The sequence below is a fragment of the Capnocytophaga sp. H4358 genome, assembly GCF_002302515.1.
GTDB classification, from domain to species: Bacteria; Bacteroidota; Bacteroidia; order Flavobacteriales; family Flavobacteriaceae; genus Capnocytophaga; species Capnocytophaga canis.
This window is the reverse complement of record NZ_CP022380.1, coordinates 941813-1172498: the sequence shown is the minus strand read 5'-3', so window position 1 is coordinate 1172498 and position 230686 is coordinate 941813. Positions and strand designations below refer to the sequence as shown.

Sequence of the window (230686 nt, the reverse complement as noted above, 5' to 3'; positions counted from 1 at the left end):
ATAATGAACTCACTTTTGAAGTTTTTCGCATAGAAGGAGCCGATGTGTATGGTTCTTTTTTAATTGAAATGCAAATTTTGAATGACAAGGGAGAAGTTTCTAAAAGCTGGAGTATGAATTATTTGTCAAAATTCCCGAAGGATAAGATTAATAATCATTATGTAGCAAAAGTGAAGCCTGGTAAGCATAGTCTGATATTGCCTTTGGGAGCAAAAGCAGATTTGTCAGTTTCGTTAGATGGATTACCTAAATCAGAAGTTAAAACGCTGAAACTTATTGATATTAGTGGAGCTGAGTGGACTGCCGAAATACATTGATAGCAATGAAATTAACTGTAAGTGATTGACTTTACTTCTGATAATAGAGACAAGCATGTTAAGTGATTCGTGTTTGTCTCTTGTTTTTTTCAAAAGAAATGGTATATTTGCCCTAATCAAAAATATTGACTAACAATGGAAAAAGCGAGATCCAATTTTTTTGACACGCAAGTGCTAGGGCATCCGGCAGGGTTGTTTGTGTTATTTTTCACCGAGATGTGGGAACGTTTTTCGTTCTACGGAATGCGAGTGTTGCTCATTAACTTCCTAACAATGGCAATGATAGGCTATAATCCTGGGTGGCAATGGACAACCGAAAACGCAGGAGCTTTGTTCGGCACGTATGTGATGTTGCTGTATTTGACTCCTATTGTGGGAGGGATCATCGCTGACCGATTTACTGGCTATCGATGGGCTATTGTCATTGGAGCAGTCATTATGACATTAGGACATGCTGCGATGGCGGTGGAAACCGAATTTTGGCTATATGTCGGACTGGGGTTATTGGTCGTTGGAACAGGTTTTTTTAAACCGAATATGACGTCCATTATCTCACACATGTATAAGGATTTACCAGAAAAAAAAGATGGAGCGTATACCATTTTCTATATGGGTGTGAACGCAGGGGCTTTTTTCGGGATGATGCTTTGTGGCTATATTGCTGAAAAAGTGGGCTGGAGTTGGGGATTTGGTTTAGCAGGTGTTTTTATGCTGTTGGGAACCTTGCAGTTTTGGTTGGCTCGTCCGCTATTTGGAACCGTAGGTGATGTGCCTTCGAAAGCTCGAAAGGAAGTTTCTGAAAAACAGCATGTTAATAAAGAAATCAATGACCTCGAAAAGCGTAATCCATTTACGATGCTTGATAAAGTTTTGATAGCCATTGCAGCAATTATTGGGTTAGGGTATGCTATTAACGATCCGCTTTCAAGAATTGGTGGGATCGACTTATTTAAGTTTTTAGAAACTCAAAACATCAAAGGGCAATACATTGCTGTAGTCTTCGGGCTTTTTGTGTTTCTTTTTGTAGTCATCTCTCGTATTTCTCGTTACACGAAAATCGTTCGAAACAGAATGATTACTGTAATTATCTTTGCGTTTTTTACTGTATTTTTTTGGTTGTCGTTTGAGCAAGGAGCTTCATCTTTGATTATTTTTGCTCGTGATAACGTACAGCGTGAGCTGTTGGGTAGTCAGGCAGTTATTTTCAACGTGGTTAATGCGTTACTTACGGTTATTCCGTTGTTGTTAATCACGTATGTGTTGTATCTGTTAGGTAAGAAAACGTTTTCAAAGATATTTGCATCGAATATTGTACTTTTGGTATGCTTCGGTTTGGTGTGGGTAGTTGTTGGTTGGATGCTTAAACGCGATTTTAATACTGTTGCTTATAGCGTGAGTTACGATGCATTTCAGGTGTACGATAGCGATGGTAAGGATTTGAAAATCAATGCAGAAGGTGATTTTATCCTGAAGCATGTTCCTTTAGCGATCGATGATACTAAATTAGCATCGGAGGTGCATATTACCACCAAAACCCAGAAAATTTTCAAAATCACGGAAGTTGATGTATCTGGAAAAACTATCAAAAAGTATAACCACCCAAAAGGGAATATGAAATTGTAGAAAAAGCAATTCCAACCATTGCAGTTCCACGAGTAAACCCTGAAACGGGAGCCATAGTTACGGATAAAAAAGGGGAAAAACTATATGATTTTTACGCTACTGAAAATAATACATATTCATTGGTAAGTAAAGAAACCATTATTGGTGAGACCGATGCTCGTTTTGAAATGGGGCAGGATATTTTTATGCTACCGCGAAATAATGATTTCTCATCGTTTGGGTATGTAGATGCTGAAAAAATGGCATGGGCAAAAGAACGTGCTGCAAGTCTTCATGCTAACAGTGGAGTGGTCAAGGCTGTTGTTCGCGAGGAAAAATCCAACTGGGTGGAAATCACTACCTCATGGTTTTCTATTCTTAATTCCTTTTTTATAATTGCGTTGGCAAACCTTTTCTCTCGTTGGTGGGATAGCCGTTACAATCCACCTGCGGCTGTGAAATACGGACTTGGACTAATCATCATGGCAATTGGTTTTGGATTGTTAGCCCTTGGAGCTCATGGCGTTACAGAGGGAGTTAAAGTAAGTATGATTTGGTTGGTATTGGCGTACTTGTTCCATACTATGGGAGAGTTATGTATGTCACCTGTAGGTCTATCCTATGTGTCGAAATTGGTTCCAGCTCGGATGATTGCCTTTATGTTTGGAGTATGGTACTTGGCAATTGCCATAGGCAATAAGGTTGCAGCCATCCTTGGGGGGCAAATTGAGAATATAACGAACCAGTATAGCTTGTCGACTTTCTTTCTTATATTTACCATAGTTCCTGTAGTTGCAGGATTGTTAATAATATCTCTTAACCCATTGATCAAGAAATTGATGCACGGAGTTAAGTAGGTAATAGGCTTACAGCTTACAGCTTATAGCTTACAGCTTATACAGCTTACAGCTTATAATATTACAGCCAATATAACTTTAAATAATTTTTCATAAAAAAAAGCATGAGAGTAGCAGTTGTAGGCGTTACGGGCATGGTCGGTAACGTGATGTTAGAGATTTTGGAAGAGCGTAATTTTCCAGTAACAGAATTGATTCCTGTGGCATCAGAGAAATCTGTAGGTAAAAAAATTACCTTTCGAGGTAAAGAATATGCAGTAGTTGGTATGCAACAAGCCGTTTCGTTGAAACCAGACATTGCGTTGTTTTCGGCAGGAGGAGGCACTTCTTTGGAGTGGGCTCCGAAGTTTGCACAGGTTGGTACTACAGTTATCGACAATTCCTCAGCTTGGCGTATGGACCCTACCAAAAAATTAGTTATCCCCGAAATAAATGCGGACGTGCTTACTAAAGAAGATAAAATCATAGCAAATCCCAATTGTTCTACCATTCAGATGTTAGTAGCTTTAGCACCTTTACAGCAAAAGTACGGCATCAAGCGTGTGGTGGTTTCCACCTATCAGTCTATCACAGGAACAGGAGTCAAGGCTGTAAAGCAACTTGAAAATGAATACAATGGAGTAGAAGGGGAGAAAGCATACCATTATCAGATTCACCGCAATGCTATTCCTCAATGTGATGTTTTTGAGGACAATGGCTACACCAAAGAAGAAATGAAATTAGTACGCGAAACGAAAAAGATTATGCGCGATGATTCCATTGCCGTAACGGCCACAGCCGTACGCATCCCAGTGGTTGGAGGGCATAGTGAGTCCTTAAATATTGAATTGCGTGACGATTTCAACCTCGAAGAAGTCAAACAATTACTATCAACATCGGAAGGGATTCAAGTCTTAGATGATACCACTACGAACAGTTACCCTATGCCTCTTTACGCACAAGGTAAGGATGCCGTATTTGTGGGACGTATTCGTCGTGACGAATCACAGAAAAACACTTTGAATATGTGGGTTGTTGCCGATAACCTTCGCAAAGGAGCCGCTACCAATACCATTCAGATTGCTGAAGCCCTCATTCAAAAAGGACTTGTGTAGTATTAATTACAAATTACGAATTACAAAGAAAATTACGAATTACAAAGAAAATTACGAATTTCAAATTACGAATTACAAAGAAAATTACGAGTTTCAAATTACGAATTACAAAGAAAATTACGAATTTCAAATTTCAAATTACGGAATTATCCACTCCCGTAATTCGTAATTATTTCCGTAATTCGTAATTTGTAATTTATAATTTATAATTTATAATTTTTCATTACCATCGTAATTCGTAATTAATAATTAATCATTCGTAATTTATTTTTCTTACCTTTGCAGAAAACAGAAGTTATGAATACGATCACATTAAAGAGAAATCTTAGTTTTCAAGAGTATCAGCTTTTAACGCAAATATTAGATGAAATGGGAATTGAAATAGAGCGTAAGATAGACTCTTTTGCATTGGATAAACAAGATTTAGAAAATATAGCAAAATCTAATGAAGAGGCTAAACAAGGTCTATTAATTTCAAGTGAAGAAGTTAGAAACAGAGCCTTGAAATTATGTACAAAATAGTTTGGACACCTACCGCAGAAACAGCTTATTTCTCAAATTTAGAATATTGGATAGATAGAAACAAGTCCAATACCTATTCTTTGAAAATAGTTGAGCAAGTGAATTCTATTGAACAATCCATTTCTGAAACCCCTTATTTTTTAGCACATTACATAGGCGACCTCAATTTATACAGACGTATTTTTTTCAAAGGAAAATTCTCTTTGTACTATGAGATTTCAGAAGAACAAAAGATAGTTACAATTAAGTATTTTAAAAGCAACAAACAAAAGCCTATATATTGAAGATACAATTACGAATTACAAAGAAAATTACGAATTTCAAATTTCAAATTACAAAGAAAATTTCAAATTTCAAATTTCAAATTACAAAGAAAATTTCAAATTACCAATTACCAATTACGAAATTATCCAGTCCCGTAATTCGTAATTTGTAATTTTTCATTACCTATCGTAATTCGTAATTTATAATTTTTCATTACCTATCGTAATTCGTAATTTATAATTAATCATTCGTAATTTATTTTTCTTACCTTTGCAGAAAACAGAAGTGATGAATACACATACCATACAATTCAAAAAAGCACTCTCTTTTGAACAGTATCAAATGGCAGTGAGAGTTTTAGAAGCCATTGGCTTAGAGGTTTATGATGAAACAAGACTTACTGAAAAACAAAGAGAAAATATTTTGCGAGGAATAAAACAAGCAGAAAAAGGAGAAACCAAATCTTATTTAGAAGTAAGAGAAAAAGCAAGAAAAATATGCGGAGTATAAAGTGGTCTTATGTCGCAGAGCAGGAATATGTAGATGTTTTACAGTTTTGGATAAGCCATAATTCATCAAATACATATTCTCAAAAGATCATGAAAGCTGTAGAGGAAGCCGAAGATATGCTTATGAAAAATCCTTTTATAGCAGAAGAAAAAGAAGATCATAAAGATGGGAATGTGTTAAGGTATAGAAAATTAATTATTCTTCAAAACTTCTCTTTAATCTATATTGTCCGAGATATGATTGAAATTGTATCCTTTTGGGATAATCGACAAAATCCAAAACAATTAAAAAGCATTCTTTAACGCACACGTGGTGAAACAATTACGAATTACAAAAAAATTACGAATTTCAAATTTCGAAGGTGATGTAAAAAGTATGATGCCCTTAAAAAAAGAAGTGTTTTTGTCAGGCTGAGCGTAGTCGAAGCCTTATCATTACAGGGCTTCGACTACGCTCAGCCTGACAATCAAAACCAGCATCATACTTTTTATAACACAACCCAAATTTCAAATTACGAAATTATCCAGTCCCGTAATTCGTAGTTCGTAGTTCGTAATTCGTAATTCGTAATTCGTAATTTATAATTAACTTTCAATCTTTGAATCTTTGAATCTTTGAATCTTTAAATCTTTGAATCTTTGAATCTTTGAATCTTTGAATCTTTGAATTTTTGAATCTTTGAATCTTTGAATTTTTGAATCTTTGAATTTTTGAATCTTTAAACCTTGAACTCTTGAACCTTTTAACAATTCCAAATCTCTCGCACTGCATTTGTTAATTTTATCCTAAAAAAATGACCGTTCGGGATATGTTTTTGACCGTTCGTGCGAATATTGTTATAATTAAGTTAAAAATATCCGAAAAGAGTTTTTTTTGCATATCTTTGCCCAAAATAATAGTTACGTATTAAGAGTTCATAGTTACGAATTGTTATTGTATAGGTAATTAAATACGAGTAGTGGGTGGTTAGCGATTAAGAAATTTTTTTTAAAACTTTTTTGCGTATAAAGAAAATTTATTTACCTTTGTCCCGTGCAATGAAAGTAGTGGCGTAGCTATTGCGAGTAGTTCAGAACAGTTAAGTAAAATCAAATGGCAGTAGTGCCATAAATTTATTATAGTAAACAAATTAATTATTAACTTTAATTTTTTTGGCATTACTAATTTTTTTGTGAGCTAAACTTGAGATTACCGAAGTAAAAGAGGGTGTTTATTCTGAAACGCTCAAAGTTTAAGAATCCTCTTGCTTTTGAAATAACGGATTGTATTTTTCCATTCATATTTTCGTGCTTCCCGCTGGATGTTTGAGTAACTATCGCATTGATAATCCCTTGTAAATGATTATCAAAGGTCTTTATCACTTCATTTACAGCGGTTATGGATTGACTTATTGCATTATTTTTCCATAGCTCGTAATTGATTGCTATACCATCTTTTAAACTAAACAAATACTTGAAATTCTCTCGTATTTGCCACGCCTTTGCCGTAAGTAAATTCTCACTAAGCATTTGCTCAAAGGCTCTTTGTTGCTCTTCTGTACGATTTTCTTCGCTCTTTAATACGGTGTATTTCTGTCCTTTAAGCAATTCGGTTTCTTTTACCTCTTTTCTTCTGGTCTTATCAATGGCTTCGGATAACTTCTTGAATAGATGAAACTTATCGTGTACAATCATCGCTTGGGGAGCTATATCCTTAATAGCGTTTATATAAGGTTTCCACATATCCATATTTACCCTTTTTAGGGAGGGCTGTTTCTCTTGTGAATTAACACTGAAAAACAAGGCTTTTACATTTTTTTCCTTTCTACCTTCGGTCATTTCTACTACACAATTTTTATCGCTATCGATAAGAATTGTAGCGTATTTATGTCCGTGAGAATATGCTTTTTCGTCTAAGCTAACATTCTCTAAATCATTTACTTCTCCTCGTTCCAAAAGTGCTTTTTCTACGGCTGATTCCATAATGCTTCTTATCATATATGGGGTGGTATGCATCAGTTCTGCAACGGTGTTTTGTACCTTTACTTTATGTAAAGTCTCTATGACTTTGGCGGCGAATAAATGCGTGTATCCCTTGTATTTAGGTGCAAAATGAATATCGATAACCTTAGGCTTACCATCCTTAGAAAGGTAACGAGGTAGACTGCAAACCAAGTAACACCGATAGTCAAACCAATTTAAATGTTGCCACTCTCGCTCGGGGGTGGTATCATACAGTTTGTAACGCTTTCCTTCTTTAACAAAATGGGTGTTAAGGTATTTCAAGTGAATTTTAATGATCTTATTTTCTTCGTCTTTTACTATCGAAGTGATCGCAAAATCATCTGTAATACCCAACATCTCTCTCAAAAAATCTACAAAGTCCATTCTTTTTTCGCAAACTTAATCATAAAAATTTTACTAATGCCATTTTTTTTTAAGACGATGAAAAAAAGAATTATTATTCCAGCGATTCTTTCAGCGGTGTTAGCCACAGGTTTAACATCCTGCGTGAAAGACAACGAATCAGACTCAGTGAGAGATCTGCGTAACGCAAAGGCGAATGAACTAAACGCTAATGCGGAAAATACAAAAGCGAAAACAGCTCAACAAGTAGCGGAAACGGCTGCTTACGGAGTGGAGGTTAAAATTAGAGAGGCAGTATTAGCCAAGGAGCTTGTTTCTGTTAAGGATGCAGAGCTTAAACTTGCTAAGGAACAGTTGCAACATGCTGTTAACGAGGCTAAGAGTGACAATGACATAGCTAAATTGAAGCTTGATGCTGAAAAAGCAAGACTTGAGTCAGAGCGTGCTTTAGCGAAAGCAAAAGCTGCTGATGATGAGTTGAAAGCTGAACAAGCTAACGCATTGAAAGCATTAGCTGAAGCAGAAGCTAACTTGTTAGACGCTCAAAACGAGTTGTTTAGAAAGAAATTGGAAAAATACACTTCTATTGAGAGTGAGATGAACAAAGCTGCGAAAGAGGTTGTGAAACTTACAGGTAAGATCATCAAAAAAGAAACCGAGATTGCAGGTTTGACACAAAGTGCTACAACACTTGAGGCTGTGAAAGCAAGAGATATCAAAGAGCAACAAGATATTATCGCTAAAAACAAAGCACTTCTTGCAGCATTGGATGGGCTTAAAAATGGTTCAACTGAGGAGTATGCTGCTAAAGTAAAAGAGTATGAAGCAAAAGAGCATGGAGCTGAGTTGGCTTACAATACAGCCTCTTCAACCAACGAATTAGAAGATCTTGAGAAAGCAGCTGAAAAAGTATTGAAACAAGCAGCGGAACAACTTGAGATAACCAGATTGCTTGAACATTTTCAAGAAAAAGTAAATGATGGAGAGATTTTGTACACTCAGTTTCCTCTTGCTGTGGATGTTATAGATGTTATAAAAGTTCAAAATTTACAAGCTTTGACAGCGTCAGATGTCACTTCTAAATATGAAGGAGAAACAACTTCTTTGTTTAAAATAGAGGTGAAAGCAGATAAAGTTAATACTACCTCTATTTTGGCAGATTTGCAAAAAAATATTGAATATCTACCGCAGTTGGCTCTTCAGTATGACAACGCTATCGCTTTGTATAACGAGCAAGATGAGAATAAACCAGGTACCATAGCTAACTTTGCTAAAAAATTAGCTGATGCAAAAGAGAGCCTTAACCAAGCAATAGAAAACAACTTGGGTGAAGCTGTGATAAATACACGAAGACAAGCAGTTGCTAATGCAGCTCACGCTTATGAAGAAGCGATAAGAGATAATAAACTAAAAGCTAAGTTAAGAGCAGAGGTTACAGGAGTTGTTAAGGAATTTGCTCGAGTTAAGTCTTTCTTTGTAGGTTCATCTACAAATGAAGATAGAAAAGCATTTGATGAGGTTGTTGCGAAATACAATGAGGCAGTTCAAAAGGCAGCGGATCGTTATTTTGTTGAGCAAAGATTGAAAGACCAAAAAGACAATTTCTCTAAGATTAAAATGGTGTTTAGATCTATACTTACAGGGTACGAGACATTTGATAAGCAATACAAAACAGCTTACGAGGAAATTGAAAAAGCAGAGGTTGCTATAGCTAAATACGAAAAAATTGATACTATTCAAGATAAATTGAATCTAGCAAAAGAAGAGTTAGCTGAGTTAAAAAGAGACAAAGCTCACCAAGAGGTATTGTTAGCGGCTTACAAAAAGCAATTGGAAGCTATCAAATTATCTGAGTAATCTCTCAGGCTTTTAAAGCACAAAACAAATTAATAACAAGGAAAGGTTGCCTAAGCCCTTTGGGCAACCTTTTTCTAAAATAATTGTTATATGAAAATAAAAAAATTATTATTAATCGCCTTCACCGTTCCTACGCTTTGGATAACAGCGAACGCTCAGGAGGAACAAGCTTCAAAAAGCAATAAGTTCACCTTTGCCGCTACCTTGGGCTACAACAACTATGAAAGCGCTGATGCACCCAATGGATTGGGAAAATCGTTTTCTCCAGTGCAACACGCTACAAGTTGGACAAACAAGGGGTCAATGGTAGGTTTCGAAGCAGGTTGGTTTTTAAATGATGATTGGCGTTTTGTGGGTTCTTTTGGTTTGAGCTATTCGGCATATCCTGGCTACTATGAAGTTCCTGGAGTTGAAGCTGAAAAAGATAACAAAAGTGAAGTATTTGTTCCTGCGTATGAAACCATCCCTGTACAACATAACTTGTCGTATGCGATGAGCATTGGAGGTGATCGTTACTTCAATATTGAAGGTACAAAACTTTCATGGTTTGCAGGAGGTCGTATGGGATTGGCATACACTCAAAACTCTAAGCGTTACAACTATGCTGAAAAAATAGAGTTTGGTTCGTCTGTAGCAAGAACATGGAACTACCGCATTGCAGCCGTTGCAGGTGCTGACTATTACTTTAGTGATCGCTTCTTTGTTGGAGCACAAATCGAAGGAATTTCTTACACCTACGCAGTGTCATCAATCAAACCACAACCTGGGTTAGCCAACCGCTCAGCGGATCATTACAACCTGAGTTTCTTTGGTGCACCAACCATTAAAATTGGTTTCGTGTTATTCTAATAAATAACAAAATCTATAAAAATAAAAAGCTGTCTGAAAAGGCGGCTTTTTTTGGTTGTGTTATAAAAAGTATGATGGTAGTTTTGATTGTCAGGCTGAGCGTAGTCGAAGCCTCGTAATTACAGGGCTTCGACTACGCTCAGCCTGACAGAAATATCCACTTTATTAAAGGTATCATACTTTTTACAACACTTTCCTTTTTTTTATAATTACGAATTTCAAAGAAAATTACGAATTACGAATTTCCAATTACGAAATTATCCAACTCCGTAATTCGTAATTTATAATTAATCATTAATTCCCGTAATTCGTAATTAAATATAGTAATTCGTAATTTATAATTAATCATTAATTCTCGTAATTTGTAATTTATAATTTATAATTAATTCTCGTAATTCGTAATTTTCTTTGTAATTTGTAATTTTCTTTGTAATTGGTAATTTGAAATTCGTAATTTAAAATTATTCTCGTAATTTGTAATTTAAAATTATTCCCGAAATGTTATAACTTTGCGAAATAAAGTTTTTTTAGGGTTTGTGTGTTTAAAAGGTGTTGAATTGTAAAAATAAATATGTTTAAATATGTTTATTTTTACAAAAGTAAAATAAATAAGTGTAAAAATGAAAAAGTCAGGGCTTATTCCTACGCCGAGAATTATAGAGCGGTTGCAGTACGAAAACCCTTGGTGGTCGAGCCAAAGGATTCCCGATTTGTACAAAAATATGTCGAAAAGGTTGTATTTCGATTTGTTTTATCCCTTTATAACAGAGCAGGATATTCGCCGTGCGGTAGTGCTTATGGGCCCCCGTAGGGTAGGAAAAACCGTGATGATGTACCACGCCATAGACCAACTGATTGAAGAGGGGATAAATCCGCAAAAGATATTTTTTGTTGGAATAGACAATCCTATTTACTTACATTTGGGATTACAAGACATTTTGGAGTTATGCAAAGAGGCTTTAAAAATAGAGTATCTGAGAGGTTGCTATGTGTTTTTCGATGAAATTCAATACCTAAAAGATTGGGAACGCCATCTTAAAGTGTTGGTTGACACTTATCCCGAAACTAAATTTGTCGTTTCTGGTTCGGCGGCAGCAGCACTCCGTTGGCACAGCACAGAGAGTGGAGCAGGAAGATTTACCGATTTTATGTTGCCTCCGCTCACATTTCAAGAGTTTATTCACTTAAAAAATAAGGAAGTGTTGTAAAAAGTATGATATCTTTAATAAAGTGGATATTTCTGTCAGGCTGAGCGTAGTCGAAGCCCTGTAATTACGAGGCTTCGACTACGCTCAGCCTGACAATCAGAACTACCATCATACTTTTTATAACACTACCAAAAATAAAAATCATCTTATCCGAGAAGATGTTATTCAATACGGCGGACAATCAATACCGTATCATCTGCCTTTGGATATAAATGAACTGAATGAAGAATTCCAACAGTATCTCAATTTTGGTGGTTATCCTGAAGTGGTTCTCTCTGAAAAGATTCAGAAAGATATGGGACGGTATGTGAAAAACGATATTGTGGATAAGGTGTTGTTGAGAGACTTGCCGAGTTTGTACGGCATCAAGGATGTTCAGGAGCTGAACCGATTTTTTACCTACATTGCGTACAACACGGGCAACGAATTTTCTTTCGAAAAAATGTCCAAAGAAAGTGGCATACAGAAAGAAACACTCAAAAGATATTTGGAATACCTCGAAGCGGCTTTTCTTATCAAGGTACTTAATAAGGTGGATATCAATGCCAAGAGATTGAAACGGATAACGAGTTTTAAGATTTATCTGACCAATCCGTCGCTTCGTACGGCTCTATTTTCCCCCATAAAAGCCGTGGATGACGAAATGGGAAATATGGTAGAGACTGCTGTTTTGTCACAGTGGATGCACAGAGAAAATTTAGCCCTGACTTATGCTCGTTGGAAAGACGGCAGAAAAGAAGGCGAGGTAGATTTGGTATTGGTAGATGATGTGCGATTCAAACCCATTTGGGGAGTGGAAATCAAATGGAGCAACCGCTATTTCGAGAAACCACAAGAGTTACAAAGTCTAATTCAATTTTGTAAGTCCAACGGGTTTAAAAGTGCTTTGGTTACTTCAATCGACAAAACTGGAACCAAGGAAATAGAAGATTTGTACTTTACTTTTGTACCCGCTTCGGTTTATGTGTACAACATTGGAAACGTTACCCTGAAAATGAAAACAGATTAATTTCAAATTACGATATTTAATTACGAATTTCAAAGAAAATTACGAATTACGAATTTCAAAGAAAATTACGAATTACGAATTTCCAATTACGAAATTATCCAACTCCGTAATTCGTAATTTATAATTTATAATTAATAATTAATCATTAACTCTCGTAATTTATAATTAATCATTAATTCTCGTAATTCGTAATTTATAATTAATTCCCGTAATTCGTAATTTATAATTTATAATTTATAATTAATCATTAATTCTCGTAATTCGTAATTTATAATTTGTAATTTATAATTAATTCCCGTAATTCGTAATTATTTTTGTAATTTATTTTTAATCGTAATTTTATGCGAATAGAGAAGTCTTTTCATATCACTGGAAATATAAAACAGCAGATTGTCCATTGGGCAAATAACCAAGGAGAAACGATGATTTGGTTGGATTCCAATGCGTATGCTGATGTTTATCATAAATTCGATGCTGTTTTGGCATTTGCTCCTAATGCAATTCTGAGGCTTGATACTCCTTTGGGAGCTTTTGATGCTCTACGATCATTCGTGGATAAGACCCGTGATTGGATTTTTGGTTATCTGTCCTATGATCTGAAGAATGATGTAGCATCTTTGAAATCTAATAATTTCGATGGATTACAATTTCCTGAGCTTTACTTTTTTCAACCTCAAAAGTTACTTTTCTTTAGAGAAAATATGGTTATGTTTAGCTATTTGAGGTCGGTTTCATCTGAAATAGAAGCTGATTGGAAAGCCATGCTTACGGCGGAGATGTTTCCTTTTTCAGAGATCTCAGAACCAAATGCGATTACTGCCCGATTGTCCAAAGCGGATTATATGGACAGGGTAAGGAAAATGCAGGAGCATATTGCCCGAGGTGATATCTATGAAGCGAATTTCTGCCAGGAATTTTATGTAGAAGATGTTCAAATAGATCCTATTTCCACCTATTTTCGATTAAATTCTATATCAACGCCTCCCTTTGCGTGTTATTTAAGGTTTGATGATTGTTTTGTAATGTCGGCATCACCAGAACGATATTTACAGCGAACGGGAGAAACGGTCATTTCACAGCCTATCAAGGGTACAGCAAGGCGATCGTCAGATGCTGAAACGGATCGGAAATTGCGTGATGAGTTGGAACAAAATCCAAAAGAACGCTCTGAAAATGTGATGATTGTAGACTTGGTTCGCAATGATTTATCTATGTACGCACAAAAAGGAAGTGTGGAGGTTAGAGAGCTTTGTAAGCCCTACACCTTTAAGCAAGTACATCAACTCATATCCACCATAGCAACGAAGATAAAAGATGGTACACATGCCGTTGATGTGCTGAAGAGTACTTTCCCGATGGGAAGTATGACAGGAGCTCCTAAACTATCGGCAATGCAAATTATTGAAAAATTAGAGGCTTCAAAACGAGGTATTTACAGTGGAGCAATTGGTTATTTCACCCCTACTGCCGATTTTGATTTTAATGTGGTCATTCGCAGTATTTTTTATAATCAGAAAAAAAAGTATGTATCTTTTTCTGTGGGGAGTGCCATCACAGCTGTTTCTGACCCTGAAAAAGAATATGAAGAATGCCTTGTTAAGGCTAATGCCATGAAAAAGGTGTTGGAAGAAAGGTGATTTTTTGCATATAAATGCGTATCTTTGCAACAGGAAATCAAACATGCAGTTATTTTATCATACACATAAAGAAGCGGGAACGGATGAAGCAGGTCGAGGGTGTTTGGCGGGGCCTGTGACGGCTGCTGCGGTAATCTTGCCCGAAAATTTTAAGAATGAACTGCTCACGGATTCCAAGCAACTCACGGAAAAACAACGCTTGATTTTGCGAACTGTCATTGAACAACAGGCTGTAGCTTTTGCTGTGGCACATGTTTTTCCCGTTGAAATTGACGAATTGAATATTTTGAGGGCTTCCATTTTGGCAATGCATAGGGCTTTAGAACAGTTATCACAAACTCCTGATTTTATTGCTGTTGATGGGAATAAATTTGTGAAATACGGTACTATTCCTCATGCTTGTATTGTCAAAGGTGATGCCAAAATACAGACCATTGCGGCGGCCTCTGTGTTAGCGAAAACCTATCGAGATGCATATATGGAGCGGATTGCAGATGAATATCCCATGTATCAATGGAAAAAAAATAAAGGTTATCCCACAGTAGAACATCGCAGAGCAATACAAGAGTACGGGATTACTCCCTACCACCGAAAATCGTTTCAGCTATTGCCGGTTCAAATGAAATTAGAGTTTTGACAACGAATAATTAATAATTACGAATTGTAAATTACGAATTACGAATTGTGAATTACGAATTACGAACTGTGAATTGCGAATTACGAATTTCTAATTACGAAATTATCCAATCCCGTAATTCGTAATTTATAATTTATAATTAATCATTAAATAAAATATCCTTTAAATCTCACTTCCATGAAACATAAATATTTTATACTATGGATACTTGTCTTTTGGCAATTATCGTTTTACGCACAAGAAAAGAAATACATGGTCAGAACAATTGCTTTTTACAATGTAGAAAATTTATTTGATACTATCAATGATCCAAGGACTTTTGATGACGATCGGACTCCACAGGGTGCTGACCGCTGGACATCAAAAGTTTACAACGACCATGTGCAGAAGATAGCTAAGGTAATTGCAGACATAGGTAGCGACGTGTCCAAACAAGCACCAGATATTGTTGGGCTTTGTGAAATTGAAAATGAGGATGTTATCGTTGATTTAATCAATACCGATTACCTGAAAAAGTACAATTATGGTATTGTGCATTACGACTCCCCAGATAGTAGAGGCGTTGATGTAGCGTTGATTTATAAAAAAGGGGTGTTTCGTCCCATTTCAACATCCAAACATGTTTTGAAAATTTTCGAACCCAATGGAAAGCGTCGTTACACGCGCGACCAATTATTGGTCAGCGGTATGTTTGATGGTGAAATGATGCATTTTATTGTCAATCACTGGCCTTCGCGTAGTGGAGGTGAGGCTGCAAGCCGTCCAAAGCGAGAGGCTGCCGCTGCATTGAATAAAAAAATCATAGATTCGTTACTCGCAAAAGATCCGAAAGCTAAAATTTTTAGTATGGGGGATTTTAATGACGATCCTACTAATGCGAGTTTTAAAAAGATTTTAAAAACCGAAGGTAAAAAGAATAAAGTTAAGGCAGGAGGTTTATACAATCCTATGGAAGAGATGCTCAAAAAAGGTATCGGATCACTTGCTTACCAAGATGCATGGAATTTATTTGACCAGATATATTTTACACAAGAATTATTAGAAGAAGATAAATCAACTTATCGCTACTGGAAAGCGGGAGTTTTTAATAAACCTTATTTGGCCAATCCTAAAGGTAAGTTTAAAGGCTATCCGTTCCGAAGTATGTCCAATGGGAATTATACTTGGGGATATTCAGACCACTTTCCCGTCTATCTTTACTTGATAAAAGAAATGAAATTATGATTGTCCGTAACCGCTAATTCATGTGAAGTGAAGAAAAAAATACAATAATCACGTAAGAGTATCGCTTTTTATATGTTTCCGCATGGGTTGTTTTTAATGCTTTATGTAGCTTTTTCTTATTTTTAGAGAAACGTACAGATTGTAATTGCTTTTATTGTGCAAAACGGATAATCATAAATGAAGTAGAAAGAAACAATAAAAATAAAACGTATGAAAAAATGTCTTTTTTATCTTGCTATTGGAATCGGGTTGGCGTCCTGTTCTGAAAAGAAACAAAAGCCAGTTACAACGAATGTTAAATCGAGCGTTGAAAATATTACACAACAAAACCAAGAAGCCTTGGATGAGGCCTTGCTTACTTCCTTTATAAATGACGTAGGTTTTGATTTTCTTAATAAATGTTACTACGAAAGAAATCTGAATACCTATATTCGAGATGAACATGAGAATCTAAAGGAATTTATGGATCCTGCTATCGGTTTGCGCCGTTATCATTTGCCGGGGGCGATGGTTTATTTGTCAGGGAAAGATGAAAATTATGGATTTATGGATTTCGATGATTTTGAGTTTGAACCGACCAGTCAAGGAGAATCTACACTTTCCGTAATGGATGTTAATCAAGACCCTTGTGAACTTGATTTCAACCAAGGAAGAACAGCTTATCTCCATTTGGTGAAAGAGCTGCCCGAATACTTCAGTCAACAAACAAATGAGGTTGAAAAAGTGGTGCTTCCCTATAAAGATGCTAAGATTATCGTTATGTATGTGATGGACAAATACGAACGACCTAAGGCGTTGTTTTTTATCGACACTCCTAAAGGCATGAAATTAGGTTTTGTTGACGATGCCGTTTGTGGAAATAGGTAGATTCTCAGAGTAAAAATAAGTGTGAAACTTGGCCAAAGTCACCTGTGTATGGGTGGTTTTGGTCAAGTTTTTTTATTAGAGAAAAAAAATAAATCTGTGAAATGTAACAATTCGTTTGTTTTTGCATCTTTGTAAAAAAGGAATTATGAATTAACCATTAAATAATTAATAATTAACAACTAACATATATGAAAATGAACCGATTAACATTTTTGATTTTCTTTCTTTTTACGACAGTTGTTTTTGCTCAGACTGGTACAGTTTCAGGACGAATTGTAGATGCTGAAAGTAAAGAAGTATTGCCATACACAGAAGTTTCGCTTTTCTCCTCCGATAATAAAAACCGAAATTTTGGAGTTATTTCTGATGAAAACGGAAAATTTTTATTAAAAAACATTCCTTTCGGAGAATATACATTGAAAATCAGTTTTGTTGGATATGAAGATGTTACTAAACCTTTGTCAATCAATGCTTCAAAAACAAATTTGGGTGATGTTTTATTGCATCTTTCCGTTCAACAAATTGAAGAAGTGGTGGTAGAAGGTCGAAAAGCAGCTTTCTCGTATCAAGTAGATCGTAAAACTATCAATGCCTCGGCTTTTCCAGAGGCGAATACAGCAATAGATTTGCTTACCAATGTGCCTTCATTGAACGTAAGTGTAGATGGTAGGATTACGTATCGTGAGGGAGGAACTTTTACTGTATATATTAATGGAATCATCGCCAAAGACGGGCAGGAACGCCTACGAACGCTCGACGCCTCACAGATTGAGAAAATAGATATTATTACCAATCCATCTGCTAAATACAGTGCTTCGGGAACGGCAGGAATCATACGTGTTGTGCTGAAAAAGAATAAATTGGAAGGGTATGCTATCAATCTTTCAGCTGAATTTAATACATTGGAAAGAAAAAGCTTTTCTTATTCCATTGATAAAAAGGGCAAAAAAGGAGGTTGGCATGTTTCGGGAAATATTGCCGATCACCATTGGGGAGATTCTCGTTCACAAGGAATAAGCAATGTGTATGCTCCCGATGGGAAGCGTTTTGAAACTTTATTCAATAGTGAATACAAAGCCAATATGAATAATTCTTTCATTGATTTTGGATTTAATTATGACATCACCGATCGCGATTTTATCGATGTTTCAATAGACTATGTTCCTTTTAGAAAGAAAGAAAAAAAGATAGATAAAACACAAATTTCTGAAAATACATTTGATAAAGAGGGTAATTTACTTTCGTCAAAGGATTTTCTTATGGATGTTGATAATCAATTTTTATATCAAAATTGGGGTGCTAATTTAGAATATTCGCATTTTTTTAATAAGGATAAATCCCATTTTTTGAAGTTAAATTCAGGATATAGCTTTTTTATTGGAAGTAGTGATGATTTTACTAAAGGTCATGTCATTAGCCCAAAGGAAAATACGGTTTTTGGAAATAAAAGTTCAGAAAAAAATGAAATTTTCACTAAAAGTATTTTGGAATACGAGCTACCACTAACCGACGCTACAAGTATTGAAGCTGGGGTTGATATCGAAACCGATCATATTCCAGAAATTACTACTGAAAGCGGGTTTTTTAAAGGAGATCGTATAGTAGAAACTTCGAAAGATGTTTCTGAAAACCAAGTTATTAACTACAAGGAGAATATCTATGCAGGGTATTTTAGCTTTAAGAGTTCGTTCGGCAAATTTGAATATAAATTAGGTCTACGTTCGGAACATACAGCTCGAGATATAATATATTCTTTTGATAATCAGCAAGGGGTAAGGAAAAATGATCGTTTTAAAAAGAATTTTACGGATTGGTTTCCATCAGTGCATTTGCTGTATAGTTTTTCTCAGAACAGTCAAATTAGTGGAAATTACAGTCGTAGAATCAGTCGTCCAGAGTATTGGGTATTGGTACCAGCTTTTGTTTGGAATGATAGATATTCGTTCTTAACAGGGAATAGTCGTCTGTTGCCCAGTTACACGGATTCCTATGAATTAGCGTATAAAAATTCATGGGGGAAGGATTTCGTTTCCATAGAAATGTTTGCTCGTAATCAACACGATATAATGAGCCCTTACAGTCGAGTGTATCGAGATAATATGCTGCTCATCACACGAGAGAACGTAGGCTCTTCGTGGGCTACAGGAATAGAGCTTATGGCAGGAGTTGATGTTTTTAAATGGTGGAATGTCAACGCTTCGTTTACCGCCTATCATTACCGCCAAGATCTTGAAGTAGACGCAAACTCGTACCCTATTGAGCAATGGCGATTCAATGCTAAACTCAACCATACGCTGCGGTTACCGCGTAATTTTTTACTCCGTGTGAATATGGGATATCAGTCGCCAACAAAAGACTTGCAAAACAATGTAGAAGCAATATTCCTGACCAATGCCTCCTTTACAAAAACGTGGAAGGACAACCGATGGAGTTTGAGTTTGTTTGGAAGTAATGTCTTTGATTCGTATCGATATACCAAAACTAATGTTGGTGAGAATTTTTCAAAACAAACTAAAATGACATATCGCCCATATGTAGGTTTTTCTCTGAAATATCAGTTTAATAATCAAAAATAGATAATTCCTGTATGCTATTTGTATTCTTCTGTGAAGTATAGAAGATTCCGATAAACAACGAACAGTGAGTAGTCATTCTTGTCCTTTGGAATGATTGCTCACTGTTCTTTTTGATAGTTTTTTATAATTGAAATCGATTGTTAATCTGCGACTTCAACTAAGATAGGGCAGTGGTCACTATGTTTTGCTTCGGGTAGTATGGTAGCCCGCAGCAAACGATTTTCAAGAGGTTGAGCAACTAAATTATAATCAATACGCCACCCTTTGTTATTGTTACGAGCGTTGGCTCGGTACGACCACCACGAATAATTGTGTGGCTCGTTATTAAAATATCGGAAACTATCAATGAACCCACTTTTCATAAATCCATCCAACCATTCCCGCTCTACAGGTAAAAATCCAGATACATTGGCATTTCGGATAGGGTCGTGAATATCAATCGCTTGATGGCAGATATTATAATCTCCGCAGATAATCAAATTAGGGAAAGACACTTTTAGATTGTCTATATATTTCTGAAAATCGGCCATAAAAGTGAGTTTGAAGTCCAAACGATCAATGTTCGTCCCCGAAGGTAAATATAAGCTCATCACCGAAAGACTGCCATAATCAGCACGGAGGATACGCCCTTCTTTATCCATGTAATCCAAACCACTTCCAATCTCTACATGAGTAGGTTTCGTCTTAGAAAGAATAGCTACGCCACTATATCCCTTTTTTTCGGCACTATGCCAATATTGGTATTTATAACCCAAAGCCTCAAAGGCTTCTTTTTCAATTTGAGACTCTAAAGCTTTGATTTCTTGTAAGCAAAGTACGTCGGGATTTGCACTCTGTAGCCATTCGATAAGACCTTTAGTCATTGCGGCACGTACGCCGTTTACATTGTAAGATATGATTTTCATTTTTTGTTAATTGTCAATTGTTAGTTGTTAATCATTACTCTTTTGCTAAAGCATAAAAAACAAGGACTTGTTAATATCAGTATTAGCAAGTCCTCGTTTTTCTGTAAATCTCCAAAAATATTAATAGAAACTACTTAGATTTTCTTTGATTTCAGCTGCGTTTTTAAGTGCGTTGTACACCTCTTGTGATGCACGACTCACTTTTAGAGTCTCTAAACTTTTGCGTTGTGAGTTTAAATCACTTGGAGCTTGAGCAGGAGAAATTGCAGTAACTTCTACTACGTACACAGCATTCTCACCCTCAATAGGTTTAGAAGTTTGTCCTTGTTTCAAAGCAAACACTGTCCCTACTACTTTTGGTTCACGGCCTTCACCGATGATAGTTGGATTATTCATTGACAGACCTGTAGCGGTTCTTACTTCAGCATTATTTGCAGAAGCAATTGCATCTAAGGAAGCTCCTTTTGCTTTTTCAGCTAATATTTGAGCTTTTTTCTCACGTATAAGAATTGGTTTTACAAATGGAGCCGCATCTTGGACAGAAGAAACGCCTTTCTCTCCTTTTTTTGTCAATTGAGCTACGATGTAGCTTCCTCCTGCAGTGAATTTGCGGATGTCACCCACTTTAGTGTCTTCTTGGAAAAGCCACTGTACAATTTGTCGGTTGTTGCCTAATCCAATGATGTATTCGTCATTTTGTTTTAGGTTGTCAGCACGAAGCACTGTTAAGTCTGATTTTTTAGCTACTTCACCAAAGTTTTTAACATCTGCTAAAGCGTCCATTTCAAACTTAGAAACCTTTGTAAACAAATCGTTTAGTGTTGTTTCTGACGGTTCAATATTTCTTGTGATGGTTGCTATTTGTACGGCATTTGCTTTTTCAGTAACTCGTACAACGTGGAATCCGAAATCTGTTTCAACTACTCCAATGTGTCCAACCTTATTTGTAAATACGAAATCTTCAAAAGGCTTAACCATGCGTCCGCGGGTAAAGAAACCTAAATCACCACCACTGTAATTTGCTCCTGGTTCTTCTGAGTTTTCTCTTGCCAACTCAGCAAAATCAGCTCCTTCCTTCCGAGCCTTTGCTAAAATTTCGTTAGCTTTTGCAAGAGCCTCTTCTTTGGTGCGTGTTGTATTCTCATTTGCTGCGCGACTTCCTGCGTAAGCTATCAATATATGACTTGCCTTTACAGCACCGTTGGTTTCTTTGGCAACCATGCGTGATAGTTTCAGCACTCCGTTGTCATCGTAAGGTCCAAAAGTTTTTCCTACTGGTAGAGCAAATAAGGTGTCAGCATATACAGTTGGTAATTCTGACTTAGTTACGTATAGCGAGTCATAAGGAGAATCAGAATTTTTCTCAATAAACTCACGGATGTTTTTTACGTTGGCAAATCCTCCAATGGTGTCATTTGAGTTTGTGGTGTTGTTGTATACCACTTGTGGCTCCAATAAGCGTAATAAGGATGCTTTGTCAGCTTCAATATCCTCAGCAGAAGCTTTTTCGTTCACTACAATGTACTGGATGTTTCTGAAAGCCTCTTGCTCGAATTGTTTTTTGTTTTTGCTGATGTATGCTTTTATGTCGCTGTCACTCACCGATACAGTGCTGTCAGGGATTGAACTGTACTGCAAGGCTACGAATTTTATGTCGGCTTTGTCTTGTTCTTGGTGATAAGCGATTTCAGCTTCAGCGTTTGTAACTCCTAATCCAGCACGGATTAAGTTGAAGTACATTTGTTGCTTCGCAGTTTCAACAAGTGCATTTTCTTGCATTTTCCATTCTTGGTAAGCTTGCGGGTTACTTGCTTTCAGTGTGGCTAAATAGCTGATAAATTTTGAAGGATCAAATACACCAAGATCATTCGTAAATTCAGGGCTTTGAGCCAAAGGACTCTTAGCTAACACTGACAAAATTTGATCTTTTTCAATGCTTAATCCCAATTTTTCAAATTGTTGTTTTAAAAGGATGCTACGAACGTTTTGTTCCCATACGTATTTTGCAGCTTCAAGGCTACTTGCTTGTCCACCTGCTCCTTGAACGGCGTTTTCCACCTGAAAGCGGAAAGCATCAATGGAAACATCTTCTCCGTTTACAGTTCCAATTTCAGTAGTTTGCCAATTACCGAATCGTCCTGAACCAATGAAGTCAGAGATTACGAAAGCGAAAAGAGCTAACCCTATAATCGCAATAAGAAATACGGTACGGTTTCTAATTTTTTCAAGAATTGCCATTTTTGTTATGTCTAATTTAGTATTAATAATCAATCGGCGAAGTTAATACTTTCTGTGGAATTATAAAAATATCTTACTAAGTTTTTTTTCAAAGCGGATTTAATTCTCAAATACATCTTTTGTTAAACAAAATTATTACATTATTTTTTGTGTTCTTTAAAGCTCCGTGTAGATACTCTATCGTTTTGAAATGAGGTGTTAGAACTATTTCGTTAGACCTTTGAGTATATGTTCTGTGTTCGTGTGTTTGCTATTAATTTTGAGTGTATTTTTTATTTTTTTAATTATTTTATAACAGGTCTGTTTTTAGAGATGTGCTACAGGTTAATCCATTGATTTTTTTATTCTTATAACAAAAAGGGCAGTCCTAAAAACTTGGACTACCCTTTATTTGTACTAAGAGAACCGAATTATTAACCTTTAATAAAGGTAAAAGTAAAATATCCGTCTTTATCTTTAGTTGTTAAATGACTTGCTTCAGATTCTAAGTCTGCTTTGTTTTGGTAATAACTGTCTATACGAAGTTTTACAAATTTTTCATCATGAGTTCTTATCACAAGAATCTTTCCAGGCGTAGCTTTAATTAAATGTGTAGGATGGCCTGTGTATGTTGCCATATGAAAGTTCCTCCTGTGTTCTGTTTTTTAGAGAAATTTATCGAGGATAGTTAGATTTATTATACGAAACAGAAGGTAGTGTTTTTTATATCTGTTTATGTGCGAATGTTAAATAGAAACAAAATATATTTTAGAGATATTGATCTTTGTTTTTCTAATTTACTGAGTTAATAATCAAGGTTAATGTTCTTTTGATTTTTACTTAATAATACTGTTATATTCATTTTTTTTCTTCCTTTTTTTGCGTATTTTTGCCCCTAAATTCATTCAATATACAATATGTTAAAGCAAAATTTACAACTGAAACTTTCGCAAAAATTATCACCTCAACAAATTCAATTGATGAAGTTGGTGCAATTGCCTACGTTGGCTTTTGAACAACGCATCAAACAAGAATTGGAAGAAAACCCTGCTTTGGAGTCGGGGCGTGAAGAAAGTGAATATGACGAATTTGCAGATGAATTTGATAACTCTTCAGACGAATATAACGATAGTGAAGTGATTGATATGGAGGATATTAATATTGATGAATACCTCAGTGATGATGAAATTCCCGAATATCGATTACATACCAATAACTACAGCGATGATGATGAGGAAAAAGAAATTCCTTTTAGTGCCGAAGTGTCTTTTCATCAATCACTTTTAAATCAATTGAATACGTTTACTCTTTCCGACGAAGACTATTTCATTGCTGAATTTTTGGTAGGGAGTATTGACGATAGTGGGTATATCCGTCGCTCTATCCAGGATTTAACTGATGACTTGGCTTTTACACAAAATATTTATACAGAAGAAGATAAGGTAAAACAAATCCGTGAACAGATTATCTTTCAGTTAGATCCTGCGGGTGTGGGTGCATTTGACTTACAAGAGTGTCTTTTGATACAACTTCGCCGTAAAAAAACGACTCCATCTGTCGATTTGGCTATAGAAATTATCGAAAAGGCATTTGAGCTATTCATTAAAAAGCATTATGCTAAACTGCAACAAAAGTTTTCTATCTCAGAAGATGAACTCAAAGAAGCTATACAAGAAATTGAACGTTTAAACCCTAAACCAGGAAGTTCGTATTCGGGGAGTAATGTTCAAGTAGAGCAGATTATTCCTGATTTTACCATCCGAGTGAATGATAATGATTTGGAACTCAGTCTTAATGGGCGAAATGCTCCTGAATTGCATGTTTCGCGAGAGTATTCCGAAATGCTTGATACCTACAAAAAAGCCAAAGAAAAGACCTCTTCGCAGAAGGAAGCAGTTTTCTTTATTAAACAGAAGTTAGATTCTGCTAAATGGTTTATTGATGCCATCAAACAGCGTCAGCAAACACTTCTAGTTACCATGGACGCTATTATGCAACACCAACGCGAGTATTTTCTTACAGGAGATGAGCTAAAAATAAAACCGTTGATTTTAAAGGATATAGCTGATAAAATAGGAATGGACATCTCTACCGTTTCAAGAGTAGCGAGTAGTAAGTATGTAACCACACCTTATGGTACCAGATTGATTAAAGACTTTTTTTCTGAATCAATGAAAAATGATCAAGGAGAAGACGTTTCTACACATGAAATTAAGCAAATACTACAGCGCATCATCGCTAAAGAGGATAAAAGCAAACCTTATCCTGATGACGATTTGGCACAATTGCTTAAAGAAGAGGGATATCCAATCGCAAGGCGAACAATTGCTAAATACCGTGAACAGCTCGATATCCCGGTTGCAAGACTTCGAAGGGAGTTGTAAAAGCTATTGTTGTAGGATCTTTTTCACGTTACCAGTTGTTATAAACGATTTCAGGTTCAAAAGGTACAGCAATTTTAGACAGTATTCTTATAGCTGTTTACTTCTCTCGTACTCCATTTGCAAATCATTACTTTAGCCATAAAATAAATAAAAAAGACCGACTGGGTTTCCCAATCGGTCTCTTTTATTAGGACTACTAATAAAAAATTAGATTATTTTGTAGCTTTTACTTTAACAACCAATTCGATATCGTCGTTAATGAATTTGTCTTTAAGGTTGTCGAAAATTGATTTTGAAGCGTAATTTACACCGAAATCAGTACGGTTAATTGTAAAAGATTGAGAGTCAATAACTACTTCTGAGTCTGTTACAGAAACTGTTGCAGGGAAAGTTACTTCTTTTGTAATTTCTTTCACTGTAAGATCTCCTGTTACGTTTGTTCCGTCAAATGATTTGAAAACAAATTTAGCAGTAGGGAATTTTTTTACGTTAAAGAAGTGATCTTCAGCATCTTCTTTACCGGTTCCTTTTAAGTGGCCTTCTAAGTCTTCTTTTCCATCTCCAGCAGCTAAGTCTAAAACAACGATAGAGTTCATGTCTAAAACAAACTCTCCTGATACGATTGATTTATTTTCAACGTTTACTGTACCTTCTGAAACGTTCACAGTTCCATTGTGTTTTCCTGCAGGTTTTGATCCAACCCATTCAATTACAGAGCTTGGAGCTACTGTATAAGCCACAGAGCCAACTGGTTTTTCTGTTGAAACAACTTCTGTTTGTTCTGTTTGAGTTTCGCTTTTCTTTGCGTCACTTTTACAGCTTACGGCGATCAATGAAGCAATTACTCCTAATCCTAATACGATTTTTTTCATGTTAAATGTTTGTGTTTAAATTTTAAATTTGTAAATTGGGGCAAAGCTATCAATTATCTCTTTACATGTTGTCTAAAAAAAATGTTAATTAACATATTTTAATATTTTAAAAGTAAATGTAGTGATTTTGTTGTTGTATTTCCCACTGAATTTTAACGTTTTGATATACTTATAATTTTGTCTTTTTCTTTTGTGTTATAAAAAAAATCCTTACTTTTGCCTATGAATTAAGTAAAAAATAAAAGTTATGAGTACAGAATTAAACAACAGTACTATCTCTAAGCAAGAAAATAAGAAAGTACTTGCAGGGGTTTTGGCCTTGGTATTAGGCTCAATAGGAGTTCATAAATTCTTTTTAGGATATACGAAAGAAGGAATTATACAGATTGTATTGACAGTCGTTACTTGTGGGATAGCTTCTTTAGTGCCTCTTATAGAAGGCATCATTTACTTAACTAAGTCTGATGAGGAGTTCTATAAGATTTATCAACAAGGGCGTAAACCTTGGTTTTAAAAAATTAAAAGTTAGCAAACGAAAAAGGCTGTCTCACGACGGCCTTTTTCAATAATTAATTAAAATCTAATATAGCATGAAAAAACTTTTTATGACACGATTTTAGACAAAAAACCACCTTTTTCAGCAGATTTATCGTCTTCAGCTTCCTTACTTACCTCTTTTGAAATAACGCTTTCAATTTCTTCCTTATAGGTTTTTAGTAAGTTTGCTACAAATTCGTAATATGAAACTCCCATATCTTCCAAATACCCCATAAAATATTTCTCGCTAACCTCCAAACCATTAACTTGCTCAATTTTTAGCAAACGTCTGTATAGCGGTTCAATGGACTCTTCAATGATGCTCTTTGGCAATGCTTTGCGATAGGATACAAATCCAATAATTTTATCTTCAGCGTCTTTTTTGATTTCAAAGTTCGTAATCACCCAATAGTATTTCCCACTTTTTGACATGTTTTTGATGATGGCGTGGAAATTTTCACGAGTTTTTAAGTTGTCCCAAAGGATTTTAAATACAACTTTCGGCATGTCTGGGTGACGAATGATGCTATGTGGTTGCGACATCAATTCGTAGGCTTCATAGCCAGAAACATCAATGAAATCATCATTGGCGTACTCAATATTTCCAAATTTATCGGTTCGGCTCATCAAAGTTTTTGATTTATCCCACTGTACCTCTTCATTAATAGGCGTAGGGCGGACAACGCAATTTTTCTTAGCTCCGCCTTCAGTTTCTTTAAGAGAGTTTGTGTTTGTTTTTGTTTCGTCGCTGTTGTTTTTCATCTTTCCGACCTTAATTTTTTAAAGCACATCTGTTGTGAGATTTTCTATTTCTTTTTTTTGACTAAGTTGCCACATTATCCTGTCATAGAAAAACATTGTCATTCTATGTCTATTACATTGCAAATCAGTAATCAAGCCTAAATGAGTTTGATAGAAAAAAACTTTGATGTGGGCAAGTTATAATAAAATGTAAATATTTACAAATTCATTAAATGTTAATTAACTTTTTTTAACTTTTGTATTTTTGTAATGTTCTGATTTTTAGTTTTTTACTTTTTCAACCAATTCTAATTCTGAAATAGCTACAGTGGTGGTAAACATGCCGTAATTCACAATAGCTTTTCCCTTCTCAATTTTATCGATGACACCAACGCTACGACTATCTTTGATGCGTACTCGGTCATTGATTTTTAACATGCGTTGCATTCGTTCTTTGGCGGCTTCCTCCTGAGTGATTTTTGCCTTTTTTTCAGCTTTTTTCTGAATTCTGATAGCTTCAATTTCTTTATTAACTTCAGTCTCTATGGTCTTTTTTTGTTCTTTTTTTTGTGTTTTTTCAACTTTGGAGAGTTGCTTTCGTTTAGCGTTTTCACTTTCAATAATTCGCAATATGTCAGATACTAATGAACGTCGCTTACCGTCATAAAAATAACGCTCTGCTACTTCGTCAATTTTATTTCCTAAGTAAATCATACGTTGATTATGATCGTAAAGCTCTTGATAATTTACCAGTTTAGACTTTATGCGTTCGTTTAACTCCTCCAAGCGTTTGGCTTCTTCACGTGCTTTAGCTTCTTCATCTTTCAGATTTTCAGTGGTTTTTTCCATTTTGCTTCTTTCTTTTTGAAGCTTCGCAATGGTAGCGTCAAAACGAACTTTTCCTTTTTCAATTTTCTTTTTAGCACGGTTTATCAGTCCAAAAGGAATTCCATTTTTTTGAGCGACTTCAAAGGTGAATGAACTTCCCGCTTCTCCTACGATAAGTTTGTAAATAGGTTCTAAGGTTTTATCATTGAACAACATGTTAGCGTTGGTAGCATGAGGCAATTCATTGGCTAATATTTTTAAATTAGCATAGTGGGTGGTAATTACTCCAAATGCTTTCCGGTGGTAGAACTCTTCCAAAAAGGTTTCGGCTAACGCGCCTCCAAGCTCGGGATCGCTACCAGTTCCAAATTCATCAATTAGGAATAGCGTACGTTCATTGCATTTTCGTAAAAAATAGTTCATATTCTTCAAGCGGTAGCTGTATGTACTCAAATGATTTTCAATAGATTGGTTGTCGCCTATGTCTGTTAAAATCCGTTCGAATAAACACATTCGACTGCGATGATGTACAGGAACGAGCATACCACTTTGTAGCATCAGTTGTAGTAATCCAATGGTTTTTAATGTGATACTTTTTCCTCCTGCATTAGGGCCTGAAATCACGATGATGCGTGAATCATCTGTGAGTTCAATATTTTGTGGATAGGTTGGTTTACCTTTTTTTTGATTGTTCAAAAACAAGAGTGGGTGATAGGCTTCCTGCAAAAATAGCACCCTTTCTTCTGTGATTTCAGGAAATAGCCCATTCATGCTTAACGCATATTTTGCTTTCGCATAAATGATGTCAATGGCTGTGATGTAGCGTTGGTAATCTTTGAAAAGAACTACATATTGACTCAAATAGGTTGTGAGTTGCTTCAAAATACGTTGAATTTCTTCTTTTTCATCGTATATTAAATTGGTCAATTCTCGTGAGTACATTTCTGTTTGTCTCGGCTCGATATATACGATGCTTCCCGTTTTGGAACTACCCAGTACTGTTCCGAGAACTTTTCTGCGATACATTGCTTTGACAGCAAGTACCCGACGATTATCCACCACGGTCTCTCGGATGTCATCCAAATAGTCCGAAGCATTGTACTCAGCTAAGGTTCGGTTAAAACTTTCATTGATTTTTCCTTTTAAAATGCTGATTTCCTTACGTATATTCCCCAAGGTTTGGGAAGCGTCGTTTTTGATTTCGCCAAATTTGTCAACGATTTTATCAATAGCTTCGGTAATATCGGTAGTGTAATGGATGCTTTCTGCTGTTTCGTGTAAAACGGAATATAGTTCCTTAAATTTACGAAAAAACTGAATATGCGTATTCACGGTTTGCGATATCAAATAGAGTTTTCGTATAGCAGAGAGTTCGAGCGTTGTGTTTTCTACTTGTAATAGCCGTATTTCTGAACTAATTTTCTCACAACTATGTCCTGGGATAGTATTGTTATTTTGAAATGAAGCTAAATATTCATTAGTTTGTTGCAATGCAAAGAGTAAAGTTTCCTTATCCTCAAAGGGTTGCAAACGCAAGGCATATTTTTTCCCTAATTCGGTGTGACATATTTCAGAAATATGTGTGAGAACAGTTCCGAATTCTAAATCTTCAAGTGTTTTATTGTGAATCATTTAAGGTACAAATATATATGTTTTTGTGAGGCGTATCGTGTACGTCTTTTCTATATGTTGAGGTTGTTCGAAAGTTTTGTTTTTAACTGCATCTGTTTGAAATTCAGCTTACTTTTAGGTTTCTTATCTGCTATAAATTAGGTATTCACACATATTAAAAGCTATTTTTTTGGATACTTCTCTTGCAAGTGGTACTTCTGAATTCTTATTCGGAAAAATTCAAGTTTCAAAATTAATTGTTATTTTTGTTCTTCATTTTGACGTGCAAAAATATTAAAAAAATGGAAGTAAACATTCATTCTTCATGGAAACCTTATTTAATTAGCGAATTTCAACAAGATTATTTTCAGAAATTAGTGAGCTTCATTAAACATGAATATACACAAGGGGTATGTTATCCGAGAGGGCAACAGATATTCGCAGCTTTTGATTATTGCCCGTTTGAAAATGTGAAAGTGGTTATTATAGGTCAGGATCCTTATCATGGTGTAAATCAAGCTAATGGGCTGTGTTTTTCAGTACAAGACGGTGTCGATCATCCTCCATCGTTGATAAATATTTTTAAGGAATTGCAACGAGATTTGGGAGTACCTTATCCTTCAAGTGGTAATTTGGAACGTTGGGCAAAGCAAGGAGTATTGTTGCTCAATGCTACGTTGACAGTTCGAGCTAACCAAGCAGGAAGCCACCAAAACCAAGGATGGGAAACTTTTACAGATGCTGTAATACGTTTGGTCTCTGAACAAAAACAACAGGTGGTGTTTATGCTTTGGGGTGGTTACGCTAAAAAGAAAGCTAGTTTAATAGATGCTTCCAAACATTATATTTTGACTTCTGGGCATCCGTCGCCATTGAGTGCGAATCGAGGGTATTGGTTTGGTAATAAGCACTTTAGTAGGGCAAATCAGTACTTAGTATCTGTTGGAAAAGGAGAGATACAATGGTAAAAAGAGAGGCTGCCTTTCGGGACAGCCTCAGATGTAAGTTATGCTATATTAGATAAATGCTTATTTTGAATATTTATTAACTTGCTCTTTTGCTTTTATTGCTTTGAGATTCAATTTGTTAATTTCTTGTTCTTTTTTCAGAATTCGATTTTTGTATTTCAATTCGTCTGATGAAGAAAGATTTCCTTTTGCTTTTTTACTTTCAAATTTATTCTGCTCTTGAGCCAATTCGTTTTGCTTCATTTTAACTTGAGCTTCAATTTTTAGAACTTGCTGTTGAGCTTTAGCTAAATTTTTTTGTTTTTTCTCAGCTTCTTTTTTGGCACGTTCCTCTGCTTTTTTAGCTTTTTCCTGAGCTTTTTTGGCCTTTTCTTCAGCCCGTTTTGCTTTTTCTTCAGCTTTTTTAGCTTGGATTTGAGCTTTTTCCTCTGCTCTTCTTGCTTTTTCTTCTGCTATGAGCACCTCCTTTTGGGCTTTTTGAGCTCTTTGTTCTGCTTTTAAGGCTTCTTTTTCAGTCTTTAGTTCAATGTTTGAGGGGACGGTTTGTGTCGATGTCCCTGTAGTTACTGTAGTTTGAGCGAATGATATTTGTATCAAAAAAAGCCCAACTACTAAAGCGTAAAGTTTTTTCATATTCTAATGTAATTTGTTTTTTTCGATACAAAAGTATGTATTTATATCTGTTAAATAAAATTAATTACAAAATTTTAAGAGTTTCATTAAGAATTAATTAATCGTAGGTTTCAAGTTTTACTTGTTTTAAGGAGCTAACATATAGTTGTTTACCATATAAAATAGCTCTTGTTGGAATTTGTAGATTTAACAATTTAAAGTGCGTTGTTTTTTCAATTTTTCAATTTTTTTTGTGAATGGACAAGTGAAAAATTCGAAGCATAAACAAATCAAGTGGATGTATTGTAATTATTTGTTTTTTTTCGATAGATTAGACCTCTCGGGTGAATTATGTTAAGCCCGAATCTGCAGAAAAATTTGTACAAAGTTACTTAGGGTTTGCTCTGAATAAGAAAGTTAGTTTTTTAACTCATAAATGATTAGCAGTGCGGAAAAATAAGTTTCTTTGGGAGATTATTTTGTATTTATTTCATTTTTTTTGTATTTTTGTGCTATTATTAACCTAATTTTGTAGTTATGAGATACATAAAAAGCATTCTATTTCTTTTGGGGTTGTCCTTTTTTATAGGTTGTTCCTCAAAAACAGAGAAAAAACTACCTCGTATTGCTATTGCAGGTATTGCCATTGAGTCAAGTACGTTTTCACCCGCTGTTTCCGATGAAGACGCTTTTCCGTTGCGTATAGGTGATAGCATTTTCTCGTATTACAATTTTTTTGTTCCCGATTCGTCCGTTGTGCAACGGGCTGAGTGGGTGCCTACTTTGCGTTCACATGCTATGCCTGGAGGTATTGTAAAACGTGAGGTTTATGAAAAAATGGTAAACAAGACACTTGAAATGCTCAAAGAATCCTTGCCTATTGATGGTCTTTTCTTCGATATTCATGGAGCGATGAGCGTTCAAGGATTGGAAGATCCTGAGGGAGATTTAATAGTTCGAATTCGTGAGGTAATCGGTGATAAAGTTCTGGTGTCTTCTTGTATGGATTTACATGGAAGTGTTTCACCTCGTTTGGCACAGCATGTAGATATGATGACTTGTTATCGACTTGCGCCGCATGAAGATGCGATGATTTCTAAAAAACGGGCTTTGGTGAATTTGATTGACCGATTGGAGAGTGGCAAAGGCAAACCAGCCTACAAAGCATGGATTCCTGTGCCAATTTTGCTTCCAGGTGAAAAAACAAGCACACGCATTGAACCTGCCAAAAGTCTTTACGGACAAATTCCGAGTCTCATTGACGGAGATAAGGTCATTGATGCTTCTATTTGGATGTCATATCCATGGGCAGACGAGCCTCGCAATCACGGGGTTGTTTTGACTTATGGTGATGATAAAGAAGCTGTAGGCAAAGCGGCAGAAACCTTGGCGAAACATTTTTGGGATGTACGCGATAAATTTGAGTTTGTAGCACCAACAGCCTATTTGCCCGAGTGTCTTTCACAAGCCTTAGCGAGTACAGAAAAACCGTTCATTATCAGTGATATGGGAGATAACCCGACGGCAGGAGGAGCAGGTGATGTTACATGGACACTTACCGAGCTTTTCAAACGTCCTGAATTTAAATCTGAAAAAGGGAAAAGTGTTATTTACGCCTCTATTCCTGATGCTGAATTTGTAAGACAAGCACAAGCTATTGGAGTAGGAGGTAAAATTGATGCTTTGGCAGGAGCCCGTGTTGACGATCGTTACGCTCCGCCAGTGCGTGTGTCAGGAACCATTACAGCTATTGAAAAAGACGATAAAAACAATACGATTGTAGTAGTTAAAAGTGGAGCTATTTCTGTGATTATCACCGAAAAACGAAAAGCGTATCACTATGAGCGTTACTTTACTGAAATTGGGTTAAACCCTCGAGAAACGGATATTTTAGTGGTAAAAATCGGATATTTGGTACCTGAACTTTACAATATGCGTAAAGGCTGGGTAATGGCTTTAACGCCAGGTGGTGTTGATCAGGATTTATTGCGTTTGCCTTACAAAGGTATCCAACGTCCGATGTATCCATTAGATGCAGATATGCCTACGCCTAATTTAAAGGCTCGTTTTGTGCCGTTGGCAGATGAGCCACCAGTTACGAAACTATGATTTTTTATCACATATAGGAGGCTATTTGGGGAATTTTCCATAGCCTCTTTTTTGTGTGATTGATTGCTATTACTTAAATCAGACTTCCCAGAAGTATAAAGAAACCTCATCAAAGTTTTCCACCCAGAGCGGTTGAATTTGATGAGGTTTATAGCATAATTTTGAAAGAGAAAGTCGCTAAAACGATATATTTTCAGATCTTTTGTTTATTTTATAAGTTCCGAAATAGGAATTTTTTGAAAGATTAAATCACCAACTCCTTCGTAAAGTATTCCGATGTATTTGTTATCGATGAGAGACATGCAAGAATATCCGAAATTACCATTGGCATAGAGTTTTATTTGAGGGAGTTTATTCCACGTATTGCCGTCGTCATCACTCGCTTTGATGGTGATGTTAATTCTATTTTTTGCATCGGCAGGGTTCGAGAAAAACAAATATTGTTTACCGTTATTAGCCGAGTAGGAAATGATACTTGCCATACAATTGGGCTCGGTTAGTGCTTTACGTGATGTGCTGTGTTCTGTCCACGTTTTTCCAAAATCGCGAGTAACAGCCACTGAACGTCCGTGAAAGGCATCGGAAAGCGTGTAATTCTGCCGATTTCGGTCGTCACGCATATTAAGCATTATACTTCCATCAGAAAGCTGAACCACCTGAGCCTCTGTAGTATGCGATTTAGCTCCCGTTCCACAATGCCACGTTTTTCCGTGGTCGTCGCTATATATTAAGGTAGAATGTGGTACTTGATTTTCATCTTTATATTGTGCAGCGAACATTATTTTTCCATCAGCAAGGGTAATTCCGTTACCAGGGCCATTGAAGAAAAGATACCATTTGGGGTCTTTGGTCTGCGGAGTGATGCTGATAGGTTCGCTCCACGTGATGCCGTCATCGTCGCTTTTAACGAGCATTAGCTGACCTGTTTCGTGTGGCGTCATTCCAGGTTTGGAAGCCCACCACGCCATTTTGTCTTTGTCGTGTCCGTGAAGCCAAAGAGCTGCTACCCAAATAGTTCCTGTGTTTTTATCCACCAATACGGCAGGGTCGCCAATTCCGTTGAGTTGGTTGGAGAGTCCGCCCCATTCGCCCAAATCCATAATTTCTTTCATCGGTTCCCACGTTTGTCCGCCATCGGTACTTCGGCTCATTCCCACGTTTACGTCCTCTTGCAGGTCTTTGCAATTGTTGTAACGGTTGTCATACACGGCGATAAGCGTGCCTTTGTTGGTGGTTGCCAACCCTGGAATGCGATAACACTCAACGCCGTCTTGTTTCTTATCGCGAAGCGTTATCCCAAAGCGTTGTGAAGCACTTTTCGGATTTACATATACGTATCGTGACCCGTTTGATAAAAATTCAATTTGAAAAACTTTAATTTTGTTCAGAAGATTCGGCTTTTCGGTGGTTCTTGTTGTTACCCAAACATAAGTGTTTTCAGTTTTTGGTGAGTAATTACCTTTCAGAAGTATTGTCGATTGAATGTTTTTAGTAGAAGCAAATTGTTGTGCTTCTTTAAAGTTTTCATTATCACTTAAATAGATGGCCATTTCACTTAAATCCAAAGATTTTAATTCGGATTTGAGTAAAACTTTTACCTCTGTGATAGCATTCAAATTTTTAGTAGCTAACTTGAAAGAAGCTAATAAATTCTCCTTGCCTGTGACCAAAGGCATTTCGGGTTGTGTAAATTCGCCTCCGCCGATTACGTTTTTTTGGCTTCCACAAGCCGACAAAAGAACAAAAGCGAATAAAAGATAAAAAATTCGATTCATTATGATGCGTTTTATTTATTGATTTTCAATTTTTTCAAAAGTTTTCCAACATTGGAACATAGCTCTCGGCACGTGAAAGCAACCTTTCCATTTTCCGCCTTTAAGAGGGAGCAAAGGTTTTCCTTCACGATTCAGGTAACCGAACCATTCACCGTGCTCAGGGTCAGAGAAATGCGACCAAGCATAGTTGTGTACTTTTTCGTACCACGTCCAAATCTCCGAATTTTTCGTGTGTAAATACGCCTTTGAAAGTGCTACCAAAGTTTCCAAATGTACCCACCAAAGTTTTTGGTCCCATTCCAATTGTTGTGGCGGATTTCCTTTGGAATCCATAAAATACAGAATGCCTCCGTGTTTTTCGTCCCAACTGTAATTGAGGATGTTAAGAATGGTTTGTGTCGCTTTTTCGATAAGCGATTGGTCACCACGACGTACGGCAATATCAATCATAAACCACATTGCTTCGATGCCGTGACCGGGGTTTAGCAATCGACCGTTAAAGCTATCTTCTTTGCTCCCGTCAGGGCGAACATTCTCAAAAATAATACCTGTTTCAGCATCTAAAAACACGTTCATTACTTCATTGATGCTGAAATCTATCGTTTTGTTGATTTCTTCTTCCGAAAGAACGCTTTCCAATTCCAAAACCAAGTTAGAAAGAATCATCGGGAGTGAAAATCCTTTGAGCGGACGCACGTCGGTTGTTTTTTCGTATTTGCCCTTGGGATTGTTTTGTTTTTTTAATATGTTGTGATATGTGCTGATAGCCAGTTTTTTATAAGTTTCATCACCCGAGGCTTTTGCATACTGACTGAAAGCCATCGCTGCAAAACAATCCGAAAAAATGTTGTAAGGTTGAACCAGTGGTTTGCCATCGCGAGTGAGTGCAAAATAGAAATTCCCGTCGCTGTCCATTGCGTGATTTTTCAGAAATTCAACGCCTAATTTTGAGATTTCAAGCCATTTTGGGTTTTTCTCTACTTGATTGTAGAGCATCGCAAAAGTCCACGCTTGTCGTCCTTGCAACCAGATGAATTTATCGGTGTCAAAAACGTTTCCTTCACGGTCAAGGCAAGTGAAATATCCGCCAAATTCGTGGTCTAACGAATGTTTTTCCCAGAAAGGAATGACATCTTCTAATAATGTTTTCTTGTAAAGTTCGCTGTGTTTCATAAAGATAGTTTATGTTATTTTTTCTCTACTTGTTTGTTGTTTATGTAAAAAAGGCGTACCTTAGCGGGGTTTTGTTACTTGACCCAAGAAGCACTTTTCAATCTCCGCAAATGTAGGATTTTTTTTTGAATAAAAGAACATGTTGTGGACGTAAATAATTAAAACAAATGATAGAACTTCAGAAAATAGAACCCTCAGAAAATGTCTCTTTAGTAGATAGAATTGAACAACAAATTATTTTGTATATCAAAGAAAATGATCTTCGTCCTGGAGATTCGCTTCCAAAGGAGATGGAATTGGCTGAACAGTTGGGGGTAAGTCGTACGGCGGTGAGAGAAGCTATGTTACGACTGCGAACCTTAGGACTTATTGAGTCAAAAAGACATAAAGGGATGGTTCTCAAAGAACCCAATTTGATTGAAAATTTGGAGAAAATGCTCGATCCACACATGCTGGATAAAGCTACATTGCATAATTTGTTTGAATTTCGTTTGATGTTTGAAATCGGAATGACTGATTTTGTGTTTGCACGTAAAACTCAAGAGCAAATTCAAACATTGGAACAAATTGTCAATAAAACCAGAGATGTGCAATGTGATAGTAATAGCTTTTCATTGGAAGATGAGGTCTTGTTTCATAAATCACTTTACAAAATAGCTGATAATGAGATGCTTTTGCGATTTCAGAAAATTATCCTTCCAGTATTTGAATATGTTCATCACCTCCAAAGAGAAGAGATGAATGGAGCGTTAGCGAATGGTACTCTGGAAGACGAAATTTCCATAGTAACTCACAGAGATTTGGTGGAGGAATTAAAAAATGGGACTCCGCAATCATTTCGCGAAGCTATGCGACAACATTTGCAACCGCATTTCAGTCGAATTTTGCGAAGTAAATGTTAGTAGTGTTGGGTAGGCAGTTCCAGTGCAATCTCATTTGTTTTGGTAAGTTGTTGTTTTTCAAAAACAACGGTGAATCAGGTTGTGGATTGCTAATTATTTTCTATCTTTGTGGCTTGAAAAATATGCATTTATGGAAAAAGTGATAGATGAATCGAAGCAGGGGCAAAGTCTTGTTTTAGAGGTAAATAGAAATAACAGCAAAAAGGTATATATCGAAAGTTATGGCTGTCAGATGAATTTTTCTGACAGCGAGATTGTGGCTTCTATTCTTTCTCAAGAGGGTTACAATACTACGCAAACTTTAGAGGAGGCCGATTTGGTGTTGCTTAATACTTGTTCGATTCGTGAGAAAGCTGAACAAACCATTCGAAAACGGCTGGAGCAATTTAACTCTGTAAAACGCAGTCGTCCGGCTATGAAAGTGGGGGTGTTGGGCTGTATGGCAGAACGTTTGAAACATGCCTTTTTGGAGGAGGAAAAGATAGTAGATATGGTAGTTGGCCCTGATGCCTATAAAGATTTGCCTAACTTATTACAAGAGGTAGATGGAGGACGAGAGGCCGTAAATGTGATTCTTTCCAAGGAAGAAACGTATGCCGATGTTTCTCCTATACGTCTCAATAGCAATGGAGTAACTGCTTTCGTTTCAATTATGCGTGGATGTGATAATATGTGTACATTCTGCATCGTACCTTTTACGAGAGGGCGTGAACGAAGTCGCGATCCATTTTCTATACTTGAAGAAATCAATAGTTTGCAAGTAGCAGGTTTTAAGGAAGTTACTCTATTGGGACAGAATGTAGATAGTTACCTTTGGTATGGAGGCGGACTTAAGAAGGATTTTGATAAAGCTACTGAAATGGAAAAGGCAACGGCGGTCAATTTTGCCAAATTATTGGATATGGTTGCCACGGCACATCCAAAAATGCGCATTCGTTTTTCAACATCCAATCCTCAAGATATGACTTTGGATGTGATAGATACGATGGCAAAACATCATAATATCTGCAAGTATATTCATTTGCCTGTACAAAGCGGAAGCGATCGCATACTCCGAGCAATGAATAGACTACATACTCGAGCTGAGTATTTTACGTTGATTGACAACATTCGTGAGCGTATGCCTGAATGTGCCATTTCTCAAGATATGATTGCAGGATTTCCAACGGAAACCGAAGAGGATCACCAAGATACGCTTTCTCTCATGGAATATGTGAAATATGATTTTGGATTTATGTTTGCCTATTCAGAACGACCAGGAACATTAGCTGCTCGCAAAATCGCTGATGATGTTCCCGAAGAAACAAAGAAACGTCGTTTAGCAGAAATTATAGACCTACAACAGAAACACAGTCTGTATCGCACACAACAAAAAATCGGACAGATTTGCGAGGTGCTCATAGAGGGAAATTCCAAAAAATCAGATGCTCAGTGGATGGGGCGTAACACTCAAAATACAGTGGTGGTTTTCCCGAAAGAACATTACAAAGTAGGGGATTTTGTGAATGTTAAGATAGAAAGTTGTACTTCAACTACACTTATTGGTAAGGCAATAGGCTACAGCCAAATGATGAAATAAACGTAGTTGAGCTGTGATGTTGATAGGATTTAAAAAAAATAGGAGGTGATATAAAAAGTATCATGCCTTGGTAGTGTTATAAAAAGTATGATGGTAGTTCTGATTGTCAGGCTGAGCAAAGTCAGCGAAGACTTGGAGCTGAGTATGTGAATCGAAGCCCTGTAATTACGAGGCTTCGTCACATACTCCGTTTTCACGGACTTTGCTCAGCCTGACAGAAATATCCACTTTATTAAAGATATCATACTTTTTACAACACTTCCTGATGCCTTTTATAACACGACCAAAAAAGTAATTATTTGTCATATTTTTTACAAAATAAATAAAAAATGAAAAAAATAGCAGTTATTGGTCAAGGCTATGTGGGGTTGCCGTTGGCTATAGAGTTTTCGAATCATTTTCCTGTATTGGGTTTTGATATCAATGAAAGTAGGGTTTTGGAGTTAAGTTCTGGGCAAGATAAAACCTTTGAAGTTGAAGATGATCGAATAAAAGCACAAATTTCATTAGCTAAGGAAACCAACTTTGAAAAAGGATACAAAGTTTCTTCTGATTTGCAAGATTTGGCTCAGTTTAACGTGTATATTGTAACAGTGCCTACACCTATAGATAGGTATAATTCTCCAGATTTGAGGCCTTTGCTTAAAGCTTCAAAAATGCTAGGGGGTTTTCTTAAAAAAGGAGATATTGTGATATACGAATCTACTGTATATCCAGGCTGTACAGAAGAAGAGTGTGTACCCATTTTGGAAAAATCATCAAATTTGAAGTATAATGAGGATTTTTATGTAGGATATTCTCCGGAGAGAATAAATCCTGGAGATAAAATCAATACCCTAACGACCATAAAGAAAGTAACATCAGGGTCTACTCCAGAAATTGCTGAAAAAATTGATCAAATATACCGTACCATTATCAAGGCAGGAACACATAAGGCACCTTGTATTAAAGTTGCCGAAGCATCAAAAGCCATAGAAAATGCCCAAAGAGATGTTAACATTTCATTTGTTAATGAGTTGGCACTTATATTTGACCGAATAGGAATAGACACAAATGATGTTTTAGAAGCTGCTGGAACGAAATTTAACTTTTTAAAATACAAACCTGGTTTGGTTGGTGGACACTGCATTTCTGTGGACCCCTATTATTTAGCACATAAAGCTGTAGAATTAGGTTATCACCCCAATGTCATTCTTTCTGGGCGAAGAGTTAATGATTCCATAGCCGAGTTTGTTGCCTCCAAAGTTGTTAAGCTAATGGTAAAGAAGAATATTCCAGTTAGAGGCTCTAAGGCAGCAATTTTTGGAATTACGTTCAAAGAAAATTGCCCTGATACAAGGAACACTAAGGTAGTGGATGTTTACAAAGAATTAAAAGAGTACGGAGTAGAAGTGGATATCTATGATCCTTGGGCAAATCCTGAGGAAGTGAAAAATGAATATGGGGTAACTGTGTTACCTCAGGTTATTCAAAATAAAACGTATGATGTTGTTATTATTGCTGTTGCTCACAAAGAATTTCTTGAGTTAGACCTCAATGCTATTAAAAATGAGCGTGCTGTTATTTTTGACTTGAAAGCTTGTGTAGATAGAGAATTAGTAGATGCTCGTTTGTAATTATGAGATATGATTTGATAATCATAGGTGCAGGGCTTGTGGGCTTGTCTACCGCTTACCATTTGCGATTAAAATATCCTAATAAGAAGATTCTAATTTTAGAGAAAGAAGAAAATGTAGCCTTGCATCAATCAGGAAACAATAGTGGTGTGATTCATAGTGGAATTTACTACAAACCTGGGAGTTTGAAAGCTCAAAATTGTATAGAAGGTTACGAATCAATCATTTCTTTTGCTCAACAACACGGGGTAAAATACGAACTTTGTGGAAAAATTATTGTAGCAGTAAATAAAGAAGAATTACCTCTATTAGATACTATTTACAATAGAGGTGTAGCAAATGGTCTTAGTGGATTGGAATATCTTACAAGAGACCAATTTCGAGAAATAGAACCTTATTGTGAAGGAATTCGAGCAATAAAAGTTTCGCAGACAGGAATTATTGATTATCTCGGTGTTGCAAAGAAAATTCTGTCACTATATCAAAAATTAGGAGGAGAGGTTAAGTTTAATCAAGAAGTAAAAGCAATTTCAGAATTTCCTAATGAAATCATAATAAATACGATAACTGACCAATATAAAACAAAAAAATTGGTTACTTGTGCGGGGTTGTATTCGGATAGATTGACTAAAATGACTCACCGAACCAATGATTTGAAAATTATTCCCTTTCGCGGAGAGTACTATAAACTCAAGGAAGAAAAGAGGTATTTAGTAAACCATTTGATTTATCCGGTTCCTAATCCTAATTTTCCGTTTTTGGGTGTGCATTTTACAAGAATGATAGACGGTAATATTGAGGCTGGTCCTAATGCAGTATTGGCTTTTAAAAAAGAAGGTTATAAATTTACAGACTTTGGCTTTTCAGATACAATAGATGTATTTTCTTGGCCTGGTTTTTGGAAAATAGTAGCAAAATATGGAAAAACAGGATTGGGAGAAATTTATAGATCTTTGTCTAAAAAAGCCTTTACAAAGGCCTTACAACAATTAATTCCAGAAATTCAAGAATCGGATTTAGTTGTTGGAGGAGCAGGAGTTAGAGCACAGGCATGTAGCAGAGAAGGGCTTTTGATAGATGATTTTGATATAAGAAAATCTAATAAAATAGTGCATGTGAGAAACGCCCCATCACCAGCAGCAACTTCTTGTTTGGCTATTGGAAAAACAATCAGTTACTCAATATAAAAAATAGTTATATGAAAATACAAATGGTAGACCTAAAAAGTCAGTATCAAAAAATAAAAAACGAAATTGATAAAGGGATACAAAACTGCATCGATAATACGGAATTTATCAATGGAACTGCTGTAAGAGATTTTCAATCGGATTTAGAGAAATACCTCGGCGTAAAATATGTAATACCTTGTGCCAATGGCACGGATGCACTTCAAATCGCTATGATGGCTCTGGGCTTACAACCTGGCGATGAGGTGATTTGTCCAGCATTTACTTATGTGGCTACTGCAGAAGTTATTGGGCTTTTAGGCTTGAAACCTATAATGGTTGATGTAAATCCTGATTCGTTTTGTATCAATGTAGATACTTTGGAAAAATTTGTAACGCCAAAAACCAAGGCAATTGTTCCCGTTCATTTGTACGGACAAAGTGCCGATATGGAAAAATTATTGAAATTTGCAGAAAAACACCGCCTTTATGTGGTGGAAGATAATGCACAGGCAATAGGTTCCGATTATTATTTTTCTGATGGTTCTACTCAAAAAACAGGAACTATTGGGCATATTGGTTGTACTTCCTTTTTTCCGTCAAAAAATTTAGGATGTTATGGCGATGGAGGAGCTTTGATGACCAATAGTGATGAATTGGCAAAGAAAATCAAAATGATTGCCAATCACGGTCAAGAGAAAAAATATTACCATAAAGTATTAGGGTGTAATTCTCGATTGGATACCATTCAGGCTGAAATTTTGAAAGTAAAATTGAGATATTTAGACCAATATTCCCAAGCAAGAAATAAAATGGCTTCTTTTTATGATGAAAATTTAAAGGATATTGCGGCTATTGAAGTTCCTAAGCGAGTAGCGTATTCAAATCACGTTTTTCATCAATATACTTTAAAAATTAAAAACGGAAAAAGAGATGCTTTACAAAAACATCTTTTAGAAAAAGGAATTCCGTCAATGATTTACTATCCGTTACCGTTGTATAAGCAAGAAGCATTTAGTCAGTATGTAGATGAAGATTTTTCTTTGCCTGTAACAGAAGAGCTTTGCTCACAAGTGTTGTCATTGCCGATTCACACGGAATACAATCAAGAAGTTTTAGATTTTATAGTATCAGAGATTAAATCTTTTTTTAATAATTAATTCAAAAGATTATGGAAAAATATTTTGCACACGAAACGGCTGTAATTGACGAAGGTTGCCAGATAGGAGCAGGAACAAAAATATGGCATTTTTCGCATATAATGACAGGAGCCGTATTGGGAGAAAAATGCAATATAGGGCAAAATGTGGTGGTTTCGCCTAAGGTGGTTTTGGGTAAGAATGTAAAAGTACAAAACAATGTTTCAATCTATGAGGGGGTTACTTGTGATGACGATGTTTTTTTAGGACCGTCAATGGTTTTTACCAATGTAATCAATCCGCGAAGTGCTGTCAATAGAAAATCTGAATATATGAAAACCCACGTAGGAAAAGGGGCTACCATTGGGGCAAATGCTACTATCGTATGTGGGCATAATATTGGAAAGTATGCTTTTATCGGAGCAGGTGCGGTAGTAACCAAAGAAATTCCTGATTATGCTTTGGTAGTAGGAAATCCTGCCAAACAAATCGGTTGGATGAGCGAATATGGACACCGCCTAACATTTGATGAAAACGGACAGGCACAGTGTGTGGAAAGTGGTGATAAATATACAATAGAGAATAATAAAGTTTCAAAAATCTAAAAGTATGTCAAAAATAAAATTTGCAGTAGTAGGATGTGGTCATATCGGTAAAAGACACGCCGAGATGATCAGTAGAAATGAAGAATCGGAATTAGTAGCATTGGTAGATGTAAAAGATAAATCTCAATTGGGAATCGAAAACTACAATGTGCCTTTTTTTAGTTCTTTGGAAGAATTATTGGCATCTGATATTGAGATTGATGTAATCAATGTGGCTACTCCCAATGGGTTTCACGCCGAGCAAGGGATGAAGGTGTTGGATTCGGGTAGGCATTTGGTTATAGAAAAACCAATGGCTCTTTCTAAAAAAGATGCTGAAGCTATGATTTTTAAAGGATTACAAAAACATAAGCACGTGTTTTGTGTGATGCAAAACCGCTATTCACCCCCAAGTGAATGGTTGAAAGAAGTTTTGGAAGCTGGTATTCTTGGAAAAATTTTTATGGTACAAATCAATTGCTATTGGAATAGAGACGACAGGTATTACAAACCCGAATCTTGGCACGGCAAAGGCGATTTAGACGGCGGAACGCTATTTACACAATTCAGCCACTTTATCGATTTGATGTATTGGTATTTTGGAGACATTACCAACATTCAAGCCAAATTTGCCGATTTTAATCATAAAGAACTCACAGATTTTGAAGATTCAGGATTTATTTCCTTTGATTTTATAAACGGTGGAATGGGATGTATCAATTATTCAACATCTATTTGGGATAAAAACTTAGAGAGTAGCATCACCGTAATTGCAGAAAACGGTTCGCTCAAAGTAGGAGGGCAATATATGAATGAAGTAGAATATTGCCACATCAAAAACTATGAAATGCCACAATTAGCTCCAACCAATCCAGGGAATGACTATGGGGCTTATAAAGGCTCGGCAGCAAACCATCATTATATCATTGAAAACGTAGTTGATGTACTCAACCAAAGAGCTCCCATTACCACCAATGCCCTCGAAGGATTAAAAGTAGTAGATATTATTGAAAGAATTTATGAAATGAAAAACAGATGAAAAAAATAATTGCAATAGTGGGGGCGAGACCTCAATTTATAAAGCATTTTTCTTTTGAAAAAGCTTGTGAGGGAAATATTAATCTAATAACGATACATACAGGTCAGCATTTTGATGAAAATATGAGTCAAATTTTTTTTGATCAGTTAGGTATGCAACGTCCAAAATATATTTTGAAAAACGGAGGAGGAAATCATGGTACTCAAACGGGTAGAATGATGATAGATATAGAAGCTATTGTAGAAGATGAAAAACCAGAAGGAATAGTAGTTTATGGTGATACAAATTCAACATTAGCAGGGGCGTTGGTTGCGGCCAAATTGCATATTCCGGTATATCATATTGAAGCGGGATTGAGAAGTTTTAATAAGGATATGCCTGAAGAAATCAATAGAGTTCTCACAGATCATATTTCTGAAAAATTGTTTATTACTTCCGAGGTGGCAAGTCAAAACCTTCAAAGAGAAAGTATAAACTCTGGAGTTGTATTGGTTGGCGATATTATGAAAGATGTGGTGCAATATGTTGTAGATAACGGTCTTTTAGAAAATAAAAAAGTAGATTTTGACTATTATTATGTTACTATTCATAGACCTTATAATACAGATAATATAGGAAGATTAACTTATGTTTTTGAAAAGTTAAATAAACTATCAAAAAAGGTTATTATTGCATTACATCCTCGAACAAGAAATTTTGTAACAAAGTATGGTATAGAACTCCATAAATACTTAAATTTAATTATAATTGAACCCCAAAGTTATTTTGATAATCTCTGTTATTTGAAACATAGTAGTGGACTCATAACAGATAGTGGTGGGATGCAAAAAGAGGCGTACTGGTTGCAAAAAAAATGTGTAACGGTTCGTAAAGAAACAGAATGGATAGAAACAATAGAATTAGAAGGGAATCACCTTTTATTCGATGATTTGACTCAACTCGAAGAATTATTGAATACGCAACCGAAGTATTGGGATACAAATTTATATGGAGATGGAAATGTAGGAAAAAGAATAGTACAGCAAATAATATAGTAAAAGTGAGAAGAATAATAGAGAGATTAAATAAGGCTAGTTTTTTTAAAAATGTATTGGTATTGATGTCAGGAACTGCGATTGCTCAACTTATAGCTTTGGCATTAACTCCAATTTTAACAAGAAATTATTCTCCAAATGATTTTGCATACTTTACTACTTTTATGGCTTTTTACGGTGTTGCTTCTGTTTTTGCAACAGGAAAATATGAGCGTGCGATATTATTGCTTGAAAAAGAAGAGGAGGTAAGGAGTATTTCTACACTTTGTGTTTTAATAAGTATATTTACAACCTTATTTTCTTATATTCTTTTATTTGGTTTTACTTTTGTGTATGACTATTTTTTTATAGAAAAAGATTTTTTTAAGTGGCTTTTTTTGTTGCCTGTTTTGTTAGTGGTTAATTCTATCAACACGGTTTTTTTAACTTATCTTAATTATAAAAGAAGGTTTTCTGAGATGTCAAAAAATAGAGTCATAAAAACCTTTAGCACATTGATTGTTTCGATTTCTTGTATTTTTTGGCTAAAAAATATGGGGGGGTTAATTTTAGCAGAGATACTGGGTTGGTTTATTGCAACTTTGTTTTTGTGGAAAAAACTATTTTTTTTGATTGATTTAAAAAACATAAATTGGGGTAAAACAAAAGAGTTAGGAAAACGATTTTTAAATTTTCCAAAATATAATATTCCCTCAGATTTTTTGCATAATGCTACAGAACAAGTACCTACATTTTTTTTGATGAGTGCTTTCGGCTCAAATGTTACGGGACAATATGGTTTAATGCGTAGGGTTGTAGATGCTCCTTTGGCGTTGTTATCTTCTTCCATTATGGAAGTGTTTAGACAGCAAGCAGCTGAGGATTATTATAAAACGGGAAGTTGCCGCCCGATTTTCATTAAAACAGCAAAATATTTAGTAATGATGTCTGTTATTCCATTTTTATTTTTGCTTATATTCGCACCTGATATTTTTGTTTTTATCTTTGGTAAAGAATGGTACAAGGCAGGAACCTATGCAAGTATTTTTTCAGTGTTTTATTTTTTTAAATTTGTTTCCAGTCCATTGTCTTATGTGTTTTATATAGCTGAAAAACAAAAAGTAAATTTTTTTCTTTACTTGTATATTTGTTGCTCAACAGTTTTAATATTTTCTTTACCCATTATATTAGAAGTTTCGATAGAGCAAGTGCTATGGCTTTGTACATTGAATTTTGTTTTAAGATATATAGTTTATTTTATATTATCGTATAAATATTCGATTAAAGGATAATTCCACTTATAGTCGAAAGGTAAGAATATAATTGTATTATATGACTCAATTTTTCAGTTTATTGTGTTTGATAATCAAATGGTTATATGTAATGAAGTTATTAGATTTATAAGTGATTGATAATTGAAAATCATAAATTAATAATTTAGTTAATTAGCAATTTAAATTACGGTATTCTATAGATGGGTACTTTTAATATGCTAAAAAATGTGGAAGTGTTGTAAAAAGTATGATATCTTTAATAAAGTGGATATTTCTGTCAGGCTGAGCAAAGTCAGCGAAGACTTGGAGCTGAGTATGTGAATCGAAGCCCTGTAATTACGAGGCTTCGACACATACTCCGTTTTCACGGACTTTGCTCAGCCTGACAATCAGAACTACCATCATACTTTTTATAACACTACCAAAAATGTAATTAAGATGAATTATTTCGAAGTGAAATAAAAATATTTATAGAGGTATCATAAATTTGATTTATTAAAAAGGTATTGTTAAATATCTGTAGTTATCGATAAAAATATATTGTTTTATTGATTATCACTGAGTTGTAAATTTAGACACTTCTGATAAATATATTAAATCAACAATGCCGTTAAAAAACATTATGAAAAACAAGCAAGCTAAAATGAATATATTAATCCTTACAGGAGTCCCAACAGGTACGCGTTCATTTTTTTACGAAGCGAAAAAAGAGTCTAGGGGGATGCCTGCATTTAACAATGTTTTTTATAGACTTCTCGAGGATGAAAGAGTGGATAAAATTTTAATAATGCTTTGGCAGCCTACTGAAGAGATTAATATACCAAAAGAATATCAAAATAAGATTGTGGTATATTCTATCAAGGATGGAGTGAACGGACTTTTTGATAAAATAGCTTCTGTTGCTCGTGCTGTAAGAATAGGAAGAAAACTGGTAAAAAAATATGATGTTCAAAAAATCATAGGATTTGGAGGATTAGGTGGCATAACAGCAATTATTGGTAAAAAAGTTAAGATTCCTGATTTTAGAAGACTTTATGGTACTTTCTTGATTAATGAAATAAATCAACCTAAATGGAAGATATTTTTGCGTCATCCATTGGAATATTTATGCTATCGAATGTCAGGGAAAGGTCTGTTGATAACAAATGATGGCACAAAAGGAGATAAAGTGTTTGAAAAATTGGGTACACCCAAGTTGCCTTTTTATTTTCCGTTGAATGGAGTTGATAAAGATATTATTGAGAAGACAGAAAAACCTCTAATAGACTTGCCTAAAGATTTTTTAGTTTATGTAGCTCGACTCGACCCTTGGAAACAACAAAATCTTTTGATAGAGGCATTAAATATATTAAATAAAAAAGGAGTAGATTTTCCTAAAACCTATATAGTAGGGGCTGTTTCGGATAGTAATTATTTGGAAGATTTACAAAAAAAGGTTGAAAAATACCATTTAAGTCACAAAATTGAGTTTATTTTAGGATTGCCTATTAGACAAGCTCATTATATGCTGTATCATTCAAAAATTAGTTTTTCTTTGTATCACACCTCAAACTTAGGAAATGTTTTTTTAGAATCTATGCAATTAGGTGTGCCAACAATAGCAATAAATGATACAGGGTCTTTGAATTTGATTGATTCGGAAGCATATTATGAATTAAAAACAAATAAAATCGAAAAAATTGCCGATGCGATTTATCATTTATTAACGAATGAAAATGAACGATTAAAAATTAAACAAAAGGCAATGGCATTTGCTGATTGTAATTTAAAACCTTGGAAAGAACGAGCTGAAATGGAAATAGATATGATGCTATTATGATTGAAAAAAGTAAATATGGGCATATAGGAAATCAAGCAGAATGGCTTTTTGTACTGTTGTGTTTCTGTTATCCTATATCTGCGGTACTTTCTTTGTTTTTGAGCATAAATTCTACATTGCTTAATGCTCTGTATAGAGGGGTAGCCCTTCTTTTGTCAGTTTATATATTGTTTAAGACATTTCAGATGAAAAGAGAAAATAGTATAGCGATTGAGTTGTTGTTTCTTTTTTTTCTTTTGTATTTATTTAGAATTTTTTACGATATTGGATTTAAAGGGATAGAGATAGAATATTTCCGTACGTTTTCATTTTATATAGGAAATATTGTTTTTCCAGTTTTTGTAGTAACAAAAACATTTGGGTTTATTGACTCCCAAAGGTTATTAAGAAAGATTTTAAAAGTCTTGGTTTTGGCTAATATTGTTATCTTATTGACTTTTCTTTATCAACAAAATTTTGCACTATCTCCTGAGGTATTACTTGGAAGAGCAGAAGTGAAAATAGGAGAAGAAGGTTCTTTAGTAAATTCAATAACCTACTCGTTATATGGAGGATATTTATTTTTACTTTGTTTTTCGTTACTTGTATTTCCTGTAAAAAATATGAGTAAGAATAAAATAGAATTGTTTTTATTTCTTTTTTTAGGGGTAATTAATTTGCTGTTAGGGAGTTCTAGAGGTCCGTTGCTGTCTACAACTCTTGCAGCTGGAGTTATTTTATTCCAATATTTTTTCCATATAAAGAAAATAAATATTTTCAAGTTAGGATTGGTGTTGATTTTGATTCCTGTGACGATTAGTTATTTCTTTACTTATTTGGAAGAGAGTAATATTAAGTTGGGTATTTTTGAAAGGATGTTAAAATTTTCTGAAGATGTACAGGAGGCAGAACAAGAAGGAAGAGTTCTTCTTTATGGAAAAGCAATTGAGCTTTTTGAAAGAAACCCTATTTTAGGGAAACAATTTATGTTTGACAACGGAGCATACCCTCATAATATGATATTGGAAGTTTTGATGGCATTGGGTTTGGTTGGTTTTTTATTATATTTGGGGCTGATATTGTCTTATTTTAGACGAGTTTTTAATGTATATCACATTGAAAAATCATATATTCCCATCGTTTTTATTTCTTTATTGTCATTTGGTCTTACGATGACTTCAGGGAATATCTACGAAAATGTAGAATTTTGGAATATATTTGCGTTTATATTATTGTTGCCTATAAATAAAAATGATAAATAATGAAAATAGTACACTTATGCTTGTCTTCCTTCTACATAGACGATTATTCTTATCAAGAGAATATGTTGCCTAAGTATCATCATAATATGGGGTTTGAATGTGTACTTTTGATAAAAATGGCAAACTTTGTTTATTATCCAAGTATTTTACATATCAAGCAAAAGACGGATATAAAGTAATTCGATTGGATTATAAAGAGAAGCGTTTAAAGTCAAAAATAGTGGGAAATAAGACCGATGAGCTTTTTTACAAACAAGTTATACAGGCAATAAAACAAGATTACAAAATGCTATTAAAAAAATAAACAAGATTATTTTAAAATAATGTCAGTCAATAAACCTTTAAAAATAGCTATTATAACGAATGTAATCCCTACATACCGAAAGGGGTTTTATGATCGCTTGTTTAATCGAGAGGAGGTCGATGTTACGGTATATTGCCAAGAGACTATACCAGGCATGAATATAAAATCCATACATTCAGATTATGCTGATAAAGTCCGTATAGTGAAACATATTACTGCCAAAGGAGGAAAAATTGGTTTTCAATTTTTGCCTATACGAAAGATTATAACCAGACATGAAGTTGTTTTTTTGGATGGCAATCCACGTATTCTTTCTAATTTATTATTAGGTGCCATTGTAAAGTTTGCTAAGATTAAAAAGGTTATGTGGACGATGGGGCATTCCTTTGGTGCAAATCCTATCACAGAAACTATCCGATTATATTGGACGTATTGTTTTAAGAATATTTTCGTATATACAGACTATGAAGTTGAATATTTACGAAAGAAAGGGTTTTTAAAACACAATATACTTGGAATGAATAACGGATTAAATCAAAAGGCGATTGATGAAGCGAAATTAAACTGGTCTCAAAGTAAATTGAATGACTGGTTGAATGAAAAAGGATTGATAAACAAAACTATAGCTATTTCAATTGCTCGATTAGATGCCAAGAACTGTTTTGATCAGATTATCGAAGCGATTCCTTATGTAACCAAAGAATTTCCTGATTTTATATGGTGTATTATCGGCTCTGGAGAAGAAGAGGAATTTTTAAGAACAATGGCAAAAGAGCGTAAAGTATCTCAACACATACGTTTTGTTGGAGCACTTTATAATGAAGATGAAATAGCTCCATATTGTTTAAGTGCTAAGGTTTTTTTACATCCAGCATCTATTGGTCTTAGTCTTATGCACGCATTTGGATATGGATTACCTGTTATTATAAATGATGACAGAATGAATCATGGACCTGAATATGCCGCATTTGAAAACGGAAAAACGGGACTTAATTTTGAAAAAGGGGATATTTATTCATTATCTCATAACATCAATAAAATATTAAAGGATACAGAATTGAGAGAAAAAATCAAGAAATATACATTATATATAGCTCGTGAGAAATACAATGTTGATACTATGGTTGAGCGTTTTATTACCATGGCTAAAACACTAAAATAGAAAAATGAAAGTACTACAAATATCCATAGAAGTAAATAGTGGCTCTGTGGGTAGAATAGCCGAACAGATTGGAGAAAAAGTAATTGAAAAAGGTTGGGAAAGTTATATTACATTTGCTAGAAATAATTTACCGAGCAAATCAAATTTGATAAAAATCGGCACGATGTATGATGTTTACTTACATGGCATATTGACTAGAATTACTGATAAACACGCGTTTTATTCTACAAGAGCAACAAAGGAGTTAATCAAACGGATTGATGTGATTAGTCCTGACATTATTCACTTACATCATTTACATGGTTACTTTGTTAATGTTGAATTATTATTCAATTATTTGGAAAAAAACAATTTGCCAGTAGTTTGGACATTTCATGATTGTTGGTCTTTCACGGGGCATTGTGCACATTTTGATTATGTCGGATGTAATAAATGGATTAAAGGTTGTTATAGCTGTGAGCAAAAAAGGGAATATCCTGCAAGTTTATTTAGAGATCGATCTGAAAAGAATTATTTACAAAAAAAGAAACTTTTCAATTCCTTAAAAAACATGACTATTGTTCCTGTTTCGTTTTGGTTGGGTGATTTGGTAAAGAAATCCTTTTTAAAAAATTATCCAGTTCAAGTTATTCAAAATGGAATTGACTTAAAAATATTTCGTCCTTCTGAAAATACAGATGAGATAAAAAACAAATATAATCTTCAAAATAAGTTTGTTATAATAGGTGTTGCAAGCACTTGGGACAAACGTAAAGGATTAAGTGATTTTATAAGGTTAAACGAATTTTTGAAAGATGATGAGAAGATTATTATAGTAGGGGTTTCCAAACAACAAATGAAAAACCTTCCTCCCAATATCATGGGTATTCAAAGAACCGAAAATGTTCAAGAGTTAGCAGATTTATACTCGATGGCAGATGTGTTTGTCAATCCTACCTACGAAGATACTTTTCCTACGACAAATTTAGAGGCACTGGCTTGTGGAACACCTGTCATTACATACAGAACTGGCGGAAGCGTTGAATCTGTCGATAAAAAGACGGGCATTATAGTTGAAAAAGGTAATTTTATGGGTTTATTGGAAGCTATATCCACTGTAAAAAAAAATACCAAAAGTATCTATACCAATAGCTGTAGAAATAGGGCGTTATTGAATTACAACAAGCACGATCGTTTTGAAGACTATATGGATTTGTATAGCAATTTAATTAAAAAGGTTGATAGAAATACATAGCTTTAGATTGATTTTATTTTAATAAAACATTTCAAGAAAATGAGTAAAAAGGATACATACCAAATTTGCACCAATTGCGTTATGGACACCTCAGACCTTAACATCAAATTTGATGAAAAAGGAGTTTGTGAAAGGTGTAATGAATACTACGAAAATATATTACCTGATTGGCAACAAGGAAAAGGTAAGCAAAAAGAATTAAACGAATTGGTTGCCAAAATAAAAAAAGAAGGTCAAGGAAAGCCTTACGATTGTTTATTAGGAATGAGCGGTGGGTTTGACAGTTCTTATATGCTTCACTTTGCTATTAAAGAATTGGAGCTACGTCCGCTTGTGTTTCACGTAGATGCCGGTTGGAATACTCCATTTGCAGAAGAAAATATTACTAAAATGGTCAAAAAATTAGGTATTGACCTAAAAGTGGAAAAAATCAATTGGAACGAAGAGCGTGATTTTCAGTTGGCTTTTTTCAAATCGGGTGTGCCTCATTTAGATATTCCACAAGACCTCGCTTTTGTCTCTGTTTTAGATAATTATGCGAAGAAAAATAAAATAAAATACGTTCTCAACGGAGGTAATATTTCTACGGAAGTAATTGTTAATCCGAATTCTTGGGGGTATTGGGGTACGGATATGAAACACAATCGTGATATTATCCGTAAATTTGGCACAGTGCCTATGGATACTTATCCGTTTACCAATGTTTTTAATAGAAAAATATTGATGCCGTATTTGTATGGAGTAAAAGTAGTCAAATTACTCAACTATGTTCCTTATATTAAAAAAGAAGCAGAAGTATTATTGCAAAGAGAATACGGTTGGACTCCCTATCCTCAAAAACATTTCGAATCGTATATGACCAAGTTCATTGAAGGCTATTGGTTACCAGAGCGTTTTGGTTATGATGTTCGCAGACCTCAATTTTCAAGTTTGATTCTGACAGGGCAAATGACAAGAGAGGAAGCTATTGATAAATTGGCTACTAAACCCATTTCGGAGGAAGAAGTAAAAGAACTTTTTGAAAAAATTGCGTCGATGCTTGAAATATCCACAGAAGAATTAAAATCGTATATGGATATGCCTTTGAAAACATATAAAGATTATAAACATCAAGATTATTTGTTCGATTTAGGGGCAAGAATAATGTATTGGGTAAAATTAGATAAATTGATCCGAAAATAAACCGTTATTGAGATTATGCAGATAAAAAATAAAACACTTCTCATTACAGGAGGTACGGGTTCGTTTGGAACTGCGGTGCTCAACCGTTTTTTACAAACCGACCATTTCAAGGAAATTCGCGTTTTTTCTCGAGACGAGAAAAAGCAAGACGATATGAGAAACCTCTACAAAAACGATAAAATAAAATATTATATAGGAGATGTTCGGGATTATAATTCTGTAGAACCTACTACCAGAGGGGTGGACTATGTTTTTCATGCTGCTGCACTCAAGCAGGTGCCTTCTTGTGAGTTTTTTCCTATGGAAGCTGTGAAAACCAATGTGGTAGGTACCCAAAATGTGATTCGGGCAGCGGCCGCTAATGGAGTGAAAAAAGTAATTTGTCTTTCTACCGACAAGGCTGCTTACCCTATCAATGCTATGGGAATTTCTAAGGCAATGATGGAAAAAGTAGCTGTAGCAGAGGCTAGAAATCTAACAGAGACAGTGGTTTGCTTAACGAGATATGGGAATGTAATGGCTTCTCGAGGTTCTGTGATTCCATTGTTTCTAAATCAAATTCAAAAGGGAGAGCCTATCACTATTACAGATCCTAATATGTCCAGATTTTTTATGTCATTGGAAGATGCGGTAGACTTGGTATTATTTGCTTTTGAAAACGGAAATTCTGGAGATTTGTTCGTCAATAAAGCTCCCGCAGGAAGCATCGGTGATTTGGCTAAAGCCTTGATAGCACTCACAGGGAAAGAAGTGCCGGTAAAAATCATTGGAACCCGACACGGGGAAAAACTTTACGAAACCCTTTGTACCCGAGAAGAAATGATGAAGGCAGAAGATATGGGGGATTTTTATCGCATTCCTGCCGATAATAGAGATTTGAATTACGCTAAATATTTCTCCGAAGGTAAAGAAGATATTTCTAAAATAGAGGATTATCATTCCCATAATACAGAGCAGCAAGGCGTAGAAGGGCTCAAACAACTTATTTCTAAACTTCCACTTATTAGAAAAGAAATTTTTGGCGAAGATGTGATGCAGTATCCGTATTAGAGAGTGGGGAGAATGGAGAATAGAAAACAAGAAGTGAATTTATGATATACAAGAGGTCGAATGTATGGGAAAAAATCGATGGATTTAGTAACAAAAATCTATCAATTGACCAATGAATTCCCTTCAAATGAGATTTATGGTATTACAAATCAATTGTGTACAGCGTTTGTTTCTATCCCTTCAAATATTGCAGAGGGTGCAGCTAAGGATTCTGATAAAGAATATATTCGTTTCTTGTATATTGCGTTGGGAAGTTTGATGGAGTTAGATACACAATTGATTATTGCCAAAAAATATCGGTTATATAAATGAGAGCGAATTAGAAAGTGTTCAAAAAAGAAGTGGAAGAAAATAGCTAAATTGTTGAATGGATTAATTAAATACAGGAAAAAGTTGTTGAGCAATGAATAAATACAATAAAAATCTGAAATTACAAAGTGAAACTTCTATTTCGGATTTTCAAAAATCTAATATCTATTCTCAAATTTCTATGCTCTATGTAGGTAACAAACATACAGACGAAAGAGGAACCATCACTTTTAATAATGATTTTGATGCCTCGCAAATCAAGAGGATTTATACCATAGAAAATCATTCTACGGATTTTATTCGTGGGTGGCAAGGACATCAAATCGAACAAAGGTGGTTTGCCTGCGTGAAAGGAAGTTTTGAAATTTCGGTAATAAAAGTGGATGATTTTCAGCATCCATCCAAAAATTTAGAAAAAAAAGTCTTTCATCTTACCGATGAGCATTTGACCTATTTGCACATTCCAGCAGGATGTATTACAGCCATTCAGGCTTTGGAAGCAGGTGCTAAGTTATTAGTTTTAGCGGATTATCTGTTGGGCGAAGTGCAAGATGAATATCGTTTTCCGTTGGAATATTTTGAAGCAAGAGAAAAGAAAAATTTATAGAATAATATCTTGCATTTTTATGTTAATAAGGGTATATTTGATTTCGAAAAATTTTAAATAGTATTGTTTTGAAAAAAATAGGAATTACAGGGCAAGAGGGTTTTGTGGGAAAGCATCTATATCATACATTAGGGCTTTTTACAGAAGAGTTTGAAAGAGTGCCTTATAATAAATCTATTTTCGAGAATGAAAATGAATTAGACGCCTTTGTCTCTCAGTGTGATGTGATTGTGCATCTGGCAGCGATGAATCGTCACGAAAGCGAACAAGTTATTTACGAAACCAATGTAGGTCTGGTTGATAAGTTGATAGCAGCTTTGGAAAGAACAGGCTCGAAAGCGCATATCCTAATTTCTTCTTCTACGCAGGAGGAGCGGGATAATCTTTATGGGAAGTCTAAAAAAGAGGGTAGAGAGGCATTGGTAAATTGGGCAAATACGAACGGTGGAAAAGTTACAGGACTTATCATTCCGAATGTTTTTGGTGCGTTTGGTAAGCCGTTTTATAATTCATTTATTGCGACTTTTTGTTATCAACTTACACATAATCAAACACCTAATGTTGCAAATGATGGCGAAGTAAAATTGATTTATGTACAGGAATTGGTTGCCGTGATTTTAAAAGAAATCCGAGAAGGGGAGAGCAAGGCACAATATTTTGTGGAGCCTACTGCGGTGAAAAAAGTATCGGAGGTTTTGGCATTGTTAGAAGAATACAAGGTACAATATTTTGAAAAAGGTGAAATACCTGCTTTAAACACTCCTTTCGAGCTTAATTTATTCAATACCTATCGTTCCTATATGGATTATGCGACGCATTTTCCAGTAAAATTTACCCAACATACAGACCCTAGAGGGGCTTTTGTAGAAGTCGTCCGTTTGGGAATTGGTGGACAATGTTCGTTTTCTACCACAGTACCAGGGATTACAAGAGGTAACCATTACCACACTAGAAAAATAGAAAGGTTTGCGGTAATCAAAGGAAAAGCTCTAATTCAGCTACGAAAAATAGGCACCGATGAAGTATTGGATTTCTATTTGGATGGTAATGAACCTGCCTATGTAGATATGCCAATATGGTACACGCATAACATTAAAAATATAGGAGAAGAAGAGCTATATACTATTTTTTGGATCAACGAACCGTATAATCCAGAAGATGCAGATACTTATTTTGAGGAAGTAGAGGTTATAAAGTAAAAAGTAAAAAGTGGAAAGTAAAAAGTATGTGAATTTTTCCCTTTAAACTTTTGTCTTTTTCCTTCAGTAAAAGATTAGCAATGAAAGATAATGATTTATTACAACGATTTTTTGATTTTGCTGTGAGGGTTATTAAACTATCAAGAGATCTTTCTAATACCACAGAGATGAAGGTGGTTAAAAATCAATTGATAAGAGCAGTTACTTCAATTGGTGCAAATTATGAAGAAGCACAAGCAGGTTCTTCTAAATCTGATTTTGTTAATAAAGTGAACTTCTCACTCAAAGAGGCACGAGAAACTAATTATTGGTTAAGGCTTATAAAAGAAGTGGAAAACACTAATTTAGAAATTGAAGAAATTATTCAGGAATCAAAAGAAATTAAAAATATTTTAGGAGCGATAGTAAAAAAGGCGAGAGGATGAAAAGTAAAAAGAGAGAAGTAAAAAGTATGTGATTTTTTCCTGGTATTGTTAAGTATTTGTAGTTATCGATAAAAATAAATTATTTTATTTAATTGATTATCATTGAGTCGTAAATTTAAATACTTCTGATAAATATATTAAATCAACAATGCCTTTTTCCTTTAAACTTTTTCCTTTTTCCTTTAAAAAAAATGAATATGAAAAAATTAAAAGTAATGACGGTGGTGGGTACCCGTCCCGAGATTATTAGACTATCAAGAGTATTATCTGCTTTAGATGCCTCTGAAGCGGTGGAACATATCATCGTACATACAGGACAAAATTATGATTACGAGCTGAATCAAATATTTTTTGAAGATTTAGGGCTTCGTAAACCGGATTATTTTCTAGAAGCAGCAGGGAAAACAGCCACCGAAACCGTAGGAAATATTTTGATAAAAATAGACCCACTTTTGGAAGCATTAAAGCCCGACGCTTTTTTGGTGCTTGGGGATACTAACTCTTGCTTGTGTGCTATTCCAGCAAAGAAAAGACATATTCCTATTTTTCATATGGAAGCAGGGAATCGCTGTTTTGATCAAAGAGTACCCGAAGAAACCAATCGGAAGATTGTAGATCATACGGCAGATATCAATCTCACATATTCTGATATTGCAAGGGAATATTTATTGAGAGAAGGGCTGCCGGCAGATAGAATTATTAAAACAGGTTCGCCAATGTTTGAGGTGTTAAATTATTATTTACCTCAAATTGAGTCGTCTAATGTTTTGGAGAAGTTGAATTTAGAAAAAGGAAAATTTTTTGTCGTCTCTTCCCATAGAGAGGAAAATATCAATTCGGAGAAGAATTTCCGAGGGCTGATGGACTCCCTTAATGCTATCGCAGAGAAATATAATTACCCAGTGATTGTCTCTACGCATCCTCGTACCCAAAATATGATCGATAAAATGAAAGTGGAGATGCATTCTAATATTCGGTTTTTGAAGCCTTTAGGTTTTCACGATTACAACGCTTTGCAGATGCACGCCTTTGCTGTATTGTCGGATTCTGGAACCATTTCGGAAGAATCTTCTATATTGAATTTCAGAGCGTTGAATATTCGTCAGGCACACGAGCGTCCAGAGGCAATGGAAGAGGCAAGTGTGATGATGGTAGGGTTATCAAAGGAACGAATTTTGCAGGGATTGGTTCAGCTGCAAACTCAAAAAATAGGCGAACAACGCAATTTCCGCTCCGTTGCGGACTATTCTATGCCTAATGTGTCGGAGAAAATGGTGCGAATTATCATTTCCTACACCGATTATGTAAAACGAGTGGTTTGGAGCGAAGAAATATAAAAAGTATGAATGTATTATTTCTGACATTAATAGAAATAAACTCTATTAATGAACGAGGAATTTATCAAGATTTGTTGCGAAAATTTCGTGACGAAGGGCATCGTATTACCATCGTTACTCCAATAGAAAGAAGAAAAAACATTTCTGCCCATCTACAACAAGAAAAAAATGTATCAATTCTTCAAGTAAAAACACTCAATATACAAAAAACCAATATAATAGAAAAAGGATTAGGAACATTGCTCATTGATTACCAATATCAAAAAGCAATAAAAAAATATCTTGCAAAAGAAACCTATGATTTGGTACTATATACCACACCTCCTATTACTTTTACCAGAGCTATAGAATATATAAAGAAAAGAGATAAAGCAATTACTTATCTTCTCTTGAAAGATATTTTTCCACAAAATGCAGTGGATATAGAAATGATGAAAAAAGGAAATTTTTTCTATAAAATATTTAGAAAAAAAGAAAAAAAACTCTATCAAATTTCGGATTATATCGGATGTATGTCTCCCGCAAATCAAGCGTATATTTTAAAACATAATCCTGAAATACAAGAAGATAAAGTAGAAGTGAATCCCAATACCATTACACCTATTTCTTTTGAGTATTCTGATGCGGAAAAAGAAAGTATCCGAAATAAGTATGGAATGCCTTTGGATAAAAAGATTTTTGTATACGGAGGAAATTTAGGTAAACCGCAAGGAATAGATTTTCTTTTGGAAACTATTTCCGCAACCAAAAGAGAAGATGTTTTTTTCCTTATTGTAGGAAATGGAACGGAATATGGAAAAATAAAAACTTGGTTTCAGCAGCATCAACCAACTCACGCCAAACTTATCCAGAAGTTGCCTAAAGATGATTTTGATAAACTATTGACTTCGTGTGATGTAGGTTTAATTTTCTTGGACAAACGCTTTACGATACCAAATTTCCCATCAAGGCTACTATCCTATTTAGAGATGAAAATGCCGGTTTTGGTAGCTTCGGATTCCAATACAGACATTGGTACTATAGTAGAACAACAGGCAAAATGCGGATACAAAGTACTCGCTGGAAACCAAAAAGAAATGCAGGAAAAAATAAATCTCATCTTGAAACAAGATATGTTGCAATTGGGAGAGAATGGCTACCAATTTTTGTTAAGTGAATATACCGTAGATGTTTCTTATGATTTGATTCTAAGTAAGTTTAAGAACAAAGTATAGAAAAGATAGGGCATCGTTATATATTTATTTTTCTAAATAGTTACGATTTAAAACATTAAACTATAAAGTGTAGTTTACATTTTTTCTGTCTTTTTGTAAAGATTGTTTTGCAATTTTGTATATTTGCCTTGAAATAAGCAGTTGCAGATGGAGAAATTGATTGAGAAATTTTACAGAAAAATAGCATCTGTTGATACTTCTTTCGTTAGAAGTAAGATGAAGGAAATCAATTGGAATACAAAATTGATTGGTATAAAGGGGCAAAGAGGCGTAGGTAAGACCACATTTCTTTTGCAATACATAAAACTGCATTTTTCAGAAAATTTGAAAAATGTTTTGTATGTAAGTTTAGATGATTTGTGGTTTACAGAAAATAAATTGGTAGATTTGGCAGATACTTTTGTAAAACACGGAGGTAAGATTCTGTTTTTAGATGAGGTACATAAATACCCTCTGTGGTCTCAAAGTATTAAAAATCTGTATGATGACTACCCAGAACTAAAAATTGTTTTTACTGGCTCATCGATGCTTGAAATTTTAAATTCTCGTTCGGATTTAAGTCGTAGAGCCATAGTTTATCAATTAGACGGATTGTCGTTCAGAGAATATATTCATTATGTTTCAGGGATAGAGTTTAGAGTACATTCATTGCAGGAAATTGTTGAAAATCACACATTTTTATCTGCTGAAACTGTCCAAAAAATAAAACCTCTTGAATATTTTCAAGAATATTTGAAATATGGTTATTATCCCTACTTCAAAGAGGAGCAATCCTTGTTTTTGATTCGATTACAAGAGGTTGTTAATTTTATTTTGGAAATAGAAATTCCTCAACTCAAAGAAGTGTCCATTCATTTTTTACCGAAAATCAAACAGTTACTGTTTGCTATTTCTGAGTCGGTACCTTTTATGCCGAATATAAGTAAATTGAGCGAAAGAGTAGGTGTGTCAAGAGAAACTTTATTGAATTATATCCAATATCTTAATGATGCACAGTTGATTAACATATTATACAAAGACACCAAAGGCATTACTCGTTTGCAAAAACCAGATAAGATTTTTATGCAAAATACCAATTTGTCTTATAGCTTTGGAAATGTGGACAGGGGAAGTCTTCGCGAAACCTTTTTCGTCAATCAAATTCGGAATACGCATCAGATTTCATATTCCGATATAGGGGACTTTAAGGTAAATGATACTTGGATTTTTGAAATTGGAGGAAAAAATAAAACAAAAAAGCAAATCAGAGAGGTAGAACAATCTTTTGTTGTAGCCGATGATATTGAATTTGGTGTAGGGAATAAGATTCCGCTTTGGTTGTTTGGGTTTATGTATTAAAATGGAAAATAATAACGGATAGAAAAATGTATAAAAAACTTATAAAACCCCTATTGGATTTTTCGTTGGCATTCGTCGGATTTTTGCTGTTGAGTCCTGTGTTTATTATAGTTACCATAGGTTTGTTTTTTGCCAATGATGGAAAACCATTTTTCTTTCAGCTTAGACCAGGAAAAGACGGGAAGATTTTCAAAATCATTAAGTTCAAAACAATGAACGATAAAAAAGACGAGCAAGGAAATTTACTCTCCGATGCCGATAGATTGACAAAAATTGGTAACTTTGTACGCAAGACCTCTTTGGATGAAATTCCTCAGCTGTTTAATGTCATCAAAGGCGATATGAGTTTGATAGGACCCAGACCACTTTTGCCTCAATATTTAGAACTTTACAATGAATCTCAGCGGAGAAGGCACGAGGTAAAACCAGGGATAACAGGTTGGGCTCAAGTCAATGGACGAAATGCCATTTCTTGGGAGAAAAAATTTGAATACGATGTCTGGTATGTGGATAACATTGGATTTTGGGTAGATTTAAAAATTTTGTTTTTAACCATAAAAAAAGTATTTGTTCGCGAGGGAATTTCTCAAGACGGACAAGCTACAATGGAAGTATTTAAAGGGAATATATGATGTTGTTATTTGGAGCAAGTGGACACGCTAAGGTTATTGTCGATATTTTACAGAAATCAGGTGTAAGGGTAAATAAAATCCTTGATGATAATCCCAAATGTGAAGAAATTTTCGGAATTCCTGTAGAAAAAAACACTAATAATGGAATGTCAGACCAAGGAGCGATTATTTCTATTGGGAATAATGAGATTCGTAAAAAGATAGTGGAAAGGTATCGTTTTAAATACATTCAAGCCATTCATCCTTCGGCGGTGATTTCTTCTTATGTAAAAATGGGGGAAGGTACGGTGGTAATGGCAAATGCTGTACTGAATCCCGACGTGCAAATAGGGAAACATTGTATTGTCAACACAGGTGCTATTGTGGAACACGATTGTAAGATAGAAGATTTTGTGCATATATCCCCCAATGTAGCTCTTGCTGGGAATGTACAGGTAGGAGAGGGAACGCATATCGGAATCGGAGCAAGTGTGATACAAGGCGTGAAGATAGGAAAGTGGGCAACCGTAGGAGCAGGAGCTGTGGTCATTAGAGATATTCCAGATTATGCAGTTGTAGTAGGAAATCCCGCTAAGGTAATAAAAATGAAAAATGATTTTAATGCACTGTAACGATGCAAAAAAACAAATAAAACGCACTATGATAGTGCAAAAATACGTATCTTTGCACAAAAATTAAGAAATGGAAAGTTTGTTTCAGTATTCTAATCATTTGATAACCAATACAGATATACGATTTGTCCGGTATCTTTATTCAAGGATAAATTGGGAAAATCGCTTGATTGGTATCGTAGGAGCAAGAGGAGTGGGAAAAACTACTTTGATATTGCAATATATTAAAAATGAGTTAGATACTAATAAAACACTTTATGTAACAGCGGAAGATTTTTATTTTGGTTCCAACAAATTGGTAGATTTGGCAGATGTTTTTGTAAAATTTGGAGGAAAACATTTGTTTATTGATGAAATTCATAAATATCCCCAGTGGGCAAAGGAACTTAAATTGATTTATGATTATTACCCTGATTTGAAAATCGTTTTTACAGGGTCGTCTGTCCTTGATATAAAAAAAGGAAGTGCAGATTTAAGCCGTAGGGCAGTGCTTTATACAATGCAAGGACTTTCTTTTCGTGAATATTTAAATTTGTTTCATCAAATCGAACTTCCTCAATATACTTTGGAGCAAATTTTGGCTCACCAAGTAACATTTCCAAAAGATATAAGACCTTTGCCTTTGTTTGTTCAGTATTTAAAAAACGGCTATTATCCTTTTGCACGAGAGGAAGATTTTGGCGTTAAACTCCATCAAGTTATCAATCAAACTTTGGAAGTAGATATACCTACTTATGCGGATATGAATATCTCTACAGGAAGAAAATTAAAACATTTACTGATGATTGTGGCTCAAAGTGTACCTTTTAAACCCAATATGAGTAAAATTGCAGAAATGATAGGAGTAAGCCGCAACAATGTAGCCGATTATTTACTTTTTTTAGAAGAAGCAGGTCTTATAGCACAGTTGAGAAGCCCTACTCAAGGTATTAGAGCATTAGGAAAAGTGGATAAGATTTATTTGGAAAATACCAATTTGAATTATAATTTGGCTAAAGAAAGTCAAGAAATAGGAAATGTTAGGGAGACATTTTTCTTCAATCAGTTGAAATTAAATCATAGTTTAACAAGCTCATCTTCTGTTGATTTTATGGTAGATGAAACAATGAGTTTTGAAATAGGAGGAAAAAACAAAGGCTCAAAACAACTACAAAACTTACAAAATAGTTTTTTGGTAAAAGATGATATAGAACACGGATTTTTAAATACCATTCCTTTGTGGAATTTTGGTTTAATGTATTAAAATAGGAGTTGATTTTTTATTTTTTTGAATTAAAACACGCTACAATAGTGCAAAATTGCGAAAAACAAAATAAGATGAACACAAAAATATGGCTTTCCTCTCCGCATATGGGAGGTAATGAACTCAAATACATACACGAGGCTTTTGATGAAAATTGGGTAGCACCTCTAGGGCCGAATGTCAATAATTTTGAGCTAGATTTAGAGAAATTTATTGGAGAAAATACTAAGATTGCTGCTCTCTCGGCAGGTACGGCAGCTTTGCATTTGGCATTGATTATTCTTGGAGTAAAGGCAGGAGATGAGGTGATTTGCCAAAGTATGACTTTCTCCGCATCGGCAAATCCTATTGCCTATCAAGGGGCAACACCCGTATTCATCGATAGCGAACCCGAGACTTGGAATATGTGTCCGCAGGCTTTGGAAGAGGCTATCCAAGATCGCATCGTCAAAGGGAAAAAGCCCAAAGCAATTATCGTGGTGCATCTCTATGGAATGCCCGCAAAATTGGACGAGATTCTACAAATCGCCCAAAAATACGAAATTCCAATAGTGGAAGATGCTGCAGAGGCACTCGGAAGTACCTATAAAGGGCAAAAATGCGGTTCGTTTGGAGAAATGTCTATTTTGAGTTTCAATGGAAATAAAATCATAACCACTTCGGGCGGAGGGGCTTTGGTGTGCAAAACTCAAGAACAAAAAGACCAAGCTGTATTTCTTTCCACTCAGGCAAGGGACAATGCTCCGCACTATCAGCATTCGCATATTGGGTACAACTATAGAATGAGCAATATCTCCGCGGGAATCGGTCGCGGACAAATGGAAGTTTTGGAAGAACGAATTGCTCAAAGAAGAGCCAATCACGCGTTCTACAAGGAACTTTTCAAGGATATGGAAGGCGTAACTTTGTTTACGGAGCCGTCATCGGATTTTTATTCCAACCATTGGCTTTCGGCAATTGTCATTGATGAGGACAAAGCAGGATTCCATCGTGAAGATTTGCGTTTGAAGTTTTTAGAGGAAAATATAGAGTCGCGTCCGTTGTGGAAACCGATGCACTTACAGCCTGTCTTTGCCCACGCTCCTTACTACGGTGGAAAAGTATCTGAAACCCTTTTTGACAACGGACTTTGCTTACCATCAGGCTCCAATATGACCGATGAAGAAAGAGAAAGGATAGCCAAGGTTATTCTTAAATTCCATTGGTAAGTGCAATTTTTTGGAATCGTTTTTCTCTCTTTTTTCTTTGGGCTAGCCCAAAGAAAAAAGAGAGAAAGTAAAAAAACTTTCTCCCTTCAAAAAAGGCAATGTGGTAAAAAATGGTACTTTTATAATTGATAAAAAATGCTTATATTTCGCACATTGATTGGAAGAGGAAACAAGCTCTGCTGAGGAGCAACTTGTCAGCAATACAATCAATGTTCAAAACGATAATTTTAGGGGTGAGTTTTTCTCACCCTTTTTTATTAAAACTATCGGATGAACCCTATGGCTAAAAAAACCTTATCCCCCTTGATTTTTAAAATATAAATACCATTTTATAAAGTTCTTTTTAGCCTCAAAACGAAGTCCTCTATGCAAGGTTAATTTCTCTTTCAAATGCGTAAAATAGGCTTCTAAACGATTGGTAGTATAAGGGATTTCACTATCTTTCAGATATGCAAACATATTGGGTAAGGCATTGATAATATGATAAGTAGCTAAGTGTAGATTTTTATGTTTAAACCACTGAAATCCAGATTCTTCATTCATTGATTTTTCTTCTATAAAATATTGATTTTTAACATACCACTGGTAAAATCTATTTACCCAATCGTTAGCCTGTTCATTGGTTTTTAGATGCGTAATTTCTTTGGATAAACACAAAAGCTGTTGGCTAATAAAATGTTTTGGGCTACCACTTAAATAGTTCTTAATCTGTCGTTTAATATGCACTAAACATCTTTGGATAATCACCTCTGGAACCCCCTTTTTTACCGCTCCTAAAATAGATTTATGCCCATCGCAGGTTACACTGTAAACTGCCACATTCAGCTTCTTTAAGTTTTCCAAATCTTGCTTTATATCACGAAGTTTTTCCTTGTTGGTTTGGCGGTAAAGTTGCACATATCGAATGTCATAATCGTAGTAGAGTATCAGGCATAATCCATTGGAAAAGTAGGTGCCATCAATCAAGAGATGAACCTTTGTCTTGCTTTTGATGCTGAGGGTAGGAACTTGTGAAAGGTAATGTTTAAAGAGGTTTTGAAGGGTAGATTGGCTCATTGAGCTATCCCTCGAAAGGGTTTTATAGACTTGCCTTTCCATTATCCATTTTCTGAACCAAATGAATTGATTTTTTCTTTTTACACCAATGTTTTTAATCGTAAAATTTGCCTGACAATCTCCACATTGAAAGCGTTGTTTTCCATTTCTTTTTCCTTTTTTGATGATGTGATTAGAATCACAAACTGGACATTTTTTATTCGTTTTGGACATAAAATAAGAGTTATAATGAAACCACTTTCATTATAACTCTTATAAGTCTATAAAAGACAATGCTTTACAAGGTTTTTAAGCACCATTTTTTGTTATATTGTCTCAAAAAAATGTTATTTCTTTGTCAAATAACCACATAAGACAATGAAGTATAAACATTTAACTTTGGAGCAAAGGTACGCGAAATAAAAGTATATCTTAAATGCAATAAATCACAAAAATTGGTATAAAGGACAAAAATTAGTCTGTTTTTTAGTCTTAATTCACCACATTGCCGATATTAAAAAACTGATTTTCAGGTTCTTTTACCGAGTTTCGGGATTGCTTGTGGTAAATATAGGGTATTAACTGATGTACAATATGTTATTAGTTTCACTTAACGTGTCGATTCAGGAAACCACAAATAAAAAGGCAGTCCGATACCCTTTAGAAAGACTTAGGTAGCTTATCGTTCCCCTTCAGTTTCTTTTTGTTCAGTTACTTGCTGTTCTTCAGGAATTTCCATTTGAATATGATCATATTCTTCCAACTCTTCTTCGCTGAGAAGCGGAGCTATCAGTTGACGAAGTAAGGCTTGTTGCTCTTTGTAGAAGGTAGGGTCAACTTCCTCCATCTCAACTAGAAGAATCATATACAAACGAATTGTTCTGTCGACATTTGCATAATTTTCATACAATTCATTGGCGGACAGATTTAAATAGTAAGTCAATTCTTCTTGATATTTTTTCACTACTTTTTCTGCTAATGTACGCCCTTTTTCTGCTTCACCTACTTTGTAATAACTTGTTATATAAGGATTTAAATAAAAATAATTGTCATAATATTCCATAGGTAGGTTTTTCATAACTAAATCCAGTACATTTTTTGCTTTTTCGATTTTATCTTGTTCAATTAGTTTTTCAATCAAACGTGCTAAATGTCCACGGAAAACATTACTATTTCGGCGAGTTTCAATATCATGATATATTTCTGAACTTCCCATATTACCCCATTTCCATTTCATGACAATGTCATACATCAATTCAGTGTCAATACGACCGATATCGTACGGATTTTCTTTATCGATTGCTGTTTTTATTGGCACTAGTTTGTACACAAACCCATCTAATTGCAAATAATCCTTCAACCATATATATTCCTGATCTTCAGAACTTCCACCTGTGAAATAAATTGGACGTTTCCAATCGTTATTTGCTAAAATATCCAATTTTACCAAGCGAGCTTTATCCAAATATGGAGGTAAAGTGAGATCAATATAATCTACAATTAAATCCGCATCTTCAGGTTTTACTAAACCGCTTTTCAGAACATTTTCTTTGTTAACAGGAATACGAATTTTATTTGTTGGGTAATATTTTATTGTTCTTCCATTGGTAAGTTCTTGCTTGGTTTTAGGGTCTTCACTCGTTATCCAATTCATAAAATCCTTAATGTTCCAAATATTTTCAGTTCGTGGAATGTGGTGTACAACCTCGTTTATTCCGTGAGCATACTGACTGTGAACTAATTGAGATGGAATAGCATCACTTTCGTAAGCCTTGCGTTTCATCTGGTCGATGTACCAATCCATTTGTAAAAGACTAGTGTTGATGGTACGAACATCGGTGCGATAACCTTCTATTTCTTGTGCATACCACAACAAGAAAGTGTCATTATCTCCAATGGTAAAAATCATTGCTCCTACATCTTCTTGGATTGAATCTAAATAAGCATGAGCCATTGCTTGTGCTGAGTATTTTCCAGAGCGATCATGGTCGTCCCAATTTTGGTACGCCATCAATGTTGGTACCGATAAGAAGGTTAGAACTATTACCAAAGGTGCTGATAATTTAGGGTTTACATGTCTTCTAATCATATCAAATAAAGCATACACACCTACTCCAATCCATATTGCGAAAGCGAAAAAGGAACCTACTAACGCATAGTCACGCTCTCGTGGTTCGAAAGGTTTTTCGTTAAGATACACCTTCAGTGCTAATCCAGTAAACATAAATAACACGAATATTACCCATGTTTTTCGCTCACTACGGGTATACATAAACCATAGTCCCACAAGTCCCAGAATTAATGGTAGGAAAAAATAGGTGTTTCGTGCTTTGTTATTCAGCACATCGGAAGGCAAGTTATCCTGTGAGCCTAAACGTATTTCATCGATGAATTTAATACCACTGAGCCAACGTCCATGGTTATCTTGCTTACCTTGGATATCATCCTGACGTCCAACAAAATTCCACATAAAGTAACGCCAGTACATATATCCCATTTGATAGCTCAACATATAGTACATATTATCAGTAAAGCTAGGTTTTTCGATATCTAAATATTCTCGAAAACGAGTCAAAAAACGGTCATATTCTGCTGTACTGATTCTACCTCTCTCCACATCTTTTTTGAATTTATCCACTGCTTGATATAATTCTTTATGCGAAAAATATTCAGGTTTTATGTTGAATTTTAAATAGTTAGTGATTTGCATGTAGTTGTCGGCATGTGATGGATGCCACATACGAGGCAGAAGCCCAACGTGTTTAGAGTTAGGGGATTGCACCGTGTTTTTATAGTCGTTTACAATCACATACTCATTTTTCACGTAATCTCTTTCATATTTTGGTTGTCCGTCTTCATATGGATTTTCTTCGTCCAAATCAGCGTATTTGTCAGAATACATAGGCCCATAAAATAGGTGGGTTTTAGGATATTGTTCCAATCTGTAGTAAGCTAATAACAAACGAGCATCGGTAGGGCTATTTTCATTAATTACCACATCCGCATTGGCACGAATCGGGATCATTAACCACGATGAAAATCCAATCAACACAAACAAAATACATAACGTAATGGTTTGCAAATACACCTTTTTGTGTTTATAAGTATAGCGTAGTACTAAGAAAAATGCTAAAGCTATCGACAATCCTGCGATGATTGTTCCGGAGTTAAAAGGCAGACCAAATGAGTTGACAAAAAATACTTCTAAATATCCAAAATAAGCCAAGGTGTAAGGAAGTATTAATTTGAAAATTAACAACAAAACAGCAATTGAAACCACATTGGCAATCACGAAGTTTTTGAACGTTTTTTTAAAGTTACTATTAAAGAAATACAACATCCCGATAGCAGGAATGGTAAGTAAAGCCATGAAATGTACTCCAAAAGACAAGCCAATCACAAATGAAATCAAAATCAGCCATTTATCACCACGTTCACTATGCAGGTTATCTGTCCATTTGATCCCTAACCAAAACATAGCTGCCATAAAAAGCATCGCCATAGCATACACTTCAGCCTCAACAGCATTGTACCAAAAACTGTCAGAAAAAGTATAGGCCAATGCTCCAACAAAACCACTTCCTAAAATTGCAATTCCCTGAGCTGTGGATATAGCCTCTCCGTTCTTAGTAACAATTTTCCTAGTGAGGTTAGTGATAATAAAATATAAAAACAATATAGTAAATGCACTGGAAAAAACAGACATATAGTTCACAAACAAAGCCACACTATCTGCATTAGGAGCGAAGAAAGCGAAGAAAGCCCCCATCATCTGGAAAAAGGGTGCTCCAGGTGGATGCCCTACCTGTAATTTCGCAGCAGTGGAAATATACTCCCCACAATCCCAAAAACTAACAGTTGGCTCAACAGTTAACCCATATACTATCAACGAGATAGAAAATGTAATCCATCCTGTAATTAGGTCGTATTTTTTAAAAATTTTATCTGTAAACATATTGATTTCTATATTTTTTGTATTACCTGTTTCAAGATTGCGAAGGTACAAATATTTTTTTTAAAAAATCTAGAAATAACAGATTTCTATCAAACAATCTTTATGTATAATAAAAAAACAAGGCTACTCTTCGGGGTAGCCTTGTTTTTTATGATTAAGGATTATTTGGAGCCATCGTAGGAGTAGATTCCATTTCCCTTTGTGGTAATTGAATTAACAGTTTCGCGTCATTAGCAGGAATATTAAATTTACCAAAACTTCCATGATTAGAATCTGTATAATTTCTTTCAACCCCTTTGTTTAAGCGTTTTAAATCAAAGAAAGCATAGCCCTCTCCCCACATTTCGATACGTTTTTGTAAAACAATTTCATCTATTAAATCAACACCTGTTTTAGTAGAACGTATGTACCCTGAATCCCTGTTTGAAGTAATTTCAAATAAAACATCTTTTGCTTTTTCTTCATCGCCACTTCTCGCAAGACCCTCTGCTTCAATGTAATACATCAAGGAAGAACGAAGATAAATATAATCTCCTTCAGTTCTGTTCGGGGTTAAATCTCTAAATTTGAGACTTGTATATGCGGGATATTCAACTCCATCAAATTCACCTCCTTTTTCAGAAACAAAAACTGTCTTTCTGTAATCTGTATTAGGGATAGATTCATACAATCGTTTGTCAATTGCAATATTACCTCCTTCGGAGTATCCACTGTTTGTGTTATCAAAATGAGAGAAGAAGTTAGCAACAAAAGTTGTTAATTCAGAATTCAAATCAGCTCCCCACATCGTCTCTTTTTGATTGATGTCGTAGAAACCATTTTTCCATTCAGCTTCCGAAAGTAGTTGATACCCTTGCCTTGCCTTATTAGCCATGTCAGCCGCATCAGCATATCTTCCCATCTCAAGGTATGTTTCAGCTAAAAAAGCCTGAGCAACACTTTGATTAACAAGTTCTTTTGATGTTCTTTGAAAGCCACTTAATTCAGTAACAGCTTCCTCTAAATCTGCAACTATTTGAGCATAAACCTCTTGATTTGTATTTCTCACTTTGGAGACTTCTCCCGTATTGATCGGTATGCAATGAACTGATTCATTTCCTAAATATGTAGGAGCATAAAAACGAGCTAACATTAGATGAAAATACCCTCTTAGAGCAAGAGCCTGTGCACGATTATATTTCACTTCCGTAGAAGCTGTTGCTACATCTACACTATTAATGATAGAATTCACATTTTTAATTTGAATGTAATATGTAAACCAAGGAAGATGAGAACGAGAGTGAGTGGTTACACGCCCTGTGTAATTGTAATAAAACCCGTTCCAGGAAAGAGAGTTCATAACAACATCATTTCCTAGTAGGTCAGATATGGACAACATTGATTTATGTCCATAGTCTTCGTGTCCTCCATAACCTGCTATCCCATAAGAACGTAATCCCGCATAGACTCCTTTCAACAAACCTGCTCCTGCAACTGCAGAACTTCCAACTTGCTCATCTGAGATGTAGGATTCTGGTTCTTTATCCATAAAGTCCTTAGAACAAGAACTTAAAGCTAATAATGCAACGCTTATATATGTAAATGCTATTTTTCTCATATACTTATTTTTTTATAAAATTTATTAAAATTTAGCTGTAAGTCCGAAAGAAATGGTTCTGTACAAACTATATATATTGGTAGTATTCCCAGTTCCTAAAGATACCATTCGTGGGTCTAGACCTTGTCTTTTTGACCAAACCCATAAGTTACTTCCTGTTGCAGTCAAAGTAACACTTTCTAAACCAATAGACTGTATCTCTTTTATAGCCAATTTATAAGATAAACTTATATCTTCCCAACTCAAATAATCTGCTTTTGTTAAAAATAAATCTGAAACACCAAATTGTTGACTATCAGCTGTTGTCATCCTTGGGAATTGGGCATTTCTATTATTAAAATTCCACGTTTTGTAAGCATCTTTATGAAAGTTATGTCCGCTATTTCCAAATCCTTCATTCTGTACAAATAGTCCATTATACACAGAATCATAGATATATCCCCCTATTTGGTAGGCAAATCCTGTGGAGAAAGACCAATTTTTGTAACTAAAACTAAGACCAAAACCTCCATAAAGATCGGGGTGAGCCGTTTTGTCAGAAAGATATTGAGTTGCTTGTGAGTGAACTTTCACAGTTGTCTTCTCGCCTGTCGCAATTCCGTTAGTATCAACATCTCCTTTATTCCACAAGCCTGTACCATCAGCTTCATCTACTCCTACAAATTCTCTAACGTAGTAAGTGTAAGCACTTTTTCCTTCCACATAGCGATAATAACCATCTGTAAATGGAGCAGGTAGTCTTGTTATTTTATTTTTATAATGGGTTGCATTTGCCCAAAGATTCAAATTGCTATTTTGTGTTTTTATCACATCTATGTCTAATGACACCTCAAAACCTCGATTCTCCATATCTCCTATGTTTCTGGAAATAGTAGGATTTCCTGATGATGGTTGCTGAGGTTCGTTGTACAACATATCAGAAACTTTTCTTACAAAATACTCAGCTTCAAGATTAACTCTATTAAATAGCTTAGTTTCAAAACCTACATTAAAGTTTTTAGACACTTCCCAACGTAAATCTTTGTTACCTAAATACGCCTCACGCACAGAAGCATTTCCTTCTGCATCAGGAGTTATGTCATATTGAGTTAAATAAGGTTTATAGTTTCTTCGGAACGAAAAATGCGTTCTATGATCAAAGGATACATAGTCCGGATAAAGAATATTATCATTTCCTTGCTCTCCGTAACTTGCTTTAAGTTTCAAGTTGTTTAGTGTGTTGCTATGTGGAAAAAAACTTTCTTTAGTCACGTTCCAAGCTACTCCAAAGCCATAGAAATCTCCCCATCTGTTATCAGGATGAAATACACTTGAAGCGTCTCTTCTGTAACTTGCATTTACGAAATACTTATCTGCATAGCCATAATTCAATTTTGATAAATATCCTTCCGTTTGGTAAGTATCATTATATCCATTCAAAGAACCAAATTTAGTAGCATTTGAGATAAATACCTTGTCGGAAACTACTACATTCGTTTTATTTCCTGCTAACATTTTTGATTGAAAATCAGAACTTTCGTGTCCTACCATAAGGTCTATGCTATGTGCTCCAAATTCTTTCTTCCAAGATAGCAACTGTTGATTTGTCAAAGTTGATTGAAAACGAACTCCATTCGTGATCGAACCTCCATAAGGTGCCGAATCACCACCTACTTCCCAACCATAACGCAATCTATTATCAGCAAATAAATCATATGCTATGTTGTATGTGAAATTAAAATCTTTTAAAAAGTCAATTGATGCAAAAGCCCTTGCCCCTAATGAATGTCTTTCATTGGTTTGAGTGTTTTTCAAAGTAGTTGCATATGGGTTCATATTCTCAATATAAACTCTTTTGGTTGCACTTCCATCAAAATTTTGAGTTTGTCCTTTACCAAAATCATAAATAATATTTCCTTTGGCATCATATCTCATATTACCATATCTATCTCTTGCATATATAGGGAATATTGGTGCTGCATTCCTTGTCCAAGAAAATAAATTAGAAAAAGTTGTTGAATTTTTACCCTCTTGTGGACTTTTTTGGAATGTATAAGCATAATTCAAATTTGTCCCAACTTTAATATTGTCCGTCAGCTTGTAATCTACATTCGTTCTTACAGCCACTCTATCAAAACCAGAATTCAATACATATCCATCTTCATTTAAATAGCCCAAAGAAAGGTAGGTATTTGTTTTTTCACCTCCTCTGGTTAAGTTTACAAAATGTTCCGTTTTGAACCCCGTTCCGAACAATGCTTTATACCAATCATCTTGATAAAGGATTTGTGCATTGGGATTTACCAAGCCTGTTGCTGGGTCAATAACCTGATTATTAGGAACATTAAATATGTTATATCCTATACTTGGCACCAAAGAAGTTGCCGCATTTTGTGCTGCTTGTACTTCTGTCAAACTATTATTCTTAACCCAAGATCCTAATTTTCTTCGTTGGAATTCTAATTGATAATATTCTCTCGGATCTGTAATTACATCATAATCAGGTACAGCACGAGTGTTTACACCTACTTTTGTTTCATAGGTAACTCTTACTTTGTTTCCACTACCTTTTTTAGTTGTTACCACAATCACCCCATTAGCACCTCTACTTCCGTACAAAGCGTTAGCTGAAGCGTCCTTTAAAAACGTAATAGATTCAATATCCTGTGCTGATATCGAAGCTATATCACCGTGAAAAGGAATCCCATCAACCACGTAAAGTGGACTATTAGACGCTGATATAGAACCAATTCCTCTAAAACGAACTTCAGAACCTGCTCCTGGTTGCCCAGATGTATTTTTAATTTGAACACCTGCTGCTTTACCCGCCAAAGACTGCATCACATTTGCGGATTGAACCTTAGAAAGTTGTTCAGCCTTAATGGTTTGAACAGAACCTGCAATGGAAGATTTGTTTTGTGTACCATAAGCCGTAACCACTACCTCTTCCAATTGCTCTACTTCTTCTTCCATCACAACATCGATTTTAGTTGTTGATGCTTGAACTGATTTATCCACCGATCTTAATCCCAACCCAATGAAATGAAGAATATCTCCTACTTTCGCTTTGATTGAATAATTCCCATCAAAATCAGTTGCGACTCCTTTAGTGGTACCTTTCACTGTAACAGTTACTCCTAACAAAGGGTGACCTGACTCATCCTTTACTGTACCGGTAATTGTTTTTTCTTGTGCAAATGTGAATTGCAAAGCGAAGAAAAACAACGACATCGTCCAAATTAATTTTTGCTTCATATCTATATTTCTTTTACGTTAGTGATGCAAAGGTTTATTTTTTTTATGTAAAAAACAAATTTGACAATAAAAATTCATAAAAAAAGAGCTAAATAGTGAATTAAATCTGTGAAAAAGGTATTTTATTGATGAATGTTTATTTTTTTATTTAATAAAATGATAAATATCAATTTTTGTTCATCTTATATTGTGATATATCTAATTATTTTAAAAAGTAATTAAAAATATCATCTCATTTTTTTTGTTTAATTAATATTTTGATATTCAGTTTGTTAAGTTTGTATGTGTTAAGTGTAATTACAAAATGAATATGGAATAAAATATAAAAATTAACTATTTTTAATAACTTAAACAGCTGTGAGAGAAGTTAAAAGTGTATAAAAAATATAGTTTCGATAAAAGAAATGGCATCCTACCTAGTTTATATAGCATAAGAAGAATATGATTTCCAAAGCGTAGATAGGTTTAAAGTTCCTAATCCTATGAAAGACAGGATAAATCTCACAGAAAATTGCTGTTCTACAAAGTAATTTGTAAGTTCAAAAATCTTTGTATTACCGAAATAAACTTTTAAGACAAACCTTTATTTTTCAGATTTTTGCCGAATTTTAAGAATTGTTTGTAGTAAATGCACTGAGGGTTTTGCTGATATAGAATACTTTATAGAGTATTCTAATGTTTTTTTAGAAGAAATAAGGAAAGTAAATAATTGCTAAAACGATAGTTACTGAACCAACCATAAAACCCACTGCTCCCGCTGCGATGTCCTTAATATCACCTATTTTTTTATGGTAATCAGGATGAATGAAGTTACAAATTTCCTCAATAGCTGTATTTAGACTCTCAACCGTTAGCACCAAACCGCAACCGATGATTTGTACAATCCATTCGGAAGGTGTAATGCCTACATAAAACCCTAAAAAAGTAAGAAACAGCGTAATAGTAACATGCACAATTATGGGAGATTCCTTACGGATTAATCGCCACATGCCTACAAAAACATAGTATAAACTCCTGATTCTATTTCGAATAAACGCTATTATCACTTCAATAATTTTAGTCTCTCTGCAAAGTTAGAAAATATTTCGTAATTTCATAGCTATAACACCCCAAATAGCTTCCTTGATAATATTTCCATTCATTTTAGATTTTCCTCTCACACGATCAGTAAAAATAATCGGAACTTCAGAAATTTTAAATTTTTTAATGTAAGTTTTATATTTCATTTCAATTTGAAATGCATAGCCTACAAATTCGATTCCATCCAAGTCAATAGATTCTATTACCTTTCGGGAATAGCAAACAAACCCTGCAGTTGGGTCATGAATTTTCATTCCAGTGATAATTTTCACATATAAGGATGCCCCGTAAGATAACAAAATCCTCGAAAGAGGCCAATTCACCACATTGACTCCCTTCACATAGCGTGAGCCTATAGCAACATCACTCCCATTTTGGGTACATTCTGTATATAATCGCAATAAATCGGCGGGATTATGTGAAAAATCAGCATCCATTTCAAAAATATAGTCATAATTACGCCTCAAAGCCCATTTGAATCCATGAATATAGGCTGTTCCTAAGCCTTTTTTCTCTGTTCTAACCTCCAAAAAAAGTCTTTCTGAGAATATTTGTTGAAGTTCACGAACCTTTTGACTTGTTCCGTCAGGAGAATTATCATCTACAATCAGAATATGAAATTTTTCCGATTGGTCAAAAACTGCCTTAATGATAGCTTCAATATTTTCAATTTCGTTATATGTAGGAATGATTACAAGCATTTAAAAATGTTGGGACGAACTAAATTCGTCCCATATAGAAATTCGTATTAAACAGTTCGCTGTATAAATAAATACTCTCGTGAATTTTTGTGAATATTGACAACTCAAAATCCGAGAAATGAATTATATGTAGTAAAAGTTTACTATCGGAAGAAATTACATATGTCCCATTTGTTCGGCTAGTTCTGCATTTTGTTTACGATATTGACCGCTTTGCAATTTTTCACGAATAGCCGAAAAAGCTTCTAGTGTTTCTTGAATATCCTTCATGGTATGTGATGCGGTTGGAATCATACGTAACAAAATCATTCCTTTCGGAATCACTGGATATACCACAATGGAAAGGAAAATACGGTAGTTTTCACGCAAATCATTGACCATTGCCATTGCCTCTGGGATACTGCCCTCTAGGAATACGGGTGTGACACAAGTATTCGTATCTCCAATATTGAATCCTCTAGCTTTCAAACCATTTTGTAATGCATTCACATTTTCCCAAAGTTTTTGCTTTAACTCAGGCATGGTTCGTAGCATCTCTAAGCGTTTTAATGACCCCTTCACGAAAATCATCGGCAAGGCTTTGGCAAACATCTGTGAACGTAGGTTGTACTTCAAATAATCGATAATCTGTTGATCCCCAGATACAAATGCTCCAATTCCAGCCATTGACTTAGCAAAAGTTGAGAAATATAAATCAATTTTATCTTGAACGCCTTGTTCCTCACCAGCTCCAGCTCCCGTTTTTCCAAGTGTTCCAAATCCGTGAGCATCATCTACTAAAATACGGAAACCATATTTTTCTTTGTGAGCCAAAATCTCTTTCAAAATTCCTTGTTGCCCGCGCATTCCAAATACACCTTCGGTGATAACTAAAATACCCCCTCCTGTAGTGTCCGCAATTTTCTTTGCTCGTTCAATGTTTTTCAAGAAACTCTGTTCATCGTTGTGTTTGTAGGTAAATCGCTTTCCAAAATGCAATCGCACTCCATCTATAATACATCCATGAGAATCAACATCGTACACGATTACGTCATTTTTAGTTACAAGAGCATCAATAATAGAAACCATACCTTGATACCCAAAATTGAGTAAATAAGCAGCTTCTTTCTGTGTGAATTCTGCTAATTGACGCTCTAACTCCTCGTGCATCGAAGTATGTCCACTCATCATTCTCGCTCCCATTGGATACGCAGCTCCATATTCGGCCGCTGCCTCAGCATCTACCTTACGAATTTCAGGATGATTCGCCAAACCTAAATAATCATTAATACTCCAATTCAGGATTTCTTTACCCTGAAATTTCATTCTTGGACCCAGTTCACCCTCTAATTTTGGGAATACGTAGTACCCCTCGGCGTGAGAAGCCCAACGCCCAATATTTCCTTTATTGTCTTTAATTCTCTCAAATAAATCCTTCATCGTATAGTTATATTTTAATGTAATTTTGTTGTATCTTCCTGGCAGAAAATGTTTATTTTACACTCTTAAAAATTTTTGTTCCTACAGGGGTTTCATCTTTTCTTCTGCCCAATAGATTGCCTCTTCAGCGGCTTTACGTGCTTGAGGACTGTTTTTATAGCAACTACTTTTGGTAATTTGTGAACCTGCTAACAGAATAAAATCGACCGATGCTTCTGCAAGTTTGTCTACTGAATCAAATCCCATTTGCTCCAAACGGTTTACAAAAGTATCTCCTATTCCTTTGATTGCGGTAAGTTCTTTTCGTTCTTGTGCTGTGAAAGACATATGTCTAAATTATTTTTGTTTTATGGAATCACAAAATCCGCAATCCTTGTTTTTATGGTAAAATATGTACTCGAAAAGTACTAATAGCAATGCTGTAATTCATTCACTTCACAGAAATCCTTGTTGTTTCATCCATTCGTTATTGTAAATCTTGCTCATATAACGAGATCCATGATCTGGAAATAGTACCACTACCACACTATTTTCATCAAATTTACCCATTTCGGCATATTGTTTCACCGCCTGCATAGCCGCTCCACAAGTGTATCCCATGAAAAGACCTTCACTTCGAGCCATCTCACGAGCCATCAAAGCACTTTCTTTGTCAGTTACTTTGACAAATTCATCAATAACATCAAAATCCGTTGCGGTTGGAATGAGGTTTTTACCCAAACCTTCAATTTTGTATGGATATATTTCAGCGGGGTCAAATTCACGTGTTTCATGATATTTTTTGATGGCAGAACCATAAGCATCTACTCCCAATATCTTTACATTCGGATTTTGTTCTTTCAGGTAGCGTCCAATACCTGATATTGTACCTCCTGTACCACTACAAACTACCACGTGGGTCACCCTACCTTGTGTTTGTTCCCAGATTTCCCGTCCTGTGGAATGGTAATGTGCTTGTATGTTTAACTCATTGAAATACTGATTTATATAAACAGAATTAGGTGTATTCTCATGGATTTGTTTAGCCACTTGATAGTAGGAACGTGGATCATCAGGAGCTACATTGGACGGACATAGATGTACCTCTGCACCCAAAGCCTCAAGCATTTCAACCTTATCCATAGATGATTTATCACTGATAGCGATAATACAACGATATCCTTTTATTGCACCTATCATCGAAAGACTAAACCCTGTATTTCCTGAACTGGTCTCCACGATAGTGCTACCAGCTTTGAGCAATCCATTTTTTTCGGCTTGGTCGATGATATAGGCAGCAATACGATCCTTAGATGATTGCCCAGCATTAAAAGCTTCAATTTTAGCAAAAAATTGTCCTTTGAGGTCTTTGGTTATTTTATGAAGTCTTACAAGAGGAGTATCGCCTATCAAATCAAGTAGGCTATCGTAAACACGCAATGATTTATCTGCTTGCATCTTTAGTATATTAAAAATTAATGCAAAGATACAAAATCAATTACGAATTAGCAACCTCGTTTTGCGAAATTCGTTGCAAAAATGTGCTTTATTCTCAAAAAAAATAATCATCATACGGAGGCGAAAAGCTACATTCTAAAATAAGGTATTTCACTCTTTGGTTTAGCACATAGGTCAGCCTCTCCATTAAAAGTAAATATTTTAGTACTATGTATTGCATAGTATTATTTTTTGTTATATATTTGCCACAACAAAGTACTAAAAAATGAAAACATGTAATGATAAAGCAGAAAAAAGCATAAATAGTATTATTTACAAGGAGTAAAACACAAGCAAAAACCTTTAATCTTCGAATTTTTAATTTTTAAATCTTTAAATTTCTTATGGAAGTAAACACAGAAAAAACAAAAACTCAAATGCGTAAAGGCATTTTGGAGATGTGTATTCTTTCCATCATCAGCAAGCAGAATGAAGCGTATGTTTCAGACATTATTGAAAACCTTAAAGCAGCTGATATGATTGTAGTTGAAGGTACGTTATATCCACTTTTAACGCGACTGAAAAACGAAAAACTATTGGACTACAATTGGAAAGAATCGACTTCGGGACCTCCCCGAAAGTATTACGAACTGACCGATAATGGGAAAATCTTTCTCCAAGAAATCGTCAAAACGTGGCACGAATTACAAACAATGGTAAACAAAATTATTTAAGTTATGGACAAAACACACAATATTAGTTTAGGCGGATTTGCTTTTTTGATAGAAGATAGAGCCTATCAACAGCTTTTAAAATATTTGAATGACGTACGCAAATCTTTAGGTAACACATCTGATACTGAAGAAATTATATACGACGTGGAACAACGTATGGCGGAATTACTAAAAACTCAAATGAAAGGCAGAGAGGTAATTGTCAGTCAAGATGTCGTCTATTTGATAGATGTTTTGGGAACACCCGAGCAATACATTGATGAGGAAGCATCACACGACTATTGTTTTGAAGAAATGGATAGAGATACTAAAAATCAATACAATACATCCGATCTGAAAGGAGCAATGAATAAGATACCTAACTTTTTCAGACATAAGAAACTTTTCCGTGATTTAGAAAACAAACGTTTGGCTGGTGTTTTCTCCGGATTGTCGCATTATTTAGACATGGAAGCTGTTTGGCTGAGGATTCTCTTTTTAAGTGTATATTTGTTAATGCTGGTAATTCCAAAACTGTACTACTTATATCCATTTTACGCAATGATTTGGACTTCGGTTTATCTCTTGTTTGCTTCGATTATTCCGATTGCTAAAACCACAGCCGATAAATTGGCAATGCGAGGCAAAGAAGTGAACATTGACACGCTTTCATCCGCAAAAGAAAGCTATGATTCGGACAAAATTCGTATGCGATTAAACAAACAGAAAGGCAAATTTTTAGGAGTTTTTGCAGGGATGAGTGAATATTACAACTGGGACGTAACGTGGTTGCGAATTGGTTATGCTTTGTTAGTTTTATTAAGTCTACCATTTGAAGAAGCCTTATTTTCTTTATTTTGTGTTATTTTGTATGTAATGTTATGGTTATCAATGAATAACCCTAAAAATAATTTTTTAAAAGCAGACGCAGAAACCTCCGAAAATTCAGAAAGAGCTGAGTTTAAATTTGTGCCAAAAAGCAACAATTTTAGTTTTTGGGGAATCGTCAGAGGTCTTTTTAAAGGGATTTTCTATTTCATTACAGCGATTATTTTGAGTATTTTGCTAGTGCTATTTGTTGGTTTATCTTTAGCATTTTTCGGAATAAACATATTCTTTTTAGGAACGATGGGAGGGACAATGCTGGTATATGACTACCTACCGTTTTTGATTGAAACAAAATGGGAATTAGTATTGCTTTATGTGTCAATATCTATGTTGTCATTTGTAGCATTATTCGTCCCTATAAAACTGTTAATCAATCTATTCTCCTCTAAAAAAGCCACATTTCCAAAGAAATGGATTGTTACAAACGTAATCCTGTTTTTTGTAGGAATTATTGGAATGAGCATTGTTGCAGGTAGCACAATCCGTAGTTTTAAAGCCTATACATTTGACACTCAAAAATATAGTTTACAAAATTCGGACAACACCTTAGTTGTGCAAAATGCTCGTAGCCAGTTTATGCTGTTAGATGATGTTTTTTCCTCAAACTATGTAGATCATGACGGGAGTATGTTTATGTATCACAACGAGAATATTGAAATTTACGTAACTGATAAACAGCCCTATTTGGAGGTTATGAGAACTACCAGAGGAGGAAACATTCCAAAAGCTAAACTCAATATTGATAAGACTTTATACCCGTTGGAAATCAAAAACGACACTATTTTGTTACCTAATCATTATAAAATTGAAAAAGGAGGACTTTTCAGAGGACAGGAAATACGCATAAAGTTATATCTTCCTGAAAAGAAGAAAATTACATTTGATAGATATTCTAAAACAGTTGTGTGGTTCAACAAAAAGTTTACAAGGGTAATGGGCAATAAAGAATATATTGTAACCAAAGAAGGATTACAAGAGGAGCCTACACTTCTTAATTAAAAACTTAAGGAAATAGTACTTTTTAACATATTCCGATTCGCGTAATCGTGTCTTAAATATAGTTAAAATTGTTTTTTAACAATATTTACTCGATATTATTACAAAATAAACGAACTTAAAAATAAAATATTGATAATCAGTGTTTTATTTTTATAAAAACAACACATTGGATTATTTTACAGCAAAATATATTTTTAATCAAAATCAGCAGAAATAATTTTATTTTACGTATAATATTAATTAAATGACAAACAATTAAATAAAAATCTGAATATTTTTCACTATTATTTCATTTTTATCTATTTTTTTAGATAAGTTCACTTGCAAGGTTTCAACAGATTAAAAAATTTGTATTTACTAAAAAAAAAATAAATCTTTGCGGACTAATTTAAAAAGGATAAAAAATGAGAGGAAAATTAATTTCGACACTGTCATTGTTTTTCTTCGCGTTGCAATTTGTGTTTGCACAAGAAAAAACAATCACGGGTATGGTAAAGGATGAGTCTGGTCAACCTTTATTGGGTGTTACAGTTACGATCAAAGGAACCACACGTGGCGTAGCGACCGACTTTGATGGAAACTATTCTATCAAAGCGAAGGCAGGAGAGGTGCTTCATTTTGTCGCTTTAGGAATGAAGCCTATTGATAGACCAGTTTCGGCATCTACTACCAAAATAGACGTAATCATGGAAGAAGAAGCTCACGAACTGGAAGAGGTGGTTGTTGTTGCTTATGGAACTGCTAAGAAACAGTCCCTAGTAGGTTCACAAGCTATGGTTTCGGCGAAACAATTAGAAACAAGACCAATCACTAACCTTACAACAGCCTTGTCAGGTATAGCACCTGGAGTTCAATCAACCCTTTCAAGTGGACAGCCTGGTTCCTCAAGTTCTATTCGTATTAGAGGATTTGGTTCCATAAATGCGGGTAGCGACCCTATTTATGTACTTGACGGCTCTATTTATAATGGACGAATTTCAGATATCGTGATGCAAGATGTTGAAAGCATTTCTGTGTTGAAAGACGCTGCCTCTACTTCCTTGTATGGTTCAAGTGCAGGAAATGGAGTTGTGTTGATTACTACCAAAAGTGGTTCAAGAGGAAAAAAAGGAAAACCTTCGTTTACATACTCAAATAACATAGGCTTTTCAACAAGAGGACAAGAAGATTACGAGAAAGTGGGGGCTATGGATCATTTACCACTTCGTTTTCAACAATGGTTCAACCATTATAAGTACAACAGGAAACTTACCGATGAACAAGCAGCTGCTTGGGCAAATTATGATATGATTCAACAATATACACCAGAATACATTCCCTATGCTGGAATTAATTCGTATTATCAATTTGCAGGAGGTAAATGGAATTATCATGAAACAAAACCATCAGGAAGATTCGTTTATCCTGCAGTTATGATGATGGATGGAACGTTAAATCCAAGTATTACAGGACTTTTATGGGCTGAAGATTTAGATTGGGAAAAAGCTCTGTTTAGAACAGGAGTCAGAAATGAACACAGCATTAATGTTAGTCACAATACGGAAAATCTTAAATCTTACTTTTCTTTGAATTATTTGAAAGAAGATGGATATCAGGTTGCATCCGATTACGAACGTTTCGCAGGAAGAGCAAATCTTAGCTATGATGTTAACAAATGGTTAACCGTAGGAACCAACATTGGGTATAGTACCATGGTAAACCATTCCCCAACACTCACAGGGAATCAGACCGCCAATACGTTTCGTTACATAAGAAATATTGCTCCAATTTATCCAATTCATAAGCATAACCCCGATGGGAATTATGTATATGATGACAAAGGGAATAAAGTGTACGACTACAGCCAATCACGTCTCTTTGCTGGTAATTATAATCCCATCTATTTGACTGAAGTAGATCTTTTAACAACGGATAATAACTCGGCTAACACAAGAAGTTTTGCAGAACTACGTTTCTTACCAGAGTTGAAGTTGAAATTAAGCTATGCACATGATGTATTACGCTATACAACGAAACGCCGTTATAATAACATTTTTGGAGACCAACCCGAGGGATTATTACGAATCAGTCATTACAAAAATGCAACAACAACTTTCAATCAAGTATTCGATTACAACAAAACTTTTGGAAAGCACAACATAAATGCTCTCTTAGGACATGAAAGTTATAAATATCAAGTAATTGAAAGTGAAACCAGTAAAAAAGGAATGGCTTTCTTGGGAATTGACGAAATGGGCAATTTTATAGAACTCTCAAGTGCTAGCTCCAGTACGGACGAATACACCAAAGAGGGGTATTTCGGAAGATTTAACTACGGTTTTGATAGTAAATATGATTTTTCATTCTCTTTCCGTCGTGATGGCTCTTCCCGTTTCCATAAAAACCACCGTTGGGGTAACTTTTGGTCAGTGGGAGCAGGCTGGCATCTTAAAAAAGAAGCGTTTTTGGCAAATGTTTCTTGGATTGATCAGCTAAAATTAAGAGCTTCTTACGGAACTACAGGGAACGATGCAACTTCTGGCTTCTACCCATATCAAACAGCGTATTCATTTAGTAATAATAACACAAATGCAGGATTGAGAATAGCAACCTATGGGTATCCTAATTTACTGTGGGAAAAACAAGTAAGTACTGATATTGCATTGGAATTTGATATACTAAAACGCTTGAAAGGTACCGTTGAATTATTCAACAAAGAGTCCGATGATCTTATCTTTGCCTTTCCTTTACCAACTTCAACTGGTATCGGAAGCATCAATAAAAACATTGGAAAAGTTCAAAATAGAGGGATTGAAATTGAGTTAACAGTAGATTTGGTAGAAAAACCTGATTTCAAATGGAGCTTTACCGCTAATGGAACCATTTTGAAAAACAAGGTATTACGTTTACCTGATCATAGCAGAAAATTAGGGCAGGCTAATGGAAACTATCGTTACATGGAGGGATACAGCGTTTACGACTACTACCTCCCTCAATGGGCAGGAGTAAATCCTGATACGGGACATGCTATGTATGTGATTGACGCAGAACAATATCCAAGCTATGCAGATGTAAACCACGCTCAATTTAAAGGAGTTGATAAAGACAAATACTCCGCTTATACGTATGATTATAACGTTGCAAAACACGATTTTTCAGGTTCGGCGATTCCTGATTTACAAGGAGGTTTTGGAACAAATGTGAATTGGAAAGGTTTTGAATTCGGGGTTCAGTTTACTTATATGTTAGGAGGTAAAGCGTACGATGCTCCGTACCAAGGACTTATGAGTAGAGATAAGAATGCGGGAACAGCGGCTCACGTTGATTTGTGGAACGCGTGGAAAAAGCCAGGTGATATAACCGATGTTCCTCGTTTAGATGATTCAACAGCGGGAGAACATGCTTCAAAGAGCTCTAATAGATTCTTGATTTCAAGAACCTCATTGATGTTAAGAAATTTGTCCGTTGGATATTCGTTGCCGAAAGAAGTTTTGACTCCTTACGGGATCACCAACTTACGGATAGGAATTTCAGCTGAAAACCTATTCTTATGGTCAAAGCGAAAAGGGATGAATCCAATGAATAGTTTCTCAGGAACTGCAAGTAACATAGGATATGACTATGCAAAAGTGGTATCTTGTGGTCTGTCCGTTTCATTTTAATAATAACTTTAAAACATTGAAAAATGAATAGATTTTACAAAACAATATTAATTTTCTCATTGATTTTAGCCGTAGGATGTTCAAAAGATTTTTTAGAAACAAAACCTTCTAATCGAATGGGACAAACTGATGCTGAAACTACTGTTGAGGGATTGGAGGCTATCGCCAATGGTATCCATAACATGATGTATATGTACAATCATGGAGGACAAGTAGGAGGATTAGGACAACAAGGGATTGCTGCTCAATTAGATATGCTTGGAGATGATATGATTAACACAAAACCAGCGTATCATATGCCAGTATATCGTTACCAAGACCATCACAAGGTTCATGCTGATGGATTCATTAACTATAAAACCTGGGATTACTACTATACAATAATTCAGCATGCAAATAAGGTTTTTTTAGGAGTAGAACAGGTTGATATGCTTCCAGAGCAGAGACAATTTATTTTGGGACAGGCTCATGCTTTAAGAGCATTCGCCTACCATAATTTGGTACAGTTATTTGCAAAACGATATGAGGCAGGAGGAACTAACAGTCAATTAGGGGTAATTATTCGTACACCAGATAAATTAGAAGACAACCTACCACGTTCAACCGTAGCAGAAGTATATGCCTTTATTGATGCAGATATGGAAAAAGCATTGGAATTTTTAAAAAATGCTCCAGACAAAAAGTTCAAGAATGTTATTCGTTATTCTACGGCTTGTGGTATAGCAGCACGTATTGCATTGACAAAATCAGAATGGGCTAAGGCTGAAAAATATGCTAAGTTAGCTATTGATAAGTCAGGAGCTACACTTCAGGTAGGAAATGCACTGATTGATGGGTTTAATAATTATAGTGCTACTGAATGGATGTGGGGATATACTCAAAATGCAGAACAACAAGGGTATTTTTTTCATTTTAATTCCTCTTATTCATATAATTTTAGAGGGCATAATAAATCATTACGCTATGCAGTTAATAGAGATATCTATGATCAAATGGGCGAAAAGGACGTAAGACGCAAATGGTGGGTATGCCTTGATAGAGGAGATAAAATTCCAGCAGATGCAGATGCAGAATATTTTTCAGGAGGGGAGAAAGATCCTAAATGGGAAGTAACTGGTCAATCCATTAAATATAAGGCTTTATCTAACTCTGATAGTAGAGGAGATGCTGTTTTGATGCGTTTGGCAGAAATGTACTACATCTTAGCTGAGGCACAAGCTCGACAAGGTAAAGATTCAGATGCACAGGCTACGCTTAACGAAATTATGAAAACCCGCGATGTAGATTACAATACGGTTGCTACAGGTGATGCATTGAAAGAGGAGATTATGAGAAACAAACGTATTGATCTTTGGATGGAAGGACAACGATTTTTTGACATGAAACGCTTAGGAGTAATTCCAAATCGTCTAAAGTCAAAAAATATTCAGGTTTACTTGACTGGACCGGAGAAGCAGACTGCAATTGACCGTAATTCTGGCATAAACGCAGTAAATTTACCAAAAACAATGGACAGTAAATTTTGGCAGTTTGCTATTCCTTACGGTGAAATTATAGGTAATCCTCTTTGCAAACAAAACGAGCTATAAGTAATACTCCTTATTAGAAGTAAGTGCGTACAGTAAAAAAGGAAGTTGCCCTTTTCGGGCAACTTCTTTTTTATTTTAAAACGCTGCATATTTCTAGGATATCAAAAACATCTAAACCATACTAATTTTGAAAACTCTGATTTTCATCAAAAACAAACCTAAAAGACTTTTATTCAACATAAATTAATAACGGAAAGAAAATGTTAAAATAAAACTGTTAAAATACATTTTTATTACGCTTAATTTTAAAATAAAAATTAAAAAACAAAACTTTGGCACGATTGTTGTATTTTATTTATCGTATAACATAAAACTATAACAAAATGAAAAAAACTAATTACATTTTTAGGTATGATTTGCCTATCGGCAGTATTGTTTTCTTGCAGTAAGAGTGATGACCCTGCTGATAATGACATCTTTGTTGGTACATACAAAGGTAGTATCGGTTATAAGAGTAGCGATGGAGAACAGAACTTTGACAAAGGCTCTGTAACAGTAGCCAAAGTAGGAGATGACTACTATTTCAGATTTTCTGACGGGATTGAAGACCTTTCGGGCGTAAAGATGCAAAAAGGAAACAACAATCTAATAAACATTGATTTAGAGGAGGGATTAAAAGTCATTCGCATTACGGCTTCAACTCTGATAATCAAATACTCGAAAGACGGAAAAACTTGGACAGCAAACGCAAGTAGATAGTATTTAATCCCCCTAAAAAGGTCATAAAATCTTTTTTAGGGGGATTTATTTATATTGCCATAAGCAAATGGACTCATTACAAAGGTGATATAAAGATGATTTCTATTTGGGGTTGAGCTGTAGTTACTAGTAATATATTGATAGCATCGCCCAGAACGCAACTTTTACAAGGGCGTAATAGGCGATGATTTTGTTATAGGAGCCTTGTAGTGTTTTTGAGTACAGTAATAAAAACTCTGTAGGGTTTTGAGCATAAATACATAAACCTTTGTCTATTTTAAGCAAAACCTAATTAATTGTAAATTAGTTGATTACACCTTTTAAGGATGGTTGTTTATCCTTTATCAGTACTGAAAAAACATAGTTCAATTATTTTCAGATAACGCCTATGAGAATTCGAATTCCTTTTCTTCATCACTTTCAATACCCAGAGCTTCATATATGTATTTGAAGGTAGAAAGTAACTTTGGTTTTCCGTTTACGATGGCAACATTATGTTCGAAATGAGCCGATGGTTGTCCGTCAGCGGTTAGGATCGTCCATTTATCTCTAAGTTGCTTTACTTTGTGTGTTCCCATGTTTACCATGGGTTCAATAGCCACAACCATTCCATCTCGGAATCGTTTTCCATTTCCGCGTTTTCCATAGTTGGGCATTTCCGGATCTTCGTGCATTTTTTTGCCAACACCATGTCCCACGAGCTCTCGGACGATGCCATATCCGTGTCTCTCGCAATGGTTCTGAATAGCAAAACCTACATCTCCCACGCGATTTCCAGTTTTGAACTCACGTATGCCTACGTAAAGAGATTCTTTAGTAACTTGCAAGAGTTTTTTTACCTCATCAGATATTTCGCCAACGGCAAAAGTATAGGCGTGGTCTCCATAAAAACCGTTTTTTAATGCTCCACAATCAATCGAAACGATGTCACCCTCTTGCAAAGGTATGTTGTTTGGGATACCGTGAACTACTTGAGCGTTTGGACTGACGCATAAGGTGTTAGGGAATCCATAGAGCCCCAAAAAACCAGGAACTGCTCCTTGGCTTCGGATATATTCCTCTGCGATTTTATCTAATTGCAGGGTCGTAATACCTGGTTTGATTTCTTTTGCTAAAACGCCCAAAGTTCGTGAAACCACCTGAGCACTTTCTCTCATTATCTCAATCTCTTCTAAAGTTTTGATGTATATCATGTCACCAATAATATATTTATGTAAAAAATAGTTTAAAAATTTGTGTAAATTCAAAATATGTTTATGATTTAAATGTATTTACAGGCTTCTCTGACACTCAATTTTGTCATTTTAGATTCGTGTCTTTTAATGAAATCGCGTACCCACTCTGGATTAGTTTTGCTGTAATCCCGAAGAGACCATCCAATGGCTTTATTGATAAAAAATTCCGTTTGTCCGAGGTTATTTACTATGATTTTCTCTAATAAATCTGTATTAGTTTTTTCCTTTCGGAGCAGTTGATGGTCAATTGCAATACGTCTTAGCCAAAAGTTATCGTCAACGCTCCATACGAGAAGAGTATGATTTAACTCAGGGAACCGCAGTGCGATACCTCCGATAATTCTATCCAGTTGGTCAATCGAGTCCCACCAAGATTTACGCAGTGCCAAATCCTTAAGTTTTGGAATGTCCGCGAGAGTAAGGAACTCTTTTTTCAAACCCAAATAATCCAAAGCGAAGTACTGTAGTTCTCGATATGGATTCTGCCAACATTGTTCAATAAGTTCCCAAGCAATAGCATTATCTTTTTTAAGTGTAGCGAGAAAAGGCTTTGTAATTTTCTTGCGAATAGGAGATTGTACCCCTAAGAAAAGAAAATTATTTTTCATATACCGACTCATTTCCTTGGCTTTCTGTTCGTTGGAGTAAGTTTTGAGTGTTTCGAATATCGAATTAAATAACATATTATCTTGCTTGTGAGATAATAAACTTTGTCAAATCTTAATTACAGAGGATTTGACAAAGTTTGTTGAATTTTTCTAAAAAGATAATAAAGCAAAATTGTTTATCCTTTCATGTAAGTAGTTCCTTTATAGCTAATTCTTGAACCAGACTCCCAAGTAAATACATATTCTGTATTCTTTCCTTGGGCATCTGTCAACGTAATCGTGTAATGCTTTTTGTTTTCAGATGTTTGTTTCGTAACTCGAATTGCTTTAGAATCTATTTTTCCTTTGTAGCAATCATCTGCTTTTTCGTTTTCTTTAAAGCAAAAATCATTCGTTTTAAACATAATTCTTTTTTTTCCATCAAAAGTATACCATTCCCCTTGTATCCAATCTGGTGGAGCTATCGCAACGGTACTATCCGTGTCTTTTCCACAAGCAACAAAAAAAGTTGCTATCATGAATAAGAATAAAATTTTTTTCATACTATATAATTTGTTAAAATTAATACGATATAAGTGGTATTGAAGCGTTAAAAATTATTTTTTAAACGCTTGTAGCAGAGCTTCTGTAGAGCTGTCATGTTGTGAAATGTTCACAGTTTCAATGTCTTTTAAGATAGTGTTTGCTAACTGTTTACCAAGCTCTACGCCCCATTGATCATAGCTGTAGATATTCCAAATAATTCCCTCTACAAAAATTTTATGTTCGTACATAGCGATCAAAGCTCCTAAACTTTCAGGAGTTAATTTCTCAATTAAAAAGGTGGTAGTAGGCTTATTTCCTTCAAAAACTTTGAAAGGTACAAGACTTTCGTTCACGTTGTTACCCATTTCAGAACGTACTTCGGCTTCTGTTTTGCCTTTGAGCAACGCTTCGGTTTGAGCAAAAAAGTTGGCCATAAGTTTGTTGTGATGGTCTGTGTTTCCGTAAAGCGATTCTTTAAATCCGATGAAATCCGTAGGGATTAATTTTGTACCTTGGTGAATAAGTTGAAAGAAAGCATGTTGTGAATTCGTTCCGGGTTCGCCCCAAATGATAGTTCCTGTTTGGTAATTAACCGCTTTGCCGTCACGTCCTATGTATTTTCCGTTACTTTCCATGATGCCTTGTTGCAAATATGCAGGGAAACGGTGTAGATATTGTGTGTAAGGAATAATCGCTTGACTTTCTGCGTGATAGAAATTGTTATACCATACACTCAAAAGGGCAGTAATCACAGGGATGTTATTTTTAAATTCTGCAGTTCTGAAATGCTTGTCCATTTTGTTAGCTCCTTGTAGTAGTTTCTCAAAATTGTCATAACCTACTGAAAGAGCTATTGTTAAACCTACCGCACTCCATAGAGAAAAACGTCCCCCAACCCAGTCCCACATGGGGAATACATTTTCCGAAGCAATACCAAACTCTGCAATTTTGGGCAAATTCGTCGATACAGCCACAAAGTGTTTTGCAACATCTTCCTGTTTTGCTGATTTCAGGAACCATGCTTTAGCGGTAGTTGCGTTACTAAGAGTTTCTTGTGTTGTAAAGGTTTTTGAAACAATCACAAAAAGTGTTGTTTCAGGGTTAAGATGTTTGATAACCTCCATCACGTGGTCACCGTCTACATTGCTGATAAAGTGTATGTTCAGCTGATTTTTGTAGTATTTCAATGCTTCACAAACCATTACAGGCCCTAAGTCAGAACCTCCAATACCGATATTAACCACATCGGTGAAGGCTTTACCCGTGAATCCTTTGCGTTTTCCGGAAATCACATCCTCTGAAAACTGTTTCATTTGTTTTTTGACAGAAATTACTTCTGGTAGAACATTTACTCCATCTACTTGAATGTTGCTATTCTCATCAGCACGTAACGCTGTGTGTAGTACAGCTCTTTTTTCGGTAGCGTTAATAAGATCTCCTTCAAAATACTTGTTTATAGCGTCCTTCAGTTCGCATTCCTCAGCCAGTTGTAGTAATAGCTCAAGAGTTTTCTCATCAATTCGGTTTTTGGAATAATCTACCAAAAAATCGTTCCAGTTTATTGAAAATTTGAAAGCTCGTTGAGCATCTTTTTCGAAAAGAGTTTTGATGTGAATGTCTTTTACTTCTTCAAAATGAGCTTGTAATGATTTCCAAGCCTTTGTTTGCGTAGGGTTTATATTTTTTAACATATCTATTATAATTGTGTAACCTGATTTTGTTCTTCCAATGAAATTTCTAATTTTTCTTCTTCGACCTTGGTTGCTGTCAAAGCATCTAATTGTTGTTTTAATGTACTGATATCTTGCAGATATTTTTCTTTCAAACGTTCATCCATAGGGATTGCTTCTGGCATTTTTTCTTTTAGAGGATCAACTTGTTTTCCGTTTTTCCAGAAGCGGTAGCACACATGAGGCCCTGTCGCCAGTCCTGTACTTCCTACATTTCCAATAACGTGTCCCTGTGGCACGTGTTGTCCTTTTTTCACTAAAATTTTTGACATGTGCAAATATTGTGTAGTATAGGTGTTATTGTGCTTGATTTTTACGTAGTTACCATTTCCTCCGTTATATCCTGCTTCGATAACCGTTCCAGCAGCTGTAGCTCGGATAGGAGTTCCGTGAGGTGCAGCATAGTCCGTACCGAAGTGATTTTTCATCCTATGCAAAACAGGGTGGAAACGCATTCCAAAACGAGAGGTGATTCTAAAAATTTCTAAAGGAGCTTTTAAAAACATACGTTTCATTGTATTCCCTTTTTCATCATAGAAATCTCTTTTTCCAGAAACTGAATCCGTTACGTAGTTAAAAGCGTAGTAAGGAGTTCCTTTGTGTTCAAAGTATGCTGCCTTGATGTTTGCTACTCCTGCATAGATGGAATCTTCAACATAGCGCTCTTCGTAGATGATTTTGAAGTTATCCCCTTGTTGCAAATGGAAAAAGTCGATGGTATAATCAAAGATTTGCGACAAATTAAAGGCTACGTTGTAAGTCATGCCTACATCCAAAGCGGACTCAATCAAACTACTTTTGATATAACCAGCTTTTTCTTTTTCAACAAGCGTAATAGCTCTTTTTTCATTTCGAACCGAAACTGAATCGGCCATTTGAATTACATAGTATTCCGTTATGGAAGGTTCGTAAACGAAACTGTGTAGCTTTTCAGGGGTTTTCTTGTCGAAAAGTAAGGCGTACATTTTACCAACACGTAGCGTTCGAGGGTCAAAAGTCTCTTTGATTTTATTGGAAATATTGTGAATTTCAACGGATTGAATGTTGTGATTTTGTAGAATCTTCCCAAAGGTGTCGCCAGATTTTAGAGTGTCTTTAACGATAGTGTAGTCGTCCAGATTGAATCCATATTCAATAACAGGTAGCTTTTCAACAATTTCCTCAACAGGTGTTGGAGCAGGAGTAGAGGAGTCATCACAACCCCAAGCCAGTACAACGGTTAGAAGTAAAAATATATTTCGCTTTAAAATCTTTTTTCGTGCCATTAGAATTAATATTTTTTTAAAAAAACAAACCAAAGTCCGTATCATTCCTATTATTTTTAATTTGGAATAATCGGAATGGTCAAAGGTGGAAAAAAAAAACGAAGTAAGCAAACCTTTTGTGAGTTTTTTAGGAAAATAGTTTTTGTGACAGACATGCGTAATCTGTAGATATATCTGACATTTGCAAAACACATCCAAAGAATATGTTGTATATCAATGTTTTGAGGCTGAAACTTAAAAAAAACGCTCAAAAAACATCTTTATTTCAAAAAAATGTAGTACTTTGGGCGGGCAAAATCATGTAACATGAGAAGATTTATATACTTATTTTTGTTTCCTGCATTGGGATATGCCCAAACTTTATGGACGTTGGAAGATTGCATTAACCACGCTTTGGAGAAAAACATTTCTATCAAACAATCCGAGATAGACCTCAGTGCTTCAGATGTGGATAAGTTACAAGCTCGTGGGGCATTTGTACCTTCTTTAAATTCAAATATGACCTACAGTTTGAATGAGGGAAAGAATATCAATCCTGTGACCAACCAATTTGAAAATACATTTTTTCAATCGGCATCAGGAGGAGTAAGTATGGATATGACTCTTTTTGCTGGTTTGCGAAATTGGCGACAGCTCAAACGGGCTGAACTTGGCAGAATGGCGGCTCAGTACAACCTCGAAAAGATGAAAGATGATATTGTTTTGATGGTTATCAATGCTTATTTGGACGTACTTTCAAACAAAGAGCAATTGAAAAACCTAAAGATACAGTCCAAAATATCAAAACAGCAGTTGGAACGTACAAAGGATTTGATTGAGGCAGGTTCTTTACCAAAGGGAGATGTGTACGAAGCTGAATCACAGGTGTTTGCACAGGAACAGCAAATCATTGCTACCGAGAATATGTTGTTCATATCCAAAATGGGATTAGCTCAACTGTTGCTTTTGAAGGATTATCAAAATTTTGAAATCGCAGATACTTCGTTTGATGTGCCTATTACGGACGTTCTGTCAAAGAATCCTAATGAGATTTTTCAACGAGCTAAAGAGGTAGTGCAGGATATTAAAATCGCTCAAGCCAATGTGGAGTTAGCAGAAAATAGCCTAAGATTATCAAAATCAGCTTATTCGCCTCGTTTGGCTGCTCAATGGGGATACAACACTCGTTGGTCAAAAAGCCAAGCTCAGAATTTTTTGGATCAACTGGATGCTAACAAGGGTATGTACGCGGGTTTAGGACTCTCTATTCCAATTTTAAATGGTTTTTCAACCAAAAGCAATATCAAAAGGCAACAACTTAACTTGCTCAAAGCCGAATGGAATAAAGAACAGGCAGTATTGAACTTGGAAAGAACAGTCTATCAAGCATATACAGATGCGTCGAATGCGAGAAAATTATTCGAAGCCTCCGAAAAAACAATGCAAGCAAAAGAACAATCCTATCTCTATTCAAAAGAACGACACGATGTAGGGTTGATGACTACCTTTGATTTTAACCAAGCAAAAACACAATATGAAAATGCTGAAAATGAATACATTAGAGCGAAGTATAAATATATTTTCAAGATAAAAGTGTTGCAGTACTATTTTGGCGAAAAATAAAGTATGGATGATTTGGCTTAAATCTGAGAGATGTATAATTTCTCGGATTTCCCTAATTTACATACCTTAAATAAAAAAAGAAACTATATGAGCAAAAAAACGATTATTATTGGGGCAGTTGTTTTAGGAATTATACTCCTTATTGTAGGAAAAAAAGCAGGTTGGTTTGGTGGTGAACCTAATGGAAAAGAAGTAGAGATTCAAAAAATAGCTTTAGCAACCCTGACACAAAAAGTGGCGGCTACAGGGAAAATACAACCCGAATTGGAAATAAAAATCTCGTCAGAGGTATCGGGAGAAATTATTGATTTACCTGTGCTTGAGGGGCAAAGTGTGAAGAAAGGCGACTTGTTGGTGCGTATCAATCCGGATATTTACCAATCGGTGGTGAACCGAAGCGTTGCAGGATTGGAGAACGTACGAGCTTCGTTACAACAGGCTGAGGCGGGATTGAGAGAGAGCGAAGAAAGCTACAAGCGTAGTAAAACGTTGTTCGACAAAGGTGTAATCTCAAAATCCGATTGGGATAAGGCAGTGTCATCTTACGAGATAGCTAAGGCTAATCGTGAGTCCGCACGATTTAGTGTACAAAGTGCAATGGCAAGTGTCTCCGAAGCTCAAGATAATCTAAAGCGTACGGCTATTTTTTCTCCCGCCGATGGAACTATCTCCAAATTGAACGTGGAATTAGGCGAACGAGTGGTAGGAACCGTACAGATGACGGGAACCGAAATTATGCGTGTTGCTAACCTCCGAAGTATGGAAGTAGAGGTGGATGTGAATGAGAATGATATCATTAAAGTAAACGAGAAGGATAGCGTAAACGTTGAGGTTGATGCTTATTTGAAACGTACGTTTAAAGGCGTAGTAACCAACATAGCTAATAGTGCAAATTCGGTAGCGAGTGTTGATCAAGTAACCAATTTCAAAGTGAGAATACATATCGAAGAAAGTTCTTATGAGGATTTGTTACAAGGAAAACCCTCGACCTATTCCCCTTTCCGCCCGGGAATGACTGCCACGGTGGATATCATCACAATGAAGAAAAAGGATGTGGTAGCCGTACCCATCAGTGCTATTGTAATAAAAAAAATGTCTGAAATTGATCCAGAAACACCTGAAGAAGATGCTGACAAACGCCAAGAAGCCGTTTTCGTAATGAAAGATGGAAAAGCAGAACTTCGAGCAGTACAAACTGGTATTCAGGATAATACAAATATTGAGATTATTTCTGGGGTTGAAAAAGAGGATGAAATCATCACAGGCCCGTACACTCTGGTAAGTAAAAATTTGAAAAAAGGAGATAAAGTAGTTGTAAAACCAAAATAATAACTCATTTTTTTAATTCAAAAAAAAGTTGTATGTTTGCCCTGTTGTTAACATTTTAAAAATTAAAAAGCATGAAGAAATTTTTATTTAGTGTAGCATTTGCTTTCGTAAGTGCATTAGGTTTGGCTCAAGAGGGCGGATTGGCTGTTAAAGCAGGAGTGAATCTCAACAAAATGTCAGGAGAAGGGAGATCAACCGATAACAACATAGGGTTTCACGTAGGGGCTACGTATGATTATTATTTAAACGAAGTTTTTGGAATTGAAACAGGTTTGCTATTGGATACAAAAGGAGGTAAGAGGGGTGAAAATAAAGGAACCGTCTTAGGTCTAACAATTCCGGTATTAGCGAAAACTAAAATCAACGTGGAAACTTTTGATGTTTTTTTAGTTGCGGGACCATTTGCCAACATCGGTTTGGTGGGTATGCAAGATGCTAAAGATGCGTTTAAAGAAGGTGGAGATAATCGTTTTACTTTTGGACTTAACTTCGGTGGTGGTGTTGAATTTGGAAAATTTATCGTTGGAGCGGGTTATGATTTAGGACTTTCGGAAGTTGCTAAAGATTCTAAAACAAAATACCACAGCATCAAAATTGGAGTAGGCTACAGATTTTAGGCAATTTTTCCTACCATGAAAATAAAGTTAAACAAGAAAGGCTCCTTATAGGAGCTTTTCTTGTTTCTAACAATTTATTATGCTTTGAAAATCCTTTTCTTTTACCTTGTCATCCCGTTAGTTAGAGTTACCATAGAGTGCCTTTGAGAGCGTCGGATGTATATTTTGTAATCAAGTACACTGAATAGAAACTCCTTAGTACAGTTATTTTATCGACATTCAAAAATATATGTTCATAAAATGGGTTATGTCAAATAAATTTAATTATTTTGCATAAAAATACCTTTAGTGATGAGCATTCATAATTCATTACAGACGAAATTACCTATCATTACCCCACATTCCACTGTAAAAGAGGTGGTTGCGGTAATGGACTCTTTTCAGGTTTCACACGTTCCTATTCTGAACGCTTCTCATTTCATTGGAATGTTACCTTTGGAGGCTATAGAAATTGCTTCTCACGACGAACAAATAAGTGATTTTTTGTACGACTTAGATACTTTCTTCATAAAAGAAACTGCAAAATGGGAGGAAGCAATGGAGCTTTTTGCAAAATATGACACCAACATTCTTCCTGTTTTGGACGAACAAAATCAATACATAGGTTACTACCTTTTGCAGGATTTGATGGGATTTTTCTCCGAAATGCCTTTTTTGAAAGAAAAGGGTAGTTTTGTTGTTTTGGAAAAAGATCAAGAAAGATATTCGTTCAGTGAAATTGCTCAGATTGTAGAGTCTCATCAAGGGCGAATATTAGGTATCTTAATTTCAAATACTTATAACAATCGCGTTCAGATTACTTTAAAAATTATAAGTGATTCTATTTCAGAGATTTTGCAGACATTTCGCAGGTATGAATATGCCATTCTGCTGGAAAAAGAAGATGATTTATATTTGCAAGAATTGAAAGGCAAGACGGATTATTTTGAAAAATATTTGAATATCTAAATTATGAAAATAGCAATTTACGCACAGCTGTACGCTCCTGAATACAAGGCTGTTTTCTCTGATTTATTAATCCATTTTGAACCGACAGATGTAGTTTATGTGGAACATCATCTTTTCAATAGTTTGGTTTGTGACATTCCTGCATATGAAGGGTTTAGAACTTTTTCTGCTTTTTCAGATTTGGATACTTCTTTCGATATGATGCTTACTATTGGCGGAGACGGAACCATTCTAAGGGCTATCACGTTTATCCAAAACTGGAATATACCTATTTTGGGAATCAATGTTGGGCGGTTAGGTTTTTTGGCTACAGCTCAAAAAGATGAGATTACGGAGGTTTTCACCGCTTTGCGTAATAAAAAATACACCACCGTGGAGCGTACGCTCATTGAGGTACTTAATGCAAATGGCGATCCAATACATCCGATGAACTTTGCATTGAATGAAATGACCGTGACCCGTAAAAATACGGCTTCAATGATTACAATTAATACGGAACTCAATGGCGAATTTTTAACATCGTACTGGGCAGATGGGTTGATCATCTCAACACCTACTGGGTCAACAGGCTATTCGTTAAGTTGTGGTGGACCTGTTATTATGCCTACTGCCAAAAGTTTTGTCATAACCCCTATAGCTCCTCATAACTTAAATGCTCGTCCGTTAGTAATTCCAGATAATACAGAAATAAAATTGAGTATTTCGGGTAGAGAAAGTGAGTTTTTGGTGTCTCTTGACTCTCGTATCGAAACTCTTTCCAATGAAATCAGTATACACATCAAAAAGGCTGATTTTTCGATTAAACTGATTCGTTTAGAAAGAGAGAGTTTTATTAAAACCTTGAGAAATAAACTTTTATGGGGCGAAGATAGTCGGAATAAATCAATGTGGTAGAAAATATTTTACTTGTGGTTAGGATTCCCTATTTCATTTCAGAGATGTCGTACTGTGAAAATTCATCAATTATACAAACCTTAATGTACTTTGTAAACAGCAATTCAATCTGTAAATACAGTTTTTTGCGACATTTTAAAAGTGAAACTTTGGTTCTTGAGAATATGTCTTTTTATAGTTTTTAAGGCTAAAATATTGGTGATGTGCTTCGCAGTTCATGGTTCTCAATTAATTTTACTAATGCCAAATTTTATTTACTGTTGTTTATTTTTTTAAGGAGGTCACGGATACTTAGCATTCCCAACCTATTGTAAGTTAAACACATCAATAATATTTTTGGAGCTATCACAATTTGAATCACATAGAAATATAGAATAACTCTACATTTCTATGTGATTTAGAGTTTATCTTACCAGAGTTTTAAGTTTTTATTAACATTTGAATATAAAATAGGTTCGAATAAACGAATTAGAGATTGATAATTTTCGAGTGCTTAGCTTAAACCCCGATGATTAAATCTACCTCAAAATATCCAAATTCTTCATTGTTTAGAGCAATTTGAAGTCATAAACTGATTCGTTTTTTCTCACCCCAAGAGGCTTCCTAAAATTATCGGACAGTTTCTCTCTCTTTTCTTATTATATAAACATCTCTATTAATGAGGGAGTTTCTCTCGTAAGAATCCGTAGAACCAAGTACCAGCGATAGCACTCAATAGCGTGACTATGATAACAGTAGCTCCCATTCCTATTTGTGCAAATAAAGGCCCCGGACAAGCTCCTGTGATTGCCCATCCAAAACCAAATAACAATCCGCCATAAATCTGTCCTTTGTTAAACTGCTTTGGAGCTATTCGGATAGGTTCTCCATAGATGGTTTTAATATTGAATTTTTTAATAAGAAATACGGAAATTACTCCTACGGTAACGGCACTACCTATAATTCCGTACATATGAAACGATTGCAAACGGAACATTTCTTGAATTCTAAACCAACTAATCACTTCCGCCTTTACAAATAGAATTCCAAATAATATACCAACGATAAGATATTTGATATTGTGATACCATTTGTGTTCTAATTTGCTTTCATTGACGCACATAGCATCTTTTTCACGCATTTGTAAATCGTCTATTTTGTCTGTATTTTGATATTGCATAAATTATTTCTATTTTAAAGTGAAAGAATGAAAGGTAAGATGAGATTTGCCATAATAAACCCTCCTACCATAAAGCAAATAGTTGCAATGAGCGATGGTAATTGCAGGTTTGACAACCCCATAATGGAATGACCACTGGTACACCCTCCTGCATATCGAGTTCCGAAACCTACCAAAAATCCACCGACAACCATTGTGACAACTCCACGGAGAGAGAAAAGCGATTGCCAATTGAATAGATCCTGAGGAACAGGATTATCATAATTCGTTATTCCATAACCTGCTAATTCTGATGCTAATGCAGGATGAACCTCAATAGGTTCAGGATTAGATAGTAAATTTATAGCGATTACGCCTCCTAAAAAAATCCCAAATACGAAAAACAAATTCCAAACTTCTTTCTTCCAATCATATTTGAAAAAAGAAATATTTGCAGGAATACAAGAAGCACAAATGTGTCTCAATGAAGAACTAATTCCAAAGGTTTTGTTTCCTAAAATAAGTAAGGCTGGTACGGTTAGACCAATTAATGGCCCTGCCACATACCAAGGCCAAGGTTGTTTCAAAAATTCTAACATATGATTGTTTATTTATCTTGATTTATTAATTCCTCCAATTGATTTGCCTGAGCTACTCCTGATTGTCTCCAAAGAACTTCTCCTTTTCTAAACAAAATCAATGTAGGTACGCTACGTACCTGATATGTCGCAGCTACCTGTGGATTTTTGTCCACATCTATTTTTATGATAGTTGCACGATCTCCTACACGGATTTTCAGCTCCGTAAGAATGGGCGCCATCATTTTACAAGGTCCACACCATTCGGCAAAAAAATCTACCAATACAGGTTTGTCCTGATTAATTATTTCCTGAAATGTCATCTGTTCTATTTTTTTCTTTTTTAAACATCGAAAACAAGAGCCCACCCATAACTGAACCGTAAAGAGTACTGTTTACCGGACTTGATGTTATAGCGCAAGTTCCTGAATTACAGCCTATTTGTTGCCAGTAAAAGTATCCCGCCAATGCCCCAACGGCTATACCTATCAATGTGAGCAAATGTTTTTTAACGAATTTCTTCATACTCTATTTCTTCTTGTTTTTTATTGGTCTTGGAAGTCGGTGTGCTACATCCTGAAGTTGTACAACAGCCTATGTTTAGCAAAGGCATTAGTGAGAATAAACACCCTAACAGTATAAACACCCATTGACCTGTATGAACTCCTTGCATAATAATCAAAACACCCAAAACCAGGCGAAACAGACGCATAAAGTTCCAATTTTTTAAATAATTTTTCATTAGTCACTTATTTTTCCCATGGCACAGCTCACATAGGATTTTGCTTTCTGGATAAAATTATTATTTCCTTTTTCTGAATAACCTAATTTTGAAAGGGCCTTTACCAAAATAGTTTTATCTACTGTACCTTCTACGCTTACGGTTTCTGTTTCCTTATCTACATGTACCTCCTGTACTCCTTCTATTTTGAGCAAGGCGGTTTTGATACTGTTGATGCAACCTCCACACTTAATGTTTTCTACTACTATTTCATGTTTCATTTTTTCTTATTTCTACAAGTGTTGATTCCCAGAGGTAAATATAGAGGGCAAAAACCTATAAACGAGGTAAGTACAAACACCCCTGCTAAAATACCTAATACGATTGCCAATGTTCCAGAAATAACATTAGTGAAATATAAAATACCGATAGCTACCGCGATCAATAAGCGGATGATTCGGTCTGTTGTTCCCATATTCGTTCTCATATTTTCTTTTTTTATCGCGTTTACATTATTGTTATTTCTCCGTCACTCCACTTACTACCTCTTTCACATTTTGCCAAGTTTTACCGTTGATTACATTCTGAAAGCCGTTTTGTTCCAAAATACTTTTTGCCTGACTGCTACGTGCTCCACTACGACAAAAAACTACAATGTTTTTTTTGTTTTTGAATTTAGACAAATTACTCGCAATTCTATCCAGTGGGATATTTACCGCTCCTTGTACGCTACCTGCCGAAAACTCGGCAGGTGTGCGAACATCTACTAAAAATACCCCTTCTTTTATAGCCTCTTTTAGTTGACTATTATCCGCTGATCCAAATATGTTTCTAAAAAATTCAAACATTACGATTCTTATTAAGATAATAAAAATTAATTGAATACTTTACTTTGACATACAAAATCGGTTTTTGGAACATTCGTCTTTGCTATAGCATTGAAACCACCTGCCACTTCCGTAAAATTTCTGTAACCTCTTGCTTGTAGGATACTTGCCGCAATCATACTGCGATATCCTCCGGCACAATGCAAATAGAAGTGTTGCTTTGGATCAATACCGCTTATCCAATCATTAATATATGCCAGTGGTTTACTAAACGCATCTTCAATATGTTCCGCTGCGTATTCGCTTTCTTTTCGGACATCAATCACTTGGTTTTCTCCTATTCTTACCTCATTAGCAAACTCTTCAGCACTGATGCGATTTATTGAGTCGATGTCTTTTCCAGACTTTTCCCAGGTTTCAAAACCTCCTGACAAATATCCCAACACGTTGTCAAATCCAACACGGCTCAACCTTGTCACAGCTTCTTCCTCTTTATCTCTATCAGTAACCAGTAAAATAGGTTGATTTACATCCACAATTAGTGTTCCTACCCAAGGAGCAAAATCGCCATTCAAACCAATATTGATAGATTGTGGTATGAATCCTTTTGCAAAATCTTGATTGCTTCGAGTGTCTAAAATCAACGCACCTGTATTTTCTGCCGTTGTTTCTAACTCATCAGCGGTAAGAGGATTCATTCCTTGATTAAGCACTTCATCAAAGTTACTGTATCCTTTTTTATTCATAGCTACATTCATCCCAAAATAAGCAGGAGGAGGTAAAAGCCCTTCTGTAACAGCCTTGATAAACGCCTCCTTGTTAGGTTGATTCAATGCGTAATTCATTTTCTTTTGATTTCCGAGGCTGTCTACAGTTTCTTTCATCATGTTTTTCCCACAGGCGGAACCTGCTCCGTGTGCTGGATAGACCGTTACCTCATCTGGTAGTGGTAATATTTTGTTATACAGGCTCTCGTAGAGTAATCCAGCTAATTCTTCTTGGGTCATATTGGCAGCTTTTTGAGCCAAATCAGGTCGTCCAACATCACCTAAAAATAAAGTATCTCCGCTAAATAAGGCAGTTTCTTTACCGTTTTCATCAAGCAGTAAAAAACAAGTGCTTTCCATGGTATGCCCAGGAGTGTGCAATACTTTAATTTTCACACTTCCCAATTCAAAAATTTGATTGTCTTCCGCAACAATCGCCTCAAATTCAGGATTTGCCGTAGCTCCATAAACAATGGGGGCTCCTGTTTTTTTACTCAAATCCAAATGTCCACTCACAAAATCAGCGTGAAAATGTGTTTCAAAGATATATTTGAGAGCCACGCCATCCTGAGCTAAACGGTCTAAATAAGGTTTCGTTTCTCGCAAAGGATCTATGATAGCAGCTTCTCCATTGGAAGTGATGTAATACGCCCCTTGAGCTAAACATCCTGTGTAAATTTGTTCTATTTTCATTGTTTTCTATTTTTTAAGTGCAAAATTATGAATACGTGTTTAATATACAGTTACTTTGGTTACATAAGTCCATTTTTTATTGTAAAATAGTTTCTTTGATGATAATGTAAATCCCCATAATCAAAACGAACCACCCGAAGATAGGCTTCAGTTTAGCACCATCAATCTTTTTAGACAGAGCCATACCTATGAAAATCCCAAATATGGCAAATGCAGTAACCTTTGCAAGGAAAAGATAATCCATTGGGGTTTCGCTATTTTCTCCTAAAAAACCTATCAAAGACTTTGCTGCAATGATAACTAATGAGGTTCCCACAGCCTCTTTCATTGGTAATTTACTCAAAATCACTAATGCAGGGATAATTAAGAAACCGCCTCCCGCTCCTACAAGTCCTGTCAAAATACCTACAACGATTCCTTCAATCAAAATCAAAGGATAGTTAAACTGTTGTTTTTTAGCAACTTTCTCTTGATGGTGCTTAGTTTTCTTTATCATGCTGTAAGACGCTACAATCATCAACACAGCGAAAAGTAGCATTAGCAATATATTTTTAGTAATTACAAATTCTCCAACAGCCAATATTTCGTGTGGAATTGCAGGAACGATATAGGCTCGTGTGAAATAAACCGCAACAATGGATGGAATCCCAAAAATAACAGCCGTTTTGACGTTCACCAAACCTTTAATAAAATAGGAGAAAAACCCCACAACGCTTGTTGCTCCTACAATAAAAAGAGAATATGCTGTTGCTAATACAGCATCTATCCGAAAAAGATATACCAACATAGGAACCGTAAGAATACTACCACCTCCTCCGATTAGTCCAAGGGCGATTCCTATAAAAATTGAAGCTACATACCCCGCTATTTCCATATTCATTATCAAATTAACGAGGACAAAAATGCGGAGATTATTTGAGATCTACAGTTACTTTGGTTACATAAGGATAATCTTGTTTCTGCCGAGTTTCAGTACTTTGTTGTCTTCCAACTGTTTTAGTAAACGAGACACCACTACTCTGGCAGTTCCTAATTCATTAGATAGTTGCTCGTGGGTGATATTTATAACAGAATTTTTGGTAAGTTCTTGTTTTTTTTGTAGTAAAGCTAAAAGTCGCTCGTCCATCTTTTTGAAAGAGATGGCATTGATAATTTCCAATAGTTCCTCAAATCGTCTATGATATAATCTGAAAATATAATCCAACCACTCAGGATGCTCTTTTATAAACAGAGAGGCTTTATCCATCGGCAGGAACAATATTTCAGCATCTTCCTCCACCTCAGCCCTCACTTTACTGGTGTCATTATGCATTCCTCCTAAAAAGGACATCACGCAACTCTCTCCGGCTTTGATATAATAGAGTAGCAACTCCCTTCCATCATCTTCGGTTCGGATGACTTTTATCATCCCTTTGGTGACAATGGGAATGGAGTTAATGTAGGCATTTTCATTTACGATAATCCTTCCTGCCTCAAAACTTTTTTGTATGCTGTATTGATACAGTTTTTCAACCAACTCAGGCGAGGTTCTAAACTCTGTAATTTGTTGTAAATCTTCCATAGGCAACGTTTGTATTTGACGAAAATTGTCATAGCTGATTTGTTCTCTCCTCTTGTGTGGCTCTTTTCACAACAAAATTACGAAGAAGTCTGAATTTGCTGGTAATAAATTGTTTTGATAATTCCGTCAGCCAAACCGATGCGTGGTACATGAATGAGTTTCGCACCACTCCATTTCATTGTGTTGATATAGATAGACATCGCGTGAAGGATAACGTCCGCACGATCTGGATTAAATTCTAACACCCGAATTCGCTCTTCGTAGTTGAAAGAAGACACGTATTTGGCATAATCCTTTAAGTATTTCAAAGACAGCGGTTGTCTATCGCGTTTTCCTGAGTTTTTAAATATTTTATTAATATTTCCACCAGAACCAACGGCTTCAATTTTGTCGTATTTTTTTGTGTTTTCTTGAATCCATTCTTTCACTTGAATCCACATTTTGGAGCTGACCATGTCGTCCAAAAGGCGTACCGTTCCAATAGGGAATGAACGTGCATTCTGAACCTCGCCATTGGCAAACACGGTAAACTCGGTGCTTCCACCTCCAACGTCAATGTATAGATACGATTTTCCGTCCTTTATTAGCGAATGTATGTCGGTTGAAGCAATGATTTTGGCCTCTTCACTTCCATCTATAATATTGATTTTCACACCTGTACGCTTAAAAACTTCGTCAGAAACAGCTGCCCCGTTAATTGCTTCACGCATTGCTGAGGTAGCACATGCCATATATTTTTCTACCTTATTAACTTTCATCAACAAACGGAAAGCTTCCATGGATTCGGCAAGTCGGTCGATGTTTTCTTCCGAGATTTTTTTATCAAGGAAAACATCAGCCCCCAAACGTATTGGCACACGCACTAAACTGTTTTTTCGGAAAAGAGGTTGTTCTGATTCTGACTCTAATACGTTCATAATCAGTAAACGAACTCCGTTTGAACCGATGTCAATTGCTCCTAATTTTCGTATGTTCATAGCGATATATTTTTGAGAAATAATGGTATGCAAATATACAGTTTTTTTGTAATTTATTTCCCTTCATTTTTCAACCGTATTTTTACTGCTTCATAATTTCGATGGATGGCTTCATTGTTCATCCCGAGTTGCATCGCTTTTTCAAGAAGAATTTTCGCCTGTTCATAATCGGTTTGTTCACTGCGGAGCAATGCCAAAAAGTAATAAATCTGAGGGTTATTCGGTTCGTGGGTTAAAGCATCATTGAGTTGCTGAGCTGCCTGGTCGTTTTGTCCAACGCCATTGTAGAGCATCGCTAAATTCAACCGTATGTGGTTGAGTGATTTATCCTTGCTAACAGCCCGTTCATAGAATAAAATTGCCTTTGCATTATCGCCCAACAAGGTGAAATAATCTCCTGCAGTAGCACTTCCTAACGGAAAATCGGCTTGTGAAAGTACAAAGGTTTCATATTCTTGCAATGCTGGTTCGAAAGCAGGGAGGTGCATCTTTGCCCATTGTCCTCCTTTTTGTGCTAACACCAAATATGCTGTTGCCAATCGTACTGACTTTACTTCATCAGAAAGCAAAGGAAATAATTCGTTTTCATAGGACTGTATTGGAAAATTTCCCAAAGCAAGTACAGCCCGATAACGCGTCTGAGGATCAGCACTGTACAATTCTTTTTTGATAAGCTCAAAACTCTGCTGTGTGTGTATGCCACTAAGATAATGAACGGCTGTTGCTCGGATAATGTTAGGTGTACTGCTATTATTCAATAAAGCCTCTAAATGTTGTAGGCTATACACTTTTTGATCACTCCCTCGTACTAAATCTTCTGCAAAATGGGGTTTTCGTTCCTTGCCATACCACTGTTGAACGGCTGTTGCTGCCCACTTTGCTGTTTTGTCCGTATGGCAATCGTTACATGCATTGGGAACGTCATATTTTGCAGATAAATCGGGTCGTGGCACTGAAAAGTTGTGGTCATGGCGAACATCATTGCCCATATACGTACGCGTTGGCATGTGGCATACTCGGCAGTCAGAGGCTTCCGAATTAGTCGTATGAAACGTATGTTTTGACGTTCCGTAATCTGTTGTATGACATTGCAGACAAAGCTGATTGCCAACTGCCCTTATTTTGCCAGAATGAGGAAAATGACAATTGGAACACCTAATCCCATAGTGAAACATTTTACTTTGCAAAAATGAACCATATTTATAAACCTCATCAAAAGCCTGTCCGTCAGCATAATAAATGTTTTTTGTAGGGATTTCTGGAATATATTCATCCATAATTTCGGTTGAAAAGGAATGAAACTGACTTGTTTCGCCTCTACGGGAATGACAAGGCATACAACTGTTTAATTCAGCTATTTGATCTGTGTTTTTTCCTAAACGAATGAACAGTTCCTCGGATTTTTCAGCTTGGTAGTTAGCACTTTTGACAAAGTCAATGTGTTGTTTTCCCGCTCCATGGCAACTTTCACAACCCACAGTAAGTTCGCTGTAGGATGTTTGATACGTATCAGAAAAAGCATCGTAATTCTTCTCTAAATTAGTGCTATGGCACGAGGCACACATCAAATTCCAATTCTGGGAAGCGTTCGTCCAATGGAGATAATCATCATGAGGAATTTTTTGTCCTGCATACTGATGAAACCACTGATTTTTTTGACTATCCCAACTCTGCCGAAAAACTTGCATTTTGCCTCCTTCGAATTTCGTAATGTACTGTTGAAGTGGATAATAACCAAAAGTGAAAACTATTTCAAAATCTTGATAAATGCCATTTTTCCCTTCGGTATGGATATAAAACTTACCGTCTTTTTTGAAGAATCGAGAAGTGATGCCATCAGCGGTATAGTTCACATCATTGAAATTACCCAAAACAGTGGAGTCCGTAGCGTGTTGCATCGCTTTGAAATGGTCGGACATTTGCCAATCAGCAAAGGCCTGTGGATGACAATCCCTACAATTTTCAGAACCTACATACAATGATTTATAATCAGTTATGTTATTTTCAACAGAAATGTATTCTTTTTTATCATTCCCCAAAAAAACATATCCCAAGAGAGTTAATACCACTAAGGAAATGAAAAGATATATGACGTGCTTTCGATTCATCGACTTGATTGCGTTACTTTTGTTTTTAAACTCAAGATATTACATTCTTATGCTGAATTTCTACTTGCGTTGATATTTCCGAACAGTGAGCGAATAACCATTTTCTCATAGAGTTCCGTACTTCCTTCACCATTTTCTATTTTCATAAGTGCGTACTGTTGAATACTTAATAACGGCAACACTATTTTTTCACGAATTTCTACTGAACGACGACTTAGCGGTTCTTGTTCTTGCAGGATTTTTTGTTCCGTGAGTTCCAATGTTAGCTGTTTTGACAATAAAAACTCCTCATGTAGTTGATTCCAAAAATCACCAAATTTCGGATGGTTTTTCATGTAATAGGTCAACGGAAAGTAACTCTTGTTCATACTCATCATGGAGTTAAGAATCAATGTTTTAAAGAAATCTGAGCTTTTGTATAATTTTTTTATACTTTCGAATTTCCCTTGTTTTTTTAGTTCAGATAAAGCATACCCTAATCCAAAAAAGCCTGGAATATTCTGTTTAAGTTGAGCCCATGAGCCTACAAATGGAATAGCACGTAAATCTTCGAATTTCATTTCTCCATCACTACCTCTTTTTGATGGACGACTTCCAATGTTAGTGCGTCCGTAGTACTGTAACGTACTCATTTTCTGAAGATATGGCACAAACATAGAATCAGATTTAAGCTGTGAATATCGCTTAAAACTCAAATCTGCTAATGCTTTCATGTAGAGGCGTTCTTGCTGATTGATGTCCTTTTTATCATTTTTAAACACTTCATTATCAATACCTGCTGTTAGCAATTGTTCGAAATTGTAACGTGCTTGATCTTTATTTCCGAACACACTCGTAATGGTTTGTCCTTGAATGGTGATTTCTATTTTATGATTAGCTATAGAGCTTCCTTGCGAAGCATAAAAATCGTGCGTTTTTCCGCCTCCTCGGGCTGGTGGGCCTCCGCGTCCGTCAAAAAAAATCGGTTTAATGTCAAATTTTTTGGAAATAGCTGTAAGTCGCTCTTTAGTCTCGTAGATTTCCCAATTTGCTTTTAAGTAACCTCCGTCTTTTGTACCATCGGAAAATCCTAACATAATAGTTTGTGATTTACTTCGATGTACTAAATGCTCTTGATAAACAGGATGTTGATAGAGTTTTTCCATTACCTTCTCTGAAAGATCTAATCCATCTATAGTTTCAAATAGTGGAATAATATCGACATTGATTTCATCAGGTTGGTATCCACAAATTTTGAAAAGAGCATACACATTCAACACATCTTTAATATGTTCCGAATTCGAAATGATATAACGATGGAGCCCCTTTTCACCATTTCGTTGTTGGATTTCTTTTATGCCGATAATGGAAAGTAAGGTCTCTTTGGTAATTCCCTCAAAATGATGGATTGATAATTTAATGTTGTTACTCAAAAGCCAATTGAATTTTTCTTCAAAAGTCATTTTTTGAGCTTTTTCTCCTGCATATTTTTCCGTGATTTCATCAATGACTTGCTGGTGGATACGACTGTCCTGTCGGATGTCCAACGAAGCAAAATGCGTTCCGAAAATTTTCACTCGATCGCTAAATTCCAAAAGCTGATTCAAGAAAACACTATTATGTTCTTCTTTTAATATGGTCTCTGCCTTTGAAAGTCTCTCTAAAATGTGTTCTACGGAAATGATTTTTTTCTCGTGAATGGCAGTGTAAATAGAAAGACTTAATTCGGTAAGAATTTCAGCAATCCCTCTGAAACTGAGTCTCCTTCTAAGTTTTTTTAGATGCTCATAGTAGCATTTTAAAATATTGATACGCAATTCTTCAGCAACCTGTAGCGTTATTTCTGCTGTAACGAATGGATTTCCGTCACGATCGCCACCTGGCCAAAATCCTAATTGAACAATATTTGGATTAATGGTTCCGAAATAGGTTTTCAGATTGGAGTAGAGTTCTCCGATGGCATCGTAATAGACATACCGTAGGTAGTAGATGATGCTGGTAGCTTCATCCAAAGGGGTAGGACGATCTTTATTCACAAAAGGGGTTTTTCCTAATTGTTGTAACAGCATATCTATCTCATTAGTAGAGTCTTGCAAAATAGCAGAACGCAAATCGTGCAAAATACGTTGCACAGAACTGGGGTAGAACTGAGTTGGGTGTGCCGTAAAAACCACTCTCACCGCGAAATCTTCCATTTTTTTTCTAACTTCTTCCAATTTTTGTGATTGGACACTTTTTTCATAGAGATGTAGAATGGTTCCTAAGTCCTTATCCGAATGCAGTTGAGTAAAAGCTGCATCTTCTACACTATCGAAAAGAACTACCTGTCTTTCAATATATTGTATGATAGTAAACAGCAAATCTGCCTTTTGTTTTTCAGTTTGAAGGTTAGTATGATTCCTGAAAAAGGTTTCGATGATTTCCTCAGGAGTTTTACCTTGCTCGTATCCGATTTTGCTTTCTTCATATAAAAAAGGCAAAAGCATACCTATGTTCGTCATCTTGTCATACGGTAAACTCATAAACAATGAGTTGTAGATTTGATATTTATTTTCAACAAGTTGTCTAAATTTTTCGGTCAATTGTTCGTTTCGCATTATTTTCTGTAATGTAGTGTTTTTAGAAGATGAGTGTTGTTAAATACGTTGCAAAGATACGATATTTTTATACTTTTAGCTCATCCAATAGGCAAACATTTCAGAGAATATCATTTATGTTAAGATAAAGAATATCGTCTGAAAGAGAGAAAAGAAAAACAGTACAGATTTCGGCTCTGTACTGTTTTTTGATGATTAAACTTTTTATTATAATGATTCTTCAATCAATTCTTTAATTTTAGGAGCTGATGGTTCAGGTGCACTCGGGGAAATTACCTTTCCTTTTTTGTCAATCAATATAAAACGAGGAATTGAATTTATAAAATACGTGTCATAGAAATCAGATTTATTTCCTCCCCACAATTGAATTCCTTTCAATTGATGTTTTTCTAAGGCTTGTTGCCAATGCTCTTTCTTTATGTCTTTTGAAATACTAACAAAAACCACTTCTTTACCTTTAAAGTCAGCCTCCAATTTCTTTAAGTATGGAATTTCTGAAATACAAGGTCCACACCACGAAGCCCATACGTCAATATAAACCAATTTTCCTCTAAAATCTTCGAGCGATACTTTTTCTCCTTTTTCATTTTCAAATGAAAACGATGGTGATTTACTTCCTTTTTTGATACTTTTTTCGGTATTTAGAAAAATGTATTCGCATTCTTTACGAAGCTTCTCACTTGCCGAATTCTTCATTATATAATTATAAATGAGCTCGTTATTAGGATTTCCGTGATCAATAAGGTCTGAAATAGCTTCTTGATAAGCAGCTTTTATGTTCTGCGAACGAACTTTTTCGGTCTTATCAATAAGTTGTTGAACTTGTTTGGTGTCATTAGGGTTGGTTAGCAAACTTAATAGCTTACTCATAACCAATTTTCGGTATGTATTTACTTTTTCAAATTCATCAGCATTGTCGTAATCAATACTTTTTTCTTCTTCAAAGAAATCTGCTGGAACTTTGGTCTCTTTAAATGATTTTCGATGCATTTGATTAGCTCTGGGGTAGTGCACAAGCATTTGTACAAATGCATATTTACTCCACTTTTCCTCATTTTTACGGATAGGTTCAAAAGAATGTGATTTCCACTGTTTTTCCCAATTTGCAAACAGTTCTTTAAGTTTGTTTTTAAATACATCAGGTTTTTCTTTATAGATATTTCCATCGTAGTGCGTATTAAAGAATTTTTCTTTGTCGATATAGAAATGCGATATAAAAGCATCATTCCCTGATATAATTTCCTTTACATTCTCGGTGGGTTCAGTCAAATCAAGAACGATATCAGAATTTTCACGAAGTGCAACGTTAAAGCCTTTTGAAAATTTGACTTCGTACATTTCATATGTTTCACTTTTGATATGGAGCGTATCGCGAAATTCAGCATTTTCATTAGGTTTGATAATTTTTCGTACTTTACTTCCGTCTTCTACGAGTATCAAACTATTATCTTTACCAGCAGTTTTGCCAGAAATCGTAGCAACTTTTGTTTGTGAGTGAACGGTTCCAATAGTGGCTAATAATGAACAAATTAAAAAAGTATAGACTTTAAACGTTCCGACAAAACTTTTTGTTTCTCGTAACTTTGAATTCTCAGTAAATTGCAAATTGTTTGTAATGCCCATATACTCTATTTTTTGTAAATGATTATTAAATATTTTTTCAATCGCTTAAAAAGTGGATTTATAAAAAATGAAATATACGCTTTATGCTCAAAGCAACAGTCCGCAATTTATAATTTTTTTTTTGATTGTCAAACAAAAATTAAACCTTTGAGTCCTTTGCAAGATCCTCTATTTCCTTTTCCTAACTGGTTTTAAATAATCTTTGAACCGATTTTTTAGAAAATCACATATTTAAAAACATAAAATAGATGATTTTCATCATTTTTTATCCCTTTTTTGGGACGATTTTAAGCAAAATCTCTCATTTTTGAGCTTTTTTTCATTAAAAGGCAGGAAGTATCTCCATCTTCGGACTTCGCTTCAGATTGTAGGCAATAGCTTCCAAAATATGTTGTGTGTGTACTTTTGCTAAGCCTTTGAGCCGTATGCCACCCACGCCAAACCATTACTGTCCACCGCAATTTGTTTTTTATCCGAAATAAGTCTTTGTGCCTTTTTTGAGCCGTCTCGCTTCTTTATCTTCCCCATCTTCAGCTACTTCCTTGAAAAAATGGTCTTGTTTCTCAACTTCCGCCTCGGGCAATTCACCCGAGGCGGAAAGCCCTTTTTGATAATGTTCATCGATGATAGCGGAAATGGGTTTCCAATCGATGATGGTATCGACTTATGCGTAAAAAGAGCCTTTTCGGGTGCGTCTTTCTACATCGTAAGCAGCAAAGGACAGCGGATAGGGTTTTGGTGCGTTTCATAAAATAAATATATGAAATAACCATCTAATATTCAGATAATTAATAAGTCTTTTTTAAGGAAATTTGCCTTGCAAAGGTCTCAAAATATACTGACATGTGCTTTTTGAGGAAGAAATAAAAGCTATAAACTATGATATTTGTACGTAATTGCTATACTAAATCATTGAATATTTTTTTAAAAATAATAAGTTGTTTATCTTTGTCCTCTTTCATAGTTGTTTATCAATGAAGGAAGATATATTATGGCATATAAAAAGTAAATTATGAAAAACATGAAGATACTTTTAGTTGATGACGAACCCGATATTTTGGAAATTGTGGGCTACAATTTGGAGAAAGAAGGGTTTCAGTTGTTTTCAGCAAAAAATGGAATTGAAGCTATCAAAATTGCTGAAAGAGAGCAACCTCATTTAATTCTGATGGATGTAATGATGCCCGACATGGATGGTATTGAGGCTTGTGAGCGCATCCGTAGAAACACAAATTTGTCAAGAACGGTCATCGCGTTTTTAACAGCTCGAGGTGAAGATTATTCTCAATTAGCAGGTTTCGAGGCAGGAGCCGATGATTACATTACAAAGCCTATCAAACCCAAAGTGCTGGTTAGTAAGGTGAAGGCTTTATTGCGTCGTTTTAGTGTAGAAGAAGAAAAAGTAACTTCACTTACTATTGATAACTTGGTTATTGACCGCGATGAATACAAAGTAATCCGTAATAATGAAGAGATTATTTTACCTCGTAAAGAGTTTGAATTATTGTGGTTATTAGCTTCACAACCCAATAAAGTTTTCAAACGCGATGACATTTTGGATAAAGTTTGGGGAAGTGAAGTGGTTGTAGGAGACCGTACGATTGACGTACACATCCGTAAATTGCGTGAGAAAATCGGTGAGAATTATTTCAAAACGATCAAAGGTGTAGGGTACAAATTGGTAGTTAAGGAATAATATTAACGTGCGAAAACTAAAAAAATCATATCGTTTTGCTCTAAAATCATCCGTGATGATAACAACTCTTTCGAGTGTTTTGCTTGGAATTGTCATTTTCTTTTTTGATAATATTCCGTTCTTAGGGCTAATCCCATTTGCTACGCTACTCTTTGCAATATGTTTCTTCACCTTGCAATATCGCGTTGAGAAATTCATTTACAAACGTATCAAAAAAATATATCAAGATGTCTCTCTTTTAGAAAGTACGAGTTTTAAAGATCAAGTCATTACCACGGACATAACTACGTTAAGTCAAGAAATCAATCGGTTTGCACATACCAAAAAGATGGAAATTGAAGATTTGAAAGATCGTGAAAATTATCGAAAGGAATACATAGGCAATATTTCTCATGAATTGAACACCCCGCTTTTTACCGTTCAAAGTTATATTCTTACCCTCTTAGATGGAGCAGCCGAAAACAAAAACATACGCAAGAAATATCTCTCACAAGCAGCCAAAGGAGTTGAACGTCTGATTTATATAGTCAAAGACCTTGAAATGATTTCAAAATTAGAAACAGGAGAACTCAATCTTCACTATGAAAAAATTAATATCGTAGAGTTGATACAAAATGTGTTTGATATGTTTGAAATGCAGGCTGCTGAGCGAGATATCTCCCTTATTTTTGACCAGAAATACGAAAAACCTCTTTATGTATATGCTGATAAAGAACGAATTCAGCAAGTACTCACTAATTTGGTTGTCAATTCAATAAAATACGGAAGACACAATGGAACTACGGAGGTGAGTATTGAAGATATTTCTAAGAAAAAAATTATTATTCGCGTAACAGACAATGGAGAAGGGGTAATTAAAGAAAATATTCCGCGTTTGTTTGAGCGATTCTACAGAGTCAAGAAAAGTGGCAATCGCCGAGAAAGTGGCTCAGGATTAGGGCTTTCCATTGTAAAACATATTATTGAAGCACATAAGCAAAAAATTTATGTCGACAGTGTGTTTGGAGTAGGTTCTGAATTTTCATTTACGTTAGATAAAGTGATCTTTCAATCTGCAGAGAAAGATACTTAAAAAGGTTGTCTAAAAATTCAGACAACCTTTTTACGAAAGATAAATACTAATAACTATAGAATGTTCTGCAAATCTTTATTCACTTCTTTAACCGCAGCAGCACTTTCATTGAATTTTGCTTTTTCAGCGTCGTTCAATTTTACTTCAACGATTTTTTCAACACCATCTTTACCGATGATTACAGGAACTCCCAAGCAAATATCTGACTGGCCATATTCTCCATTAAGCATTACCGAACAAGGGAACATTTTCTTTTGGTCACAAGCAATCGCTTGAACCAAAGCCGAAACTGCAGCACCTGGGGCATACCAAGCGGACGTTCCTAACAATTTGGTTAAGGTAGCACCACCTACTTTAGTTTCTTGAGCTACACTTTCTAATTGATTTTCAGTTAAAAATTCAGAAACAGGTACACCGTTGCGAGTTGCCAAGCGAGTAAGTGGAAGCATTCCTGTGTCGCTATGAGCTGCGATTACCATTCCGTCTACGTCCGAAAGTGGACATTCCAAAGCTTCTGCCAAGCGATATTTGAAACGAGCACTGTCCAAAGCTCCTCCCATTCCGATAATTCGGTTTTTAGGTAAGTTAGTAGCTTTATGAACTAAATAAGTCATGGTGTCCATAGGATTACTCACCACAATCACAATCACGTTTGGTGAGTGTTTTACCAATTGTTCTACTACTGATTTTACGATGTTTGCGTTGGTTCCGATAAGCTCCTCACGAGTCATTCCTGGTTTGCGAGGAATGCCAGAGGTGATCACGGCTACGTCACTTCCTGCTGTTTTTGAATAATCATTGGTAGCTCCTACAATGCGTGTGTCAAATCCGTTTAGAGGAGCGGTTTGCATCAAATCCATAGCCTTACCTTCAGCAAAACCTTCTTTGATGTCTACTAAAACTACTTCTGAAGCAAAGTTTTTAATTGCAATGTACTCAGCACAGCTTGCTCCAACAGCTCCTGCACCTACAACTGTTACTTTCATATTGTGTATATTTTTTTAAATTGTTACGTTACTAACTTCAACAGAGACCAAAGATACGAAAAAAAATTACAGCAAACAATTTTTAAAGCAGTTTTATCTAAGGGCATTCCATCCTTTTGCTATAATTTCTATCGGTTCGCCCATTCGGGTAATTAGATTCTTTCCTGTATCTTTATGAGTGATATATCCAATTACGCTCAAATTTGGATTTCCTTTGATTTTGTCGTAATCCTTTTGTGAAATAGTGAATAGTAATTCATAGTCTTCACCTCCGCTCAAAGCAATGGTCGTACTATCCAAATTGAACTCCTCGCACGTACTGATAACTTGCGGGTCTAACGGAATTTTATCCTCGTACAAGCGACAACCAACATTTGATTGTTTACAAATGTGTAATATTTCGGAGGATAATCCATCACTAATGTCCATCATGGCAGTAGGTCTTACGCCCAACTCTTTCAGCAACAGGGGGATATCTTTCCTTGCTTCAGGTTTCAACTGACGTTCAATGATGTAGGAATACATATCCAAATCAGGTTGTGAATTTGGGTTTACCTGAAAAACAGCCTTTTCTCTTTCCAGCACTTGTAGTCCGAGGTAAGCACCGCCTAAATCTCCTGTAACCACTATTAAATCATTTTCCTTAGCACCATTTCGATAAACAATATCACCTTCATCAGCCTCGCCTATGGCTGTTATCGAGATGATTAACCCTCGGGTGGAGGAAGTTGTATCGCCTCCAATCAAATCCACATCGTAAAGTTTACATGCCAATCGGACACCCTCGTACAATTCTTCCAGTGCTTCCAACGGAAATCGATTGGATACTGCAATAGATACAGTGATTTGCGTGGCACGGGCGTTCATTGCGTAAATATCCGACAAATTGACCATGACCGATTTGTATCCCAAATGTTTCAGCGGGACGTAACTTAGGTCAAAATGCACTCCTTCAATAAGTAAATCGGTGGAAATAACAGCTTTTTTTTGCTTAAAATCAATAACAGCTGCATCATCGCCAATTCCTTTTAGGGTCGAAGGCTGTTTCAGTTCAAAATTCTTTGTCAAGTGAGAAATTAATCCAAATTCTCCCAAGTCAGACAAAGTGGTGCGTTGCGGAGTTTTATCTTCAATCATATGGCAAAGATACTAACTTTTGAAATAAATATGAAAGAAAACAGCAGTGAATTAAAAATTTTCATACCTTTGCAAAGAAATTTATTAAAAATAATTCTAAATAAAAACAAAATGAAAAAAATATTGTTATCACTTACTTTTGTAGTAAGTTCTTTCGTAGTTTTGGCTCAAGAAACGCCTATTAAAGAAGCCTCAGTGGGGGTGGAATATGGAGCGGGAGTTGTTGATGAAAACTCAGTAGAGCGAGTATATGACGCTGAGATGTTGGCAAGTCAGTTGAATGAATCTAATCGAGAGATGAATGACTTGATAATCAGAGCTAAAGTAACGAATGTATGCCCTAAGAGAGGTTGTTGGGTTACGTTGGAAAACGAAGCTAATATGCTTATGTTTGTAAAGATGAAAGACTACGCATTCTTTTTGCCGAATTCAATCGTAGGAAAAACGATTTTGTTGGATGCAAAAGCGACCTACAAAACAACTTCTGTAGAAAAATTGAAAGCCAATGCTAAAAAAGCAAAAAAATCGCGTAAAGAGATACGAGCCATCACTGAACCTCGTAAAGAGATTCATTTGTTGGCAACAGGCATCCGCGTTGTAGAATGAGGTAACCTTTCCTAAAAAATATCGGATACTCCCGAAGAATTTGAAAATGAACGATTAAATTTTTTACAAGCTCAACAAAATTTAGAAAATATTAGACTTTCTATTTCTAAATTGGAAGATGAAGCTATGATTCTTAATAAGAATAAAAAAAATATTGATCTAAATTTTATAAAAGATAAAGTAAATTACTCCTCTCAAACTTTACTTTCATTTGAACAATTGCGGAAATCCGTTATTCAATGGGAACAAAATTATTTAATAACTTCATCTATAGATGGAACTGTCAGTTTTCAAAACTTCATAGAAACTAATCAATATATTGCCTCAGGTGATGTTGTTTTATCCATCATCCCTAATGAAAAGAAAGGACTTGTCGGAATAATGAATATCCCCTCTGCCAATTCAGGAAAAATACAAAAAAATAGTAAAGTTCTGATAAAACTTGATAACTATCGCTACCAAGAATTTGGAATTATAGAAGGAAAAGTTGAATATATTTCTCTTACTCCAAGTAAAGAAGGAAATTATTACGTGTATATTACTCTTCCAAAAGGACTAAAAACATCTTATGGTAAAGATATAATATTCAATAAGGAAATGACAGGTAGAGCAGACATCATAACAGAAGATATGAGGTTAATAGAACGGTTTTTCTATCAAATACGAAAACTATTAGGTTATCAGCTTTAAACTCAAAATCAGCGCTATTGCATTATTGATACTATGAGTTAAAATGCTATATATAATTCCAAAATTCATCCGTATATATCCGAAAAAAAAACCTGATATCATTTGTGGTAAGGTAATTAAAGGAATGAAAAGTAAATCTTTTCCTTCCAATGAATAATTTTGAAAATGTAAAAGTCCAAAGCTAAATGCACTCAAATAGAAGATATATTTAAAATTTTTTTCGTAAAAATTCAGTATATTTTTATAATATTTTTGAATTACCAAGATTGATACCAACCCTACCCCTACAGGAATCGTAATTCGGATGAATAACATATCATTAAAATTCATATTTCTTATCCCTAAAATTACATTCAAAATAAAAAAAGATAATACGATAATGGGAATAAATATCCAGCGATTAAAAATTAAAATTCCTCTGAAAGCAATTTCTTCAAGTATAGGACCCAAAAAAGCTCCTATAAGAAGTATGTACAAAAAAGAATGGTTTTCAAAAAATGAGTGAGCAGCTCCATTTTTGGGTAAGGAAACGAAAATCCTTACTCCTAAATTCAAAACTGCTTCCATTGCTATAAAAAATAATAACAGCCCTATACAATAGCTTATATTTTTAATAATACCCCAATTTTTTTTCTCTCCGTAATAAACAGGATTAGAAATATATCTGAAAAACTCAATCATTATATAAATTTTTTATACACAAAAATATAGTAAAAAAGGAAGCAAAATTAATTTTGCTTCTTTTTTATTTATCATTTAATCTATAGCAGATAGCTTTTATATGAAGCATCAAATCTTTGTTTTTTAGCCTCTTGTTCCCAATATGTATTAAGTTCTATTTTCTTTCGTAAGGGTGGTAAATACACCGACTCTCTTATTAAGTTATTTTTCATTATTGGTCATAGGCAAAAGCCAAACTCCCTTATATCGGTCGTGTACATTTCTCCAGCTGCTTTGATAAGGTTTAGGCCCATGTAAAAATCCAGTTTGGGTATTTAGGAAAAAATCACCTTTATATCCAAGACTTTCGGCGGGAAACCCTTCACCAATATGAAAGCGACTGCGTTCGGATTTATTTAGCTCATGCGCATCTCCCCAACCTGTTGAGGTTTTAACCTGGTACGACATGGCATTGGTGTTGATGTACACATCACCAACACTTCCCAACTCGTTGGCAGGTAGTTCCACTCCGAAATGAAAAGCTCCTGCTTGTGTGAGAACAGTTTGGTGTAGTTCTAATTCTTCTTTGCTACAACCAAGCACAGCTATTATGAGGAGTATGTTTAAAATTCTTTTCATAAAAGCAATATTATTTAAGTTTCTCCTTAGACCAACAAAATTAAAAAATAATTACATAGCACACAAAATTTTAACACTGGATTTTTTTGGAATCCTAAATAGTTTGATTTGAGTTTTGTTGTATATTTGTCCTTTTATTTACAAAAAATTGAATTTATGAAAAAGAATCTTTTATTTTTACTTTTTATTGTTGTTTTTGGATGTACTTCACACGATTCTAAATTAGTAATCATCGGAAAAGCTCCTAAGTTCTCACTTACAAATCAACATAATCAAACAATCACAAATGATACTTACAAAGGAAAGGTCTACGTGGCAGAATTTTTCTTCACTTCGTGTCCCTCCATTTGTCCGATAATGACCAAAAACACGGTGAAGATTCAAAATACGTTTCCTAATGAAGATAGGCTTGGTTTCGCCTCCTTCTCAATAAATCCAGATTTCGATACTCCTGAAATATTAAAATCATACGCTGACGTACAAGGAATTAAGAGTCCCAATTGGCATTTACTTACCGGGGAAGAGGATACTATTTACGATTTAGCCAACGAAGGGTTTAACTTACATGCCAAAGTTGACGACTCTGCTGAGGGTGGTTTTGAACATTCTGGATTGTTTGCCCTCATTGATACTAATGGAAACATCGTATCTCGTAAAGATACCAACGGAAATCCCATTATATACTACAATGGATTGGATGAAGAACACATCAAAATGCTTATAGAAGACATCCAATTTCTGTTACAATAAAATGATAGTAGTAATATGAGACAATTATTGACATCTATCCTTTTAGGAATTTTTGCTTACTCCTTCGGACAAATTCAAGGAACAGTAACCGATCAAAATCAACAACCTATACCATTTGTAAGCGTTTACATCGAAAACGGAACGAAAGGAACCACTTCTAACGAAAAAGGAATGTATCTTTTGAATACAACCGATAAAAATCCGACTGTGGTTTTTCAATCTTTGGGGTATAAAACCGAGAGACGTACCATACAAATTGATAAAACGCCCTATATTTTAAACATCTCGTTATCAGAGGAAAGCTACTTGCTCAGTGAGGTTACCGTTAGTAGTAAAGAAAATCCTGCTAACGGAATCATTCGCAATGCTATCAAACACAAGACGAGAAACAGTGAAAAAACAGACCGATTTGAAGCCGATTTCTATTCCAAAGGTTTTCTGAAACTGATGAATGTCCCGAAAAAAATTTTAGGGCAGGAGGTAGGAGACATGGGCGGTAACATCGATACAATTACCCGATCAGGCATTGTTTATCAGTCTGAAACAATCTCTAAAATAAAATTCGAAAAACCTCGTCAAATAAAAGAACATATCATCGCATCCAAGGTAGCGGGTAACAGTAATGGATTCAGTTTCAACACTGCAGCTTCGGCAAATTTCGATTTCTATGATAACTATATGAACTTCGATGCTAAAATGATTTCACCCATTGCCGACAACGCTTTTTCTTATTACCGATATCAATTAGAAAGTACGTTTTACGATGATCAGAAACGATTGGTAAACAAAATAAAATTGATTCCACGACGCGACAAAGAGCCTGTTTTTGAGGGATATATTTACATACTTGAGGATTCGTGGGCAATTTACGCTGTGGAAGTCACAGCTAAAGGCTATCGGATGAATAATCCTGCTATTTCGGAATTGCATATCGTCCAAAATTTCGGTTTTAATGAAACTTATGGGCTTTGGACAAAGAATTTACAACGTTTCGACCTTAAGGCTAAGATATTTATGGTTTCGTTGGAAGGTACGTTTTCCTACGTATATAACAACTACCAATTCAAGGATTCTTTCTCAAAAAACGAGTTTAAGGGCGAAGTTCGACGTTTTGAACAAAATTCAAATAAAAAAGACAGTATTTTTTGGCAAAAAAACAGACAAATTCCACTTACGGAGGCTGAAATAGTCAATTATCGGAAGAAAGATAGTGTTGAAACTGTCAGAACTTCCGATAAGTATATCGATTCAGTTGAAACGAAGAATAACAAATTCGGTTTTTTCGATATTTTCACAGGATATTCATACCGAAAGACTTCCAAAAGATACAGATTTGGCTATGATGGTTTTATCGATCCAGGCAGTATGGGATTCAACACCGTACAAGGATACTTCCTCGGAACAGGATTCTATTTCAGCCGATGGAATAAAGAAAAAACTAATAGTACTAATATAGGAGTTGATTTTCAGTATAGTTTTTCCGAAAAAAGATTGCGAACAGCAGGATATTTTACGCATTTGTTCAATCGGATTAATTACCCTCGCTTATCCGTTAGAGGAGGTAGTGAGATTCATCAATTCAATCGTTCACAGCCTATTTCAGGATTGGTTAATGAAGTAATGACCTTGTTTTTCCGTGATAATTATATGAAACTCTACCACGAAGAGTTTCTGTATTTGGGATACGGTCAAAACCTTACTCCAGAAACTTACATTGATGGCTCGTTACGATTTAGCAATCGTAGTCCGTTGAAAAACAATACTAATTATTCATTTTCGAAAAAGAATAAACCTTATCTATCTAACAATCCATTATTGCCGTTGAGCGATGAACCTTCTTTTGAGCCTCACTACACTCTGTCGGCTTCCATATATGCTCGGTTTCGTTTTAATCGAACCTATACCTCTTTCCCTGACAGAAGGATATATAATGAAAATGATAGGTATCCGGAGATTGTACTTGGGATGAAGAATGTGTTGAGTGCTAGTAAGAAATCCTATCAATATCAGCAATTACATGCTCGTGTCGATTACGAACCTTCATTTGATAATAAAGGAGATATGTTTCTTTGTCTCAATGGAGGATTGTTTTTCAATGCTAAGCATATCAGCTTTGTTGATTACAAGCATTTTAACGGAAATTTGACCCATCTGCAAGTAGAGGAAGATCCCAATGCATCGTTCTATCTGTTGCCTTACTATTCGCATTCCACTAATGAGGCGTATGCAGAGTTTCACGCACGCCATCGTTTTAGAGGATACATTTCGAATAAATTGCCTCTATTCAATAAATTACAATGGCATTTTGTTACAGGTTTTCACCAACTGCACCGTGAGGGTAAACGTCCGTACACCGAATTTACGATAGGTTTGGAGAATGTTGGCTGGGGTAAAATACGTCCATTGCGAGTGGACTATGTCCGTTCATTTGATGGTAACAAAGCTGTTAATGGAGTGATGTTTGGAATCAAACTGTTTGATTAAATTTTTATAAACGAACTATCTAAACGTAAAATTCACTTGAATGAAAAAAATATAGGCTGTATAGAAAGCACCGTACAGCCTATTTATTTGTTTGTTAGGTTTTTGTTAATATCTGTGTTAAAATTTCATTTCTCCTAAATGAATAATTTAGGGGAGTATCCCATAATCTGTGTAAGTTGAAAAGTTATTCTGAAATTTTTTGAGCCCTTAAAAGCTCAAAAAAAATTTCGGAAATAACTTTTTAACTATTTTTGACCCATAATTTAAACAGATATGATTAACAAGGAAGAATTGCTCAACAGCAAAGAATTTTACAAGTCATTTAAGACTGCTGAGGACTTGACAGGTTTCTTTAAAGAGCTCCACAAAAAAGCGGTGGAACATATGCTCAATGCCGAACTCGACGTTCACTTGGACAACGAAAAACACGACAAAACTAAAGATGGAAATTATCGTAACGGACACACTTCCAAGAAGATAAAAACTTCCTTTGGCGAAGAACAAATCCAAGTTCCTAGGGATAGAGACGGTAGTTTTAACCCAATGTTAGTCCCTAAACGCAAGAACGTTATCGATGGTTTGGAAAACATCATCGTATCGTTCTATGCCAAAGGAATGAGCGTGAGCGACATCGAAGAACAAATCCAAGAAATGTACGGCTTTGAAGTATCAACTTCCACAATATCAAGGATTACCAATGCGGTTACCAATGAAATGGTCGCTTGGCAGAACCGCCCGTTGGACGAGCTGTATCTGATTGTTTGGATGGACGGCATCGTTTTTAAAGTTCGTGAGAACTCAAAAGTTGTCAACAAAACCATTTACCTTGCTGTGGGCTTGAATCGAGAGGGAAAAAAGGAAGTTTTAGGAATGTGGCTCGGAAAGAATGAAAGTTCCGCCTTTTGGATGAGCGTTCTCACTGATTTAAAGGCTCGTGGAGTGGAAGATATTCTCATTACTGCCACCGATAATTTAAACGGATTTACGCAAACCATTCGCACGGTTTTTCCCCAATCACAAACGCAAATATGTGTGGTTCATCAGATTAGGAATGCTTGTAAGTATGTGGTTTACAAAGACAGAAAAGAATTTACAGCCGATATGAAACACATTTATACTGCCCCTAACAAGGAAGCTGCCAAGGTTGCTTTGGAGGATTTTGCCCAAAAATGGGAGTCAAAATACGGCTATGCTATCAAATCTTGGTATGACAATTGGGACGAATTGACCGTATTTTTCGATTTTCCGTTAGAGATAAGAAAAATTATTTACACGACCAATCTTATTGAGAATCTGAATGGTAAGATTCGGAAATACACCAAAAACAAGCTGTCTTTCCCAACAGACGAAGCTGTGCAAAAGTCCGTTTTCTTGGCTTTGAGAGAAGCTACCAAAAAGTGGAGTATGCCTATCCAAAATTGGGGGATTGTCTTAAACCAATTTATGCTTATATTTGCACAAAGACTCAAACTATAAAAACTTAACCCCAACTTTTTAACTTACACACTTAGAGGGATAGTGTCTAATTTAGACTATTTTGATTTGTATAGTTTATTATTTTTTCTAATTTATCAACAATTTCAATAGACTCATCTTTCATTTGAAAAAGTAATTCTATGATAATATCCAATGTTTCTATATCCTTTCCATACGAGGCAGTTATCTCTTCAAATGATGATGTTATGAAGAAATCTATACCATGTTGTGTGTATTTTTCTGATAAATTTGATATTTCTTTAAATCTTGTTTCTTTTACAGTTTTCTTAGTTAGCACTGCAACTAACTCTTGAAAAAACAAATCTATCTGTTTTTTTAGATAATCCTTTTCTATCATAACACATACAAAATAATTTGAAATCCCGTTCTTTTTTAAGTTTAAAGTTATGGCATTCCGTTCAATCTTTTACCTTGAGAGAGAGCACAAACCGTACCTGCTAGATATAACACTGCCATTCCTACAGCTATAGCTGGAAGAATTCCTCCTCCAATTTCTTGTAGCTCTCTTGCATCTAATGCTTGAACTCCTTTAACGCTGTCAAGTTTCTTCATACCTTGTACTTCTACTTGATTTATTAAATTGTTCGTCATTTTATAATGTTTTTAAATGTTTATAGGCACAAAGATAACACTGCTCCGTGCAATGACCTTGCACTGAGCGATTTTTTTGTTTTACTTTTCAAAAAATATTTTGTATTTTGTGTAAAATGCTGATTTTCAAGCATGTTGTAGTGTGAAAAACTTTCAAAAAATTATGCATAATTTCCACCTTCAATAATTCGGGCTTCTCCATCACAAATTGCAGTTACCTTGTAATCAATGCGTAATTCAAAATCTTGCTCGTAATAGTACGTTTGTCGTTTCCTACAATAAGAAATAGTAGCCCCCATTTCGCGTAAATCATCAAACATATAAAAACGAGTTGTATTGTAAAAATTATGACACTATAAAAAGCTGAAAATCATCGAAATAGTAAAACACGTCTTCTTTTCTTCCTGTTTTATAAACTGGGATGCATACACCGCTTAAAGGTTACCAATCTCCAACTTCATCAATCAGATTTGCCACTAATGATGTCCAACCAGTTTGGTGTGATGCTCCGATGCCCCGACCGTTATCGCCGTGAAAATATTCATAGAATAAGATTAAATCTTGGAAGTTTTCTTGGCGATATACATCTGAATGTAATCTATTCACAGGACGATTTTCTTGTGCATCTTTTTGGAAAATACGAATCAATCGCTTACTAATCTCATCTGCTATTTGATTGAAATTCAATGTGTTTTGTTCATTTCCTGTTGGGAATTGATAGGTTGTATCGTCAAAAAAGCGATATAATTCTCGCAGAGTGTCAATCAGAATATAGTTTATGGGAAACCAGATTGGACCACGCCAATTGCTATTCCCCCCGAACATATTGCTTGTTGATTCCGCAGGATCGTACGCAATTTCATACATTTTTCCTTCCAAAGGTACACGGAAAGGATGTGTATATATCTTTGATAATGAGCGTATTCCATAGTCGCTTAAGAATTCTTTTTCATCGACTAAGGCACGTACCATTTTATCCAATCGGTTCTTAGGAACTAATGAAAGTAGCATTCCTTTGTTGTTGTCCGAGGTTTGAATAATCGGATATTTAAGTTCGTTCATCAAGTGTTTTTGAAACCATGAAAAACTGTTTTTAAATCGTGGTAAGCGATCTAAGGTTTCTTGGTCAATATGCAACACAGCGATTAGAGAAAGCATTCCTGCTACTGAGCGTACTTTTACCAATTTGGAATTACCATCTTTGAATATAATCCTATCATAAAAAAATCCTTCTTTTTCGTCCCAAATGCCTTTATGTTCTTCGCTAATATGGTTCAATGCTTTGGCTATGTGGATAAAATGTGCAAAATATTTGGTTGCCATTTCCTCGAAAGACTCATCGTGTTTGGATATTTCCAAACTGATTTTCAGCATACATAGGCTGTACAAAGCCATCCATGCCGTACCATCTACTTGTTCCAAAGTTTCCACTCCTTCAATACCTTGTGTGCGGTCAAAAACTCCAATGTTGTCCAGCCCTAAGAATCCTCCTTCAAAAATGTTGTTCTGACTGGAATCCACTTGATTTATCCACCATGTGAAATTCAGGGACAATTTATTGAACATTCGTTTGAGAAAACTAATGTCGGATGTACCATTTTGTTTCTGATCAATATTGTAAATCATCAACGTTGCCCATGGTTGTACTGGAGGATTTACATCACTGAAGTTCCATTCATAAGCTGGAATTTGTCCATTAGGTCTCATATACCATTCCTTGGTAAACAGTAGTAATTGCTCTTTAGCAAACTGAATATCAATCATTGCCATGCTCACACAATGAAAAGCGGAATCCCAAGCGGCATACCACGGATACTCCCATTTGTCAGGCATTAGCAATACATCTGAATTTCGCAAAGTTGTCCAATCGGAATTACGACCTTTCCAACGTTCTTTAGGAGGTGCAGGATGTTTACTATCGCCTTTGAGCCAACGTTCAATGTTGTAGTAATAATATTGCTTACTCCATAACATTCCCGAAAGAGCTTGTTTTTGAATTAGATAGAGTTCTTCGTTTTTCGTTTTTAACCTATTACGGTAAAAAGTATCACACTCTTGTTCACGCGATGCAAATAACTCATTTACACCGTTAAAAGGATTTTCTTTTTCCTCATTAGTAAGACGTAAATAGATAATTCGCTGTTCTTTAGTCTCAAGTTCAAAAAAGTACATCGGCGAGAATTTCGTTCCATGGTTTCGTTGCGTAGCAAGTTCGAAATCACCTGAAATCACAGCATCGTGAAACAAATCTTTTTTGTAAGGATGTTCGTTAGGATGTTTGTGTAATTTTTCGTTATTACTTTCATTTTCAGTGAATAAACATCTATCGGCTTGTTCAAAATAGAGATAGTAATCTTCCTCCAAGGCATTGGTGATTTTTACACTATTTTCATTTCCCTTTCGGGAGATACTCGGCAGGGGATTTACATCAAAAAAACTCCAGTGATTTCGGAGTAATAACGTTGGTAACACAAAAATTGGAGCTTTCTCTTCCCCTTGGTTGATGATGGTGATTTTCATAAAAATATCCTTTTCATCAGCTTTGGCATATTCTACCAAAACATCAAAATAAGCATTGTTTTTAAAAATTTCGGTATCAATCAACTCAAATTCAAGATCTCGCAATCCCTTTTTACGGTTAGTTTCTTCCAAAAGTTTATACGGAAATTCCGATTGAGGGTATTTGTAGAGGTATTTCATGTAGGAATGTGTTGGCGTGTTGTCTAAGTAATAATACAACTCTTTGACGTCCTCGCCGTGATTTCCTTGATTGTTACTCAATCCATAGAGACGCTCTTTGAGAAAGGGATCTTTACCATTCCACAGAGCTACCGACAGACATATTTTGCTATGATTGTCCGAGAATCCTGCTAGTCCGTCCTCTCCCCAACGATAAGTACGACTACGAGCATGTTCATGAGGAAAGTAATTCCAAGCATCTCCGTTTGCACTGTAATCTTCGCGAACTGTACCCCACTGACGTTCACTTAGATAAGGCCCCCAAAGCAACCAGTTTTTTATTTTCTTATCTTTTTCTTCTATGCGTTTTTTTTCGGTGTTCATTACACTATAATTTTTGTTTTGTAGAGATATGTTGTACCATATCTCTGCTGAATTATCCTAATAAATTGTAATATACGATTCCTTCTATAGATATTTATTCGTTTATCTGATGGTTATTCATATGAATGTTTACAAATATACATGAAATATTATTACCATTAGATTTTTAACCTTAACTTAACTTTTATTTTCCACCATAGAATTATTAGCAGAGGTTTTATGAGATGTAATTTGTAGCTGACGAATATTGTAATATATTGATTTTAAGCTGAAATGTTTTAAAAAGTAAGGGAAAATACCAATATAATGAGAGTAATTGTGTAATATTTGTCATAAAAAAAGAGCTTTTTTGGATTACAAAAAGCTCTTTTTATTACAGTTATAATTTGGGTGGAATACCGGGCTCGAACCGGCGACCTTCGGAACCACAATCCGACGCTCTAACCAACTGAGCTAAAACCACCATTTTGCATTTGCGAGTGCAAAGATAAAAAATATTTTTTAATTACAAAAGTATAAATGCAAATATTTTTATTATTTTATTGAGTTTAGTGCTTAATTGCATATATTTTTAATGGTTAAACACGTATTTTTCAGTATTTTGACCACTTTTCATCTAAGGAAAAGAACAGCATATGAAAATAAATAATGAACTTGTTTATTTTATATCATGTTCCTTTGTTAAACATATAAATAACTGATTAATAGCAGATTGAACTCTGTTTAAACAACTTCATTGATGATACTTGTGATATATTCAATCTGTTCATCATCCAATTCAGTGTGCATAGGCAATGAAATGACTTCTTTCACAAGCTGATTGGTAGCTACAAAATCAGTTTCATTATATGAATCATTTGTATAAGCCTTTTGAGCGTGAAGTGGAATAGGGTAGTAGATACCGTAAGGCACACCTTTTTCTGTTAAGGCCTTTGCTAAAGCATCACGTTTTCCATTAGTGATTCGCAGTGTGTATTGATGATAAACATGGTCATAACTCGTTTTAACAAAAGGGGTTACGATGTTTGGGTTTTCCATAAGTGCTTTTGTATATTTTTCAGCAGCAATTCGGCGTTTTTGGTTGTAAGTATCCAAATGTGGTAACTTGGCTCTTAAAACGGCAGCTTGTAGGGAATCCAATCGAGAATTTACTCCCACAACATCATGATGATAACGCACGTACATTCCATGGTTTACGATACCACGTAGGGTGTACGCCAAATCATCATCGTTCGTAAAAATAGCTCCTCCATCGCCGTAGCATCCCAAATTTTTCGAAGGGAAGAAAGATGTTGCTCCTACATGTCCGATAGTTCCTACTTTTTGTTTACGTCCATCTGACCACGTAAAATCCGCCCCAATAGCCTGTGCGTTATCCTCAATAACATACAAGTTATGTTCCTTAGCAGTTTTCATAATAGCCTCCATGTCAGCAGGTTGTCCAAAAAGATGTACAGGAACAATCGCTTTGGTTTTAGGGGTAATTGCCTTTTTGATGGCTTCGATATTGATGTTGAACGTGTCGTCATAAACATCTACCAACACAGGAGTAAGATTTAACAACGCAATCACCTCAACGGTAGCAGCGAAAGTAAAGTCCGCTGTAATGACCTCATCGCCAGGTTTCAATCCTAATCCCATCATGGCAATTTGTAAGGCATCTGTGCCATTGGCACACGGAATCACGTGTTTTACACCCAAATAGGTTTCTAATTCCTTCTGAAAAGCATTTACCTGAGGCCCGTTGATGAAAGCCGTAGTGTCTAAAATTTCGTTGAAAGAAGACAAAACTTCATCTTTAATCTGTTGATATTGACCATTTAAGTCAACCATTTGTATTTTTTTCATAGAAAATATATTGTCTATATTTTGATATTCAAAATAGATTCGTTTACAAACCACAAAGGTACATAATTGTTGTGAATAATCAATATTTCATTACGCAGAAAAAATGAAAAAAAGAGGCTGTCCGAAAAGTCAAATTTTAGGATTTTCACAAAAATTAAATTGCTGAAAATCAGAGTTTTATTTTTGGTGTTTTGCCCAAACTGAACCTTTTCGGACAGTCTCTTTTCTTTGAGTTATTTTACTATTTATTTACAAACTTTTTGTACAAATCAAGGTAATAGCTGCCATCAAATGTATCGCTGACTCCTGAAATGCTTTCAAATGAAAATACGCCTACTGCGATTAGAACCAGACCCGCTACAAAAAAAGCAACTTTTTTTGAAGGAGAGGTTACGTAATAATACAGTAAAACAGCTCCTAATATACTAAATATCAGATAAGGAATTACAACTCTAATACCATCTGTAAAAAAAGAGGTTATGAGCAGTAAACCCAAAATAGGTGCATTTATCCAAATTAAATTATGGCGAACTTCTTTCTTTTCTTTGTTACGAACTACAAAATATGAAACAAAAATATTTAGTAGCAAAAAAGTGATAAACATATAGTGATGATAACCACTAAAAAGAATTCCCGCAAGTAGGTATAGTCCAATACCTATCAAACTATTTTTGATGATTTGCTTCATAATGAGAGATATTAAATGATTATATGCCACCAAATATATGGATAAATATTTAAAACTCCAAATAATTATAGATTTCTCTAATTAAACGTATATTTCACAGATAATCCCGTACGGATGGTGGTCATCGGGAAAGCTGTTGAAATAGCGGATTTTGAGAAATTATATCGGAAATAGTACGAAGCCAACAGGTTTCTGCTCAATGCATATTCTGCCGTAAAATCACCAATCCAGTTGCTCTGTCCCGCAGTCACTTGGTTGTTAGTGATTTCCATATTTCGGATAACCGTAAACTCATTCAGATGTGAAAGCGTTCCTTTGAGAATCAAGTCACTTTTCAAAGTGGTTCGTACGCCGTTCATTTTGGTTACAAAACGCAAATCTTTGATGCGATAGCCCAATCCCATTCGATATTCCTTACGGATGATTTCCGTTAGATAATCGTTGTCCAAACTGATGGATATGGTGCGGTCACGATTGATTTCAAACAACGCACTGATTGAGTTTTTCATTTCCATATCAGCACGAATCAGCGGATTGAATTGTTCTACCAAAGTTACGTTGGTGAATAGTTGCTGACTTAAATAATCACCTTTAGCATTGACTTTAAACAAATTATTAGGGTCGAATTCTAAATTCGTACGGAACTCACTTAGCACATAACTCGCATTATAGCCGTGAGCTAATGAAAATCGATTAAAATATCGTTTCATTGATTCCAATCGCCCCAATCCTGTGTAGGTTATTTTCCATTCAGGAACGGGAATGTTTTTAAAGGCACTCAACGAAGTGGAATTAGCATTTCCACCTGAATAGGCCGCAAAAAACGCCGGAATCATCACCGATTGACTGGTTTTGCTGTATCCCTTTGGAAAACCTTCTTGATCAAGATTATTTGGATCGTTCAAGTCTACACCTCTTTCTGAAGCCAAACGACGTGCTATTGTGATGCGATTTTCTTTGAAACGCTCAAACGGTACAGAGTTATATTCGTCTATTTTGTTGAAAGTGGTCGCAATCAAATTGGTTGTAATGTTGAAGTTACCTACTTGATTTCCTATAAGTTTATTATATGTTAGGTTGTTTACTTCAAAGGTCTCGGTGTAATTATCGGTATACTGACGTTTTGCTTTCAAATCAATTTGCAGATCAGGAATCGGTAACAAATTGGCAGTGAATGTTAAATCACGTTCCTTTGACTGTAGGAATTGATCGTTAAAATCAACAAAATCCGTTAAATACCCTTTTTTTGCCATTTCATAACGCACATCCGCCTGACTTCCAAACATGAAACCAAAAGAGGGTTTGGTTGTACCTAAGAATCCTACATTTTGAGTATACCCTGGCAAGGTTTTCCCATTGGTTTCAGCATAATTTACGCTAATGGTTTTCAGCATCGTAGCCAACGATTTGCCTACTGACGGCTTTTCACCGCGAGGAGTTGGTTTCACTCCCAAATAGCGGTAAAACTGTTCAAAGGATGCATTGACCATCAGGTTGTGCGTATTGGCATTTTGTAAAGTATTGATATCGTGTTTTGCTAACTGCAGTAAGGTTTGCGATCCACGTTGCCAATCGAAGTCGCCTGAGTAAGTGTAATTTGCTTTCATAAAATCCAAAAATGGAAATTTGGACAGGGGTAGTTCATAACTTATTTGTAGTTTTGACAAAAAGTGATTTGGATTACCTAAATCCCAGAAATCACTCCACAAGGTTACGTTTCTGTCATATGAAGCTACATCACCATTACTGTCGTAGATGTAATAATTTCGGATAATACTATTATTTGTAGCGTTGAAACTTGCTTTCAAAGAGCGGGTTAGGTTGTAGTTTACTCCGAATTGATAATTATGTAAATAGTTACGCTGTTGTAATTCGGGTAAGGTTTTTTGCAAACTCGCGTCTACTCCTTCAAAATACACATCGCGAAATAATTGTTTTGATAATGAACGATTTACATCGGAAGAGAACATAATGCTGGTAGGCAATAAGTTAAGATTTACATCTGCCAACCATTGCCAGTATTTTTTACCCGTAAAACGTTCCGATTTTTTGAAAGGTTCAATAGTTTTATTTTCAAATCCATAGTTGTACAAGAATCCCGCTCTGACGTTTTGTTCATCTTCATAACGGAGTTCATAATCATGGTGATGCATCTCGTTATAGGCATAGTTAAACGTAAAGTTTTCAATATTGTACATACGTTTTTTCTGTCCTTCGGAAAAATTTTTCTTCACACCAATCAGATTGATTCCTTTGCGAACAGTCAGATTTTCAGCCTGTTCCCTGATAGCTTTGCGTTCTTCTGGTGTTTGTGCAATATTCAAACGATCATCGAGCTTAACATCTTGATATGAAGGATCATAGAACGGTGTAGAACGTTTTTGAGCATGATTTAAACTCACGGGGACTTGTATCTGCCATTTTTCGGGTAGTAATTTCCCTGCATTTATATTCATCACCACATCGTATTCTTGAGTGTTGTCAATTGAACGTTGGTTAGGTGTCTGGTCAACTGCACCGAAACCTACCGTATGCATACGTCCTGTAGCTGAGATGTTTAACAAATCGGCCGCATTCGCATCTAGCGCTCCGACCATTGCCCAACCACCTTTGTTGGACAATTCTGCTACCCGAAGCTCATTGAACCAAAATTCTCCACTTTGGGTATTTCCTGTAATGTTTTTCACTCCAATCATCACTGAGCGGACACTTCCTAATGAAGGATTTCCTTTGATTACATAACGATTTTCTCCTATGGTATAAGGCGTATTTTCGTTTACTACATTCAGATTGGTATCGTAATAAGTAGCGTTGTTCAATGTTTGATTTCGAAGACCAATGGCTTTCATTTTTGTTAGTACATCCATTGACACAATTAGCTGATTTTCAGTTGGCCATATAGCCATATCAGTGTTTGCTCCTGAAGGTGTGATTTTCAATGGTATTTCTACCTGATAGTAATTTTCGTTAAAATCCGTACCGATACGCATAAATGCTACCATCTGATTGTCAGATAATGATTTATTTTGATACGCTTCTGCATGGACAAACATTTTGATATATTTGTACTGACGTAAATCCAAATTCATCACCTTATAAACAGCACGGCTATCTAAAGGCTCTAAGTTATTTACACTGTAGGATAATGATTGCTCATTCTGTTCAACCAAAGTATTGTTAGCGTTTATACGTTCGCGGTATACTCCAGGAGGCATACGATATGGAATAGGGGTACGTGTTTCATTTTCAATTAGATTCACTGAACCTATTTCCACTTGGGTGTTATCATCTGAAGGGTCGTCTAAATTAGTTTCTAAGGTTTCGCTGTAGTATCGCCAATCTCCACGAACCAAATCTAAAGTTCCGAAACGTAACAACATTTCTTGTGAAAATCCAGTCATGTACATCCGCATATGGGTAATGGAGTTCATGATGTCAATTTCTTCGTTCGGAGCTAATGGGAATTTATAACCTTCACGCACCATTTGCCCTTGAGCAATCGGAATTTTAAACTGAATCCAACGAGCGGATACGGTTCTGCCATTAGGAGCTTCCACAGCTACCGTTCTAATATCGTTTACAAAACGGTCGGAACGCGTAATATTCGGACGGATCTTCACTCGATATTCATAGTAATTATTCTCCGTATTCATAGCGAAATCCCCATTAACATCTTCAATATCAGGATTTGTAGTTGCTCCTCGGTTACTTTCAGTTACGGAAACAGGAGAATTTCCTTGTGTTCCATTGTAGTTGAAATAGCGATTCAAAATGCCTCCACCACGACTCATGAAATACTCGTAGTTGTCCAATGCAGGGTCGTTCGGAGATTCGCTTAGATTGTTATTATAGATTGAAGCCTCATCACCATCGGATAATCCGTCCAAACCAATGTCTTGTAAGGCTCTGTTCGATGAATTGGTGTCAAATGCATAGAGTAGAGACTGAGCTCCGGGTACCTTACCCCATGATGAGGAATTGACCGCTGCTGATGATGATAATCCAGGCAATCCGTTTTCATATTGCTTCCTGCCGTCCTTCAAAACGTCTTCTGAAATGTTTCCTAAGTTAAATACCAATTCTCCAGTTCCACTGTATTCACCTGAATGATAAGGATCTAACATCCAGAACTGTATATATTCAATATTACTTTCTTGAAAATCAGAATATGTTAATCCACGCATGATGCCTCCCCATTTCTCATCAGCATTGGCAGACTGAAAAGCTGGATTATTGTTGTACGAACCTTTATTATTTGGATAATATGCCAAATCCAAGGTTGTTTGTACAAGTGATTCTCCCTGAGCTACTTGCTGTTCAGGGAATATTTCTTCTAAATAGATACGCCGTGTGCTATTTTTTGAGATTTCATCACCACTCACGTCGTTCGGTTTTTGTGATGAATAGAAAATAGGGTCAATGGTATACCATGCTAATTTAGCACGACCGTAGCCGTTTCGCATATTTTCAAGATCTTCAGGTGAAGTTCCGTATAACCTTCGTGGAGAATTTCCTGATCCTGAGCCAAATTCGAGAGGAGTACTGGCTAATTTCCATGCTAAAGGAGAGCGAATATCAATAGTTGCTTGAGCCGACTCAAAATCATCTAAGTAGACGGTAGTTTCTCCATCGAAATCATCTCCTTTAGGAGTTCCGGGGACAAGGTACGCAAATTCTCCTCGTACAGACAGATTAGAGGCTACATCTGATTTTATGGTAGGAATGCGATTTACCCAACGTGTCAAAAAAGGTAATTCAGTGGAGTATGTGCCTCCAAAACCAAAAATAGTGTTATTGACCGACTCTTGTCCATAGCTTGTTTTTTGGGTGAATGGACGCTCACGCAGGTTCACAACCGACGCTCCCATAATGAATTTATCACTGAATTTATGTTCGATATTCACTCCCATGAATCGAGTGGTCTGCCCACCAAAAATCAGATTATTTTCTATGGATACTTGAATCGGAATGTTTGATGCTTCCAAACTCGGATTTGTAATTTCGACCGTTCCCGACATATAGTCCACTAAATAATCAATACCCTCTTCGAGAATACGCCCTCCTGCCGTTACGGTTACTGACCCTCGAGGTACGTTGAACGCTCCTAATGAAATGCCACGCCGTCCTGAGGATTTGTAGCGTCCTTTCATTTGGAATTTATTTTTACTACCGTCCATCTGAGCCTGTGTTTTGGTATTGGCATACAAACTGGGATAGACATATTTTCGTTGGTTTTCGTTATACGTAGCAGGGTCATCGTAATTTCCACCTCCTAAGGTTTGGTGAAGAAATTTTCCAAAAGGCTCTACTTTAGTAAAAAATATCTTTCCGTACTGTTGATCAACCGTAATTCCTGGGATAAAATCAAAAAATCCGTCACCTCCAGGTTGGGGATCTTGGTATTTATTTAATCGATCGAAATTGAACAAATTTAGTAGGATTTTATCTTCCAATCCATTATCCCAACCTGCATCGGACACTTTTGAAATATAGTTTAGCGGGGATGGATCAGAGTAGTAAATATTCATTCTGAAATCCTCAGGGTCTAATTGCCCGGATCCTAGGGAATAGACGTTTTTCATCATTAAATCCCAGATAGGATCTTTTACGTTCAAACGATTACTCTTTAACATTTTCAGTACCAACAAATTATTGGTGATAGCGTTTTGGCTTGCTGAAGTGTTGTAGGTTGTCGCTGAAATACCATCATTGGCAAATTCTCCTACTTGAAACACTTCACTCCCGTAGGTGTATTGATAAGCAACGGCCAGTACTTCATTGCTACTCAAGGCAACGTTTAGCGAAATGTATCCTAATTTTGTATCTACTTTATAATCAACCCCTTCCTCTAACTTACGAGCGTTTTCAATCACCGCATAATCATAGCCTTGGTTCACTAAATTGGAAATGGCACCGAAGCCTTGTTGTAAGGTAGCCACATCGCGAATTGCATCGGTTAACACCGAGGAACCTCCAATTTCAGCAGGGTCAAAACGATTGGCAGCATTGGTTGGCATGTTGTTAGTTGTCGATGAAAAAAAACCTATGGGAGCATTTTGGTTGATGCGTGTGTTCAACGGATTAGCTTCTCCTAAATCCTGTAGTGCGAGTATGTTACGTATATTTCCTGTACGGTTATTACGATTTGTAACCCATACTTCCAAACGTGTGATTTGTACTTTGCTGTTAATAAAAGGATAATTTTCTAAGGCTTTATCATAATTATCACGGAAGAATTGTGCTAAGAAAAAGTTTCTATTTTCGTCATAGTCCAATGCGGTAAACTCAAATTCGGTAAGTATTCCTCCTCCCTGGGCAGTCACTGTTTTCCGTTCGGACTTTTGTTCAGAAAATACTCCTGTAATGGTAGTGCGACCGAATTTTAATTCGGTTTTTACCCCAAATAGACTCTGCGAACCGGTGATTAGAGAGTTAGACATCGGCATGCTGATATTTCCTAACTCAACCTTTTGGATAATATCATCCTCGTTAGGTTCGTATTCCAACTTAAAAACGTTCTGAAAATCAAACGAAGCCTGAGTGTCATACTGAGCGTTTAATTTTAATCGTGTCCCGACTTGCCCCGTGAGTCCTAAACTGATTCTTTGATCGAAATCTAACCCATAAGTGATTCTATTTCTTGGAGTTATAGCTGGGTTGTCATTTTTATTAACATATAAACCTAAATCAATTCCTACGTTTCCTTTAGGGATAAGGTCAATATTTCGCCCTCCAAAAATACTTTCAAATAACTCGGACTTAACATACAAATCAGGAAGTAAATCACGTTGAGCTTTATTTTTCTGCTCCTCTCCTTTGTTACCACTCAAAGCACTACTTTTTTCTCTAAAATAAGCACTTCGTTGTTCTTTTGTAATCAGCGCTTCATATTCTTCAATAGTAAGAATTTGAGGTACAGTCAAATCGGTTTCACCTAATGTTTGACGGTACACATAGCGATTCAATTGCGGGTTATAGGTATAGCGATTAGCAATGCTGGAAGGTGTTCGCAATCCTATTTTGGGGATATTATTCTTAGTTTGTGTTGTATCTTTCGTAATTTCTTGTCCCCAAACCGATAGGTTAGTAAGAAATGCTATGAGAAAAATATATTTTAAATATCTATTCATCTTCAAGTAGTTAGATTTGAAATAGTTCACGCTGAAGTTATAAACTTTTCAGAGCTATTTTGATAATTTGTTCAACACTAAGTTCTTCCGAATCTGATTTGATAATTTTATCTACTACTTTTTCGGCTTGTTTACGCACAAATCCTAATACTTCTAAAGCTGCTAAAGCTTCCTCTTTGTTTGTATTTGGTTGTGTAAGGGCTACTTCTTCAATATTTTGCACTTTCATCATCTTTTCTCGTAAATCCAAAATAATACGTTGTGCAGTTTTTGCTCCTATACCTTTAACACTCTGAATACTAGCAACATCTCCATTGACAATAGCTCCGCGAACTTGAGCAGCTGTCAATGATGATAGCATCATCCGAGCTGTACTCGCTCCAACACCTGATACGGAAAGCAACAGTACGAATATCTCACGCTCAGCACGGGTGAGAAATCCGTAAAGTGTATGAGAGTCTTCCTTGATTTGTAGATGAGTGTAAATTTTTATGGAATCAGCTTCAGGTAGAGCTGCAAAAGTATTTAAGGTGATGTTCACGAAATACCCCACACCGTTGCAGTCAACAACCACGTGAGTAGGGTTTTTCTCAATCAATTTTCCTTGTAACTGAGTAATCATGTTTATTTAGCGTTCAAAAAAGGGAAATTTTTGGCTAAAATAGAAAATATATTTCAATTACAAGGTAAATAATGCATTTTTAAGGTTTGATTAAGGGAGTTTTAACAGAGCGTATTAAGATTTATAATCATTAATGTAAATGTTGTTATGTCTTTTGAGAAAAAGAATCTCAAAAAGAATAATACTAAAAACCACAAAACTACTAAAAATCAGTAACTTTGTGGTTTTTATACAGCTAATTTAGTATATTATGACTAATATCCCTTCGCTTTTTGGGCATTTTTCAATTTAGGATTTCTGTCGATAGCTGAGATAGGATAAGGCAAACGCATAAATCTATCTTCCCAACGACGTTTTTGAGCCAATTCACCGTGAATGCTGTAAATATCTTTCATTACCTGAGAAGAAATTCCCCAACGACGGATATCATTCCAACGATGTCCTTCACAAGCCAATTCAATTCGGCGTTCATTGCGGATAACATCACGCATTGCTTCTTTTGAAAGTCCTGCGATTACGTCAGGCATACCTACACGCGAACGTATTTTGTTAAGAGCTTCATATACAGAAGCATCAGCACCAGCTACCTCGTTTTGAGCTTCGGCATACATCAATAGAATTTCAGCGTAGCGAATTAACGGATAATCGTTTAATTTACGTGTAATTGTTCCTTCTGGGTCGGTGAGTTTTCGGTAATTATACCCCGTTTTTGAAGTATTACTTGCCTTTCCATTATTTTGCCATACGAATTTTTGATTTCCCATTACAGCATTCCAAATCGCACCAGGGAATAAAATAGAGGCGTACAAACGCGTATCCCGATTTTTAAACTCATTTAAATATTCGGGTTTGTATTTTCCGTCGTTATAGTTGGTTTTTCTTTCATCAGCTGTTGGAGGTGTGAAAGGCGTACCATCGGCTTTCCAATAAGCATCAACTAATCCCACCGTGGGTGTAATAGAACTCCAACCTCCACCAATGTTGCTTGATAGCAAACGGCGGGATATCCAATTGAAACTATCTTCAATAAACTCCTGATTTAAAATAACTTCCTTATTGCTTTTGTTTTCTTCCCAAAATAGCTTTTCATAACTGCGAAGACCATCATAGAACTTTTGCTTATGAGTAGCATCTGTAAAATCAATAAAGGAAGAATAATCGTCTTGGTCTTTATCGATATCTACTTGTAATTTAAATAGTTCATAGTTCATTCCCATAATAGCCTGAGTTGCCTCAACTACTTGTGGATACTGACCATAGAACAAGTGTACGCGGGCTTTAATGGTGTATGCGGCTGCTTTTCCTAAACGGCTTTTTACAGAAGGTGTGGCAGGCAAATCAGAGATACTTTCAGCAAGTTCATTTATTACAAAATTAATTACTTCGTTTTCAGCTGTTGGTGCTATTTGTCCTTCCTCAGTTTCAGTGATGTAGTTTTTAATTAGTGGCACTGCTCCAAACTTGGAAGCCATATTGAAATAATACCAAGCCCGAAGCGTTCGCACCTCTGCTTTGTATTGTTTTTTCAAGTTTTCAGGCATTGGCACTTTATCAATATTGTCCAAGAAATAGTTAAAACGTCTGAGTCCGCCAAATCCGTACCCAAAATCATCATTATCAGTAATGTCGCCTGCCGAACCCACAGTAGCTTTACTTTCCCAAGGATACTGACAAAACGTGTTATCAGCATAGGCATCTAAATAAGCATCACCTACGCTTGAGGGGATGTATGCGTAACAACCCAGCAAGGCACGTGTGGCGTCGTTCTCACTCTTCCAGAAACCATCTGAAAAGATTTTGTCCTGAGGCTCTCTGTCCAAGTTACAACTCGTAACAAATAGTCCTACTATTAACGGAATTATATATTTAATTTTCATATTGACTCGTTTTTAAAATGATAGATTTACTCCAAAAGTGATATTTTTCATATTAGGGTATGTTCCTCGTGCAGAAGGTGCTTCGGGGTCGAAATCCTTCATACGTTTGTCAGCCCTGAATGTGAACAAGTTTGTTCCAGACATATAGAATCGTACTTTTTGGCAGCCTATAAGTTGGCTTACATCCTCTGGCATTGTGTATCCTAAAATGATGCTTTTAATACGGAAATAATCAGCATCGTACAACCAAAATGATGAAGTTCTGGTGTTGTGAGCATTAGCTGAGGTAATAAGCAAACGTGGATAATTGGCATTAGGGTCAGGATTTTGTGTTGTCCAACGACCTAAATGGTACTCTTTAGCTCCTGCTCCGTTGAAAAATGCCTGCGAAGCCTCTCCTGATAAGTAAACCATTACATCGTTTACCCCTTGTCCCTGTACTGAAAGGTCAAAACCTTTGTACGATACATCAAAACTTAATCCATACGTAAGATAAGGAACATCATTTCCTAAAATAGTACGGTCGTTGGCGTCAAATTTTTGGTCACCACTCACATCAACATACTTAATATCGCCAGCGGCTGTGTTGGTGCTTTGTTTTACGTGATTGGCAACTTCTTCCGCATTTCTGAATAACCCTTGTGCTTGATATCCATAGAATGAGCCGATAGCTTCTCCTTCTTTAAGAATGAAATTTCCACTTATTTGATTATCTTGTCCATTCAAATCAATAATTTTATTCCATATTTTTGAGAAATTTCCTGAAATGCCATATTTAACATCTCCTATACTTCCTCTATAAGAAACCAATGCTTCAATCCCCTTATTAGAAACTTTTCCTGCGTTTGTTGAGGCTTGCTCACTATTTCCCAATCCTAATTCATAGGGTTGTGGTTTTTTAACAAGAATGTCTGTGGTTAATTTATCAAAAACATCTAACTGAACATTTAAAGAATTTTTAAAGAATGAAACATCAAGTCCGAGATTGGTCATTGTAACCGTTTCCCAAGTCATATTTTTGTTCACTTGGATAGAAGGCCAAGCTCCGTCAGCTTTTACTTCATTAGTAATGTAGGCAGAGCCAACTCCCAAAGCATCAAAATAATCGTAGAATCCCACATTATTTACGTTACCCAGTTGCCCCCACGAAGCTCGCAATTTTAAATCGGAAAGCCAATCCATATTTTGCATAAAATTTTCTTGTGAGATTCGATATGCCGCAGAAAATGAAGGGAATACACCCAATCTGTTTTCTTTGGGGAACTGCGAAGATTGGTCAGCACGCACGTTGGCCTCAAATAAATATCTGCCGTTGTAGTTGTATTTTAAACGGCTAAAATATGACAAAAATGCTCGCTCTTGAATGTTGCCATCATTACCTAAGTTCTCCGCTTTTCCAGAACCAGCGTTAATGGAGTTTAGGTTGTTATTAGGAAAATCTTTACGTGAAGCACGAAGCCATTCGTATCGATAATCTTCATATTGAGTTCCTGCCATCAGTGAAAAATTGTGGTCGCTTAAAGAAAAGTCATAATTTGCATAAAGTTGAGAAACCAAATTTTTAGTGTGTTCCCACGTTTTAGTCATTTTGTTGATGGTTTGCCCATCAGTTCCTGACATTGCTCTTTTGGAAATAAATCCTATCAGTTGCCCTACTTTGTTTTCAAAATCAGTAGCTCTCTTGTCAACAGTTCTGTATGATAGTTGTCCTGTAACGCTTAGCCCGCTCAGAGGTTTCCAAACTCCGTTAAGCGAACCGTTAAATCGAGTGGTCATATAGTCGTGACGACCATATTCAGCAATTTTTCGAAGCGGATTATTTTCAGCTAAAACAGTACTTTGACTGCCTCCAGTTACAGTTCCCCAGCTTCCATCGGTGTGGCGTGCTACGGTTAGTGGAGTCATTCGGTCTAAATCGGTAATAGAAAAATTACCGTCTCGTTTGTAATCATCACGAACGTATGAAATATTTGTTCCTAAGGTAAATTTGTCTGTAAAATCACGCTCGGTATTGGCTCTGAAACTGTATCTGTCCAATAAGCGTCCCTTTACTACGGATTCTTGTTCATAGAACGTTCCACTCACAAAATAACGTGTTTTTCCACCTCCAGAAAGGCTGATGTTATGCTCTTGAATAGGAACGTGATTTCTGAAAACTAATGAATACCAATCGTTGTCGGGATATAAATCGGGTGAGTCCTGTGCCACAATTCTGTCCATTGCACTTTGATTGTAAATGGCATTTTTACCCGCGTTTATGTTGGCTTCATTCAGAAGAGTTGCATAATCATATGCGTTTAACTTTTTGGGGAGGACTGTTGGTGATTGAAAGCCATAGTATCCGTTGTAAGTAATATTGGCTTTTCCTTCTTTTCCTTTTTTTGTTGTTACCAAGAAGACCCCATAGGCAGCTCTCGCTCCGTAAATGGCTGAGGCAGCTGCATCTTTGAGGATACTGATGCTTTCAATGTCACTAATGTGAATCCGTTGAAAATCACCTTCGCTAACAGGCACACCATCAACTATATAGAGAGGTGCAGAAGCACCAAGATTTCCGCGTCCACGTATGTTGATGTTCCCCATATCCCCACCGATGTCGCCTGGCCGAGAAATAATTGTTACACCAGGAGCAACACCTTGTAGAGCGTTCGCAAGCGATGTAGTAGCCTTTCCTTCAATCGCTTCGGCTTTGACCGTATTTACGGTACCTGTGAGGTTGGCTTTCTTCTGAGTTCCGTAGCCCACTACAACTACGTCGTCTAATTGTTCAGCTTCTTCTTCAAGCAAAACATTGATAGTTAATAATTTGCTTCCTCCTGTAACTTTTTTACTCTGCGTATGGAAGCCCATAAAGCTGAACTCAAGTACATCGCCTTCTTGGGCTTGAATTTCATAATTTCCATCGAAATCAGAACTCACTCCTCGGGTTGTCCCTTTTACTACAACATTAGCACCTGGTAACGGTGCATTGTTCTGGTCGGTAATTTTACCAGTTACCTTTACTTGTGCTAACAAAGGCGAAGCTAAAAACGTTAGCACAAATAGCATTAATACGTGTTTATACATTTCTTTTATATGTTGGTTTACTCTGCGAAGGTATATAAAAAACGAAACAAAACAAAAGTTTAAATGTTAAATTTTTTGATTTTATTTTATTCAATTCATATATAGTTGTTTAAAAATATACTTCCCGCTTTTTTCTTATAGCCAAATTTAATTATCTCAATACAAATATGATTAATATCATTTCTTAGCTTATAGAAATAGAAAGGAAACACATTTTGTTAATCTAAAAAAAAATAAATTGAGTTCATTATTTATTTTCATACATCGTTCTTTTCCTTAGATGAAAAGAACCAAAAATCAAGACTTTGGATATTTGCCTAAAAATCAGACTCATGTCGCTAAAATTTTCCAAACTTGCTTCCTATGGTCGCTTCGAACAATGGAAAATTTTCCACATACTAAGCTCCAAGTTTTCGCTTACTTTGCTTTATTCGTTGATTTTCTTAACGCCAAATTTCCAATGCCGATGAAAAGTGGTCAAAATACTGAAAAATCAGTGTTTAATCATTAAAAATATATGCAATTAAGTAGTGAACTCAAAAAATAAAATCATCTTAAAAAAAATCTTTGTTCAAATATTTTGTTAAAGAAATAACAGTTTTTAAAGTGATTTGTTTCTTTAAAAACTTTCTCAAAGAAATGTAGTTTATTTAGAATTTATATAAATTGAAATGAAACAGAATAACTTTTTTTTGTATTTTAAGAATATGTTATACTTTTGTGTCTTGAATCAATAAATGTTTAGAGTTCAACTATCGAAATATTAGATAATATATTTTTAATATGAAAAAGGTTAAAAACCATAACTTGTTTGGTGTCAGTGTTTTCTCTATTTTACTGACATTCATGTTTTCAACTTCGGCTTTTGCACAGGGCGATCCAGCCAAAGGAGAGACTTTGTTTAAGGCAAACTGTATGGCTTGTCACCAGTTGGATAAGCGTACTATTGGACCTGCCTTGGGTGGAGTTACTGAAAGGAGAACTACTGAATGGCTTCATGCGTGGATCAAAAATAGTGAAAAATTGATTGCCTCAGGAGACGCTGATGCTAAAGCTATTTTTGAGGAATTCAATCAAGTACCCATGGCACCCTATGAAGACATTTTATCAGAGCAAGATATAAATGACATCTTAGCGTATACAGCTAATCCGCCAGTAGTGGAAGAGGTAGAAGAGGAGGTGTTTGTTCCTGTGGAACGCCCTGAGGTTGTTGCCAAAAGATCGCTCATCTACTTTATCACTATTGTTGGTATACTTGCAATTATTGTTGCGTTGATTGTTATTTTGTCGGTGTTAAATATGGCTTCCAAAGTTATTGCTGAAGGAAACATTACAACGGAAGAGTTTTCAAAACGTAAAGAAGGTTTCTTGGTTAGAGCATTTGCCGAAAATCCGTTCTTTGTACTGACTACGGTAACAATTTTGTTGTTCGGTTCAACCTATGCAATGTATGGATACTTTATGCAAGTAGATGTTAACCAAGGATATGAACCTATTCAACCGATTCACTTCTCTCACAAAATTCACGCAGGAGATAACCAAATTGATTGTAAGTTGTGTCACTCTGCAGCGCGTGTGTCAAAAACAGCGGGTATACCATCTTTAAATGTGTGTATGAACTGTCATGAAACCATTTCAGAATATAAGGGTGAGCCAGATATGGTTAATGGTTATACACGTGAATTCTATTCTAACGAGATTAAAAAATTGTATGACGCAGTAGGCTGGGATGCTCAGAACTTCAAATATACAGGAGAGACGAAGCCAGTACGTTGGGTACGTGTTCATAATCTACCTGATTTCGCTTACTTTAACCACTCGCAACACGTAACAGTGGCAGGGTTGGATTGTCAACAATGCCACGGAAAAGTAGAAGAAATGGAGATTTTACATCAACATGCTCCATTGACAATGGGATGGTGTGTGGACTGCCACAGAAAAACCGAGGTGAACACTGATAATGGATATTATGAAAACTATAAAGAAGTTCACGCAGAGTTGGCTAAAAAACTTAACGTAGAAAAACTTACTATCGCTCAATTAGGTGGTTTGGAATGTGGTAAGTGTCACTACTAACTTTCGATTTATTATTTTTTAAAGAGTTAAATTTCAGAATATAACTAACTATGGCATCAAACAAAAAATACTGGAAAAGTGTAGAAGAACTTAATGAGAATTCAGTCATAGATACACTGAAACAGAATGAGTTTGTCGAAGAAATCCCAGTAGATGAGTTTTTAGGAGATAAGGCTACCTTAGAGTCCTCATCCACAACCCGTCGTGATTTCTTGAAATATGTAGGTTTCACTACGGCAGCTGCTACTTTAGCAGCTTGTGAAGGACCTGTTCACAAAGCAGTTCCTTATGTTGTGTTACCCGAACAAATTCGTCCAGGAGTAGCTGACTACTATGCTACGGCAATTGCTGACGGATATGATTTCGCAAGTGTACTTGTGAAAACCCGTGAAGGAAGACCTATTTTAATTGAACATAATAAAGAAGCAAACTCCCATTGTGAGGCAAATGCTCGTGTGATTGCTTCGGTATTGAGCCTGTATGACAATCTCCGTGTAAAAAATCCGATTGCAAAAGGAGGTTCAGCTATATCTTGGAATGATTTAGATGCAGAGGCTATGAAAGCCTTGGAGAAAGCGGTGCAAGAGGAAAAACAAATTGTCGTATTCAGTCATACTTTAGCAAGTCCTTCAACCTATAAGTTAATTGAGAATCTCAAAGAAAAATATCCTACCGTGAAATTGGTGGAGTATGATGCCATTTCAGAAGAAGCTACTCTAAACGCATTTCAAAAAAAATATGGAGTTCGTGCAATGGCGGACTATGACTTTACAAAAGCAGATGTAATCGTTTCTTTTGGTGCTGACTTTATTGCTGATTGGCAGGGAGGTGGCTTTGAGGGAGCGTATGCCCAAAAGCGTATCCCAAAAAATGGGAAAATGTCAAGACACATTCAGTTTGAGTCAAATATGACTTTAACAGGGGCGAATGCTGACAAACGAGTACCTTTGACTCCTTCACAACAAAAAGTTGCATTAGCGAAATTCTATGGTTATTTAACTGGGATTTCTGTATCAGGAAATTTAGATGCTAAAGTAGAAGAGCAGGTTAAAAAGGCTGCTGAACAAGTGAAAAGAGCTGGAACAAGAGCCGTAGTAGTTTCAGGTATTCAAGACGAAAATGCTCAATTGCTAGTGTTGGATATTAACGAAAGATTACAAAGCGTAGCTTTCAACACAAAGAACCCTATCAACGTTCGCAAGGGAAGTCTTGTGGCTTTGAAAGAATTGATAGCTGATATGAACAGTGGAAAAGTAGGGGTTCTGATTATCAATAATTTAAATCCATTATACACTTTACCTAACGCATCAGAGTTTGAAACAGCTCTACAAAAGGTAGCTTTTTCAGTGTCTTTTTCAATGAAAGCAGATGAAACGGCAATTAAAACAAATTATATAGCTGCAGCACCTCACTATCTCGAGTCTTGGGGAGATGTTGAATTCAAAAAAGGATACTATGGTTTAACACAACCAACAATCCGCCCTCTGTTTGACACACGTCAATTACAGGATGCATTGTTAAAATGGTCTGGATCAGACAAAACATACTACGATTTTATTAAAGAAAATTGGACAGCTTCCATTTTGGGTGAAGCTAAATGGAATAAAGCTTTACATGATGGAGTATTTGTTTCAGCTAAAGAAGAATTAGCAGTAAGTAATGAGGTTTCTGTGAATGAAGCACTTAACTCGTTGGCAAAAACTTCCACCAATGGGTTTGAATTGACTTTGTACTCAAAAATAGGAATTGGAGACGGACAACAAGCTAATAACCCTTGGTTACAAGAGTTACCAGATCCGATCACGAGAACTACGTGGGACAACTACTTAACCATGTCATCCTATGATGCTAAAGAATTAGGCATTAAAAACTGGCACGTAGCTACTGGAGCTTTAGACGGGAACTACGCGGAGATTACTGTAAATGGAATTACGCTGAAGGTTCCTGTACTTATTCAACCAGGACAAGCGAGAGGTTCTGTTGGTTTAGCATTTGGCTACGGGAAAAAAGAAGCTATGAAAAAAGAGATGCAAGTGGGAGTTAATGCTTACCCACTGTATCAGAACTTCGATAATGTACAAAGTGTAACCATCAAAAATATTGGAGGGACGCATGAATTTGCTTGTGTTCAGTTGCACAATACCCTTATGGGACGTGGGGATGTTTTGAAGGAAACTACTTTAGAAGAGTTTAACACGAAAGATGCGAAAGAGTGGAATGTAAAACCAGTGGTGTCATTAGATCACAAAGAGGTATTAGCTTCCAGCGTTTCTCTTTGGGAAACTTTCGATCGTTCCTCAGGGCATCACTTCAATCTATCTATTGATCTAAACGCTTGTACGGGCTGTGGAGCGTGTGTGATAGCTTGTCATGCAGAAAATAACGTTCCAGTAGTTGGGAAAGAAGAAATGAGACGTTCGCGAGATATGCACTGGTTGCGTATTGACCGATATTATTCTTCGGCAGATACCTTCAAAGGTGATTTAGAGACTAAAGCGGGAATTGAGGGATTGAGTGCTGCACTTTCTACCTACGGAGAGATGGAAGACCCAGCTGAAAATCCGCAAGTAGCGTTCCAACCAGTAATGTGTCAACACTGTAATAATGCACCATGTGAAACGGTATGTCCAGTGGCAGCAACTTCGCACGGTCGTCAAGGGCAAAACCACATGGCTTACAACCGATGTGTGGGAACACGTTACTGTGCAAACAACTGTCCGTATAAAGTACGTCGCTTCAACTGGTTCTTATATAACAACAACGATGAGTTCGACTTCAATATGAACAACGACTTAGGTAAAATGGTGTTAAATCCAGATGTAACAGTTCGTTCACGTGGGGTAATGGAAAAATGTTCATTCTGTATCCAACAGACTCAGGCTGTTATCTTGAAAGCTAAAAATGAGGGTCGTGCAGTTCGTGAAGGAGAGTTCAATAACGCTTGTGCTTGTTCAGCAGCTTGTGGGACAGGAGCTATGGTGTTTGGTGATATCAACGAGAAAAATAGCGAAATCGCTAAATTGATAACCGACGACAGAGCGTATCATTTGTTGGAACACATCGGGACACGTCCGAATGTGGTGTACCAAGTGAAAGTAAGAAATACGAACGAAGCATAAAAATAATTTAATAACTAAGAAATAATATAATAAGGATATGGCGTCGCATTATGAAGCACCTATACGAAAACCCTTAGTAACAGGCGATAAATCGTATCACGATGTTACGGTAGATATCGCCCGTCCAGTAGAGGGTAAAGCGAACAGGTTATGGTGGATTGTATTTTCCATTTCATTAGTAGCTTTCCTTTGGGGGTTGGGAAGTATGATTTATACAGTATCAGTAGGTATTGGTACTTGGGGATTAAATAAAACAATCGGTTGGGCTTGGGATATTACCAACTTCGTTTGGTGGGTTGGTATAGGACACGCAGGAACCTTGATTTCTGCTGTGTTGTTGCTTTTCCGCCAAAAATGGAGAATGGCTGTAAACCGCTCAGCCGAAGCAATGACTATTTTCTCTGTAGTTCAGGCGGGACTCTTTCCAATTATTCACATGGGAAGACCTTGGTTGGCGTACTGGGTAATGCCAATTCCAAACCAGTTTGGGTCGCTATGGGTAAACTTTAACTCTCCGCTTTTGTGGGACGTATTCGCGATTTCTACCTATCTTTCGGTATCGTTGGTATTCTGGTGGACAGGTCTGCTTCCTGATTTTGCCATGTTGCGTGACCGTGCCGTAAAACCTTTCCAGAAAAAGATTTACAGTTTAGTAAGTTTTGGTTGGAGTGGACGTGCTAAGGATTGGCAACGTTTTGAAGAGGTTTCTCTTGTTTTGGCAGGTTTGGCAACTCCGTTGGTACTTTCCGTACACACCATCGTATCGTTTGACTTTGCTACCTCGGTAATTCCAGGTTGGCATACTACTATCTTCCCGCCTTACTTCGTTGCTGGGGCAATCTTTTCAGGTTTTGCGATGGTAAATACGCTTTTGATTATCATGCGTAAAGTATGTAATTTTGAAGATTACATCACCATTCAACATATTGAATTGATGAACATCGTAATTATGATTACAGGTTCTATCGTAGGATGTGCATACATCACGGAGTTATTCGTAGCGTGGTACTCAGGTGTAGAGTATGAGCAATACGCTTTCTTGAACCGTGCTACAGGACCTTACGCTTGGGCTTACTGGTTGATGATGGGATGTAACGTATTTTCTCCACAATTCATGTGGTTCAAAAAATTGAGAAGAAGCATTATGTTCTCGTTCATCATTTCGCTTGTGGTAAACGTAGGAATGTGGTTTGAGCGTTTCGTGATTATAGTAACATCTTTGCATAGAGATTATTTGCCTTCATCTTGGACAATGTTCTCACCTACCTTCGTTGATATTGGAATTTATATCGGAACTATTGGATTCTTCTTCGTGTTGTTCTTGTTGTATGCACGAACATTCCCAGTGATTGCACAGGCTGAGGTAAAATCAATCTTGAAATCATCTGGCGAGAAATATAAAAAACTAAGAGATAACGACCCTAATCATTAATCATCATGAGTAAGAAAGTAGTACAAGCATTATATAATGATGATGATATTTTAATGGCAGCTGTAAAAACAGTTCGTTCTAAAAATCATCAGATTTCGGAAATATATACTCCATTTCCTGTTCACGGATTGGACAAAGCCATGGGGTTAGCTCCTACGCGATTAGCGATAGCTTCGTTCATTTACGGATGTATAGGGTTAGCTGTAGCTACCTTGATGGTTAATTATATCATGATCGAAGATTGGCCACAGGATATTGGAGGAAAACCAAGTATGACATTTTTACAAAATATGCCTTCTTTTGTTCCTGTCATGTTTGAGATGACGGTATTTTTTGCAGCTCACTTGATGGTAATTACTTTCTTTTTGCGAAGTAAATTATGGCCATTTAAAGAAGCAGAAAACCCTGATGTAAGAACTACTGACGACCATTTTTTGATGGAAATCGCAGTAACTGAAAACAATGTAAGTGAAGTAACAACTCTATTGAAGGAAACAGGAGCTGTTGAAATTAAAATAGCAGAAAAATAGGAGATATGAAAAATATAGTTAAAATAGCTTTATTCAGCAGTGTATCTTTACTTTTAGTATCTTGCTTTAACAAACGCGAGCCGAACTATCAATTTATGCCGAATATGTATGAAAGTGTTGGATATGAGACTTATCAACAATCACCGGCATTTAAGGACAGTATGCAAGCTCAACTACCTGTAGCAGGTACCATCAAAAGAGGATGGCAACCGTATGAGTACGCGGACACACCAGCGGATTTGTTACTTGCAAAAGAAGAACTGAAAAGCCCATTAGTAGCTGATACAGAAAACCTTGAACAAGGTAAGTTTTTGTATGACATCTATTGTGCTGTTTGCCATGGTGAGAAAGGTGACGGAAAAGGAATTTTGGTTGAAAGAGGTAAATTTGGAGGAGTGCCAAGTTATGCCGATAAGAATCGTGTTATTACACCAGGCGGAACGTATCACGTCATTTATTATGGGCTGAATGCTATGGGTTCGTATGCCTCACAAATCAATGAAAAAGAACGTTGGCAAGTGGCGTTGTACGTAGAAAAACTACGTGATGAGTTAGTAAAATAATTTCCTAAAAGAAAGATATTTAGATTATGTATACATTTTCAAATAAATTAAGACTTACAGCAATTGTCCTTATCATCATTGGGATTATTGGAATTGGAGTTGGATTTTTCACAGCACCCAAAACTGTAGAAGACGTTAAGACCATGGAACAAGCTCATCATTCTGACGCTCACGATGATGCTCACCACGATGATGCTCATTATGAACATGTGTTACATCAATTGCAGAACAAGCCTTGGGCTGCGGTTTATGTGGCGGCCTTGTTTTTCATGTTGATTTCTTTGGGAGTATTGGCTTTCTATGCAATCAATCGTGTGGCACAAGCAGGTTGGTCTCCTGTGCTTTTTAGAGTCATGGAAGGAATCACAGCATACTTATTTCCTGGAGTGGTTATTGTTTTTACCTTATTGGTACTTTCAGGGATGCATTTCAACCATCTTTTTATATGGATGGATGAAACAGTGGTGGCTCACGATGCTCTTTTACAAGGTAAACAAGGCTATTTGAACGTGCCTTTCTTCTTGGGGAGAGCCGCGTTTTATATGTTAGGTTGGGTAGGCTACCGTTATATTTCGAGACGTTTGTCGATAGCTGAGGACACAGCAACCACTAATCGTCCGTTTGTTAGAAATTTCAAATGGGCAGCTGGATTCTTGGTGTTTTTCTTGGTTACCGAATCGATGATGTCTTGGGATTGGATTATGAGTGTTGATCCGCACTGGTTCAGTACTTTGTTCGGATGGTATGTATTTGCAAGTTTCTTTGTATCAGGGATTACAGTCATCGCAATGATTACAATCTATTTGAAAAGTCGTGGTTTTTTACCTTATGTGAACAGTAGTCATCTGCATGATTTGACTAAGTTTATGTTCGGTTTGTCAATTTTTTGGACATACTTGTGGTTTTCTCAGTTTCTATTACTTTGGTATTCCAACATTCCAGAAGAGGTGACTTATTATGTTTCAAGAATCAGAGATTATAAAGTGTTATTCTTTGGAATGTTACTGTTGAATTTCATTTTGCCTTTGTTGGTGTTAGTTAATACAGATTACAAACGTATCAGCAAATTGGTTTTCGCTATGGGAATTGTAATTTTGGTAGGACACTACGTTGATTTTTACGTAATGATTATGCCGGCTACTGTTGGAGATCAATGGAGCATTGGAATTACTGAGATTTCCGCTGTATTATTCTTTTTAGGGTTGTTTATCTTTGTGGTGTTCACTGCATTATCCAAGTATCCGTTGTTGCCAAAAGGCAATCCGTTTATTGAAGAAAGCAAGCATTATCACTATTAGGATTCATAGTTACATTTTTAATATTTACTCAATAAGCTATCCGAAATAAGATTTGGGTAGCTTTTTGGTTTTTGAAATGGTGACTATAGTTGGTGTACTATAAATTTACGGATATCCTCAAAGAAAGAAAAAAATTCATTTTCAAATACGGATTCGTGTTCAATAAGGGGTTTGATTGCATATTGCATATTCGATTTAAATTCAGTTCGTCTGTCCATTTGGTAGAGAATCTTTTCCATGCCCTCTAATGAAGCATATGCTAAGAGCCAATTATCTTTAATCATATGTTGCATTATAAAAATAGTATGTTCATTCAATTTACTTTTCTCACATTCAAGGAGTTCATAAAATTGTTGAACATAGTTTTCTAGGCGGATGTCGGAATACAAGTTCCAGTTTTTTGCTAGAAAATAATCGTAAAAAACATCTGTAATCACTCCTGAGTAATGTCCAAATTCAGGGACTAATCGTTTTCGGCTACTTCGAAAAGTGGGGTTAGTATCAGTGAAAGTGTCTATTTGCCGATGTAATAAAATACCTTTTTGTATCGGTTCAGGGAAAGAAAGATACTGCTTTCCACGAACGGTATCCGCCATAAAATTTCCAATTTTTACTAAGTTGTCTTCTTCTCCCGATAAATAGATGTGTGCCAAAAAATTCATAGTCAACCTATTTTCTGGCAAAAATATAAAATACGTAGGAATTTATCTATATTTGCAATAATGATAGTTTATGAAAAATGAGGAAACGAAAAAGACAACATACCGCTAAGAAGAGAAAAGAATTTTCATGGAATAAGTTCCTCGTTGTATTTATTCTTTTTTTTAGTTTGCTAATTGGAGGGGTTCTTTATGTAAGAAAATATTATCCTGCACATTATCAACGAATATTAAATAAAGTTTTTTTGTCAAAAACGAATATAGATTATGAAAATAAGCGTATAGAACGGATTTCGTACAATTATAGAACCAAAACTTTTGGGATTGATTTATCCCATTACCAAGAACGAAATGATATTGTTTGGGACAGTTTATATTTGGAGCGAGGAAATATCCCTTTGAAATTCGCTATCTTTCGAGCCACAATGGGAAATAATACACGAGATAAAAATTTTCATTATTTTTGGGAACAAGCAAGGAAACAGAAGTTAGTGCGAGGAGCTTACCATTTTTATCGTCCTGATGAAGATCCTGTTCAACAAGCAACCTCTTATTTGCAAACGATAACATTGGAAAAAGGGGATTTTTTACCCATTTTAGATATTGAAAAACTGCCAAAGAAGAAAAAAGTAAAGCAATATCTTCAAGATATTCAAGTTTGGTTGGATATTGTGGAAAAAAAATACGGCCGAAAACCTATAATTTACACCTACATTAGTTTTTATAATGACTATTTACATGATAAATTCAAAAACTATCCTCTTTGGATAGCCAATTACAATAATGTACTCACCCCGACACATATTCATAATTGGAAAATGTGGCAATTTACAGAAAATGGGATTACTCCAGGTTCTAAAGTGAAAATAGATTTGAATATCTACAACGGAAGCGAAGAACAGATGCAAGAGCTTCTGATTCAGAAATAATGTTTTGATTGACGGTTCAATCAGCGTTATTGTCTTCCAATTAATGAATCTATATCCCAGCAAAACTCATATTATTGATTATATAAGAATAGACTCTCTGTAAATAACTAAATTATTGATTTTTCAGAAAATAGTTCAGGTTGCGAAATAACAAGAGAACTTTTACCATAGGAGTCATCTTTTTGAACGAAAAAAAACATTATCTTTGCCAAATGGAAAATAATAGACAAAAGAAAATAGCAGGGATTATTCAAGAGGAGTTTGCCAAAGTGTTACAGCAGTCTATTCGAGATGCAGGGCAGCACAATTTAATTATATCGGTAACAAAAGTAAGTGTTACAGTTGATTTGTCGGTTGCCAAAGTTTATCTGAGTGTCTTTCCTGAGTCTAAAGCGGAGGATATCTTAAAAGGGACTATTTCAAATACATCTTTGATTAAGCACGAATTGTCGCAAATCACTAAAAACCAATTCCGACGTATGCCTGATTTGCTTTTCTATATAGACGATTCATTGCAATATATAGAAGGAATTGAAAAATCACTCAAAGGCGAAGAGAATCCCATTGAAAATCGTGAATTACTTTATAAACGTAAAAAATCATAGCCTTTGAAGGCAGTTTTTTACATAGCTAAACGCTACATGGTAGCAAAGAGTTCGCAAAATGTCATCAACATCATTAATCGTATTACGGCATTGGTGGTGGTACTTGGTGCGGTGTCTCTTTTCGTTGTTTTAGCAGGGTTTGCAGGATTGAAAAATTTTACACTTTCATTTTCTTCCATTTTTGATCCTGATCTAAAAATATTTCCCAAGACTGGAAAATACATCACTTTTTCTGATGAAGTAGCAAATAAATTATCAGACACTGATGAAGTTACTTTTTTTAGTAGTATACTTGAAGAGCAAGTTTTTTTAAATCATAAACAGAAAAATCATATAGCCTATATCAAAGGAGTTGATGAACATTACCCGTTGGTGTGTGATGTTGATAGTATTTTGGTTTTAGGTAATTGGGAGATTCAAGCTCCTAATGTAGTAGTTGGAGCAACGATTTTTAACACCTTAGGATTAGGGTTTGTTGATACATCATCGCCTTTGCAAATTGTAGTTCCAAAGTCGGGTAGAGGAAGTATTACCCAAGAGGTAAAGCCTTATCGAGAATCGTTTGTAGTCGTTGCAGGAGTTTATCAACTTACCGAAGAATTAGATAAAAAATATGTCTTTTCATCACTTTCCGAAGCTCAACAAATCCTAGGACTATCCTCTGACCAAGTTTCAGCTATTGAAATCCGCCTAGCGTCACATGTTTCTGAAAAAGAGGTAATTGAAAAAATTTACCAGATTTTTGGAGACACCGTAATCGTGAAAAATAGGATGCAACTCAATGATGCTCTTTATCGAATGTTAAACACAGAAAATATTGCTATTTATCTGATTTTTATATTAGTACTAATCATAGCATTATTCAATTTGGCGGGAGCTATTATCATGATGATTCTTGATAAAAGGAAGGATTTACATACACTGTATGCGTTAGGAATGAATGTTTCCCAAATGCGACAACTTTTCTTTTTGCAAGGAACGATGACTTCGGTTATCGGATCTTTTTTGGGAATAATTATTGGGATGTTGATTGTGTTTCTGCAACAGCAATTTCAGTTCGTTACTATTGGCGTTGGGTTGCCTTATCCTGTTGAAATAGAGTGGATTAATGTGTTTTTGGTTTTCTTTACTATAGTAATTCTTGGGGTGTTAGCTTCGTGGATAGCTTCTTCAAGAGTACGATTACAACATTAAAAAAAAGGAGAAAATGAGTTGGTATGATTTTATAGGTTATGCGGCGTCACTTTTTGTAGTGGGTAGTTTTTTGATAAAAGATAATATCATCTACATACGCCTTACCAATTTGATAGGGTGTGTTCTTTTTGTGATTTATGGTGTCTTGATTAATAATATTCCTATTATTTTACCTAATGCGTTTTTGATGTTGGTACAAATATATTTTATTTTCTTGAAAAGAAAAGATAAAAAAAAACAAACCTGTGATAAATAAAAAAAGGTCGTCTAATTTTTTAGACGGCCTCTCTCTGTCTTAAAGTCTATGAAATAGATATTTATTCCTTAAATGTTCCTTTAAAGTTTGACTGATATTCTTGAAAGTCAGCTCTTGTTTTTATGTTTTTATAGTCGTTATTGGCAACTAATTTTAAGAAAATTTCCAATTGAGTAGCAGGCATACCTCCTTGTACAGGCAAGATATACTCTCCGTTATCATCAAAAAATATCATTGTTGGGTAAGCATTCACTTGAAGGTAACCAGCAAAAGAGTGTTGGCTATTTCTTGTTTGAGCTTTCGAAGCATCGTATCCTTGATTTTCAAACTTTTGACCTTTGTAATTTACAACGTCATTTCCTTCAGCATTGAATTTAACAGCATAGAAGTTTTTGTTCATATACTCAACCAAGTCTTTGTTTTTAAACGTTGTTTTATCTAAATATTTACAGGGGCCACACCAATTTGTGTATACATCTACAAATATTTTTTTAGGATTTTTTTTCTGAGCTGCTAAAGCCTCGTCAAAACTCATCCAGTTAATTTCCTGAGCCGAAATAGTAGCCAATGTTCCCACCATTAGGGCAACTATTGCAAAAATTCTTTTTGTCATGATTGTTAAATATTAATTTTTATAGGTTTGAGACATCAAAAATAATGCCAAAATTGAGTGTTTTTAATCGTTGATTTTTAATGTTTTACAAATTTATCCCGTATGCTTTTAATTTATTATACAAGGTTTTTCGAGTGATGTTCAGAAGTTTTGCTGCTTCTGTTTTGTTGTAATCAACTTCTTTCAAGGCGTTGATAATCAAATCTTTTTCATTATCTTTAGTTGAAAAAGAAATTTTTTGTATGGAAGGAACTCTTGATGAGTTTATGATACTTTCAGGCAAATCATTCTCGGTAATATAGCTGCCTTGAGCAAGTAATGTTGCTCGTTTGATAGCGTTTGACAATTCTCGTAAATTTCCATGCCAAGAGTAAGAAAACATATGTTGAACGGCCATTTTTGTAAATCCTAAAATGTTTTTATGTAATTTTTGATTTGCTAAATCCAAAAAATAAGACGCAAAAATCATCAAATCGTCTTTGCGTTCCTGTAATGAAGGTACTTTTATTGAAAATTCATTCAATCTATGATACAAATCTTCACGAAACTGTCCTTTTTCAACTGCTATAAGTAAATCTTCGTTGGTAGCCGCCAATACACGTATGTTTACATCAATTTCCTTAGAGCTCCCTATGGGTTTAATTTTCCGTTCTTGCAACGCTCTTAGCAATTGTATTTGATTTTCATAGCTTAGGTTGCCTACCTCATCTAAGAAAATTGTTCCTCCATTAGCCTCTTCAAAATGCCCTTTTTTATCTGAAATAGCTCCTGTAAATGAACCTTTTACGTGTCCAAAAAACTCACTTGACGCAATTTCTTTGGGAATTGCTCCACAATCAACAGCGATGAAGGGTTTACTGGCACGTTCACTTTTCATGTGTATTGATTTAGCTACTACTTCCTTACCTGTGCCACTCTCTCCAGTAATCAAAACAGACATGTCAGTTGGAGCAACTAAACGGATAAAATCGTTTAATTTTTTAGATGCAACACTGATACCTTCTACAAAAAGTTTTTGCTTTATCTTTTCGGAAGGAAGAACATCTTTATTTTCTGGTTTTGAAGTATTTTTAATCTGGAAAGAAGCTGATTTTTTGGCATTTGTAATTACATTAAGAACATCTTCACGTTGAAAGGGTTTCGAAATATAGTCAAAGGCTCCCAATTTCATTGCCTCAACAGCTGTCGAAACTTCGGCATAACTGGTCATTACAACCACAGGAATCTGTGGATATTTTTCTTTTACTTCTTTTAACAAAAGAATACCATCTCCGTCAGGAAGTCGCAAGTCGGTAAAAATCATACCCAACGAAGAGTCAAGCATTGTTAAAGCCTCTTCCAGCGTAGAACTTTCAACAATGTCATAGCCGTTTCTTTCTAAAAATCGAGACAGCATTTTTGAAAATGTAATGTCATCTTCTACTAAAAGTATCTTGTTCATTTACAGCGGTTTAAATTACACTATCTTTCTTCAAACCACAAAGTTACTATTTTTTGGTCAAAAAACGCTAAGCAAAGGTCAAAAAAACGAAAAGGTTCCTTCTTTCGAAGGAACCCTCTCAACAATGCATATAAATACTACTACTAACTCCTGATTTAATTCTTGATTAAATTATCAAACTTGAAAAAGCTTTTTTCATAAATTTTTGTTTGTAACAAGTTCGATAAAATCAATGTTTTGAAAAAAGTAATCTAGATGTTTTTTGATGATACATCTATGTGTAATTTAATATTTATTCAATAATTTCCCAACTATTGGTTTTAATGATAATTTTTATCTAACAATGTTTCTTATAGCAATTTTAAGTAATTCGTTTTTTTCGTTTGTGAACTAATCTTGATAGCAATAAATTTAATATGCATAAACATCATCTCTCATGGTATTGTTCGTACTTTATATTCTTCATGTTTACGTTCATTATATAGAAAATACTGTGCCAAAAAGGAGTGTAGTAAATCTTACTTTTGTAAATATTTAAAAATAAGTGTTTTATATTAAAGAGTGTAATTTTAACAATATACATAAGTGTGTAAAAAATGTAAAAGTGTAGCTTAAAAATGTGTATTTTTTACACAAATAAAATTTCATCTTCGTCTAACAGTTCTTCATTACGGAAGCGAAGTAGAATTTGAGCCACTGTTACGGTATCTTTTTGGCAATAGATAGCAATGCGGTCGATGTCTTTCTCTTTATAGAAAACTTCACGTACTTGGCTACCATCAATGTCATCTTTCGGGGATGGGATTCCCAAAATGTGAGTGAGTAGTTTCAAAGAGGTGAAATGTTTGTAGTCTCCAAACTTCCAAAGTTCGAGTGTATCTAAGTGTGGAACTTCCCAAGGCTTCTTACCAAATAGCTGTAATTTAGCTGGTATTGGTAATCTATTGATAATCATTCGTCTTAAGATGTACGGAAAGTCAAACTCCTTGCCGTTATGAGCACATAAAACGTGGTTAGGACGTGAAAAATGTGATTCAATTAGCTGAGCAAAATCTTTTAAAATGCATATTTCATCACCGATAAAAGAGGTTACGCGAAAGGTACGTTGCTGGTTCCGGAAGGAAAAGAATCCAACAGAAATACAAACAATTCTTCCAAATTCAGCCCAAATACCTGCACGGTCATAGAATTCCTCGGCACTGAATTCCTCTTTTCGAGAGTATTTCGTTTTTTCTTCCCATAGTTGTTGTGTCTCTTCGCTGAGTTCTTGGTAGCTTTCGAACAGAGGTACTGTCTCTATATCAAGAAATAAAATATCTTCTAATGGTATCTTATTGAGCATTTTGTAACATTTTATAGGCTTGATCAATGTATCCATAGATATCATCAGTAAAAGGATCTCCGAGTTTATCCTCTCCTTTTAGATGCCCCAGGCGTACGATTATGATTTTATCTTCGGGTTGCATGATTACATATTGTCCTAGATGTCCTCGCATCATAAAGAATTTTTTTCCATTTCGACTGAGTAACCACATTCCATAGCCATATTCTGGGCTTTCCGTAAATCTGGGTTGAATAGACTTCGCTACAAAGGAAGAATCAAGAAGTTGATTACCATTCCATTTGCCGTAATTCAGATAAAGTTTTCCCATACGTGCAAAATCACGAGCATTGGAAGCTATGCAACAATAGGCTTTTTCTAAGCCTTTTTCCTCGCTATCAATTTGCCAAAAAGCATCATATTCGCATCCTAAAGGTTGCCAAAAGGTTTCTGAAAGATAGTCAGTTAGTTTTTTTCCTGTTGCTTTTTCCAGAACCATTGCTAAAAGTTGTGTGTTTCCACTTTGGTAAACGTATTTTTGTCCTGGTTCTTCTACAATCTTAACTTTTTCTAAAATGATTTTGCGAAGATCTTTATCATAATAAGCCTGTGTGGTTACAGAAAAAGCGTTGTAATACGATTCATCCCAATTGGAGCCTGAAGCCATGGAACTCAAATCACCCACTGTGAGGTCAGCTGCTAATCCAGTTGAAAACTCTGGAAAAAAATCACCTACTCGCTGATTCAAACTTTTGATGTACCCTTGCATAATAGCTTTTCCAAGCATTGCTGAAACATAAGTTTTAGCCATTGAAAATGAGTTACTAAGAGTTTTATGGCTATTGTCGTCAAAATATTGTTCATGCCACACACTGTCATTTTTGATAATCATGAAAGCGGTGGTGTGATATTTATCATGTAAAGCATCTAACTCCTCTGTGGAAGCGACCTCGTTATAATTTTTGTGAATATTCCAAGCCTGTGGTTTGCCACGCTGAATAGTACGGTTATCAAAATAAGAAAAATCCGACAGAAATGCCGTACGATGCCCACTACCATAAACCACACGAACAGCAGTGAAAACATAGCCATATCCCATAGCATAGAAGACTGTAATGGTAATGGCAATCAATAAAACAAGTGCAATTAAAAACTTTTTCATAATCTCAATGGTTGATGCTTCACAAAGGTACAAAAAAAAATATGTACGAAGAGTATTTTGCATAAAGAATACTGATTTGTAGTTGAGGATGTTGTAATTTACCTAAAATACTCCCATACTTTTTTAGCACGATATCCAATCACAGCTTGTAAGTCCTCTAAAGAGGCTTCCTTAATTCGTTTTACCGATTTAAAATGTTTCAGTAAAGACTCTTTAGTCTTGTCGCCGATACCTTCAATATTATCCAATTCTGATACAATGGCTACTTTGCTACGCTTCTGTCGGTGAAATGTAATTCCAAATCGATGTGCCTCGTTGCGAAGTTGTTGGATTAGCTTTAAAGATTCAGATTTTTTGTCTAAATAGAGAGGAATGCTATCTTCAGGGAAATAAATCTCTTCCAAACGCTTAGCAATACCAATAATGGCTATCTTTCCCCGTAGATCTAAACTTTCTAACGATTTCAATGCCGATGACAATTGTCCTTTCCCTCCATCGATGATGATGAGTTGTGGCAGGGGTTCATTTTCTTCTAACAAACGTTTATAGCGACGATATACCACTTCTTCCATAGAAGCAAAATCATTTGGACCTTCCACTGTTTTGATATTGAAATGGCGATAGTTTTTTTTGCTTGGTTTCCCATTTTTAAATACTACACAAGCTGCTACTGGGTTTGTTCCCTGAATGTTGGAATTGTCGAAACACTCTATGTGAATAGGAGGTTCCGATAGATGTAAATCTCGTTGTAATTGTGATAAAATTCGGTTTGTATGTCTTTCAGGATCAGCGATTTTAACTTGCTTAAAACGCTCTTGTCGGAAGTGTTTAGCATTGCGTAGAGACAGTTCCAACAACTGATGTTTTTCTCCTAATTTAGGAATAGTTAATTGCAAATTATTGGGTAGAGTTACTTCGAAAGGTGTGATAATTTCTTTGGAATTAGAGAAAAATCGCTCTCGGATATCCACAATGGCAAATTCCAGCAGTTCTCGGTCGGTTTCTTCCAATTTTTTCTTGATTTCGATAGTATGAGCTCTTACAATAGCACCATAGGCCACCTGTAGAAAGTTTACATAACCATATTCTTCATCCGAAACAATAGAAAAAACGTCTATATTGTTGATTTTTGAGCTTACAATAGTCGATTTAGCTTGATAGTTAGTCAAAATATCAATTTTTTCTTTGATTTGTTGAGCTTCCTCAAAACGTAAATCCGTCGCAAGTGATACCATTTCTTTTTTAAATCGTGCTAAGGCATCTTTGAAGTTTCCTTTTAAAATCTCGATAATTTCACTGATATTTTGCAGGTAATTTTCCTCTGATTGCAATCCTTCACAAGCTCCCTTACAGTTCTTAATGTGATACTCTAAACACACTTTAAATTTCTGATTTTGAATATTTTGTTCTGATAAATCGTAGGAACAATTACGCAGAGGATAAAGTTCTTTAATAAGTTCTAATAGTGTTCGGACGGTTTTTATGCTAGTATAAGGTCCAAAATAAAGCGAACCATCCTTGATCATTTTGCGCGTTTGGAAAACACGAGGAAATCGCTCTTTTTTAACACATATCCACGGATAACTCTTATCGTCTTTGAGAAGAATGTTGTAGCGAGGTTGATATTTTTTTATGAGGTTATTCTCCAAAAGCAAGGCGTCGCTTTCGGTGGCTACGACAATGTGTTCAATGCGAACAATTTTTTTTACCAAAACCCGTGTTTTTCCTGATTCATGTTTTTTTTGAAAGTAAGAAGATACCCGTTTTTTGAGATTAATTGCTTTGCCAACGTAAATCAACGAGTCCGATTTGTCGTAAAATTGATAGACTCCTGGTTTGGATGGCAAGGTTTGTAGCGTAAGTTCAATGGACATGCATATTATCTTTTTGAAACTCTATATCATCATAGCCAATACTCAATTCTCTCTTAATCACTAGCAACTTGAAGACTCGTTGCTTATGGTTCACTACCCCAACGTTACCATTTTAATGGCAGCGATGGCAGCTTCTACTCCCTTATTACCGTGTTTTCCTCCACTTCGGTCTAAGGATTGTTGCATATTGTTATCAGTGAGTACACAGAAAATAACAGGTATGTTTTCGGAAACATTCAATTGTGCAATCCCTTGTGTAACTCCTTGACAAACAAAATCAAAATGTTTAGTTTCTCCTTGAATGACACAACCAATCGCGATGATAGCGTCTACCCTTTGGGTTTTAATCATCTTTTTACTTCCGTAGATAAGTTCAAAACTCCCCGGTACTTCCCAACACAAAATATTTTCTTCCAAAGCACCACAATCTTTAAGGGTGTCAATGGCTCCTTTTTTTAACCCAAAAGTTACTTGCTCATTCCATTCGGAAGTAATGATACCAAACCGATAGTTTGCTACATTGGGAATTTTCGTTTTGTCGTATTGTGATAAATTTTTGTTTTCTGTTGCCATAATGTATTGTATTTAAAAGACACACCCACCATTTGTTCTAAGAAAATGGCAGGTGTGGAATCATATAAATTTATAAACTATGAAGAAATTTTATCTTTTCTTATAGTGACGCTTAATTGCTTATTTTACCAATAAGAATGTCGATAGTACGAGCTTCTTCAGAAGTTGGGTACTCATCTTTGATTTGCTCGAAAAGTTTACCAGCCTCTTTATTGTCGTTCAACAACATAGCTGTTATTCCAGCTTTTTTCAAATACATCGGTTTAGTAAATTCGTTATCACTATGAGTATATGCTTTTTTATAGAAATTCAATGCTTCCTGATTGTTTTTCAACTGTGAATAGGCATCACCAATGTTCCCTAAGGCTAAAACTCCCATCACATCGTCAGGTGAATCGAATTTTTTTAAATGGTCAATAGCTTTTTGGTATTCACCTTTATGCATGTAAGCCATTCCAGCTCCATATTGCGACAAATTAGCAGCCTTTGTACCGCTATACTCTTGGATGATTTCTAAGAAGCCGTACTTCCCTTTACCTCCTTCCAACGAAAGTGTGAAAAGCGAATCTTTTGCACGATCGTCAGTAGTGTTTAATGCTTCATTGAAAAATTCATTCGCGAAAAAGAATTCGTTTGCTCCTTCTTTCTCTTTTGGAGCAGAAACAAATTGTTGATATAACAGGACTCCCAAACCTACCACAGCTACAGCGACTAACACTCCAAGGATGGTTTTTTGATTTTTTTGTACCCAAGCCTCTGTTTTTGAAGCTCCTGCATCAAGACTGTCAAAAACCTCAGCCGTAGTACTCTCTTGGTGAAGTTGCTCTTCCTCAAGTTCGTCTAACTCATCTATCTTCTTTTTTCTATTAGGTCTGTTGTTTCTTTTTTTATAAACTGCCATGTCTTTTTTGATTAAAAGTTTGGCAAAAATAAAACTTTTATTTGTATTTGAAAAATGGTTTGACAAAAAAATATAAAAAATAACGAATTAACAATTATTCGTTTTGGAGTAATAGTTCCATTGTTCTGGTTAATAGTTTGTAAATCAGTGTTTTTAGAATATATTTTTGTTAAGATAAAAATATATTTTACTTTTGTGGGATATTTTCCACAGAATTCTAAAATACATAGCGTTATGACATTAGGCGGTATTTAATTCAAATTATCTTTTATGAATAAATTTATCCGAATCACCGAATATCTTGTTTTTTTGTACCGACTTTCCTTGGTATTCTTGTTCTATTTTGTAGCTCGACTTCTGTTCATAGCATTTAATATTGACGTTATAGATGGATATAACTTTCTGACAGTGATTAAGTTATTTGCGTATGGAATCCAATTCGACACTACAGCGATTCTTTATGTAAATTTATTGTTTATTCTATTGAGCATTTTTCCTCTGTGGGTAAACACTCGAAAGGGATACCAAAAAATGGTTTTTTGGGTGTATTTTATTCCAAATACTATAGCTTATGCGACTAATTTTGTGGATATGATTTATTATCCATTTAGTAAATCACGATTGACTACAGCTTCTTTTGCGGTGATTGAAAATGAACAAAATAAAACCGCTTTGTTTTTTACCTTCGTGGGGATGTATTGGTATGTTTTTCTAATATTTATCGCTCTGATTTTCTGTTGGATGTATTTTTACAAACGAATCAAAGTTCGTGAGAATACGATTCATCCATTACCATATGTTATTAGTTCGTTGGTGGGGTTAGCGGGTATAGGTACGATGGTTCTGGCAGGGATTCGTGGAGGAACGCTCTCCCATTCATCGCGTCCGATAAATATTGTTGATGCTAGTCGATATGTGTCGGTCTCAGCTCATGCGGATGTTATCCTAAACACGCCTTTCACACTTATCCGAACTATAGGAAAAAATAAGGGATTCAGAACCTATGATTTTGTATCAGAAGACTATATAGCGGAACATATCAAGCCTGTAAAGTTGTATTACCGAGAGGTAAAAAATAAACCTAATGTAGTTCTTTTTATTTTGGAAAGTTTTGGTCGAGAATATTGGGGATGTATGAACAAGGATAGAAATATCCCCGATTACAAGTCATACACTCCCTTTTTAGATTCTTTAGCACAGCATTCAATGGTTTTCGACAATGCGTATGCCAACGGTCGTCAGTCTATTCACGGAATGTCGTCTATCTATGGAGGAATACCGACCTTGCAAGTGGCATATACCTCATCGCCTTATGCTCAACAGCCTACACAATCACTGGTTTCAATCGCCAACGAATTAGGATACGACACCTCGTTTTTCCACTCAGCTCCCAACGGCTCAATGGGGTTTTTAGGATTTTCCAACATACTTGGGTTTCAGCACTACTACGGCAAAGCAGAGTATGGCAATGATGTTGATTTTGATGGAGTTTGGGGCATTTGGGATGAACCTTTTTTTCAATTTATGAATACTGTTCTTAGTCAAAAACAACAACCTTTTTTTGGGTCGATATTTACCGTTTCATCCCACCATCCTTTTAAAGTGCCTCAGCAGTACGAAGGTAAGTTCGATAAAGGAAATCTGGAAATTCACCAATGCGTTCAGTACACGGACCATGCGTTGAAGAAATTCTTTGAAAGTGCTAAAAAACAATCTTGGTTTCAAAACACTATTTTCGTGTTTACGAACGACCATGGCAATCAAACGTATTACGACCTGTACAAACAACCTATTACTAAAATGGGTTCTCCAATAATGTTCTATAGTCCTAACGAAGAGTTTGTTACCATAGGAAAATCATCGGAAATTGCACAACAAATCGACATCTATCCATCGTTGGTAGATCTAATGGGTTACAATAAGCCATTTCGTTCATGGGGGCGTAGTTTGTTTGCTGAAGCTAACGAAACACCACGAGCCTATATTTCTGATACACATGTCTATAGCTTGATGCAAGGTAGTTACATTTATGTAATGAATCAAGACGGAACGATGAACGGCATTTACGAACGTGAAGATGAAGGGTTGAAAAACAACTTGTTAGGAAAAGAAAATAATCCCGAAACAGAAAAAGGAATCCGTGATTTACAGGCTTTTATTCAAGATTATATGGATAGGGTAATTCACAAAAAGTTGGAAAATTAACTAAAAAAATCACTGTAAAAATTCCTTGTCTGCATTAAGTTTTCGTGATTGCCTGATAATATGATTTTTCCTCCGTCTAAAATGCATATTTCATCGGCTACTTTTTGAAGAGAATGCAGTCGATGTGAGATAAAAATTATCATAGTTTCTTTTTTGATTTTTTGTCGGTCATTAGTTATTAGAATTACTTACTTTTCTTTTTATATATCTTTCGCTTTTGGCTCATCAAACAAAAATAGCTCCCTATTATTACGAATATAAAAAACCTTTCCACTTCGTCATAACTTATAAAATAAGCAGCAGCTAATAAAGAAACAAATCCGAATACACCAAAGGAAATTTTTTGTGCATTTTGTTTTTCGAATGATATTGCAAACAAGGACAAGCAACCCATAGAAGCAAGTGCAAATGCTATCTTAGTTATAAATTCATACTCACTTAAGATAAAAACTACAGAAATTAATCCTATACACAGTAATAAATAGTTTAATAAACTTTTCATAGTAAAAAAATTGAGTCATACTTATATTATCAATCCAAAATAATACTAAAAACAAACACTATAACTAATTGATTAACAGGTGTATGTTTATGTTTTTTTTCGGATAACTACACTTTGTTTAAATCTAATTATCTCATTTTCGTTTTTTTTCGTTACAACATATAAAAATCAAATAGCTAATATAAAATCAATTAGCTCTGTCGTTTTATTTATTTTTCTCTTCTTTTATAATTTTAAAAATCAGAGCAAAAATAATTACCAATGCTGGTACAAGAAAAACATCTCTTACTATGGTTGTTTCCAAAATTTCGTTTGTTAGAACAATAAGAGATATTATTATAAGCAAACCTACCAATATTAAACCCAATTTCATATATTTCATAATACCACAATATGTTTATTAATAATATTTATCCCAACATTAATCTGTGGAACCTTTTCTATGGATACCATTTTATTTAAGTCTAATTGCTTTATTTCTTGTTTTTTTTATACATATTTATAAATATAGTACACAAAAGAGGGATTAATCCTAAAACTACAATAAAATTCAACCCTTTCCCCAAACCATTATTTGTTAAAATATTCACTAATAATATAATTAGAAAAAAAGCAGTAAGTATTATTATAGTTTTATTTTGAATATTCTTATTAATCAAAACACCCCGAATAAGCTGCTCCTGCAGTAATTGCCATTGCTGTAAAAAAAACCGCAGGAACAAGGAATCCACTTACAAAAGCAACCGCAGCTAGTCCCCCTCCTATTAAACAGGCTCTCTCACTTGCTTTCCCTTCTTGCGCATTTTCCATTTGATTTAATTTTAACTTTTTCATAAGATTGTAATATAATATTAAGGTTAGACGGTTATTTAATTGATGGTAAAAATATCAGACTCAATTATGGATTTTCATAAAACTAGCAAACTTATTTCTAAACTCTACTAATTTAAGATCTTTTTTTCTTGAAACTATACGCAAAATATACGGCATTCATCGTTAAAATACCATACCGAGCGAATGGACTCAACAACTCTTGTAGCGAAAAGAAAATTATTTTATCTTCAAATAGAATAAACAGAATTGCACATATATTAAATAAATATAAAAATCTTTGATTCTTCATGATTAAATAAAAAATTAAAAACAATCTGAGGCTGCAGCAGCTCCAAATGAGGTAATTGCAAGTCCCCATCCAATCGGATTGAACACACCTATTACCGAGCCTACTACAATCCCTACTCCTAAAATACCACAATTTCTCTGACTTATTTCTCCTCCTTGCACATTTTCCATTTGTTTTAATTCTAACTTTTTCATAACAGTAAAATTTTTAAAATAAATAATTCACTTAACGACTCATATAGTTTTTCCGGATAACTACAGTGTAAATCTAAAAAAAAGATATTACAATTCAAAGAAAAAAATAAACTTTAACATTGTTTAACTCTAATAGTGTTTTTATCAAGTTTTATTGTTATAAAAATGGTTTAAATATATGTATTTTTAATTTTAAGGGTTATTATTTTATGAATAATATAGCGTTTTAAAATATGAAATATATAATAAAATAGTTGTTATTTTGATGAAAATTCAATTTAAATAAAATCTGAATATAAATTACAAAATGAAGAGTGACGGGCTAAAAAAATCAATGAATTAGTTTTTTTGTAACAATTAAAACACAAAAACAAAATGATACAAACAAACGCTACATCAACTTCTATTTTTCAATTCTTTGGCTTTCAAGAAAATATATTGAATATAAAAGTAATCGCCGAACCTAAATACAAGATAGCTTTGTGTTTTCTGCTCAAAAAATCTACCATAAAGAAATTGACCAATATGAGTAGTAATAAAACTATTGAATTCAGTCCTTAATTTCATGTATTTTTTAATGGTTCAACACTGATTTTTCAGTATTTTGACCACTTTTCATCGGCATTGGAGATTTGGCGTTAAGAAAATCAACGAATAGAGCGTGGAAATTTTCCATTGTTCGAAGCGACCGTAGGAAGCAAGTTTGGAAAATTTTAGCGACATGAGTCTGATTTTTAGACAAATATCCAAAGCCTTGATTTTTGGTTCTTTTCATCTAAGGAAAAGAACAATATATGAAAATAAATAATGAACTCAATAAAACTATTTACAAAACAGTTTAACATTAGAATCCTTTACTTTTCTTTTTATATATCTTTCGCTTTTGGCTCATCAAACAAAAATAGCTTCCTATTATTACGAATATAAAAAACCTTTCCACATCGTCATAACTTATAAAATAAGTAGCAGCTAATAAAGAAACAAATCCAAATACACCAAAGGAAATTTTTTGTGCATTTTGTTTTTCGAATGATATTGCAAACAAGGACAAGCAACTCATAGAAGGATAGTGTCAATAAATGTTCCTATTGAGGATTTTCACCGATATACCAACCCAATCTGTAGGTATAATCTAAATCTTTTGCGTAGGTGCTATCGTTTAAACATCTGGGAAACAAAAATTTAACCTTACTCGATTTTGTTAAAATTATGTCGGAGTGTGGAGCCTTATTCCACTTTAACAAATCATAGTAGGAAGAATAAACAAAGTCATCACTATAAAAAACACCATTTTCATTGTTTTTAAAACTGATAAGTAATCTTTTTTGACTTTAAAAATATTCTGTGAAGTAAAGCTATACCAGTAAATTCCAATTTTCGATTTTTTTGCTAAAAATGAATTGTTTTTCTTTTCAAAGTTCCATAACTTTGCGGGTTCAGTAAAAAAAAATATCAAATATTGATTATGAATAAAATAAAACATTCAAAAGTTTGGAACGAAATTAAAACAAACGACTCGTGGTCAATTTTCAAAACGATGGGCGAGTTCGTCAATGGATATGAAAAATTAAGTCTTATAGGGCCTTGTATTTCGATTTTTGGATCGGCTCGTATAAAACCTGGTACAAAGTACTATGAACTGACGGTTCGTATTGCTGAAAAAATTGTCAATGAAGGATATGGTGTCATTACTGGCGGAGGGCCAGGGATTATGGAGGCTGGAAACAAAGGAGCTCATATCGGGAAAGGAGCTTCGGTAGGGTTAAACATTGATTTGCCATTTGAACAGCACGACAACCCGTATATCGACAGTGATAAAAACCTGAATTTCGACTATTTTTTTGCTCGTAAAGTGATGTTTGTCAAGTATTCTCAAGCTTTTGTAGTGATGCCGGGTGGGTTTGGTACATTGGACGAACTTTTCGAAGCAATAACACTTGTACAAACACACAAAATCGACCGTATTCCAATCATTTTAGTAGGGACTGAATTCTGGCAAGGGCTAGTAGATTGGATTAAAGTCACTCTTTTGGAGCATTTTGGGAATATCAGCCCTGAGGATATAAACCTTTTCCATTTGGTTGATTCCGAAGATGATGTGATTGACGTAATCGAAAAATTTTATAGTAATTCAAATCAATTACGTCCAAACTTTTAAGAAAGTCGAACCTAAACTGAAATCCATTTTCCTTAGAGTCTTTTTTAATCTAAGGAAAAATGGAACAACAATACAGTTAACTACTAGATCTTAACTATAAATTATTACCATGAAACCTTACTTTTTATTATTCGCTATCTTGTTAATGGGTTGCCATGAGAAGAAAAATTTTCATTTCAACGAAGATGATTTGTTACTAATCCCGAAGCCTGAGCAAGTAGTGTTGAACAACGGATTTTTTGAGTTTACAGCAGAAACAAAATTCATAGCTAACGATTCGCTACACCCTGCTATTAAGTTGATTACTGATAAGTTTCATCGTGCTTCAGGGTGGGATTTTTCTAAAAATACTGTAACAGATAGCGATGTAAAATTCAATTTCGTACAATTGATTGTAGATGAAAATCTACCCAAAGAAGGATATTCTTTTTCTTCCGATAGCGACAAAATTTTAATTTCTGCGTCGGATTACCGTGGATTTGTCTATGGATTGCAAACCCTACGACAATTACTACCAAAAGAAATTGAAAGTCAAAAAATCACAACAATTGACTGGGTAATTCCTTCTGTAAAAATCAACGATACACCTCAATATGAATGGCGAGGATTGATGTTGGATGTGGCTAGACATTTTTTCCCGAAAGAATATATCTTGAAAACCATTGATCGAATGGCGATGCTGAAAATCAACACCTTTCATTTTCATTTGTTGGACAATGAAGGATGGCGAATTGAAATCAAAAAATATCCAAAACTTACGGAAGTTGGAGCGTGGCGTGTGGGTCAATTCGACCAACATTGGAATGCTCGCGTAACCAATGACCCTAACGAAAAAGGCACGTATGGTGGTTTTTTCACCCAAGAAGATATTAAAGAAATTGTAGCATATGCTGCAAAATATGGCATCACTGTAGTCCCTGAAATAGAAATGCCCGCTCATGTGATGAGTGCCATTGCGGCATACCCTGAACTATCTTGCCATAAACGACCTATAGCTGTGCCGTCTGGCGGAGTTTGGCCAATTACGGATATCTACTGCGCTGGTCAAGAAGAAACCTTTTCATTTTTAGAAGATGTTCTTACTGAAGTAATCGATTTATTTCCAAGTAAATACGTGCATATTGGCGGTGATGAAGCTACACACACTGAATGGAAAAAATGTCCAAAGTGCAAAGCTCGTATGAAAACCGAAAATTTGAAAAATGAACACGAGTTACAAAGCTACTTTATCAAACGAATCAATACTTTTTTAAAGTCAAAAAACAAACAGCTCATCGGTTGGGACGAAATCATTGAAGGTGGATTAGCTGATGATGCGGTAGTTATGGTATGGCGAGGTAACAACATCGTTAAAAAAGCTACTGAAAAAGGAAATCGTGTGATTTTGACCAGTCAAGGCTATATCGACCAATATCAAGGATTGCCTGATAATGAGCCTTTGGCAATTGGTGGATATTTGCCTGTAAGCCGAATTTACAATGAAGCATTTTCTGAAAAAGAGTTAAGTAGCGAGGAACGTTCTCGTATTTTAGGGGTACAAGCAAACCTTTGGGCAGAATATGTACCTAATGAAAAACATTCCGAATATATGTTATTCCCACGCCTACTAGCCATGTCCGAAGTATTTTGGAAACCTGAAAAAGAACGAAACTGGACTGATTTTGCACAACGTTTGCAAAAATCATTGGCTCGTTTAGAGATAATGGATATCAACTATGCCAAATCCATCTACCAAACCACAGGAAAAGTATTTGATAACGGCAATAACAGTGTGAAAATTAGCCTTCAATCAGAAACTCCAAATGCAGACATACGTTATGTGTTGAACCAGTCCGACTTTAGCAATGCAATCCCGTACACGGACACCTTGCGTATCAATGAAACTACCCAAATTCAAGCTGCAGTTTTCTTTGATAATAAACCACATACGGCTGTTTATAGCAATACGATAACGTTTCACAAAGCTATGGGCAAACCTACTTCATATAACCCAACTTACCACAAAAGCTACTCCGGACAAGGAAATAAAACACTAACCAATATCGTTCGTGGTACAAAAGATTTCCATGACAAACAATGGTTAGCTTGGTTAGTAGACAACGCAACTATTAACATTGATTTAGAAACTCCTCAGGATATAAGCAAAGTTGTTGTTGGAGCTATGGAGAACCAAGGTTCTGGAATTTATTTCCCTACCGAAATACGCCTTTTCACCTCTGAGGATGGAAAAAAATATACTCCAAAAGGAAAAATCGAACGTCCTTATTCAGTCAATGGATTTGCTATATTGCACGATTTTGCTTTAGAATTTCCTACAGAAAAAACACGCTTCATCAAAATAGAAATTAAAAACTTAGGAAGCCCACCCAAAGGAGGCGATGCGTGGCTATTCATTGATGAGATATTAGTTTTTTAATTTACCTACAAGAATAGAAGCGAAAATAGTCACAGTCCATAAATTTGGAGATGATTCTTTGCAACAGGTAAGTTTAAAAAAGGCTTAATAGAGATTTTTTAGACTCAAATTTCAGTTATAATTTTTATTTTGAGCAGAAAAACATAATTTTGTGCTTCTTTTCAGAAAATCAGCACAGAGCCAATGGAGAGAATTTACAAATCCTGCAAATATTACAAAAAAGAAAAGCAAAACCCCTTCATAGATTCGGATAAGTTAAAAGCTCGTTTCTGGGAAGGGGAGAAAATATTTTGTGAGAAATGTGAAGTAAACGAGAAGTATTACAACATCATGTTAAAAGAACTTAACCTATCCATTAGAAAAGGAAATGTAACAGGTAAGTTGTTAAGTCCTTCAATGCCAATTGAAGAAAAAGTAATTTTATTCTTTATAGATTTATGGAATGGCAAATGGTTTCCTTATGAAATTGATGTGATTTTAAAATATTAATGCATAATTTATCCATAAAGCCTCACAAACAGTCAGCAGACTAAAATTAAAAACGACAACTTACCTTTAGAATGTTTTTAAGCATGAAAGAAAGTAAAGACTTATAAAATAACTCGCTCCAAAGCCATTCCCCTGGACCCCTTGATTAGTATAAGGCAATCTGAAAATTGTGAAAACGAAAATGCTTGTTTGAATTCATCAAATGTTTTAAATTGAGGGTGTTTGGTAGAGGTTTTTGCAAAATTTTCCCCTATAAAAAAAACAGCTTTCCAAGTATGGGATTCAACCAAATCTACGATGTTCTGATGCTCTGTCAGGGCAAATTTGCCTAATTCAAACATGTCTCCTAAAATGAGTACTTTTTTGTCAAAACTCTCAATTGTTAGCATGTTGTGTATGGCCGCGGACATGCTACTTGGATTAGCGTTGTAAGCATCTAAAAAAATGGTATTTCCCTCTAAGTTAATAATTTGACTTCGGTTGTTTGTAGGGATATATTTTTCAATCCCTCGTTTGATAGCCTCGGGAGGCAATTTGAAATATTTACCTACGGCAATGGCTACACCTATGTTCGAAAAATTGTAACTTCCTGTTAGATTCGATCTTACTACTGTAGTTGAATCAGTAAACTCATCTAATACACCAATTCCCAAAAGCGATGGTTTTTCTATGCCATCGGTCATTTTTCTTAGTGCTGAATTTTCAAAAATCACTTCTACAGGATGTGTATTCTTTAATTTTACTTTAGTGTTTCCTTGATTTCCAAAAGAATAGACGTTTTCGTAATTTTTCAAAAGATCTTTTTGTAAAGTATCGTCATTATTCAAAAAAATTGTTTTGTTGTATTTTTTCAAATAATCATACAATTCTCCTTTAGTTTTAATAACTCCTTCAAAACTTCCAAAACCTTCTAAATGAGCCTTTCCAATACTGGTTATATAACCATAGTCTGGCTCAACAATGGAGCATAAAAAAGCAATTTCTTCAGGGTGATTAGCTCCCATTTCTACAATAGCAATATCAGTCTCTGCTTGGATTGATAACAAGGTAAGAGGAACCCCAATATGGTTATTCAGATTCCCTTGGGTAGCAACTACTTGAAATTTTTCTGACAGTACTGATTTCAACAGTTCTTTTGTGGTTGTTTTTCCATTACTTCCTGTAATCCCGAAAATGAGTGTTCCGAGTTTTCGGCGGTGATAGTTTGCTAATTGTTGTAACGTTTTCAGTACATCGTCTACTAAAATCATTTTATCCGAAACTTTCATACTCGAGTCATCTATAACGGCATAATTGGCTCCTTTTTCCAAGGCTTCATTAGCAAATTTGTTGCCGTCAAATGAATCTCCTTTTAAAGCGAAATAGATACAATTTGCAAATACGGCTCTACTATCCGTACAAACCCCTGTTGACTGGACGAACAATTCATATAGTTCTTTCATAAGCTATCATTTGTTTTTCGGTAGCAATATTACAAAAAAAACGCCATAAATAAAATATATTTATAGCGTTTTTAGATTATTATTTAATAAAGGTATTATCCTTTTGGTCTTTTATTTGCTTTGGATGATTTAGAACCTACACGGCTCATTGCATTTCTAAATCCTATGTAATCCGTTGCTATGTACTGAGGTAAATATCTTCTTTGAGCTGGATCAATCCAATAGGCTCTATCTCTCCAAGAACCTCCTTTGTAAATACGTACTTCGTCGTTTATCAAGGTAGTACGTTCGTTTGATTTGTCATAGCTTCTGGCGATTCTGTTTTCCAACGAATCTCTTGAAATTTGGTGTTTAGGTGAATTGTACATTGAGTTTTTGTAATCCAAATCTCCTCCACTTAATTCACTTCCGCCACTTCTGTAGTTACGTGTTGACGATTTATCCCCGTCATTATAACTTCTATTCTCACTACGTGTGAAGTTATAACGCAGATAGGTTTCGTTTTCATCAACTGGAACGGTTGCGATATTACCTGGAAGATTACGAGCTACGATTTTCCCGTTACTCAATGTGTCGTATTTAACATTTTCAGGCGTTACAATCACATGTTTACCATCCTCCCCAATAGAGTGTTTCATGTATACGTTACCACGATAATAGTTAAAATCGGTAACTTCGTCATCAACAATCGGACGATACACATCGGCAACCCATTCTGCAACGTTTCCTGCCATGTCATACAATCCAAAATCATTCGGTGGATACGTTTTTACAGGAACTGTAATATCGCCTTTGTCATCAGACCAACCTGCTAATCCGCCATAGTCTCCTTTACCTTGTTTGAAGTTCGCCAACTGGTCACCACGTGACGAGCGTTTTGTTGAACGTGTATAGGCTCCATCCCAAGGATATTTTTTTCTACCTTGCAAACTATTGTACTCACGAACACCATTTAACGATTTGGCTGCATACTCCCACTCAGCTTCTGTTGGAAGTCTATATTCTGGTAGTAATACTCCACTGGTTTGCTTAGCAAAAGTAGGCTCTCCTTCTTTGGTGACAGCCTTTTTACCTGCAAAATCAGTAGCTTGTCCTCCATAAGAGTCTGATGGTGTGTAAAGATACGTTTCTGTACTGAAAGTACTTCCAGCCTCTACTTGATAGCGTGTGTTTTTTTCAATATATCCTGTTCTTTCCAAAATAGCTTCATTTACGCGATCCGTACGCCAAGCACTGAATTGTACCGCCTGAACCCAGTTAACCCCAACTACAGGATATTCCGCATACGCAGGATGACGCAAATAATTCGTTACCATTGATTCGTTAAATCCAAGAGGGCTTCTCCAAACCAACGTGTCAGGCAATGCTCCAACATAAATGTTTTTGTATTGCTCTTCGGCTGGAGGAAAGACATGCTTTAACCAATCCAAATACTCCATATACATTTTGTTGGTAACTTCTGTTTCATCCATATAGAAAGACTGTACATGCTGCTGCGTTGGAAGGTTATTCCAATCGTGCATCACGTTATCTTGAACCTGCCCCATAGTGAATGTGCCTCCTTCAACCAAGATAAGCCCTGGTCCTGTTTCCTGCTCTTTGAAGTCTGTGTTGTATTGAAAACCTCCTTCTTTTGAGTTTATGCTCCAACCTGTTGCACTGGAAATATTTTTATTTGTCCCCTTTTTACAACCTGTCAGTGCAAACCCCGAAAAAATTGCTATGACGGCAAAGAATCTTAATAAATTATTTTTCATAGTAAAACTACTTTGTTAGTATAAAAATCGGGTGCAAGTTAGCAAAAGTTTCTCTAACTAAACACATTCGGCAAATATTTTAACTTGTTATTTTTAAACAATTTATTGTTTAAAACCAATTAAACATCTAATAATTAAAGAGTTAATTTTATAAAATCAAAGTCTAAAAACCTTTTTTATAGAAAAAATTAACATATTTAATTGTTGTTTTTTAGCTTTTCCAAATAAAACATGATTGCGTAAAAAACGATTATTCTTTGAAGGCTTTTAACTTAGAGATTAGTTCTGGGACTACTTTAAATGCATCTCCTACTACGCCGTAATCTGCAACCTTGAAAAAAGGAGCATTTTCATCGCTGTTGATGACTACTTTGATTTTAGAAGCGTTAACCCCTGCTAAATGTTGGATAGCTCCTGAAATTCCAATAGCGATGTATAGGTTTGGTGCTACGGGTTTCCCCGTTTGCCCTACATGTTCACTGTGAGGTCGCCAATCCATATCGGACACAGGTTTTGAACAAGCGGTTGCTGCTCCGAGTACGTCTGCCAATTCTTCAATCATCGCCCAATTTTCAGGTGATTTCAGTCCACGTCCTGCCGAAACAACAATTGCCGCATCATCCAACGATACTTTGCCTGTGTTTTTTTCGCTTCTCACTACCTTAATCGGTGGTTCGGGTACTTCGGTCGGAATTTCTTCTACGGTCATCGAAACAGGAGTTTCCTTTACTCCGTAGGCGTTCCCCGCAAGGCTAACCACCTTATTAACTGAATCTATTTTTATTAAGCCAACAGCTTTGTTTGAAAAAACATTGCTCTTCACCTCAAAATTATCAACACTCGCAGGTAGCGAAATTACATTTGCTACATAACCTGCTTTCATAACCACAGCTAACGAAGGAGCTATGTTTTTCGCGTAAGATGATGAACTGAATACGACTATGCTACTTGACTCTTTTTCTGCTGTTTTTCTGATGATTTCAGTGTACACTTTGGCTGAAAACTGATTCAGTTGGTCGTTGTTTACTACTATTGCTTTGTTTACACCGTACGTTTGCAATGGAGTGATGTCTTCAACGTTGATTGCTACGGCAACCAAATCAGTATTGTGCATATCGGCGAGAGCTCTTCCGTAGGAGGCTACCTCATACGCCGTTTTTTTTAACGTTCCTTTTTCGGAATCTACGTATATTAATATTGACATTTTTTCTACTTTTTTCAAAAATTAAATCACTTTGGCTTCGTTATGCAACAAATGGATAAGTTCATCTAAATTGTCCGATGCGATCATTTTAACAGGATTTTTGGCAGGTGTTTTTTCAAATCCTACTACACTGGTGGGGGCTGAAACGCTTTCGGGTTGTATTACCGTGATTTGTTTTGTGCGGGCAGCCATCAAATTCCGCATATTTGGTATCCGCAAATCTTTATCGTGAACCAATCCTTTTTGAGCTGCTATCACCGCAGGTAATTGAGTTTTGATTACTTCTTTACCTCCATCGATTTCACGAGATGCTTCAATGTCTATGCCGTTGATTTCTAATCCTATACATTTGTTAATAAAAGGGTAATCAAGTAGAGTTGCAAGCATCCCACCTACCATTCCACCGTTGTAGTCAATGGATTCTTTACCTGTAATTATTAAATCAAAACCTCCATTTTTAACAATTTTTTCAAGTTGTGAGGCTACGAAAAAACCATCTGTAGCAGTGGCATCTACTCGGATGATTTCATCGGCTCCTAGAGCAAAGGCTTTGCGGAGAATTGGCTCTGTTTCAGGAGTTCCCACATTCACTAAGGTTATGGAAGCACCCAATTTTTCCTTGAGTTGGATAGCTCGTGTAAGCCCATACTCATCACTCGGATTGATGATAAACTGCACTCCTGAGGTATCAAATTTTTGATTGTCGTTAGTAAAGTTTATTTTTGAAGTAGTGTCAGGAACACTGCTTATACAAACTAATATTTTCATTATTCCTAAATAATTTTTTACTTGAATACACTTAAAGATTGTTCTTTAGAAAAGAACAATCCTTGCAAAATTCAAAAAAAAAATGATTGTATGCAAATCTTTTTGCAGATTATCTGTTTTTTATCATTCTGCATCATTCTATTTTTAATGAAAAATCAGACACAATGTGTTGAGATATAAGATAGTTAATGCGAATCAATGTAAAATGCCAAATTACATAAGAGCTACTCTTCCTGATGCATATTTTAGATCTTATTTTCTTTGTAGTGCAAAATATTATACGAATTGTTAATATGTTTGATTGAATGATATTTTTTGCTACTTTTGTCCGTCTGTGTAAAAAACAAGCAGTCAGTAGAGTGATATACAGCAAACTATATTAGGAAAACAAGGAATTTACTCTCATTTTTTAGGCAGGAGAAAATGTTATTTTAGTACTTTTTATTTATTAAGGCTAATAATTTTTTAAAAGTGGAATAAAAATGATCTCAAAAGCAACCATAGACAAAGTGTATGACCAGATGCGTGTTGAGGAAGTCGTAGGAGATTTTGTACAACTCAAACGTTCTGGTTCCAATTATAAAGGATTAAGTCCATTTTCTAATGAACGAACTCCCAGTTTTATGGTTTCTCCTGTTAAGCAAATATGGAAAGATTTCAGTAGTGGTAAGGGAGGAAATGCTATTGCTTTTCTGATGGAACACGAGCATTTCACTTATCCAGAGGCAATACGCTATTTAGCAAAAAAATACCATATCGAAATTGAGGAGACCCAACAGACGGATGAAGAAAAAGACAAGGCAGATGAACGAGAAAGCCTTTATATCGTTTCGGAGTTTGCTCAGACGTACTTTGAGAAAATCCTGACTGAGAGCGAAGTAGGAAAAGCTATCGGGATGAGCTACTTCAAAGAGCGTGGTTTTACATTGGATACCATTAAAAAATTCCGTTTGGGATATTCCCCTGACCAATGGAGTGCTTTTACAGACGAAGCTCTCAGCAAAGGATATCAACTTGAGTTTCTCGAAAAATCGGGTCTGACAATCGTTAAAGAAGATAAAAAGTTTGATCGATTCAAAGGGCGGGTGATGTTTCCTATTCACTCAATGAGTGGACGTGTATTGGGGTTTGGCGGACGTATACTTACGCAAGATAAAAAAGCCGCAAAATATCTCAACTCTCCCGAAAGTGAAATCTATCAGAAAAGTAAAGTTCTTTATGGGATTTATCACGCTAAACAGGCAATTGCTAAGGTAGACAATTGTTATTTGGTGGAAGGATATACGGATGTAATTCAACTACATCAAAGAGGAATTGAGAATGTGGTAGCCTCAAGCGGAACGGCTCTTACTCCTGAACAAATACGCCTCATTCATCGGTTAACCAATAATATTACCTTGCTTTACGATGGTGACCCTGCTGGGTTGAGAGCTTCCTTACGAGGGGTTAACCTTATTTTAGAGCAGGGGATGAATGTGAAAATATGTACATTCCCCGACGGTGAAGATCCAGATAGTTTTGCTCGAAACAACGCTTTGGAAGACATTACTCTCTATTTGGAAGAAAATACTACGGACTTCATACGCTTCAAAGCATCACTTCTGGTGCAAGAGGCTCAAAATGACCCCATAAAAAAATCAGAAACTATACGCGACATCATAGAGAGCATCTCAAAAATTCCTGATTCAATAAAACAAGAAGTGTACATCCGCGAATGTGCTGCATTGATGGAAATTTCCGAAGATGTGTTATTTGCTACTCTGTCGCAAATATTAAAGAAAGATATTTACGACGGACAAAAGGTAGAGCGTAAGAAAACTCAAAAATTAGAAGTTACACGAACTAAAGAAGAACAAATAAAACTGTCTATTGATCGGTTACAAGTTTTGGAACACGATCTGATAAAGTGTCTGTTACTTTATGGAGATAGAAAGTATACATTTGTTGATGTCATATTAAAACCTGACGAAAAAGGAGGTGTGCAGGAATATAAAGTGCAGCAAGAGCTTAAAATATATGAAAAAATATATTTGGAGCTACAAGAGGATGAAATTCATTTTGCGAATCCGGAGTTTAGACATATTTATGAATTGGTGATGAGCAAATACGAGGACTCAACCTATCAGTTATCTACATTTGTCAATCAGCTTCCTATCGAATTAAGCGGAAGAGTAACTCAAATTATTATGGAAGATGAAAATTTGACATTGCACGATTGGCTTCGCAAAGATATTGTAGTGAAAAACAAGGACGAGAATATAGACATTGCGGTAATAGATATTTTGTTAAACATCCGAAAACAGCTAGTGAGTAATTTGATTGCCGATATTATGCAACGAGTACAAACCTCAGTTGAGGTAGCCGAAAAGAACGAAGCTATGGCAGAAATTATGGATTACATACAACTCCAAAAAACATTGGCAAAGCGATTGAATCGGGTAGTCAATTAAAAATAGTTTTACTGTTGATTAACTAAATGCGCAACTAACTCATTTTCAATAATTTTGAAACCTAAAAATTTTGTAAGGTTGTTAAAATGAGGCGGTAAATAAAAAAATATTAACCTAACATCATGTTTATTAAATATTTAATTACTATATTTGCAGTCCGAATAAGTTAAAATATTAATATTTAAAAAGAAATATAAAATGACAAAAGCAGAAATCGTATCAAAGATCGCTGATAAGTTAGGTCTTGATAAAAACGACGTTCAATCAACGGTTGAGAACTTTATGGATGAAGTGAAAGCATCGTTGGAAAGTGGGAACAACGTGTATTTGAGAGGTTTTGGAAGTTTTGTTATCAAAACAAGAGCTGAGAAAACAGGACGTAATATTTCTAAAAATACAACTATTAAAATCCCTGCTCACAACATCCCTTCATTCAAACCTGCAAAAGTGTTTGTTGATGGTGTAAAAACAAAGGTAAAAGTAAAATCAGGAAAAAAGAAATAATTTTAAACTAATTAAATATATTAAGCTATGCCAAGCGGAAAAAAAAGAAAAAGACATAAAGTTGCTAACCACAAACGTAAAAAAAGAGCGAGAGCTAACCGTCACAAAAAGAAAAAGTAGTTTTTAACTACTTTTTCTGTCTTATGTAAAAACGTTCATTGAAAAAATAGTTTATGAAATTAAATCTTTCATAGACAATGTAGTAGTTTAACAAAAAAAATCCAAACAGAGTGAATAAAGAACTAATCATTCGTTCAGGTTCCTCTTATGTCGATTTTGCTTTGCTTAAAGAAGGAAGGCTCATTGAGCTCCACAAAGAAGAGGATGCTAATGGTGTAGGTGTGGGGGATATCATGCTTGCCAAAATCCGAAAACCAATTCCTGGGTTGAATGCCGCTTTTGTGGATGTAGGTCACGAAAAAGATGCATTTTTGCATTATTTGGACTTAGGTCCTCAGGTTTCGTCTTTACAAAAATTTGTCAAGATGATTATTTCAGGAAAATTAAAAGATTATTCTTTAAAAGACTTTCCTTTAGAGCCTGATATTAATAAAGATGGAGCAGTAGTAGATGTTTTGAAAGCAGGACAACCCATTTTGGTTCAAATTGTAAAAGAACCGATTTCGACCAAAGGTCCTCGTATCAGTTCTGAATTGTCCATCGCAGGGCGCTATTTGGTGTTAGTACCCTTTTCTGATAGAATTTCTATCTCACAGAAAATTGAAAGCAAAACCGAAAAAGAACGACTACGACGACTTCTGCAAAGCATTAAACCTAAAGGCTTTGGCGTAATTGTACGCACCGTAGCAGAAGGTAAAAAGGTAGCGGAACTGGATAAGGACTTACAGGGTTTATTCAACCGATGGGTTTTGATGTGTAAAAAAATTAACAAGGCTGTTTTCCCATCCAAGGTGATGAGCGAAATCAGTAGAACAGGAGCTATTTTGCGAGATATGTTCAACGATTCTTTCACAGGAATTCAGGTGGATAACGAGACTCTCTACGAGCAAGTTATCAAATATGTTCAAGAGATTGCCCCTGAAAAAGAAAGTATCGTAAAACTGTACCGTTCTTCAGTTCCCATTTTCGAAAAGTTCCATATTGAACGACAAATTAAGACGGCTTTCGGACGAACCGTTTCAATGAGCAAAGGAGCTTATTTGGTGATTGAACATACTGAAGCACTACACGTTATTGATGTCAATAGTGGAAATCACTCTAACAAAGCTGATAATCAAGAGTCTACGGCTTTAGCAGTAAATTTAATTGCAGCAACAGAGATTGCAAGGCAACTGCGTTTACGTGATATGGGAGGTATCATCGTTGTTGATTTTATTGATATGTCCAATACGGATAACCGAAAGATTCTTTTTGATCATCTACGACAAGAAATGTCGGAAGATAGGGCAAAACACAAAATATTACCTCCAAGTAAATTTGGGTTAATACAGATTACGCGTCAGCGAGTACGCCAAGAACTAAACATCAAAACCAAGGAAGAAAATCCGAGTAAAGAAGGTGAAATTGAAGCACCTATTGTTTTAGTTGACAAAATCAACATAGAACTTGAAAGAATCATTAAAGAGAGTACCTATAAGGGTAGCATTGTGCTAAATGCACATCCTTTTATTGCAGCGTATATTACCCACGGACTAATGTCAATACGCTTTAAATGGTTTTTAAAATACAAACGGTGGGTGAGGGTAATGCACCGCGATGCATACTCCTATCTTGAATACCGTTTTAAAACCAAGGAAGGAACACCTCTTTAAAAAAACAAAGGCTTTGCGAGAAATTGCAAAGCCTTTATTATTTTCAGAAAAAGAGGTCTGTAGAGTTTCAAATATTTTTGTGTTCCTGACAAGCTACTTTCCAGCAAAGTTTGTTTCCGTTTGACAGATACAGCAAGAAAAATACTTTTGAAATAAAAACCAAAATCACAACTGAAAATTGAACTTAAAAATATCCATTAGAAACAATCGTCTAAAAAATAGCTTAATTTTTAGACATTATACCGAAAATATATCCACTTTACCTTGAGATATTACTACTATTAGCTCCTCCAAGTCCGATCACTTGATCATAAAGAGCGTTAGGAGCTCGGTAATAGACTAAAATGGTATAATTATTTTCTGTTTGTTGAAAATTCCCGCCAATTTCATTAAAATTTTCTTCGTTTTGCTCTTTTGTAGCAAACTTATAGTTATAAAAGCCTTGTTTTAGCAGGATTTTTCCTTGATGAATTCTTTTTTCTTCATGGTAAGTAAGTTTGTAAATGTCTAAAAGCTCATAATTGGAGAATTTTCCGTATACGTATACTTCTTTTTTGCCGAAAGAGGCGGGTAATTCTAATGAAAAATGTATCCAGACGTAATCCGCTTCGTTATCCGGGTTGCGTCCGTCCAATGTGTTTATTAGAAAATCTCCGTTGATATCAGGATTGTAGGTGTAAACCCGATTCGCACGGCTTATATTTCCAAATAGAACGTGTTCAAACAGTTTGTTTTGGAATATTTGATATGTAGCACCTGAGGTTACACGTAACTCTTTACTGTCAAAGTAAAAATATTCATTACCTCCATCAAAAGCACTTTCAAGATCGTGTTTGTAAATAAGTTCTTGCCCTATTGTGAACTGAGGTTTCAGATTCATAATAGCATTATTCCAGCAATAGTTTTGCAAGACAGCTACTTTAACATTTGATGTAGGATCTTGCAGATGTAACCCCAATTCTTTGATGGAGAATTGCACCACTTGTTTGGTGTCGAAATGTTGTAGGTCGCGTGTACGTTTGATTTCGGATTGAATGCTTACTAATGGATTGTAAACTACGAATCTACGGGAGAATAATTCCGTTCCAAATCGGTCAATAATAGAAAGAAGATAATTGCCTGTAAGGGTAATTTTTGTCAAATCATTGGGCAAATTAAGTCGATAGTGAGAGTAGGATTGCAAAGTTGCGTACGAATTGCTTTCGGGGCGTAGAGGTTGCTCATCCATTCCTTTAATATATTCGCTTTTTAGCAAATTGGAGGCTGTCCAGTCGGCGTTGCAATGCGTAATTTTATAGTAATATGTTTCCTCATCACCACTTAAGTCGTCGAACTGTAGAGTAAACATTTCATTGAGTCGCACAATCGGGAATTGGCTTTTATCATTTTCTGAAGCCTTAAAAATAATTGTTTTTATGAATTCTGGAGGTGTTTTTTCGGTAAGAATTTGAGCGTTGACTCCAAGACTGTAACCGAATAGAAAATATATAATTAATTGTTTCATACATATATTTTTAAAAATCAAATGTATGAAAAAAAATCGTATAAATAAAAATTTTTTATCTTTGCACTCGCTAACTTTCAATCAAATTTATGACAAATTCAGGAAAAATAGAGCTGATGGCTCCCGCAGGAAACTTCGAATCGTTACAAGCAGCTATTGATAATGGTGCTGATTCGGTATATTTTGGAGTTGACCAGCTGAATATGAGGGCAAGAGCAAGTATCAATTTCACCATTGACGATTTGGACGAAATTGCAAAACGTTGCCGCCCAAAAGGTATCCGTACCTATCTTACCTTAAACACAATCATATACGACCACGATTTATCCATCATAAAAACCTTGCTCGACGCTGCAAAGAAGGCAAACTTAACCGCAGTGATTGCTATGGATCAAGCGGTTATTGCCTATGCTCGTCAAATTGGTATGGAAGTGCATATTTCTACCCAAATCAATATTACAAACATCGAAACGGTGCGTTTTTATGCAATGTTTGCCGATACAATGGTAATGAGTCGTGAATTGAGCCTTAGGCAGGTAAAGAAAATCGCCGAGCAAATCCAAAGGGAGCAAATTAAAGGTCCGTCAGGGAATTTGGTCGAGATAGAAATCTTCGGTCACGGAGCGTTGTGTATGGCGGTTTCAGGAAAATGCTATTTGAGTTTGCATTCGCATAATTCATCGGCAAATCGAGGGGCGTGTAAGCAAAATTGCCGAAAAAAATACACCGTAATCGACCAAGAAAGCGGTTTTGAAATCGAAATTGATAACGAATATATGATGTCGCCCAAAGATTTGTGCACGATTGACTTCCTCGACCAAGTGATTGACGCAGGAGCCAAAGTACTCAAAATTGAAGGACGCGGAAGAGCTCCCGAATATGTAGCGACTGTCATAAAAACCTATCGTGAAGCTATTGATGCGTATTACGAGGGGACATATTCAAAAGAAAAGGTTGAAAAATGGATGGAAGCCCTATCAACCGTTTACAACAGAGGATTTTGGAGTGGATATTATTTGGGACAGAAATTGGGAGAGTGGAGCGAGAATCCGGGGTCAAACGCCACACAGAAAAAGGTGTATGTAGGACAAGGAAAGCACTATTTTCCAAAATCGGGGATTGCGGAATTTCTCATCGAAGCCTACGATATTAAAGTGGGCGACAAACTCCTCATTACAGGCCCTACCACAGGCGTACAGGAGTTCGTTTTGGAAAATATGATGGTCAATGACGCTCCTGCCCAAAAAGCAACCAAAGGCGACTCTTGCACCATCAAAACCGATTTCAGAATTCGCCTCTCGGATAAATTATATAAGATTGTAGCTACGGAGTTTGCGAAGTGAGAAGTGAATTCTCTATTATTGACAAATATGCTGATGATTAGGAATTATAAGTACAGTTGAAGAAGTAAAAATTAATTTATAAAAATGGAAACAACGGAAAGATTATATTTAAAAAACTTTGGACCAATAAAAGAATTGGACATCGAAATAAAACCACTAATGGTTTTTATAGGTGAGTCAGGTAGTGGGAAAAGTGCCATTTTGAAATTAATGTCGCTTCTTCGTTGGGTGCATAAGCAGAATAATTTGGCAAATTTTTTCCAAGAAGAAATAAATAAGAATATTTTCTTTAAGAATCTACAAACAAGCGAGATAGAAGAGTTTATTTCTGAGAAAACAGAAATTGTTTTTGATTTAGGTTGTGCTAAATACCAACTAAAAAATGGAAAATTTGAAGTTACAAAATGTTACGATACTACTTTTGATAAAGTTATTTTTTTAAGTGAAAATAGAGGGATTTTGCCTAATATTTTCAATCAAGATTTTAGCTTAAATATGGAAATTCCGTATCATTTAGAAGATACTTTTTTTAATTTTAAAAATGCTATTAAACAAAAGAAAGATTTTTTTATAGAAGCTACGAAATTGACTTTATTTGAAAAGAAAGCAGAGTTTCATTCGGAATATTTCGTTAAAGGTGATGATTTTGAAATGAAATTTAAAAATGCTTCTAGTGGAACTAAAAATGCCTCTTTCTTGGAGTTAATTGTTAATTATATATCACAAAGATATGATTTTAATGAAGTCTTACAAAATGAAAATAAACGAAGAGGGTTAGGTGGTGGAAAGACAGGGAAAATCTTTAATAATGCTAAAAACCTCTCCATCTTCATAGAAGAACCTGAACTCTCTTTATTTCCCGCTGCACAAAGAAGATTGATAAATCGTTTAGTAAAAGACTGTTTTGTAGAAAACAAACAAGAAAATTGTACTACCCGATTGGCTTTCGCAACACATAGTCCGTATATTTTAACCTCTCTTAATAATTTGCTATTGGCAGGTGAAATAGCAAAATTGAAACCTGAAAAAGAGGAGGAAATAAATAAAATTATTCCGAAAGCATATTGGCTGACTATGGAGCAAATAGGTGTATTTTCAATAGAAAAAGGAATTGTAAAACCTGCCATTTATGAAGATGAAAATCTGATAAATGGCGATTACTTGGATAGTATTTCGGAAGAAATAAGCGAAGAGTTTTCAAAATTATTGGATATTAAGTATGAAGAAGAGGCAGATTAAAGATGTACATAAAAATAGTTGTGGAAACATTGCCACTTGTAAGGAAAATGGAAGGGTATTTGTTCTAAAAAATGCCAATGATTTTTATAAAGTGCGGATAGATAATGGTGTTGTTCCAAAAGGAGAAGAGCCTAAATGTTGTGATTATTATTTTTTCAAAGAAGATGAAATAGAAATTTTTGTGGAATTAAAAGGAAGTGATGTGAAAAAAGCTTTTTTACAGATAGAACAAAGCATAAAAGATTTTTCATATAAATATCCAAAAAATTATGCTTTTGTTATTTCTTCTAAAATGCCTAAAAGTACAGATGAGCAAAGAGCAATGGACAAATTCAAAAAAAATAATAAAAATATATCATTGAGAGTCAAAACAAACAAATTAGAATGCTCTTACAATAGTGACTCAAAGGACGTAGAAAATATAAAATAAATTTGAAATTCGGAGGAAATAAGATTATAGTAGCAGAAACTCAAATTTAATGAGTGGATAACAAATTTCACACCGATTGTAACCAAACTTTATCAAAGTTAACAAAACCCCCTTCGGAGTGTTCAAATAAACCAATGTAACACTAAAAAACACTCCGAAGCATTTTAATAAGTCAATGTGGGACTAAAATAAGCAAATGTACGACTAAAAAACCTTCCGAAGTATTAAAATAACAAAGGGAGACACCAAAACATAAAAAGAATTCAAAGAATAGGAAAATAATTGTAAAAACGCTAAAAAATGAAAACATATTATCTATCCAACGAACAAATGCTTCAGAATTTTGGAGCGATGTTTGAAAATCTGTCCAAAGAGGGCGATTTGAAAACAGAATTAGCAGAATACGGCTACGACGATGCCAAAATCGCTGAAGGAAAAGCCCTTTATGATGAAGCTCGTAAAACATTCGATGCCAATATAAAAGAAACACGCGAAGAGACATCGGCGTCATTGGCTTTTCAGGAAAAATATCAAAACGTACAGAAAAAATATAGTACACATCGCAAAAAGGCACGTATCGTCTTTGAGGACAACGAAGAAGCTCTTCGTCAGCTTAAACTCAAAGGAAGTGCTGCCCGAGCCATCGCCTCAGCTATGGAAGAAATGAGAGCGTTTTATCAGCTTTTGGATACCACTCCCAATCTTCTTACGCCACTAAAACAACTAAAAATCAACGAAGAAGATATCAAAAATCAGCTTCAAGAACTCCCCGAAGTAGAAAAAGCCTACGCTACCTATCTGCAAGAAAAAGGGGAAAGCCAACAAGCTACCCGAGACAAAAACAAAGCCTTTGAAACCCTCGACAAATGGGTATCGAAGTTCCATAAAGTGGCTAAAATCGCCCTTGAAGACCGCCCACAACTTTTGGAAGCCCTCGGGAAATTTGTAAGAAGCTAATATGCTTTTAAAAAAGACAAAACACGGGTTCAAATAGAAGATAATTTGTTTTCTTAAAGAAATTTTCTAAATAAGTTGACTTATAAAATTGGAAAATGAATAAAGTATGATGGGAATAAAAAACGGATTTTTCCTACTAAGCTGAGCAAAGTCTCAAAAGCAAGTATATGAGCGAAACTTTCAATAATTGTAATATAGAAAAAAGCAAACAACTCTGTCAGGCTGAGCGAAGTCGAAGCCTCGTGATTATAGAGCTTCGACTTCGCTCAACTTGACAAAAAAAACAGCCTGACACGAAAAAATATCATCGTACTTTTATAACACAATTTAAAGACAAATAAATAATGGTAGTAGTAACCTTACAGCGTGATAAATGCATTGGGTGTAATTATTGTGTGGAAGTAGCTCCGGAGCAGTTCCAAATGTCGAAGAAAGACGGAAAAAGTGTTTTGCTTCGCTCCACAGAGAAGAAGGGTTTTTTCACACTCAAATCGCACGATGATGGTATCTATGAAAATTGTGCAGAGGCTCAAAAGGTATGCCCCGTTAAAATTATTTCAACTAAAAAAATATGATGTTTAACTAAAAAATATATGAATATGAAAAAAATATTATTTTTGCTATTTATTGGATTATTTTTCCAACAGGCAAAAGCACAGTATGTAGGGATTAAAGGAGGATACAATTATGCTTCATTAAGTGGAGATGTAAATCCTGGGGTTGAACTTTCCAGATATCACGGTTTTTACGGTGGAGTTACGATCGATTTTCCTTTGTCGAACTTGTTTTTCGTACAAACAGAGGGACTCTATACTCGCATAGGGGGAACTGTAAATGTGGCAGGAAGTGGTGTAAACGTTGCATTAGATTATATTTCAGTTCCAGTTTTGTTAGGAATGAAAGTTTATGAAAGACTTAGCGCTCAAGTGGGGCCACAGTTTAATTTTTTGGCTAAAAAATCAAAATTTTCGTACAAAAAGAACGAGGAAGAAGTGATTGTTGAGAAAGCATTCGATAACTTTGACTTATCGCTCGGTATCGGACTGAAGTACACTACTTCTTCAGGTTATTTCGTTGAAGCACGATTCAATCAAGGATTGACAAATATTGCGGATAGTTCCAATGAATCGTTAAAAAAAATGAACATAAGTTCCACGAATAATTTTAAAAATTCGTATATTTCCATTGGAATGGGATATAGATTTTGATGCGTATGAGAAAAATAAGAAAAGTTACTTTTATTTTGATGAGCGTTTGGTTTGTTTTTGTAGTGCTTTTTGCTTGTACAAAATCTAAAATTGAACGTAATCCGTATTTGCCTGAAAGTAGGTTTTCTTATACCATAAATTTGAATCTGCCTGTATATAACTCATTGAAGTATCCACAGAATACTATCTATATTTCAGAGATTGGACTTAAGGGTGTTTTTGTAACGCACGTTAGCAATAATCGGTATGTAGCATGGGAGGCAGCTTGTCCGAATCAATATCCGTCAGCTTGCGATCGATTGTATTGTGCTTCGAAGGAGGGAGAGAGGTTTCAAATCTGTACAAATAATTCCAATGCGTACATTTTTGTGATATGCCCTTGTGATGGTTCGGTTTATAACTTGGTGAATGGCAGCGTTATGGTGGCGTCATCGGAACGTAGCTATCCGTTGTTGAACTACAATGTGTCCGTTTCGGGGAATCAAATTACGGTATCTAACTAATTGATTGAAAATGATTTCTAATAGATTTGAAAATAGAAAACCCGCCAATTTGTTAGCGGTAATCTTAGCAGTAATTTTTGGACAATTGCTCTACGAGTTTTTTATTTTCGATACGATTTGGAAAGTATGGCATGTTTTCAGAATCATTGGAGTAGCTTCTTTACTTTATGTTACATTGTATTTTTTAAATAAAATTGATCGTTGGAATGAATTGACTCAAGGAAACTCCTATTCATTATTGTTTTTTGGGGTATTCGTGATTCTTTTTCCTACTGCGTATACTAATTTGCTTATTTTAGCTTCCAATTTACTTATAACTATTGCAATATGGCGGATGTTATCATTGAAAAATGAAAGAAATATTCCTCAAAAGATATTTGATGTCTCATTTTTGATACTTTGTGCGGGATTATTCAATGTTTATGCTTTGTTTTTTTTGCTAAACGTATGGATTTCACTTCTTTTGTACCGTTCTAAAAAGAAAAAATATTGGTTAATTCCTTTTTTTGCTATTTTTTGTGTTGGAATTTTATCATCTGTAATGTTTTTGGTATTGGATCTTACCTTTACAGTTCCTTCAACAGGAGATTTATGGGATTTTTCGTATCAAAAGGCATTGCACCCACCCATGTTATTTTCGCTAATTTTAATGGGATTCATACTCATAACATCATTGCTGGTCTATTTTTTTAAGAATAAATACCACAGCGGAAGCAGTCAATTGATTGTACAGATTTTGTCTGTAGGTCTGATTGTAACCTTTTTTTCAAAGGAACCGGTCTTTATATTCACGCCCCTTTCGATATTGTTTGCCCTTTATGTTGAAAAAATAACAAAAAAATGGCTAAAAGAAACCGTTTTGTGGTCACTGTTAACCATTCCTTTGGTGGTATTATTGTTGCATTTTATATCCGAAAGCTAAATCACCTGCATCTCCCAATCCTGGAATGATGTATCCTTTTTCATTTAGTTTGGGATCAGTGGTGGCAATCCACAGGTGAGTGTCCTCGGGGAAGTTTTTTTCTAAGTAATCTATTCCTTCTTGAGCACCAATAACAGCAAACAAATGTATTTCTTTGGGTTTTCCCAAGGAATTGAGTGCGTTGTAAACGTTTACAAATGAGCGACCTGTAGCAAGCATAGGGTCAGCTAAAAAAAGAATTTTATTTTCTAAGGAAGGAGAAGCTAAATATTCCACTAAAATATCAAAATCTGTTTCAGAGGTGTGTTTCCGGTAGGCAGAAATGAAAGCGTTGTCAGCATTGTCAAAATAGTTCATAAGTCCTTGATGAAGTGCTAATCCTGCTCGTAAAATGGAGCATATAACCACGTCGTCTTTAGGGATTTCTACTTTTTTCTCACCCAATGGAGTCGTTACGATTTCTGATTTGTACTGTAAAAATTTACTCATTTCATAGCATAGAATTTCTCCTATACGTTCTAAATTCGTACGAAAACGCATACGATCTTTTTGAACGTTCACATCTCGTAATTCGGCTACGAAGCGATTTAAAATCGAAGGCTTTTCGCCTAAGTGGTGTATGATCATATGTATCAGTATTTTTACATGTTTCGTCCTGCAAAGTTACAAAAATTAGAAGAAAGAAGAATGCCTTCTTTAAGAGATATTTCCGACATAAAATTTAAAATGAAGATAATCAGCAAGAAAAAGAAATTTTTACTTCTAAAAATAATTCATTTTTCTTGTAAGTACGCAATAAAAAACGTATTTTTGCCTCCGTTTGATATGTATTATGTCAAATTCATGTCTAACGCATAGTTCTGACATGTAAAGAGAGGGATGAACTTTTAATTTAGTTATATGAAGAAGAATAAGTTAGTAGCTTTGTGTATGTTCTTTCTGTGTGTATTAGGATTCGCTCAACAAGAATCACAGTACACACAATACATGTACAACACGATGATGTTTAATCCGGGATATACGGGGTCTCGTGGTGTTGATAGTTTTTTTGGTATATTCCGAGCACAGTGGATTGGTTTGGATGGAGCTCCTCGCAGTGGAGGGATTAGTTATCATGCTCCTCAGGAGCGTTTGCGAAACGTGGGTTTGGGGTACTCGTTGTTCTATGACGCAATAGGGCCACAAACCAATACGAGTTTTATGTTAGATTTCTCGTATACTTTGAATTTTGATAATTCGAAGTTAGCTTTTGGTTTAAAGGGTACAGCAGAGATTTTTAGTTTGGATTATAATAAACTTCGTTTGTACGATCCATCAGATACACATTTTTCGGAGAATAGTACTATATTTTCACCGAATGTAGGAGCAGGTGTTTTTTGGTATTCGGATAAGTATTACATAGGTTTTTCGGTTCCTAATTTGTTAGAGACGGAGATTTATGAATCAAAAGACCGTAGAGTGTCTGTGTTGAAAAACACACAGCATTTCTATTTGATAGGAGGATATGTTTTTGATTTGACAGATAATATTAAATTTAAGCCAGCAGTTTTGTCGAAGATGACTTATGGAGCACCTTTGCAGTTGGACGTATCGGCAAACTTTATGTTCAATGAGCGTTTTGTTCTTGGAGCGGCTTGGCGTTGGTCAGCGGCAGTGAGTTTGATGGCAGGTTTTCAGGTGAATGATCGTTGGTTTATAGGCTACGGTTATGATTTTGAGACGACGGAATTATCTCGCTACAACTCGGGGTCACATGAAATATTTTTACGTTACGAGTTAGTGAAGATGTACAAAAAGGTGGTTTCTCCACGATTCTTCTAATTAAAGTTTAAATCTTGAAGGTAATCATACTATGAAAATATACCATAAATTATTGTTTTTTCTATTATTAGGAATAACGGCAAATATTTTTGCACAGGAAAAGGAATTACAGAAGGCGAATGATTTGTATCAGAATTATGCTTATGTAGATGCTATTAAGATATACGAAAGTATAGCTAAGAAGGGTTTTGTGAATCAGGAGTTGTTGGAGCGTTTGGGCAATTCGTATTATTTCAATGCTGATTATACAGCAGCATTGGTTTGGTATGAGCAATTGTTTGCCAATCCGGAGTATAAGTTAAAGCCAGAATATTACTATCGTTATTCACTTTCGTTAAAATCGGCAGATCGTTATGATGAGGCTGATAGGATGATGGTTAAGTTTGTTGAGTTGACAGATGCGAATGATACAAGAGCGGTATTATTCCAAGAGAACAGGAATTATCAAGAGATTATCAAAGATAATTCGAATCGTATGGATTTGTATCATACGGATATCAACACAGAGCATTCAGAGTATGGAGCCGCGTTCTATGGTGGAGATAAGGTTATTTTTGCAGCGAGTAATAGCAGTATGTTCAAGCAAACTTCACAATGGACAGGCGAGAGTTTTTACGATTTATATGAGGCTTCTCGCGACAGCATTTCTCTTGATAAAAAATCACTTTTCTCATCGGATATTAATACAAAATTCAACGAATCTACGGCTGTCTTTACTAAGGATGGCAATACCGTTTATTTCACACGTAATAATTATGTGAATAAAAAAGTGGGGATGAATAGTGAAAATACTATTCTCTTAAAAATTTTACGAGCGACTAAAGATGCTAACGGTAAGTGGGGCAATGTGATTGAGATGCCTTTCAATAGTAATGTTCACAGTGTGGCACATCCAGCGTTAAGCCCTGATGAGCAGTATTTATATTTTGCTTCAGATATGAAAGGAACATTAGGAAATTCTGATATATTTCGTGTCCAAATACTCAAAGATGGCTATGGAAAACCTGAGAATTTAGGAAATGTGATTAATACCACAGGGCGTGAGTCTTTCCCATTTGTTTCCGATGATAATGTTCTGTACTATTCATCAAATGGTTTTCCAGGTTTGGGAGGTTTGGATATTTTTGCGGTTAAGCTGTATGACAATGGGACAACTTCAAAACCAATCAACATTGGAAGACCTGGAAATAGTGCCGATGATGATTTTTGTTTTGTAATTGACAGTGATAAAAAGATAGGATTTTTGACTTCAAATCGTCCAGGAGGAAAAGGCAAAGATGATATTTATTCCTTTTATGAACATACACCGCTACGATTTGTATGTACACGAACTATGCGTGGAATTGTAAAAAATCAAGAAACCAATGAAATTATTCCTGATGCTAAGGTGACTTTATCAAATAAAGATATGGCGTTGTTGGGTTCTAAACAGGCAGATTCAAAAGGAGCTTTCCTTTTCGATGATGAATCCATAAACTGCACAGATGCACACTTCTACTTAAAAGGAGAAAAAGAAGGATTTGAAACAGCAGAGGTCAATGTAGTAGCAGGAAAAGATAAAGAAATTTATTATGAGATTCTATTGAAACCGCGTGTGGTTAAGGTTGGAGAAGGTACGGATTTAGCAAAAGTACTTCATATAGATAATATTTATTTTGATTTAGATAAATCGAATATTCGTCCTGATGCTGCGGTGCAATTAGCTAAGGTTCTTGAAGTTATGAAAGAATATCCGAATATGAAAATTGATGTCCGTTCACATACTGACAGCAGGGCGTCACATGCTTATAACTTATCATTGTCCGACAGAAGAGCAAAATCCACCGTAAAATGGATTATTGATAACGGAATAGATAAGAGTCGTATCACAGGAAAAGGATATGGAGAAACTCAGTTAGTTAATGGTTGTTCGGATGGTGTTTCATGTTCTGAAGAAGAACACCAAGCAAATCGCCGAAGTGAATTTATTATCGTAGAACTGAAATAAAACTACGCGATAAAAAATATGAAAAAGAGACTGTTCCCAACAAGAATAGTCTCTTTTGTTTTTCGTACGTTAATTGCGTTTGAAAATTTCATTGATGTAAAAAAAATACTACATTTGTGGCTTAATAATCTCAATAAATGGACGTCAAAAATCAAATAGAACAGCTTAGAAACGAACTTAATCAGCATAATTATAATTATTATGTATTGGACAATCCAATTATTTCTGATTACGAGTTTGATCAAAAATTGAAGGAATTACAGTTGTTAGAAAATCAACATCCTGAATTCTTCGATTCTAATTCGCCAACAGTTCGTGTGGGTGGGACTATTACTAAAAATTTCAATACTATCACACATGAATTTCGGATGTATTCTTTGGATAATTCTTATTCAAAAGAAGATTTGGAGGAGTGGGAAAAACGTATCATTAAGCTATCAGGGAGTCAGAACCTCTCTTTTACTTGTGAATTGAAATATGACGGAGCTTCGGTTGATTTGCTTTATGAGAAAGGGAAACTAACCCAAGCTACTACGCGCGGAGATGGTTTTCAAGGCGATGAAATTACTGCAAATGTACGTACAATTAAGAGCGTACCGTTGGTTTTGCAAAACGATTTCCCAGAGCGTTTCCATATTCGTGGAGAAATTATCTTACCTAAAAAAGGATTTGAAGAAATGAATAAAGAACGTATCGAAGCAGGGGAAGATCCTTACATGAACCCTCGGAATACGGCAAGTGGCAGTCTGAAATTGCAGGATACCTCTGAAGTAGCGAAACGCCCATTGGATTGTTTACTGTATGCATTAGTTGGTAGTGTAAATATAAAAACACAATATGAAGGTTTGGAAAAGGCTCGTTCCTGGGGTTTTAAAGTTCCTAAAGAATCAAAATTATGTCATTCCACCGATGAGGTAATGGACTTTATTAACTATTGGGATGTACACCGCCATGATTTGCCATATGAAATTGACGGTGTGGTGGTCAAGGTCAACGATATAGCTCTGCAAGAAGAGTTGGGATACACCTCAAAATCACCACGTTGGGCAATGGCATATAAATTTAAGGCTGAACAAGCGACAACTACCTTAGAAAGTATTTCGTACCAAGTCGGGCGGACAGGAGCCATTACTCCTGTAGCAAATCTCACCCCTGTATTGTTGGCGGGAACTATCGTAAAACGAGCATCCTTGCACAATGCCGACCAAATAGAAAAGTTAGATATTCGTGTCGGAGATACGGTTTTTGTAGAAAAAGGCGGTGAAATCATTCCGAAAATCGTAGGAGTAGCACTTGATAAGCGTCCCTCAGGCTCTATGATAACAACTTATATTTCACATTGTCCTGAATGTCAGTCTGAATTGATACGTAACGAAGGTGAAGCACAGCACTATTGCCCTAATGTTGAAGGTTGTCCTCCTCAAATTACAGGCAGAATTCAACATTACATCTCGCGTAAAGCCATGGATATCGAAGGTTTAGGTGGAGAAACTATAGAGTTGCTATTTCGTTCAAAACTAATTGAGAATTACGCAGATTTGTATGAGCTTACAGTATCAAAACTTTTGCCATTGGAACGAATGGCATCCAAAAGTGCTGAAAATATTATCAAGGGTATAGAAAAATCAAAAGAAGTTCCTTTTGAGCGAGTGCTTTTTGCTTTAGGAATCCGTTACGTGGGTGAAACGGTGGCTAAAAAATTGGCTCGGCACTATAAAACGATTGATAACTTAGAAAAAACCACACTCGAAGAACTTATGCAAGTAGATGAAATTGGTGTTCGCATAGCTGAAAGTGTAGTTCAATTTTTTGACAATGAACAGAATAAAAATATTGTCAAACGACTAAAATCCTATAATTTACAATTTTCACTCTCCGAAGAAAGTATCGCAAATCAAACTGAAAAGCTTAAAGGATTCACGTTTGTGGTTTCAGGGGTATTTCATTTACATTCTCGTGATGAGTTGAAAAACATCATTGAACAAAATGGAGGAAAGGTAGGTTCGTCAATTTCTTCTAAAACAAGCTATGTGATTGTGGGTGACAACATGGGGCCAAGTAAAAAGCAGAAAGCCGAAAGTTTAGGCATTCCGATGATCAGTGAAGAGGATTTCATAAAAATGCTTTAGATTTTAATATAGAAAAACTGATGATGATTTCAGAAAAAAGAAGGATTTTATTTATGATTGCTTTGGTTAATAATTCAAAAAGAAAAGATATTTTATAGGTTTTTAAAATTTTAGCAAAAAAAAATAAACTTATATTGTTACAAAGATTTTTTTTTATTGTAATTTTGTAACGAAATAATAGTGTGAACTTAAAATTATGTACTAATGAAAACCGTTTCATCTGCCGTAGAGAATTATATAAAATCAAAACCATTCTTGCAGACGGCTCTATCACAAGGGATTATCAATTTGACTTCGCTGGCTCGTATCATTCGTAAAGAAATTCAAACTGATACAACCAGTAGGGAAGTGCGCAATGGTGCTATCGTTATGGCACTCAAACGACTTTCTACAGATATGGAATTTCGTTCGACACACCGCATTGTTAAGGTTCTTAAGAATATAGGTGAGATTATTGTTCGTTCTAATCTGACGGACTACACTTTTTTAGTTTCTGAAACTCTGTTAAATAATCAATCTGAGTTGTTGCGACAAATTCAAAATACGAAGGACGTGTTCTACGCTTCCTCGCGCGGGGTAAATGAAATTAGTTTGATTGTTAGTAATTCAGTAGAGCCTATTGTTGAAACTGTGTTTAGCACAGAAAGATGTACTCATAAATATAGTAATTTGGGTTCCATAAGCGTAAAACTTCCAGAAGAAAACGTTTCAATTCCAGGTATTTACTACTTTATTTTCCAGAGATTGGCATGGGAAGGAGTTACTATGAATGAGGTGATTTCAACATCTAATGAGTTTACAATTGTAGTTCCTGAAAGTCAGATAGATATAGCGTTTAAGGTAATTAAAGATTTGAAAATGCTGTAAAAAATATTAGAATTAAGGAAGTGTTGTAAAAAGTATGATACTTTTAATAAAGTGGATATTTCTGTCAGGCTGAGCGTAGTCGAAGCCCTGTAATTACGAGGCTTCGACTACGCTCAGCCTGACAATCAAAACTAACATCATACTTTTTATAACACAACCAGAATTAAAAATAGGATTGTCCGAAGAGTTGTTATTTAAAAAATATTTTCCCACTTCAATAAATTTTGCGTAAGTTTTTTAAAATAAATTTCTGAATGTTAATTATTTATATTTTTTAAGCTTAAAACATTCTTCATCAAACTAATTAAACAATATAACAAAAAATCCAGCTTTTCGGACAGCTTCTTTCTCTTTTCATATAACACACAAATATATAGTAATTTTCATAGCTTTCGTTAAAAGTTAAATATAGGTTAAAACGCGGAAACTAAAGTCTCGTTTTCAGTTTCCTTGGTATATTTGCGCTGAAAAATTCGAACGATGGCAAAAGAACAACTCATTACAATAGCACGTGACCTTTTCATTGATTTAGGCATAAAATCTGTTACGATGGACGATATCGCCCGAAAAGCAGGAGTTTCTAAAAAAACGCTCTACAATCACTTTAAGGATAAAACCGACCTTATCCAAACAGTAGTTCTGTACGTTAGCAAGGAACTCAACGAGCAAACCAAAGCAATTATGACCAACAGGCAAAACCCAATTGAGCAACTTTACGAAGTGGAGCGTTTCTTTTCGTGTCAGCCTGTAATTGTGAATAATTCACCTCAAAAACAGCTACAAAAGTATTATCCGAAAATATATAAGGAAATGAAAAACAAACAGTTGGAAGAAGTTGGTGGATTAATTCTGGAAAACTTAAAAAGAGGTATCGAATTGGGAATGTACAGAAAAGATATCAACTTGGATTTTACGATGCGATTGTACTTGCACATTATGATTGAATCGGGTAATGATTTGCTCTTTTTCAAGGATTATGACAAAAATATCATCTCGACAAGTTATTTGGAATATCACATTCGAGCCATCGCCACCCCGAAAGGAGTTACCACCTTGGAAGAAATTTTAAGAAGAGACAAAAAGAATTAAAAACTAAAAATCATACAATTAAAAAATTCATAATAAATACAATGAATCATAAATTTATTTTTATTTTACTGATTTTCTACGGATTGTCAGGATTTTCGCAAGAGACTCAAACATATCATTTTTCATTGGAAGAAGCCGTTACTTTTGCCATTGAAAACAATTTAAAATCCAAAAATGCAGTAGCAGACATTGAGGCTGCCCGAAAAAAGAAATGGGAAGCCACTGCTACCGGATTGCCTCAAATCAATGCAAAAGTGGATTATCAACACTTTTTAAAACAACAAGTTACGCTTATTCCGGCAGAATTTTTCGGAGGACAAAAAGGCGAATTTGCCGAAGCCACTTTCGGGACAAAGCAAAACGTAAATGCTTCTGCTACGCTTTCGCAATTGATTTTTGACGGTTCTTATCTCGTTGGTTTGCAGAGTGCTAAGGTGTATTTACAGATTTCAGAACTTTCCAAACAAAAAAGCGATATCGAACTGCGAAAAACCGTTGTCGATGCTTATGCCAATGTACTTCTTTCGGAAGAAAGTATCCGAATTTTAGAAGAAAACAAACGTGTTTTGGAGAAAAATCTCGCCGAAACCAAAGCCATTTTTGAAAACGGATTGGGCGAAGAAGAAAATGTGGAACAACTTCAAATCACCCTTGCCAACATCAGCAATAACCTGAACAATACCAAGCGTTTGTACGAACTTTCCAAAAAAATGCTTAACATCACTTTGGGGTTAAATTTGGACGACCGCGTGGAATTGAAAGACAATTTGGAGCAACTCACCACACAAACCGTAGTTGAAAGTATTGAAAATGAAACCAATTTCAATTTGGAATCAAATATTGATTTTAAAATTGCTTCCAATAGTGTACGTTCGCAGGAGTTGTTGGTAAAGTTTGAAAAAAGTCAATCTTTGCCTCGTTTGAGTGCTTTCCTTAACGGAGCCTACAATGCTTTTGACGACAAATTTTCATTTTTCGATACAAACAAAAGATGGTTCGGGAGTGCTCTTTTTGGTGTAAGTTTGGAAATTCCGATTTTCAGTTCGTTTATGCGTTCAAGTAAAGTACAACGCTCTCAAATTGAGTTAGAAAAATCAAAAAACGATTTGAATTTGGCAAAACAGCAGTTACAAATGCAACACGATAAAGCGTTGAGCGACTTACAGTTTGCCATTGAAGAACATCATACTTTGCGTGAAAATCTGAATTTGGCAAAACGCATCGAAAACAAAAATCAAATCAAATACACCGAAGGTTTGGCAACGAGTTTCGACCTGCGTCAAGCTCAATTGCAACTCTACGCCGCTCAGCAGGAATTTCTGCAATCGATGGTTAATGTGCTGAATAAAAAAGAAGTTTTAAAATCGTTACAGACAAATCAAAAAAACTAAAAAGACTAAAGAAAATCGAAAAATGAAATTTTGTTTAGAATAAAAGCGTTTTCTGCATAAAAATCAAAATTATGAATATCGAACCTACAAGTTATACCAATTTAGTTTCAGAAATAGGAAACTTACTTAAAAAAGGAAGAGAGCAAGCTGCTACTTCTGTTAATACAATTTTGGTGCATACCTATTGGTTAATAGGTAGATACATTGTAGAGTTTGAACAAAAAGGAAAAGAAAAAGCAACTTACGGAAGTGAATTGTTAGAACGATTATCCAAAGACTTAACCACTGCGTATGGGAAAGGATTTAGTAGATCTAACTTATTTTATATGAGAAAATTATATATAAACTTCCCAAATAGTGAGACATTGTCTCACAAATTGAGTTGGTCTCATTATTTTGAAATTCTAAAAGCAGAGCAACCTTTGGCAATTAAGTTCTATACCATTCAGGCAGAAAAAGACAGTTGGAGTGTAAGGGAACTTAAAAGGCAAATGAAAAGTATGCTTTTTCATCGCTTAGCGTTGAGCAAAGATAAAAAGGGTATCTTGGAATTGGCTGAAAAAGGACAAGAAATACACAAAGCCCAAGATATATTAAAAGACCCTTATGTTTTGGAATTTTTGAATCTTCCGATGCAACATCAATATTTGGAAAGCGAATTGGAAGGTAAATTGATTTCTAATTTACAAGATTTCTTGATGGAATTAGGAAAAGGATTTACTTTCGTTAAAAGACAATACAGAATTTCTCTCTCAGGAAATCATTTTTATGTAGATTTGGTATTTTACCATCGTATTTTAAAATGCTTTGTGCTTATAGATTTGAAAAGAGGAGAGGTAAATCACCAAGACATAGGACAGATGAATTTATATCTAAATTATTTTCAAAAGGAAGAAAATGTAGAGGGAGATAATCAGCCAATAGGTATTGTATTAGGAGCGTACAAAGATCATATTTTGGTAGAATATGCAACAGAAAACATTAGCAATCAGCTTTTTGTAAGTAAATATCAATTATATCTTCCTGAAAAAAAAGAATTAGAAAGAGAATTGGAAAAATTGTTGTAAAAACTATGGATTTTATTTTAAGTAAATTTGAAGATAAAGATTTTGAGCATTACTTTCAATTGGTAGGCGATATTCGTGTAATGGAGATGATTACCGAACGAGCCATTCCGTTAGAGGAAGCGAAAAGTGACTTTGATAAGGAATTGACGAAAAACCAAATACATCCCGATTTTGGAATTTTTAAAATCATAAATCCTGAAAATCAATCTTTTATAGGATTTACCAAATTAGAGGTTGAAACATCAGAAAGCAAAGAAGCCGAATTGGGGTATATGATTTTACCCGAATTTTGGGGCAAGGGCTTTGCAGGAAAAGTCGCCAAACGATTGATTGATTTTGCCCGAAATCATCCGCAAATAGAGGAACTTTTTGCTATTATTGACCCTAAAAACATTCCTTCAAGGAAGATATTAACAAACAATCATTTTGAACACCAAGAATACAAAGATTTTGACGGATTGCCCGGTGAAATTCTCCGATTGAAAATCAAAAAGTAAAACACCTTTACGGAAAAAATTATGACCCTAAAAGATATATTAAACTACCGTCGTGCCGTGCGTTTGTATGACGAAACCCAACCTATCGAAACAGAAAAAGTCCGCGAATGTTTGGAATTGGCACAGCTCGCTCCCACAAGCTCCAATATGCAACTATGGGAAGCCTATCATATTACAGATAAATCCGTTATGGCGAAACTAACCGAAGCCTGTTTGTCGCAAAGTGCTGCAAAAACGGCTCAGCAAATGGTGGTTTTCGTCACTCGGCAAGATTTATATAAAGAAAGAGCTAAAGCCATTTTGGAGTTTGAAAAAGGCAATGTACAACGCAACAGCCCTTCGGAAAGACAAGCCAAGAGAATAAAAGACCGAGAAACCTATTATGGCAAATTGATGCCTTTTTTATATCGCAGATGTTTCGGTTTGTTAGGTTGGGTTCGCAAAATAATGGTGCTAAGCATCGGACTATTTCGCCCGATAGTAAGACAAGTGTCCGAAGCCGAAGTACGAACCGTGGTACATAAAAGTTGTGCATTGGCAGTACAAACTTTTATGATAGCAATGGCTGAAAAACAATACGATACCTGTCCGTTAGAAGGATTTGATAGCAAATTGGTAAAAAAAGCGTTAAAACTTCCTTCCGATACAGAAATCAATATGATTATCACTTGTGGCATCCGAAAAGAGGGCGGCATTTGGGGCGAAAGATTCCGCATTCCGTTTGAAGAGATATATCATCAGGTGTAAAAAGTTGACAAAGAAAATGGAAAATAACATAAAAATATTCGAACAGAAAAAAGTACGTTCGCAATGGGATGAACAACAGGAAAAATGGTGGTTTTCCATCGTTGATGTGATTGAGGTTTTAACCGAAAGCCCCAATCCAAGAAAGTATTGGAGTGTTCTAAAAACACGTTTAAAAAAAGAAGGAAGTGAGTTGGCTACAAATTGTAGTCAACTGAAAATGCTTTCTTCTGATGGAAAATATTATAAAACTGATGTTGCTGATACTGAACAATTACTAAGGCTTATCCAATCCGTACCCTCACCCAAAGCCGAACCTTTTAAACTTTGGCTGGCTCAGGTAGGTAGCGAACGTTTGGACGAAATGCAAGACCCCGAAATTTCCATAGACCGAGCTTTACAGCAATATCTTCAACTCGGGTATTCCGAAAATTGGATTAACCAACGGCTAAAAAGCATTGAAATTCGTAAAGAACTTACCGACGAGTGGAAAAAACGAGGTGTAAAAGAAGGACAACAATTCGCCACCCTAACCGATATTATTACCAAAACTTGGTCAGGCAAAACCACCAAAGAATACAAAGTTCTTAAAGGATTGAAAAAAGAAAATTTGCGAGATAATATGACTAACACGGAGCTTATTTTAAATATGTTAGCCGAAGCCTCCACCAAAGATATTTCACAAGCCACACAACCCGAAACCTTTGAGCAAAACATCGCTGTGGCTCAGCAGGGTGGTAATGTTGCCAAAGTTGCTCGGGAAGAGCTTGAAGCCCGAACAGGCAAAAAAGTAGTTTCTTCGGCAAGTGCAAAAAAAATGTTACAAAACAAAAATAATTCAAACAACAAATAAAATCAGATATAATGAAATACATTAACATTCAGCTTATTGTTTCCGCTTTGGTGTTGTTGGCATCGTGCGGAGAAACCAAAAATCCGTCGGTGGAAGAGGTCATCGCGAAAGGTTCAAAAACGGAAATCCGTCAGAAAAGAGATGAAATTTCTGCAAAAATAAAAGAACTCGAAACGCAAATCGCTTCCCTTGATGCTTCTCTCAGCAAATTCCCCGAAGAGGGGTCGGCTCAGGTGTTGGTATCGCTTTTGGAAGTGAAAGACACGCTTTTCAATCACTTTTTGGAGTTGCAAGGAACGATAAAAACCACTCAAAATATCACCCTAAATGCAGAATTCGGAGGCGTTTTGGAAAGAATACACGTACAAAAAGGACAAAACGTACAAAAGGGACAACTTCTGGCATCAATTCAAGATGGGGGAATTTCCCAACAATTAGCTCAACTGAAAATCCAAGCCGAATTAGCAAAAACTACTTTTGAGCGTCAATCGCGATTGTGGGAGAATAAAATCGGGTCGGAAATTCAATATTTACAAGCCAAATCGGCTTACGAAACGCAACAAAGTGCTGTGGAACAGATGCAAAAACAGGTTGCCAAAGCCAACATTTACGCTCCGTTTTCGGGAGTAATTGACGACGTGATAACCGACGTTGGAACGGTGGTTGCCCCTGGAATGCCTGTACTTCGACTCGTAAACTTATCGGATATGTATTTGGAATCGGAAGTGCCTGAGCAGTACGTCGCTAACGTAAAAAAAGGTTCACAAGCCAAAGTGGATATTTCCGTTTTGGGCGAACAACTCGACACCAAAATAAGCCAAGTTTCCAATTTTATCAATCCTGCAAATCGTTCATTTAAGGTTGAAATCCGTTTGCCTAACAAAAATAACGCTATCAAACCTAATATGACGGCTCGTTTGCAAGTAAATGATTATCAGAACAAAGAAGCTATCTTACTGCCAACGGATATCATTTCGGAAAATGCACAAGGCGAACAATATGTTTTTCTTGCCAAAAAAGGAGACAATGAAAATCAGTACGTTGCTGAGCGTGTTGTGATTTCTACCGGAAAAACGCAAAACGGATTTACCGAAATTCTGTCAGGAATTCAAAAAGGAGATAAAGTTATTCGCGAAGGAGCGAGAAGTGTGCAAGAAGGACAACGTGTTTCAACTTTGTAAGGTTCAGATTTTTGATTCGTCCGACAGGAAATGAATTTTTACTGACAAGAAATCGATTCTGACCGACAAGAAATCAATTTCAACCGAAAGAAAATCAATTCTAACCAATAAGAAATGGATTCTGACTGAAAGGAAATCAATTCCGACCGACAAGAAATGAATTTCGACCGAAAGAAAATCGATTCTGACCAACAGGAAATCAATTCTGACTAACAAGAAATCGATTTTGACCGACAGGAAATGAATTCCGACCAACAGGAAATGAATTCTGACCGGTAAAAATCCATTTCTGACAAGTAAATATTCAATTATTATTGGTAAAAATTTATTGATGAGCGGCAAAAATCGATTTATATCAGGTAAAAATAGAATTGGTAACGATGATTCTAAAAATAAATGTAGAATATGAACTCAAATATTCATCAAATAGAAGTAAACACCCGTGAGGATTTCGCAAAGTTTTTGGAAATGCTTAAAAATAATCTTGAACATCATCCGCAGGATTGGGAAAACACCACATTACCTGATTTTCTGGACGCCCTAAGCCGATATACAGAAGATGTTCAGCAGTATTACATCAACACCAATCAGCATATTGATGCAGATATTCCTAATTGGAGCGTTTTTGCCGATATTTTTAAAGGTGCAATGCTATACGAATAGCTAAAATCACAACAATAATCAACATAATAAAGAAATAAAACCCATATCATACTATGAGTAGTATCAAAGATAAAGAGTTCAAGATGTCGTCTTGGGCAATTGACAACAAATTCACCATTTACGTGATGATTTTTATCTTTTTCCTTGCCGGAATGTTGGCGTATATGAATATGCCTCGCGAGAGCTTTCCGGAAATTAAAGATACGAAGATTTACGTCAGTGTTGTCTATCCGGGCAATACCGCCGAAGACATTGAAAGACTGATTATTGACCCATTGGAAGAGAAACTCAAAGGGGTAAGTAATCTCAAAAAAATACAATCCTCCTCACAGGAAGATTACGGAATGATAACCCTCGAATTTACCGAGAAAATCACCATCGAAAGTGCATTGCAAAAAGTAAAAGATGAGGTGGATAAAGAAGTATCCAACGAGGATTGGCCTACCTTCAACGGGGCGAAAGTGGAACCCAATGTGTTTGACATTACCATCTCGGAATTTATCCCGATTTTGAATGTAAACATTGCCGGAAATTACCCTACCGCCAAGCTCAAAGAATTTGCCGAGCAGATGCAAAAGAAAGTTGAAAATCTGCCCGAAATAAAAGAAGCTACCATTCGCGGAGCTCAGGAAAAAGAGGTAGAAGTTGCCATTGATATGTACAAAATGATGGCATCGAAGGTGAGCATCGACGATGTGATTAACGCCATTGGCAGAGGGAATGTAACAATGTCTGCCGGAAATCTCATCGCTTCGGGGCAAAGACGTACCATACGAATGGTGGGCGAAATTGAGCAACCTTCCGATTTGAAAAACTTTATCGTAAAGTCGGAAAAAGGTATCGTATTCTTGGGCGATATTGCCGAAGTTTCTTTCCGAGATAAGGACAAAACCACGTATGCTCGTGAATTTGGTCAGGGCGTGGTGATGCTCGACGTGAAAAAGCGTTCGGGCGAAAATATGATTCAGGCGAGTGAGAAAATCAAAGAATTAGTAGCCGAAATGCGAAGCGATTTTCCGAAAGATTTATCAATAACCATTGCCAACGACCAATCTCAACAGACTGAAAATATGGTAAGTGACCTCAGCAACAACGTCATTTTCGGGGTATTTCTCGTTGTGGGCGTACTGATGTTCTTTTTGGGCTTTAGAAACGCACTTTTTGTAGGATTTGCCATACCGATGTCGATGTTTATGTCCTTTATGATTATCAATGCTTTGGGCTATACGCTCAACACGATGATTCTCTTCGGACTTATTATGGGACTGGGAATGCTTGTGGACAATGGAATCGTGGTAGTCGAGAATGTATTCCGATTGATGGAAAAAGAAGGAATGAGCCGCTATGAAGCAGCGAAGGCAGGCATCGGGGAGGTCGCCGTACCGATTATCATTTCTACCTTAACCACCGTTGGGGCATTTCTACCTTTGGCAATGTGGCCTGGCATTATGGGGGACTTTATGATGTACTTCCCTTTAACGCTTTCCATCGTGTTGGGATCGTCGCTCTTCGTGGCAATCTTCTTCAACTCGATGTTAGTATCCGAATTTATGGACATTAAGGAGAAAGTACTCAGCGTAAAACAGCTGGTAAGGATCAGTATATTACTTTTCGTCATCGGAACGTTCATAATACTGGTCGGGGGAGCCGTACGCGGCTTAGGAACGGTGATTTACTTCACGATTATTTCACTATGGGCGTACAAATATTGCATCAAAGGGCTTGCGGATAGTTTCCAAAAGAAAGTACTTACAAGAATGGAGGATATGTATGAGAAAACCCTTCGTTTTACACTTCGCGGGAAGAATCCGTATATAATGGTTGTTTCCACTGTGGCGTTGCTTGTCGTGTCGTTTGTGTTGTTTGGATGGTCGGTTGGGACAGGGCGTACAAGTATAAACTTCTTCCCTGATAACAAACCCAATCAAATTATCGTTTACATCGAATATCCTGAAGGAACAGACATTGAGAAAACCAACGCAGTAACTCAAGACATCGAAAAACGAATATATACGCTACTCAATAGCGACCAATACCGCGATGGTGATTACAACTTTATGGTAGAATCGGCTGTGGCTCAAGTGGGTGAAGGAGCAGGCAATCCGTACACCGACGGAGCTTCATCGGCAGAGATGCCTAACCGTGGGAAGGTTACTGTAACGCTTCGGGAGTTTAAATACCGTCGCGGACAAGATTCGGAAGAGCTTCGGGCGAAAATTCAATCCGATTTAAGGGGCGTTTACCCCGGGGTTTCCATTTCGGTTGAAAAAGACCAAAACGGACCTCCTGCTGGGCATCCGATAAACATCGAACTTCGTGGCGAAGATTACAATGAACTGATTGTTACCGCCGAGCGTATGCGTGATTTTATCAAACAGAAAAACATAGCAGGAATTGATGAGCTGAAAATAGATGTCAACAAAAATAAACCTGCCATAGAGGTTGAAATCGACCGCGTAAAAGCAGGGGAATTAGGGGTTTCTGTCGGGCAGATTTCCAATCAGTTGCGTCGTTCCGTATTTGGGGAGAAAGCAGGGGTTTACAAAGAAAAAGGCGACGACTACGATATTTACGTTCGTTTTAATCAGGCAGACCGCTACAATACCAATGTTTTGTTCGACCAACATATCATCTTTAAAGATGCCAATACTGGGGAATGGCGACACGTTCCGATATCTTCTGTAACGAAATATAAAAATACCTCGTCGTTCAGTACGATAAAACACAACAAAACCGATAGGGTGGTAACGTTGTATTCGGCTTTAAGCCCTGGATTTAGCGATGCGAGTGCTATTGTAAGGCAAATTCAGCAAGAGATGAAAAACTTCGACCTTCCGCAAGAAATCAAAATTGATTTTACTGGACAGATTGAGGAACAAAACAAGGAAATGGCTTTCCTTTCAACGGCTTTGCTTATCGCCGTGGGACTGATTGTGTTCCTTTTGGTGTATCAATTCAACTCGATAGTGAAACCAACGCTGATTTTCATTACCATATTACTCAGCTTTACGGGAGTTTTCTTAGGATTAATCATTACGGGACAACCGTTTGTGATTCTGATGACGATGATGGGAATTATCTCTTTGGCGGGAATTGTGGTAAACAATGGTGTGGTACTGCTCGATTATACACAACTACTTATCGATCGCAAAAAAGCAACAATGGGCTTGACTGTGTATGATAAAATTGATAATCAGTCGGTTTACGATGCTATCGTATCGGGCGGAAAAGCTCGTTTGCGTCCTGTTTTGCTTACTGCTATTACCACCGTACTGGGGCTAATACCTCTTGCCATTGGGTTTAATATTAACTTCTTTACGCTATTTGATTCACTAAATCCGAATATTTACTTCGGAGGAGATAACGTTATCTTCTGGGGACCATTGGCGTGGACGGTTATCTACGGACTGGTATTTTCAACATTTCTTACGCTGATTGTCGTTCCGGTGATGTTCTACCTGACTTCAAAATTTTCAAACCGCTTTGGAAAGGTTTACAAACAAGATAATGAAGGAAATACAATTCTGGTAGAGAAATAAAGAGACAAGTTAAAAGGATAAAGTAGAAAGGATAAAGTTAAAAGTGTCAAGAAACAAGTAACAAGATTTCTACTTTGAGTTTTAAAAGGCACATAGATAGATTAAAATAGACTCGAAATTATGTGCCTATGTGATGGAATAAATTATTGGTAATAATCTCAAAATGAGTGTATTCGTAAACTTTCATTTTGTAATAAGAGGTTGAAAGTCAAACACAAAAAATCCAGTAGTTTTTATCGAAACTGCTGGATTTTTCTTTTTTGAGTACTTTTATTGACTTTGAAGTCTGAGGAAGGAACAGGACTCTGTAATAATTTTCGCACCCGCATATACACTCCAAAGGATTTTACCCCTATCACCAATATTGATGGACTTTCCCTTTGCATAGTAAATCGGTAATTTAACATAAAAGCAAGAAAGTAGACAAAGGTAGAAATATATTAAATTTTCCATCATGATTGGTAACATATCGCCCTGCTCTCCAATGACACAAGATTTTGCTTCATTCTTAAAAGATCACGAGACCATTCCTTTAGAACTATTGTTCTTATATACCGTATTAATAGCAAAAAAAAATAAGCAACAATACAAAAATAATTGAGAAAGTTCCACAATAGAAACAAAAATCACATGCCGAAGATTGGATAATTTCCTTGGAAACTACCATACTTCCTTATTTTTGAACGAAGTAACTTTATCAGAAAGTTAACTTTACGTCATTTTAACCGAATCTCCAATAGTTGTCCCAATTTTGTCTCAATGGTAAAAAAAAATAAAGCGTAATAAATTGTTTATCAATTTATTACGCTTAAAAAGTAGCGGGAACAGGACTCGAACCTGTGACCTTCGGGTTATGAGCCCGACGAGCTACCTACTGCTCTATCCCGCGATTTCTGAGTGCAAATATACAACCTTTTTTGATACATCCAAAAAAAAAGTGATTTTTTTATTTCATGCATCACCAAGTTATATAGAAAAACCTGATATTAATGATATTTCTCTCTAATGTATAAAGTCCTAATTATGAATGCATTAATTAAAAAATCATTTTGAAGAGTAAAAATTTGGAGAAGATATTTCAGTAGCATCATTCGGTTAAGTGAATTTTTAGTGAGTTCCTCTAACCTTTTATTGCCTTATGAAAACTTCATTTCAAAACATTTTTATATTTTTGCGACTAAATAACACTTCATGTAATAATGAAAAAAATCATTTTAGCATCAGCGTCTCCTCGTCGTCAACAATTTTTTAATGAACTCCATTTGAACTATGAAATCGTTATAAAGCCCGTTGATGAAATTTACCCTCAAAACTTGGTTCGGGAGCAGATTACTAATTTTTTAGCTGAACTGAAAGCAACACCTTTTAAAGACACCTTGAACGATGATGAAATTGTAATCACCTCCGATACTATTGTATGCATTGAAAATCAGGCATTAGGAAAACCTAAAAATTATGAAGAAGGTGTTGCTATGCTTCAATCCCTTTCAGGTAGACAACATGAGGTTATCACTTCGGTATGTTTCACTACTACAAAAACTCAAAAAACGGTATATTGCACCACTAAAGTTACTTTCAAAACTCTGTCCAAAGAAGAAATAGACTTTTATCTAACAAACTATAAACCATACGACAAAGCGGGAGCCTATGGGATCCAAGAATGGATAGGTTACATTGGTGTGGAAAATATTGAAGGTTCGTACAACAACGTTATTGGACTACCTACGCATTTGGTTTACAAAACATTACAAGAATTACTTTAACACAAAAGATATGCAACAGTTTCTGAGGACAAGTATCTTAAGACAAAAAAATATGTTAATTAATTTGCTAAGAATAGATTAAGTTGTACTTTTGAAACTCTAATTATATCAGTTATGGCAGAAAATATCAAAATCGACACCAATCAACACATTTTGTTTGAGGAAGCTCAAAAGCGCATCAAACAAAAAAAAATGCTTACATTCCACTTTTTTGTTTTTATCTTGGGATGTATCTTCATGTACGTAATTAATCGTATTTTGGATTATGGCATCGCCTACAATTGGTATATTTGGGGCATTATGATCTGGACGTTTCTTTTTTTACTACATGTCATTAACGTTTTCCTTATCAATAGATTTATGGGCAAAGAGTGGGAGCGTAAACAACGTGAACGTTTGGTAGAGTTACAGCAGAAGAAAATCTTAAAGATGGAAGTTGCCATAGAAAAAGAATTCGAGAAGCAAAAAGAACAAGTCGCAAAAGAACTCCTGAAAGAACAGAATACAAATCTTGAGCAAAACATTTCTTCTGAACAAAATACGCAAAGAATATGATAACACTCATTGCAGCGGCTTCTGAAAACGATGCCTTAGGGAAGAAAGGAGATCTACCTTGGCATTTACCCAAAGATTTTAAACGTTTCAAGGAATTGACCACAGGACATTGCATCATAATGGGAAGAAAAACTTTTGAAACCTTCCCGAAACTACTTCCAAATCGCACTCATATTGTCATCACACGACAGAAGGACTACGTTGCCAAAGGTTGTATGGTGGTTAGTACACTCGAAAAAGCAATTGAAGAAGCTTATCAATTGGATACTTCGCCCTTTGTGATTGGAGGTGGAGAAATTTATAATTTAGCATTACCCTTAGCCGACAGGATTGAACTAACAAGAGTACACGCTTCATTTGAGGATGCCGATACGTTTTTCCCAAAAATAGACATAAATGAATGGGAAATAGTCCATTCTCAACATGTTGAAAAAGACCAGCAACATCAATACAACTTTACTTACGAAACTTACGAACGAAAAAAGAAAAACGCAAAATGACACCAAAAGTAGCTATTCAGGGGATTAAAGGTTCTTTTCACTACCAAGCTGCCACGGAATGTTTAGGACAAAATATTGAGATTGTTGAGTGCGATTCTTTTGATAAAACGGTAAAAAGCCTTTTGAATAATTCATCTGATTTGATTGTAATGGCTTTAGAAAACAGTATTGCAGGATCTATCCTACCTAACTATGCGTTGATTGATCGCTTCCAGTTGCATATTATCAAGGAACATTACATTGATATTCAACAAAATTTAATGATGTTTCCAAACCAAAAATGGGAGGATTTACAAGAGGTTCACTCCCATCCTATGGCTCTTTTGCAATGTAAACAATTTTTTGAGGATTTTCCAAACATCAAACTTGTAGAAGACACTGACACAGCATCGACTGCACGTCGTATTAGAGAACAAAAACTAAAAAACATCGGAGCAATCGGCTCAAAATCAGCTGCTGAATTGTATGGTTTAGAAATCATACAATACAGTATTCAAACTATGAAAGTCAATTCTACTCGATTTGTTGTATTGAGTCTTTCTGAAAACAAAACTGAGAAAAGCAAACTAACGAAAGCTTCCTTAAAGTTTCAGGTCGACCACAAACGAGGAAGTTTGGCAACGGTATTGAATGTTATCAGTGACTGTAACATCAACATGACCAAAATTCAGTCATTACCAATTATTGAAACTCCTTGGAAGTATGCTTTCTTTGTAGATATTATTTTCGAAAAATACGAAGATTTTGAAAAAGCCTATAAATTGTTATCCATCATGGCGGAAAATTTCAGGGTTTTAGGAATTTACGAATCAAAAAATACAAATATCTCAAAAATAGGTAATTAATATAAAGTTGTGGGTAAATATTATTAGGTCTACAATCTGCCTTTATAAAAAAGAAAAAAATGAACAAAGCTGTTATCATTGGTTTAGGACTCATTGGCGGGTCTATTGCATTAGAACTACGAAAACGATGTGGCTATACCCTTTGGGGTATAGATGCTAATCCTGCACATATTAACAAAGCTATGGCATTAGGAATCATCGACAATGAGGTTGATTACGAAGCTATTAAAGAAGCTGATGTAGTCATCATTTCGGTTCCTGTACACATCACTCCGCAAGTGGTTGCGAAAGCATTAGACTACGTAGGCGAACAAACCTTAGTATTTGACGTAGGTTCGGTGAAGGAGCGAATCTGTAATCATGTTGAAAATCACCCAAATAGAAGTCATTTCGTAGCTGGACATCCTTTAGCAGGAACTGAATTTTCAGGGCCAGAGTCTGCTGTGTACGACCTTTTTGACGGAAAAGTAATGGTTTTGTGCGACACAGAAAAAAGCCACTGGAAACATTTGGATAAAGCGATTGAAATTTCTAAAAAACTGAACATGCGAGTAAAAATGATGCCTGCTCACGATCACGATTTACACGCCGCTTATGTATCGCATCTTTCACACGTAATTTCTTTCGTATTGGGACAAACTGTGTTAGATATTGAACGCAACGAACAACAAATTTTCGATATGGCAAGTACAGGTTTTGCATCGACTGCACGGTTAGCTAAAAGCTCACCAAGCACATGGAGTCCTATTTTTTTAGAAAACAAAAAACATGTGCTTAGATCACTGGAGGAGTACATCAAAAACCTTCAAACCTTCAAACAACTTATTGAAAATGAAGATGATGAAAATATTAGAAAAACCATAAAAGAAATCAACTACATTAAAAAAGTACTACAAAAATAGACTCAAATCCAATATTTTATCTCTTAGGAATTTTGATGTAGTATACTTTTCCGGATTTGTTTTCCAACTTTCGGCTACGGAGCCACGAATTGTGGAGTTTTAGTTCTTTATAAGTGATATTATGTTTCTTTGCAAAATCCGTTAGATCTGTGATTGATGTATCAACCTTGACACTGTAAGTCGGTACTTCATTGTAGAGGTGTCTGGCTTCAAAATTAAAACCGTATTTCGCTGGATTCTTCATAATTTCTTTTACCGCTAAAATTCTAAAAACATAACGAGATGTTTCCGAATTTAGCCACAAATCGTAATAATCAGTTGTTTGCTGAGCATTCATCTGATTTTTCATTCCCGAAATTCCGGCGTTGTAGGCCGCAGCAGCCATTGTCCAGCTTCCTGTACTTTCTTTTGCCTTTTTTAAATAATCACAAGCAGCCTGAGTTGCTTTCTCCACATGATAACGTTCATCAACATTATTATTAACTTCAAGTCCATGTTCAATAGCAGCGGGTTTCATAAATTGCCAAAATCCACTTGCTCCTGAAGGAGAAACTACATCCATAAGACCACTTTCAATCAAAGCCAAATATTTGAAATCATCAGGGACATTGTTTCGTTTGAGAATAGGCTCAATAATTGGAAAATATTTATTGGAGCGTTTCAAAAACAGCAATCCATTTGATTGCCAGTACGTATTTACCAAAAATTCTCTGTCCAAACGTTCGTACACGTCAGGAATTTCAATAGGAACACGCTCCCCAGCAAAATCAAGAGAAGTAGGCAAATCAATAGCGTAAACGTTATAACGCTTTTCTACGTTTTGGGCGTCATACCCTTTTGATATATCGTATTGCGAATAATCTTCTTGCTGAAAAATATTATTTTTATCTTGCTTAACTGCTACGGCATTAATCAGAAAGCCGGACATAACAACAATGGCTAAGCAATAAAAAGAAGTACGAATAATTGCCATATTGATGGATTTTTTAAAGTTGAGTACAAACCTAACACTTACAACCGGCAAATTTCTTACTTTTTTTCGTATAAAAAAAATGGAAAACCAAAATTATTTCAGACGGTGAATTTAAAAAAACACAAAAAACGTCCATTTATATGATTATATTGTTTACTTTTGCAAACTAGGTTTACATCAAATAACGATTTTGCGATGAATTTAATCATTGATCAGGGGAATACGAAAATAAAGGTAGCCTTATTTGAAAAACAAACCCTAATAGTTAATGAGGTTTTTTCGGATGTGGACTATGCTGAAAAAATCAGCAATATCATTGATAATCATCCTATAAAAAAAGGAATTGTTGCTTCAGTGGTAAAAGATGCTGAAAGTCGTTATTCATTTTTGAATGCTAAAATACAACAACTTGTGTTTGTAAACTCCGAAACTCCAATGCCCTTTCTGAACGAGTATGCTACTCCAAAAACATTAGGTGTGGACAGACTCGCGTTAATGGCAGCGGCGGTCAATCAGTTTCCTAATCAGAATGTATTGGTCATTGACGCTGGAAGTTGTATTACCTTTGACATGATGACTTCTGAAGGTGTGTACGTTGGAGGAGCAATTGCTCCTGGAATACAGATGCGATTGAGAGCCATGCATGAATTTACGTCAAAACTACCTCTGATAGAGCAACAAAACTTCGACATTAGCCATTTTATTGGAAAATCGACAAGGGATTGTATGCTATCGGGTGTGTACCACAACGTGGTTTGTGAAATTGAGGGTGTTATCGCTCGATATGAGCAACAATTTAAAAATTTAACGATAATTTTAACAGGGGGAGACCATCTTTATTTGGTTGAAAACATAAAAAATCGGATATTTGCAAAATCTTTTTTTCTGTTAGAAGGATTAAACGCAATTTTGGAACAAACAAAAGAGAGATAGATACGAAAAAAAAGGATTTTTACTCAATATGAACAATAAAACAATAGCTTTTATCTTTGCACTCGTCACGACCATTTCTGGGGTCTACGCTCAACAAACTATTGAATCTCCTTACTCCTACTATGGAATTGGAACATTGAATACTGATGGCAGTATTGAAGAAAGCCTTATGGGGGGCATAGGAGTTTATGCTGATAGTACGCGTGTGAACATGCAAAATCCTGCAACATTAGCAAAATTGAAGTTTACCGCATTTTCAGCAGGTTTATCATTCGACACAAAAAAAATAGCTTCAAATCAAACAAGTGTAAAAAGTAAAGAGACTTATGCCAATTACGTTTCATTAGGATTTCCTATTGCTGAAAAATTGGGCTTCTCCATAGGTTTACGACCTTATTCATCTGTAGGATACCGATTGTTATCAACTCAAACCACTAACGGAGTCATTCGAAAAAATGAATTTGAAGGCATTGGAAATGTAAACCAAATGTTTGCCTCGGTAGGCTACACGGTTTACAAAGGTTTACGTGTTGGGGCTTCGTTCAAATTCAATTTTGGAAAAACTGAAATGACTGATAATCTAGCAATTTCAGACGTACAATACGTAACAAGGGAGTACAGCCAATCAGTACTAAGAGGTTTTTCAACAAATTTGGGATTGTTCTACGACGGTAAATTTGATAACAAATTAGGATATAGTCTCTCTTTAGCGTATACACCTGAGAGCAAATTGACTTCAAAAAATGAAAGAACCATCTCAACGATGGGATATATGGGAGGAAGTCAAAACAATAGTTTAAACGTAATAGACTCACAATCAATAGACTTATTAAATTTAGGCTTAAAAGAAACCAAATTAACGTTACCTACACAAATCGATTTTGGGGTGGGCGTAGGCGAATTTCGAAGATGGTTCGTAGGGATTGATTACAGTTATTCCAATATGAAACGTTTCTCAAATCCGTTCTTAACAACAACCCAAGTTGGTTATGAAGATGCGTACAAACTATCAATAGGAGGTTTTTACCTACCTCAATTCAATTCTATATCAAGTTATTGGAAAAGAGTCACTTACCGAGCTGGGTTGCGTTTTGAGAATACAGGAATTGTATTAAAAAACGAATCAATTAATGATTTTGGCATATCTTTTGGAGTTAGCCTCCCCGTAAGAGGATTTTCTAACATCACAACAGGATTTGAGTACGGCAGAAAAGGTACGCTAAACCAAAATTTGATCAAAGAAAATTACTTCAACTTAAAAATAGGATTCACCTTGAATGACAAGTGGTTCCAAAAAACGAAATATCAATAATAAAATAAAAACAGACGAAAAGATGAAAAAAAGAGTTTTATTAGCTACTGCATTTGTTGTAAGCGCTTTCTATGTAGCAGATGTTCAAGCACAAGACTGCAAACAAGACCGCGAAATTTTACAAAATCTTTCCATATTTAACGAGGATGTAAAAGCGAAGAGATATGACGATGCTTATCCTGTTTGGAAATCAGTTTATGAAGCATGCCCAAACATAAACGCTGCTGTTTACGTGCGTGGTGAAGCTATTCTAAAACACAAAATCCAAAAATCAACAGGAGCAGAAAAAGATGGTTTCGTGAAACAATTGGTTAAGTTGTACAATGATTACCTTACTCATTTCCCTAATCGCATCACAAAAGCAGATGTTTTAACGAGAGAAGCCTTGCTACTTTTTGATGAAAAAATAGGTTCTAACCAACAGATTTACGAATTGCTTCACAAAGCGTTTACTGAAGATAAAGCTAATTTTAAAAATGAAAAAGCATTGTACCTCTATTTCTCATCTTTGGTAACCATGTACGAAAGCAACGAGAAATCATTACAAGATGTATTTAACACCTATGATGATGTGAGCGAAAAAATTCAAGATGAGAAAAACATTTTGTCAGAAACTATCAATAAATTCATAGCTCAAGAAGAGGCGGGAACTATTGACGGAAAAGATAAAAAGGTTTTAGAGACTTCACGTCAGCGTATGGATAACTACGAAACCATTGGAGAAAGTGTGGATGCTAAGTTAGGTAAATTAGCGGATTGTGATAACCTAATCCCTCTTTACAACAAAAACTTTGAAGCAAACAAAGAAAACGAGGAGTGGTTACGTCGTGCTGCCGGAAAAATGTCTGATAAAGATTGTACAAGCGATCCTTTATTCGTGAAAATCGTAAGTTCTCTACATACTTTATCTCCTTCAGCAGCATCTGCTTATTACTTAGGAGTATTGAATGACAAGAATAAAAACTCTGCTAAAGCTATTGAATACTATAACGAATCAGTTCGTTTGGAAAGCGACAACCTTAAAAAGGCAAGAATATTAACTAAAATTGCTTTTAAATATTCAAAAGCAAATGCAGTAAGATATGCACAAGAAGCTTTGAAATACAATCCTTCAAATGCTGATGCCTATCGAATAATTGCAAACGCTTATGCGGAAAGTGCTAACGAGTGTGGAAACTCTTCATTTGAGAAAAGAGCTATCTATTGGTTAGCTGCCAATACAGCTCGCAAAGGAGGATTAGAAAGTTTAGCGACTCGCTATGAAGCCTTAGCTCCTTCAAAAGTAGATATTTTCGAGTCTGGAATGGCAGGTAAAACGATTACTTTCAAATGTTGGGTAGGTCAATCAGTGAAAGTGCCTTCTTTGTAAAAAATGATTAACAAACGATTACATAAAATTAAAAGTATTGCCGTACTTGGTTGTATGGCAATACTTTTTTCGTGTACTACCGATTTGCGAACCCTACAAGAACTGAATATTACCCATAAATTTCCTCAGGGTGAAATTTATGATTTCAAATTAATTTATACGGACTCAACTAAAGTGATAGCCGTTTTGAGTAGTCCCTTGAGTAACGATTTCTCTAACCAACAATTCCCTTTCACTGATTTTCCAAGCGGATTGCAGGTTGATTTTTTCGATAAGGATAACAACAAAAATACGGTAGAAGCTAAATACGGAATTATCTACATGAACTCCCAAATGGTTGAGCTTCGAGACAGCGTGGTTCTGACTACCTACGATGGAAAAAAATTAACCACCGAACAATTATTCTGGGATCAAAAAACGGATTGGATTTTCACCGACCAAGAGTTCTCTTTTACCGATCATAAAAAAGGGACGGTTACTAAGGGAGTTGGAATGGACTTTGACAAAGCCTTTTCTACCGTAAAAGCACATAAAACCACTGGAGTTTTAGCTGTGGAAGAAAAGGAATAAATATTTTCTTTGATAACTTCACCGATTTTAGTTGAACATCAAAAAAAATCACCTCCTTTGAAGAAAAAACTCAAAATAGATTTGTAATTAATATATAATTAAACAGTTTGTATTAAAATCACTGAAAAATCTGATCAATAAACTCGAAAACTAGCATTTTAAGCTCTTGCTAAAATCAAAATAATCATTTAAAAAAACATGAATACACGAATATTTTTTGAATACGCTTATCTGATTATCAGCATTTACGCTGCTTTTCAAGCATATCGCCTTTGGGATAGTACCGATACAAAAGACTTTTATATGTACCTCATTTTTGGAGTAGTTGCCTTTGGGATGTTTCTTCTGAGACGATTTACTCGTAAAAAAGGAAACAAATAGTCAAATATTTGTTAAGGATAGGTATATCTTTCGATTATTTTGTATCTTTGCATCTCTAAAAAATAGGCTTTATGGCTACTTATAAATTGTCGAATGATTGGTTCGATGACACATTTAAATTAATTGCCATACATACTACTTTGGAAGATTTTCGGCTAGTTTATTTCTTAAACAACCACCTAAAAATCAATCTTTCAAGAAACAAAAAAAAGAAAATTGTAAATGAACAAAATTCAGTGCCATTTCCATATTTTGAATGGTATGACGAACTGTCGGACGTGAACTGGCATTGCATCTCCAATAAAGTAAATGTAGAAAATAACATAAAAGATAGCGGACTCTTGTTTGATTCCTTGTACACGGCTTCCTACCTATTGAAAGATAAGAAAAAGGTAGATTTTTTTCTAAAAATAGATTGTGACAATCGTTTTAAAACTCAAAATGTTTTGGACAAGGTAAATGAAATCACGCAAGTAATTGCTTATGAGATAGATACATATACATTAAATACAAAAAACAAATTAATACTTCAAGGATGTTAAATATTAAAAAGACAAAAATAGTCGCTACTTTAGGGCCTGCAACGGATTCCTTAGAAACGATTAAAGCAATGGTGGAAGCGGGTGTGAATGTGTTTCGTATTAACTTCTCACACGCTGATTATGAAGAGGTAAAGAAGCGTATCGGACTTATCCGTACGGTAAATGAGGAATATGGGTACAACACAGCGATATTAGCAGATCTTCAAGGGCCTAAACTCCGAGTGGGAGTAATGGAAGAAGGAGTTTTTGTAGCTCCCGACGACAGAATTACTTTCGTTACAGGAGAGCCTTTCGTTGGCACAAAAGAGCGTGTGTATATGAATTACAAAGAGTTTCCGAATGATGTGAATCCAGGTGAGCGCATTTTACTTGACGACGGAAAACTTATCTTTGAAGTAGTTTCTACTAATAACGTCAATGAAGTGGAAGCAAAAGTAATCCAAGGGGGAATCTTAAAATCTAAAAAAGGTGTAAACCTTCCTAATACAAACGTTTCATTACCTGCATTGACCGAAAAAGATGTGAAAGATGCTTTGTTTGCCATTACCCAGGACGTGGATTGGTTCGCCTTATCATTTGTTCGTCACAGCCGAGACATTCAGGATTTGAAAGACTTGATAGCTGAAAATGCAGGATATAAAATTCCGATTATCGCAAAAATTGAGAAGCCAGAGGCTCTGGTAAATATTGATAAAATCATGGCGAACTGCGATGGTATTATGGTGGCTCGTGGTGATTTAGGAGTAGAAATCCCAGCCGAAGAAGTACCTCTAATTCAAAAAGAATTGGTTCGTAAAGCAAAAATCAATCACATTCCTGTGATCATCGCAACGCAGATGATGGAAAGTATGATTTCGAGCTTAACACCAACTCGTGCTGAGGTAAATGACGTAGGAAATTCCGTAATGGATGGAGCTGACGCTGTGATGTTATCGGGGGAAACCTCCGTAGGGGCATATCCCGTACAAGTGATTGAGCAAATGAGCCGTATCATTCACAGTGTAGAACATTCTGATTTAATTAAAGTACCAATGATTACTCCATTTGTACGTTCTAATCGTTATGTAACGAACTCTATCTGTTTCCACGCAGCAACAATGGCTAACGAAATGAACGCCAAAGTAATTTCGACATTAACAAATAGTGGCTACACTGCAGGATTGATTTCTTCATATAGACCCAAATCTCACATATTAGTATTCACATCAAACCGACGTATTTTAACCCGACTAAGCCTATATTGGGGAGTAACTACGTTCTACTACGACCGCTTCGTTTCAACGGATGAAACTATTGAAGATGTGAACCATATCGCTAACGAAAAAGGATATGTAAACATGGGTGACATTATGATAAGCCTTGCAGCAATGCCTATTCAAGGAAAAGGAATGGTAAATACTTTACGGGTATCTGAAATTGACTCATGTGCGATTAGAACGAAATAAAAACTTTTTCGTTAAATGAAAAAATAAGAAATGCTAAATGCTTTAAAAAGGACTTTATACCTTTTTAGTTAGCGTATCTGTAAATATACAATAGGGATTAGTTAAATTAGTTAGCTAATCCCTATTGTACTTGTATGAATTAACTTCCTGAATTATTAAAAAAGTGATTGGGTAAAATTAAAATTTTGTAACTATCTTTGTCGCTGATTTATACAAAAAACGATTATGGCAGCACAAAAACCAAGCATACCAAAGGGTACACGCGATTTCTCGCCTACGGAATTGGCTAAACGATATTTTATTATCGATAAAATAAGAAACGAATTTACCAAATTTGGATTTCAACCCATTGAGACACCAAGTTTTGAAAATTACGACACTCTTATGGGAAAATATGGAGAGGAAGGTGATCGTTTGATTTTCAAAATTTTAAACTCAGGGAATTTCGCCGAAAAAGTAGATCCTTCCGATTGGGAAACCAAAAATGTAACAAAACTCACTCCTCAAATTTCTGAGAAGGCTTTGCGTTATGATTTAACAGTACCTTTTGCTCGGTATGTAGTACAGCACCAAAACGACATCACGTTTCCGTTCAAAAGGTACCAAATTCAACCTGTTTGGCGTGCCGACCGACCTCAAAAGGGACGTTTTCGTGAGTTTTACCAATGCGACGCCGATGTGGTAGGAAGCAACAGTCTTTGGCAAGAAATTGAATTCGTACAGCTTTACGATAGCGTTTTTACACAACTGAATCTCAAAGGGGTTACCATTAAAATGAATAATCGCAAAATTTTGAGTGGATTTGCGGAAGTAATTGGAGAAAGTGAAAAACTCATTGATTTCACTGTTGCTTTAGACAAATTGGATAAGATAGGACAAGAAGGAGTCATCAATGAAATGCTCTCAAAAGGGATTTCGGCACAAGCTATTGAAAAAATAAAACCTATTTTTCATCTTAAAGGAGATTTCTCTCAGAAAATCACAACTCTAAAAACTATCCTACAAACTTCTGAAATAGGAAAAAAAGGCATTGAAGAACTCGAATTTATTGAAAAATCAATCTCGGTTTTGCCACTACAAACGGCTTTTTTAGATTTGGATGTAACTTTGGCACGTGGGTTAAACTATTATACAGGAGCTATTTTTGAAGTTGCCGCACCGAAAAATGTAAACATAGGTTCCATTGGAGGTGGAGGTCGATATGACGATTTGACAAACATATTTGGACTGAAAGGAATCAGCGGTGTAGGAATTTCATTTGGTTTGGACAGAATTTGTTTAGTCATGGAAGAACTAAATTTATTTCCTTCGGAAATCAGTGAAACAATGGATGTGCTGTGTGTCAATTTCGGAGAGCAAGAAGCTTTGCAAAGTCTGAAATTAATACAACAGCTTCGAACATTGGGGCTAAAAGCCGAATTATACCCAGACAGTGCGAAAATGAAAAAACAAATGGATTACGCTAATAAACGTAATATTCCTTACGTGGTAATCATAGGAGAATCAGAACTCGAAAAAAAATCATTTGTAGTGAAGAACATGCAAACGGGTGAACAGTTCGAATATGGATTCAACCAAGTTAGCATCTCTACTTTCAAATAAACTTAATTTTTCAGTAGATACCAACTCAAAAAGGCATTTTTGAAACAAATAAAATAGAGGCTGACCCGAAAAAGGTTAGCCTCTATTTATTGATTCAATCATTTGTCATTTAATCATTCTGTTCTCCTCGCTTTGCATTAAAATAAAGCTTATACTCTTTTCCTCCTTCTTCAAAAAGGACGTAAAGTGTATGTCTTCTCGTATAAACATCTCTGTATTCCCAAAAATTTAATTCCCCCGTCATAATAGAGTTAGAACCCTCATAAACAATGAAATTAGTAATCTTTGCATTTTGATATTCAGGGAATACAATAGCTTTAATATTAATTTTGGAAATGTCTCCATTAAATTTCACTCTTAATTGTTTTTTGAAATATTTACTATTTTCGTGATAGACTTCTGCTTCTTGTATTCGCATTGTTGGATGTGTAGGTTTCGGCAACTCTACTTTGATAGTGATTGGTGTCTCCACTTCCCCAAACGAATCTACGTTACTATCTATAAAGAGTTTATATTCCGTCTCTGCCAAGAAATTAAATGGGACAGTAAGTACCAAATTTCCTTGCGCATCTATCTCTTTTCCAATCATCGAAATCAATTCTTTAGAAGGAGTGCGACTTCTTATAGCTGTATAATGATTGATTTTATCTCGACCTCCGTCCCGTAGATCACCATGTGGATAGAATAAGTTTGATCCTTTAATCACCAAAGTTTCACCTTGTGTAACAGAAGTTTTTGAAACTCCCGTAACCACAGGAGGTTTAGGGATATACACTTTAACTGGCTCATTTTTATTGTTTACTAAAGGATAAGTATATTCTTTTCCTTCGTAGCGGATAACAAACTCAAAATCCGTACCTGTCTCCAATGAAGTATTTGGAAGCTCTAACGGAGCTTCTAGTATAATTGTTGTAGAATTAGTATGAAATCTTGCATTTTCTAATGGGAGATATTCTCCATTTTTCTTAATAAAGAAACTGTGCTTTGCAAAGTCTTTTCTGTTTATACTCGCAAAAATTCCAAATTGCTCTGCAAGATAAAGCAAGGAATTAGGTGTTTTTGGGCCTCCGCCATTACTCGTAATATAATGAAAAACGGGGTTCCCGCCATGAAGCACAAAAGTATAGCTCATCGCACTATTGTTCTCTGCAATACGAACATCTAACTTATATATTCCGTTCAGATACGTATCTGGAAGTTTTACGTGTATTTTTTTGTTAGTATCATCTACTTTTTGGATAGTGAGTGGCACACTTGATTTTCCATCTTCGGTAACCAACGAAACCCGAATATCTTCGTGCTTTGGCAAAACATTCACACCAAAAACAATGGTTCCTCCTGGAGGGACGTTTCGGAATTCTTCTCCATTAATTGATAAACTCAGCTTTGGCAAATCGTCAAAGATTACTGTTACAGTATATTTTAGAACCGTTTTTCCGTCTTCGGATGTAACGGTATATTCCACAGGTTTGGTGTAGTCAAGCGTTTGTCCTGCCTTCGGATGAATCGTTGCTCCCTCTGAAATTTCAAATACAGAGGTCAATTTGGTTACGTCTGTAGTTAAGGGAACTACTATTCTGATATCAGCATTTTTATCATGTTGATTTAAGCTAGGATGCGGGTTGTAGTGATCACGTGATTTACCAACTTCTTTAAAATGCAATCGGTAGATATTACTTTCTGAAAGAAGTCGTTTAGTAACAATGACTTTATATTCCGCCTTAGTTCCATCCTCTGCCGTTATGGTGTAGACCACCGGGGTAGTATAGTCTCTTTTTTGCGTTGGATCGGGACTGATGGTAGCCTTGTCAGGAATACGAACTGTGGCTACCAACGCCTTAATATCAAACGGAGTTTCGATAACTGCCGTCACCACATTATCTTTTATTTCTGTGTTACGCCATTTTCCAGTGGCTTCATCAAACAAAGTAAAGTCTCCAAGGATTTTTTGAGAACTCAATTTTTGTTCAGGTTCGTTAGGAATTTCTCCTGTTGGGTTGTCCTTCCCACAGCCAATGACAAGCAATGTCATCAGCACTAAGTACTGTAATTTTTTCATCTCTTTGTTAATGTTTTAAAATAGGAGCAAAAGTAAAAAATCCGTTCTTAAAAAACTGCCATCACTTTCATAAAAAATCTAAAATTACTAATGAACCCCTATTACAAAAACGCTCTTCATCCTCCACTTTCGTAGCCCTGATTTGAGCAACAGTACAAATTAGATTTTTAAAAACAACAATTTTATTGAATATACAATTTGAAAAAATTGAAAATTGGAGTTTAATGGTTGTAGCTTTACTTCATAGAATATTTTTGTAGCAAAAAAGATTGCTTATCAGTTTTGAATACCACAAAAAGAGGCTAAAATTTGAACAAGTCGTGGTTTTATTTTGTAGATTTGTATCCTGTTTGATGTGAAATGAACGCTAAAATAGATAACCACCTAATAAAAATAATGGTATGAAAAAAATATGTTCTATAATGATATTTATCCCATGTTTATTGTTTGGACAAAAAATCAACATTTCCTATATTGATTCTCTTTTTCAGAAAGAATTTAAAAACGGAAAGTTTAGCGGACATGTACTTGTTTCACAAAATGATACCATCGTTTACGATGTTTTTTTTGGAAAAGCCGACTACGAAAAAAATATACCATTTACCCGAAATACGATTTTTCAGTTGGCGTCAGTTTCAAAACAATTCACGGCAACAGCAGTCTTAATTTTGGAACAACAAGGGAAATTGAAATTAGAAGATTACGTTAAGAAATACTTGCCGACTTATCCTTATAAAGATGTTAAAATCATACATTTATTGAATCACACTTCGGGTATGCCCGATTTTTCAAAAACGATGGTTCCCGATTTGAATATGAAAAAAATCAATGGTAACAAAGAGCTGATGAAAATGTTATCATCGGGGAAATATCCACAACAATTGTCGGCGGGCGATAAGTGGGATTACTGTGACATAGCATATTGTACTGCAGCCGTTTTAATCGAAAAAGTTAGCGGAATGCCATTTAAGGAGTTTATGCACAAGTACATTTTCAAACCTGCTCAAATGAATGACACTTCTGCCGAATATTACACCGACAAAAGATTAGTTACAAAGAAAGAAATTTGTCAGGGCTATGAACTTGATGAGCTAACGAAAACCAGAAAAATAGCCTATGAACAGCCTCATAATTCGTATGTTCGTGGTTTGGGTGGTTTTTATGGTGACGGATCGGTTTATTCCACAGCCTATGATTTGCTGAAATGGGATAAAGCTCTACATTCCGATGTTATTTTAAATCAATCAAGTAAACAGAAATTGTTTTCGCCTACGCTTTTAAACGATGGTTCCTACGCAAAAGATTTGGATTACAACTACGGATTGGGTTGGTATATTGGTGAAAATCCTCAATGGGGAACTTTTTATTTTCATCCAGGTGGTCAGGCGGGATATTGCACCAAATTTATTCGTTTTCCTAAGCAAAAAGTTGCCATTGTGATACTTTCAAATCTCACGCATATTGATTTTTACAGTTTTACGAATATTTATCATTATATTTTTGGCATTAATAAAATTTTTATGCAAAAATAAACAAAAATATCTCGGAATAATCATTTCGTATATATCACTACCTGAAGTCCAAAAATCCGTTTGAAAGAAAAACTCAAAATTATAGAATGAAATTCTTATTTTTGCACCGCAAAAGTCATTAGTAAATAGTTTAGAGGTGTCTAATTATTTAAAGTGTTTTTGCTTAAAGCCAAATAGAAATATGTTTCAAGAAAAATATGACGTTATCGTAGTGGGAGGCGGACACGCAGGAGCCGAAGCCGCTGCTGCCGCTGCCAATATGGGAGCGAAAACCTTGCTCATCACAATGCAATTGCAAAATATAGCACAAATGTCGTGCAACCCAGCGGTGGGGGGCATCGCCAAGGGGCAAATCGTTCGTGAGATTGACGCTTTGGGTGGATATACAGGCATTATTACCGACAAAACCGCCATTCAGTTCAAAATGCTCAACCAATCGAAAGGTCCTGCAATGTGGAGTCCTCGAGCTCAGTCTGACCGAATGCGATTTGCCGAAGAATGGCGTCTGCAACTCGAAAGATTGCCCAATCTCGACTTCTATCAAGATATGGTTTCCGACCTCATTATCGAAAATCATCAGGTAAAAGGCGTAAAAACCTCTTTGGGGATTCCTATTTATTCCAAATCGGTGATTCTTACTAATGGAACTTTCTTAAATGGAGTTATTCATATAGGAATGAAGCAGTTAGGAGGCGGAAGAGCCGGTGAAAAGGCTTCCAAAGGGATTACCGAATGCCTTGTTTCTCACGGATTTGAATCAGGAAGAATGAAAACAGGAACACCACCGCGTGTGGACAGTCGTTCGCTTGATTATTCCAAAATGATTCCTCAACCCGGCGATGAAAATCCTGAGAAATTTTCCTTTTCGGAAGAAACACAACCGCTTCAAATTCAGAAAGATTGCTATATGACCTACACCAGCGAGGAAGTACACGACTTGCTCCGCACAGGATTTGACCGCTCACCGATGTTCAATGGGGCAATCCAAGGCGTGGGACCACGTTATTGTCCATCAATTGAGGATAAAATCAACCGATTTGCCGACAAAGACCGCCATCAAATCTTCGTGGAACCCGAGGGTTGGAACACGGTAGAAGTGTACGTAAACGGATTTTCAACATCGCTTCCAGAAGAAGTTCAGTTTGAAGCAATGCGAAAAATAGAAGGCTTTGAAAATGTGAAGTTTTTCCGTCCAGGGTACGCCATTGAATACGATTATTTTCCGCCGACACAACTCAAACACACGTTGGAAACGAAACTTATTGAAAATCTGTATTTTGCAGGTCAAATCAACGGAACAACAGGTTATGAAGAGGCTGCCGCACAAGGAATTATGGCAGGGATAAATGCCGTACAGAAAATTCGTGAGCAAGAGCCTTTCATTCTGAAGCGAAATGAGGCTTACATCGGTGTTTTGATTGATGATTTGATTACCAAAGGAACGGAAGAACCCTACCGAATGTTCACCTCGCGGGCGGAATATCGCACTCTTTTGCGACAAGACAACGCCGATGCACGACTTACGCCACTTGGTTTCTCATTAGGATTGGCATCGCAAAAACGAATGGACGTTTTGGAAAGAAAACAAGCAAAGACCAATGCTTTTGTGGAGTTTTTTAAGGAAACGAGTATCAAACCCGAAGAAGCGAACCCGATTTTGGAAAAATACGATTCATCTCCAATGAAACAAGGCGACAAGATGTTCAAAGTACTTTCTCGTCCAAACATTACCATCGCCGATTTACAACAATTGGAGAACGTAAAATCGTTCGTGGAAGCCAATGAAATTGATAAAGAAATCATTGAACAAACGGAAATCGAGGTAAAATACGCAGGGTACATCGAAAAAGAGAAAAACAATGCCGATAAACTTAACCGCTTGGAAGACATTCGTATACCTGAAAACTTCAATTACGATAAACTGACTTCTATTTCGTTTGAGAGCCGTGAAAAGCTGAAAAAAATCCGACCAACAACACTCTCACAGGCCTCACGTATCAGCGGTGTTTCCCCAGCAGATATCAGTATTTTGTTGGTGTATATGGGGAGGTAGTATAAGAATTATTTTAAGAATCTAATCTGTGAAATATTATGAGATGTACAGAATTTTACCCAACAATTGAAATTTGCCAAAAAGCATTTGATTTATTGCAATTAAAAGGTTATTTCAATGACGAAATGTGTCTCGGCTCTGTCGTTATTGAACATCACGATAGAGAGCTTATAAATTTTCTTAAAGAAAAAATGGGATATCAAGGAGATTTAGCGTCTCGTGGTTATTTTTATCCTCAACACGGAGCTGTTTATTGGATTTTTGATACAAACAAATTATCCGAAGAGGAAGCTAAAAGAATAACAGATGAATGGGTCGAAAATCATAAATTCTAAAGCAATGCAAAAATATTCTGTAAATCAATATCTAATAGAGGTTATATTAGCATCTGTAAAGGCAGGTGAAATTGCGATTCCTGAAATTCAGCGTCCTTTTGTGTGGGATAGTTCAAAGGTTCGTGATTTGATGGATAGTTTATATCAAGGTTATCCTATCGGATATGTGATTGCTTGGAGAAATCCGAATGTGAAACTTAAAGATGGAAGTTTAAGTGAGGGCAAGAAAGTTCTAATTGATGGACAACAACGAATAACAGCTTTAACAGCTGCAATTCTTGGACAATCAGTTGTGAATAAAAATTATCAACGCGTAAAAATCAAAATTGCTTTCAATCCTATTGAGGAACGATTTGAGGTTCAAAACCCTGCAATTTTAAAAGATAAAACTTGGTTGCCTGATATTTCTGATGTATTTTCAGGAAAGATTAGTTTTTTGAAATTAGTACGAGACTATTTAGCTTCAAATACTGAAATAGATGAAGAGTTAATTGAAAAATCTTTTACAAACTTAATAAACATTCCTAAAAAGCAGATAGGACTTATTGAACTTGCCCCTGAATTGGATATTGAAACCGTAACTGAAATTTTTATCCGAATTAACTCAAAAGGTGTGGTACTTAGCCAAGCTGATTTTGCAATGAGTAAAATCGCCTCTGATACTGAGAACGGAGGAAATGAATTGCGAAAAGCAATTGATTATTTCTGCCATTTGGCGGTGGCTCCTGAATTTTATCAGCATATTTTGGAGAATGATAAAGAATTTGCTCAAACGGAATTTTTCAGAAAAATGTCTTGGCTCAAAACCGAAAATGATGATTTGTACGACCCTACTTACAACGATTTAATTCGTGTGGCATTTACTTCGCAATTCGGCAGAGGACGACTTTCCGATTTAGTTAGCTTACTTTCAGGACGAAATTTTGAAACTCGAACTTTTGAAACTGAAATTGCTGAAAAATCATTTCAAAAATTGAAAAAAGGAGTTGAAAACTTTATCAATGAAACTAATTTTAAAAGATTTTTGATGATTGTAAAATCGGCAGGATTTATTTCGCCCAAACTCATCCGTTCGCAAAACGCTTTAAACTTCGCTTACATTCTTTATCTGAAATTAAAAGAGCTTCAAGTGAATCCCGTTTCTATTGAAAGTTATGTAAAAAGATGGTTGGTTTATTCTATCTTAACGGGAAGATATTCGGGGTCGCCAGAGAGTATGTTTGATTTTGATATTAAACAAATCTCTCAAAAACCTTTTGAACAATATCTTAGAGAAAAAGAGGAAGCGGAATTATCCGATGCCTTTTGGAACGCTTCACTACCACAAAGTTTAAATACCTCGGTGGCAAGTAGCCCTTATTTTTTAACTTTTTTAGCTTCACAAGTTAAGGCTAGCGATAAAGGATTTTTATCGAAAGATATTTCTGTCCGAGAATTGATTGAACACAGAGGCGATATACATCACTTATTTCCAAAAGATTACTTGAAAAAGAATGGATTGGAGAAAGGGCAATACAATCAAATAGCCAATTACGTGTATATGCAATCGGAAATAAATATCAAAATTGGGAATAAATCACCAAAAGATTATTTTGAATTGATTAAACAACATTCCATAAGCGGAATTTCAAACGAGCAAGAATTTTTAGGAAATCTAAAAATGAATTGTATTCCTACCGAAATTATACATATGAATATTGAAGATTATCAAGATTTTTTATCTTTGAGAAGAAAGCTAATGGCTCAAAAAATCAAAGAATATTATTTTTCACTATAATTAAACTCCTATCTTATCGGTGGTGCTTTCCCTGCAAAGGTTAGGGTCAATTTTGGTAACGATGTCATTTTTTATGATGACCATTTTTTATTTGAACAATGGAAAAAAGCAGCAAAAGTAGAACTTGATAGAACGAATTATTCAGGATATAGAAGAGCTCATAATCCTCTATATTACAGATTAGTTATGGATTTAGAGTACAGAAAGAAAATATTGGATTTGTGTGATTGATAACTATTTAGTTTTTTGATTATATGAAAACAACAAGCCTTACGTATCAGTAGAGTTTCCTCTTGTATGTATTAATCTTCTACTGGCTGAAGGCATTGGTTTTGATAGGTAGAGCTAACCTATATTGCATAATCATAGGCAAAAAATATAGAAAAACTTATAGAAATATATAATATATGACAAAAAAAACACTACTTTTGTTTGTTGGAATATTTTTCATGAATATTTCAGTAGCTCAGGAACTTCGTTTAGGTATAAAAAGTGTTGTCCCTCCGTTGAACGGAAGTTTAGCAAAGGCAATGGAGGATGAAACAGGCAATACCACTTACAACGGATTCATGAGTCGTATCAATATGGGCGTGTTTATCAATAATGCGTTCAGTAAACATTGGTCTTTACAGATAGAGATGCTCTACCGTCGGCAAGGATTCGAATACAAGAGTAGTGATGCTATCATAGACATTGCTCGGTGGAACGGTTCTTATAGGTTTGATTATGTTGAAGTTCCAATGTTGGTACGTTACAAAAATGGTCGAGATTTCGAGTGGTTTGTACAAGGAGGATTTTCGTCAAAAATTATATTACAAATCTATAATTTCGGCTATGAATGGGATTCTGA

The 230686-nt window shown here is 35.6% G+C and carries 195 protein-coding genes, 2 tRNA genes and 1 pseudogene (2 of these 198 cut by a window edge); 123 read left to right on the top strand and 75 right to left on the bottom strand.

Annotation, left to right across the window (positions count from 1 at the left end):
• The 7 genes and pseudogenes from CGC49_RS05030 to CGC49_RS04995 all read left to right on the top strand — a co-directional run.
• A protein-coding gene (locus CGC49_RS05030) for a TQO small subunit DoxD (RefSeq protein WP_095912009.1) crosses the window boundary here: on the top strand, positions 1-317 show its 3' end. Its footprint begins 697 nt before the window's first position; only the last 317 of its 1014 coding nucleotides appear in the window; its start codon lies off the left edge, out of view; the stop codon is at positions 315-317.
• Between the two features lie 135 nt (positions 318-452).
• Positions 453-2776 (top strand): annotated as a pseudogene (locus CGC49_RS11270) (oligopeptide:H+ symporter).
• A 104-nt stretch (positions 2777-2880) separates the two neighbouring features.
• Positions 2881-3870: an aspartate-semialdehyde dehydrogenase gene (locus tag CGC49_RS05015; RefSeq protein ID WP_095912007.1), complete on the top strand. Its 990-nt coding sequence runs from the start codon at positions 2881-2883 to the stop codon at positions 3868-3870.
• Between the two features lie 297 nt (positions 3871-4167).
• Entirely contained in the window at positions 4168-4392 is a 225-nt protein-coding gene (locus tag CGC49_RS05010) for a hypothetical protein (protein ID WP_042347817.1), read from the top strand.
• Positions 4380-4676, top strand: a complete 297-nt coding sequence (locus CGC49_RS05005; protein ID WP_095912006.1) for a plasmid stabilization protein ParE — start codon at positions 4380-4382, stop codon at positions 4674-4676. Before CGC49_RS05010 ends, CGC49_RS05005 begins: the two co-directional genes overlap by 13 nt.
• Before the next feature lie 268 nt (positions 4677-4944).
• On the top strand, positions 4945-5166 hold the full coding sequence (locus CGC49_RS05000) for a hypothetical protein (RefSeq protein WP_095912005.1): 222 nt from the start codon (positions 4945-4947) through the stop codon (positions 5164-5166).
• Positions 5154-5468 (top strand): type II toxin-antitoxin system RelE/ParE family toxin, encoded by a 315-nt coding sequence (locus CGC49_RS04995; RefSeq protein WP_042006324.1) that lies wholly within the window; start codon positions 5154-5156, stop codon positions 5466-5468. The genes CGC49_RS05000 and CGC49_RS04995 overlap by 13 nt, the downstream gene beginning before the upstream one ends.
• An 858-nt stretch (positions 5469-6326) precedes the next feature.
• Here CGC49_RS04995 and CGC49_RS04990 read toward each other — a convergent pair.
• Entirely contained in the window at positions 6327-7532 is a 1206-nt protein-coding gene (locus tag CGC49_RS04990) for an ISL3 family transposase (protein WP_095912004.1), read from the bottom strand.
• Positions 7533-7568: 36 nt separating this feature from the next.
• On the opposite strand from CGC49_RS04990, the gene CGC49_RS04985 reads away from it, so the two are divergent.
• The 9 genes from CGC49_RS04985 (at position 7569) to CGC49_RS04945 (ending at position 19375) form a co-directional block, all read left to right on the top strand.
• Entirely contained in the window at positions 7569-9368 is a 1800-nt protein-coding gene (locus CGC49_RS04985) for a hypothetical protein (protein WP_095912003.1), read from the top strand.
• A gap of 90 nt (positions 9369-9458) precedes the next feature.
• The gene (locus tag CGC49_RS04980) at positions 9459-10217 is read left to right on the top strand and encodes a BT1926 family outer membrane beta-barrel protein (protein ID WP_095912002.1); all 759 of its coding nucleotides are present in this window, start codon (positions 9459-9461) and stop codon (positions 10215-10217) included.
• Positions 10218-10837: 620 nt separating this feature from the next.
• Positions 10838-11425, top strand: coding sequence for an AAA family ATPase (locus CGC49_RS04975; protein WP_095912001.1), 588 nt, complete (start codon positions 10838-10840; stop codon positions 11423-11425).
• 202 nt (positions 11426-11627) lie between these two features.
• Complete coding sequence (locus CGC49_RS04970; RefSeq protein WP_232745202.1) at positions 11628-12434, top strand: ATP-binding protein; 807 nt, start codon at positions 11628-11630, stop codon at positions 12432-12434.
• Between the two features lie 341 nt (positions 12435-12775).
• The gene (locus CGC49_RS04965; RefSeq protein ID WP_095911999.1) at positions 12776-14071 is read left to right on the top strand and encodes an anthranilate synthase component I family protein; all 1296 of its coding nucleotides are present in this window, start codon (positions 12776-12778) and stop codon (positions 14069-14071) included.
• Positions 14072-14114: 43 nt separating this feature from the next.
• Complete coding sequence (locus CGC49_RS04960; RefSeq protein ID WP_042008952.1) at positions 14115-14708, top strand: ribonuclease HII; 594 nt, start codon at positions 14115-14117, stop codon at positions 14706-14708.
• Between the two features lie 177 nt (positions 14709-14885).
• Positions 14886-15932 (top strand): endonuclease/exonuclease/phosphatase family protein, encoded by a 1047-nt coding sequence (locus tag CGC49_RS04955; protein WP_042008949.1) that lies wholly within the window; start codon positions 14886-14888, stop codon positions 15930-15932.
• Between the two features lie 210 nt (positions 15933-16142).
• Complete coding sequence (locus tag CGC49_RS04950; RefSeq protein ID WP_095911998.1) at positions 16143-16799, top strand: hypothetical protein; 657 nt, start codon at positions 16143-16145, stop codon at positions 16797-16799.
• Between the two features lie 194 nt (positions 16800-16993).
• A complete protein-coding gene (locus CGC49_RS04945; RefSeq protein ID WP_095912694.1) occupies positions 16994-19375 on the top strand; it encodes an outer membrane beta-barrel family protein in 2382 nt (793 codons plus the stop codon).
• Positions 19376-19515: 140 nt separating this feature from the next.
• Here CGC49_RS04945 and CGC49_RS04940 read toward each other — a convergent pair whose 3' ends face one another.
• The 3 genes from CGC49_RS04940 to CGC49_RS04930 all read right to left on the bottom strand — a co-directional run bounded on the left by CGC49_RS04940 (position 19516) and on the right by CGC49_RS04930 (position 23135).
• Positions 19516-20280, bottom strand: coding sequence for an exodeoxyribonuclease III (locus CGC49_RS04940; protein WP_042008946.1), 765 nt, complete (start codon positions 20278-20280; stop codon positions 19516-19518).
• Between the two features lie 120 nt (positions 20281-20400).
• On the bottom strand, positions 20401-22518 hold the full coding sequence (locus CGC49_RS04935; RefSeq protein ID WP_095912693.1) for a peptidylprolyl isomerase: 2118 nt from the start codon (positions 22516-22518) through the stop codon (positions 20401-20403).
• A 413-nt stretch (positions 22519-22931) separates the two neighbouring features.
• Positions 22932-23135, bottom strand: a complete 204-nt coding sequence (locus CGC49_RS04930; RefSeq protein ID WP_095893582.1) for a hypothetical protein — start codon at positions 23133-23135, stop codon at positions 22932-22934.
• A gap of 279 nt (positions 23136-23414) precedes the next feature.
• Between CGC49_RS04930 and rpoN the strand changes: the two genes are divergently transcribed.
• Positions 23415-24881: an RNA polymerase factor sigma-54 gene (gene rpoN, locus CGC49_RS04925; protein WP_095893581.1), complete on the top strand. Its 1467-nt coding sequence runs from the start codon at positions 23415-23417 to the stop codon at positions 24879-24881.
• A gap of 212 nt (positions 24882-25093) precedes the next feature.
• Here rpoN and CGC49_RS04920 read toward each other — a convergent pair whose 3' ends face one another.
• On the bottom strand, positions 25094-25753 hold the full coding sequence (locus tag CGC49_RS04920) for a YceI family protein (RefSeq protein ID WP_042008932.1): 660 nt from the start codon (positions 25751-25753) through the stop codon (positions 25094-25096).
• 247 nt (positions 25754-26000) lie between these two features.
• Here CGC49_RS04920 and CGC49_RS04915 point away from each other — a divergent pair, with 247 nt between their 5' ends.
• Positions 26001-26267, top strand: coding sequence for a TM2 domain-containing protein (locus CGC49_RS04915; protein WP_042008976.1), 267 nt, complete (start codon positions 26001-26003; stop codon positions 26265-26267).
• Positions 26268-26356: 89 nt separating this feature from the next.
• Here the strand turns inward: CGC49_RS04915 and CGC49_RS04910 are convergent, their stop codons facing one another.
• Complete coding sequence (locus tag CGC49_RS04910) at positions 26357-27052, bottom strand: PAS domain-containing protein (protein WP_082021476.1); 696 nt, start codon at positions 27050-27052, stop codon at positions 26357-26359.
• Between the two features lie 261 nt (positions 27053-27313).
• Positions 27314-29488 (bottom strand): DNA mismatch repair protein MutS, encoded by a 2175-nt coding sequence (locus CGC49_RS04905; protein ID WP_095912692.1) that lies wholly within the window; start codon positions 29486-29488, stop codon positions 27314-27316.
• Positions 29489-29772: 284 nt separating this feature from the next.
• Between CGC49_RS04905 and CGC49_RS04900 the strand changes: the two genes are divergently transcribed.
• On the top strand, positions 29773-30438 hold the full coding sequence (locus tag CGC49_RS04900; protein WP_042347834.1) for a uracil-DNA glycosylase: 666 nt from the start codon (positions 29773-29775) through the stop codon (positions 30436-30438).
• A 60-nt stretch (positions 30439-30498) separates the two neighbouring features.
• On the opposite strand, the gene CGC49_RS04895 is transcribed toward CGC49_RS04900, so the two are convergent.
• On the bottom strand, positions 30499-31071 hold the full coding sequence (locus CGC49_RS04895; protein ID WP_095911997.1) for a hypothetical protein: 573 nt from the start codon (positions 31069-31071) through the stop codon (positions 30499-30501).
• Between the two features lie 516 nt (positions 31072-31587).
• Here CGC49_RS04895 and CGC49_RS04890 point away from each other — a divergent pair.
• Entirely contained in the window at positions 31588-33159 is a 1572-nt protein-coding gene (locus CGC49_RS04890; RefSeq protein WP_042008927.1) for a M81 family metallopeptidase, read from the top strand.
• A 206-nt stretch (positions 33160-33365) separates the two neighbouring features.
• Here CGC49_RS04890 and CGC49_RS04885 read toward each other — a convergent pair whose 3' ends face one another.
• The gene (locus CGC49_RS04885; protein WP_095911996.1) at positions 33366-34934 is read right to left on the bottom strand and encodes an exo-alpha-sialidase; all 1569 of its coding nucleotides are present in this window, start codon (positions 34932-34934) and stop codon (positions 33366-33368) included.
• Positions 34935-34949: 15 nt separating this feature from the next.
• Entirely contained in the window at positions 34950-36107 is a 1158-nt protein-coding gene (locus tag CGC49_RS04880; protein WP_095911995.1) for an AGE family epimerase/isomerase, read from the bottom strand.
• Between the two features lie 167 nt (positions 36108-36274).
• Here CGC49_RS04880 and CGC49_RS04875 point away from each other — a divergent pair, with 167 nt between their 5' ends.
• The 27 genes from CGC49_RS04875 (at position 36275) to CGC49_RS04745 (ending at position 64534) form a co-directional block, all read left to right on the top strand.
• A complete protein-coding gene (locus CGC49_RS04875; RefSeq protein ID WP_042345034.1) occupies positions 36275-37009 on the top strand; it encodes a FadR/GntR family transcriptional regulator in 735 nt (244 codons plus the stop codon).
• A gap of 130 nt (positions 37010-37139) precedes the next feature.
• The gene (miaB, locus tag CGC49_RS04870; protein WP_095911994.1) at positions 37140-38588 is read left to right on the top strand and encodes a tRNA (N6-isopentenyl adenosine(37)-C2)-methylthiotransferase MiaB; all 1449 of its coding nucleotides are present in this window, start codon (positions 37140-37142) and stop codon (positions 38586-38588) included.
• A gap of 329 nt (positions 38589-38917) precedes the next feature.
• Positions 38918-40204 (top strand): nucleotide sugar dehydrogenase, encoded by a 1287-nt coding sequence (locus CGC49_RS04865; protein ID WP_095911993.1) that lies wholly within the window; start codon positions 38918-38920, stop codon positions 40202-40204.
• 2 nt (positions 40205-40206) lie between these two features.
• The gene (lhgO, locus tag CGC49_RS04860) at positions 40207-41391 is read left to right on the top strand and encodes an L-2-hydroxyglutarate oxidase (protein WP_095911992.1); all 1185 of its coding nucleotides are present in this window, start codon (positions 40207-40209) and stop codon (positions 41389-41391) included.
• Between the two features lie 11 nt (positions 41392-41402).
• Positions 41403-42530 carry a DegT/DnrJ/EryC1/StrS aminotransferase family protein gene (locus CGC49_RS04855; RefSeq protein WP_095912691.1) on the top strand — a complete coding sequence of 376 codons (1128 nt, stop codon included), beginning with the start codon at positions 41403-41405 and terminating at the stop codon, positions 42528-42530.
• Positions 42531-42541: 11 nt separating this feature from the next.
• On the top strand, positions 42542-43114 hold the full coding sequence (locus tag CGC49_RS04850; RefSeq protein ID WP_095911991.1) for an acyltransferase: 573 nt from the start codon (positions 42542-42544) through the stop codon (positions 43112-43114).
• 4 nt (positions 43115-43118) lie between these two features.
• Complete coding sequence (locus tag CGC49_RS04845) at positions 43119-44132, top strand: Gfo/Idh/MocA family protein (protein ID WP_095911990.1); 1014 nt, start codon at positions 43119-43121, stop codon at positions 44130-44132.
• On the top strand, positions 44129-45166 hold the full coding sequence (gene wecB, locus CGC49_RS04840) for a non-hydrolyzing UDP-N-acetylglucosamine 2-epimerase (RefSeq protein ID WP_095911989.1): 1038 nt from the start codon (positions 44129-44131) through the stop codon (positions 45164-45166). The genes CGC49_RS04845 and wecB (CGC49_RS04840) overlap by 4 nt, the downstream gene beginning before the upstream one ends.
• A 5-nt stretch (positions 45167-45171) precedes the next feature.
• A complete protein-coding gene (locus CGC49_RS04835; RefSeq protein WP_157908999.1) occupies positions 45172-46437 on the top strand; it encodes a lipopolysaccharide biosynthesis protein in 1266 nt (421 codons plus the stop codon).
• A gap of 604 nt (positions 46438-47041) precedes the next feature.
• On the top strand, positions 47042-48238 hold the full coding sequence (locus tag CGC49_RS04830) for a glycosyltransferase (RefSeq protein ID WP_157908998.1): 1197 nt from the start codon (positions 47042-47044) through the stop codon (positions 48236-48238).
• Positions 48235-49479: an O-antigen ligase gene (locus CGC49_RS04825; protein ID WP_095911986.1), complete on the top strand. Its 1245-nt coding sequence runs from the start codon at positions 48235-48237 to the stop codon at positions 49477-49479. Before CGC49_RS04830 ends, CGC49_RS04825 begins: the two co-directional genes overlap by 4 nt.
• Positions 49479-49658: a hypothetical protein gene (locus tag CGC49_RS11185; protein WP_157908997.1), complete on the top strand. Its 180-nt coding sequence runs from the start codon at positions 49479-49481 to the stop codon at positions 49656-49658. Before CGC49_RS04825 ends, CGC49_RS11185 begins: the two co-directional genes overlap by 1 nt.
• 144 nt (positions 49659-49802) lie before the next feature.
• On the top strand, positions 49803-50945 hold the full coding sequence (locus CGC49_RS04815) for a glycosyltransferase (RefSeq protein ID WP_095911984.1): 1143 nt from the start codon (positions 49803-49805) through the stop codon (positions 50943-50945).
• 4 nt (positions 50946-50949) lie between these two features.
• A complete protein-coding gene (locus tag CGC49_RS04810; RefSeq protein ID WP_095911983.1) occupies positions 50950-52179 on the top strand; it encodes a glycosyltransferase in 1230 nt (409 codons plus the stop codon).
• A gap of 39 nt (positions 52180-52218) precedes the next feature.
• Complete coding sequence (locus tag CGC49_RS04805) at positions 52219-53361, top strand: N-acetyl sugar amidotransferase (RefSeq protein ID WP_095911982.1); 1143 nt, start codon at positions 52219-52221, stop codon at positions 53359-53361.
• A gap of 15 nt (positions 53362-53376) precedes the next feature.
• Positions 53377-54411 carry a polysaccharide biosynthesis protein gene (locus tag CGC49_RS04800; RefSeq protein WP_095911981.1) on the top strand — a complete coding sequence of 345 codons (1035 nt, stop codon included), beginning with the start codon at positions 53377-53379 and terminating at the stop codon, positions 54409-54411.
• Positions 54412-54489: 78 nt separating this feature from the next.
• Positions 54490-54723, top strand: coding sequence for a four helix bundle protein (locus CGC49_RS04795; RefSeq protein WP_095912690.1), 234 nt, complete (start codon positions 54490-54492; stop codon positions 54721-54723).
• A 91-nt stretch (positions 54724-54814) separates the two neighbouring features.
• The gene (locus CGC49_RS04790) at positions 54815-55327 is read left to right on the top strand and encodes a WxcM-like domain-containing protein (protein ID WP_095911980.1); all 513 of its coding nucleotides are present in this window, start codon (positions 54815-54817) and stop codon (positions 55325-55327) included.
• Between the two features lie 68 nt (positions 55328-55395).
• Positions 55396-56526, top strand: coding sequence for an NAD-dependent epimerase/dehydratase family protein (locus CGC49_RS04785; RefSeq protein WP_095911979.1), 1131 nt, complete (start codon positions 55396-55398; stop codon positions 56524-56526).
• 80 nt (positions 56527-56606) lie between these two features.
• Positions 56607-56951, top strand: coding sequence for a four helix bundle protein (locus CGC49_RS04780; RefSeq protein WP_095911978.1), 345 nt, complete (start codon positions 56607-56609; stop codon positions 56949-56951).
• Positions 56952-57148: 197 nt separating this feature from the next.
• Positions 57149-58288 (top strand): non-hydrolyzing UDP-N-acetylglucosamine 2-epimerase, encoded by a 1140-nt coding sequence (wecB, locus tag CGC49_RS04775; protein ID WP_002687852.1) that lies wholly within the window; start codon positions 57149-57151, stop codon positions 58286-58288.
• A gap of 5 nt (positions 58289-58293) precedes the next feature.
• Positions 58294-59502: a glycosyltransferase family 4 protein gene (locus tag CGC49_RS04770; protein ID WP_095911977.1), complete on the top strand. Its 1209-nt coding sequence runs from the start codon at positions 58294-58296 to the stop codon at positions 59500-59502.
• A 147-nt stretch (positions 59503-59649) separates the two neighbouring features.
• A complete protein-coding gene (locus CGC49_RS04765; protein ID WP_095911976.1) occupies positions 59650-60840 on the top strand; it encodes an ATP-binding protein in 1191 nt (396 codons plus the stop codon).
• 26 nt (positions 60841-60866) lie between these two features.
• Entirely contained in the window at positions 60867-61472 is a 606-nt protein-coding gene (locus CGC49_RS04760) for a sugar transferase (RefSeq protein ID WP_095911975.1), read from the top strand.
• Positions 61472-62083 (top strand): acetyltransferase, encoded by a 612-nt coding sequence (locus CGC49_RS04755; RefSeq protein WP_095911974.1) that lies wholly within the window; start codon positions 61472-61474, stop codon positions 62081-62083. Before CGC49_RS04760 ends, CGC49_RS04755 begins: the two co-directional genes overlap by 1 nt.
• Positions 62084-62153: 70 nt before the next feature.
• On the top strand, positions 62154-63326 hold the full coding sequence (locus CGC49_RS04750; protein WP_095911973.1) for an ATP-binding protein: 1173 nt from the start codon (positions 62154-62156) through the stop codon (positions 63324-63326).
• A gap of 74 nt (positions 63327-63400) precedes the next feature.
• Positions 63401-64534 (top strand): DegT/DnrJ/EryC1/StrS aminotransferase family protein, encoded by a 1134-nt coding sequence (locus CGC49_RS04745; RefSeq protein WP_111947373.1) that lies wholly within the window; start codon positions 63401-63403, stop codon positions 64532-64534.
• Positions 64535-64828: 294 nt separating this feature from the next.
• Here the strand turns inward: CGC49_RS04745 and CGC49_RS04740 are convergent, their stop codons facing one another.
• The 9 genes from CGC49_RS04740 to CGC49_RS04700 all read right to left on the bottom strand — a co-directional run bounded on the left by CGC49_RS04740 (position 64829) and on the right by CGC49_RS04700 (position 78992).
• Positions 64829-65803, bottom strand: a complete 975-nt coding sequence (locus CGC49_RS04740; protein ID WP_095911972.1) for a transposase — start codon at positions 65801-65803, stop codon at positions 64829-64831.
• 445 nt (positions 65804-66248) lie between these two features.
• On the bottom strand, positions 66249-69524 hold the full coding sequence (locus tag CGC49_RS04735) for a DUF2723 domain-containing protein (RefSeq protein WP_095912688.1): 3276 nt from the start codon (positions 69522-69524) through the stop codon (positions 66249-66251).
• Between the two features lie 154 nt (positions 69525-69678).
• A complete protein-coding gene (locus CGC49_RS04730) occupies positions 69679-71121 on the bottom strand; it encodes a RagB/SusD family nutrient uptake outer membrane protein (protein ID WP_042343864.1) in 1443 nt (480 codons plus the stop codon).
• A 24-nt stretch (positions 71122-71145) separates the two neighbouring features.
• A complete protein-coding gene (locus tag CGC49_RS04725) occupies positions 71146-74355 on the bottom strand; it encodes a SusC/RagA family TonB-linked outer membrane protein (RefSeq protein ID WP_095911971.1) in 3210 nt (1069 codons plus the stop codon).
• Positions 74356-75038: 683 nt separating this feature from the next.
• Positions 75039-75398, bottom strand: a complete 360-nt coding sequence (locus tag CGC49_RS04720; RefSeq protein ID WP_369800750.1) for a diacylglycerol kinase — start codon at positions 75396-75398, stop codon at positions 75039-75041.
• Positions 75399-75428: 30 nt separating this feature from the next.
• Positions 75429-76136 carry a polyprenol monophosphomannose synthase gene (locus CGC49_RS04715; RefSeq protein WP_095893568.1) on the bottom strand — a complete coding sequence of 236 codons (708 nt, stop codon included), beginning with the start codon at positions 76134-76136 and terminating at the stop codon, positions 75429-75431.
• A 156-nt stretch (positions 76137-76292) separates the two neighbouring features.
• Positions 76293-77555 carry a pyridoxal phosphate-dependent aminotransferase family protein gene (locus tag CGC49_RS04710; RefSeq protein WP_095911970.1) on the bottom strand — a complete coding sequence of 421 codons (1263 nt, stop codon included), beginning with the start codon at positions 77553-77555 and terminating at the stop codon, positions 76293-76295.
• A gap of 81 nt (positions 77556-77636) precedes the next feature.
• The gene (locus CGC49_RS04705) at positions 77637-77882 is read right to left on the bottom strand and encodes a recombinase RecA (protein WP_095911969.1); all 246 of its coding nucleotides are present in this window, start codon (positions 77880-77882) and stop codon (positions 77637-77639) included.
• A 108-nt stretch (positions 77883-77990) separates the two neighbouring features.
• On the bottom strand, positions 77991-78992 hold the full coding sequence (locus CGC49_RS04700; protein WP_042007680.1) for a PLP-dependent cysteine synthase family protein: 1002 nt from the start codon (positions 78990-78992) through the stop codon (positions 77991-77993).
• Positions 78993-79375: 383 nt separating this feature from the next.
• Here CGC49_RS04700 and CGC49_RS04695 point away from each other — a divergent pair, with 383 nt between their 5' ends.
• The 5 genes from CGC49_RS04695 (at position 79376) to CGC49_RS04675 (ending at position 87500) form a co-directional block, all read left to right on the top strand.
• On the top strand, positions 79376-79705 hold the full coding sequence (locus tag CGC49_RS04695) for a PadR family transcriptional regulator (protein ID WP_042007682.1): 330 nt from the start codon (positions 79376-79378) through the stop codon (positions 79703-79705).
• A gap of 3 nt (positions 79706-79708) precedes the next feature.
• Positions 79709-81571, top strand: coding sequence for a PspC domain-containing protein (locus tag CGC49_RS04690; protein WP_095911968.1), 1863 nt, complete (start codon positions 79709-79711; stop codon positions 81569-81571).
• Positions 81572-81975: 404 nt separating this feature from the next.
• A complete protein-coding gene (locus CGC49_RS04685) occupies positions 81976-85212 on the top strand; it encodes a SusC/RagA family TonB-linked outer membrane protein (RefSeq protein ID WP_095911967.1) in 3237 nt (1078 codons plus the stop codon).
• 23 nt (positions 85213-85235) lie between these two features.
• Positions 85236-86801: a RagB/SusD family nutrient uptake outer membrane protein gene (locus CGC49_RS04680; protein WP_095911966.1), complete on the top strand. Its 1566-nt coding sequence runs from the start codon at positions 85236-85238 to the stop codon at positions 86799-86801.
• Positions 86802-87152: 351 nt separating this feature from the next.
• Positions 87153-87500, top strand: a complete 348-nt coding sequence (locus tag CGC49_RS04675) for a hypothetical protein (protein WP_095893561.1) — start codon at positions 87153-87155, stop codon at positions 87498-87500.
• A 386-nt stretch (positions 87501-87886) separates the two neighbouring features.
• Here CGC49_RS04675 and map read toward each other — a convergent pair whose 3' ends face one another.
• The 5 genes from map to CGC49_RS04650 all read right to left on the bottom strand — a co-directional run bounded on the left by map (position 87887) and on the right by CGC49_RS04650 (position 92863).
• The gene (gene map, locus CGC49_RS04670) at positions 87887-88693 is read right to left on the bottom strand and encodes a type I methionyl aminopeptidase (protein WP_042343858.1); all 807 of its coding nucleotides are present in this window, start codon (positions 88691-88693) and stop codon (positions 87887-87889) included.
• A gap of 68 nt (positions 88694-88761) precedes the next feature.
• On the bottom strand, positions 88762-89418 hold the full coding sequence (locus CGC49_RS04665) for a DNA alkylation repair protein (RefSeq protein WP_095911965.1): 657 nt from the start codon (positions 89416-89418) through the stop codon (positions 88762-88764).
• Between the two features lie 101 nt (positions 89419-89519).
• Positions 89520-89885 (bottom strand): hypothetical protein, encoded by a 366-nt coding sequence (locus CGC49_RS04660; RefSeq protein WP_042346979.1) that lies wholly within the window; start codon positions 89883-89885, stop codon positions 89520-89522.
• Between the two features lie 54 nt (positions 89886-89939).
• Positions 89940-91559 carry a glucose-6-phosphate isomerase gene (gene pgi / locus CGC49_RS04655; protein ID WP_042007697.1) on the bottom strand — a complete coding sequence of 540 codons (1620 nt, stop codon included), beginning with the start codon at positions 91557-91559 and terminating at the stop codon, positions 89940-89942.
• Positions 91560-91564: 5 nt separating this feature from the next.
• Positions 91565-92863, bottom strand: coding sequence for a peptidoglycan DD-metalloendopeptidase family protein (locus CGC49_RS04650; RefSeq protein WP_095911964.1), 1299 nt, complete (start codon positions 92861-92863; stop codon positions 91565-91567).
• Between the two features lie 306 nt (positions 92864-93169).
• Here CGC49_RS04650 and CGC49_RS04645 point away from each other — a divergent pair, with 306 nt between their 5' ends.
• From CGC49_RS04645 to CGC49_RS04625, 5 genes are all read left to right on the top strand, one after another.
• The gene (locus tag CGC49_RS04645) at positions 93170-94465 is read left to right on the top strand and encodes a TolC family protein (RefSeq protein WP_042343854.1); all 1296 of its coding nucleotides are present in this window, start codon (positions 93170-93172) and stop codon (positions 94463-94465) included.
• 87 nt (positions 94466-94552) lie between these two features.
• On the top strand, positions 94553-95794 hold the full coding sequence (locus CGC49_RS04640; protein WP_095894449.1) for an efflux RND transporter periplasmic adaptor subunit: 1242 nt from the start codon (positions 94553-94555) through the stop codon (positions 95792-95794).
• Between the two features lie 71 nt (positions 95795-95865).
• Complete coding sequence (locus tag CGC49_RS04635) at positions 95866-96411, top strand: porin family protein (protein ID WP_095911963.1); 546 nt, start codon at positions 95866-95868, stop codon at positions 96409-96411.
• 291 nt (positions 96412-96702) lie between these two features.
• Entirely contained in the window at positions 96703-97359 is a 657-nt protein-coding gene (locus CGC49_RS04630; protein ID WP_095911962.1) for a CBS domain-containing protein, read from the top strand.
• A 3-nt stretch (positions 97360-97362) separates the two neighbouring features.
• Positions 97363-98253 carry an NAD kinase gene (locus tag CGC49_RS04625; protein WP_042344606.1) on the top strand — a complete coding sequence of 297 codons (891 nt, stop codon included), beginning with the start codon at positions 97363-97365 and terminating at the stop codon, positions 98251-98253.
• A 655-nt stretch (positions 98254-98908) separates the two neighbouring features.
• Here CGC49_RS04625 and CGC49_RS04620 read toward each other — a convergent pair.
• The 15 genes from CGC49_RS04620 to CGC49_RS04550 all read right to left on the bottom strand — a co-directional run bounded on the left by CGC49_RS04620 (position 98909) and on the right by CGC49_RS04550 (position 111822).
• Positions 98909-99373 (bottom strand): DUF6691 family protein, encoded by a 465-nt coding sequence (locus tag CGC49_RS04620; protein WP_232745207.1) that lies wholly within the window; start codon positions 99371-99373, stop codon positions 98909-98911.
• A 53-nt stretch (positions 99374-99426) separates the two neighbouring features.
• Positions 99427-99990 (bottom strand): YeeE/YedE family protein, encoded by a 564-nt coding sequence (locus tag CGC49_RS04615; RefSeq protein ID WP_042344605.1) that lies wholly within the window; start codon positions 99988-99990, stop codon positions 99427-99429.
• Positions 99991-99998: 8 nt separating this feature from the next.
• Positions 99999-100292: a thioredoxin gene (gene trxA, locus CGC49_RS04610; RefSeq protein WP_042344603.1), complete on the bottom strand. Its 294-nt coding sequence runs from the start codon at positions 100290-100292 to the stop codon at positions 99999-100001.
• On the bottom strand, positions 100270-100494 hold the full coding sequence (locus CGC49_RS04605; protein ID WP_095893554.1) for a DUF6132 family protein: 225 nt from the start codon (positions 100492-100494) through the stop codon (positions 100270-100272). Before CGC49_RS04605 ends, trxA begins: the two co-directional genes overlap by 23 nt.
• Positions 100478-100711: a hypothetical protein gene (locus CGC49_RS04600; RefSeq protein ID WP_095893553.1), complete on the bottom strand. Its 234-nt coding sequence runs from the start codon at positions 100709-100711 to the stop codon at positions 100478-100480. Before CGC49_RS04600 ends, CGC49_RS04605 begins: the two co-directional genes overlap by 17 nt.
• The gene (locus tag CGC49_RS04595) at positions 100711-100971 is read right to left on the bottom strand and encodes a heavy-metal-associated domain-containing protein (RefSeq protein WP_042009765.1); all 261 of its coding nucleotides are present in this window, start codon (positions 100969-100971) and stop codon (positions 100711-100713) included. Before CGC49_RS04595 ends, CGC49_RS04600 begins: the two co-directional genes overlap by 1 nt.
• On the bottom strand, positions 100968-101177 hold the full coding sequence (locus CGC49_RS04590; RefSeq protein ID WP_042009766.1) for a DUF2892 domain-containing protein: 210 nt from the start codon (positions 101175-101177) through the stop codon (positions 100968-100970). Before CGC49_RS04590 ends, CGC49_RS04595 begins: the two co-directional genes overlap by 4 nt.
• A 31-nt stretch (positions 101178-101208) precedes the next feature.
• Positions 101209-101538: a rhodanese-like domain-containing protein gene (locus CGC49_RS04585; protein WP_095911960.1), complete on the bottom strand. Its 330-nt coding sequence runs from the start codon at positions 101536-101538 to the stop codon at positions 101209-101211.
• A gap of 26 nt (positions 101539-101564) precedes the next feature.
• The gene (locus CGC49_RS04580) at positions 101565-102977 is read right to left on the bottom strand and encodes a rhodanese-like domain-containing protein (protein ID WP_042005895.1); all 1413 of its coding nucleotides are present in this window, start codon (positions 102975-102977) and stop codon (positions 101565-101567) included.
• 76 nt (positions 102978-103053) lie between these two features.
• Positions 103054-103851, bottom strand: a complete 798-nt coding sequence (locus CGC49_RS04575) for a sulfite exporter TauE/SafE family protein (protein ID WP_095893550.1) — start codon at positions 103849-103851, stop codon at positions 103054-103056.
• Between the two features lie 63 nt (positions 103852-103914).
• Complete coding sequence (locus CGC49_RS04570) at positions 103915-104538, bottom strand: Crp/Fnr family transcriptional regulator (protein ID WP_042005374.1); 624 nt, start codon at positions 104536-104538, stop codon at positions 103915-103917.
• Positions 104539-104615: 77 nt separating this feature from the next.
• Entirely contained in the window at positions 104616-105515 is a 900-nt protein-coding gene (locus CGC49_RS04565) for a Ppx/GppA phosphatase family protein (RefSeq protein WP_095911959.1), read from the bottom strand.
• A 53-nt stretch (positions 105516-105568) separates the two neighbouring features.
• Positions 105569-107623: a multiheme c-type cytochrome gene (locus CGC49_RS04560; RefSeq protein ID WP_095911958.1), complete on the bottom strand. Its 2055-nt coding sequence runs from the start codon at positions 107621-107623 to the stop codon at positions 105569-105571.
• Between the two features lie 47 nt (positions 107624-107670).
• Positions 107671-110199 (bottom strand): phosphoenolpyruvate carboxylase, encoded by a 2529-nt coding sequence (locus CGC49_RS04555; protein ID WP_095911957.1) that lies wholly within the window; start codon positions 110197-110199, stop codon positions 107671-107673.
• Positions 110200-110406: 207 nt separating this feature from the next.
• A complete protein-coding gene (locus tag CGC49_RS04550; RefSeq protein WP_095911956.1) occupies positions 110407-111822 on the bottom strand; it encodes a TlpA disulfide reductase family protein in 1416 nt (471 codons plus the stop codon).
• Positions 111823-112372: 550 nt separating this feature from the next.
• Here CGC49_RS04550 and CGC49_RS11180 point away from each other — a divergent pair.
• The 3 genes from CGC49_RS11180 (at position 112373) to CGC49_RS04540 (ending at position 114590) form a co-directional block, all read left to right on the top strand.
• Entirely contained in the window at positions 112373-112573 is a 201-nt protein-coding gene (locus tag CGC49_RS11180) for a hypothetical protein (RefSeq protein ID WP_157908996.1), read from the top strand.
• A 261-nt stretch (positions 112574-112834) separates the two neighbouring features.
• Positions 112835-113518, top strand: coding sequence for a response regulator transcription factor (locus CGC49_RS04545; protein ID WP_095893545.1), 684 nt, complete (start codon positions 112835-112837; stop codon positions 113516-113518).
• A gap of 55 nt (positions 113519-113573) precedes the next feature.
• Positions 113574-114590, top strand: coding sequence for a cell wall metabolism sensor histidine kinase WalK (locus tag CGC49_RS04540; protein WP_042005381.1), 1017 nt, complete (start codon positions 113574-113576; stop codon positions 114588-114590).
• A 53-nt stretch (positions 114591-114643) separates the two neighbouring features.
• Here CGC49_RS04540 and mdh read toward each other — a convergent pair whose 3' ends face one another.
• Together mdh and thiL are read right to left on the bottom strand one after the other, a co-directional pair.
• Positions 114644-115576 carry a malate dehydrogenase gene (gene mdh / locus CGC49_RS04535; protein WP_042005382.1) on the bottom strand — a complete coding sequence of 311 codons (933 nt, stop codon included), beginning with the start codon at positions 115574-115576 and terminating at the stop codon, positions 114644-114646.
• Positions 115577-115669: 93 nt separating this feature from the next.
• On the bottom strand, positions 115670-116713 hold the full coding sequence (gene thiL / locus CGC49_RS04530) for a thiamine-phosphate kinase (protein ID WP_095893543.1): 1044 nt from the start codon (positions 116711-116713) through the stop codon (positions 115670-115672).
• A gap of 111 nt (positions 116714-116824) precedes the next feature.
• On the opposite strand from thiL, the gene CGC49_RS04525 reads away from it, so the two are divergent.
• Positions 116825-117319 carry a DUF4920 domain-containing protein gene (locus tag CGC49_RS04525; RefSeq protein ID WP_095912687.1) on the top strand — a complete coding sequence of 165 codons (495 nt, stop codon included), beginning with the start codon at positions 116825-116827 and terminating at the stop codon, positions 117317-117319.
• A gap of 111 nt (positions 117320-117430) precedes the next feature.
• A complete protein-coding gene (locus CGC49_RS04520; protein WP_232745200.1) occupies positions 117431-118009 on the top strand; it encodes an HlyD family secretion protein in 579 nt (192 codons plus the stop codon).
• Here CGC49_RS04520 and CGC49_RS04515 read toward each other — a convergent pair.
• Positions 117992-118690 (bottom strand): type II CAAX prenyl endopeptidase Rce1 family protein, encoded by a 699-nt coding sequence (locus CGC49_RS04515; protein WP_044729155.1) that lies wholly within the window; start codon positions 118688-118690, stop codon positions 117992-117994. The genes CGC49_RS04520 and CGC49_RS04515 overlap by 18 nt on opposite strands.
• 201 nt (positions 118691-118891) lie before the next feature.
• Positions 118892-119308, bottom strand: a complete 417-nt coding sequence (locus CGC49_RS04510; protein ID WP_095911955.1) for a hypothetical protein — start codon at positions 119306-119308, stop codon at positions 118892-118894.
• Positions 119309-119464: 156 nt separating this feature from the next.
• On the opposite strand from CGC49_RS04510, the gene CGC49_RS04505 reads away from it, so the two are divergent.
• The 3 genes from CGC49_RS04505 (at position 119465) to CGC49_RS04495 (ending at position 124018) form a co-directional block, all read left to right on the top strand.
• A complete protein-coding gene (locus CGC49_RS04505; RefSeq protein WP_095912686.1) occupies positions 119465-120058 on the top strand; it encodes an SCO family protein in 594 nt (197 codons plus the stop codon).
• 15 nt (positions 120059-120073) lie between these two features.
• The gene (locus CGC49_RS04500) at positions 120074-122542 is read left to right on the top strand and encodes a DUF5686 and carboxypeptidase regulatory-like domain-containing protein (RefSeq protein ID WP_095911954.1); all 2469 of its coding nucleotides are present in this window, start codon (positions 120074-120076) and stop codon (positions 122540-122542) included.
• Positions 122543-122815: 273 nt separating this feature from the next.
• Positions 122816-124018, top strand: coding sequence for an IS256 family transposase (locus tag CGC49_RS04495; RefSeq protein WP_095893597.1), 1203 nt, complete (start codon positions 122816-122818; stop codon positions 124016-124018).
• A gap of 46 nt (positions 124019-124064) precedes the next feature.
• On the opposite strand, the gene CGC49_RS04490 is transcribed toward CGC49_RS04495, so the two are convergent.
• The 11 genes from CGC49_RS04490 to CGC49_RS04445 form a co-directional block, all read right to left on the bottom strand.
• Complete coding sequence (locus tag CGC49_RS04490) at positions 124065-124376, bottom strand: hypothetical protein (protein WP_095911953.1); 312 nt, start codon at positions 124374-124376, stop codon at positions 124065-124067.
• Between the two features lie 47 nt (positions 124377-124423).
• Positions 124424-124630, bottom strand: coding sequence for a class IIb bacteriocin, lactobin A/cerein 7B family (locus CGC49_RS04485; protein WP_095911952.1), 207 nt, complete (start codon positions 124628-124630; stop codon positions 124424-124426).
• Between the two features lie 161 nt (positions 124631-124791).
• Positions 124792-124950 (bottom strand): hypothetical protein, encoded by a 159-nt coding sequence (locus CGC49_RS11175; protein WP_157908995.1) that lies wholly within the window; start codon positions 124948-124950, stop codon positions 124792-124794.
• A gap of 121 nt (positions 124951-125071) precedes the next feature.
• Entirely contained in the window at positions 125072-127693 is a 2622-nt protein-coding gene (locus tag CGC49_RS04480) for a glucosidase (protein WP_095911951.1), read from the bottom strand.
• Between the two features lie 388 nt (positions 127694-128081).
• Positions 128082-128157, bottom strand: a tRNA-His gene (locus CGC49_RS04475).
• 259 nt (positions 128158-128416) lie between these two features.
• Positions 128417-129541, bottom strand: a complete 1125-nt coding sequence (locus CGC49_RS04470) for a DegT/DnrJ/EryC1/StrS aminotransferase family protein (RefSeq protein WP_095911950.1) — start codon at positions 129539-129541, stop codon at positions 128417-128419.
• 241 nt (positions 129542-129782) lie between these two features.
• Positions 129783-130229, bottom strand: a complete 447-nt coding sequence (locus CGC49_RS04465; protein WP_157908994.1) for a hypothetical protein — start codon at positions 130227-130229, stop codon at positions 129783-129785.
• Between the two features lie 77 nt (positions 130230-130306).
• Entirely contained in the window at positions 130307-137359 is a 7053-nt protein-coding gene (sprA, locus tag CGC49_RS04460) for a cell surface protein SprA (RefSeq protein ID WP_095911948.1), read from the bottom strand.
• A 37-nt stretch (positions 137360-137396) separates the two neighbouring features.
• Positions 137397-137981, bottom strand: coding sequence for a Holliday junction branch migration protein RuvA (gene ruvA, locus CGC49_RS04455; protein WP_095911947.1), 585 nt, complete (start codon positions 137979-137981; stop codon positions 137397-137399).
• A gap of 254 nt (positions 137982-138235) precedes the next feature.
• A complete protein-coding gene (locus tag CGC49_RS04450; RefSeq protein WP_095911946.1) occupies positions 138236-139858 on the bottom strand; it encodes a RagB/SusD family nutrient uptake outer membrane protein in 1623 nt (540 codons plus the stop codon).
• A 12-nt stretch (positions 139859-139870) separates the two neighbouring features.
• Positions 139871-142924, bottom strand: coding sequence for a TonB-dependent receptor (locus CGC49_RS04445; RefSeq protein WP_232745199.1), 3054 nt, complete (start codon positions 142922-142924; stop codon positions 139871-139873).
• A gap of 280 nt (positions 142925-143204) precedes the next feature.
• Between CGC49_RS04445 and CGC49_RS04440 the strand changes: the two genes are divergently transcribed.
• From CGC49_RS04440 to CGC49_RS04410, 7 genes are all read left to right on the top strand, one after another.
• Complete coding sequence (locus CGC49_RS04440) at positions 143205-143435, top strand: hypothetical protein (protein ID WP_095911945.1); 231 nt, start codon at positions 143205-143207, stop codon at positions 143433-143435.
• Positions 143436-143707: 272 nt separating this feature from the next.
• A complete protein-coding gene (locus CGC49_RS04435) occupies positions 143708-145000 on the top strand; it encodes a c-type cytochrome (RefSeq protein ID WP_095911944.1) in 1293 nt (430 codons plus the stop codon).
• A 50-nt stretch (positions 145001-145050) separates the two neighbouring features.
• Complete coding sequence (locus CGC49_RS04430) at positions 145051-148119, top strand: TAT-variant-translocated molybdopterin oxidoreductase (RefSeq protein WP_095911943.1); 3069 nt, start codon at positions 145051-145053, stop codon at positions 148117-148119.
• A gap of 37 nt (positions 148120-148156) precedes the next feature.
• The gene (gene nrfD / locus CGC49_RS04425; protein WP_042008345.1) at positions 148157-149551 is read left to right on the top strand and encodes an NrfD/PsrC family molybdoenzyme membrane anchor subunit; all 1395 of its coding nucleotides are present in this window, start codon (positions 148157-148159) and stop codon (positions 149549-149551) included.
• 5 nt (positions 149552-149556) lie between these two features.
• Positions 149557-150081 carry a DUF3341 domain-containing protein gene (locus CGC49_RS04420; protein ID WP_095893523.1) on the top strand — a complete coding sequence of 175 codons (525 nt, stop codon included), beginning with the start codon at positions 149557-149559 and terminating at the stop codon, positions 150079-150081.
• 5 nt (positions 150082-150086) lie between these two features.
• Positions 150087-150644: a cytochrome c gene (locus CGC49_RS04415; RefSeq protein WP_042008350.1), complete on the top strand. Its 558-nt coding sequence runs from the start codon at positions 150087-150089 to the stop codon at positions 150642-150644.
• 26 nt (positions 150645-150670) lie between these two features.
• A complete protein-coding gene (locus CGC49_RS04410; RefSeq protein ID WP_095911942.1) occupies positions 150671-151942 on the top strand; it encodes a quinol:cytochrome C oxidoreductase in 1272 nt (423 codons plus the stop codon).
• 83 nt (positions 151943-152025) lie between these two features.
• Here the strand turns inward: CGC49_RS04410 and CGC49_RS04405 are convergent, their stop codons facing one another.
• On the bottom strand, positions 152026-152604 hold the full coding sequence (locus CGC49_RS04405) for an ACP phosphodiesterase (protein WP_095911941.1): 579 nt from the start codon (positions 152602-152604) through the stop codon (positions 152026-152028).
• Between the two features lie 242 nt (positions 152605-152846).
• Between CGC49_RS04405 and CGC49_RS04400 the strand changes: the two genes are divergently transcribed.
• From CGC49_RS04400 to CGC49_RS04385, 4 genes are all read left to right on the top strand, one after another.
• Positions 152847-153530 (top strand): GH25 family lysozyme, encoded by a 684-nt coding sequence (locus CGC49_RS04400; RefSeq protein ID WP_369801111.1) that lies wholly within the window; start codon positions 152847-152849, stop codon positions 153528-153530.
• A 212-nt stretch (positions 153531-153742) separates the two neighbouring features.
• Positions 153743-154135, top strand: a complete 393-nt coding sequence (gene rbfA / locus CGC49_RS04395) for a 30S ribosome-binding factor RbfA (protein WP_095911939.1) — start codon at positions 153743-153745, stop codon at positions 154133-154135.
• A 36-nt stretch (positions 154136-154171) separates the two neighbouring features.
• The gene (locus CGC49_RS04390) at positions 154172-155329 is read left to right on the top strand and encodes an ABC transporter permease (protein ID WP_095911938.1); all 1158 of its coding nucleotides are present in this window, start codon (positions 154172-154174) and stop codon (positions 155327-155329) included.
• 13 nt (positions 155330-155342) lie between these two features.
• Positions 155343-155585 (top strand): uroporphyrinogen decarboxylase, encoded by a 243-nt coding sequence (locus CGC49_RS04385; RefSeq protein WP_095911937.1) that lies wholly within the window; start codon positions 155343-155345, stop codon positions 155583-155585.
• A 61-nt stretch (positions 155586-155646) separates the two neighbouring features.
• Here the strand turns inward: CGC49_RS04385 and CGC49_RS04380 are convergent, their stop codons facing one another.
• From CGC49_RS04380 to CGC49_RS04350, 7 genes are all read right to left on the bottom strand, one after another.
• Positions 155647-156198, bottom strand: coding sequence for a thioredoxin fold domain-containing protein (locus CGC49_RS04380; RefSeq protein ID WP_042344287.1), 552 nt, complete (start codon positions 156196-156198; stop codon positions 155647-155649).
• 85 nt (positions 156199-156283) lie between these two features.
• Positions 156284-157639 (bottom strand): sigma-54 dependent transcriptional regulator, encoded by a 1356-nt coding sequence (locus CGC49_RS04375; RefSeq protein ID WP_042346005.1) that lies wholly within the window; start codon positions 157637-157639, stop codon positions 156284-156286.
• 628 nt (positions 157640-158267) lie between these two features.
• Positions 158268-158981: a 3'-5' exonuclease gene (locus CGC49_RS04370; protein WP_042008392.1), complete on the bottom strand. Its 714-nt coding sequence runs from the start codon at positions 158979-158981 to the stop codon at positions 158268-158270.
• On the bottom strand, positions 158971-160122 hold the full coding sequence (locus CGC49_RS04365; RefSeq protein ID WP_095911936.1) for a serine hydrolase: 1152 nt from the start codon (positions 160120-160122) through the stop codon (positions 158971-158973). The genes CGC49_RS04370 and CGC49_RS04365 overlap by 11 nt, the downstream gene beginning before the upstream one ends.
• A gap of 98 nt (positions 160123-160220) precedes the next feature.
• The gene (uvrC, locus tag CGC49_RS04360; protein WP_095911935.1) at positions 160221-161996 is read right to left on the bottom strand and encodes an excinuclease ABC subunit UvrC; all 1776 of its coding nucleotides are present in this window, start codon (positions 161994-161996) and stop codon (positions 160221-160223) included.
• A gap of 93 nt (positions 161997-162089) precedes the next feature.
• Positions 162090-162569, bottom strand: coding sequence for a 6,7-dimethyl-8-ribityllumazine synthase (gene ribH / locus CGC49_RS04355; RefSeq protein WP_095911934.1), 480 nt, complete (start codon positions 162567-162569; stop codon positions 162090-162092).
• 112 nt (positions 162570-162681) lie between these two features.
• Positions 162682-163470 (bottom strand): tol-pal system YbgF family protein, encoded by a 789-nt coding sequence (locus CGC49_RS04350; RefSeq protein WP_095912684.1) that lies wholly within the window; start codon positions 163468-163470, stop codon positions 162682-162684.
• 270 nt (positions 163471-163740) lie between these two features.
• Between CGC49_RS04350 and CGC49_RS04345 the strand changes: the two genes are divergently transcribed.
• Positions 163741-165675, top strand: coding sequence for an LTA synthase family protein (locus CGC49_RS04345; RefSeq protein WP_232745198.1), 1935 nt, complete (start codon positions 163741-163743; stop codon positions 165673-165675).
• A gap of 184 nt (positions 165676-165859) precedes the next feature.
• On the opposite strand, the gene CGC49_RS04340 is transcribed toward CGC49_RS04345, so the two are convergent.
• The 3 genes from CGC49_RS04340 to CGC49_RS04330 all read right to left on the bottom strand — a co-directional run bounded on the left by CGC49_RS04340 (position 165860) and on the right by CGC49_RS04330 (position 167494).
• Entirely contained in the window at positions 165860-166177 is a 318-nt protein-coding gene (locus CGC49_RS04340; RefSeq protein WP_095911933.1) for a hypothetical protein, read from the bottom strand.
• Between the two features lie 651 nt (positions 166178-166828).
• Positions 166829-167011 (bottom strand): hypothetical protein, encoded by a 183-nt coding sequence (locus CGC49_RS04335; protein ID WP_095911932.1) that lies wholly within the window; start codon positions 167009-167011, stop codon positions 166829-166831.
• Positions 167012-167314: 303 nt separating this feature from the next.
• Positions 167315-167494: a hypothetical protein gene (locus CGC49_RS04330; RefSeq protein ID WP_095911931.1), complete on the bottom strand. Its 180-nt coding sequence runs from the start codon at positions 167492-167494 to the stop codon at positions 167315-167317.
• Between the two features lie 375 nt (positions 167495-167869).
• Here CGC49_RS04330 and CGC49_RS04325 point away from each other — a divergent pair, with 375 nt between their 5' ends.
• A complete protein-coding gene (locus tag CGC49_RS04325; protein WP_095911930.1) occupies positions 167870-168055 on the top strand; it encodes a hypothetical protein in 186 nt (61 codons plus the stop codon).
• Positions 168056-168068: 13 nt separating this feature from the next.
• Here CGC49_RS04325 and CGC49_RS04320 read toward each other — a convergent pair whose 3' ends face one another.
• Positions 168069-168269, bottom strand: a complete 201-nt coding sequence (locus tag CGC49_RS04320) for a hypothetical protein (protein WP_042008384.1) — start codon at positions 168267-168269, stop codon at positions 168069-168071.
• Between the two features lie 690 nt (positions 168270-168959).
• Here CGC49_RS04320 and CGC49_RS04310 point away from each other — a divergent pair.
• The 3 genes from CGC49_RS04310 to CGC49_RS04300 all read left to right on the top strand — a co-directional run bounded on the left by CGC49_RS04310 (position 168960) and on the right by CGC49_RS04300 (position 172557).
• Entirely contained in the window at positions 168960-169652 is a 693-nt protein-coding gene (locus tag CGC49_RS04310) for a TIGR00730 family Rossman fold protein (RefSeq protein WP_095893513.1), read from the top strand.
• A 109-nt stretch (positions 169653-169761) separates the two neighbouring features.
• A complete protein-coding gene (locus CGC49_RS04305; RefSeq protein WP_095911928.1) occupies positions 169762-172068 on the top strand; it encodes a beta-N-acetylhexosaminidase in 2307 nt (768 codons plus the stop codon).
• A gap of 183 nt (positions 172069-172251) precedes the next feature.
• Complete coding sequence (locus CGC49_RS04300; RefSeq protein ID WP_095911927.1) at positions 172252-172557, top strand: hypothetical protein; 306 nt, start codon at positions 172252-172254, stop codon at positions 172555-172557.
• Between the two features lie 101 nt (positions 172558-172658).
• Here CGC49_RS04300 and murF read toward each other — a convergent pair whose 3' ends face one another.
• The 4 genes from murF to CGC49_RS04280 form a co-directional block, all read right to left on the bottom strand.
• On the bottom strand, positions 172659-173999 hold the full coding sequence (gene murF / locus CGC49_RS04295) for a UDP-N-acetylmuramoyl-tripeptide--D-alanyl-D-alanine ligase (protein WP_095911926.1): 1341 nt from the start codon (positions 173997-173999) through the stop codon (positions 172659-172661).
• Between the two features lie 95 nt (positions 174000-174094).
• Positions 174095-175756 (bottom strand): gliding motility lipoprotein GldJ, encoded by a 1662-nt coding sequence (gene gldJ, locus CGC49_RS04290; protein WP_095911925.1) that lies wholly within the window; start codon positions 175754-175756, stop codon positions 174095-174097.
• Between the two features lie 250 nt (positions 175757-176006).
• On the bottom strand, positions 176007-176960 hold the full coding sequence (locus CGC49_RS04285; protein WP_095911924.1) for an electron transfer flavoprotein subunit alpha/FixB family protein: 954 nt from the start codon (positions 176958-176960) through the stop codon (positions 176007-176009).
• Positions 176961-176981: 21 nt separating this feature from the next.
• The gene (locus CGC49_RS04280; RefSeq protein ID WP_042008262.1) at positions 176982-177728 is read right to left on the bottom strand and encodes an electron transfer flavoprotein subunit beta/FixA family protein; all 747 of its coding nucleotides are present in this window, start codon (positions 177726-177728) and stop codon (positions 176982-176984) included.
• A gap of 482 nt (positions 177729-178210) precedes the next feature.
• On the opposite strand from CGC49_RS04280, the gene dnaG reads away from it, so the two are divergent.
• The 3 genes from dnaG to CGC49_RS04265 all read left to right on the top strand — a co-directional run bounded on the left by dnaG (position 178211) and on the right by CGC49_RS04265 (position 182454).
• Positions 178211-180178, top strand: coding sequence for a DNA primase (dnaG, locus tag CGC49_RS04275; RefSeq protein WP_095911923.1), 1968 nt, complete (start codon positions 178211-178213; stop codon positions 180176-180178).
• Positions 180179-180376: 198 nt separating this feature from the next.
• The gene (locus CGC49_RS04270) at positions 180377-180682 is read left to right on the top strand and encodes an HU family DNA-binding protein (protein WP_042008258.1); all 306 of its coding nucleotides are present in this window, start codon (positions 180377-180379) and stop codon (positions 180680-180682) included.
• Between the two features lie 230 nt (positions 180683-180912).
• Positions 180913-182454, top strand: coding sequence for an Rne/Rng family ribonuclease (locus CGC49_RS04265; RefSeq protein WP_042008256.1), 1542 nt, complete (start codon positions 180913-180915; stop codon positions 182452-182454).
• A gap of 259 nt (positions 182455-182713) precedes the next feature.
• On the opposite strand, the gene CGC49_RS04260 is transcribed toward CGC49_RS04265, so the two are convergent.
• Positions 182714-183958 carry a DUF5103 domain-containing protein gene (locus CGC49_RS04260; RefSeq protein WP_095911922.1) on the bottom strand — a complete coding sequence of 415 codons (1245 nt, stop codon included), beginning with the start codon at positions 183956-183958 and terminating at the stop codon, positions 182714-182716.
• A gap of 89 nt (positions 183959-184047) precedes the next feature.
• Here CGC49_RS04260 and CGC49_RS04255 point away from each other — a divergent pair, with 89 nt between their 5' ends.
• The 8 genes from CGC49_RS04255 (at position 184048) to CGC49_RS04220 (ending at position 190560) form a co-directional block, all read left to right on the top strand.
• Positions 184048-185301, top strand: a complete 1254-nt coding sequence (locus tag CGC49_RS04255) for a peptidase U32 family protein (protein WP_095911921.1) — start codon at positions 184048-184050, stop codon at positions 185299-185301.
• An 84-nt stretch (positions 185302-185385) separates the two neighbouring features.
• The gene (locus tag CGC49_RS04250; protein ID WP_095911920.1) at positions 185386-186540 is read left to right on the top strand and encodes an AAA family ATPase; all 1155 of its coding nucleotides are present in this window, start codon (positions 185386-185388) and stop codon (positions 186538-186540) included.
• A gap of 91 nt (positions 186541-186631) precedes the next feature.
• A complete protein-coding gene (locus CGC49_RS04245) occupies positions 186632-186970 on the top strand; it encodes a hypothetical protein (RefSeq protein WP_157908993.1) in 339 nt (112 codons plus the stop codon).
• A 300-nt stretch (positions 186971-187270) separates the two neighbouring features.
• On the top strand, positions 187271-187927 hold the full coding sequence (locus CGC49_RS04240; protein ID WP_095911918.1) for a hypothetical protein: 657 nt from the start codon (positions 187271-187273) through the stop codon (positions 187925-187927).
• A 344-nt stretch (positions 187928-188271) separates the two neighbouring features.
• The gene (locus CGC49_RS04235; protein WP_095911917.1) at positions 188272-188502 is read left to right on the top strand and encodes a ferredoxin; all 231 of its coding nucleotides are present in this window, start codon (positions 188272-188274) and stop codon (positions 188500-188502) included.
• A 24-nt stretch (positions 188503-188526) separates the two neighbouring features.
• Positions 188527-189135: a porin family protein gene (locus CGC49_RS04230; protein ID WP_157908992.1), complete on the top strand. Its 609-nt coding sequence runs from the start codon at positions 188527-188529 to the stop codon at positions 189133-189135.
• A gap of 5 nt (positions 189136-189140) precedes the next feature.
• Positions 189141-189638 (top strand): hypothetical protein, encoded by a 498-nt coding sequence (locus tag CGC49_RS04225; protein WP_231550006.1) that lies wholly within the window; start codon positions 189141-189143, stop codon positions 189636-189638.
• A 10-nt stretch (positions 189639-189648) separates the two neighbouring features.
• Positions 189649-190560 (top strand): DUF6427 family protein, encoded by a 912-nt coding sequence (locus CGC49_RS04220; RefSeq protein WP_095911916.1) that lies wholly within the window; start codon positions 189649-189651, stop codon positions 190558-190560.
• Here CGC49_RS04220 and upp read toward each other — a convergent pair.
• The gene (gene upp, locus CGC49_RS04215) at positions 190531-191187 is read right to left on the bottom strand and encodes a uracil phosphoribosyltransferase (RefSeq protein ID WP_042344448.1); all 657 of its coding nucleotides are present in this window, start codon (positions 191185-191187) and stop codon (positions 190531-190533) included. The two genes, CGC49_RS04220 and upp, sit on opposite strands and share 30 nt — an antisense overlap.
• Positions 191188-191460: 273 nt before the next feature.
• On the opposite strand from upp, the gene CGC49_RS04205 reads away from it, so the two are divergent.
• The 13 genes from CGC49_RS04205 to CGC49_RS04140 all read left to right on the top strand — a co-directional run bounded on the left by CGC49_RS04205 (position 191461) and on the right by CGC49_RS04140 (position 208388).
• Positions 191461-192381 (top strand): type IX secretion system membrane protein PorP/SprF, encoded by a 921-nt coding sequence (locus tag CGC49_RS04205; RefSeq protein ID WP_095911914.1) that lies wholly within the window; start codon positions 191461-191463, stop codon positions 192379-192381.
• A gap of 31 nt (positions 192382-192412) precedes the next feature.
• Positions 192413-194368, top strand: coding sequence for an OmpA family protein (locus CGC49_RS04200; protein WP_095911913.1), 1956 nt, complete (start codon positions 192413-192415; stop codon positions 194366-194368).
• A 137-nt stretch (positions 194369-194505) separates the two neighbouring features.
• Positions 194506-196497, top strand: coding sequence for an NAD-dependent DNA ligase LigA (gene ligA, locus CGC49_RS04195; RefSeq protein WP_095911912.1), 1992 nt, complete (start codon positions 194506-194508; stop codon positions 196495-196497).
• A gap of 204 nt (positions 196498-196701) precedes the next feature.
• Positions 196702-197364: an aspartate kinase gene (locus tag CGC49_RS04185; RefSeq protein ID WP_042009567.1), complete on the top strand. Its 663-nt coding sequence runs from the start codon at positions 196702-196704 to the stop codon at positions 197362-197364.
• Between the two features lie 480 nt (positions 197365-197844).
• The gene (locus CGC49_RS04180) at positions 197845-198453 is read left to right on the top strand and encodes a TetR/AcrR family transcriptional regulator (RefSeq protein WP_095911910.1); all 609 of its coding nucleotides are present in this window, start codon (positions 197845-197847) and stop codon (positions 198451-198453) included.
• 41 nt (positions 198454-198494) lie between these two features.
• Positions 198495-199844 (top strand): TolC family protein, encoded by a 1350-nt coding sequence (locus CGC49_RS04175; RefSeq protein ID WP_095911909.1) that lies wholly within the window; start codon positions 198495-198497, stop codon positions 199842-199844.
• Between the two features lie 71 nt (positions 199845-199915).
• Positions 199916-200911 carry a YhcG family protein gene (locus CGC49_RS04170; RefSeq protein WP_095911908.1) on the top strand — a complete coding sequence of 332 codons (996 nt, stop codon included), beginning with the start codon at positions 199916-199918 and terminating at the stop codon, positions 200909-200911.
• Between the two features lie 5 nt (positions 200912-200916).
• A complete protein-coding gene (locus tag CGC49_RS04165; RefSeq protein WP_095911907.1) occupies positions 200917-201408 on the top strand; it encodes a GNAT family N-acetyltransferase in 492 nt (163 codons plus the stop codon).
• 21 nt (positions 201409-201429) lie between these two features.
• On the top strand, positions 201430-202155 hold the full coding sequence (locus tag CGC49_RS04160) for a nitroreductase family protein (protein WP_095911906.1): 726 nt from the start codon (positions 201430-201432) through the stop codon (positions 202153-202155).
• A 16-nt stretch (positions 202156-202171) separates the two neighbouring features.
• Entirely contained in the window at positions 202172-203005 is an 834-nt protein-coding gene (locus CGC49_RS04155; RefSeq protein ID WP_095897137.1) for a Bro-N domain-containing protein, read from the top strand.
• Positions 203006-203016: 11 nt separating this feature from the next.
• A complete protein-coding gene (locus CGC49_RS04150) occupies positions 203017-204186 on the top strand; it encodes an efflux RND transporter periplasmic adaptor subunit (RefSeq protein WP_041990839.1) in 1170 nt (389 codons plus the stop codon).
• Positions 204187-204591: 405 nt separating this feature from the next.
• Positions 204592-204849 carry a hypothetical protein gene (locus tag CGC49_RS04145; protein WP_018278253.1) on the top strand — a complete coding sequence of 86 codons (258 nt, stop codon included), beginning with the start codon at positions 204592-204594 and terminating at the stop codon, positions 204847-204849.
• A 53-nt stretch (positions 204850-204902) separates the two neighbouring features.
• Positions 204903-208388 (top strand): efflux RND transporter permease subunit, encoded by a 3486-nt coding sequence (locus CGC49_RS04140; protein WP_095911905.1) that lies wholly within the window; start codon positions 204903-204905, stop codon positions 208386-208388.
• A gap of 816 nt (positions 208389-209204) precedes the next feature.
• Here the strand turns inward: CGC49_RS04140 and CGC49_RS04135 are convergent.
• Positions 209205-209277: transfer RNA gene (locus CGC49_RS04135), tRNA-Met, on the bottom strand.
• 310 nt (positions 209278-209587) lie between these two features.
• Here CGC49_RS04135 and CGC49_RS04130 point away from each other — a divergent pair.
• The 5 genes from CGC49_RS04130 to CGC49_RS04110 all read left to right on the top strand — a co-directional run bounded on the left by CGC49_RS04130 (position 209588) and on the right by CGC49_RS04110 (position 212953).
• Positions 209588-210151: a Maf-like protein gene (locus CGC49_RS04130; protein WP_095911904.1), complete on the top strand. Its 564-nt coding sequence runs from the start codon at positions 209588-209590 to the stop codon at positions 210149-210151.
• Positions 210152-210265: 114 nt separating this feature from the next.
• Entirely contained in the window at positions 210266-210706 is a 441-nt protein-coding gene (locus CGC49_RS04125; protein WP_042010572.1) for a 2TM domain-containing protein, read from the top strand.
• A complete protein-coding gene (locus tag CGC49_RS04120) occupies positions 210703-211206 on the top strand; it encodes a dihydrofolate reductase (protein ID WP_042010570.1) in 504 nt (167 codons plus the stop codon). The genes CGC49_RS04125 and CGC49_RS04120 overlap by 4 nt, the downstream gene beginning before the upstream one ends.
• Positions 211203-212051, top strand: a complete 849-nt coding sequence (locus CGC49_RS04115; protein ID WP_095911903.1) for a prephenate dehydratase — start codon at positions 211203-211205, stop codon at positions 212049-212051. The genes CGC49_RS04120 and CGC49_RS04115 overlap by 4 nt, the downstream gene beginning before the upstream one ends.
• A 59-nt stretch (positions 212052-212110) precedes the next feature.
• A complete protein-coding gene (locus CGC49_RS04110) occupies positions 212111-212953 on the top strand; it encodes a prephenate dehydrogenase (protein ID WP_095911902.1) in 843 nt (280 codons plus the stop codon).
• A 16-nt stretch (positions 212954-212969) separates the two neighbouring features.
• On the opposite strand, the gene CGC49_RS04105 is transcribed toward CGC49_RS04110, so the two are convergent.
• Entirely contained in the window at positions 212970-213926 is a 957-nt protein-coding gene (locus tag CGC49_RS04105) for a lytic transglycosylase domain-containing protein (RefSeq protein WP_042010564.1), read from the bottom strand.
• Positions 213927-214121: 195 nt separating this feature from the next.
• On the opposite strand from CGC49_RS04105, the gene CGC49_RS04100 reads away from it, so the two are divergent.
• From CGC49_RS04100 to hisS, 8 genes are all read left to right on the top strand, one after another.
• On the top strand, positions 214122-214859 hold the full coding sequence (locus CGC49_RS04100) for a type III pantothenate kinase (RefSeq protein ID WP_042344059.1): 738 nt from the start codon (positions 214122-214124) through the stop codon (positions 214857-214859).
• A 28-nt stretch (positions 214860-214887) separates the two neighbouring features.
• Positions 214888-216171 carry a membrane protein gene (locus CGC49_RS04095; RefSeq protein WP_042347992.1) on the top strand — a complete coding sequence of 428 codons (1284 nt, stop codon included), beginning with the start codon at positions 214888-214890 and terminating at the stop codon, positions 216169-216171.
• A 22-nt stretch (positions 216172-216193) separates the two neighbouring features.
• On the top strand, positions 216194-217540 hold the full coding sequence (locus CGC49_RS04090) for a tetratricopeptide repeat protein (protein ID WP_042010578.1): 1347 nt from the start codon (positions 216194-216196) through the stop codon (positions 217538-217540).
• 3 nt (positions 217541-217543) lie between these two features.
• Positions 217544-218110 (top strand): LPS export ABC transporter periplasmic protein LptC, encoded by a 567-nt coding sequence (gene lptC / locus CGC49_RS04085; RefSeq protein ID WP_042010558.1) that lies wholly within the window; start codon positions 217544-217546, stop codon positions 218108-218110.
• 198 nt (positions 218111-218308) lie between these two features.
• Entirely contained in the window at positions 218309-218491 is a 183-nt protein-coding gene (locus CGC49_RS04080; RefSeq protein ID WP_095911901.1) for a hypothetical protein, read from the top strand.
• A gap of 71 nt (positions 218492-218562) precedes the next feature.
• Positions 218563-219033: an IPExxxVDY family protein gene (locus tag CGC49_RS04075; RefSeq protein WP_042347989.1), complete on the top strand. Its 471-nt coding sequence runs from the start codon at positions 218563-218565 to the stop codon at positions 219031-219033.
• Positions 219027-220478: a pyruvate kinase gene (gene pyk, locus CGC49_RS04070; protein WP_042010550.1), complete on the top strand. Its 1452-nt coding sequence runs from the start codon at positions 219027-219029 to the stop codon at positions 220476-220478. Before CGC49_RS04075 ends, pyk begins: the two co-directional genes overlap by 7 nt.
• A 225-nt stretch (positions 220479-220703) precedes the next feature.
• Positions 220704-222080, top strand: coding sequence for a histidine--tRNA ligase (gene hisS, locus CGC49_RS04065; RefSeq protein ID WP_095911900.1), 1377 nt, complete (start codon positions 220704-220706; stop codon positions 222078-222080).
• A 109-nt stretch (positions 222081-222189) separates the two neighbouring features.
• On the opposite strand, the gene CGC49_RS04060 is transcribed toward hisS, so the two are convergent.
• A complete protein-coding gene (locus CGC49_RS04060; protein ID WP_095911899.1) occupies positions 222190-224139 on the bottom strand; it encodes a DUF5018 domain-containing protein in 1950 nt (649 codons plus the stop codon).
• 422 nt (positions 224140-224561) lie between these two features.
• Between CGC49_RS04060 and CGC49_RS04055 the strand changes: the two genes are divergently transcribed.
• From CGC49_RS04055 to CGC49_RS04030, 5 genes are all read left to right on the top strand, one after another.
• On the top strand, positions 224562-225671 hold the full coding sequence (locus CGC49_RS04055; RefSeq protein ID WP_157908991.1) for a serine hydrolase: 1110 nt from the start codon (positions 224562-224564) through the stop codon (positions 225669-225671).
• Between the two features lie 181 nt (positions 225672-225852).
• Positions 225853-227724 (top strand): tRNA uridine-5-carboxymethylaminomethyl(34) synthesis enzyme MnmG, encoded by a 1872-nt coding sequence (mnmG, locus tag CGC49_RS04050; RefSeq protein ID WP_095911897.1) that lies wholly within the window; start codon positions 225853-225855, stop codon positions 227722-227724.
• A 38-nt stretch (positions 227725-227762) separates the two neighbouring features.
• On the top strand, positions 227763-228059 hold the full coding sequence (locus tag CGC49_RS04045; RefSeq protein WP_095911896.1) for a hypothetical protein: 297 nt from the start codon (positions 227763-227765) through the stop codon (positions 228057-228059).
• 4 nt (positions 228060-228063) lie between these two features.
• A complete protein-coding gene (locus CGC49_RS04040) occupies positions 228064-229836 on the top strand; it encodes a DUF262 domain-containing protein (protein ID WP_095912682.1) in 1773 nt (590 codons plus the stop codon).
• A gap of 407 nt (positions 229837-230243) precedes the next feature.
• On the top strand, positions 230244-230686 hold the 5' portion of the coding sequence (locus CGC49_RS04030) for an outer membrane beta-barrel protein (RefSeq protein WP_095911895.1). The gene runs 271 nt beyond the window's last position; only the first 443 of its 714 coding nucleotides appear in the window; its start codon is at positions 230244-230246; the stop codon falls past the right edge of the window.

Excerpts from the sequence above, each read along its gene's own strand:
- CGC49_RS04930 (WP_095893582.1), bottom strand. The coding sequence starts at position 23,135 with ATGGCAACATACACAGGCCATCCTACACATTTAATTAAAGCTACGCCT.
- upp (WP_042344448.1), bottom strand. The coding sequence starts at position 191,187 with ATGATCATACACCACTTAGGCGAAAAGCCTTCGATTTTAAATCGCTTC.
- CGC49_RS04735 (WP_095912688.1), bottom strand. The coding sequence starts at position 69,524 with ATGTTTACAGATAAAATTTTTAAAAAATACGACCTAATTACAGGATGG.
- CGC49_RS05000 (WP_095912005.1), top strand. The coding sequence starts at position 4,945 with ATGAATACACATACCATACAATTCAAAAAAGCACTCTCTTTTGAACAG.
- CGC49_RS04755 (WP_095911974.1), top strand. The coding sequence starts at position 61,472 with ATGTTGTTATTTGGAGCAAGTGGACACGCTAAGGTTATTGTCGATATT.
- CGC49_RS04805 (WP_095911982.1), top strand. The coding sequence starts at position 52,219 with ATGAGTAAAAAGGATACATACCAAATTTGCACCAATTGCGTTATGGAC.
- CGC49_RS04100 (WP_042344059.1), top strand. The coding sequence starts at position 214,122 with ATGAATTTAATCATTGATCAGGGGAATACGAAAATAAAGGTAGCCTTA.
- CGC49_RS04325 (WP_095911930.1), top strand. The coding sequence starts at position 167,870 with ATGATACAAACAAACGCTACATCAACTTCTATTTTTCAATTCTTTGGC.
- wecB (WP_095911989.1), top strand. The coding sequence starts at position 44,129 with ATGAAAAAAATAATTGCAATAGTGGGGGCGAGACCTCAATTTATAAAG.
- CGC49_RS04985 (WP_095912003.1), top strand. The coding sequence starts at position 7,569 with ATGCCATTTTTTTTTAAGACGATGAAAAAAAGAATTATTATTCCAGCG.
- CGC49_RS04570 (WP_042005374.1), bottom strand. The coding sequence starts at position 104,538 with ATGGAAGATTTACAACAAATTACAGAGTTTAGAACCTCGCCTGAGTTG.
- lptC (WP_042010558.1), top strand. The coding sequence starts at position 217,544 with ATGATTAACAAACGATTACATAAAATTAAAAGTATTGCCGTACTTGGT.
- CGC49_RS04250 (WP_095911920.1), top strand. The coding sequence starts at position 185,386 with ATGGAAACAACGGAAAGATTATATTTAAAAAACTTTGGACCAATAAAA.
- CGC49_RS04580 (WP_042005895.1), bottom strand. The coding sequence starts at position 102,977 with ATGAAAATAGAACAAATTTACACAGGATGTTTAGCTCAAGGGGCGTAT.
- CGC49_RS04095 (WP_042347992.1), top strand. The coding sequence starts at position 214,888 with ATGAACAATAAAACAATAGCTTTTATCTTTGCACTCGTCACGACCATT.
- CGC49_RS04685 (WP_095911967.1), top strand. The coding sequence starts at position 81,976 with ATGAGAGGAAAATTAATTTCGACACTGTCATTGTTTTTCTTCGCGTTG.
- CGC49_RS05015 (WP_095912007.1), top strand. The coding sequence starts at position 2,881 with ATGAGAGTAGCAGTTGTAGGCGTTACGGGCATGGTCGGTAACGTGATG.
- CGC49_RS04415 (WP_042008350.1), top strand. The coding sequence starts at position 150,087 with ATGAAAAATATAGTTAAAATAGCTTTATTCAGCAGTGTATCTTTACTT.
- CGC49_RS04990 (WP_095912004.1), bottom strand. The coding sequence starts at position 7,532 with ATGGACTTTGTAGATTTTTTGAGAGAGATGTTGGGTATTACAGATGAT.
- CGC49_RS04445 (WP_232745199.1), bottom strand. The coding sequence starts at position 142,924 with ATGTATAAACACGTATTAATGCTATTTGTGCTAACGTTTTTAGCTTCG.
- CGC49_RS04130 (WP_095911904.1), top strand. The coding sequence starts at position 209,588 with ATGAAAAAAATCATTTTAGCATCAGCGTCTCCTCGTCGTCAACAATTT.
- CGC49_RS04405 (WP_095911941.1), bottom strand. The coding sequence starts at position 152,604 with ATGAATTTTTTGGCACACATCTATTTATCGGGAGAAGAAGACAACTTA.
- CGC49_RS04885 (WP_095911996.1), bottom strand. The coding sequence starts at position 34,934 with ATGAATCGAATTTTTTATCTTTTATTCGCTTTTGTTCTTTTGTCGGCT.
- mnmG (WP_095911897.1), top strand. The coding sequence starts at position 225,853 with ATGTTTCAAGAAAAATATGACGTTATCGTAGTGGGAGGCGGACACGCA.
- CGC49_RS04240 (WP_095911918.1), top strand. The coding sequence starts at position 187,271 with ATGAAAACATATTATCTATCCAACGAACAAATGCTTCAGAATTTTGGA.
- CGC49_RS04375 (WP_042346005.1), bottom strand. The coding sequence starts at position 157,639 with ATGAACAAGATACTTTTAGTAGAAGATGACATTACATTTTCAAAAATG.
- CGC49_RS04830 (WP_157908998.1), top strand. The coding sequence starts at position 47,042 with ATGAAAAACAAGCAAGCTAAAATGAATATATTAATCCTTACAGGAGTC.
- CGC49_RS04825 (WP_095911986.1), top strand. The coding sequence starts at position 48,235 with ATGATTGAAAAAAGTAAATATGGGCATATAGGAAATCAAGCAGAATGG.
- CGC49_RS04730 (WP_042343864.1), bottom strand. The coding sequence starts at position 71,121 with ATGAGAAAAATAGCATTTACATATATAAGCGTTGCATTATTAGCTTTA.
- CGC49_RS04745 (WP_111947373.1), top strand. The coding sequence starts at position 63,401 with ATGAACACAAAAATATGGCTTTCCTCTCCGCATATGGGAGGTAATGAA.
- CGC49_RS04615 (WP_042344605.1), bottom strand. The coding sequence starts at position 99,990 with ATGTTAGAATTTTTGAAACAACCTTGGCCTTGGTATGTGGCAGGGCCA.
- pyk (WP_042010550.1), top strand. The coding sequence starts at position 219,027 with ATGTTAAATATTAAAAAGACAAAAATAGTCGCTACTTTAGGGCCTGCA.
- CGC49_RS04470 (WP_095911950.1), bottom strand. The coding sequence starts at position 129,541 with ATGAAAAAAATACAAATGGTTGACTTAAATGGTCAATATCAACAGATT.
- CGC49_RS04435 (WP_095911944.1), top strand. The coding sequence starts at position 143,708 with ATGAAAAAGGTTAAAAACCATAACTTGTTTGGTGTCAGTGTTTTCTCT.
- nrfD (WP_042008345.1), top strand. The coding sequence starts at position 148,157 with ATGGCGTCGCATTATGAAGCACCTATACGAAAACCCTTAGTAACAGGC.
- CGC49_RS04125 (WP_042010572.1), top strand. The coding sequence starts at position 210,266 with ATGGCAGAAAATATCAAAATCGACACCAATCAACACATTTTGTTTGAG.
- CGC49_RS04600 (WP_095893553.1), bottom strand. The coding sequence starts at position 100,711 with ATGAAAAATTATTTAAAAAATTGGAACTTTATGCGTCTGTTTCGCCTG.
- CGC49_RS04890 (WP_042008927.1), top strand. The coding sequence starts at position 31,588 with ATGAGATACATAAAAAGCATTCTATTTCTTTTGGGGTTGTCCTTTTTT.
- CGC49_RS04550 (WP_095911956.1), bottom strand. The coding sequence starts at position 111,822 with ATGGGCATTACAAACAATTTGCAATTTACTGAGAATTCAAAGTTACGA.
- CGC49_RS04545 (WP_095893545.1), top strand. The coding sequence starts at position 112,835 with ATGAAAAACATGAAGATACTTTTAGTTGATGACGAACCCGATATTTTG.
- CGC49_RS04935 (WP_095912693.1), bottom strand. The coding sequence starts at position 22,518 with ATGGCAATTCTTGAAAAAATTAGAAACCGTACCGTATTTCTTATTGCG.
- CGC49_RS04045 (WP_095911896.1), top strand. The coding sequence starts at position 227,763 with ATGAGATGTACAGAATTTTACCCAACAATTGAAATTTGCCAAAAAGCA.
- CGC49_RS04160 (WP_095911906.1), top strand. The coding sequence starts at position 201,430 with ATGACCCTAAAAGATATATTAAACTACCGTCGTGCCGTGCGTTTGTAT.
- CGC49_RS04225 (WP_231550006.1), top strand. The coding sequence starts at position 189,141 with ATGAGAAAAATAAGAAAAGTTACTTTTATTTTGATGAGCGTTTGGTTT.
- CGC49_RS04595 (WP_042009765.1), bottom strand. The coding sequence starts at position 100,971 with ATGAAACATGAAATAGTAGTAGAAAACATTAAGTGTGGAGGTTGCATC.
- CGC49_RS04695 (WP_042007682.1), top strand. The coding sequence starts at position 79,376 with ATGGAAGTAAACACAGAAAAAACAAAAACTCAAATGCGTAAAGGCATT.
- CGC49_RS04960 (WP_042008952.1), top strand. The coding sequence starts at position 14,115 with ATGCAGTTATTTTATCATACACATAAAGAAGCGGGAACGGATGAAGCA.
- CGC49_RS04760 (WP_095911975.1), top strand. The coding sequence starts at position 60,867 with ATGTATAAAAAACTTATAAAACCCCTATTGGATTTTTCGTTGGCATTC.
- CGC49_RS04650 (WP_095911964.1), bottom strand. The coding sequence starts at position 92,863 with ATGGCACGAAAAAAGATTTTAAAGCGAAATATATTTTTACTTCTAACC.
- CGC49_RS04235 (WP_095911917.1), top strand. The coding sequence starts at position 188,272 with ATGGTAGTAGTAACCTTACAGCGTGATAAATGCATTGGGTGTAATTAT.
- CGC49_RS04630 (WP_095911962.1), top strand. The coding sequence starts at position 96,703 with ATGAGCATTCATAATTCATTACAGACGAAATTACCTATCATTACCCCA.
- CGC49_RS04950 (WP_095911998.1), top strand. The coding sequence starts at position 16,143 with ATGAAAAAATGTCTTTTTTATCTTGCTATTGGAATCGGGTTGGCGTCC.
- CGC49_RS04895 (WP_095911997.1), bottom strand. The coding sequence starts at position 31,071 with ATGAAAAAACTTTACGCTTTAGTAGTTGGGCTTTTTTTGATACAAATA.
- CGC49_RS04300 (WP_095911927.1), top strand. The coding sequence starts at position 172,252 with ATGGAGAGAATTTACAAATCCTGCAAATATTACAAAAAAGAAAAGCAA.
- CGC49_RS04155 (WP_095897137.1), top strand. The coding sequence starts at position 202,172 with ATGGAAAATAACATAAAAATATTCGAACAGAAAAAAGTACGTTCGCAA.
- CGC49_RS04770 (WP_095911977.1), top strand. The coding sequence starts at position 58,294 with ATGAATGTATTATTTCTGACATTAATAGAAATAAACTCTATTAATGAA.
- CGC49_RS04560 (WP_095911958.1), bottom strand. The coding sequence starts at position 107,623 with ATGAATCGAAAGCACGTCATATATCTTTTCATTTCCTTAGTGGTATTA.
- CGC49_RS04795 (WP_095912690.1), top strand. The coding sequence starts at position 54,490 with ATGGATTTAGTAACAAAAATCTATCAATTGACCAATGAATTCCCTTCA.
- CGC49_RS04500 (WP_095911954.1), top strand. The coding sequence starts at position 120,074 with ATGAGACAATTATTGACATCTATCCTTTTAGGAATTTTTGCTTACTCC.
- CGC49_RS04780 (WP_095911978.1), top strand. The coding sequence starts at position 56,607 with ATGAAAGATAATGATTTATTACAACGATTTTTTGATTTTGCTGTGAGG.
- CGC49_RS04910 (WP_082021476.1), bottom strand. The coding sequence starts at position 27,052 with ATGAAAAACAACAGCGACGAAACAAAAACAAACACAAACTCTCTTAAA.
- CGC49_RS04230 (WP_157908992.1), top strand. The coding sequence starts at position 188,527 with ATGAAAAAAATATTATTTTTGCTATTTATTGGATTATTTTTCCAACAG.
- CGC49_RS04270 (WP_042008258.1), top strand. The coding sequence starts at position 180,377 with ATGACAAAAGCAGAAATCGTATCAAAGATCGCTGATAAGTTAGGTCTT.
- CGC49_RS04345 (WP_232745198.1), top strand. The coding sequence starts at position 163,741 with ATGAATAAATTTATCCGAATCACCGAATATCTTGTTTTTTTGTACCGA.
- CGC49_RS04330 (WP_095911931.1), bottom strand. The coding sequence starts at position 167,494 with ATGAAAAAGTTAGAATTAAAACAAATGGAAAATGTGCAAGGAGGAGAA.
- hisS (WP_095911900.1), top strand. The coding sequence starts at position 220,704 with ATGGCAGCACAAAAACCAAGCATACCAAAGGGTACACGCGATTTCTCG.
- CGC49_RS04675 (WP_095893561.1), top strand. The coding sequence starts at position 87,153 with ATGATTTGCCTATCGGCAGTATTGTTTTCTTGCAGTAAGAGTGATGAC.
- CGC49_RS04690 (WP_095911968.1), top strand. The coding sequence starts at position 79,709 with ATGGACAAAACACACAATATTAGTTTAGGCGGATTTGCTTTTTTGATA.
- CGC49_RS04420 (WP_095893523.1), top strand. The coding sequence starts at position 149,557 with ATGAGTAAGAAAGTAGTACAAGCATTATATAATGATGATGATATTTTA.
- uvrC (WP_095911935.1), bottom strand. The coding sequence starts at position 161,996 with ATGTCCATTGAACTTACGCTACAAACCTTGCCATCCAAACCAGGAGTC.
- CGC49_RS04505 (WP_095912686.1), top strand. The coding sequence starts at position 119,465 with ATGAAAAAGAATCTTTTATTTTTACTTTTTATTGTTGTTTTTGGATGT.
- ligA (WP_095911912.1), top strand. The coding sequence starts at position 194,506 with ATGGACGTCAAAAATCAAATAGAACAGCTTAGAAACGAACTTAATCAG.
- CGC49_RS05010 (WP_042347817.1), top strand. The coding sequence starts at position 4,168 with ATGAATACGATCACATTAAAGAGAAATCTTAGTTTTCAAGAGTATCAG.
- CGC49_RS04080 (WP_095911901.1), top strand. The coding sequence starts at position 218,309 with ATGAATACACGAATATTTTTTGAATACGCTTATCTGATTATCAGCATT.
- CGC49_RS04280 (WP_042008262.1), bottom strand. The coding sequence starts at position 177,728 with ATGAAAATATTAGTTTGTATAAGCAGTGTTCCTGACACTACTTCAAAA.
- CGC49_RS04810 (WP_095911983.1), top strand. The coding sequence starts at position 50,950 with ATGAAAGTACTACAAATATCCATAGAAGTAAATAGTGGCTCTGTGGGT.
- CGC49_RS04740 (WP_095911972.1), bottom strand. The coding sequence starts at position 65,803 with ATGTCCAAAACGAATAAAAAATGTCCAGTTTGTGATTCTAATCACATC.
- CGC49_RS04875 (WP_042345034.1), top strand. The coding sequence starts at position 36,275 with ATGATAGAACTTCAGAAAATAGAACCCTCAGAAAATGTCTCTTTAGTA.
- CGC49_RS04075 (WP_042347989.1), top strand. The coding sequence starts at position 218,563 with ATGGCTACTTATAAATTGTCGAATGATTGGTTCGATGACACATTTAAA.
- CGC49_RS04815 (WP_095911984.1), top strand. The coding sequence starts at position 49,803 with ATGTCAGTCAATAAACCTTTAAAAATAGCTATTATAACGAATGTAATC.
- sprA (WP_095911948.1), bottom strand. The coding sequence starts at position 137,359 with ATGAATAGATATTTAAAATATATTTTTCTCATAGCATTTCTTACTAAC.
- CGC49_RS04965 (WP_095911999.1), top strand. The coding sequence starts at position 12,776 with ATGCGAATAGAGAAGTCTTTTCATATCACTGGAAATATAAAACAGCAG.
- CGC49_RS04380 (WP_042344287.1), bottom strand. The coding sequence starts at position 156,198 with ATGACAAAAAGAATTTTTGCAATAGTTGCCCTAATGGTGGGAACATTG.
- CGC49_RS04205 (WP_095911914.1), top strand. The coding sequence starts at position 191,461 with ATGAAGAAGAATAAGTTAGTAGCTTTGTGTATGTTCTTTCTGTGTGTA.
- CGC49_RS04620 (WP_232745207.1), bottom strand. The coding sequence starts at position 99,373 with ATGCGTGAAAAAGATGCTATGTGCGTCAATGAAAGCAAATTAGAACAC.
- CGC49_RS04575 (WP_095893550.1), bottom strand. The coding sequence starts at position 103,851 with ATGGAAATAGCGGGGTATGTAGCTTCAATTTTTATAGGAATCGCCCTT.
- CGC49_RS04850 (WP_095911991.1), top strand. The coding sequence starts at position 42,542 with ATGGAAAAATATTTTGCACACGAAACGGCTGTAATTGACGAAGGTTGC.
- CGC49_RS04465 (WP_157908994.1), bottom strand. The coding sequence starts at position 130,229 with ATGAAGCAAATCATCAAAAATAGTTTGATAGGTATTGGACTATACCTA.
- lhgO (WP_095911992.1), top strand. The coding sequence starts at position 40,207 with ATGAGATATGATTTGATAATCATAGGTGCAGGGCTTGTGGGCTTGTCT.
- murF (WP_095911926.1), bottom strand. The coding sequence starts at position 173,999 with ATGAAAGAACTATATGAATTGTTCGTCCAGTCAACAGGGGTTTGTACG.
- CGC49_RS04700 (WP_042007680.1), bottom strand. The coding sequence starts at position 78,992 with ATGCAAGCAGATAAATCATTGCGTGTTTACGATAGCCTACTTGATTTG.
- dnaG (WP_095911923.1), top strand. The coding sequence starts at position 178,211 with ATGATCTCAAAAGCAACCATAGACAAAGTGTATGACCAGATGCGTGTT.
- CGC49_RS04335 (WP_095911932.1), bottom strand. The coding sequence starts at position 167,011 with ATGAAAAAGTTAAAATTAAATCAAATGGAAAATGCGCAAGAAGGGAAA.
- CGC49_RS04310 (WP_095893513.1), top strand. The coding sequence starts at position 168,960 with ATGAATAAAATAAAACATTCAAAAGTTTGGAACGAAATTAAAACAAAC.
- CGC49_RS04585 (WP_095911960.1), bottom strand. The coding sequence starts at position 101,538 with ATGTTTGAATTTTTTAGAAACATATTTGGATCAGCGGATAATAGTCAA.
- CGC49_RS04590 (WP_042009766.1), bottom strand. The coding sequence starts at position 101,177 with ATGAGAACGAATATGGGAACAACAGACCGAATCATCCGCTTATTGATC.
- CGC49_RS04765 (WP_095911976.1), top strand. The coding sequence starts at position 59,650 with ATGGAGAAATTGATTGAGAAATTTTACAGAAAAATAGCATCTGTTGAT.
- CGC49_RS04170 (WP_095911908.1), top strand. The coding sequence starts at position 199,916 with ATGAATATCGAACCTACAAGTTATACCAATTTAGTTTCAGAAATAGGA.
- CGC49_RS04940 (WP_042008946.1), bottom strand. The coding sequence starts at position 20,280 with ATGAAAATCATATCTTACAATGTAAACGGCGTACGTGCCGCAATGACT.
- CGC49_RS04680 (WP_095911966.1), top strand. The coding sequence starts at position 85,236 with ATGAATAGATTTTACAAAACAATATTAATTTTCTCATTGATTTTAGCC.
- CGC49_RS04645 (WP_042343854.1), top strand. The coding sequence starts at position 93,170 with ATGAGAAGATTTATATACTTATTTTTGTTTCCTGCATTGGGATATGCC.
- CGC49_RS11175 (WP_157908995.1), bottom strand. The coding sequence starts at position 124,950 with ATGTTTGATGATTTACGCGAAATGGGGGCTACTATTTCTTATTGTAGG.
- CGC49_RS04110 (WP_095911902.1), top strand. The coding sequence starts at position 212,111 with ATGAACAAAGCTGTTATCATTGGTTTAGGACTCATTGGCGGGTCTATT.
- CGC49_RS04180 (WP_095911910.1), top strand. The coding sequence starts at position 197,845 with ATGGCAAAAGAACAACTCATTACAATAGCACGTGACCTTTTCATTGAT.
- rpoN (WP_095893581.1), top strand. The coding sequence starts at position 23,415 with ATGTTAAAGCAAAATTTACAACTGAAACTTTCGCAAAAATTATCACCT.
- CGC49_RS04510 (WP_095911955.1), bottom strand. The coding sequence starts at position 119,308 with ATGAAAAGAATTTTAAACATACTCCTCATAATAGCTGTGCTTGGTTGT.
- CGC49_RS04710 (WP_095911970.1), bottom strand. The coding sequence starts at position 77,555 with ATGAAGGATTTATTTGAGAGAATTAAAGACAATAAAGGAAATATTGGG.
- CGC49_RS04705 (WP_095911969.1), bottom strand. The coding sequence starts at position 77,882 with ATGTCTTTCACAGCACAAGAACGAAAAGAACTTACCGCAATCAAAGGA.
- CGC49_RS04140 (WP_095911905.1), top strand. The coding sequence starts at position 204,903 with ATGAGTAGTATCAAAGATAAAGAGTTCAAGATGTCGTCTTGGGCAATT.
- CGC49_RS04370 (WP_042008392.1), bottom strand. The coding sequence starts at position 158,981 with ATGCTCAATAAGATACCATTAGAAGATATTTTATTTCTTGATATAGAG.
- CGC49_RS04855 (WP_095912691.1), top strand. The coding sequence starts at position 41,403 with ATGAAAATACAAATGGTAGACCTAAAAAGTCAGTATCAAAAAATAAAA.
- CGC49_RS04450 (WP_095911946.1), bottom strand. The coding sequence starts at position 139,858 with ATGAAAATTAAATATATAATTCCGTTAATAGTAGGACTATTTGTTACG.
- CGC49_RS04385 (WP_095911937.1), top strand. The coding sequence starts at position 155,343 with ATGAGTTGGTATGATTTTATAGGTTATGCGGCGTCACTTTTTGTAGTG.
- CGC49_RS04060 (WP_095911899.1), bottom strand. The coding sequence starts at position 224,139 with ATGAAAAAATTACAGTACTTAGTGCTGATGACATTGCTTGTCATTGGC.
- rbfA (WP_095911939.1), top strand. The coding sequence starts at position 153,743 with ATGGAAAATAATAGACAAAAGAAAATAGCAGGGATTATTCAAGAGGAG.
- ribH (WP_095911934.1), bottom strand. The coding sequence starts at position 162,569 with ATGGCAACAGAAAACAAAAATTTATCACAATACGACAAAACGAAAATT.
- map (WP_042343858.1), bottom strand. The coding sequence starts at position 88,693 with ATGATATACATCAAAACTTTAGAAGAGATTGAGATAATGAGAGAAAGT.
- CGC49_RS04480 (WP_095911951.1), bottom strand. The coding sequence starts at position 127,693 with ATGAACACCGAAAAAAAACGCATAGAAGAAAAAGATAAGAAAATAAAA.
- CGC49_RS04430 (WP_095911943.1), top strand. The coding sequence starts at position 145,051 with ATGGCATCAAACAAAAAATACTGGAAAAGTGTAGAAGAACTTAATGAG.
- CGC49_RS04920 (WP_042008932.1), bottom strand. The coding sequence starts at position 25,753 with ATGAAAAAAATCGTATTAGGATTAGGAGTAATTGCTTCATTGATCGCC.
- CGC49_RS04200 (WP_095911913.1), top strand. The coding sequence starts at position 192,413 with ATGAAAATATACCATAAATTATTGTTTTTTCTATTATTAGGAATAACG.
- thiL (WP_095893543.1), bottom strand. The coding sequence starts at position 116,713 with ATGATTGAAGATAAAACTCCGCAACGCACCACTTTGTCTGACTTGGGA.
- CGC49_RS04055 (WP_157908991.1), top strand. The coding sequence starts at position 224,562 with ATGATATTTATCCCATGTTTATTGTTTGGACAAAAAATCAACATTTCC.
- CGC49_RS04540 (WP_042005381.1), top strand. The coding sequence starts at position 113,574 with ATGATAACAACTCTTTCGAGTGTTTTGCTTGGAATTGTCATTTTCTTT.
- CGC49_RS04915 (WP_042008976.1), top strand. The coding sequence starts at position 26,001 with ATGAGTACAGAATTAAACAACAGTACTATCTCTAAGCAAGAAAATAAG.
- CGC49_RS04565 (WP_095911959.1), bottom strand. The coding sequence starts at position 105,515 with ATGAACATACGAAAATTAGGAGCAATTGACATCGGTTCAAACGGAGTT.
- CGC49_RS04995 (WP_042006324.1), top strand. The coding sequence starts at position 5,154 with ATGCGGAGTATAAAGTGGTCTTATGTCGCAGAGCAGGAATATGTAGAT.
- CGC49_RS04660 (WP_042346979.1), bottom strand. The coding sequence starts at position 89,885 with ATGAAAAAAATTTTATTCTTATTCATGATAGCAACTTTTTTTGTTGCT.
- CGC49_RS04440 (WP_095911945.1), top strand. The coding sequence starts at position 143,205 with ATGAAAAGAACCAAAAATCAAGACTTTGGATATTTGCCTAAAAATCAG.
- CGC49_RS04845 (WP_095911990.1), top strand. The coding sequence starts at position 43,119 with ATGTCAAAAATAAAATTTGCAGTAGTAGGATGTGGTCATATCGGTAAA.
- CGC49_RS04635 (WP_095911963.1), top strand. The coding sequence starts at position 95,866 with ATGAAGAAATTTTTATTTAGTGTAGCATTTGCTTTCGTAAGTGCATTA.
- CGC49_RS04625 (WP_042344606.1), top strand. The coding sequence starts at position 97,363 with ATGAAAATAGCAATTTACGCACAGCTGTACGCTCCTGAATACAAGGCT.
- CGC49_RS04220 (WP_095911916.1), top strand. The coding sequence starts at position 189,649 with ATGATTTCTAATAGATTTGAAAATAGAAAACCCGCCAATTTGTTAGCG.
- CGC49_RS04955 (WP_042008949.1), top strand. The coding sequence starts at position 14,886 with ATGAAACATAAATATTTTATACTATGGATACTTGTCTTTTGGCAATTA.
- CGC49_RS04715 (WP_095893568.1), bottom strand. The coding sequence starts at position 76,136 with ATGCTTGTAATCATTCCTACATATAACGAAATTGAAAATATTGAAGCT.
- CGC49_RS04410 (WP_095911942.1), top strand. The coding sequence starts at position 150,671 with ATGTATACATTTTCAAATAAATTAAGACTTACAGCAATTGTCCTTATC.
- CGC49_RS11180 (WP_157908996.1), top strand. The coding sequence starts at position 112,373 with ATGGTCTTGTTTCTCAACTTCCGCCTCGGGCAATTCACCCGAGGCGGA.
- CGC49_RS04880 (WP_095911995.1), bottom strand. The coding sequence starts at position 36,107 with ATGAAACACAGCGAACTTTACAAGAAAACATTATTAGAAGATGTCATT.
- gldJ (WP_095911925.1), bottom strand. The coding sequence starts at position 175,756 with ATGAAAAATAATTTATTAAGATTCTTTGCCGTCATAGCAATTTTTTCG.
- CGC49_RS04260 (WP_095911922.1), bottom strand. The coding sequence starts at position 183,958 with ATGAAACAATTAATTATATATTTTCTATTCGGTTACAGTCTTGGAGTC.
- CGC49_RS04490 (WP_095911953.1), bottom strand. The coding sequence starts at position 124,376 with ATGATAGAAAAGGATTATCTAAAAAAACAGATAGATTTGTTTTTTCAA.
- CGC49_RS04390 (WP_095911938.1), top strand. The coding sequence starts at position 154,172 with ATGGTAGCAAAGAGTTCGCAAAATGTCATCAACATCATTAATCGTATT.
- CGC49_RS04945 (WP_095912694.1), top strand. The coding sequence starts at position 16,994 with ATGAACCGATTAACATTTTTGATTTTCTTTCTTTTTACGACAGTTGTT.
- CGC49_RS04750 (WP_095911973.1), top strand. The coding sequence starts at position 62,154 with ATGGAAAGTTTGTTTCAGTATTCTAATCATTTGATAACCAATACAGAT.
- ruvA (WP_095911947.1), bottom strand. The coding sequence starts at position 137,981 with ATGATTACTCAGTTACAAGGAAAATTGATTGAGAAAAACCCTACTCAC.
- CGC49_RS11185 (WP_157908997.1), top strand. The coding sequence starts at position 49,479 with ATGAAAATAGTACACTTATGCTTGTCTTCCTTCTACATAGACGATTAT.
- CGC49_RS04525 (WP_095912687.1), top strand. The coding sequence starts at position 116,825 with ATGAAAAAAATATTGTTATCACTTACTTTTGTAGTAAGTTCTTTCGTA.
- CGC49_RS04725 (WP_095911971.1), bottom strand. The coding sequence starts at position 74,355 with ATGAAGCAAAAATTAATTTGGACGATGTCGTTGTTTTTCTTCGCTTTG.
- CGC49_RS04605 (WP_095893554.1), bottom strand. The coding sequence starts at position 100,494 with ATGAAGAAATTCGTTAAAAAACATTTGCTCACATTGATAGGTATAGCC.
- CGC49_RS04150 (WP_041990839.1), top strand. The coding sequence starts at position 203,017 with ATGAAATACATTAACATTCAGCTTATTGTTTCCGCTTTGGTGTTGTTG.
- CGC49_RS04255 (WP_095911921.1), top strand. The coding sequence starts at position 184,048 with ATGACAAATTCAGGAAAAATAGAGCTGATGGCTCCCGCAGGAAACTTC.
- CGC49_RS04790 (WP_095911980.1), top strand. The coding sequence starts at position 54,815 with ATGAATAAATACAATAAAAATCTGAAATTACAAAGTGAAACTTCTATT.
- CGC49_RS04900 (WP_042347834.1), top strand. The coding sequence starts at position 29,773 with ATGGAAGTAAACATTCATTCTTCATGGAAACCTTATTTAATTAGCGAA.
- CGC49_RS04090 (WP_042010578.1), top strand. The coding sequence starts at position 216,194 with ATGAAAAAAAGAGTTTTATTAGCTACTGCATTTGTTGTAAGCGCTTTC.
- CGC49_RS04185 (WP_042009567.1), top strand. The coding sequence starts at position 196,702 with ATGAAAACCGTTTCATCTGCCGTAGAGAATTATATAAAATCAAAACCA.
- wecB (WP_002687852.1), top strand. The coding sequence starts at position 57,149 with ATGAAAAAATTAAAAGTAATGACGGTGGTGGGTACCCGTCCCGAGATT.
- miaB (WP_095911994.1), top strand. The coding sequence starts at position 37,140 with ATGGAAAAAGTGATAGATGAATCGAAGCAGGGGCAAAGTCTTGTTTTA.
- CGC49_RS04105 (WP_042010564.1), bottom strand. The coding sequence starts at position 213,926 with ATGGCAATTATTCGTACTTCTTTTTATTGCTTAGCCATTGTTGTTATG.
- pgi (WP_042007697.1), bottom strand. The coding sequence starts at position 91,559 with ATGTTAAAAAATATAAACCCTACGCAAACAAAGGCTTGGAAATCATTA.
- CGC49_RS04515 (WP_044729155.1), bottom strand. The coding sequence starts at position 118,690 with ATGATTGAGTTTTTCAGATATATTTCTAATCCTGTTTATTACGGAGAG.
- CGC49_RS05005 (WP_095912006.1), top strand. The coding sequence starts at position 4,380 with ATGTACAAAATAGTTTGGACACCTACCGCAGAAACAGCTTATTTCTCA.
- CGC49_RS04975 (WP_095912001.1), top strand. The coding sequence starts at position 10,838 with ATGAAAAAGTCAGGGCTTATTCCTACGCCGAGAATTATAGAGCGGTTG.
- CGC49_RS04350 (WP_095912684.1), bottom strand. The coding sequence starts at position 163,470 with ATGGCAGTTTATAAAAAAAGAAACAACAGACCTAATAGAAAAAAGAAG.
- CGC49_RS04980 (WP_095912002.1), top strand. The coding sequence starts at position 9,459 with ATGAAAATAAAAAAATTATTATTAATCGCCTTCACCGTTCCTACGCTT.
- CGC49_RS04865 (WP_095911993.1), top strand. The coding sequence starts at position 38,918 with ATGAAAAAAATAGCAGTTATTGGTCAAGGCTATGTGGGGTTGCCGTTG.
- CGC49_RS04485 (WP_095911952.1), bottom strand. The coding sequence starts at position 124,630 with ATGACGAACAATTTAATAAATCAAGTAGAAGTACAAGGTATGAAGAAA.
- CGC49_RS04365 (WP_095911936.1), bottom strand. The coding sequence starts at position 160,122 with ATGAAAAAGTTTTTAATTGCACTTGTTTTATTGATTGCCATTACCATT.
- mdh (WP_042005382.1), bottom strand. The coding sequence starts at position 115,576 with ATGAAAGTAACAGTTGTAGGTGCAGGAGCTGTTGGAGCAAGCTGTGCT.
- CGC49_RS04165 (WP_095911907.1), top strand. The coding sequence starts at position 200,917 with ATGGATTTTATTTTAAGTAAATTTGAAGATAAAGATTTTGAGCATTAC.
- CGC49_RS04340 (WP_095911933.1), bottom strand. The coding sequence starts at position 166,177 with ATGAAAAGTTTATTAAACTATTTATTACTGTGTATAGGATTAATTTCT.
- trxA (WP_042344603.1), bottom strand. The coding sequence starts at position 100,292 with ATGACATTTCAGGAAATAATTAATCAGGACAAACCTGTATTGGTAGAT.
- CGC49_RS04120 (WP_042010570.1), top strand. The coding sequence starts at position 210,703 with ATGATAACACTCATTGCAGCGGCTTCTGAAAACGATGCCTTAGGGAAG.
- CGC49_RS04175 (WP_095911909.1), top strand. The coding sequence starts at position 198,495 with ATGAATCATAAATTTATTTTTATTTTACTGATTTTCTACGGATTGTCA.
- CGC49_RS04800 (WP_095911981.1), top strand. The coding sequence starts at position 53,377 with ATGCAGATAAAAAATAAAACACTTCTCATTACAGGAGGTACGGGTTCG.
- CGC49_RS04665 (WP_095911965.1), bottom strand. The coding sequence starts at position 89,418 with ATGTTATTTAATTCGATATTCGAAACACTCAAAACTTACTCCAACGAA.
- CGC49_RS04495 (WP_095893597.1), top strand. The coding sequence starts at position 122,816 with ATGATTAACAAGGAAGAATTGCTCAACAGCAAAGAATTTTACAAGTCA.
- CGC49_RS04305 (WP_095911928.1), top strand. The coding sequence starts at position 169,762 with ATGAAACCTTACTTTTTATTATTCGCTATCTTGTTAATGGGTTGCCAT.
- CGC49_RS04040 (WP_095912682.1), top strand. The coding sequence starts at position 228,064 with ATGCAAAAATATTCTGTAAATCAATATCTAATAGAGGTTATATTAGCA.
- CGC49_RS04320 (WP_042008384.1), bottom strand. The coding sequence starts at position 168,269 with ATGAAAAGAACCAAAAATCAAGGCTTTGGATATTTGTCTAAAAATCAG.
- CGC49_RS04555 (WP_095911957.1), bottom strand. The coding sequence starts at position 110,199 with ATGCGAAACGAACAATTGACCGAAAAATTTAGACAACTTGTTGAAAAT.
- CGC49_RS04285 (WP_095911924.1), bottom strand. The coding sequence starts at position 176,960 with ATGTCAATATTAATATACGTAGATTCCGAAAAAGGAACGTTAAAAAAA.
- CGC49_RS04640 (WP_095894449.1), top strand. The coding sequence starts at position 94,553 with ATGAGCAAAAAAACGATTATTATTGGGGCAGTTGTTTTAGGAATTATA.
- CGC49_RS04115 (WP_095911903.1), top strand. The coding sequence starts at position 211,203 with ATGACACCAAAAGTAGCTATTCAGGGGATTAAAGGTTCTTTTCACTAC.
- CGC49_RS04145 (WP_018278253.1), top strand. The coding sequence starts at position 204,592 with ATGAACTCAAATATTCATCAAATAGAAGTAAACACCCGTGAGGATTTC.